Origin of the sequence: Capnocytophaga sp. oral taxon 323 (assembly GCF_001278825.1) — a bacterium.
GTDB classification, from domain to species: domain Bacteria; phylum Bacteroidota; class Bacteroidia; order Flavobacteriales; family Flavobacteriaceae; genus Capnocytophaga; species Capnocytophaga ochracea.
This window is the reverse complement of the sequence record NZ_CP012589.1, coordinates 1,390,001-1,620,686: the sequence shown is the minus strand read 5'-3', so window position 1 is coordinate 1,620,686 and position 230,686 is coordinate 1,390,001. Positions and strand designations below refer to the sequence as shown.

207 protein-coding genes, 5 tRNA genes, 5 rRNA genes, 5 pseudogenes and 1 CRISPR repeat array (2 of these 223 cut by a window edge) are annotated in these 230,686 nt (G+C 40.1%); of the genes and pseudogenes, 129 read left to right on the top strand and 93 right to left on the bottom strand.

All coding sequences use genetic code 11. The features are described from left to right. Positions 1-1,218 carry the 5' portion of a leucine-rich repeat domain-containing protein gene (locus AM608_RS06975; RefSeq protein WP_053581216.1) on the bottom strand. The gene continues 354 nt to the left of window position 1, outside the view, so the window shows 1,218 of its 1,572 coding nt (coding positions 1-1,218); its start codon is at positions 1,216-1,218; its stop codon lies off the left edge, out of view. Between the two features lie 321 nt (positions 1,219-1,539). Here AM608_RS06975 and AM608_RS06970 point away from each other — a divergent pair, with 321 nt between their 5' ends. After that, entirely contained in the window at positions 1,540-2,424 is an 885-nt protein-coding gene (locus tag AM608_RS06970; RefSeq protein ID WP_016478244.1) for an NAD kinase, read from the top strand. An 8-nt stretch (positions 2,425-2,432) separates the two neighbouring features. After that, on the top strand, positions 2,433-3,056 hold the full coding sequence (gene pgmB / locus AM608_RS06965) for a beta-phosphoglucomutase (RefSeq protein ID WP_053581215.1): 624 nt from the start codon (positions 2,433-2,435) through the stop codon (positions 3,054-3,056). Between the two features lie 282 nt (positions 3,057-3,338). On the opposite strand, the gene AM608_RS12535 is transcribed toward pgmB, so the two are convergent. After that, positions 3,339-3,443 (bottom strand): glycosyltransferase, encoded by a 105-nt coding sequence (locus AM608_RS12535; protein WP_082315886.1) that lies wholly within the window; start codon positions 3,441-3,443, stop codon positions 3,339-3,341. Positions 3,444-3,859: 416 nt separating this feature from the next. On the opposite strand from AM608_RS12535, the gene rbfA reads away from it, so the two are divergent. The 16 genes from rbfA to AM608_RS06885 all read left to right on the top strand — a co-directional run bounded on the left by rbfA (position 3,860) and on the right by AM608_RS06885 (position 15,229). Next, complete coding sequence (gene rbfA, locus AM608_RS06960) at positions 3,860-4,252, top strand: 30S ribosome-binding factor RbfA (RefSeq protein ID WP_002674172.1); 393 nt, start codon at positions 3,860-3,862, stop codon at positions 4,250-4,252. 49 nt (positions 4,253-4,301) lie between these two features. Then, positions 4,302-5,012: a Fic family protein gene (locus AM608_RS06955; RefSeq protein ID WP_053581214.1), complete on the top strand. Its 711-nt coding sequence runs from the start codon at positions 4,302-4,304 to the stop codon at positions 5,010-5,012. A 117-nt stretch (positions 5,013-5,129) separates the two neighbouring features. Next, positions 5,130-6,284 (top strand): FtsX-like permease family protein, encoded by a 1,155-nt coding sequence (locus AM608_RS06950; protein ID WP_009409984.1) that lies wholly within the window; start codon positions 5,130-5,132, stop codon positions 6,282-6,284. A gap of 71 nt (positions 6,285-6,355) precedes the next feature. Then, positions 6,356-7,120, top strand: a complete 765-nt coding sequence (locus AM608_RS06945; RefSeq protein WP_053581213.1) for a type III pantothenate kinase — start codon at positions 6,356-6,358, stop codon at positions 7,118-7,120. Between the two features lie 6 nt (positions 7,121-7,126). Then, the gene (locus tag AM608_RS06940) at positions 7,127-8,407 is read left to right on the top strand and encodes a hypothetical protein (protein WP_053581212.1); all 1,281 of its coding nucleotides are present in this window, start codon (positions 7,127-7,129) and stop codon (positions 8,405-8,407) included. A 14-nt stretch (positions 8,408-8,421) separates the two neighbouring features. Next, positions 8,422-9,765, top strand: a complete 1,344-nt coding sequence (locus AM608_RS06935) for a hypothetical protein (protein WP_009417067.1) — start codon at positions 8,422-8,424, stop codon at positions 9,763-9,765. Between the two features lie 87 nt (positions 9,766-9,852). Continuing rightward, positions 9,853-10,089: an XRE family transcriptional regulator gene (locus tag AM608_RS06930; RefSeq protein WP_053581211.1), complete on the top strand. Its 237-nt coding sequence runs from the start codon at positions 9,853-9,855 to the stop codon at positions 10,087-10,089. Next, positions 10,076-10,345: a type II toxin-antitoxin system RelE/ParE family toxin gene (locus AM608_RS06925; protein ID WP_002674181.1), complete on the top strand. Its 270-nt coding sequence runs from the start codon at positions 10,076-10,078 to the stop codon at positions 10,343-10,345. The genes AM608_RS06930 and AM608_RS06925 overlap by 14 nt, the downstream gene beginning before the upstream one ends. Further along, on the top strand, positions 10,342-10,917 hold the full coding sequence (gene lptC / locus AM608_RS06920; RefSeq protein WP_053581210.1) for an LPS export ABC transporter periplasmic protein LptC: 576 nt from the start codon (positions 10,342-10,344) through the stop codon (positions 10,915-10,917). Before AM608_RS06925 ends, lptC begins: the two co-directional genes overlap by 4 nt. Positions 10,918-10,931: 14 nt before the next feature. Continuing rightward, positions 10,932-11,114: a hypothetical protein gene (locus AM608_RS06915; protein ID WP_009409979.1), complete on the top strand. Its 183-nt coding sequence runs from the start codon at positions 10,932-10,934 to the stop codon at positions 11,112-11,114. Further along, complete coding sequence (locus AM608_RS06910; protein WP_053581209.1) at positions 11,114-11,332, top strand: YgjV family protein; 219 nt, start codon at positions 11,114-11,116, stop codon at positions 11,330-11,332. The genes AM608_RS06915 and AM608_RS06910 overlap by 1 nt, the downstream gene beginning before the upstream one ends. Positions 11,333-11,451: 119 nt before the next feature. Beyond that, positions 11,452-12,087 (top strand): peroxiredoxin, encoded by a 636-nt coding sequence (locus tag AM608_RS06905; protein ID WP_002674187.1) that lies wholly within the window; start codon positions 11,452-11,454, stop codon positions 12,085-12,087. Positions 12,088-12,219: 132 nt separating this feature from the next. Further along, positions 12,220-12,531 (top strand): co-chaperone YbbN, encoded by a 312-nt coding sequence (locus AM608_RS06900; protein WP_009419978.1) that lies wholly within the window; start codon positions 12,220-12,222, stop codon positions 12,529-12,531. Next, a complete protein-coding gene (locus tag AM608_RS06895) occupies positions 12,512-12,769 on the top strand; it encodes a hypothetical protein (RefSeq protein ID WP_002674192.1) in 258 nt (85 codons plus the stop codon). Before AM608_RS06900 ends, AM608_RS06895 begins: the two co-directional genes overlap by 20 nt. Positions 12,770-13,047: 278 nt before the next feature. Next, a complete protein-coding gene (locus AM608_RS06890; protein WP_009422217.1) occupies positions 13,048-13,464 on the top strand; it encodes a CBS domain-containing protein in 417 nt (138 codons plus the stop codon). 598 nt (positions 13,465-14,062) lie between these two features. Further along, positions 14,063-15,229, top strand: coding sequence for a cell division protein FtsB (locus AM608_RS06885; RefSeq protein WP_053581208.1), 1,167 nt, complete (start codon positions 14,063-14,065; stop codon positions 15,227-15,229). Positions 15,230-15,435: 206 nt separating this feature from the next. Here AM608_RS06885 and AM608_RS06880 read toward each other — a convergent pair whose 3' ends face one another. The 6 genes from AM608_RS06880 to AM608_RS06855 form a co-directional block, all read right to left on the bottom strand. Continuing rightward, positions 15,436-17,727, bottom strand: coding sequence for a TonB-dependent receptor (locus AM608_RS06880; RefSeq protein ID WP_053581207.1), 2,292 nt, complete (start codon positions 17,725-17,727; stop codon positions 15,436-15,438). A gap of 798 nt (positions 17,728-18,525) precedes the next feature. Further along, on the bottom strand, positions 18,526-20,790 hold the full coding sequence (locus AM608_RS06875) for an NADP-dependent malic enzyme (protein WP_053581206.1): 2,265 nt from the start codon (positions 20,788-20,790) through the stop codon (positions 18,526-18,528). A 145-nt stretch (positions 20,791-20,935) separates the two neighbouring features. Continuing rightward, positions 20,936-21,463: a hypothetical protein gene (locus AM608_RS06870; protein ID WP_053581205.1), complete on the bottom strand. Its 528-nt coding sequence runs from the start codon at positions 21,461-21,463 to the stop codon at positions 20,936-20,938. A gap of 255 nt (positions 21,464-21,718) precedes the next feature. Continuing rightward, positions 21,719-22,594, bottom strand: coding sequence for a hypothetical protein (locus tag AM608_RS06865; protein WP_053581204.1), 876 nt, complete (start codon positions 22,592-22,594; stop codon positions 21,719-21,721). Between the two features lie 71 nt (positions 22,595-22,665). Then, positions 22,666-24,828, bottom strand: a complete 2,163-nt coding sequence (feoB, locus tag AM608_RS06860; protein WP_053581203.1) for a ferrous iron transport protein B — start codon at positions 24,826-24,828, stop codon at positions 22,666-22,668. Between the two features lie 132 nt (positions 24,829-24,960). Next, positions 24,961-25,209 (bottom strand): FeoA family protein, encoded by a 249-nt coding sequence (locus AM608_RS06855; protein WP_009417090.1) that lies wholly within the window; start codon positions 25,207-25,209, stop codon positions 24,961-24,963. Positions 25,210-26,254: 1,045 nt separating this feature from the next. On the opposite strand from AM608_RS06855, the gene AM608_RS06850 reads away from it, so the two are divergent. Continuing rightward, on the top strand, positions 26,255-27,763 hold the full coding sequence (locus AM608_RS06850; protein WP_053581202.1) for a GH3 auxin-responsive promoter family protein: 1,509 nt from the start codon (positions 26,255-26,257) through the stop codon (positions 27,761-27,763). A gap of 62 nt (positions 27,764-27,825) precedes the next feature. On the opposite strand, the gene AM608_RS06845 is transcribed toward AM608_RS06850, so the two are convergent. Together AM608_RS06845 and AM608_RS06840 are read right to left on the bottom strand one after the other, a co-directional pair. Continuing rightward, positions 27,826-32,067 (bottom strand): cobaltochelatase subunit CobN, encoded by a 4,242-nt coding sequence (locus AM608_RS06845; protein WP_053581201.1) that lies wholly within the window; start codon positions 32,065-32,067, stop codon positions 27,826-27,828. 1,248 nt (positions 32,068-33,315) lie between these two features. Continuing rightward, positions 33,316-34,146 carry a S24 family peptidase gene (locus AM608_RS06840; RefSeq protein ID WP_009418688.1) on the bottom strand — a complete coding sequence of 277 codons (831 nt, stop codon included), beginning with the start codon at positions 34,144-34,146 and terminating at the stop codon, positions 33,316-33,318. Positions 34,147-34,636: 490 nt separating this feature from the next. On the opposite strand from AM608_RS06840, the gene AM608_RS11670 reads away from it, so the two are divergent. From AM608_RS11670 to AM608_RS06825, 4 genes and pseudogenes are all read left to right on the top strand, one after another. Next, entirely contained in the window at positions 34,637-34,834 is a 198-nt protein-coding gene (locus AM608_RS11670; RefSeq protein ID WP_082315837.1) for a hypothetical protein, read from the top strand. Positions 34,835-34,930: 96 nt separating this feature from the next. Continuing rightward, a pseudogene (locus AM608_RS06835) lies at positions 34,931-35,240 on the top strand (hypothetical protein). A 147-nt stretch (positions 35,241-35,387) separates the two neighbouring features. Continuing rightward, complete coding sequence (locus AM608_RS06830; protein ID WP_009411043.1) at positions 35,388-35,900, top strand: host-nuclease inhibitor Gam family protein; 513 nt, start codon at positions 35,388-35,390, stop codon at positions 35,898-35,900. Positions 35,901-36,019: 119 nt separating this feature from the next. Then, the gene (locus tag AM608_RS06825; protein ID WP_016478228.1) at positions 36,020-36,223 is read left to right on the top strand and encodes a hypothetical protein; all 204 of its coding nucleotides are present in this window, start codon (positions 36,020-36,022) and stop codon (positions 36,221-36,223) included. Between the two features lie 20 nt (positions 36,224-36,243). Here the strand turns inward: AM608_RS06825 and AM608_RS06820 are convergent, their stop codons facing one another. After that, on the bottom strand, positions 36,244-36,516 hold the full coding sequence (locus AM608_RS06820; RefSeq protein ID WP_009418684.1) for a hypothetical protein: 273 nt from the start codon (positions 36,514-36,516) through the stop codon (positions 36,244-36,246). A 227-nt stretch (positions 36,517-36,743) separates the two neighbouring features. Between AM608_RS06820 and AM608_RS06815 the strand changes: the two genes are divergently transcribed. The 21 genes and pseudogenes from AM608_RS06815 (at position 36,744) to AM608_RS06725 (ending at position 50,935) form a co-directional block, all read left to right on the top strand. Next, a complete protein-coding gene (locus AM608_RS06815; RefSeq protein WP_053581848.1) occupies positions 36,744-37,307 on the top strand; it encodes a hypothetical protein in 564 nt (187 codons plus the stop codon). 134 nt (positions 37,308-37,441) lie between these two features. After that, a complete protein-coding gene (locus AM608_RS06810) occupies positions 37,442-38,614 on the top strand; it encodes a DUF2586 family protein (protein ID WP_053581200.1) in 1,173 nt (390 codons plus the stop codon). A gap of 106 nt (positions 38,615-38,720) precedes the next feature. Continuing rightward, complete coding sequence (locus AM608_RS06805; protein WP_009411049.1) at positions 38,721-39,137, top strand: hypothetical protein; 417 nt, start codon at positions 38,721-38,723, stop codon at positions 39,135-39,137. A gap of 80 nt (positions 39,138-39,217) precedes the next feature. After that, positions 39,218-39,508, top strand: coding sequence for a hypothetical protein (locus tag AM608_RS06800; RefSeq protein WP_009411050.1), 291 nt, complete (start codon positions 39,218-39,220; stop codon positions 39,506-39,508). Positions 39,509-39,540: 32 nt separating this feature from the next. After that, the gene (locus AM608_RS12265) at positions 39,541-39,678 is read left to right on the top strand and encodes a hypothetical protein (RefSeq protein ID WP_002674103.1); all 138 of its coding nucleotides are present in this window, start codon (positions 39,541-39,543) and stop codon (positions 39,676-39,678) included. Positions 39,679-39,702: 24 nt separating this feature from the next. Then, the gene (locus AM608_RS06795) at positions 39,703-41,316 is read left to right on the top strand and encodes a tape measure protein (protein ID WP_053581199.1); all 1,614 of its coding nucleotides are present in this window, start codon (positions 39,703-39,705) and stop codon (positions 41,314-41,316) included. Between the two features lie 3 nt (positions 41,317-41,319). Continuing rightward, complete coding sequence (locus AM608_RS06790) at positions 41,320-41,916, top strand: DUF6046 domain-containing protein (RefSeq protein ID WP_053581198.1); 597 nt, start codon at positions 41,320-41,322, stop codon at positions 41,914-41,916. After that, positions 41,916-42,881 carry a late control protein gene (locus AM608_RS06785; protein WP_053581197.1) on the top strand — a complete coding sequence of 322 codons (966 nt, stop codon included), beginning with the start codon at positions 41,916-41,918 and terminating at the stop codon, positions 42,879-42,881. The genes AM608_RS06790 and AM608_RS06785 overlap by 1 nt, the downstream gene beginning before the upstream one ends. After that, a complete protein-coding gene (locus AM608_RS06780) occupies positions 42,878-43,369 on the top strand; it encodes a hypothetical protein (RefSeq protein ID WP_053581196.1) in 492 nt (163 codons plus the stop codon). The genes AM608_RS06785 and AM608_RS06780 overlap by 4 nt, the downstream gene beginning before the upstream one ends. Positions 43,370-43,432: 63 nt before the next feature. Beyond that, on the top strand, positions 43,433-43,654 hold the full coding sequence (locus tag AM608_RS06775) for a hypothetical protein (RefSeq protein ID WP_015781914.1): 222 nt from the start codon (positions 43,433-43,435) through the stop codon (positions 43,652-43,654). 28 nt (positions 43,655-43,682) lie between these two features. Continuing rightward, positions 43,683-43,994 carry a hypothetical protein gene (locus AM608_RS06770; protein ID WP_009411055.1) on the top strand — a complete coding sequence of 104 codons (312 nt, stop codon included), beginning with the start codon at positions 43,683-43,685 and terminating at the stop codon, positions 43,992-43,994. Continuing rightward, a complete protein-coding gene (locus AM608_RS06765) occupies positions 43,994-44,305 on the top strand; it encodes a hypothetical protein (protein ID WP_053581195.1) in 312 nt (103 codons plus the stop codon). Before AM608_RS06770 ends, AM608_RS06765 begins: the two co-directional genes overlap by 1 nt. Before the next feature lie 28 nt (positions 44,306-44,333). Continuing rightward, entirely contained in the window at positions 44,334-45,176 is an 843-nt protein-coding gene (locus AM608_RS06760) for a hypothetical protein (protein WP_053581194.1), read from the top strand. Continuing rightward, the gene (locus AM608_RS06755; protein WP_053581193.1) at positions 45,173-45,667 is read left to right on the top strand and encodes a hypothetical protein; all 495 of its coding nucleotides are present in this window, start codon (positions 45,173-45,175) and stop codon (positions 45,665-45,667) included. Before AM608_RS06760 ends, AM608_RS06755 begins: the two co-directional genes overlap by 4 nt. A gap of 5 nt (positions 45,668-45,672) precedes the next feature. Further along, a complete protein-coding gene (locus AM608_RS06750) occupies positions 45,673-46,500 on the top strand; it encodes a hypothetical protein (protein WP_053581192.1) in 828 nt (275 codons plus the stop codon). A gap of 17 nt (positions 46,501-46,517) precedes the next feature. Beyond that, positions 46,518-47,858, top strand: coding sequence for a hypothetical protein (locus tag AM608_RS12520; protein WP_253273451.1), 1,341 nt, complete (start codon positions 46,518-46,520; stop codon positions 47,856-47,858). Positions 47,859-48,030: 172 nt separating this feature from the next. Continuing rightward, positions 48,031-48,135 (top strand): annotated as a pseudogene (locus tag AM608_RS12515) (peptidoglycan hydrolase); the annotation flags it as partial. A gap of 157 nt (positions 48,136-48,292) precedes the next feature. Beyond that, the gene (locus AM608_RS12510; RefSeq protein ID WP_053581191.1) at positions 48,293-48,925 is read left to right on the top strand and encodes a hypothetical protein; all 633 of its coding nucleotides are present in this window, start codon (positions 48,293-48,295) and stop codon (positions 48,923-48,925) included. Beyond that, the gene (locus AM608_RS06735) at positions 48,925-49,896 is read left to right on the top strand and encodes a hypothetical protein (RefSeq protein WP_053581190.1); all 972 of its coding nucleotides are present in this window, start codon (positions 48,925-48,927) and stop codon (positions 49,894-49,896) included. The genes AM608_RS12510 and AM608_RS06735 overlap by 1 nt, the downstream gene beginning before the upstream one ends. After that, positions 49,892-50,398: a glycoside hydrolase family 73 protein gene (locus tag AM608_RS06730; RefSeq protein WP_157466283.1), complete on the top strand. Its 507-nt coding sequence runs from the start codon at positions 49,892-49,894 to the stop codon at positions 50,396-50,398. Before AM608_RS06735 ends, AM608_RS06730 begins: the two co-directional genes overlap by 5 nt. Before the next feature lie 6 nt (positions 50,399-50,404). Beyond that, entirely contained in the window at positions 50,405-50,935 is a 531-nt protein-coding gene (locus AM608_RS06725; RefSeq protein WP_053581188.1) for a hypothetical protein, read from the top strand. Positions 50,936-51,001: 66 nt separating this feature from the next. Here AM608_RS06725 and AM608_RS06720 read toward each other — a convergent pair whose 3' ends face one another. From AM608_RS06720 to AM608_RS06685, 8 genes are all read right to left on the bottom strand, one after another. Beyond that, the gene (locus tag AM608_RS06720) at positions 51,002-52,411 is read right to left on the bottom strand and encodes an alpha-amylase (RefSeq protein ID WP_053581187.1); all 1,410 of its coding nucleotides are present in this window, start codon (positions 52,409-52,411) and stop codon (positions 51,002-51,004) included. A gap of 62 nt (positions 52,412-52,473) precedes the next feature. Continuing rightward, positions 52,474-53,517: a SusE domain-containing protein gene (locus AM608_RS06715; RefSeq protein ID WP_053581186.1), complete on the bottom strand. Its 1,044-nt coding sequence runs from the start codon at positions 53,515-53,517 to the stop codon at positions 52,474-52,476. A 12-nt stretch (positions 53,518-53,529) separates the two neighbouring features. Continuing rightward, on the bottom strand, positions 53,530-55,152 hold the full coding sequence (locus AM608_RS06710) for a RagB/SusD family nutrient uptake outer membrane protein (RefSeq protein ID WP_053581185.1): 1,623 nt from the start codon (positions 55,150-55,152) through the stop codon (positions 53,530-53,532). Positions 55,153-55,164: 12 nt separating this feature from the next. Beyond that, positions 55,165-58,092 (bottom strand): TonB-dependent receptor, encoded by a 2,928-nt coding sequence (locus AM608_RS06705; RefSeq protein ID WP_053581184.1) that lies wholly within the window; start codon positions 58,090-58,092, stop codon positions 55,165-55,167. A 144-nt stretch (positions 58,093-58,236) separates the two neighbouring features. After that, positions 58,237-60,426 carry a glycoside hydrolase family 97 protein gene (locus tag AM608_RS06700; RefSeq protein ID WP_053581183.1) on the bottom strand — a complete coding sequence of 730 codons (2,190 nt, stop codon included), beginning with the start codon at positions 60,424-60,426 and terminating at the stop codon, positions 58,237-58,239. A gap of 154 nt (positions 60,427-60,580) precedes the next feature. Then, positions 60,581-61,699 (bottom strand): glycosyltransferase family 1 protein, encoded by a 1,119-nt coding sequence (locus AM608_RS06695; RefSeq protein ID WP_053581182.1) that lies wholly within the window; start codon positions 61,697-61,699, stop codon positions 60,581-60,583. A 686-nt stretch (positions 61,700-62,385) separates the two neighbouring features. Next, positions 62,386-64,272 carry a hypothetical protein gene (locus tag AM608_RS06690; RefSeq protein ID WP_053581181.1) on the bottom strand — a complete coding sequence of 629 codons (1,887 nt, stop codon included), beginning with the start codon at positions 64,270-64,272 and terminating at the stop codon, positions 62,386-62,388. A 46-nt stretch (positions 64,273-64,318) separates the two neighbouring features. Further along, a complete protein-coding gene (locus AM608_RS06685; RefSeq protein ID WP_053581180.1) occupies positions 64,319-65,278 on the bottom strand; it encodes a mevalonate kinase in 960 nt (319 codons plus the stop codon). 1,338 nt (positions 65,279-66,616) lie between these two features. Here AM608_RS06685 and nrdD point away from each other — a divergent pair. Together nrdD and nrdG are read left to right on the top strand one after the other, a co-directional pair. Then, complete coding sequence (gene nrdD / locus AM608_RS06680) at positions 66,617-68,407, top strand: anaerobic ribonucleoside-triphosphate reductase (protein WP_009750577.1); 1,791 nt, start codon at positions 66,617-66,619, stop codon at positions 68,405-68,407. Beyond that, positions 68,388-68,873 carry an anaerobic ribonucleoside-triphosphate reductase activating protein gene (nrdG, locus tag AM608_RS06675; protein ID WP_002674056.1) on the top strand — a complete coding sequence of 162 codons (486 nt, stop codon included), beginning with the start codon at positions 68,388-68,390 and terminating at the stop codon, positions 68,871-68,873. Before nrdD ends, nrdG begins: the two co-directional genes overlap by 20 nt. A gap of 169 nt (positions 68,874-69,042) precedes the next feature. On the opposite strand, the gene AM608_RS06670 is transcribed toward nrdG, so the two are convergent. From AM608_RS06670 to AM608_RS06610, 13 genes and pseudogenes are all read right to left on the bottom strand, one after another. After that, positions 69,043-70,230, bottom strand: a complete 1,188-nt coding sequence (locus AM608_RS06670; protein ID WP_053581179.1) for an ABC transporter permease — start codon at positions 70,228-70,230, stop codon at positions 69,043-69,045. After that, complete coding sequence (locus AM608_RS06665) at positions 70,217-71,368, bottom strand: ABC transporter permease (protein ID WP_053581178.1); 1,152 nt, start codon at positions 71,366-71,368, stop codon at positions 70,217-70,219. Before AM608_RS06665 ends, AM608_RS06670 begins: the two co-directional genes overlap by 14 nt. Before the next feature lie 26 nt (positions 71,369-71,394). Next, on the bottom strand, positions 71,395-71,877 hold the full coding sequence (locus AM608_RS06660) for a hypothetical protein (RefSeq protein ID WP_053581177.1): 483 nt from the start codon (positions 71,875-71,877) through the stop codon (positions 71,395-71,397). After that, positions 71,874-72,284, bottom strand: a complete 411-nt coding sequence (locus AM608_RS06655) for a hypothetical protein (RefSeq protein ID WP_053581176.1) — start codon at positions 72,282-72,284, stop codon at positions 71,874-71,876. The genes AM608_RS06660 and AM608_RS06655 overlap by 4 nt, the downstream gene beginning before the upstream one ends. A gap of 117 nt (positions 72,285-72,401) precedes the next feature. Then, positions 72,402-72,830 carry a DUF4279 domain-containing protein gene (locus tag AM608_RS06650; RefSeq protein WP_253273450.1) on the bottom strand — a complete coding sequence of 143 codons (429 nt, stop codon included), beginning with the start codon at positions 72,828-72,830 and terminating at the stop codon, positions 72,402-72,404. 98 nt (positions 72,831-72,928) lie between these two features. After that, positions 72,929-73,438 (bottom strand): hypothetical protein, encoded by a 510-nt coding sequence (locus AM608_RS06645; protein WP_157466281.1) that lies wholly within the window; start codon positions 73,436-73,438, stop codon positions 72,929-72,931. Positions 73,439-73,507: 69 nt separating this feature from the next. Beyond that, a complete protein-coding gene (locus AM608_RS06640) occupies positions 73,508-73,861 on the bottom strand; it encodes an MmcQ/YjbR family DNA-binding protein (protein ID WP_053581174.1) in 354 nt (117 codons plus the stop codon). Continuing rightward, positions 73,858-74,763 (bottom strand): hypothetical protein, encoded by a 906-nt coding sequence (locus AM608_RS06635; RefSeq protein ID WP_053581173.1) that lies wholly within the window; start codon positions 74,761-74,763, stop codon positions 73,858-73,860. The genes AM608_RS06640 and AM608_RS06635 overlap by 4 nt, the downstream gene beginning before the upstream one ends. 141 nt (positions 74,764-74,904) lie before the next feature. Then, positions 74,905-75,366 (bottom strand): GNAT family N-acetyltransferase, encoded by a 462-nt coding sequence (locus AM608_RS06630; RefSeq protein ID WP_053581172.1) that lies wholly within the window; start codon positions 75,364-75,366, stop codon positions 74,905-74,907. Between the two features lie 39 nt (positions 75,367-75,405). After that, positions 75,406-75,789, bottom strand: coding sequence for a VOC family protein (locus tag AM608_RS06625; protein ID WP_053581171.1), 384 nt, complete (start codon positions 75,787-75,789; stop codon positions 75,406-75,408). Positions 75,790-75,837: 48 nt separating this feature from the next. Then, positions 75,838-76,821, bottom strand: a complete 984-nt coding sequence (locus tag AM608_RS06620) for an HlyD family secretion protein (protein WP_053581170.1) — start codon at positions 76,819-76,821, stop codon at positions 75,838-75,840. Positions 76,822-76,899: 78 nt separating this feature from the next. After that, positions 76,900-78,316 (bottom strand): annotated as a pseudogene (locus AM608_RS06615) (TolC family protein). Between the two features lie 110 nt (positions 78,317-78,426). Next, complete coding sequence (locus AM608_RS06610) at positions 78,427-80,544, bottom strand: heparinase II/III family protein (protein ID WP_053581169.1); 2,118 nt, start codon at positions 80,542-80,544, stop codon at positions 78,427-78,429. 1,458 nt (positions 80,545-82,002) lie between these two features. Between AM608_RS06610 and AM608_RS12260 the strand changes: the two genes are divergently transcribed. Next, a complete protein-coding gene (locus AM608_RS12260) occupies positions 82,003-82,179 on the top strand; it encodes a hypothetical protein (RefSeq protein ID WP_172672750.1) in 177 nt (58 codons plus the stop codon). A 112-nt stretch (positions 82,180-82,291) separates the two neighbouring features. On the opposite strand, the gene AM608_RS06600 is transcribed toward AM608_RS12260, so the two are convergent. The 13 genes and pseudogenes from AM608_RS06600 to AM608_RS06540 all read right to left on the bottom strand — a co-directional run bounded on the left by AM608_RS06600 (position 82,292) and on the right by AM608_RS06540 (position 91,361). Next, positions 82,292-83,041: a uroporphyrinogen-III synthase gene (locus AM608_RS06600; RefSeq protein WP_009410955.1), complete on the bottom strand. Its 750-nt coding sequence runs from the start codon at positions 83,039-83,041 to the stop codon at positions 82,292-82,294. Positions 83,042-83,074: 33 nt separating this feature from the next. Next, positions 83,075-83,779, bottom strand: a complete 705-nt coding sequence (locus AM608_RS06595; protein WP_053581168.1) for a DUF4271 domain-containing protein — start codon at positions 83,777-83,779, stop codon at positions 83,075-83,077. Between the two features lie 13 nt (positions 83,780-83,792). Next, on the bottom strand, positions 83,793-84,173 hold the full coding sequence (locus AM608_RS06590) for a DUF4296 domain-containing protein (protein WP_053581167.1): 381 nt from the start codon (positions 84,171-84,173) through the stop codon (positions 83,793-83,795). Between the two features lie 4 nt (positions 84,174-84,177). Further along, entirely contained in the window at positions 84,178-85,515 is a 1,338-nt protein-coding gene (locus AM608_RS06585; RefSeq protein ID WP_053581166.1) for a dihydroorotase, read from the bottom strand. A gap of 6 nt (positions 85,516-85,521) precedes the next feature. Beyond that, a complete protein-coding gene (locus tag AM608_RS06580) occupies positions 85,522-87,228 on the bottom strand; it encodes a DUF2326 domain-containing protein (protein WP_053581165.1) in 1,707 nt (568 codons plus the stop codon). Next, positions 87,219-87,452 carry an ABC-three component system middle component 6 gene (locus tag AM608_RS06575; protein WP_053581164.1) on the bottom strand — a complete coding sequence of 78 codons (234 nt, stop codon included), beginning with the start codon at positions 87,450-87,452 and terminating at the stop codon, positions 87,219-87,221. Before AM608_RS06575 ends, AM608_RS06580 begins: the two co-directional genes overlap by 10 nt. Next, positions 87,449-88,261: an ABC-three component system protein gene (locus AM608_RS06570; RefSeq protein ID WP_053581163.1), complete on the bottom strand. Its 813-nt coding sequence runs from the start codon at positions 88,259-88,261 to the stop codon at positions 87,449-87,451. The genes AM608_RS06575 and AM608_RS06570 overlap by 4 nt, the downstream gene beginning before the upstream one ends. Before the next feature lie 21 nt (positions 88,262-88,282). Further along, positions 88,283-88,828 carry a GNAT family N-acetyltransferase gene (locus AM608_RS06565; RefSeq protein WP_053581162.1) on the bottom strand — a complete coding sequence of 182 codons (546 nt, stop codon included), beginning with the start codon at positions 88,826-88,828 and terminating at the stop codon, positions 88,283-88,285. Beyond that, on the bottom strand, positions 88,828-89,118 hold the full coding sequence (locus AM608_RS06560; RefSeq protein ID WP_009410950.1) for a DUF721 domain-containing protein: 291 nt from the start codon (positions 89,116-89,118) through the stop codon (positions 88,828-88,830). Before AM608_RS06560 ends, AM608_RS06565 begins: the two co-directional genes overlap by 1 nt. 40 nt (positions 89,119-89,158) lie before the next feature. After that, positions 89,159-89,935, bottom strand: a complete 777-nt coding sequence (locus AM608_RS06555; protein ID WP_053581161.1) for a UDP-2,3-diacylglucosamine diphosphatase — start codon at positions 89,933-89,935, stop codon at positions 89,159-89,161. 132 nt (positions 89,936-90,067) lie between these two features. Beyond that, positions 90,068-90,244: pseudogene (locus tag AM608_RS06550) on the bottom strand (Fic/DOC family N-terminal domain-containing protein); the annotation flags it as partial. A 2-nt stretch (positions 90,245-90,246) separates the two neighbouring features. Continuing rightward, entirely contained in the window at positions 90,247-90,756 is a 510-nt protein-coding gene (locus AM608_RS06545) for a hypothetical protein (RefSeq protein WP_053581160.1), read from the bottom strand. Between the two features lie 161 nt (positions 90,757-90,917). Continuing rightward, complete coding sequence (locus tag AM608_RS06540; RefSeq protein ID WP_009410945.1) at positions 90,918-91,361, bottom strand: 6-carboxytetrahydropterin synthase; 444 nt, start codon at positions 91,359-91,361, stop codon at positions 90,918-90,920. A gap of 571 nt (positions 91,362-91,932) precedes the next feature. On the opposite strand from AM608_RS06540, the gene AM608_RS06535 reads away from it, so the two are divergent. After that, positions 91,933-92,856, top strand: coding sequence for an alpha/beta hydrolase (locus AM608_RS06535; protein WP_053581159.1), 924 nt, complete (start codon positions 91,933-91,935; stop codon positions 92,854-92,856). Between the two features lie 51 nt (positions 92,857-92,907). On the opposite strand, the gene AM608_RS06530 is transcribed toward AM608_RS06535, so the two are convergent. The 7 genes from AM608_RS06530 to AM608_RS06500 form a co-directional block, all read right to left on the bottom strand. Then, the gene (locus AM608_RS06530; RefSeq protein ID WP_053581158.1) at positions 92,908-94,248 is read right to left on the bottom strand and encodes a DUF4374 domain-containing protein; all 1,341 of its coding nucleotides are present in this window, start codon (positions 94,246-94,248) and stop codon (positions 92,908-92,910) included. Between the two features lie 32 nt (positions 94,249-94,280). Then, on the bottom strand, positions 94,281-96,422 hold the full coding sequence (locus AM608_RS06525; RefSeq protein WP_053581157.1) for a TonB-dependent receptor: 2,142 nt from the start codon (positions 96,420-96,422) through the stop codon (positions 94,281-94,283). A gap of 589 nt (positions 96,423-97,011) precedes the next feature. Then, positions 97,012-100,419, bottom strand: coding sequence for an isoleucine--tRNA ligase (gene ileS, locus AM608_RS06520; RefSeq protein WP_053581156.1), 3,408 nt, complete (start codon positions 100,417-100,419; stop codon positions 97,012-97,014). Positions 100,420-100,504: 85 nt separating this feature from the next. Beyond that, entirely contained in the window at positions 100,505-101,152 is a 648-nt protein-coding gene (locus AM608_RS06515; RefSeq protein ID WP_053581155.1) for a GNAT family N-acetyltransferase, read from the bottom strand. 152 nt (positions 101,153-101,304) lie between these two features. Further along, on the bottom strand, positions 101,305-103,779 hold the full coding sequence (locus AM608_RS06510; protein ID WP_053581154.1) for a DUF4982 domain-containing protein: 2,475 nt from the start codon (positions 103,777-103,779) through the stop codon (positions 101,305-101,307). 80 nt (positions 103,780-103,859) lie between these two features. After that, complete coding sequence (locus AM608_RS06505) at positions 103,860-104,300, bottom strand: hypothetical protein (RefSeq protein ID WP_016478115.1); 441 nt, start codon at positions 104,298-104,300, stop codon at positions 103,860-103,862. Between the two features lie 61 nt (positions 104,301-104,361). Then, a complete protein-coding gene (locus AM608_RS06500; RefSeq protein ID WP_053581153.1) occupies positions 104,362-105,366 on the bottom strand; it encodes a BtrH N-terminal domain-containing protein in 1,005 nt (334 codons plus the stop codon). Positions 105,367-106,210: 844 nt separating this feature from the next. Between AM608_RS06500 and AM608_RS06495 the strand changes: the two genes are divergently transcribed. From AM608_RS06495 to AM608_RS12255, 22 genes are all read left to right on the top strand, one after another. Further along, entirely contained in the window at positions 106,211-107,029 is an 819-nt protein-coding gene (locus tag AM608_RS06495; RefSeq protein ID WP_053581152.1) for a glycoside hydrolase family 16 protein, read from the top strand. A 93-nt stretch (positions 107,030-107,122) separates the two neighbouring features. Next, a complete protein-coding gene (locus AM608_RS06490) occupies positions 107,123-107,506 on the top strand; it encodes a TraR/DksA C4-type zinc finger protein (protein ID WP_002673934.1) in 384 nt (127 codons plus the stop codon). A gap of 13 nt (positions 107,507-107,519) precedes the next feature. Then, a complete protein-coding gene (locus tag AM608_RS06485; protein ID WP_009410276.1) occupies positions 107,520-108,104 on the top strand; it encodes a Crp/Fnr family transcriptional regulator in 585 nt (194 codons plus the stop codon). A 66-nt stretch (positions 108,105-108,170) separates the two neighbouring features. Then, positions 108,171-108,557, top strand: coding sequence for an START-like domain-containing protein (locus tag AM608_RS06480; RefSeq protein ID WP_002673936.1), 387 nt, complete (start codon positions 108,171-108,173; stop codon positions 108,555-108,557). 2 nt (positions 108,558-108,559) lie between these two features. Further along, positions 108,560-109,414, top strand: a complete 855-nt coding sequence (locus AM608_RS06475; RefSeq protein ID WP_053581151.1) for an aminotransferase class IV — start codon at positions 108,560-108,562, stop codon at positions 109,412-109,414. A 40-nt stretch (positions 109,415-109,454) separates the two neighbouring features. Further along, on the top strand, positions 109,455-110,750 hold the full coding sequence (gene tilS, locus AM608_RS06470; protein WP_053581150.1) for a tRNA lysidine(34) synthetase TilS: 1,296 nt from the start codon (positions 109,455-109,457) through the stop codon (positions 110,748-110,750). Between the two features lie 224 nt (positions 110,751-110,974). Beyond that, positions 110,975-113,686 (top strand): TonB-dependent receptor, encoded by a 2,712-nt coding sequence (locus tag AM608_RS06465; RefSeq protein ID WP_053581149.1) that lies wholly within the window; start codon positions 110,975-110,977, stop codon positions 113,684-113,686. Between the two features lie 125 nt (positions 113,687-113,811). Further along, entirely contained in the window at positions 113,812-114,501 is a 690-nt protein-coding gene (locus AM608_RS06460) for a hypothetical protein (protein WP_053581148.1), read from the top strand. Between the two features lie 50 nt (positions 114,502-114,551). Then, positions 114,552-116,384, top strand: coding sequence for a DUF5689 domain-containing protein (locus AM608_RS06455; RefSeq protein WP_053581147.1), 1,833 nt, complete (start codon positions 114,552-114,554; stop codon positions 116,382-116,384). Between the two features lie 162 nt (positions 116,385-116,546). Next, positions 116,547-118,151 (top strand): L-lactate permease, encoded by a 1,605-nt coding sequence (locus AM608_RS06450; RefSeq protein WP_053581146.1) that lies wholly within the window; start codon positions 116,547-116,549, stop codon positions 118,149-118,151. Positions 118,152-118,589: 438 nt separating this feature from the next. Next, positions 118,590-120,105, top strand: a 16S ribosomal RNA gene (locus AM608_RS06445). Between the two features lie 155 nt (positions 120,106-120,260). After that, positions 120,261-120,334: transfer RNA gene (locus tag AM608_RS06440), tRNA-Ile, on the top strand. A 95-nt stretch (positions 120,335-120,429) separates the two neighbouring features. Beyond that, a tRNA-Ala gene (locus AM608_RS06435) sits at positions 120,430-120,503 on the top strand. Between the two features lie 162 nt (positions 120,504-120,665). Further along, positions 120,666-123,507 (top strand): 23S ribosomal RNA (locus tag AM608_RS06430). A gap of 220 nt (positions 123,508-123,727) precedes the next feature. Further along, a 5S ribosomal RNA gene (rrf, locus tag AM608_RS06425) occupies positions 123,728-123,838 on the top strand. Together the 16S, 23S and 5S rRNA genes with 2 tRNA genes alongside form the textbook arrangement of a ribosomal RNA operon. Positions 123,839-124,357: 519 nt before the next feature. Beyond that, entirely contained in the window at positions 124,358-124,810 is a 453-nt protein-coding gene (dtd, locus tag AM608_RS06420; RefSeq protein ID WP_053581847.1) for a D-aminoacyl-tRNA deacylase, read from the top strand. Positions 124,811-125,003: 193 nt separating this feature from the next. Then, positions 125,004-129,311, top strand: coding sequence for a type II CRISPR RNA-guided endonuclease Cas9 (gene cas9 / locus AM608_RS06415; protein ID WP_053581145.1), 4,308 nt, complete (start codon positions 125,004-125,006; stop codon positions 129,309-129,311). 37 nt (positions 129,312-129,348) lie between these two features. Continuing rightward, a complete protein-coding gene (cas1, locus tag AM608_RS06410) occupies positions 129,349-130,239 on the top strand; it encodes a type II CRISPR-associated endonuclease Cas1 (RefSeq protein WP_053581144.1) in 891 nt (296 codons plus the stop codon). Further along, positions 130,236-130,577, top strand: coding sequence for a CRISPR-associated endonuclease Cas2 (cas2, locus tag AM608_RS06405; RefSeq protein WP_034575308.1), 342 nt, complete (start codon positions 130,236-130,238; stop codon positions 130,575-130,577). Before cas1 ends, cas2 begins: the two co-directional genes overlap by 4 nt. Before the next feature lie 117 nt (positions 130,578-130,694). After that, positions 130,695-132,032: direct repeats of the CRISPR family, unit length 46 nt; unit sequence GTTGTTATCAATCGCAAAACTACAAAATTTGAAAGCAATTCACAAC. A gap of 210 nt (positions 132,033-132,242) precedes the next feature. Further along, positions 132,243-132,398 (top strand): hypothetical protein, encoded by a 156-nt coding sequence (locus AM608_RS12130; RefSeq protein ID WP_157466279.1) that lies wholly within the window; start codon positions 132,243-132,245, stop codon positions 132,396-132,398. Positions 132,399-133,686: 1,288 nt separating this feature from the next. Then, entirely contained in the window at positions 133,687-133,842 is a 156-nt protein-coding gene (locus AM608_RS12125) for a hypothetical protein (RefSeq protein WP_157466277.1), read from the top strand. Then, positions 133,839-133,994, top strand: coding sequence for a hypothetical protein (locus AM608_RS12255; protein WP_172672732.1), 156 nt, complete (start codon positions 133,839-133,841; stop codon positions 133,992-133,994). The genes AM608_RS12125 and AM608_RS12255 overlap by 4 nt, the downstream gene beginning before the upstream one ends. A 221-nt stretch (positions 133,995-134,215) precedes the next feature. On the opposite strand, the gene AM608_RS06395 is transcribed toward AM608_RS12255, so the two are convergent. Then, positions 134,216-134,653, bottom strand: a complete 438-nt coding sequence (locus AM608_RS06395) for a hypothetical protein (protein ID WP_053581143.1) — start codon at positions 134,651-134,653, stop codon at positions 134,216-134,218. Between the two features lie 256 nt (positions 134,654-134,909). Between AM608_RS06395 and AM608_RS06390 the strand changes: the two genes are divergently transcribed. Beyond that, on the top strand, positions 134,910-135,161 hold the full coding sequence (locus AM608_RS06390; protein ID WP_009411577.1) for a GlsB/YeaQ/YmgE family stress response membrane protein: 252 nt from the start codon (positions 134,910-134,912) through the stop codon (positions 135,159-135,161). 84 nt (positions 135,162-135,245) lie between these two features. On the opposite strand, the gene AM608_RS06385 is transcribed toward AM608_RS06390, so the two are convergent. Continuing rightward, positions 135,246-135,632: a hypothetical protein gene (locus AM608_RS06385; RefSeq protein ID WP_053581142.1), complete on the bottom strand. Its 387-nt coding sequence runs from the start codon at positions 135,630-135,632 to the stop codon at positions 135,246-135,248. A 258-nt stretch (positions 135,633-135,890) separates the two neighbouring features. Beyond that, positions 135,891-136,328 carry a hypothetical protein gene (locus AM608_RS06380; protein ID WP_009414489.1) on the bottom strand — a complete coding sequence of 146 codons (438 nt, stop codon included), beginning with the start codon at positions 136,326-136,328 and terminating at the stop codon, positions 135,891-135,893. A 924-nt stretch (positions 136,329-137,252) separates the two neighbouring features. Here AM608_RS06380 and AM608_RS06375 point away from each other — a divergent pair. The 6 genes from AM608_RS06375 to AM608_RS12745 all read left to right on the top strand — a co-directional run bounded on the left by AM608_RS06375 (position 137,253) and on the right by AM608_RS12745 (position 141,336). After that, a complete protein-coding gene (locus AM608_RS06375) occupies positions 137,253-138,692 on the top strand; it encodes a hypothetical protein (protein ID WP_253273449.1) in 1,440 nt (479 codons plus the stop codon). A gap of 127 nt (positions 138,693-138,819) precedes the next feature. Continuing rightward, positions 138,820-139,341, top strand: a complete 522-nt coding sequence (locus tag AM608_RS06370; RefSeq protein ID WP_053581140.1) for a DUF3127 domain-containing protein — start codon at positions 138,820-138,822, stop codon at positions 139,339-139,341. A gap of 3 nt (positions 139,342-139,344) precedes the next feature. Further along, positions 139,345-140,013, top strand: a complete 669-nt coding sequence (aat, locus tag AM608_RS06365) for a leucyl/phenylalanyl-tRNA--protein transferase (RefSeq protein ID WP_053581139.1) — start codon at positions 139,345-139,347, stop codon at positions 140,011-140,013. Positions 140,014-140,018: 5 nt separating this feature from the next. Beyond that, positions 140,019-140,810 (top strand): glycoside hydrolase family 16 protein, encoded by a 792-nt coding sequence (locus AM608_RS06360; protein ID WP_082315832.1) that lies wholly within the window; start codon positions 140,019-140,021, stop codon positions 140,808-140,810. A 13-nt stretch (positions 140,811-140,823) separates the two neighbouring features. Beyond that, positions 140,824-141,000 carry a hypothetical protein gene (locus AM608_RS12750; RefSeq protein ID WP_305803849.1) on the top strand — a complete coding sequence of 59 codons (177 nt, stop codon included), beginning with the start codon at positions 140,824-140,826 and terminating at the stop codon, positions 140,998-141,000. 15 nt (positions 141,001-141,015) lie between these two features. After that, the gene (locus AM608_RS12745; RefSeq protein WP_305803848.1) at positions 141,016-141,336 is read left to right on the top strand and encodes a hypothetical protein; all 321 of its coding nucleotides are present in this window, start codon (positions 141,016-141,018) and stop codon (positions 141,334-141,336) included. A 55-nt stretch (positions 141,337-141,391) separates the two neighbouring features. Here the strand turns inward: AM608_RS12745 and AM608_RS06350 are convergent, their stop codons facing one another. Further along, positions 141,392-142,603, bottom strand: coding sequence for a Bcr/CflA family multidrug efflux MFS transporter (locus AM608_RS06350; protein ID WP_009420809.1), 1,212 nt, complete (start codon positions 142,601-142,603; stop codon positions 141,392-141,394). Beyond that, positions 142,603-145,086 carry a zinc-dependent metalloprotease gene (locus AM608_RS06345; protein ID WP_053581138.1) on the bottom strand — a complete coding sequence of 828 codons (2,484 nt, stop codon included), beginning with the start codon at positions 145,084-145,086 and terminating at the stop codon, positions 142,603-142,605. The genes AM608_RS06350 and AM608_RS06345 overlap by 1 nt, the downstream gene beginning before the upstream one ends. A gap of 739 nt (positions 145,087-145,825) precedes the next feature. Here AM608_RS06345 and pheS point away from each other — a divergent pair. The 4 genes from pheS to AM608_RS06320 all read left to right on the top strand — a co-directional run bounded on the left by pheS (position 145,826) and on the right by AM608_RS06320 (position 149,906). Further along, on the top strand, positions 145,826-146,848 hold the full coding sequence (gene pheS / locus AM608_RS06335) for a phenylalanine--tRNA ligase subunit alpha (protein WP_053581844.1): 1,023 nt from the start codon (positions 145,826-145,828) through the stop codon (positions 146,846-146,848). Between the two features lie 239 nt (positions 146,849-147,087). Further along, positions 147,088-147,999: an ABC transporter ATP-binding protein gene (locus AM608_RS06330; protein WP_053581137.1), complete on the top strand. Its 912-nt coding sequence runs from the start codon at positions 147,088-147,090 to the stop codon at positions 147,997-147,999. A 62-nt stretch (positions 148,000-148,061) separates the two neighbouring features. Continuing rightward, the gene (locus tag AM608_RS06325; protein WP_002673909.1) at positions 148,062-148,673 is read left to right on the top strand and encodes a PASTA domain-containing protein; all 612 of its coding nucleotides are present in this window, start codon (positions 148,062-148,064) and stop codon (positions 148,671-148,673) included. Between the two features lie 174 nt (positions 148,674-148,847). Beyond that, the gene (locus tag AM608_RS06320; protein ID WP_009417281.1) at positions 148,848-149,906 is read left to right on the top strand and encodes an RluA family pseudouridine synthase; all 1,059 of its coding nucleotides are present in this window, start codon (positions 148,848-148,850) and stop codon (positions 149,904-149,906) included. Between the two features lie 193 nt (positions 149,907-150,099). Here AM608_RS06320 and AM608_RS06315 read toward each other — a convergent pair whose 3' ends face one another. The 8 genes from AM608_RS06315 to AM608_RS06280 all read right to left on the bottom strand — a co-directional run bounded on the left by AM608_RS06315 (position 150,100) and on the right by AM608_RS06280 (position 155,224). Next, positions 150,100-150,450 carry a nucleotidyltransferase domain-containing protein gene (locus AM608_RS06315; protein ID WP_053581136.1) on the bottom strand — a complete coding sequence of 117 codons (351 nt, stop codon included), beginning with the start codon at positions 150,448-150,450 and terminating at the stop codon, positions 150,100-150,102. 70 nt (positions 150,451-150,520) lie between these two features. Continuing rightward, on the bottom strand, positions 150,521-151,078 hold the full coding sequence (locus AM608_RS06310; protein ID WP_157466275.1) for a hypothetical protein: 558 nt from the start codon (positions 151,076-151,078) through the stop codon (positions 150,521-150,523). 14 nt (positions 151,079-151,092) lie between these two features. Next, positions 151,093-151,737 (bottom strand): hypothetical protein, encoded by a 645-nt coding sequence (locus AM608_RS06305; RefSeq protein ID WP_253273448.1) that lies wholly within the window; start codon positions 151,735-151,737, stop codon positions 151,093-151,095. Further along, positions 151,719-152,363 (bottom strand): hypothetical protein, encoded by a 645-nt coding sequence (locus AM608_RS06300; protein ID WP_172672749.1) that lies wholly within the window; start codon positions 152,361-152,363, stop codon positions 151,719-151,721. The genes AM608_RS06305 and AM608_RS06300 overlap by 19 nt, the downstream gene beginning before the upstream one ends. Beyond that, on the bottom strand, positions 152,345-152,989 hold the full coding sequence (locus tag AM608_RS06295) for a hypothetical protein (protein ID WP_082315831.1): 645 nt from the start codon (positions 152,987-152,989) through the stop codon (positions 152,345-152,347). Before AM608_RS06295 ends, AM608_RS06300 begins: the two co-directional genes overlap by 19 nt. Further along, positions 152,971-153,816 carry a C39 family peptidase gene (locus tag AM608_RS06290; RefSeq protein ID WP_053581131.1) on the bottom strand — a complete coding sequence of 282 codons (846 nt, stop codon included), beginning with the start codon at positions 153,814-153,816 and terminating at the stop codon, positions 152,971-152,973. Before AM608_RS06290 ends, AM608_RS06295 begins: the two co-directional genes overlap by 19 nt. Before the next feature lie 34 nt (positions 153,817-153,850). Continuing rightward, complete coding sequence (locus AM608_RS06285) at positions 153,851-154,528, bottom strand: hypothetical protein (protein WP_053581130.1); 678 nt, start codon at positions 154,526-154,528, stop codon at positions 153,851-153,853. A gap of 3 nt (positions 154,529-154,531) precedes the next feature. Then, positions 154,532-155,224 (bottom strand): hypothetical protein, encoded by a 693-nt coding sequence (locus AM608_RS06280; protein ID WP_053581129.1) that lies wholly within the window; start codon positions 155,222-155,224, stop codon positions 154,532-154,534. A gap of 118 nt (positions 155,225-155,342) precedes the next feature. On the opposite strand from AM608_RS06280, the gene AM608_RS12780 reads away from it, so the two are divergent. After that, positions 155,343-155,459, top strand: a complete 117-nt coding sequence (locus AM608_RS12780) for a cysteine peptidase family C39 domain-containing protein (RefSeq protein WP_009420765.1) — start codon at positions 155,343-155,345, stop codon at positions 155,457-155,459. Between the two features lie 267 nt (positions 155,460-155,726). Here AM608_RS12780 and AM608_RS06275 read toward each other — a convergent pair whose 3' ends face one another. Next, positions 155,727-157,481 (bottom strand): TonB-dependent receptor, encoded by a 1,755-nt coding sequence (locus AM608_RS06275; protein ID WP_053581128.1) that lies wholly within the window; start codon positions 157,479-157,481, stop codon positions 155,727-155,729. A gap of 113 nt (positions 157,482-157,594) precedes the next feature. Beyond that, positions 157,595-160,600: a tetratricopeptide repeat protein gene (locus tag AM608_RS06270; protein WP_053581127.1), complete on the bottom strand. Its 3,006-nt coding sequence runs from the start codon at positions 160,598-160,600 to the stop codon at positions 157,595-157,597. 1,006 nt (positions 160,601-161,606) lie between these two features. On the opposite strand from AM608_RS06270, the gene AM608_RS06260 reads away from it, so the two are divergent. The 3 genes from AM608_RS06260 to AM608_RS06250 all read left to right on the top strand — a co-directional run bounded on the left by AM608_RS06260 (position 161,607) and on the right by AM608_RS06250 (position 163,257). Next, positions 161,607-162,038 carry a 2TM domain-containing protein gene (locus AM608_RS06260; protein ID WP_053581125.1) on the top strand — a complete coding sequence of 144 codons (432 nt, stop codon included), beginning with the start codon at positions 161,607-161,609 and terminating at the stop codon, positions 162,036-162,038. Between the two features lie 27 nt (positions 162,039-162,065). Continuing rightward, positions 162,066-162,560 carry a dihydrofolate reductase gene (locus AM608_RS06255; RefSeq protein ID WP_053581124.1) on the top strand — a complete coding sequence of 165 codons (495 nt, stop codon included), beginning with the start codon at positions 162,066-162,068 and terminating at the stop codon, positions 162,558-162,560. 130 nt (positions 162,561-162,690) lie between these two features. Continuing rightward, positions 162,691-163,257: a 1-acyl-sn-glycerol-3-phosphate acyltransferase gene (locus AM608_RS06250; RefSeq protein ID WP_053581123.1), complete on the top strand. Its 567-nt coding sequence runs from the start codon at positions 162,691-162,693 to the stop codon at positions 163,255-163,257. Positions 163,258-163,324: 67 nt separating this feature from the next. On the opposite strand, the gene obgE is transcribed toward AM608_RS06250, so the two are convergent. The 7 genes and pseudogenes from obgE to AM608_RS12120 form a co-directional block, all read right to left on the bottom strand. Then, complete coding sequence (obgE, locus tag AM608_RS06245) at positions 163,325-164,323, bottom strand: GTPase ObgE (protein WP_053581122.1); 999 nt, start codon at positions 164,321-164,323, stop codon at positions 163,325-163,327. 6 nt (positions 164,324-164,329) lie between these two features. Further along, on the bottom strand, positions 164,330-165,454 hold the full coding sequence (locus tag AM608_RS11630) for an adenylate kinase (RefSeq protein ID WP_009418920.1): 1,125 nt from the start codon (positions 165,452-165,454) through the stop codon (positions 164,330-164,332). Between the two features lie 243 nt (positions 165,455-165,697). Then, entirely contained in the window at positions 165,698-166,552 is an 855-nt protein-coding gene (locus tag AM608_RS06235; protein ID WP_053581121.1) for a ChaN family lipoprotein, read from the bottom strand. 3 nt (positions 166,553-166,555) lie between these two features. Then, positions 166,556-167,239, bottom strand: a complete 684-nt coding sequence (locus AM608_RS06230; RefSeq protein WP_002673809.1) for a metal-dependent hydrolase — start codon at positions 167,237-167,239, stop codon at positions 166,556-166,558. A 76-nt stretch (positions 167,240-167,315) separates the two neighbouring features. Continuing rightward, positions 167,316-168,344, bottom strand: coding sequence for a 1,4-dihydroxy-2-naphthoate octaprenyltransferase (gene menA, locus AM608_RS06225; RefSeq protein WP_053581120.1), 1,029 nt, complete (start codon positions 168,342-168,344; stop codon positions 167,316-167,318). 435 nt (positions 168,345-168,779) lie between these two features. Then, positions 168,780-170,575: pseudogene (locus AM608_RS06220) on the bottom strand (chloride channel protein). A 60-nt stretch (positions 170,576-170,635) separates the two neighbouring features. Then, the gene (locus AM608_RS12120; RefSeq protein WP_157466273.1) at positions 170,636-170,848 is read right to left on the bottom strand and encodes a dihydrolipoyllysine-residue succinyltransferase; all 213 of its coding nucleotides are present in this window, start codon (positions 170,846-170,848) and stop codon (positions 170,636-170,638) included. Between the two features lie 175 nt (positions 170,849-171,023). Between AM608_RS12120 and accD the strand changes: the two genes are divergently transcribed. The 13 genes from accD (at position 171,024) to cls (ending at position 181,178) form a co-directional block, all read left to right on the top strand. Next, positions 171,024-171,881 (top strand): acetyl-CoA carboxylase, carboxyltransferase subunit beta, encoded by an 858-nt coding sequence (gene accD, locus AM608_RS06215; RefSeq protein ID WP_009410329.1) that lies wholly within the window; start codon positions 171,024-171,026, stop codon positions 171,879-171,881. 52 nt (positions 171,882-171,933) lie between these two features. Next, positions 171,934-172,173, top strand: a complete 240-nt coding sequence (locus tag AM608_RS06210; protein WP_009417173.1) for a hypothetical protein — start codon at positions 171,934-171,936, stop codon at positions 172,171-172,173. Beyond that, complete coding sequence (locus AM608_RS06205) at positions 172,151-172,438, top strand: type II toxin-antitoxin system RelE/ParE family toxin (protein WP_053581119.1); 288 nt, start codon at positions 172,151-172,153, stop codon at positions 172,436-172,438. The genes AM608_RS06210 and AM608_RS06205 overlap by 23 nt, the downstream gene beginning before the upstream one ends. 98 nt (positions 172,439-172,536) lie before the next feature. Continuing rightward, the gene (locus AM608_RS06200) at positions 172,537-173,565 is read left to right on the top strand and encodes a diphosphomevalonate/mevalonate 3,5-bisphosphate decarboxylase family protein (protein WP_053581118.1); all 1,029 of its coding nucleotides are present in this window, start codon (positions 172,537-172,539) and stop codon (positions 173,563-173,565) included. 244 nt (positions 173,566-173,809) lie between these two features. Then, positions 173,810-174,610 carry an SDR family oxidoreductase gene (locus tag AM608_RS06195; RefSeq protein ID WP_053581117.1) on the top strand — a complete coding sequence of 267 codons (801 nt, stop codon included), beginning with the start codon at positions 173,810-173,812 and terminating at the stop codon, positions 174,608-174,610. Between the two features lie 12 nt (positions 174,611-174,622). After that, the gene (fsa, locus tag AM608_RS06190) at positions 174,623-175,276 is read left to right on the top strand and encodes a fructose-6-phosphate aldolase (protein WP_009417185.1); all 654 of its coding nucleotides are present in this window, start codon (positions 174,623-174,625) and stop codon (positions 175,274-175,276) included. A 55-nt stretch (positions 175,277-175,331) separates the two neighbouring features. Then, entirely contained in the window at positions 175,332-176,435 is a 1,104-nt protein-coding gene (locus tag AM608_RS06185; protein WP_053581116.1) for a hypothetical protein, read from the top strand. Next, the gene (locus AM608_RS06180; RefSeq protein WP_053581115.1) at positions 176,432-177,274 is read left to right on the top strand and encodes a DNA adenine methylase; all 843 of its coding nucleotides are present in this window, start codon (positions 176,432-176,434) and stop codon (positions 177,272-177,274) included. The genes AM608_RS06185 and AM608_RS06180 overlap by 4 nt, the downstream gene beginning before the upstream one ends. A 76-nt stretch (positions 177,275-177,350) precedes the next feature. Next, entirely contained in the window at positions 177,351-177,500 is a 150-nt protein-coding gene (locus tag AM608_RS12250; protein ID WP_053581114.1) for a hypothetical protein, read from the top strand. A 67-nt stretch (positions 177,501-177,567) separates the two neighbouring features. Next, a complete protein-coding gene (locus AM608_RS06170) occupies positions 177,568-178,398 on the top strand; it encodes a 1,4-dihydroxy-2-naphthoyl-CoA synthase (protein WP_016479883.1) in 831 nt (276 codons plus the stop codon). 37 nt (positions 178,399-178,435) lie between these two features. Further along, positions 178,436-178,855 (top strand): phosphoheptose isomerase, encoded by a 420-nt coding sequence (locus AM608_RS06165; RefSeq protein ID WP_053581113.1) that lies wholly within the window; start codon positions 178,436-178,438, stop codon positions 178,853-178,855. 101 nt (positions 178,856-178,956) lie between these two features. Beyond that, positions 178,957-179,730 (top strand): (Fe-S)-binding protein, encoded by a 774-nt coding sequence (locus AM608_RS06160; RefSeq protein ID WP_053581112.1) that lies wholly within the window; start codon positions 178,957-178,959, stop codon positions 179,728-179,730. After that, a complete protein-coding gene (gene cls, locus AM608_RS06155; RefSeq protein ID WP_053581111.1) occupies positions 179,727-181,178 on the top strand; it encodes a cardiolipin synthase in 1,452 nt (483 codons plus the stop codon). Before AM608_RS06160 ends, cls begins: the two co-directional genes overlap by 4 nt. A gap of 33 nt (positions 181,179-181,211) precedes the next feature. Here the strand turns inward: cls and AM608_RS06150 are convergent. From AM608_RS06150 to AM608_RS06105, 10 genes are all read right to left on the bottom strand, one after another. Then, positions 181,212-181,282: transfer RNA gene (locus AM608_RS06150), tRNA-Gln, on the bottom strand. A gap of 270 nt (positions 181,283-181,552) precedes the next feature. Then, entirely contained in the window at positions 181,553-182,074 is a 522-nt protein-coding gene (locus AM608_RS06145) for a coiled-coil domain-containing protein (protein WP_053581110.1), read from the bottom strand. 57 nt (positions 182,075-182,131) lie between these two features. After that, the gene (locus AM608_RS06140; protein ID WP_053581109.1) at positions 182,132-183,775 is read right to left on the bottom strand and encodes an Ig-like domain-containing protein; all 1,644 of its coding nucleotides are present in this window, start codon (positions 183,773-183,775) and stop codon (positions 182,132-182,134) included. Between the two features lie 403 nt (positions 183,776-184,178). After that, the gene (locus tag AM608_RS06135; protein WP_053581108.1) at positions 184,179-184,487 is read right to left on the bottom strand and encodes a hypothetical protein; all 309 of its coding nucleotides are present in this window, start codon (positions 184,485-184,487) and stop codon (positions 184,179-184,181) included. A gap of 5 nt (positions 184,488-184,492) precedes the next feature. After that, the gene (locus AM608_RS06130) at positions 184,493-185,656 is read right to left on the bottom strand and encodes a carboxypeptidase-like regulatory domain-containing protein (protein WP_053581107.1); all 1,164 of its coding nucleotides are present in this window, start codon (positions 185,654-185,656) and stop codon (positions 184,493-184,495) included. 33 nt (positions 185,657-185,689) lie between these two features. Then, entirely contained in the window at positions 185,690-186,844 is a 1,155-nt protein-coding gene (locus tag AM608_RS06125) for a carboxypeptidase-like regulatory domain-containing protein (RefSeq protein WP_053581106.1), read from the bottom strand. Positions 186,845-186,865: 21 nt separating this feature from the next. Further along, the gene (locus AM608_RS06120) at positions 186,866-188,023 is read right to left on the bottom strand and encodes a collagen-binding protein (RefSeq protein ID WP_053581105.1); all 1,158 of its coding nucleotides are present in this window, start codon (positions 188,021-188,023) and stop codon (positions 186,866-186,868) included. A 369-nt stretch (positions 188,024-188,392) separates the two neighbouring features. Then, entirely contained in the window at positions 188,393-189,307 is a 915-nt protein-coding gene (locus AM608_RS06115; protein ID WP_053581104.1) for a hypothetical protein, read from the bottom strand. A gap of 392 nt (positions 189,308-189,699) precedes the next feature. Beyond that, a complete protein-coding gene (ribD, locus tag AM608_RS06110) occupies positions 189,700-190,695 on the bottom strand; it encodes a bifunctional diaminohydroxyphosphoribosylaminopyrimidine deaminase/5-amino-6-(5-phosphoribosylamino)uracil reductase RibD (protein ID WP_053581103.1) in 996 nt (331 codons plus the stop codon). A gap of 337 nt (positions 190,696-191,032) precedes the next feature. Continuing rightward, entirely contained in the window at positions 191,033-191,212 is a 180-nt protein-coding gene (locus tag AM608_RS06105; RefSeq protein ID WP_253273447.1) for a cytochrome c, read from the bottom strand. An 89-nt stretch (positions 191,213-191,301) separates the two neighbouring features. Between AM608_RS06105 and AM608_RS06100 the strand changes: the two genes are divergently transcribed. From AM608_RS06100 to AM608_RS06080, 5 genes are all read left to right on the top strand, one after another. Further along, positions 191,302-192,456, top strand: coding sequence for a 5-(carboxyamino)imidazole ribonucleotide synthase (locus AM608_RS06100; protein ID WP_053581101.1), 1,155 nt, complete (start codon positions 191,302-191,304; stop codon positions 192,454-192,456). Positions 192,457-192,545: 89 nt separating this feature from the next. Then, positions 192,546-193,232: a tRNA (guanosine(46)-N7)-methyltransferase TrmB gene (gene trmB / locus AM608_RS06095; protein ID WP_053581100.1), complete on the top strand. Its 687-nt coding sequence runs from the start codon at positions 192,546-192,548 to the stop codon at positions 193,230-193,232. Positions 193,233-193,408: 176 nt separating this feature from the next. Beyond that, positions 193,409-194,509 (top strand): glycoside hydrolase family 6 protein, encoded by a 1,101-nt coding sequence (locus AM608_RS06090; protein WP_053581099.1) that lies wholly within the window; start codon positions 193,409-193,411, stop codon positions 194,507-194,509. A gap of 19 nt (positions 194,510-194,528) precedes the next feature. Then, positions 194,529-195,299 (top strand): alpha/beta fold hydrolase, encoded by a 771-nt coding sequence (locus AM608_RS06085; protein ID WP_053581098.1) that lies wholly within the window; start codon positions 194,529-194,531, stop codon positions 195,297-195,299. Next, a complete protein-coding gene (locus AM608_RS06080; protein WP_002673862.1) occupies positions 195,284-195,631 on the top strand; it encodes a phage holin family protein in 348 nt (115 codons plus the stop codon). Before AM608_RS06085 ends, AM608_RS06080 begins: the two co-directional genes overlap by 16 nt. 55 nt (positions 195,632-195,686) lie before the next feature. Here the strand turns inward: AM608_RS06080 and AM608_RS06075 are convergent, their stop codons facing one another. Further along, the gene (locus AM608_RS06075) at positions 195,687-197,108 is read right to left on the bottom strand and encodes an ATP-dependent RecD-like DNA helicase (protein WP_053581097.1); all 1,422 of its coding nucleotides are present in this window, start codon (positions 197,106-197,108) and stop codon (positions 195,687-195,689) included. A 127-nt stretch (positions 197,109-197,235) separates the two neighbouring features. On the opposite strand from AM608_RS06075, the gene AM608_RS06070 reads away from it, so the two are divergent. The 6 genes from AM608_RS06070 (at position 197,236) to AM608_RS06050 (ending at position 201,876) form a co-directional block, all read left to right on the top strand. Beyond that, positions 197,236-197,898: a hypothetical protein gene (locus tag AM608_RS06070; protein ID WP_002673865.1), complete on the top strand. Its 663-nt coding sequence runs from the start codon at positions 197,236-197,238 to the stop codon at positions 197,896-197,898. Beyond that, the gene (locus AM608_RS06065) at positions 197,873-198,715 is read left to right on the top strand and encodes a DUF3822 family protein (RefSeq protein ID WP_051018406.1); all 843 of its coding nucleotides are present in this window, start codon (positions 197,873-197,875) and stop codon (positions 198,713-198,715) included. Before AM608_RS06070 ends, AM608_RS06065 begins: the two co-directional genes overlap by 26 nt. A 9-nt stretch (positions 198,716-198,724) precedes the next feature. Beyond that, entirely contained in the window at positions 198,725-199,432 is a 708-nt protein-coding gene (locus AM608_RS06060; RefSeq protein WP_009420815.1) for a hypothetical protein, read from the top strand. A gap of 81 nt (positions 199,433-199,513) precedes the next feature. Beyond that, on the top strand, positions 199,514-200,227 hold the full coding sequence (locus AM608_RS06055; RefSeq protein WP_002673868.1) for a DUF4197 domain-containing protein: 714 nt from the start codon (positions 199,514-199,516) through the stop codon (positions 200,225-200,227). Positions 200,228-200,279: 52 nt separating this feature from the next. Continuing rightward, a complete protein-coding gene (locus AM608_RS12115) occupies positions 200,280-200,504 on the top strand; it encodes a hypothetical protein (protein ID WP_157466271.1) in 225 nt (74 codons plus the stop codon). Positions 200,505-200,559: 55 nt separating this feature from the next. After that, the gene (locus AM608_RS06050; protein WP_053581096.1) at positions 200,560-201,876 is read left to right on the top strand and encodes a DUF389 domain-containing protein; all 1,317 of its coding nucleotides are present in this window, start codon (positions 200,560-200,562) and stop codon (positions 201,874-201,876) included. Between the two features lie 530 nt (positions 201,877-202,406). On the opposite strand, the gene AM608_RS06045 is transcribed toward AM608_RS06050, so the two are convergent. Together AM608_RS06045 and AM608_RS06040 are read right to left on the bottom strand one after the other, a co-directional pair. Then, positions 202,407-203,873 (bottom strand): RagB/SusD family nutrient uptake outer membrane protein, encoded by a 1,467-nt coding sequence (locus AM608_RS06045; RefSeq protein WP_053581095.1) that lies wholly within the window; start codon positions 203,871-203,873, stop codon positions 202,407-202,409. 10 nt (positions 203,874-203,883) lie between these two features. Then, complete coding sequence (locus AM608_RS06040; RefSeq protein WP_253273446.1) at positions 203,884-206,928, bottom strand: TonB-dependent receptor; 3,045 nt, start codon at positions 206,926-206,928, stop codon at positions 203,884-203,886. A gap of 1,092 nt (positions 206,929-208,020) precedes the next feature. Between AM608_RS06040 and AM608_RS06035 the strand changes: the two genes are divergently transcribed. From AM608_RS06035 to AM608_RS06005, 7 genes are all read left to right on the top strand, one after another. Then, positions 208,021-208,269 carry a phosphopantetheine-binding protein gene (locus AM608_RS06035; RefSeq protein ID WP_009419675.1) on the top strand — a complete coding sequence of 83 codons (249 nt, stop codon included), beginning with the start codon at positions 208,021-208,023 and terminating at the stop codon, positions 208,267-208,269. Then, positions 208,259-209,158 carry a lipid A biosynthesis acyltransferase gene (locus tag AM608_RS06030; protein WP_053581094.1) on the top strand — a complete coding sequence of 300 codons (900 nt, stop codon included), beginning with the start codon at positions 208,259-208,261 and terminating at the stop codon, positions 209,156-209,158. The genes AM608_RS06035 and AM608_RS06030 overlap by 11 nt, the downstream gene beginning before the upstream one ends. Beyond that, entirely contained in the window at positions 209,155-210,045 is an 891-nt protein-coding gene (locus tag AM608_RS06025; protein WP_053581093.1) for a hypothetical protein, read from the top strand. The genes AM608_RS06030 and AM608_RS06025 overlap by 4 nt, the downstream gene beginning before the upstream one ends. Before the next feature lie 169 nt (positions 210,046-210,214). Continuing rightward, positions 210,215-211,342: a beta-ketoacyl-ACP synthase III gene (locus tag AM608_RS06020; RefSeq protein ID WP_053581092.1), complete on the top strand. Its 1,128-nt coding sequence runs from the start codon at positions 210,215-210,217 to the stop codon at positions 211,340-211,342. Between the two features lie 2 nt (positions 211,343-211,344). After that, the gene (locus AM608_RS06015; RefSeq protein ID WP_053581091.1) at positions 211,345-211,779 is read left to right on the top strand and encodes a FabZ; all 435 of its coding nucleotides are present in this window, start codon (positions 211,345-211,347) and stop codon (positions 211,777-211,779) included. A gap of 16 nt (positions 211,780-211,795) precedes the next feature. After that, a complete protein-coding gene (locus AM608_RS06010; protein WP_002673892.1) occupies positions 211,796-212,233 on the top strand; it encodes a hypothetical protein in 438 nt (145 codons plus the stop codon). Then, the gene (locus AM608_RS06005; RefSeq protein WP_053581090.1) at positions 212,230-212,625 is read left to right on the top strand and encodes a hypothetical protein; all 396 of its coding nucleotides are present in this window, start codon (positions 212,230-212,232) and stop codon (positions 212,623-212,625) included. Before AM608_RS06010 ends, AM608_RS06005 begins: the two co-directional genes overlap by 4 nt. Positions 212,626-212,813: 188 nt before the next feature. Here AM608_RS06005 and AM608_RS06000 read toward each other — a convergent pair whose 3' ends face one another. Then, complete coding sequence (locus AM608_RS06000; RefSeq protein ID WP_053581089.1) at positions 212,814-213,293, bottom strand: hypothetical protein; 480 nt, start codon at positions 213,291-213,293, stop codon at positions 212,814-212,816. A gap of 18 nt (positions 213,294-213,311) precedes the next feature. After that, on the bottom strand, positions 213,312-214,181 hold the full coding sequence (locus AM608_RS05995) for a GyrI-like domain-containing protein (RefSeq protein ID WP_053581088.1): 870 nt from the start codon (positions 214,179-214,181) through the stop codon (positions 213,312-213,314). A 908-nt stretch (positions 214,182-215,089) separates the two neighbouring features. Here AM608_RS05995 and AM608_RS05990 point away from each other — a divergent pair. From AM608_RS05990 to AM608_RS05960, 7 genes are all read left to right on the top strand, one after another. Further along, positions 215,090-216,547: an MFS transporter gene (locus AM608_RS05990; RefSeq protein WP_002673787.1), complete on the top strand. Its 1,458-nt coding sequence runs from the start codon at positions 215,090-215,092 to the stop codon at positions 216,545-216,547. Positions 216,548-216,799: 252 nt separating this feature from the next. Beyond that, positions 216,800-217,402 carry a nitroreductase family protein gene (locus tag AM608_RS05985; protein ID WP_015781790.1) on the top strand — a complete coding sequence of 201 codons (603 nt, stop codon included), beginning with the start codon at positions 216,800-216,802 and terminating at the stop codon, positions 217,400-217,402. Between the two features lie 115 nt (positions 217,403-217,517). Continuing rightward, positions 217,518-218,573: a 23S rRNA (adenine(2503)-C(2))-methyltransferase RlmN gene (gene rlmN / locus AM608_RS05980; RefSeq protein ID WP_053581087.1), complete on the top strand. Its 1,056-nt coding sequence runs from the start codon at positions 217,518-217,520 to the stop codon at positions 218,571-218,573. Positions 218,574-218,627: 54 nt separating this feature from the next. Then, positions 218,628-219,002 (top strand): four helix bundle protein, encoded by a 375-nt coding sequence (locus AM608_RS05975; RefSeq protein ID WP_009410551.1) that lies wholly within the window; start codon positions 218,628-218,630, stop codon positions 219,000-219,002. A 56-nt stretch (positions 219,003-219,058) separates the two neighbouring features. Then, positions 219,059-220,387: an RIP metalloprotease RseP gene (rseP, locus tag AM608_RS05970; RefSeq protein ID WP_053581086.1), complete on the top strand. Its 1,329-nt coding sequence runs from the start codon at positions 219,059-219,061 to the stop codon at positions 220,385-220,387. 71 nt (positions 220,388-220,458) lie between these two features. Further along, on the top strand, positions 220,459-220,941 hold the full coding sequence (locus AM608_RS05965) for a hypothetical protein (protein WP_015781787.1): 483 nt from the start codon (positions 220,459-220,461) through the stop codon (positions 220,939-220,941). Further along, entirely contained in the window at positions 220,938-222,071 is a 1,134-nt protein-coding gene (locus tag AM608_RS05960; protein ID WP_015781786.1) for a DUF2062 domain-containing protein, read from the top strand. Before AM608_RS05965 ends, AM608_RS05960 begins: the two co-directional genes overlap by 4 nt. 4 nt (positions 222,072-222,075) lie before the next feature. Here AM608_RS05960 and dusB read toward each other — a convergent pair whose 3' ends face one another. The 4 genes from dusB to AM608_RS05940 all read right to left on the bottom strand — a co-directional run bounded on the left by dusB (position 222,076) and on the right by AM608_RS05940 (position 225,488). Continuing rightward, a complete protein-coding gene (gene dusB, locus AM608_RS05955; protein ID WP_053581085.1) occupies positions 222,076-223,059 on the bottom strand; it encodes a tRNA dihydrouridine synthase DusB in 984 nt (327 codons plus the stop codon). A 127-nt stretch (positions 223,060-223,186) separates the two neighbouring features. Further along, entirely contained in the window at positions 223,187-223,882 is a 696-nt protein-coding gene (locus tag AM608_RS05950; RefSeq protein WP_053581084.1) for a transporter, read from the bottom strand. Then, positions 223,875-225,080 (bottom strand): GTPase HflX, encoded by a 1,206-nt coding sequence (hflX, locus tag AM608_RS05945; protein WP_053581083.1) that lies wholly within the window; start codon positions 225,078-225,080, stop codon positions 223,875-223,877. Before hflX ends, AM608_RS05950 begins: the two co-directional genes overlap by 8 nt. 3 nt (positions 225,081-225,083) lie before the next feature. Beyond that, a complete protein-coding gene (locus tag AM608_RS05940) occupies positions 225,084-225,488 on the bottom strand; it encodes a DoxX family protein (protein WP_002673772.1) in 405 nt (134 codons plus the stop codon). 682 nt (positions 225,489-226,170) lie between these two features. Between AM608_RS05940 and AM608_RS05935 the strand changes: the two genes are divergently transcribed. The 6 genes from AM608_RS05935 to AM608_RS05910 all read left to right on the top strand — a co-directional run. Further along, the gene (locus AM608_RS05935) at positions 226,171-226,893 is read left to right on the top strand and encodes a metallophosphoesterase (protein WP_053581082.1); all 723 of its coding nucleotides are present in this window, start codon (positions 226,171-226,173) and stop codon (positions 226,891-226,893) included. 11 nt (positions 226,894-226,904) lie between these two features. Then, positions 226,905-227,651: a hypothetical protein gene (locus AM608_RS05930; protein ID WP_053581081.1), complete on the top strand. Its 747-nt coding sequence runs from the start codon at positions 226,905-226,907 to the stop codon at positions 227,649-227,651. A gap of 329 nt (positions 227,652-227,980) precedes the next feature. Continuing rightward, positions 227,981-229,495 (top strand): 16S ribosomal RNA (locus tag AM608_RS05925). 155 nt (positions 229,496-229,650) lie between these two features. After that, positions 229,651-229,724, top strand: a tRNA-Ile gene (locus AM608_RS05920). Positions 229,725-229,819: 95 nt separating this feature from the next. Next, positions 229,820-229,893: transfer RNA gene (locus tag AM608_RS05915), tRNA-Ala, on the top strand. A gap of 162 nt (positions 229,894-230,055) precedes the next feature. Beyond that, positions 230,056-230,686 (top strand): 23S ribosomal RNA (locus AM608_RS05910); it runs 2,211 nt beyond the window's last position.

Below are 230,686 nucleotides of genomic sequence, written 5' to 3'. Positions count from 1 at the left end.
ACCTAAGTATATATATTGTACCACTTGTAGTTTACTTAAATCTATAGTAGATTTTAAAGCGGGTAGATTTAGAAAGGCAATACTATAGGCAGAAATAGGAGAAGGTGCCTTGCTTACATCAGGCAAAATTACCTCTTCTAATTGTGAACAGTTTGCAAAACGAATAGCAGTACCTGAAAAATTATTGTGATTAGCAACTCCTTTTTGCATCATTGTTTTTGAAGCAGATAAATCTATTTTTTTAACAGTTGCATTATTCATTATTTGAATAGCAGTTAAACTCTCAGCTTTTGAGAAATCTATATTAGGGGTGTCTACCCAAACAGTTCCAAATGCTGTTACTTTTTGTCCTAACTTTATATACGGAATAGTTTGCTTTTTATCTGTGCTTAATTGAATGTGAACTAATGCACTAAGTAGAGGGTTGTTAATAATATACTCAACTCCTTCAATATTATCAATCTCAGAAGTATCAATTATATTAGGATTATATTGTGGAGCTTGTGAAATCATAAGCGCATTATTAGCCTCTTCAGAACTTAATCTTTTTGAAAGGTCTATTTTATTACCATTCATCACGCTTGAATAGTGTTTTTTCATATAAAGAAGTAAGGTTGCATCAGGTACCTCGCGCAAGGTAGTATATTTCTCAGCAGTACCCTGTGCGTTGAGCATCTGTACATCACTCTTAGGAGCGAGTTTTACGTAGGCAGGCAATACGTCCATATTGTACTTAGCGGTTGCAGGCAATACCAGTTTATCAAAACTGCGAATCAGTTTATAAGGCTCTTGGGCATTGTCGCTATAGTCGGTAGTGGCGAGGTTCTTAAAGTCGTACAGCTCATTACCACTGAGGTTTACGCTCTTTACCGTTGCAGGCAATGTGCCAAAATCGAATGTTTGTGTAAACTTGTTGTTGCTGAGGTTTACCTCACTAAGGGCAGGGAACGCCTCCAAGCCTTTTACATCGGTGAGCTGCTTACCACTGAGGTTGAGTGAAGTAGTGGTGCGCACCTTGTCGTTTACTACAAGAGTATTGCCTTCAAAAGTAAAGCCTTGTTCTTTTAAGGCAGTTACCAAAGCAGGATTTTCAATAGCTACTTTGCCATTTTCTGGTTTGGGAGGTTCTGGGCTATCGCTTTTCTTACAAGCACTGCCCAAAGCGATGAGCGCTACAGCTATCATCACTTTTACTGAATGTTGGATATAATTTCTCATACGATAAAATGTATTAAATGTGTTTGTTAAAACAAATTGATTTAAAATTTTGGGGACAAAGATACAAATATTATTTAGAACAATAATAAAGAAGTGGTAAAAGATTTATCATTCTTTTATTAGCATCCGATAAAGTATAGCATTCGTATATCACAACCTCCGCTATCTTGTTCTTTTCTTTTACCTCACCATCATTCATTATTTCTTTATACAACTTCTACCTACCTATACAGTCCGCTCCTTCCCATTCGCTAATTCTCACATTTGCTAATTCACTAATTATCCCTATCTTTGCCAAAAATTCTTAGTTTTCTGCTTAAAATGAAGATTGCTATTTACATACGTCAGTACTCCGAGGAAAACGAAGCCATTCTCAATGAGCTTTTTACCCTTCTATTGCCCTCCGATAAGGTGTTTATAGAACGCGAAATCCTCAGCGACCTCAACGATCGCTCCGAGCAATTCCTCAAAGCAAAATCTTTTGCTTCCTTCGAAGACCTCAACTCCTCTTACGATGTAATGCTCACTATTGGTGGCGACGGCACATTGCTCAAAGGGGTTACTTATGTACGAAACCTGCAAATCCCCATTCTCGGTATCAATGCAGGACGCTTGGGCTTCTTGGCAAATGCACATAAAGACGACCTGAAAAACGTACTAACACAACTCCGTGAACGAAATTACAAAGTAGTAGAACGCTCCGTTATCGAAGCCGTTTACGCCGATACAGGCGAACCCGTAGCCCCTGTGAACTTCGCTCTGAACGAAATAACCTTTACTCGTAAGGATACCGCCTCTATGATTACTATCGATACTGAACTCAACGGCGATTTCCTCTCCTCCTATTGGGCTGACGGGCTCATCATCTCCACCCCCACAGGCTCCACAGGCTACTCTCTTAGCTGTGGCGGACCTGTAATACTCCCTACCGCCAAAAACTTTGTGATTACCCCCATCGCCCCTCACAACCTCAATGCGCGCCCGCTGGTAATCCCCGAAGATACCGAAGTAAAACTCACTGTATCAGGCAGAGAAAAGAAGTTTTTAATGTCGCTCGACTCACATATCAAGCCCGTTGCTAACAAACACTCCATTATAGTCCGTAAAGCTCCCTTTGTCGTGAAAATGATACGCCTCGACGGAGACAGCTTTATAAACACCCTGCGCTATAAACTACTCTGGGGTGAAGACCGACGTAACAAGTAACTAGAAAAATGAAAGGATATATTTTCGACTTAGATGGTGTGCTCGTCGACACCGCAAAATACCACTATATCGCGTGGAAAACCATCGCCAAAGAATTTAATTTTGAGCTCACTCCTCAGCATAACGAACAGCTGAAAGGCATCGGACGCGAAGTCTCCTTGCACCAAATCCTCCAATGGGCAGGCAAAACACTCTCCGAAACCGACTTTACCGATACCGCCTTGCGCAAAAACAAATTGTACTTAGAGCAAATCAGTAGTATTGATAGCTCCGAGTTACTCCCTGGTGTGTTAAACTTCTTACAGCTCCTCAAAGCCCATCACAAAAAGATAGCCTTGGGCTCCGCAAGTCGTAATGCCCGTTTAGTGTTGGAGCGTACCGGCATTCTCCCCCTATTCGATGCTATTGTCGATGGCACAATGGTAAGCAAAGCCAAACCCAACCCCGAAGTATTCCTCAAAGCCGCCGAAGGTTTAATGCTTCCCCCTGCTGATTGTTGCGTATTCGAAGACGCTCCCGCAGGCGTACAAGCCGCCAAGAGTGCCGGAATGAAAGTAATAGGAGTCGGCAATCCCGAAGTCCTTAAAGCCGCCGACTCTGTAATTCCCAACTTTTTAAATATGAAGATATAAGCACCCAATGTAGCTAATAGTTGGAGAAACCTCTCAGAGTCTCTCCAACTAATTTCCTAATTTTCTATTTTTCTAATTTGCTAATTCTCTAATTATCCCTTCCCTTTTCCGTCATATACCCCCTAGTGCCTATGGCCTAAGGCCTAGTGCCTCTTCCTCTTTCTTTCGCCTCGAAACCCCGTTTTTACCGTTTTTTGTGTCGCTGTATTATACTATGAGTCAATCACTTATATACCCTTCCTATACCAATCGTCCAAGATTCGTATAAGCTTCCTATAAGCTCTATAAGCTACCCCCACCCTTCTTACACCCTTTTTTCACCAAAAACCCTTCCTCCCTTCTTCCGAACTTCTCCGTTTCCTTCCGAATACTCCTAACCAGTCCAATTTGTCCAACAAGTCAGACCTGTCAAAAAACCATTTTTATCACTACCCTTTTGCTAATTCCCTCATTTCCAAATTCTCTAATTTTTCTCGCCTGTGCGGCTCGCACCTTTGCCAAAGTTGAATAAACTGACAATACCTTCGCTGGTTTACAAGGCGCAGCCTTGATTTTGTTTAAAATTTGTTTAATTTCTGAGGCACAGCCTCATTCCTCTAACTCAACCTCACACCCCATTTACCAATTCACTCATTTTCTCATTTCCTCATTTTCTCATTTCCTCATTTTCTCATTTCCTCATTTTCTAATTCTCTCATTTCCTAATTCTCTCATTTTCTCATTTCCTAATTTTTACCGCTCTTTTGGCATTTTTGGTATTATCAGTATTATTCCCTATCTTTGCACCATAAATAAACAAACTAATGGAAAACAACAGACAAAAGAAAATAGCAGGCATTATTCAAGAAGAATTAGCCAAAGTGTTGCAGCAATCCATACGCGATGCAGGGCAACAAAACCTACTCATCTCGGTAACCAAAGTAAATGTAACCGTCGATTTATCAGTAGCCAAGGTGTACCTCAGTGTATTTCCAGAAGCAAAGGCAGCTGAGGTGCTCAAAGGCGTAACCTCCAATGCGCCCCTCATCAAGCACGAACTGTCGCAAATCACCAAACACCAATTCCGTCGTATGCCCGAGTTGTATTTTTATATCGACGATTCTTTGCAATACATTGAGGGTATCGAGCAATCCCTCAAAGAGGAAGAAAACCCCATCGAAAACCGAGACTTACTCTACAAAAGAAAAATGACGTAGGGTTTAGTAGAAGAAGCTATCAAAACCAAGAAATTACTATGAATAAAAAATGCTTTTAAAACAATTATTACAAGAGAAAGAAACAAAGCTAAAGGGCGGTATTTATCACCGCACTCAAATAGATTTTTGCTATAATTCCAATCATATAGAAGGTAGCCAGCTCACACACGAACAAACGCGCTATATTTTCGAAACCAATACCATTGGCATTACAGAACAAGCGGTAAAAATTGATGATATTCTCGAAGCTATTAATCATTTTAAGGCTTTTGATGCAATGTTAGAATGCGCTACTGAACCTCTTACCCAAGAGATGATTAAAACCTTTCACGGCATTCTCAAAGCAGATACTTCCGATAGCAATAAAGATTGGTTTGCGATAGGCGACTATAAGAAACTACCTAACGAAGTAGGAGGCAATGCCACCACTCTGCCTGAAAATGTAGAACAGGAAATGACCGCTTTGTTAGTCGATTACCACCAAAAACAAACCAAAACCTTTCGTGATTTGGTCGATTTTCATTGGCGTTTTGAAACCATTCACCCCTTTCAAGACGGCAACGGACGCATAGGGCGTTTGTTGCTCTTTAAAGAATGTTTAGCTAACAACATAGTGCCTTTTATCATTACCGAACAACTCCGTTGGTTCTACTATCGCGGGCTACAAAATTGGCAACAAACAGAAGGCTTTTTGCTCGACACTTGCTTAACAGCACAAGATGAGTACAAGGCAGTAATGGCGTATTTTAGAATTTGCTAATTCCTAAATTTTGCCATTTTGCTAATTACTCCATACCTTTGCACTTTTAATTAACCACTAACCATTAATCACTAATCATTAACAATGACTTCAATTTTCTACATAGCAAGGCGTTATATGTTCGCCAAAAGTTCACAGAACGTTATCAACATCATCAATAGGGTTACGGCTTTTGTGGTGGTGTTGGGAGGTGCTGCCCTCTTTATTGTGCTCGCCGGCTTTGCAGGTCTCAAAAACTTTACGCTTTCCTTCTCCTCTACTTTCGACCCCGACCTAAAAGTGTTTCCTAAAACAGGCAAATACCTATCACTCACCAATCAAGATACACTCAAATTAAGCCAACTCTCATCGGTAGCACACTTTACCAAAGTGTTAGAAGAACAGGTGTTTCTCACTCACAACCAAAAAAACCACATCGCCTATATCAAGGGAGTAGATGCTGAGTACCCCAAAGTAAACGATGTCGATAGTATCCTCGTGCTGGGCAATTGGGAGCTCTCACCTCCCAGTGTGATAGTGGGCGCTACTATTTTCAATAATCTCGGTTTAAATCTCCTCGATGGTTCTTCCCCTCTACAAATAGTAGTTCCCAAGGCAGGCAAAGGCAGTATCCTAAACGACCCAATGCCCTACCGTCAAGCCTTTTCAGTAGTACAAGGCATCTACCAACTCACCGAAGAATTAGATAAGAAATACGTATTTTCATCATTAGACGAAGCCCAATTCTTATTGGGGTTAAGTAAGGGGCAGGTCTCAGCGATAGAAGTGAAATTAGCTCCAAATGCTGATGAAAAGCAAGTCGCCGAACAGCTCTCACAGCTCTTTCAAGAGCCCGTAGTAGTGAAAAACCGCGCACAGTTAAACGATGCGCTTTACCGTATGCTCAATACCGAAAATATAGCGGTGTATCTGATTTTCATCTTGGTGCTCATCATTGCGCTTTTCAACCTCGTAGGTGCTATCATTATGATGATACTCGACAAGAAAGACGACCTGCAAACGCTCTATGCGCTCGGTATGAACGAAAAACAAATGCGACAGATATTCTTTTGGCAAGGCACTATGGCATCGGTAATCGGCGCTCTGATAGGTATTGCCTTAGGCGTTGCGGTAGTCCTTTTACAACAGCATTTCGAGTTTGTAATGATAAGCCCTACCTTAGCCTACCCTGTCGCTATTACTCCTTTAAATGTACTCATTGTATTGGCTACGATTGTTGTTTTGGGCGTTTTAGCCTCATTAGTAGCTTCCTCACGAGTACGAGTAAAATAAAAGGAAACAGGAGACCTTCTTTTTTTGGCGCAATTATTGCAGGACAATCACACACCCACTGATTTTTGAAAATGAATTTAATAATAGACGAAGGTAATACGTCCATAAAAGTAGCGCTGTTCAAAAAAGGAATACAAACATTCTTTCTTTCCTTTGCCAAAGAGGGTTTTCAAGAATCTTTTTTAAGCAAAGTACCTTTAAACGAGGTAACTCATTGCATCATCGCTTCGGTGGTAACAGAAGTTAAAGAGCGTTTCTCTTTCTTAGAACAACTCCTGCCAGATGTGTTATACCTCACAGCTGAAACCCCTGTGCCTTTCGTCAATAAGTATGCAACCCCTCACTCGTTAGGTATCGACCGTTTGGCTCTGGTAGCAGGTGCGGTGACACGTTTTCCCAACCGCAACGTACTCATCATCGATGCGGGTACCTGCATTACTTTCGATATAATTACCGATAGAAAAGAGTACCTCGGGGGAGCTATCGCCCCAGGCATAGCAATGCGCCTAAAAGCGATGCACCATTTCACTTCCAAACTGCCATTAGTATCCGAACAGTTTTTTGATACTGAACAGTTTATAGGAAATACTACCGAAAGCTGTATGCTCTCAGGTGTCTATCACAATGTGGTGTGCGAAATCGAGGGAGTGATTAAAAAATACGAAGCAAAATTCCCTTCGCTTATCTCTATTTTAACAGGGGGTAATCAAAATTATTTGCAAGAAAGAATAAAAAATCAGATATTTGCAGGCTCATACGTGTTGCTTGAGGGGCTCAATGCCATCTTAGAATATCAAACAAAAGAAGGAGAGGCACACGTTACTAATATTGGATAAATATTTATGAACAAGAAACTAATCACACTTATTAGTGCTTTATTTACAACCGTTTACGTGAGTTTTGCGCAACAAACTACTGAATCGCCTTACTCTTTTTACGGAGTCGGTGAACGCAATTTTAACGGTATAGCCGAGGAAAGTGCTATGGGCGGAATTGGTATTTATGCCGATTCTACTCGTATCAATATGCAGAATCCTGCCTCACTTTCGCACTTAAAATTCACCGCTTTTTCAGCCGGATTTACAATGCAAAGCAAAAATATTGTTACAAATGAAACAAAAATAGGTACTAAATCCTCCGCCTTCGATTATTTTACACTCGGGTTCCCTATTCTCGAAAACTTTGGAGTATCGTTTGGGTTGGTGCCTTACTCATCGGTAGGTTATAAACTGAAGCACACCACAAGTGAAAGAGTAAATCAGTTTGAAGGAAAAGGAAATGTGAATCAGTTTTTTCTTTCCTCTGGGGTAAAGATATTCGGCGGATTCAGTTTAGGAGCTTCTTTTCGTTATAACTTTGGAACCATTGATATGACCGACCTCTTGCAACAAAAAGATGTACAATTCTATACCCAAGAGTTTAGCAAATCACGCCTAAAAGGAGGTGCTTTTAACTTAGGTTTGTACTACGAAGAGACTTTGAAACACCGCTTGCGTTTGTATACCTCATTGGTATATACACCGCAAAGCAAACTGTCTTCTGAAAACCAACGCAATATCTCTACCTTAGGTTATGTAACAGGAAATAACAGGCGTTCCGCACCACAATTAGCAATACGCGAAACACGTGCTTTAGATTTAGAAGCCTTAGGGCTCAAAAATACCTCACTCACCTTGCCCACTCAAATAGAGTTTGGATTAGGTTTAGGAGAACACCAAAAATGGTTTACAGGGATTGAGTATACCTATGCGAATACAAAAGCTTTTTCAAATCCGTTCCTTACTACCACAAATGTCAGTTATACCGACGGATACAAAATAGCCTTAGGAGGTTTTTGGATTCCTAACTACAGTTCCTATTCAAGTTACTGGAAAAGAGTAACCTACCGTATAGGTTTGCGCTATGAAAATACAGGAATTGTGCTCAATAATCAAAACATAAACGACTTTGGCACGTCTTTTGGACTTAGTTTACCCGTAAAAGGATTTTCAAATCTTACCCTTGTGGGAGAATACGGCATAAGAGGTACTACCTCAGCCAATTTAGTAAAGGAAAATTATTTCAACTTAAAAATAGGTTTCACTTTAAACGATAAGTGGTTCCAACGAACAAAATATCAATAAAAAACAAACAAAGAATGAGAAGAAGAATTTTATTAGCCACAGTAGTTGCAAGTTTCTTTTATGCTGCCTATGCACAAGCACAAGATTGCAAAAACAACGAAGAATTAAAGCAAAAACTCTCTATATTTAGTGAGTATGCCAAAGCCAAAAATTACAAAGAGGCTTATCCTGTATGGAAGGAAGTATATACCCAATGTCCTTCTTTACACTATGCTACCTTTGCCTATGGCGAACGCATCTTGCAAGACAAAATGAATACAACCACAGGTGCTGAAAAGACTCAAAATGCCAAAGAATTGTTACAACTCTACACCGATTATAACAAAACATTCCCTACACGTCTTTCAGCTACTGAAATGCGTATTCGTCAAGCCCTCTTGATGTTCGATGAAAAAATAGGAACAGATAAAGAGATTTACGATCTTTTGCATAAAGCCTTTACCGAAGATAAAGCTAACTTTAAAAACGAAAAGGCTCTGTACTTGTACTTCTCTGAATTAGTTTCTTTACACGAAAAAGGACAAAAAGAATTGCAAGAAGTATTCGATGCTTATGACAACGTATCCGATAAAATTCAAGACGAAAAGAATGAGCTTTCTGAAACTATCAACAAGTATTTAGCTCAAGAAGAAGCAGGTACTCTTAGCGAAAAAGACAAAAGGCTCTTGGACGGTTGTCGTAAACGCGTAGATAACTACGAAACTATTGCAGAGAGTGTAGATGCTAAACTCGGTCAGCTTGCTGATTGTAAAAACCTTATTCCTCTTTACACCAAGAACTTTGAGGCAAATAAGAACAATGAAGAATGGTTACGCCGTGCAGCAGGTAAAATGTCAGATAAAGATTGTACCAAAGACCCTCTATTCGTGAAAATCGTAACCTCATTGCACAACGTAAAACCGTCAGCAAACTCAGCTTACTATTTAGGGGTAATGAATGACAAAGCAGGAAACTCTTCCAGAGCCATTCAGTACTACAATGAGTCAGTGAACTTAGAGACAGACAACTTTAAGAAATCAAAATTGCTCATTCGTATCGCCTCTAAACACAGCAAAGCACAAGCGGTTGCCTATGCTCAAAAAGCACTTTCTTACAACCCTTCAAACTCCGATGCTTATCGTATTATGGCACACGCCTACGCAAGCTCAGCTAATGAATGTGGTAGTACTCCTTTTGAAAAAAGAGCCGTTTATTGGTTAGCTGCTAAAACTGCTCGTAAAGGAGGTTTGGAAAGTTTAGCTGCTCGTTACGATGCTTTAGCTCCTTCAAAAGTAGATGTATTTGAATCTGGTTTAGCAGGTAAAAACATTACTTTTAAATGCTGGATAGGACAATCTATCACAGTGCCACGTTTGTAAGTAATATAGTGATAAAAAATATAGCATTATCCATAGAAATGATATAAAATCATCTCTATGGATAATGCTCAAAAATATCCTTAACTTATGCATACTATCAATTTACAAAATCTACAAACACCACAGTTTTTAACTGATAATAATGGTAAATCTATAGCTTTAATTCCCGCCGAAGAGTATAAAGAATTATTAGCTATAGCCGAAATGTATGAAGATTTAGAAGATATCCAAGCCTTTAAAGATGCTGAGGGAGAGGAAATAGAACCCTTAGATGTTTTTTTAAAAAGAGTAGAGGAAAACAGAAAAAAAAATGGAATCTACTAAAAAATACACTGTAGTAGTTGTCAAAAAGATAAGTAAATTTATCGAATCCCTTTCAGAGCCTCATTATTCTGCTATTGTAAGAGCTTTGGTTTCGCTTGAAGAAAATCCAAGACCTTTTGGTTATAAGAAACTAACAAACGATGATAAGTACAGGATACGAGTGGGAGACTATAGGATTCTTTATAAAATTTTTGAAGAGGTTGTAACAGTTGAAATTGTTAAGGTAAGCCATAGAAAAGAAGCCTATAAAAGATGAGAAGAATTACTCTTGAAAAAATAATGAGAAGTATTGCCTTACTATTATGTATGGCAATGCTTTTTTCGTGTAATAACGATATGCGCAATCTCCAACAGCTGAGCATTCAAAAGAAATTCCCGCAAGGAGAAGCCTTTGATTTTAAACTCGTATACACCGATTCTACTAAGGTGGTTGCTATTGTTACAAGTAAATTAAATAAAGATTTTACCAATCAGCGTATGCCGTACTCTGAATTCCCCGAAGGGGTGAAAGTAGAGTTTTACGACCAAGCACGACATAAAAATATCGTAGAAGCTAACTACGGTATTATCTATCCCAGCTCCGATATGGTAGAACTGCGCGACAATGTGGTTCTCACTACTTATGACGGTAAGAAGCTAAAAACATCTCAACTCTTTTGGGACCAAAAAGAAGATTGGATTTTTACCGATAGAGAATTTAGTTTTACCGATGAAACTAAAGGTACTGTTACTAATGGTATAGGTATGGATTTCGACAAGAAATTTTCGACTGTAAAAGCGCATAAAACTACAGGTATCTTAGCTATTGAAGATAACGAAGAAGAATAACAATATAAAATAATATGAACGCACGTATATTTTTTGAATATGCCTATTTAGCAATCGCTCTTTACTGTGCCTATGAAGTTTATAACTTGTGGGGCACTGCTGACCGCACTCAGTGGTATTTGTACATCGCCTTTGCTTTGGGAGCCTTGGCAATGTTTTGGTTCAGACGTCAAACCCGACTTAAACGCAAAAAATAATGATTGATATTATTGGTTATGCTGCTTCACTATTTGTGGTGCTCAGCTTTTTGATTAAAGATAATCTTGTGTATATACGCCTTACTAATTTGGTGGGGTGCGCTCTCTTTGTTGTTTACGGTTACTTAATTAATAGTATTCCGGTGATACTGCCTAACGGCTTTTTAATAATAGTACAAATAGTATATATTTGGCGAGAATTACGTAAGAGGAAGTAAAGAAACTTTTTCTTGCATAATTATTATTTATCTTCATATAAAATCTTTCAATAAAAAAACGTTTCTTCCTATACAAAAACACCCTACTTTTGCACCCGTAAAACAAAACACAATATTATATGTCATTTGTAGGAAAACAATTCCCCAATATCGAAGTGAATGCTATGAGCGACCTTGGGGATACATTCAAAATAAACGTGCTTTCAGAAGCTGTAAACAACAAAAAGAAAGTTCTCCTTTTCTGGTATCCTAAAGATTTTACCTTTGTATGCCCTACTGAGCTTCACGCTTTCCAAGAAGCTTTGGCTGAGTTTGAGAAACGCAATGTGAAAGTAATAGGTGCTTCTTGCGATACTCCCGAAGTACACTTTGCTTGGCTCAATACTCCTAAAAACAATGGAGGTATAGAAGGCGTAACTTACCCTATCCTTGCTGATAGCAACCGCAACCTCGCTCGTATTTTAGGTATTCTCGACTCTCGTGAAATTTACGACGAAACAGCTGATGCTTACCTTCTTGAAGGTGATGATGTAACTTTCCGTGCTACTTATCTTATCGATGAAACGGGAAAAGTATTTCACGAAAGTATTAACGATATGCCATTAGGACGCAATGTAAAAGAATATTTGCGTTTGGTAGATGCTTATACTCACGTACAACAGCACGGTGAAGTATGCCCTGCTAACTGGGAAGAAGGTAAAGAGGCTATGCACGCTGACCGCAAAGGAGTAGCCAGCTACTTGGCTTCTCACTAAAAAGTAAACAACACTCTTATAGATAACTTGATCATTGTAAGGAACTCATTCTCCCCCTCTTCTCTTTGCGAGAGGGGGGATGAGAATGAGAAAATCACACACTAAAAAACTCATCACTATTTTATTTTTATAATGACAGAACTTACCCAAGATAACTTGCAAGAAATAATAGCCTCTAACCCTCTTGTATTCGTACAATACGGCGCAGGATGGTGTGGTAATTGCAAGATAATGAAACCAAAGTTTAAAAAGTATGCCAGCGAAACTCCTAATGCTACTTTTATTTATGTAGATGCAGAAGCTTTCGCAGAGTCGCGCAAATTAGCCAAAGTAGATAATTTGCCTACCTTCGCTGCTTTTAAAAACGGTACTTTGGTGAACCAAATACAAACGAATAAAGCCGAACTCTTAAAGCAATTTATAGATGAGATTACCGGTAATTAAACACATCGTTCAATTTATTGAGACAAACGACCAAGATTACGTAAATGAGACGGTAGAAACGCTCGAAAATCTCATTGAATGTGAGCAACTCAAAGATGAGGAGCTGGACGTAATAGGCGAATTGCTCTCCAACTTCTACGGAGCTATCGAGGTAGACAATATGATTAAACAAGGTACTCCACAGAAAGACGCCCTTAACAGCTTTATGAAGCGTGTAGTAGGGTCCATTGACAAGTAAAATTATTATTATTTCTTTCACTAACTAGAAACGAAAGAGCCGTTCAGAGATGTCTGAACGGCTTTTTCTATTTTATATACTTCCGAAGGTAAGACGAAGAAAGATTAGACCGACACAACATCAGTTTGAGTTAAAGTAACCTGTGAAAGCTCGGGAGTTGAGGTATGTTAGAACGTTAAATATTTGTTAAACACTTTGCTTTATATCTCTTTTATAACTACCTTTGTAGGGTAATTTGATTACAAAACGGAATTATTCATTTTAAAAATGTATATATTATGAAACAAAGAGTACCTGTATCACAAATTATGAGTAAGGAGTTAGTAACTCTTACTCCTACTCAATCGCTTTATGAGGCTGAGCGACTGTTTAAGAAGCATAAAATTCGCCATATTCCTGTGGTAGAAGGAGATAAGCTTATAGGTATCGTAAGCTATTCTGACCTTTTGCGCATTAGTTTTGCTGATATGACTGATGGCGAAGAAGAAGTTACTTCGGTGGTGTATGATATGTATACTATTCCGCAAATTATGGCTAAAACACCTCTTACAGTAAGTGCTGATACCTCGATTAAAGAAGTGGCTGAAATACTAGCCGACCAAAGTTTTCACTCTATACCGGTGGTAGATAACGGCAGGTTAGTGGGGTTGGTTACAACCACTGACCTTATTAAATATCTTTTGGAACAATACTAAGTGTGAGCCATACAGACGGTGTGAGCCACAGAGGCGGGAAAAATTAGTAAATTAGAAAATGAGAGAATTAGAAAATGGGGTACGAGCTACAAGCTCGCACCAGCGGAGGGTGTACCCCTAAAAGTGACACATCTGAGGAAGCGGAATGAAACGGAGAAATTCAAAAGTTAGTTAAGAGAGATTTTGGTGAAAAAAGGCTGTAAGGAGGGTGGGGTTAGCTTATAGAGAGCTTATAGGAAGCTTATACGAATCTTGGAAGATTGGTATAGGAAGAGTATGTAAATAGTTGATTCATACCATAATACAACAAGGCTAAAAATGCTAAAAACGAGGTTTCGAGGCGAAAGAAATCGCTCCTTATAAAGGAGCTGAGGTATTGCGGAGTGCTTTGAAAGTAGGGAAGTATAACTATACCATTTTTATAAAAAAGGCGACTCAAAAATGAGTCGCTTTTTTGATTCTCGGCTATGAGCTCTCATTGACTTCCTCGCTACCCTCAGCTGTTCTCATTTCTAACAACTAACTACTAATGAATAAAATTTGCTGATTAACAATTTATTATTACTTTTGCATCTAAATTCATAAAATATTACATTCAATGAAAAAAATTTTATTCAGTATCGCAGCAATAGCAATGCTTGTAGGCTGTGGCAGTAAAGACGATGATACTCCTCCTAATGGCGGTAATGGTACTACTACTCCTACTACCCAAAGTGACTATTTGCCTGCTAAAAAAGTAAGAACAATTACTTGTAACTTTATTATAGTGGAAATAGACTATACAGGTGGTGCTCCTGCCCCTTCTCTTGAAAGTACCTTAGAACCCTCTCTCAATGGTCAAAAATTTGTAGCAAAAACTTTGAACTTTGCTTATGAATACGATGAAAAAGGAAGAATCAAAAAGATTACTAGAAAGGAAGAGGGCAAAAGTGATAATGTAAAAACATTTATTTATGGAGATAGCTCTGTGAAAATAACTTTTCCCAATGAAGATACAGGGGGTGTAGAAAATTTTGAAGTAGGACTCAATGCCGCTGGTAATATGTTAGGTTTAGGAACTTACGACAGCAAGGAACGATTGACAAATGTTCCAAAAATAGGGGATTTTGAGTGGACAAATGACAATTTGACTAAGATTAGTGAAAAGAGAAATTGGGACGGTAAAATTACCACCTTTGAAAATCAGCTTTCTTATAACAACAACTTGAACAAAAATAAGTTTTTGTTGTACAACTTTGAAGGGGATATCGTGGGTAGTTATATGCAGTATTTTGACTTTCGAATAGGTTGGATACAAGGTGTGGCTCCTAAGAACTTGTTACAACAAATGGTTTTAACAAAAGATGGCACGGCTTTAAATTATACTCATAACTATACTTATACTTTTGACAACGACGGTTTTGTAAAGACTATCAACGAAACCCGAAATGCAAGAGCTGGTAGTAATACAGGTCTTGGTTATTTTACTGATGCTGATTATTTAACAAAATTGAACACACTTATTACTAACATTCAAAATGGTACTGAGAAAAGCAGAAAGTATCGATTGGTAAGTGATAAAGACGATGAAAAAGTGTTTGATATTATTATCCCTATAAAAGTAGAGAAAGATAAGAACGGTAAAACTATCAACTTAACAGTGAATAAAGTAGCTCGCCACACTTTCAAATTTAAAACTGAAAATGGAAAACAAGTGTTAGATAGAGTTGATATTAGCGTAGATTATAACAGTGATATGACTACTACTTATCAGTTGAATTACTAATTGTAACAAAGTTTCCAATACACAAAATAAAAAAAGCGACTCCTTTTCGAGTCGCTTTTTTGTATCTTAGAAGAGTGTTTGTAACCCTCTGCAAAAACAATATAAATATAACTATTCGTTTATTTAACTTTGCCAAAGTGTGAAACTTTGGCAAAGGTCGTAGCACGACACGCTATTAGAAAATTTGGTAAGGTTGATAACGAATACTAAATCTTCACTTTCAAACCTACAAACACGGTGCGAGGTAGCGAAGGACCATAGATGTAATCGGCGTCGCGTTCAGCACCTTTGTCGAAATCTTTTTGATATTGGTTGAAGAGGTTTTTGATACCACAACTTACTTCTAAGGGGAAAAAGCTCGGGAATTTAAATTCATAAGCGGTGTTCACACCTACGTCCCACATTGCGGGAGTAGTCTCCAAACGCGTATCAGGAATATAGCCTTTTAAGTGAGTGGTTTTCATACTTCCTGTATATACAGTTACAAAGTTGATATCCCAATTAGGGCGTGGTTTATAGGTTGCCATCAGGTTGCCATACACACTTGGTGTGCGGAGAATTTCATCGGTATAGACGTTTTCTTCGGGGTTTTGCACACTATTGTATTTAGAACTTTGGATAGTGGTGGCGAGCTGTACCATAAATTTGGGATTCGGGCTGTACTTCACTTCTATATTTACTCCCTTCACTACGGCACCATCGGAATTGCGTTTCTCACGGATAGGCAATCCGTTTTCTAAACCTGCATCTTCGTAAGTAAAGCGGTCGTGCAAAGCCGTGTAAAAGCCTTCGAGCATCACTACAAACTGGTGAGTGTCGTGAGCGTGGTTATATTCAAAAGAAGCGGTAAAGCTATCGGAGGTCTCTTTTTTAAGATTATCGGCGAGTTTTACGCGTCGTGCTTCACCTCCTTGCAATTCGCTGTGTACATCTTCTGAATAGAAGAAAGGCGCTCTAAATCCTCTTGAATACGAACCCCGAGCAATGAAATTCTCATCGATATTGTAGAGCACGCTCGCACGAGGGTTGAGTGCTGTAACGCTTTTCTTCATTATATCGGAATTGACATTGTCGAATCGGACACCTCCGAGCACTTTGATTTTGGGAGAGATACGCCAATCGGCTTGAGTGAAGAGACCAAATGTATTCGCTTTTTGGTTTACGGCAAGCACATTAGGATTCTGACGCTTTTCGGCTATCTTGTCGTATTGATATTCGGCGCCCGACGTCCATTGCAAATTGCCGTTGCCCGTAGGCACATAAGCCGTATGCTGTCCGCCGAGTAACCATATGTTTTCTTTAGTAACCCCATAGTTGCCAGAAGACGCTACTATATCAGTACCGTCGAAACTGCCGTAATAGTTATCGGCGCGAGTGCGTTCGGCACTGGTATAGGCGGTGAACTTATGGTTATAAGCAGGCGAAAAGTAGTCGAAACTTGCATTCCCTCCAAGCATTTGAGTGCGAATGCTCTCGGCAAGGTCGGCAAGGTGTTCGGGTTCGTCGAGTTTATTACCTCCGCGACGGTTTTCGTTGCTCACGTTCAGTTCGGCGGTGAGCTTATGACGGTCGGTGAAATCATTAAAGAGTTTCGCACCCGCATTAAGGTTGCGCAAACGAGTGATTTCGGTAAAGTCATCGCCATTATCGTCGTAAGACTGACGTGTGCGTTGCATAGCGTGGAAAGAGATACCGCGCATATAATTCTCACTCACGAGAGAGCCATTGAAGGAGCTTACCACATCGCCTGATTTACCGCCTATGAGATTGCCCACAATACCTGCTTGCGCCTCGTTTTTAGTAGGGTTTTTAGTAATCACGTTGATAGTACCGGCAATGGCATTAGAGCCAAAAAGCGCTGAGCCACCTCCACGAATCACCTCTATGCGCTCAATCATATTGGCAGGGATTTGGTCTAAGCCATACACACCATTAAGCGAGCCAAAGATAGGACGGCTATCGATGAGAATTTGGGAATAAGCACCCTCCAAACCGTTGATGCGCACTTGGGAAGTACCACAGTTCTGGCAGTTTACTTCGGTGCGCAAACCCGGTTGGAATACCAGACCTTCCATCAAGGTATGGGCTTTGACGTTTGCCAGTTCGCGATTGGTAGTAACACTCACCAATACAGGTGCGTCCTTACGGTTTTCTTTGGTTTTGGTAGCTGTTACGACCACTTCTTCCATTCCGACCACATCTTCTTTGAGAGAGACATCTTGAGAGAGAGTCTCTTCTCCTGTGATTACAACTTTATCGTTATAAGGAATATACCCCAACGAACGCACTTTTAGCCTATATTCGCCAGCGGGTAAGGAAAGAGAATACTGACCATTGCGGTCGGAGGTTGTCCATTTTTTGAAGGTTTTACCTTCGAGTTGAACAGTTACGGCTTCTAAGGGTTGACCCTCTGCCGTGATAGTACCTTTGATAGTACCTTCCTGAGAGAAACTCAAAATACTAAAAGCTAAAGAGATAGCTAATAAAAAAGTTTTCATATATTACTAATATCATTATTTTGGGGCAAAGGTAGTATATTTTTAGATTATACGAAAACAAATTAAAAATTATTTTTAGGTTTATGTAAAAATAATTAAAGGGAGAGCATTAAAGGCTGAAAATCAACAGTAGTTGTTTACGTTTTGCGAAATACATCTTGTGTGCGGTTACATCTATGTTAGCCGATTATAAACATTCCTCCCTATTCACATACTCAGCTACGCCAGCTCGCTGACTTCCTTCAAAGGGGGAAGTAGCGATGCTTATCATACACGAAGAACATAACTCTTAATAAAACAATATACTATTTTTCTTCAACTCTTAATTCGCTTTGTACATATCGAATTGAGATATAGTTGACAATTTTGCGCAGTTACTCTGTGAGACCTCTGACGGACTTTAAATAAATTTTAAACGGAACTACAGTGGGTTTTCAGTGGCTCTACAGTGGCTCTACAGTGGCTCTACAACGATGGTTAATAAAATTATAATCGAACATTAATTAAGCTTATGGTGCTGCTATCTGCTCATATCAGTCGTTTTATAGGTTAGAATTGTCGGATATAAAATAAGTAACGTGAGCTGGAGGAAAAATGCTTGGGGTGGGATATGTGAGAGATAGTGAAAGAAAGGTGGTTTATTGCCCCAAGTAAGTAAAAATATTAAAGGTAGCAATATGATTACTAAGTAATAAAAAAAGGCTGTTCAATATGTATTGAACAGCCTTTTTTATAATATGAAAACAACATTTTTTTATTGTTTATATAACTTCGCAGTAATTGTTTGTGCGACTCGTACTATTTTTGTTGAGCGTCAATTACTGCAAGGGTAGCGAGATTTACCATTTCGTCGACAGTAGAACCGATAGTGGTGATGTGAATGGGTTTAGAAAGACCTAAAATCACAGGACCTATGGTGTCTAAGTGTTGGGTTTCCTTGAGGAGCTTGTAACTGATGTTTGCCGCTTCGAGATTAGGGAAGATGAGTACATTAGCCCCTTTGCCCTTGTTGAGCTTAGAGAACGGATAGTTCTTAGCAATCTTCTCAGGATTGAGAGCAAAATCGGCTTGGATTTCACCATCGACTACTAAATCGGGGTGGTGCTTGTGGAGGTAAGCTACTGCCTGACGCACTTTCAGGCTACTTTCGGATACTGCCGAACCAAAGTTAGAATACGACAACATCGCTACCGAAGGTTTTAAGCCGAAGAACTTCACGGCACGTGCGGTAAGCAAGGCGATGTTAGCCAACTCTTCGGCAGTAGGGTCGATATTGATAGTAGCATCTGAAAGGAATAAAGGACCCTGTTTGGTGAGCATAATACTGGTGGCAGCGATACGCTCTACACCTTCGTCCTTTTTAATGATTTCGAGTGCCGGACGAATGGCATTAGGATAAGCGTGAGAGTAACCGGTAATCATTGCATCGGCTTGACCGGTTTCTACGAGCATCGTACCAAAGTAATTGCGTTCTCGCATTAGGCGTTCGGCTACTTCGTAGGTGATACCACGGCGTTCGCGCAGTTTCCAATAATGCTTTACAAACTTCTCACGACGTGCTTTTTCGGCATCACTTTTAGGGTCGATTACATCTACACGACCGGAGAAACCTATTTCGTATTTGAGCGCTTTTATCACTTCTTTATTACCCAAAAGCACAGGAATACCGATACCATCTTCATAAATGCGTTGAGCAGCTTTAAGCACTTCCAATTGGTCGGCTTCAGCAAATACTACGCGTTTAGGATTTCGTTTGGCACGGTCTTGCAATAGGCGTATTTCTTTGCTACCTACACCAATTCTGTCCATTAGTTCGCCTTTGTAGGCTTCCCAGTTGGTAATAGGCTTTTGTGCTACTCCTGATTCCATAGCGGCTTTGGCAATAGCGGGCGGTACTTCGTATATCAAGCGAGGGTCGAACGGCTTAGGAATAATATAGTTACGACCAAAGGTGAGATTTTCACCTCCGTATACCAAACTTACTTGCTGAGGTACAGTTTTCTTGGCAAGATCAGCGATAGCACGTACCGCAGCGAGTTTCATCTCTTCGTTGATTTTAGTAGCGCGAACGTCCAACGCTCCGCGGAAGATATAAGGGAAACCGAGCACGTTGTTCACTTGGTTAGGGAAGTCGGAGCGACCTGTTGCCATAATGATATCTTTGCGGGTTTGGATAGCCAAATCGTAATCGATTTCAGGAACAGGGTTTGCCATTGCAAATACAATAGCGTCCTTATTCATAGAGAGCAACATCTCGGGGGTGAGGACATCTCCCTTAGAAAGACCGATGAACACATCAGAACCTTTTACCGCTTCTTCGAGAGTGCGGAGGTTGCGGTCGGTAGCAAATTCGGCTTTTTGTTCGGTGAGGTTAGGCGCGTCTTTACGAATCACACCCTTACTGTCGCACATTACGATGTTCTTAGGGTTCGCACCCAAAGCCACGTACAAGCGTGTACAAGAGATAGCGGCGGCTCCTGCGCCGTTTACTACTATCTGCGCTTTGGCAATGTCCTTACCTACAATTTCTAAAGCATTGACAAGGGCTGCTGCCGAGATGATAGCTGTACCGTGCTGGTCGTCGTGCATTACAGGGATATCCAATTCCTCTTTTAGGCGACGTTCGATCTCGAAAGCCTCAGGTGCTTTGATGTCTTCGAGGTTGATACCCCCAAAGGTAGGAGCAATAGCTTTTACGGTTTCTACGAACTTATCGACATCAGTAGCATCTACTTCGATGTCGAACACATCGATACCTGCAAATATTTTGAAGAGCAAACCCTTTCCTTCCATTACAGGTTTAGAGGCTTCAGCACCTATATCGCCTAAACCGAGCACGGCAGTACCGTTGGAAATTACGGCTACGAGGTTGCTCTTGGCAGTATACTTATAGGCGTTGCTTTTATCTTCGGCAATTGCCAAGCAAGGTTCGGCTACTCCAGGAGAGTAAGCCAACGCGAGGTCGTGTTGTGTAGAATGTTTTTTGGTAGGCACAATAGCGATTTTACCAGGTTGTGGAAACTCGTGATAATGTAGTGCCTCTTCTTTTTTTCTTTGATCCATTTGATTTAGGTAAGAGGTAAGAGGTAAGAGGTAACGGCATTTGTTACCTAATTACGTGTTACCTATTATTTGTTTAGGGGGCAAAGGTAATAAATAATTACGAATGACGAATGAGGAATAGTGAGAAAGTTATTTAATTTAGTTTTTATATGGTCATTTTAGTAATTTTCTTTGCTTCAATGGTAACGCTATCGCCTAATTGTAAGGCATTTTTATACCAATATTTTTTAGGGCTGTCTTCACTATCCATACACTCGGTAGCTACAAAATCTACAAATATTTCACACTTGTCTTTATCATTTAGCAACGTAGCAATCAAATGAATACTTCCTTTCCTTATATAGGCAGAAAGCACCTCTTCTCGAACTGTCACTTCAAGACCTATGTTTGAAGGGACTTTGACAAAATTTTCTCTATTAGCTCTATTTTGAAGAGAAGTCGCAATTTCATTACTACTAAGTTCTATAACTTTTACAGTAATGGTATTGTTTATAGGTAATTCCTCATCTAACCAAACTGTATGGCTGTCAGTCTCTTTATCGTATCCTCCAAAATTAATAGCTAAATAATTTCGGTCATCTAAAGCTAACCGATCTATAATAACAGAGATAACTCCATCTTGAATTCCTCCTACAAGAGATTTTTTATTAATGATAACTTCAAATCCTATCATTGGCAATTCTAATTTCTTTGTACAATACAATTCTATGGTTTATTATTCATTATTTAGGGCATACATAACCAATACCTAACCAGACATTACTGTCTTTAACATCTATTTCCACAAAAAAGAGGAAAAGGAAGGGTGGGTTAGTTAACTTCCTTCAATCATTTTGTTATCTCTGTTTTCATTGAACTTTTCAAGGGCTTGCACATATTGAGTCACACCAACTTTCCTCACCGCAAAACTATTTGGTTGGTATTCTGTTTATTTCTTCATCATCTTTGCTGAAAATATAAAAATAAGCAGTACAATCACTCCCATTACCCACCAAAGAAGTTGCTGATGAGATTTTTCGGCAGGAGTGGAAGATGCTTTTATAGAAGAGCTTTCTGTTTTGGGTTGTTTGAGCACTTCACCATATTGCAATTCGGTGAGTTGTTTGGGGATATCGGTTATGAAGTGCTCTATATCATATTCGGGAGTATAATCATCTTCTTTGCCATAAGCTAAATAATAGGTGCGATTAGGGTCTAAAAAACGAGCTGCCAAGGTATAACGTATTGCATACACTACGACTTCGCTAATAGGAAGAGGCTCGTTATCTCCGTTTTCTATTATTATTTGTCCGTATTTCACAAGAATATTATCAAAGGAGAAGGTATTATTGGTTTTAGAACTAAGAGGCGCTTCTCTTAAATCGTAAGAACAATAACTATCACAACGCTTTTGCGCATACGATTCGGTAACAGAAGTAGCGAGATTTAGCTTCCTGTAATAATCATAAGAGGCTTGAGGGACAACGCGTATCTTACAGATACGAAGAGCCTGAGGCAGACTGAAGTTTATGTAACTGCATTTGGTTTCTTTACTGTTTATTACTGAGAAATTGACCTTGTGTTTTACGATGTTATTAGTGTCGATTACTGTATAAGGGACTTCGATGGTATCAGTAGCCGATACGCCATAAATACGGAGGTCTGTGCCATAACTTTGGAATTGTGCAAAGGTGTGGTCGGGTAGAATAAGCTTATGCCAAGTGTTCGCCTTTACACCTTTCAGTTCTTGCTTATAGGTGTAAGAAGAGAGTTGTGCATAAGTTGTAGCAGTTAGGAGTGTAAAGAGCAAAAGAAAGCGTTTCATATCATTGCTTATTAAAATATCTGTGCAAAGATAGTCTGTTTTAACTAAAAAAGCAAATGTTTTTTAGGTTATTACCACAGTTTTGCCACCAAAAAACACACTACTATGCCATATAGTACGGGCAAGAGTGTAGCAATGAGCGTCCATTTCTTGCTATGGGTTTCTTTGTATATCGTGTAGATAGTAGTACTACAAGGATTATGTAACAAGCTGAAGAGCATTAGGTTTACGGCGGTGAGGAGCGTCCAACCCCCAGCGTGTAGCAAAGTACCTACTTGAGAGGTTGAGGCTTCCATCAGTACACCTGCCCCCTCGCCTACTGCTGTTTGCCCTAAGACCATAGTGGTGAGCATCAGCACGGTGGGAATGACGATTTCGTTGGCTGGAATGGCAACGATATAGGCAAGCAGGATTACGCCGTTTAAGCCTATAAACACGCCTATGGGGTTTAACCCTTGAATGAGCCAGAGAGCAATGGGCTGGTGAGCTATTTGGAGATTGCATATCAGCCATATTACTGCTCCCGCAGGCGCAGCAAATACAACAGCGCGCCAGAGTACGATAAGGGTTCTATCGATAAGCGATGTGTAGAGCGTTTGGAAGAAGCGCGGTGGACGATAGGGAGGCAACTCCAATACAAAGAACGACGATTCGCCTTTGAGAAGTGTCTTGCTCAACAGCCACGAGGTAAAAAATGAAAAGACAATCCCCAACACGGCTATGCCTATGACAGCAAGCATTGCTACTGTATCGCTCCACTGCTTGGGCACTAAAGCCCCGATGAACAATGTAGCGATGAGTATTTGGGTAGGCCAACGACCGTTGCAAAGCGAAAAGTTATTGGTGATAATAGCAATGAGTTTTTCACGCGGACTGTTGATAATACGCGTTGCTACCACTCCTGCGGCATTACAACCAAAGCCCATACTCATTGTGAGGGCTTGCTTGCCGTGAGCGCCTGCTGTGCGAAAGAGCTTATCGAGATTAAAAGCTACACGAGGTAGGTAGCCAAAGTCTTCGAGGAGGGTGAACAGCGGAAAGAATATAGCCATTGGAGGCAACATCACTGAAATGACCCATACCGTAGCCAAGTACATTCCATCGATAAGGAAACCGCTGAGCCACCAAGGGAAATGCAAGGCATTCGCTCCATTTTTCAAGAGCGGATAGAGCCACCCTACAAATAAATCGGAGAGCCATTGCGAAGGGTAATTAGCCCCGATAATGGTAATCCACAGCACACCTGCCAAGAGCAGAAACATAATAGGGAAACCCCAAATTTTATGTGTTACGATTTTATCTATTGCGCGGTCGATGCGGAAAGAGCGCGCAGTAAAATCGGTACTGACGGAGGCATTGGTAAGAGCAGTAGCTTGGGCGTAGATTGCTTCTACCAAATCGTTGCGGTACGTATCGCCTAAGAGATGATGATATTCTTCGGCAATACGCAAGATACGCGCCTGCCTTTCGGGGTTATTTTCAGCAGAAAAAGCTCCTTCTTCTATACCTTTTTGTACGCTCTCATCGCCTTCGATGAGTCGCATTGAGAGCCAACGTGTATTTGGTAAATCGGGATTTAGTTCAGAAAGTGCCTTCTGTAACTCAGCAATGGCTTCGGCATTTTGCTTAGGAAGGTCGATAAAGGTTTGTTTTTTCGTTTGGAATTTACCCCTTACCACTTCTTCGATAGCAAAGAGCAAATCGGCGATACCTTCTTTGGTACGTGCAGATGTTGCCACTACCGGAATGCCTAAATCGCGTGAAAGGGTGCGTGTATCGATATTGATGTGATGCCGGCGCGCCTCGTCCATCAGGTTGAGACAAAGCACTGCTTTATCGGTGATTTCGAGTATTTGAAGCGCCAAACTGAGGTTGCGTTCTAAACGACTTGCATCTACTACGATGACTGTTACATCGGGTTTGCCAAAGAGAATAAAGTCGCGCGCTACTTCTTCGTCTTCGGAAGTAGAAAGCAGAGAGTAGGTGCCAGGTAGGTCGATGATGCGGTATCGTTGTTTATGGAATGAGAAACTGCCTTCGGCACGTGTTACGGTTTTACCAGGCCAGTTGCCGGTGTGTTGGCGCAAGCCGGTAAGAGCGTTGAAAACGGTGCTTTTGCCGGTATTAGGATTCCCTGCGAGGGCAATGGTATAGTTATAAGTGCCTGCCTCTTCGCCTAAGGGTTTTAGGGAAGCGGAGGGGTTGAGGGCACAAATATCGCAAGTGTTTTTCATAGTTGTATAACAAGCCGAACGCTTGTTTGATTTGTTTATATTTATTTTTTCTTATTTACGAAGATTATCAACTTTGCCAAAGGTGTGAGCCACACAGGCAAAAACTTTGGTAAAGTGTAGCACACCTGACACCTAACCCCTATCCCCTGCCACCTGAATCAGCACACAGAGGGCATCGGTTTTGCGAAGGGCGATTTGGGTGTTGTGAATGCTATACGCAACGGGGTCGGATAGGGGACTGACGTTTTCTATCTTGATTTTTGACCCGCGTACGAAACCTAAGTCGAGCAAGCGTTGCCTTACTTCTTGTCGGCATTCAGGGATAAATCCGGTAATGACAGCGGTTTGTCCTATTTTCAGTGAGGCTAAGGTAATGGTCATATAAGCGTTTGTATTATTAAAATATATTTTTAGACAAGCAAAATTACAAACTTTTATTGAATTGACAAAATTATTTTAGGTTTTTAGGTTTGAGGTCTTAGGACATAGGCCTTAGGCACTAGGAATGGCGATGCAAAAGCGATGAGCGGAAAATGAGAAAATTAGAAAATTAGAAAATGAGGAAATGAGGGAATTAGAGAATGAGAAAATGAGGGAATTAGAGAATGAGAAAATGAGGGAATTGGTAAATGGGGTGTGAGGTTGAGTTAGAGGAATGAGGCTGTGCCTCAGAAATTAAACAAAATTTAAACAAAATTAAGGCTGCGCCTTGTAAAGTAACTTTTTGAAACATCAACTTTGGCAAAGGTCGTAGCACGACAGGCGATTAACTTTGCCAAAGTGTGCACCTCAAAAACGATAGATTGGGGTTATTAGGAAGATTCGGAAGATATCGGAGAAGAACGGAAGAGAGGTGAGAGGAATTTTGATGAAAAAAGGGTGTAAGATGGGTGGGGTTAGCTTATAGAGAGCTTATAGGAAGCTTATACGAATCTTGGACGATTGGTATAGGAAGGGTATATAAGTAATTGACTCATAGTATAATACAGTGATGCAAAAAATGACAAAAACGGGGTTTCGAGGCGAAAGAAAAGGGAATAGGCACTAGGCCTTAGGGCATAGGCAATAGGGGGGAGTATGATGGAAAAGGGAAGAAATGACGAATGACGAGAGACGAATGACGAAGGAAATGTGATGAAAATCTCTTGCTGGCTATCTTCAAAGGGGCAATTAGAGACGGGGAAAGTTGTTTGACGGGGCGGATAGGGGAGGAGGATATTTATGGAATGGACTTTTGTTATCGGGGGAAAGATAGTGCTTAGGGGAGGGTTGCTTGCTGATTATTGAAAAGAATAAGATGTTTAACTTGCAGAAAGACAACAAACCGGCGGAGAAAAGTTACTTTTGTAACTTAATTGTAATAGTAGTTTCTTGTTAGTTCAGAAATAATTATTACTTTTGTCACTTGTAATTTGTTATACAGGATATGCCATTAGCTTTATTCAATTCTATTACTTCGTGGTTTTTAAAACGCCGTATTGACCAAATACAAGAGTTTGTAGAGCACCCACATAAGGTGCAAGAACGTGTGCTTTTGGAGCTTCTTGATGCTGCCAAAGACACTGAACTCGGCAAACTATATAACTTTGCTGAGGTGAAAAACTATGAGCAATTCAGTAGAAATACACCATTAGTTTCTTATGAAGTCTTTGAGCCTTACGTAGAAAGGGCAAGACGAGGGGAGCGAAATGTGTTTTGGCATACGCCGATAAAATGGTTTGCCAAGAGCAGTGGGACTACTAACGCTAAGAGTAAGTTTATTCCGGTAAGTGAGGAGGCACTGCAATTGTGCCATTACAAATCGGGGAAAGATATGCTGTGCTTATACCTAAATAACAACGAGGATTCGAATCTGTTTAAGGGCAAGAGTTTGCGACTGGGAGGGAGCAAGCAACTGTATGAACAAAACGGTACTTATTTTGGGGATTTATCGGCAATTTTGATTGAAAACCTGCCTTTTTGGGCAGAATGGAGTTGTACCCCCAGCAACAAAGTATCGCTGATGAGTGAATGGGAGAGTAAGTTACAAGCGATTGTCAAAGAAGCGAAAACAGAGAATGTGACTAGTATTGCGGGGGTTCCTTCGTGGATGTTAGTGCTTTTGAATCGGATTTTAGAAGAAACCCAAAAGGAACATCTTTTGGAGTTGTGGCCAAACTTAGAAGTATACTTTCACGGAGGGGTGAGCTTTATACCGTATCGCGAGCAGTATAAGCATATTATTCCTTCGGATAGTTTTCGTTATTACGAAATATACAACGCCTCCGAAGGGTTCTTTGCGATTCAAGACCGCAACAATTCGGACGAGATGTTGTTAATGCTCGACTACGGGATTTTCTATGAGTTTATACCGATGGAGACTTTTGGTACTGCGGAGCAAAAGGCAATTCCGCTGAGTGAGGTGGAAATAGGAAAGAACTATGCGATGGTGATTACTACTAATGCCGGTTTGTGGCGCTATATGATAGGAGATACGGTAAGGTTTACTTCGGTAGTGCCTTATAGGATTAAGATTACGGGTCGTACCAAGCACTTTATTAATGTATTTGGAGAAGAGCTCATTGTAGAGAATGCCGAGCGCGCCTTAGAAAAGGCTTGTGAGCAGACTAATAGTCACTTGATAGACTACACGGTTGCGCCTATATTTATGCAAGACAAGCTGAAAGGAGGGCACGAATGGGTAATAGAGTTTGATGCACCTCCTGAGAGTTTGGAGCAATTTACCGAGATATTAGACCGCGAACTGCAAAAACTTAACTCGGATTACGAAGCTAAACGCTACAACAATATGACGCTGAATATGCCCAAAGTGCACAAGGCTCGCACGGGGCTTTTTCACGACTGGCTCAAACACAAGGATAAGCTTGGCGGGCAAAACAAAGTACCCCGACTCTCGAACAGCAGGGAGTACGTGGAGGAGTTATTAAATTTATAATGAAATTAAAAGTAGAAAGGCTACCCAATAGGGTAGCCTTTCTTATTTGCTGTAACTTTAAATTATCTTCTTCTTTTGCGAATAAAGATGATGAGACCGACGAAAGCGAGGAGCACTATTCCGCCTATCCAAAGGGCGCTGAGTGATACTTTTTCTTGAGGACTTCCAGCAGAGGTTTCTTCTTTTTTGAGGACTTTTGCATCTTGGGTATTGGCTTGTGCCTGACTGCCTTGGTGCGCTTGAGCGAGCTGTTGCTGATACGCTTGGGCATTGGCAGGTGAAGCCTTTTTGCTGATATAATCCTGCAACTTCTTATTTTCGGAAGAGAAATGAGAAGAGCTTACACCGAATTGCTTGGTGAGGTCGGTATGGATATCGGCAAGTTTACTGATTTGAGCATCGGAGGCTTTCCACATACCTTTGCGGGTAGCCTCGAGCATTACAGCAGTTACCTCTTGCAAGGCTGCTACGTTTTCTTTCTTTATAAAATCGGTGATGCCCAGGTGATGTTTATCTTCTATATAAGTGTTATATACCTCATTCCACATAGCATCGTCGATGAGTTCGGGGCGAGTAGCTTCCCAACCGTGCATATTAGTAACGATTTCGGCTATTTGCCCGGCACTTGAAGCCTTACCCTTCATCATTTCCTTGATGTATTTAGGATTGAATATTGTACTGCGTGCTTCGACCCCTACGGCTTCTTTGAGTTCTTGCACGTGCATATTCTTATGGTTGCGATAATCGGCGAGGTAGGCATCGGGGTCTTTACCGTTTACTTCTTTGATAGCAGCATTCATACCCCCCATAAACTCGTAGACGTGGTCGAGGCTAAGCGCTCCCCAAGTGTTGTTTTGGCGAGGCTGAATGAGCACATCGGCGTTCTTGATAGTGGCGCGGAACATACCTTCTTGGAACTTGCTCCAATTGTCTTTACTGCCGTAGAAAGCGCCCATATTATGCATATAAACCTCAGCGATATCCTTTTGAGTTTCCCACTTATCGCCGGAATTAATCAACTCCTTAATGCCTGTATCATAACGACCTTGCAAGCCACCAAAGATACGTTCGGTAGAAAGTTCGCGGGCTTCTTTGGGCGATACTCCGGCTTCTACCAATTGTTTTTCGATATTTACACTACCTGCGCTCACTTCATTGGCATATGCTTCCTCAGGAAGAGCTGATACCATTTGAATAGCTTTGGTAAGCAAGAACAAACGAGAAGCTGCTAAATCGCGGAACTGACCTGAGGTTTGAATCACTACATCGATACGAGGGCGACCCAACTCTTCAGAAGGAATGACGCGCACATCGCCTACACGACCAAAGCTATCCCATACGGGTTCAACACCTAACATATACAAGGCTTGGGCGATAGATACACCTTCGGTTTCTATAAATTCGGAACTCCAAAAAGTATAGGCTATTTTCTTGGGATATTCGTGGTGTTTGGTTTGGTATTCACTAATTACATTTTGGGCTAAAGCTACACCTCTATCCCACGCGAGTTTAGATGGTGTACTTTCGGCATTCACCCCATAGAGGTTATGACCGGTAGGTACACCTTTAGGATTGGCTACTGCATCACCTCCTGAGGAAGGAGGGGTGTAACCACCATTTAGAGCATTGAAGAAAGCCTTTTCTTCTAAACGCGGACTGTTTTGCAAGGCGTCTTTATAGAGCGCTACATTGGTAATGGTTCTTTCGATATCTACCAAGGCACGTGCATAATCTATTTTAGCTTTTTGAGCGTTGAGAGCAGCCAGCTCTTCCTTAGTAAGAGGCTTGCGGTTTTCTTTTTTGGCAGGAGCTTTGATTTTGGTAGGACGACCTACGGCATCAGGTTTTTTAGCAGTAGCCGAAGCTGTGGCTGTTGTGTGAGTAGCAGTAGTGGTTGCTGAAACCGTAGCTTGTTTTTTCATCTGCTGTTGTAAGAAATAAGGCATACCACTTCCTTCTTCTTTAGCCATTGTAGCTTTGGCTTTTTGCAAATCGTCAGTAGAGATATGAGCATAGTTGCAAATCAGTTCAGTAGAAACTGGTTTGCCTGCGAGTATTTGGTTTACTAAGCTCTTAGCAGGGTTTAGATAATGAGTTGTGAAAAAGGCTTTGTGTTTAAGGTCAGCTTCGGTAACTTTACCGTGGTACTTATCTAAGGTAGCCAAACTGTACGCAATAGGGTCGGCACTCATAGCCAAGACGGTAGAATTAATTTTATCAGGAGTATAAGGGACTCCCATTACGTAGTATTCGCCATTAATCTTTTCGGTGGCAATCTCTTCGGCGAAGTTAGCAAGACGGTCGATTTCGGCTTCAGTATACGGTTTGGAGAGGATACTATCCAAACGCAAATCACGATGTAAGCCCATTGTTACGGCTAACTTTTTGATGTGTAACCCAATGGTTTGTTTATCGATAGGATTCTTTGCTTTCTGATAAGAAAGAATGGTGTTCTCTAAATTATTGAAGGTATTGCGCATATCGCTTTCGGTGAAAGCAGGGGTAAGATAAGACACAATACTGCCGTACGAACGACGTTTTGCCATCATCGCTTCGCCTATATTTCCGATAGTATAATAGTAGAAATGAGGTACGGTACCCACACAGATATCTGCCCAATCGTAATCGGAGAGGGCTACTTGTTTATTAGGGGTGAACTCCAATGAGCCGTGTGTACCGAAGTGAATGAGCGCATCGGCTTTGAAGCCGTTTTGTATCCAAAGATATGCCCCCATATAGGCATAAGGAGGGATTTCTTTTACGCCGTGCAACACTTTAAAATCATCATCAGTACTAATAGCGGCAGGAGGTTGAGGCAGAATGGTGATATTACCGAAAGTGAGTTGGGCTACTGCCAGATAATCTTTACCGTCCTTAGAAGTATTGAGGTAAGTGCCCGGTACAGCGCCGTTCTTTTCGATTACTTGTTTATAGAGTTTTTCGGGTAAAGTTTTTTTGAGCCAAGCATCTAATTCGTGAGCTTCTACCAAAGCAGGTGCACCTGTACTGATAAACTTTTCGATATCGTCTTTGGCATTGGCTCTATAAGTATTGGCGTGCGTGAGCAGTAGCTGGTTGAATTCGGCTTGTGTAGCGGGGAGCGTTCCTACGTTATAACCTTCGTTTTTGAGTTGATGTAAAAAGCGGAATAGTGAAGGTTCGACCTCCAACCCTTGAGCGGCAGCAGGTGTAAGCCCCACACCTTTGAAGTAAACAATCGCCAACTTCTTGTCGGCATTAGGTTTACGTTTTAAATCGGTGAAGTTATGAATGATTTTGGCAAACTTACGGGCGCGGTTCTCGATAGTGTTGAGGAAGTAATAACCTTGTTTGTTTTGTTCTTGGGCAATCACTACATAAGGATAGAGCGCTCCGTCTAACTCGGGCATTACAATGGTTTGCCCCATAAAGCCGCCCGACATACCCATAGGGTCTTTTTCCCAATCGTCTTTCATTGCTAAGACCGATAATCCTGTGAAGAGGGGTACATTGTGCTCCTTAGCCCAATTGATAAACAGTTCGGGTTGCCCCATCATCATTTGTCCGTGAGGAAAATAGACAATAGCATCGGGATTGATTTCGGTAAGGAAGTCGATGCGTTTTTCTTGAGCGGTGAAAGGATAGACGTTCATACCCTCGTTCTGCAAGGCGTTTATTACCCCATTGAGGTGTTCTTTATTTCCGCCAAAAGGCTCGTGTAAGCCTGCTACTATGGCGATGCGAGGAGCACCTTCTTTATAGAAATTATTCTTCTGAATATACTCTTGATATTCTTTAAGAGAGCTGAAGGAGCGCTCGTCGTCTAAATGAAAGTAGACGTTTTCTTTGCGTTCGATAGGTGGTGCGGGTTCGGTAGCAAACCACTTCTTGTCGATATATTTGCGGACATAACGAACGAGGTTTTGGTAGTTTGCTTTATTGCCACTCATCAGATAGTCGCCTACGTGTTTGAGTTCGGTTTCGTTGAGGCTACTGATATCGTTATCGGGATTGGTAACGGCGAAACTGTGAAAAGGCACGCGGTTAGCAGCATCAATGAGCTGATTGCGCTGTTCGTCGCTAATTTTGAGTCCCATTGCCCATACGAGGACGAAGTCGTAGTTTTTGAGTTTATCGAGTTGGTCGAGGGGGACTTCTTCGATTTTGATAAACTTATCGGAATTAGAAAGGGCGATATTGGACGCCTGATAGCTGATGAAGTTCACCAATGCGATACGGGTGGGGGCGATGTATTTTCGCCATACGAAATAACCTGCTATTACTATAAGGAGCAGGGCAATGATGGATAGAATCTTTTTTTTCATCTTATTTGCTGTGGGTCGTAGCACGACAACAGATTGTTTTATAAATTAGACAAAAAGGTTTTATGTGAACAGGTGAGGCTGTGCCTCAGAAATTAAGCAAAATCAAGGTAATGCTTTGTAAAATGCTTGTTTTTAACGTGAGTTCGATGTAAGAAAAGTGTAGCTTAGGCTACAGAAATCTTACCAATCTTTAAAAGAATCAAGCAAATGAACAGCTTCGCTGTTTTAAAAGTCTCGCACGAATTACACGAATAGTCTTTCAATTGACAATTGTGATGTGCACCGATGGGCAACTTAATTGATAGATAGGTTAACATTAATGTAATGAAAACTTGGGTGCAAAGATAAGAAAATTATTTTGAATAATAATAAATAGTGAAAAAAAGGTGCGAGCCGCACGGGCAGTCGTAGCACGACAGGCGGAGCGAGCCGTACAGGAGAGGAAAATTAGAGAATGAGGAAATTAGGAAATTAGAAAATGAGAAAATTAGAGAATGAGAAAATGAGGAAATGGGGAGCGAGGTTGTGTTAGGGGAATGAGGCTGTGCCTCAGAAATCAAACAAAATTTAAACAAAATCAAGGCTACGCCTTGTAAACTAGCGGAGGTATTGTCAGTTTATTCAACTTTGGCAAAGGTCGTAGCACGACAGGCGATTAACTTTGCCAAAGTGTACACCTCAAAAACGATAGATTGGGGTTATTAGGAAGATTCGGAAGATATCGGAGAAGAACGGAAGAGAGGTGAGAGGAATTTTGATGAAAAAAGGGTGTAAGATGGGTGGGGTTAGCTTATAGAGAGCTTATAGGAAGCTTATACGAATCTTGGACGATTGGTATAGGAAGGGTGTGTAAAAAATTGATTAATAGTATAATACAACAATGCCAAAAATGTTAAAAATGGGGTTTCGAGACGAAAGAAAAGGGAATAGGTGATAGGCCTTAGGGCATAGGCACTAGGGGGGAGTATGATGGGAAGGAGAAGGGATAATTAGGGAATTAGGAAATTTGGAAATGAGAGAATGGGGAAGTGTAATAGAAACCTCCCCCTTTACACATACTCTGCTCTCGCGGTGCACATACCCAGCTATTGCTGGCTACCTTCGAAGGGGGAATTAGTGACGGAAAAAGTGAAGAAATGACGAGGGACGAATGACGAATGACGAGGGGAATATGAGGTTGTGGCACGAGACGCAGTATAACTTTGGCAAAGTATAGGACAAAAAAAATCGCAAACCAATTATGATAGGCTATAAAATGGGTTTGTTGTGATGCTCTAATTGTTCTACACGTTCGGTTAGGAACTGAACGTTTGCTTCTAAATCGGCAATTTTTTGATACTCAGGGATAGGGTCGAGGAACTCGAAAGAGAGGTGCATTTTACATTCCCATACTTCTTTAATATCTTCAGCTCTAACGGTAATATGCGGGTAGTCGCGATTATCGGATTTGCAATACAGACTGCCATACTTTCTTATTTTGTTTAAAACCCGTTTTACAATCACTCCGTCGCGCTCTGTAACTACTACGCACACCCTGTTATCTGAGAGCCATTCCCAATTTTCGACGAATTGCCCTACCACATAACTGCCGTCTTGCAGGGTGGGGAACATAGAGAGTCCGTTTACTTGAAACATTCTGAAAGTGCCGTTTCGCATTTCGGGGAGGTTGTACATAGGGAGTTCTTTTATGTATTCGGGGTCTTCATAACCATTGAGATAGCCCGCTTGAGCGTATATAGGCACTAAGGGTATGGGGTTAAAAAGTTCGTCTTCTTCAACCACTACTACCTTGGGAGTTAAATCTCTTCCTTCTACTTTTAAAGGTTTGATAATTTCTACACGAGGAGTTTCGACAATCTCCTTGTTTTTTAACATAGGGCCTTTACCTGTGAGTAACCATTCGTAATTTACTTCGAAAGTAGTAACAATTTTTTCTAAAACATTAAATTTAGGTTCTGTTCCAGCTATGTAATTTCTAATATTTGCTTCATTAACCCCTAATTTATTTGCAAAATCACTATTATTACCGTTGGAAAAATGGTCTACCAGTTCTTTTATACGAAAATTAATTGTACTCATAATCAATAATTTAAAAAATAATACGAAAAATAATTCGAAAAAAATTTGCGTATGTCGAAAATTTATTCGAATTTTGCACCGTAAAACAAAATGAATAGAATAATGAGCAAAAGTACAAAAATTTTATGGATAATCGACCTTATGGCAGTAGAAAAATTATTGTTGAGGGGAGGTTAGTTAAAAAATGTAGGACAGGAGAGAATTAGCAAATTAGCAAATTAGCAGATTTGGAAATTAGAAAATGAGAGAAGCGTACGAAATTATATTTTTAATGAAGAGCTCCTAAAAAGTAGAAATTGGAAATAAATTAGTTTCAAAATAAAAAAATCAGGGCTTCGCCTTGTAGAGTGGCAATTTAACGTAAGAAGACGTATGAAGTTTAAGGGATTATTAAAAAGAAATCTTGTAAAGTCGGCAAGTTAGTGTTGCTGAGAATGTGACGATTGATTATTAGAGTTATAAATTGAATTAATATTAAAAATTAAAAACAATGAGAATACATTTAAATGAAGTCAGCGACTATGAGTATGTACAGCGCAAGCTCCGCGAGCAAGCGGTTGTGTTGTTAGAAAAAGCCAAAAGTTATCATCAGCCTGTGCGCTATTTGCCCAGAAGAGTTAGTGGGCATAAGGTGAACTGGTGGAGTGAGCTGAAAAAATATGGACGGCTTGTAGAGAATAGGCAATAGGCAATAGGCCTCAGGCCTTAGGCATTAGGAAAAGTGATGCAAAAGTGAATAGTGAATAGTAAAGTGAAAAAAATAACAAAAAACAAAAAAATTACAATGAATAGATTTTTAGAATATACCCAAGCGCTTGCTCTTGATAGTTTTTTGCAGGTGCTTACTTTTGAGGAACGACTACAAACCTCACAATATCGCGCAGGACGTACGAATGAGGTACCTGCTCGCGTGCAAGAACTACAAACGTGGGTGGAACAGAACGGTTGGCGTGCCCCCATCTTTAAATATGACGAAGAGCGACACCTGCTTTGGCTGGACGAGCAAAGGGAGTGGCAACCAGTAAGAAAGCACCCGCTTTATAAGGTAAAAGATAAAAGGTAAAGCCAGCAAGGGCTCACAGCTGGGTATGTGAGTAAAGGTAAAGCCTGTGATGGGCTAAAGGTAGGGTAGGGGGGAGAATTTTAGAATTAGTAATACCAATCAAGGGTTGGATTAACAAATTGATTATGAACCTCTCTCTATTTACATTCAAAATTAACGATTAAAAAACAATACAAAAATGGCAAGAACAAAAAGAATAATCCCTACTGGGGTAACTAAAACACAAATGGAGAATGCTTTTTCTACTTATGCAAAGGCAGAGGCGCGAATGACTAAAATAAATGCGTTGATAGAGAAGCAAATTGCAACTATACGCAATAAATACACGAATGAATTGGCGACTCTTAAAGAAATAAAAGATACCAATTTTGATGTGTTACAAGCCTATGCATTAGCAAATAAAGACAGTTTATTTATCAAGAAGAAATCACTTGACAGTTTGCACGGTACCATAGGGTTCCGCACAGGTACGCCGAAACTGAAAACGCTAAAAGGTTTTACGTGGAATACAGTAACAAACCTGCTGAAAGAATTTTTGCCTGCTTATGTGCGCATAGCCGAAGAACCAGCAAAAGATAAGCTACTTGCCGAACGCAACAATGAGCAAATAGCTGACTTCTTTCCAAAAATAGGAGTAGTGGTGACTCAGGATGAGACTTTTTTTGTGGAAGTGAAGGGGGAGCTTAGGTAATAGGCCCCAGGCCTTAGGCAATAAGGAGTGAGATGCAAAGGTGAAAAAAAAACTTTGGTAGAGTTATTCTTGACTCTACCAAAGTTGACAAAAAGTTTAACATTTAAAAAATGAAACATATGAAATGTGATAATACACAACAGCGCAAAGAACGCTTGCAAAAACGCAATGAAAAAGTGCGTCAACTTTTTGAAGAACTGAGTGCCAAGCACCCTCAGTGGAAGGTAGATGCTCTTGTAGAGGAGGTAGCGAACATTATGTTTTTATCACCTCGTACAATTGTAGCAATACTTTCTTTTCAGGGTGGTTATGCCGAAAGATAGTCCCCACAAAGGAGGAGCTATTACTCTATCAGCAGTGAGCCCTGAGGGGTAAGGGTTACGTTTTTCACGGGTATACCGTCGTACTCCAATTGCTTTTTTACCTCAATGAGCATTTCGGTATAAAGGTCGTCGGCGAGCATTTGGGCAATACCCACCCCCACTTCGGGGTGCTCTTTCCACTGTCCTTTTTCGGCAGTAAGAATAGCTTTTTGATGTTGGGGCTCAGATAAGCCTACTTGAAAATCACCTTCAGCAAGGTGCAAATCGTTTTTGATTAAGAGTAAATCTTTCATTTTACACATTTGTTATTTGTTGATGGTGCAAAGGTCGTACATATAGATGAGGTAAGGAAAAAGACGTTCAACGCTTGTACCAAATTAGTACAATGGTTGGGGAAAATAAGTACAAGGCTTGTTTGCCGATTTTCAGAACTGAAAAAACCGCCGGAATTTTGCACCGTAAAACAAACGATAGAAGTGCACTTACAATTAAAATAATGTATAACAAAAAAATTAAAGAAATGGGAAAAAGTAAATCAAACTATGCCATTACAGGGCTTAGTGGTAAAGTAGGGAAAGTGTTTGTATTTCGCCAACGCGGAGGAGAAACTATTGTCGCTACCCCTCCTTCACACACCAAAGCTCCCAGTGCCCCTCAGAAAGCACAACAAGAGAGATTTATACGAGCTTCGGCATATGCCAAAAACGCTTTGCAAGACCCTTCGCTAAAAGAGGATTATACAGCAGAGGCTAAAAAACGCAGGAATGTATCGGCTTATAATATGGCGATGACTGACTATTTGCGCGCTCCTAAAATTGCCCATATAGACCATTCAGGCTATACAGGTAGTGCCACAGGAGAGAAAATAATGATAGAGGCGGGCGATGCTTTTAAGGTCGTAGCTGTGAAAGTGCGTATTGAAGACCACGATGCTACTCTTGTGGAAGAAGGTAGCGCAACTCTTGTACAGGGCAAATGGGTGTACACCACTACGGTTACTAATCCTTCGCTTACAGGTGATAAAATAATAGTAACCGCTACTGACCGCCCTGGTAACAATTCTAAAAAAGAGGAAAGCCTTTAATGATTGATAGTTAATAGAGGACAGTTGTTTTTAACTATTTTGCCTTTTTATTAGTAGAGTTACAATTAAGGATATAATAAGGGAGGGGTAGGGGGACATTTATTAAATAATTAACAAAAACACATAATTAAAAAATGGGATTACCAAAAGTATTATTTAACATTGCCAAGGATGGTATGAACCGTACAGGCAATAACATTCAAAAAGTTACTGGTCTTATTATTACAGGTAGTGGAGTAGCCAGTAAGGTAGAACTCGGGAAATCGTACCAAGTATTTTCCTTAAACGAAGCCGTAGCATTGGGTATTTCGGAGGCTGAAAACGCTTTTGCTTACAAGCATATTAAAGCATTTTACGACCAAGCTCCTACGGGTACACCTCTGTGGGTAATGCTTGTATCGGACGCTACGACTATGACTGCAATGCTTGACAAAGACGGTGCTTTTGCTCCAACTCTTATAGCTGATGCCAAAGGTGCTATTAGGGTATTGGGTGTGGTGAAAAAAGCAACTGGTAGCGAAACTATTGCTGCGGGCTTAGACACTGATGTACAAACAGCCGTAGTGAAAGCACAAGCTATTGCTGAGCACTTTGAAAAGAAGTATATGCCTTTTAGAGTAGTGGTATCGGGCAACAGCTGGAACGGCAAAGTAGCTGACCTTACTAATTTCTCGGAAAACGAACTCAACAAAGTGGCTTGCTTTATCGGTAATGACGATAAGGAGAAAGAAGCATCAGTAGGTTTGTTCTTAGGAAAAATGAGTTCTATACCCGTACAGCGCAAAATTCACCGCGTGAAGGATGGTAGTGTATTGCCATTGGTAGCTTATTTTACTGACGGAACTACTATTGACAGCAAAGCTGACCAGTGGGACACCTTAGACGACAAAGGGTATATTTTCTTTCGTACCTTCGTAGGGCGTTCAGGCTACTATTTCTCAGGAGATAATACGCTTACCAAACCTACTGATGATTTTAAGAGTCTCAGTAGCGGATTGGTAATGGACAAGGCGTTACTTCTTGCTTATGGGGCTTTGGTAGAGGAATTAAGCGATGAGGTCTTGCTTTCAGAAGAGGGAAGCATTCACCCTGCTATTATCAAGAGCTGGCAAACCAAGTTGGAGAACACTTTGCAAAGCGAAATGGTTTCGAAAGGGGAGCTATCGGCAGTGAACATTAATATAGACCCTGAACAGAAGGTGTTGCAAACAGGTAAAGTGGTAGTAGGGCTAAAACTCCTTCCTGTGGGTTATGCTGATTTTATTGAGGTGAATATTGGTTTTACCACAAAGAAAGAAGAAAATTAGGTGTGAGGTCGTAGCACGACAGGCAGAAAATTAGTAAATTAGTCGTAGCACGACGGGCAGAAAATTAGCAAATTAATAAATTAGTAGATTAATAAATTAGAAAAAAATGGGAACATTTAGTAGTAAACAGTATGCGTGGAGCGATATTTCGATTGCCTTTGGAGGGCGTATTATAGCCGGGGTGACAGAAGTAGAATACACTGAGAAAAAAGAAAAATCGGCGCTTTACGGACGTGGTAGTAAACCTTTGAGCATTGTAAGAGGTAATCACAGTTTTGAGGGGAAGTTAAGCATTTGGCAAAGTGAATTGGAAGCAATGACGCGTGATGCCAAAAACAACGACATTCTGAACCTTAACTTCGACTTGGTTGTTGCTTACGTGCCCTCAGAAGGTGGACAAATAGTAACCGATATTCTCAAGAATGTGGAATTTACCGAAGTGAAAAAGGCAATGAAGCAGGGGGATAAAAATATGGTTGTAGAGCTTCCTATTATCTTCACTGATGTAAAACGCCAATCGTAGGTGTGAGCCACAGTCGTAGCACGACAGGTGAGTGCGAGCCACATAGGTGGAGAAATTAGAAATTAGCAAATTGATAAAAAATGGACGTAACAAAAGAACAAATCAAACAATGGAAAGCGAAGTACAAAGAAGTATTTGTATTGCGAGTAGATGACAAAGTAGCATACTTGAGAACGCCTGACCGCGCTACCCTGAGTTATGCTTCGACATTGGCAACGAAAGACCCGATGAAGTTTAATGAGGCTATCCTTACTAACTGTTGGTTGGGAGGAGATGAAGAGATTAAGACTGATGATGCACTTTTCCTTTCGGCAAGTAGCAAGCTTGGCGAATTGATACAGATTAAAGAAGCTACCTTGGAAAAGCTTTAAGCAGTGCGGAAATTGACGAGCCTCGGGATTGGTTGCGTATTACCAATGCCTCACTGCGTTACTATATGCACATTGCCAATCCCGATGCCCTCAATGATACTGAGTGGGCTATGCGAGTGAAAGAACTGGAATGGATTCGCCAAAAGGAGAGTGAATCGTATGGAGAATAAAAAAGTAAAGAAAAAAGTTTATAAATGGCAGAAAATCCAAAAAACACGATATCTTCTTTCTTTGATCAGACTAAAAGGTTAAAGGAGGTGGTTAATAACATTATAGACCCTATCTCGTCTTTACAGAAAATATTTAAGCAAGGTTTTACGGCAGACACCCAAAAGATGAGTCTGGCTACTTTTGTGCAAGGTAATATGCAAAAGGCACAAGAAATACATCAGAATCTCACACAATACAGTGGGCAAACGGCTTATGAAGTACCATCGCTTGTGAAGGCTCAAGAGAGTTTGATGGGAGCAGGGTTGGTTCCTGAAGGAGCATTAGGAATGCTCAAACAAATAGGAGATATTGCCTTGGGGGATAGCAAAAAGATAGAAACCTTAGCTACTGCCTTTGCCAAAGTGACCACACAAGGGAAATTGCAAGAAGCTACACTCACACAGATGCAACAGGCAGGATTTAATCCTTTGCAAGTGATAAGTGAGCGGACGGGCGAGACTATGACCTCTCTGCAAGAGCGAATGGACAAAGGAGGAATTTCGGCAAGAGAGTTGGCTGAGGCTTTCCGATGGGCAACTGATGCACAAGGAGATTTTTATCAAGGAGCTGAGAATGTGAATAGCACTCTACAAGGCAGGTTTACAGTTTTAATGGCTTCGATAGAATCTATAGCTGTAAAAGTATATGAGGTTATAAGTCCGTTGCTGATTCCGTTGGTAGCACTTTCTACGATGGTATTTGGAGCTTTGAATGACGGATTGAGTTGGTTTATTCAAAAACTTCAAGAGGGGAACCCCATAATCCTTGGTATTGCAGGAGTGTTAGGAGTATTTATTACAGCTATCACATTGCATAACACTTATATGGCTATTGCTGCGGCGTGGCAGAACCGACTATCTTGGGCAGTAATTAAAACGAACTTAGCTTTTTTAGCTAATCCTATTGTATTGATTATAGCAGGCATCGTGGCTCTTATTGCTATCATCACTTATTGTATTGTAGGCGTGAGCGGTTGGGGTAAAGCGTGGGATAACACTGTGCAAGGAATGAAATACTTGTGGGAAGCCTTTATTCTCACCTACAAAGCTCATTGGAATACGGCAGTCAATGCTTTTATGGCAGGTATAGACCTCTGTAAGTTGGCTTGGTATAAGTTTAAAGAGGCTGTAGGTTTGGGAGATAGTAAAGAGAACCAAGCGATGATAAGCCAAATACAAAACGACTTGCAAGAACGTGCTAAATCGGTAGCAGAAGGCTATAAAAAAGCAGGTGAGGCAGGAGCTAAAGCAAAAGAATATTTTGGTAAAGCGTGGAACTCTTTGGAGTTTAAGAGCCTTTCGAGTGTGAAAGACGGGCTAATGGGCAAGTTAGGCATAGGGCAAATGGGACAAAAAACAAGTCCGTTAGCAACACCTATTGCCAGCACACCTTTTTCAGAGATGGGTAATAAAACCAAAGATAATATTGTAACAGGAGGTACCCGTCAAACGCATATCAACATACAGATAGGCAACTTGGGCACGGATACCAAAGTGTACGTATCATCGGTACGGGAAGGAGTGGAAAACTTTGGGGCGCAACTGAAAGAAGAGCTTTTGAGAATTGTGAACAGTGTAAACCAAATGCAAACAGTGTAATTTATGGAATTTGATATAAAAGAACTCACCGCACGGGCTTTTTTGGACTATGTAGGTCCAGCTTTCCCGCAGTGGTGGGCAAACAATAAAACGAAATTTGTACTGCCGAGTTTGTCTAACATTAGTGAGGCACGCAGTAATGGCAGTCAGTATTTTATGACGTTAAAAGTGGCTGATAAATCGGGGGAGCAGACGGTTTTCCCCAATGAGCCTTTGGTGAGTTTTTCGCTTACTAAAACCATTGTAGAAACGGCAACGGTAGGCAAACAACGCAAAGGTAAGGTCAAGGAATATATCACTACTGAAGATTGGCAAATTACCATAAGAGGACTGTGTGTAGACCCCCAAAATCCCGATCAATATCCTACGGCACAAGTACAAAGTCTTAACAAATTGTTTGAAAAGAATGAGAGTTTGGAGGTGATAGGCAATAAGCTCTTTACTCTTTTTGACATTGGTAACATCGTGCTCAAAGATATTAGCTTTGAGGAAATGGAAGGCAAAGAAGGTATACAGAAGTACACCATTAAAGCTGTATCGGATATGGACTTTTATGCGGAATTAGACGAGAAACGAACCCAACTTAACAAGATATACTAATGTTTGTATTACAAGCGATTATAAAAATAGGTGATTACACTTTTAGAGCAGTGCACAACGTTAAAATCACCAAATCGGTAGACGAATTGGCGGACACCTGTACGATTGAACTGCCAACCCATTTTAAAGTAGCCAAAGGGGGCGAAAGCCTTTATACTGAAAAGGCTATCAAGGTGGGCGACAAAGTGAGTGTTACCCTTGCTTATGAGGGTGTGTATAGCGGAGTGGAGTTTGAAGGCTATGTAAAGAAGGTTAAACCGAGCATTCCTGTAAACATAGAGTGTGAAGACGCTATGTACTTACTTAGACGTAAAAATATCAGCAAGTCGTGGCAAAAAACAACACTTAGAGAAGTATTGCAGGAAGTTGTGAAGGACACGCCTATTGTGCTGGCGGACAATATTCCAGAAATGCAGTTAGACCAGTGGATTATTCGCAATGCGAACGGTACGCAGGTATTGGAGAAGTTGAAAGAAGAGTTTAGGCTAAGCGTGTTTATCAATGATGAAGGCAAGCTGTACGCAGGACTTTCGGAGCTTACCAATATAGGGCAAACGGCACGCTATGACCTCAATTACAATATTGTTGCCAATGATTTGGAGTATAGGACTAAGGAGGAACGCAAACTGAAAGTACGTTACACTTATATCGACAAAAACAATAAAAAGAAGACAGTGGAAGAGGGTGATCCTGATGGTGAGCTAAGAACCTTTCATACTTCGGTAGTAAGTGAGGAACCTAAGCTACGAGAAATGGCAAGAGCCGAGATGGAAAGGCTGAAATACGATGGCTTTGACGGCTCTATAACAAGTTTCTTGGTCCCTTTTGCGACGAGGGGTATGCAAGCTCATATGATAGATAATGAATTGAAAGAGATAGACGAACGTTACTTTATTAAGAAAGTAGAAATTACCTTCGGACGTAATGGCGCACGTCGACAAGTAACCATAGGAGCAAAATTATGAGTATAGACAGAGAATTAGCAGAAGGGCTTAAGCAGATAGGAAGACGCAAAACACCTACCATAGCCGTAGAAGTGGTATCGGTAGACAAAGAAAAGGGCACGTGTGAGGTGAAGGACGACGAGCTACAATATACCGTGCGCTTAGCTTCGGTGATTAACGATAATGCTGAGCGGTTTTATCTCTTCCCCAAGGAGGGGAGCAGTGTGTTGATAGCTTCGATTGGGGAAGACGAGAACCGCTACTACGTGGTGGCTTATAGTGAGATAGAGAGCGTGAGCTTACGTATAGAAGAAACACAGCTTACAATAGACAAAGCAGGCTTGCACTTGCAACGCGGGGAAGTGGATTTAAAAAGTCTTTTAAACGAGCTTCTAACGGAACTTAAAAACGCGGTGATACAAACACCTTCGGGTATAGGAAATTTTTCTCCGAACAACGTGATGAAGTTTGAGGAGATTAATAATAAGATAAACGAATTATTACAGTAATCAGTAGTTAGTAGTCAGTTGCAAGTACTTGCAACTGACTACTAAAAACTAAGCACTAAACTTATGGCATTAGATAAACAAGCACTAAAAGCAGGGATTATACGCCTGCAACAAGAAATGCTTACTAAAACAGAAGCAGGAATGGAAGAATATGCCGAACGACTTGCCTCTCTCATTGAAGCTTATGTAAAGAGTGGAGAGGTAATAGTGCAAACGGGCATACCTGTACTGGCAGGCACTTATACAGGAGTTACTACTGGTATGGGAAAAGGAACGATTAATTAGTAGATTAGTAAATTATTATAATAACACAATGGGAATAATCATAGAAGGACTTAAAGAGCATTTTGTATCGTTTATAGGAATGGTACTATCGGGAGTAGCGGGTTGGTTCTTTGGTAGACCCAAGCAACGTATGGAACTACAGACCAGCGAACTTGAGAATGTGGATAAAGCCGTGAAAATCTATCGAGAAATGATAGAAGATTTAGGGGCTAAATACGCAAGTGCTATTGAGGAGCTCAAAAAAGCAAATCAGCGTATTAAAGATTTAGAAAACTCTGTTGAAGGGCTATTAACTGAATTAAAGAAATACAAGCAACTAAATGGAAAATCAAAAGAATAATGCAAGTAGTAGTTTTACATAATCAGAGTCTTTTAGACCTTGCTTTACAGCACACAGGGACTATTGAAAACATCTTTGAATTGGCAATGCTCAACAATTTGAGTATTACCGATGATGTGGTAGCAGGAAAAGTATTAACAATACCTACAGAATCATTCACTAATAAAGATATTTTGACCTACTACATCGCAAAGAAGATACAGCCTGCAACTGCTTTTACGCAAGAGGACAAAAGAATAAGCGAACGCCAGGAAGGTATTAGCATATGGGCGATAAACTTAGATTTTGTCGTGAGCCACGACGGACAGTAATTATTCACTTTTCACTATTTACGGAATTATGGCACGTACAATACAAGAAATACAACAGATTATCTATAATGCGAAAGAGCGAGAAGACGCTCTAAACGGACTTAACTCAAACTCAAGAGTAGCTATATGGCGACTGTGGGTTTATATTATCTCGGTAGCTATTTGGAGCTTAGAAAAGTTATTCGACTTACATAGGACAGATATTGATAAACGCCTTACTGAATTAAAACCTCATACTGCACGGTGGTATAGAAGTAAAGCCCTTGCCTTTCAGTATGGTTTTGACCTCTTACCCGACAGCGATAAGTTTAACAACAAAGATAAGGCAAAGGAGCAGGTAGAGGCGAGTAAGATTATAAAATACTCGGCAGTGGTGGAGAGTAATGACGGTAGGTTGATAGTAAAGATAGCCACTGAAAACGGGGGACGGTTACAGCCTATTACAGCAGATGAACAAAATGCCTTCAGCGGTTATTTATCAGAAATTAAAGATGCTGGAGTGCGCACTACGGTTATTAATTATCTGCCTGATAAGCTTGTTCTGAACCTTGATGTGTATTACGACCCGTTAGTATTGGATAGTAATGGAAGCGATGTGCTTTACGGCAAACGCCCTATACAAGAAGCCATAGAGGGTTATCTTAAAAACTTACCTTTTAACGGTGAACTTATTGTAGCGCATCTTGTAGACGCTTTGCAACAAGCCAATGGGGTGAAAATACCCCACTTAAAAGAACTCAAAACCGCGTGGATAGACCCCGAGACCAAAGGCTATGGAGCATTACAAAACATAGGAGTTACCCAAATACCGCAAAGTGGTTACTTTGAGGTAGACTGGAATGCTTCACAAATAAAATACATCACAAAATGATATTTAATTTCAAAATAGAAAAATTGGTCATTCTACTTATACCTTCTTTTTTGCGAAAGACAAGAATGGTAGGATGGATAAGAACGCTTAGTGCTCCTATCAGTCAGTTGTATTATGACTTTATTCAGAAGAGATATTTGGATATTAAGAAACTTGGACTGAATGGACAAGTGTGTTACTTACGCAAAGCACTAAATGATGCATTCGATATTGAGCAACGGCGCATACGCATATGGGACGGCAATCAGTACAAAGGACAGTATCTTTATACTGAAGGAGAACAAAAACCGAAGTTTTTAGGGACTATGTATTTACATCGTGAGGTAGATTACAGCGATACAGGAGTAGACTTTATCGTAAAAATACCTTTGGAGATATGGGAGGCGAAGAAGATTCCTACAAGTGAAATAGGTAAGTACCGTTTCTTTGAGATAGAAGCCCTAATAGACTTTTACAAATTAGCGAGTAAACGATATATTATAGAAGTATAGAAATTATGAACAGTATTAATGTAAACCAAACGGGAGGTTTCCCACTAACTACCGATGTATTAAGTTATATGCAGAATGCTTATAAGATATTCAATGCAATGAGTGGTATTTCAGGAGATTTAATTATTCTTTCGGGGTGTGAAGTAGTAGGGAACACGGTGTCAGACGGAGTAGTAGCCATTGAAGGAGAAATATACCCTTTTCAGGGTACGACACTTGGCTCTCACGTATTCATTAAGGAAGTGAACACATCTAAAATTTTTGAAGACGGCTCACAGAAAACAGTGCTTGTGGAGAAAGTAGCTACTTTTGGCAGTAGTACAAAGAGTTATCCGTGGGAGAGCTTCAGGCGAGTGTTAAGTAACAGACAAATAGAAGAGAAATCTTTTACAGAAGAAACATCTTTGCTGAAACGCTTGGAGAAATTGGAGGAACGTGTAAAGAAAACGGTGCCCTTGGGGTTGGTAGCAATATGGGGAAAACCAGCTAATATTCCTTTACCAGAAGGTTGGCGAGAGTATGAACCTTTACAAGGACGTATGGCTGTCGGACAAGATATTGCTGATAATGATTTAGGAGTGATAGGCAGGACAGGAGGAGAAAAAATGCATAGACTTACCATTGCGGAAATGCCAATCCATAACCATGGAGTTTTTTTCAAAGTGGCAAATCTGAAATATGGGGGAACAGAGCTGGGTGAAAGAGCCCTTTCACTATATGGGGATAATGAAGATATTTCCTATCGTCCAATTACAGGCGCAGGAGGAGATCAACCTCACAATAATATGCCTCCTTACCGAGTGATTCGTTTTATAGAATTTGTAGGATTTTAATTTTTAAACTAAACGATATGACAGCAATAGAAACATTAAAGCAATGGTTTTCTAACCTTAAAAAACCAACGCAAGAGCAGTTTTGGGCTTGGCTAGATAGTTTTTGGCATAAGAGCGAGAAAATACCAATGGCAAGTGTAGAAGGCTTAGACAAACTCGTAGAAGGTACAGCTTCAGCTGAACAATTAAGCAATCACCTAAACGATACACAAGCACATAAGGTGTTATTTGACAAAAAAGTGGATAAAGAGGACGGAAAAGGCTTGTCGGCTAATGACTTTACCAACGAGTACAAACAGAAGTTAGACACTCTGCACCCCACTGACACTTCAGGGCTATTACCCAAAGGAGGATACGAAGGAACGGGTAAGGAACTCAAAGACGCTATCGACAATCTTCAAACCAAAATGGGTCAGGTAGAGACGACCCTCTCCGTAGATGACACCGACTTTGATACGCTCCAAGAAATCGCTACTCAAGTGAAATCTAACAAAAACCTTGAAACATTACTTACTAAAAAAGTAGACAAAGAAGACGGAAAAGGGCTATCTTCTAACGACTTTACTACACCGCTAAAAAACAAATTAGAGAGCCTAGGGTTCTTTCAAGAGAGAAAACCTCTGCTTAACTTTGGTGTAGGTGACGAAATTAAAAAGTATTACCTAACGGAATCTTATCCTGATGGCGAAATTGATATAACTGCTCTCCCCAACGGTTCTGCGGTAGAGATTTATAATTTTAAATCTGTTCCTAAGAGAATAAAAGTAGACAAATTCTTTGGAGACCCTCCTATTATTGGCGCAAGAGGTTCTAAAGTACTACTAAAAAAGCTCAATGACGGTACCGTTTTTATTGAGCAATTTGACAAAGATATAATAGTTGAACCATTTTCAAAAACAGACTTTTCTAATTATTACATAAAAACTGAGTTTAATAAAGAAGTAGAAATTTCTTTTCAAATGTCAGGTTATGAAAATTTTTATTATGTAGCAGTTCCTTTAAAAGATATTCAAACAGATGATAAAAACATTTGTTTTTCTTTTGAAAAAGAACCTATAACTTTGAAAAAAGAAAGTAATCTTTCATCACAATTATCTTTATTAGCAATTGTATTATCTCAAGATATAGAAGGTACAGATAATATGAATAAATTTACCCTTAATTATCCTCTTAATTCTCTTAATTCGAGAATGACAATTGAACTTCCATCGGAAGAAAAAAGTATTTATATGATAAAATATGCTTTATTATGTTATAGTATAAAAGGATATATATCAAATTTTGAAGAAGGAGGGGGATATGTTTCTGTCGTTTTCAATGCTCCAATAATTAGTACTAAAAATATTTATAAATTCTAAAAAAATGAGAAAAAACATTATCAAATTATTTACTCTCAGCAATATAGTGCCTTTCGAAAAAAACAACCAAGAGCTTAACACCCTCTACTAACATTATCTTTTCGTTAATATTCATCATAAGTCTAGAAGGCAACGGCATAGCCCTCATTCTATATTCACATTAATTAAGCAAATGAAAGAATTTATAACAAAATACAAGCCTTACGCCCTCGAGACTCAGTGTAAAACAGGAATATCACACCTATTCATACTGGTGCAATCAGCATTAGAGACGGGCTAGGACAAGAATGTACCCGAATGGGGAAAGGAACAAGGACATTATTTAAAAGTATTCTCAAAGGAGGTAAAGAATCTATTAATAATATTCAACCTTCTCAGATAGTAAAATTTATTTGTTTTGTAGGATTTTAATTTATACAATAAGATTAATAATTATGACAGCAATAGAAACATTAAAGCAGTGGTTTTCTAATCTTAAAAAACCAACGCAAGAGCAATTTTGGGCTTGGTTGGATAGTTTTTGGCACAAAAGCGAAAAGATACCAATGGCAAGCGTAGAGGGCTTGGATAAACTCGTAGAAGGTACAGCTTCAGCTGAACAATTGAACAATCACCTAAACGATACACAAGCACATAAAATATTGTTTGATGAGGTGAAGAAACAAATACAAGACATTAACACCATTTTGCAGGTAGATGATGTGAGTCTTGATACCTTGCAGGAAATTGTAACCGAGTTAAAAAATCATCGCCAGCTCAGCGACCTTATCGGTACGAAAATAGATAAGGAAATCTTCGGCTTAGCCCTTGAAGTTACCGATAACACCATACTTAGCAAAGAACACGCAGGCAGAGTGCTTAGGTGTAACAACGACACCGACATAAATTTAGACTTTAGTACTTTCCCCGACAACGCTCTGTTATCGGTTGTTAAAGTAGGAAGCGCAAACATCATCTTCATAGGTAAAACCCTTGTAGGCGATAGTAGTATCACAGGCGCAAAAGGAAGCACCGCCAGCCTTGTAGTTTGTGGCACAGAAGTAATTAGCAACGTAAATAACAAGTAATGAATCCACAACTGTTTTACAACTTTGGTATAAAAGGAACCTCTCAATTGAACATGAGAGATGTTACCTTTACTGTTTCCCTATATTATAGGAATGCCCAATTCTTTGATATTGACAGGTTAGCGTGTGTCTTATATTACGAGAACGAGCAAAAGAAAAGTAAAGATATTGAAATGAAGGTACGCCTATTGTCAAGTTATGTATTGGAGGGACTGTATATCTATACCTATGAATGTATCTTCGACAAGGCTTTGGAGCTACCTAATACCTTTAACATTTCTAATATACAGTTCTCCACCTACAATAAGATACTCACCTTAGAAGACTATACACAAACCCTTATAAAATTTAAAGGTTACGATCTATTTTATGAGGTACAAACTGTATATGAAAAAGAGGAGCGAAACATATGTAATTTCTTGTGCTCTGCACCTTCCTACCCTACTCCTTTTGAAGTACGCAATTTACACAACTCTTCGTTTGATTTTATATTAAGAGAGACAAACGTACCCAATGGTGTACTCTCTATTTCTATGTATGATACCCAACAAGGCAATAATGTAGATACTGTCGAGCAAATGATTGAGGTTCCATACTATGTCCGAGATTGTATCTTTGAAGTAGGTACCAACGGCAAGTGGCATAATAACCTGCCAGAGGAAGAGAAGAACAGAATCGCACGAGAACTTACCGTATTTAGGCTTCACTCACACTATCTATATAACCTAAGAATATCTAATGAAGAAAGGCTTATAGAGGATTCACCAATTATGCCATATGATACTTACCTATACACCCAAGAAGCAGTATCTTACCTCCCCTCTCCCTATGAAGAAGGTGTCTTGTTAAAGAATGTAAGGATAGAAGATAACCAGATAATATGTAATTTCTATATACAACTTATCGATAACCTAACCTTTGACTGGACGGACCCTTGTGAAGTCAGAATTATCATTAATATCATAAATTAATATGAAAGAATTCATAACAAAATACAAGCCTTACGCCCTCGAGACTCAGCGTAAAACGGGAATATCACACCTATTCATACTGGCGCAATCGGCATTAGAGACGGGCTGGGGTAAGAATGTGCCCGGTAATATGATGTTCGGCGTGAAAGCTAGCAAGGATACACCTGTAAGTAAGAAGCAGTTAGTGCGTACTACGGAGGTACTTTCCGTGCCTATGGTAACAAAGGGACTTTTTCCTGAGATTATCAGCATTACTAAGCGTGCGGACGGCAAATATCTGTACGTGGTGAGGGATTGGTTTAGGAAGTACGATACCCCAGAAGAGAGTTTCACTGATCACGCTCAATTCTTCATCAAAAACGAACGCTATGCAGAGGCATTGAAAGTGAAAAGTGACCCCTATAAGTTTGCAGAGGAGGTTGCTAAAGTGGGTTATGCTACCGCTCCTAACTATGCGGATACTTTGAAAAAAGTGATTAAAATGATTGAACAAGTGAAATAACTATGTATGAAAAGAGTTTTATTATTGATGTTACTCCTTTTGTCAGTGATTGGTTGCAGAACCAAAAAAGTAGAAACCTACACACAAAGGCAAATACAGAAAGAGCACTTTATCACCAATAAAGATAGTTCCCAGTTCTTTGTTCAGCAGTCTCACAAGTCTGAATGGTCTAACCTGTCCGCCACGTCTTTCGAGATTGAACTCGAAAACGACAAAGACAGCGTCGGGAATGCTAAAGAACTCACCTATACCCGCACTCGGGACGGCAATAGAGAGACTATAAGGGTACGCAATGGCAAGGTGAAAATTAAAGCTATCAGAGCCCATTCTAAGAGCTTACAGCAGGCTGATACTACTCTTTATAAGCAATCCTACGCAAGTGCTCAAACTGAAGTTCGAAAGCACGAAATACAGCAAGCTGAGCAAATACGAAAACACACCCAAAGTACACCATTAAGGTATATTCTTTGGTTGTTATTGCTCGTAGTCTTAGCTTATGTATATTGGAGATACAAGCGTTTTAAACAGAAGATTTAAAACTTAAGTAAAAAACGAGCTACTTCATTGCGAGGTAGCTCGTTTTTTTATCTGTATAACTTTATGTTATTTACCTATTGACCACACAGTGTAGCTATTGGCGGGTACTTGTATGGTTACATTGCCGTCGCTATCGGTAACAAAAAATAAATGACTATTACCAGAGTAATCTATCAGGGTTTTGTTTTTCCAATGGGTGGTGATAGTACGCTTGGCAGGGAGAGTACTGTTGTTGATAAAGAGCACTAAGCCCGGACTTTTCTCGTTGCCCAGACGTGAAGCTACATACTCCGTATTAGAGGCTAAGTGAAATTTCTCTTCGCCTACTGCCAAACTGCGGTTGATGAGCATTAGCTTTTGTAGCTTGGCTTTGAAAGCCTCATTTTCGTAATCGGAATAGAAAATACAAGGGTAGCCACTGTGGGTAAGGATATAGGCATACGCCATTAGTTTTTTGTCAGCCGCAATGGTATTATCAGCAATGTTGTCTTTTTCGGTATCGTGGTTAGCTGTAAAAGTGACGGCTTTCTCGGTGCGTAAGGTTCTAAGCATTGGGTGGGTATCGGTCATCAGTTCGTGCATATCTTTATTGCGGTCTAATGCCTTTTCGAGGGCATAAAAACAGGCAAAGTCGAAAGCACTTGCACCGCTCTCGTCTACCCATTTTTTAAGCGTTTCGGGGTTGCCGTCCCACAATTCACCTACGGCGAAACCACCTACTGCTTTTAACCAATCGCGTACTACCCAAGCTCCAAAGCTCTTCACATAGTCGAAACGCCAACCGTCAAACTTCATTGTATTCTTGTAATACTTAGCCATTGAGTTATCTTTTTCCCAAAGTTCTTCACGTACATAGGGTACTTTATGCGAGAGGTCTTGTTCTCCGTAAAAGTCAGCTCCTTCGTCAGAAGTTGCATATTTATTAGGGTGAAAGCACTCATAGTTGCGGTCAAATCTTCCAGAAGCATTACCGTGGGTTTTATCGAAAAGGGTGTAGGTCTCTTTATTGCGGTAAGGGTTCCACTCTTTGCCTCCGCCATTGTTATGTCCTATAACGATATCGGCAATTACTTGCAAGCCACTTTCGTGGGCTTTGCTGATAAGGTTTTCGAGTTCAGCGCGTGAGCCGAAGCGGGTTTTTACAGTGCCGTGTTGGTTATATTCGCCAAAATCGAAATAATCGGAGGGGTCGTAGCCCATAGAATAGCCCCCAGAAGCTCCTTTGGAGGCAGGTGGTAGCCATATGCGGTCTACCCCGTTGGCTTTCCAATCGGAGAGTTTAGGGGTAATAGTATTCCACCATTCTCCGCGGGGTTCTACGTCCCAGTAGAAGGCTTGCATCATTACGCGATTGCCGTTGTCTATTTTAGTAAGGTCTAAGGGAACTGTATTTTGGGGTTCTGGGTTGTCGTTGTTGCTTTTTTTATCGCAGGAAAAGGCGAGCAATCCTGCGAGAAGGTATATATAATATTTCATATTTTTGGTATTTAAATGATATAATACAGGCTGTCCGACACTGTCGGACAGCCTGTATTCTGTTATAATTTTTCTATCTTGTAAGTACCTTCTTTGGTTTTTACATCAAAAGAGAAAGAAACGTTGTAAGTGCCTGCACTCACTTTGATGTTATTTCCACCATCTTTAAGCTTACCACTAAGAGCGGTTGCAGGGTTATCAGTGCTATCAGCACCGAAGTTTGTACCCCATTGGTTATTTAAACGGATTTTAATTTCTCCGTCCTTTAGACTAACATTTTTAGCTTCCCATTGGTTAAAAGCACCATTGTAAGACAACTTGATGTCTAAATCCTTATTTTCGTCCCAACCATTAGCACCGCTACCAACTATACCCCAAGAGTATTTTTCGATACTATAAGTAAGGGCTTTTTCGTTAAAAGTAATCTTATAAGTACCTGCTAAGACAGCAATATTAGTTCCTCCAGACACTAATTTACCGTTACTTCCACCGTAATTAAGATCCCATTTATTATCTTTACGGAATTTGATACTACCAGTTTTTAAAGTAGCATAAGCTACTAATGCACCATCGTCACCTTTCCACATTTTAATATCTAATCCTTTATCTGGATCCCAACCGTTAGCACCATCACCAGCTATTCCCCAATCGCTTGGTTTGATTTCATCAAGGAAAGGGGTTACTTTCAATTTATGCTCGGAGGAAAAATTACGTTGGTCGCTGAGGACTAATCTTACCGCTACGGTAACTTCGGTGGTTGTTCCTGCTGTAATTTCTAAATCACTTATGAGATAGTCATTTAACTCTTTACCTGTGATAGCAAGAGGGGATTTCTCAACTGAAATAGATTTCTCCTTTTTTCCATCTTTTCTTACAAAATTAACGGTATATTTAGGAGCAAGGTTTATGTTGAGGTTTTTGGTTTCCCAAGAAACAGTAAGAGCTGTTTGGGAGGCGGTGCCCTGTGTAAGTACTACGTTGTCGGTAGATAGGGAAGCCTCTATTTTGGCATCGGCATTAAGGGTTGCCTTTTCTTCGTCTTTTTCGCAGGCTACCAATGAGATAAGCCCCATACATAGTGCTGCTGTTTTAAGTATATTTTTCATAGTATTCTCTTTTTAGTATCCTGTATTTTGAGTAAGGTTGTCATTAGCGGTGCGTGCATCTTGAGGAATAGGATATAAGTTTCTATAATCGGGCACTGCTACACCTGAAGCGGCACCTCCTTTGAAAGACCAGAGGTAAGCACCTCCTGTAAATTTACCATAACGAATAAGGTCGGTACGGCGCAATCCTTCCCAGTACAATTCACGAGCGCGTTCGTCTAAGATAAAATCTAAGGTAAGGTTACTATCAGCTATGTTGCCAGAAGCGTTACCATAAGCACGGCTACGCAATTGGTTGATATAACCTAAGGCAGTAGCTCTATCACCTCCTGTACCACCGCGTAGCACGGCTTCAGCATAAGTAAGATATACTTCGGCTAAGCGAATGAGCGGTAAATCGGTGTCAGGGAATTTCTTTTCGGGGTCTTTACCTGCGGCTCCTGTAGAGGTTATGTTCTTGAATTTAGTAATGGCATAACCTGACTTTGTAAAGTCTTTTAAGTCTGTGTTCTCATAGGTTTGTCCATCGGTATAGAACATCGCGCGTTTGTCTTTCCAAGCGGTAGGCTCGTTATTACTATTGCGTGCTGATACCTCAAATTTATTAACGAATTCTTTAGGAGCTGTAAGACCACTCCAACCGTCGTTAATACCCAAGGAAGAAGCATTCATATTTCCTCCGGTAGCTCCGTGTATAATGAAAGCTGTACCTCCAAAAGTTTTGGTATTAAGCCCATCAAAACTTGCTAAAAATATAAACTCGTTTTGAGCGCCATTGCTGTTGTTATCGGCAAGGAACAACTCGTCGTAAGCGGTACCATTGTTATTGGCATCGGTAGTGTTTAAGCTATAGGAAGAGGCAATTACCTTTTTAGCATAAGTAATACAATCGGTATATTTATCTTGTCCTATATACACTTTAGCGTTGAGGTATAAACGAGCGAGGAGCGCTTGAGCGGCTACCACATCTACACGTCCGTATTCGTTAGCACGTGCGGCTTTTAGTTTGCCCTCCAAATCCTTTAGCTCACTTTCTACGAAGTTAAAGAGTTCGGCACGTGTGTTTTGAGCAGGTTTTAAATCTGCCTTAGAGGAGGTTACCAAAGGTGCTTTCCCGAAAGCATCTATTACATTGTAATAAGCATAAGCACGGATAAAGCGCGCTTCAGCAATATAATAAGCTACTTCGGGGTCAGAAGCTAAGGCTTGTGCGTTATCTATAAACGAGTTCGCAAAAGCGATTTGTTGCCCCAAGCGGTTGTAATAGGCATTGGTAAAGGTGTTAGCAGGTGTCCAACTCATATTGTGGAAGTCGGGCACACCAGCATCACTCCAGCGAATGATTGCCTCATCGGTACTGGCTACTTGTAAGTAGAATTGCATACGAGTGTATCCAGTAGAACCTTCATCGGCACCTGCTATATCGCCATCACCGCTGGGACCTTTTTGCCCAGTAAGCGATAATGAGGCATAAATTTTAGCTAAGGCACCTTTAGCTTCAGTAGCGTTTTTAAACACGTCTTTTTCAGTAAAGCTATCGGGGTCTATAGGCTCTTGGTCTAAATCTTTCATACAAGCACTAAGCGAAAGTGCTAATATTACCCCAAAGATACTATGTTTGATATATTTTTTCATACTCTATATTCATTAAAAGTTAACATTCAAGCCCAACAAGTAAGTTTGAGGGCGTGGATAGAAGTTATTGTCTATACCACCGTATACTTCTGGGTCTAAACCGCTGTACTTAGTAATAGTCAGTACATTTTGTACAGTACCATAAAGGCGAATGTACATTTTATCGGTATGAGGGAAAGTATATCCCAAGGTGATATTGTCTAACTTGAAGAACGAAGCGTTCTCTAAGTAGTAATCGCTTAACCACGATTGGTCGTTATGGCGTTGGAAATTACTATTCGCTTTAATATTGCGCAAGAAACCACTGTTAGCAGTAATTTCGCCGAATTGATCTAAGCGTGATTGGGTGTTATTGTACACATAGTTACCGATGTTTGCACGGGTAGTGATGTTTAAATCCCAATTCTTGTAGTTCAAATCGGTGCCAAAGCCCATTGTCACAGGGGCAAAAGGCGATTTGTACAAGTAGCGGTCGCCTTCGTCTATTTTGCCATTACCGTTTCTATCCACAAAAGCATTTTCTACTGGATTGCCTTGTGCGTCGTACACTTGTTGGTATACAAAGAAAGAGTAAGGGGTTTCACCTTCGCGGTGTAGTTGTACACGGTTACCAGTACCTCCTGAGATACCTCCAGTAGGCTGGTCGTCGGGCATACGGGTAATCTTATTTTCGTTGTAAGCTATGTTATAGTTGAAACTCCAACGGATATTCTTCTCAATATTACGGATAGGAGTTACAGTCAAACCAAGTTCAATACCTTTGTTTTCCATATCCCCTACATTGGCATTTACACGGTTTTTAAAGTTGGTAAAGGGGTCGATAGTGGTTTCGGCTATCAGGTCTTTGGTTTGTTTGCGATACACATCGAGGGTACCTGTGATGAGGTTATCTAACAAGCCAAAATCAATACCAGCATTGAGGGTATTCCCCACTTCCCAACGTAGGTTTTTATTGGTTACCCCAGGACGGTAAGTTTGATAGAAGCTATCGCCCAATTGATAAGAAGCTCCGTCTTGGCTACGAGTGTAATTGGTAAGGAAGAGGTAGTCGCCCAAACCATTCACGTTCCCTACTTCACCATAACCAAAACGCAGTTTGAGTTCGTTAAGAGTTTTGTTGTCTTTAAGGAAGTTCTCGTTGCTCACGTTCCAAGCCAAGGCTACTGAAGGGAAGTAACCCCAACGGTCGTCTGGGTTTAGTTTAGAAGATGCGTCGGCACGAAGGGTAGCGGTAAGAAGGTAACGATTCTTATAGCTATAGTTTGCACGACCAAAGAAAGACATCAATACGTTTCTACTCTTGTTGATGTTAGGCACCTCTTTGTTATCACCTGGGTTAGTGAAGTAAGAGTAATCAGTGGAATTATCGTCAAACTCAAATGACTGATAAGAGTGTCCTATCATTAGCCCTATATTATGAGTTTCTTTGATGTCTTTCATATAGTTTATATAGGCATCAAAGAGCTTGTTGGTAGCTTTATTAGTATAAGTAGTTTTAGCTCCGTCGAAATCAGGAGTAGAGGTAGGCATACGGCGGTCGGTTATTTTATCACCTTCCCCTTTACTGTAATCAATACCCACGTTTACACTAGCGGTAATATCTTTAAAGAAAGGCAAGGTATAATCTACTTTGGCATTCCCAATAAAACGATACACTTTAGAAGAATCGTCTAAAAACTTTAGCATTGCCATAGGGTTGTTAGGAGCTAAGTCGTAGCGGCTGCCATTATTAGGGTTCACCCAAGCGTGGTAACCTCCATATTTAGCGAGACCTCCAAACACTGACTGAGTAGGGTCGTACTCTACGGCTGCCCCAATAGCATCTTTATTAGCAAAACGGTTTTGCATATAAGTACCATTGGCATTCAATTCTAATTTCAATGATTTATCAAAGAAAGTAGGGTTCAAGCTAATTTTGGCATTGGTACGTTTGAAGTTATCGGTGCGCAATATCCCATCGGCATACGAATGTCCTACTGATACACGGTAAGGCAAAGTTTTGTAAGCGCCGGAGAGCACCAAAGTACTATTGCTCATTGGAGCAGTTTGGTAGATTTCTTTTTGCCAATTAGTATCGGCATTTCCTAAGAGCGCTTCGGCAGCAGGGTTATTCAATCCTTTTACTGTTTGGCGGAATTGGTTAGCATTCATTACATCTACATAGTCGTTTACATCTTGTAGGGCGATGCTGGTGTTGAAGCTAATCTTCAAATCTTGGTTTGCTTTTCCTTTTTTGGTAGTAATCATAATTACCCCATTGGCAGCACGTGAACCAAAGATAGCAGTAGACGAAGCGTCTTTTAGCACAGTCATACTCTCAATATCTTCGGGGTTGATAGAGTTGAAGATACTACGAGAACCGCCCACGCCTCCATCGTTCATTGGCACACCGTCAATTACAATTAGCGGGTTAGAAGTTAAGGACAAAGAGCCATTACCACGTATGCGGATAGTTTGTCCTTCACCAGGAGCTCCACTAGCAGAGGTCATTTGTACCCCAGCTATTTTACCTTGGATAAGCTGGTCGGCATTTACGGCAGGAGCTTTGTTAAAGTCTTTGTCGGTTACCAAGTTTACAGAACCTGTAAGGTCTTTTTTCTTTATAGCTCCATACCCAATGACTACCACGTCTTCCAATTGTTGTGTATCCTCTTGGAGAACGATGTTCATAGTACCTGCTTTAGCAGCTACTTCTCGGCTTTTATAGCCTACTGATGAGATCACAAGGGTAACCCCTTTGTCTACTTTTAACTCAAAATTACCGTCAAAATCGGCAGCAGTACCGTGAGAGGTACCTTTTACAAGGACACTGGCACCCATCAAAGGTTGTCCAGAGCCGTCTTTCACTGTTCCTTTTACAGTGATTTGCTGTGCATAACCAAAAGCTACGCACAAGAAAAACATTACTGTACAAAGTAGTTTGTTCATTTTTACTTTCATATATAATAAATTTAGTTCCTTTCCCCGTTCCCCTCTCCCAAGGAGAGGGGACAATCTAAAAAGATTTTTACTTTTCAGAAAACGGAGTATTTTAAACATAAAGCTCCCAAACTCTCTCCCCTTGGGGGAGGGCTGGGGTGGGGATTATTTCACTTCTTTAATGCTAATAGCATACCCTCCGCCTTGAGCGGCAGTAAGTTTCAATTTGGTTTTAGCATTTACTTTTTGTTTGGTGATGGTGTATGCCTTCGGGTTGGTTTTCCAGTTAGCATCTTTAGCATCAGCGTAGATGGTAGCCTCGTACTTCTTACCTTTGTCCAAGAAGTTGAGCAGAAGCTCTGAGGTATGTCCGCCTTCGTGAGCTGTACAGCCTACGTACCAATCGTTGCTGTGTTTATCTTTACGCGCAATGGTGATGTAACGTCCTGGTTCTGCTTCAAGGTATACGCTCTTTTGCCAATCTACGGGTACATCTTTAATGAATTGGAAAGCGTCCATATGCTTCTCGTAGTTCTCTGGCAAGTCGGCTGCCATTTGTAGCGGACTGTACATTGTTACATACAAGGCTAATTGGCGTGCCAAGGTACTGCGTATCTGACTGTTATTGTTAGGATTTACATACTTCATTTCGGTCTCGAAGATACCAGGAGTATAATCCATAGGTCCTCCTTGCAAACGAGTGAAAGGCAAGATAGTGGTGTGGAATACTTTATTACCACCAAAAGCCTCGTACTCAGTACCGCGAGCTGATTCGTTACCTATCATATTTGGGTAAGTACGGCAAATACCGGTAGGGCGTACGGCTTCGTGCGCATTCACCATTATTTTGTGTTTAGCAGCTTCTTTAATCGCATAGAGGTAGTGGTTAATAGTCGATTGGCTGTAGTGGTGTTCGCCCACAGGGAGGATATCGCCTACATACCCGCTTTTTACGGCATTGTAGCCATATTTATTCATCAACTCGTAAGCGGCTTTCATATGACGCTCGTAGTTGCGCGTAGAGCCCGAAGTTTCGTGGTGCATCATCAGTTTCACGCCTTTAGAGTGCGCGTAGTCGTTCAGTGCTTTAAGGTCGAAGTCGGGGTAAGGAGTTATAAAGTCAAACACATAGTCCTTTTTGTGTCCGAACCAGTCTTCCCAACCTATATTCCAACCTTCCACAAGCACTTGGTCGAAGCCGTGTTTTGCTGCAAAATCGATGTATTTGCGCACTTCTTCGTTGGTAGCGCCGTGGGTACCATTAGGTTTGGTTTTGGTGTAATCCACCGTATTAAGGTCTACTGCAGGAAGGTCGTTGGTATAACTCCAAGAGTTTTTACCGGTAATCATTTCCCACCAAACACCCACGTATTTTACAGGTTTAATCCAAGAAGTGTCGGCAATAGCACAAGGTTCGTTGAGGTTGAGGATAAGACGTGACGCCAAGATTTTACGAGCGTCATCACTCACCATAATAGTACGCCAAGGGCTGTGGCAAGGAGCCATTAGATAGCCTTTAGCTCCCTGTGCATCGGGCGTGAGCCACGATTGGAAGACGAAAGTTTTGTCGTCTAAGTTCAGGTTCATTAGCGAGTAGTTTACCAAAGCCGCTTCGTGAAGATTGATATACAAGCCGTCTTTGGTTTTCATCATTAAGGAAGTTTGTACGCCGGTAGGCGAGAAAACAAACTGCGATACGTTGTCACTCATCGCTTGTTTCATCAATCCGCGAATTTCGGAGAGCTTACTTTCCGTATAGTCGTATTCTTGGGTATCGTAGTCCCCAGGAATCCACCAAGCGGTGTGGTCTCCGGTCATCGCAAACTGCGAGAGTTCTTCCTCTATTACAAAATAGGTGAGTTCTTTTTGTGAAGGGAACTCATAGCGGAAGCCCACTCCCTCGTTGTACACGCGAAAACGAATGTTCATTTTTCGGTGGGTCTTCTCTTGTTGTAATTGTACGAGAAGTTCGTTGTAATGGTTGAGAATCTCGCTTTCTTCTCCCCATACAGGTTTCCACGTTTCCTTAAAAGTAGACTTTTTGGTGTCTACTACTTTAAAGTTTTGGGTTAACGGCTCAATTTTCTTGATTTTAGAGTCGTCCGGAAGGCTTTTTTCATTATAAAGAGGTGTCCCGTCCGCTTTTAATAAATGGGAGGAGACTACTTCTCTTATTTTAAAGCCCAAAGTACTTTCATTGATCACTGCTTTGTTTTTGTAAGTCACCTTATACGAAGGTGCCCCATCAGCTTTCAGTGAAAAAGTGAGCACTACATTGCCGTCAGGCGAGCTCTGTTGCTGTGCCATAGCGAGGGGCATAGCAAAGATGCTCATCAATAAGATCATCTTTCTCATCTTTTATTGCTTTATAAGTGTTAAAATTGGTACAAAGTTACGGAAGTTTTTTTAACAAACAAATTTTTCTTCACTTTTTTTTAAGAAAAATTTATGATACATCATAAAGTCAATAAGTTAAATAAGTTATCAGCTGTCGTATTTTTATCTTTTACTACTCACTTTTTACTTTTTTATACACTTTTATCAAGTTTTCAAACACTGCCTCGTCGGTAAAATGCTGGGCGTGTCGGTAACCCTCTTCTACCATTTGCCTGCGCAACTCCTCATCGGTAGTAATGCTTACAATGGCTTTACGTATCTCTTTTTCAGCGTTTTGTAAGTTCACATAAACCGAATGTGTTCCACCTGCTTCCGCAAAACAACTGCCCTGCGAACTAATCACAGGGGTTTTGCTAAATAACGCTTCTATAATAGGAATCCCAAAACCTTCAAAAATCGAAGGATAACAAAATACCTCAGCAAGCTGGTAGATAATCGCCAAATCTTCCATAGGCACGTTACTCAGTGCTTGCACGCGGTCTTTAAGTTGGTGTGTTTCACAATACGCCTCTATTTGTTGGTAGTAAGCCGTTTGCTTACCGACCAAAACTAACGAAATATCTCGCAGAGGTTCAATAGCTTTCACTATTTCAAGTGCGTTCTTGCGAGGCTCAATAGCGCCTACATTCAATACAAATTTTTCGGGGAGATGATATTTTTTGCGTATAGTTTCCTTCTGTGTTTCGGTATATATTTTCTTAAAAGCTCGGTGACAGCCTTGGTATACCACCGTTATTTTCTCTTCTGAAATGCCTAAATAGCTGATGATATCTTGTTTAGTCTGCTCACTAATAGCGATGATGTGTTCTGAATGTTGTGCGGCATACAAGAACTTGCGATAATGTATTTTTCTGTCGAAAAACGAATACAGTTCAGGATAACGCATAAAAATAAGGTCGTGAATAGTAACTACCGTAGGTATGTATTTATAAATTCCCTTAGGAATTTCTCCTGAAAGTCCGTGATAAATATCAATAGGAAGTTGTTTAGCTATATCAGTGATTTTTACACTGCGCCATAATGATTTTAGCTTGCGCCAGAAGAAAGATTGTGGAGTAATTTCGGTGGTGTGTTCATCAATCACCACTCCCTGAAATTCGCGTTTTTGTGGGTTGAAGAGGTATAAATGCCCCACCTTGTGTTCTTGTAGTATGCGAATCAAATCCCGACTGTAATTCCCCAGTCCGCGTGTGTTATGGAAAGCCCGTTTAGCGTCAAAAGCGATGTTCATAGTTGCTCAATGAAATGATAAGGTAATATGAACTGCAAAGGTAATAAATTAAAACGATACAAACAAAACAGTATTTAAAACCCATTTACCTTCACCTTTCCTTCACCTTTCCTTCACCTTTGTGTCGCTACATTCCCCCTTTGGAGGTAGCCAGCGATAGCTGGGTATGTGTAAAGGGGGAGGTTTCTAGTGTATTACCTTCATCTTTTCTTCACTCATTCACTACTTGTCCCTATGGCTCGCACCGTTTTTTGTATGAACTTTGCCAAAGTTTCAAAGCTTTGGCAAAGTTAAAGTCCACTAATAACCTTCTTTTTATCTCTATCTTAGTTTTAACTTACCTTCACCTTTCCTTCGTTCATCATTCATTGTAGACCCACTGTAGACCCACTGTAGACCCACTGTAGAGCCACTGATCGTTCGCCCTACCTTTATCTTACCTCCGCTCCACCTTCGAGCAACCCTCGTCTTTCACCCTAATACCCGCCACTACTTTTTACTCACACCTAATTTATTTAATTTCTCAATCGATTTTTCTCTCATTCTCTAATTCTCTCATTTCCTCATTTCCTCATTTTCTAATTTCCTTATTCTCTCATTTCCTCATTCTCTCATTCTCTCATTTTCTCATTTTCTCATTTCCTCATTACCCTCATATCTTTTACCTTTTATCTTTTACCTAAACCTCAGTACGCCCTCTCTTTATTCCCTTCATAAAAGTTAATAAACGCCCTATTCACTACCCTATTGCCACCATTGGTAGGGTAATCACCCGTGAAATACCAATCGCCCAAATTCTCAGGGCAAGCCTTATGCAAGTTGTCTACCGTTTGGAAGATTACTGCTACTTCTGAGGCGAAGTTCTTTGGCAAAAGCAAATCTCTTATCTTGTCCGAAATTTCTTCATCGCTGAAAGGAGCATACACTTCTTTTACGTAATTCACTACCTTGTCATCACTTAGCGCTACTTGGGTGAGGCACTTGCGGTATACTTCTTCCACAATGTGGTAAGTCCCTCTTTCGTGGTGTAAAGCCAAAGCAGCTTGGAACGCTACAAGGTCTTCTAAACGCGCCATATCTATCCCATAACAATCGGGATAGCGTATTTGAGGTGCCGAAGAGACTATCACTATCTTTTTGGGCTCTAACCTGCCTAATATGCTCAAAATACTTTTTTTTAGGGTCGTACCCCGCACAATACTATCGTCTATAATTACCAAAGTGTCGCCTTTTTGTACCGAACCGTAGGTAATGTCGTACACGTGCGCCACAAGGTCGTCTCTGCTACTGTCTTCGGTGATAAAGGTGCGCAACTTCACATCTTTAATCGCTACCTTTTCAGTGCGTACTTTTTCAGAGAGAATCCTAAGAATTTCACTTTGAGTCGCAGTTGCTAATTGTTTTGCTTTCTGCTCGTTGAGGTATTGTTCGGCTGCTTCTATAAGTCCCAAATACGATGTTTCAGCCGTGTTAGGAATATAAGCAAAAACTGTATCTTTCAAGTTGTGGTCTATCGCTTGGGCAATGCGAGGAAAGAGCAACTTGCCCAACATCTTGCGTTCGCGGTAAATATCTTGGTCGCTACCACGAGAGAAGTAAATGCGCTCAAACGAACAGGCTTTGCGTACCCTTGGGGTAAGTATCTCTTTTACTGCCACCTCTCCACTCTTCTTGATGATAATCGCATTTCCAGGCGGCAACTCGTGTACATTCTCGTATTTTACATTGAAGACCGTTTGTATAGCCGGACGTTCCGACGCTACCACTACCACTTCTTCATCTCGATAGTAAAACGCCGGACGAATACCCGCAGGGTCGCGGAGTACAAAAGCATCGCCGTTACCTATCATTCCTTCCATTGCATAACCACCGTCCCAATACTTAGCTGCACGCTTCAAGATGCGTTCTATATTCAGCCGTTCGGCAATAAAAGGCGACGCTTCCTGTTTGGTATAGCCCTCTTCTTTCAGTTGAAGATAGAGTTTTTCTACCTCATCGTCTAAGAAATGACCGATACCTTCCATTACAATCACAGTGTCGGTTTTGTCTTTGGGGTGTTGTCCAAGGTGTACGAGGTTTTCGAAAAGCTCGTTTACATTGGTCATATTAAAGTTACCTGCCATAATGAGGTTGCGGTATATCCAGTTGTTTTCGCGCAAGAAAGGGTGCACATTCTCGATGCTGTTCTTGCCAAAGGTACCGTAGCGCACGTGCCCCATTATCACTTCGCCTATGTAGGGGAGTTCTCTTTTCTGCAAAGCCACATTGTCTTTCAGTGCAGGATTCGCCTTAAACCCCTCGTTGATACGCTGGTTGATACGCGTAAAGATATCCTGCACCGGTTGCGCCTCGTTGGAACGAATCCTACTGATATAGCGTTCTCCGGGTTGCATATTCAGCTTAATGCTCGCCACTCCTGCACCATCTTGCCCACGGTTGTGTTGCTTTTCCAGCATCAAGTACATTTTATTGACGCCATAGAAGGCAGAACCGTATTTTTCTTTGTAATATTCCAAAGGTTTGAGCAAGCGGATAAGAGCAATCCCGCACTCGTGTTTGATAGTGTCACTCATTTACAAATAAGAAAAGGCGTTGCATAGGCACGCCTTTATATAGGTTTTAAAATTGATATACTACTTCTAATTTATGGTTGCTAAGAGCTCGCTTGGCTTTCTCTAAGTCCTCAGTAAAGCCCAAAATATAGCCTCCACCCCCCGAACCACATAGTTTTAAGAAATAATCGCCCGAGTCGATTCCCTGCTTCCATAGCGTGTGAAACTCTTTCGGAATCATCGGTTTGAAGTGGTTCAGCACAATGCCCGATAGACTCTTGATATTCCCAAACAGCGATTTGAAGCGCCCCTTCAAAAAGTCATCTATACAAGCATCGGTATATTTGATAAACTCATCTTTAAGCATCTTCTGGAAAGCCTCGTTCTTCATATTCTCCATAAAGATACGTACCATAGGAGCCGTTTCGCCTATCACACCACTGTCGAGCAAAAACACTGCGCCTTTTCCGTTAGGCGTTTGCGAGGGAATGCCCGTAGGTTCTATATGGTCCTGTGAATTGATAAGTATCGGTAAACTCAGGTAGCTGTTCAGTGGGTCTAAGCCCGAAGAAGTGCCGTGGAAGAACGATTCCATCTTACCAAAAATCGCTTTGAGTTGCAATAGCTTTTCGCGGGTAAGGTTTTCCATTGCACTGATAGGCTCAATAGCATATTCGCTGTAAATAGCAGCTACCAAGGCGCCACTACTGCCCACGCCATAGCCTTGTGGGATACTGCTATCGAAGTACATACCCTCTGCTATATCAGCATTGAGCTTTTCAAGATTGAAGCGCACAATCGGGTTTTCTTCCTCCATAAGGTTTTGTAAGTAAGTAGCGAACTCCCGCAAAGCCTTATTCGATTTGCGAGCATCTTCTTCTTTTTGCAGGTGTGACTCACACTGTCCGTGCGACTCGCACTTCTTCAGTGTCCCCTTATAAAAGTTATAGGGGATTGCCAAGCCTTTGGAGTTCTTGATAATGCCATACTCGCCAAAGAGGAGTATTTTAGAATAGAAAAGTTTCATTTTTTAGGTAAGCAGGGTAGTATATGAGTAATAAGAGACTGCAAAGGTACACATTTTTCGAATATCTCAAATATTTTTCTAAGAGAAATATTTTGTTAATTAGCGTCAGTTGTATATATATCAATACTGATTTACACTTGTGTTTACATTGTAATCTGTGAAATCCAGCAACGCAGTTGCCTATTTGTACCCATCACATTTGTCAATTGTCAATTATCAATTGAAAGACTATCCGTTTAATCTGTGCCAGACATTTAGGCAACTTGTTGCCTATTTGTTTGATTTTTTTAAGATTTGTAAGATTTCTGTAGCGTAAGCTACACTTCCTTTACGTCCAACTCAATTCGTCCCTCGTCATTCGTCATTCCTTCCCTTTTCCGTCATACTCCCCCCTATTGCCTATGCCCTAAGGCCTATCACCTCTTCCTCTTCCTTTCGCCTCGAAACCCTCTTTTTGCCATTTTTACACTCGTTGTATCATATTATGAATCAACTTTTTATACACCCTTTCTATACCAATCGTCCAAGATTCGTATAAGCTTCCTATAAGCTCTCTATAAGCTAACCCCACCCATTTTACCTTTTACCTTTTATCTTTTACCTCAATTTCTCCTTCTGAAAATCTCCGTTTTCTTCCGAACTCCTCAATCCTCCCCATTTGCTAATTCTCTCATTTGCTAATTTACTAATTTCCCCGCCCCCATATACCCAGCTGTGAGCTCTCGCTGGCTTTGGCTCGCACCTTTGGCAAAGTTAATCGCCGGTCGCTTCTCCCCCTGATGCCTATGGCCTAAGGCCTTTTCTAATTAAAAGTATATTTCAAAAAGTGTTTAGGTACTAAGAACTTTAATTTTTAGAATCAGAAAGATAAAAAAGTGAGGTTCAACGGCAGAAATTTTTAGAGCATTTATAACTTATAAAAATGTATTTGTCCTAACTTTATAACTATCAAAATGTTCACTAAAATTGTTAATAACTGTGTTGATAACTATTTTGTTTTTGTTGAAAACTTATCGCTTTATTCCGTATCTTTGCCCCAGCAACTAAGGAAAAAACACTTCCCCTTTTTAGGGAACTTATAAAAGCAACATTATTCAATGCGTTATAAATGAGTGATTTATATAAATCACTCAGCACTTTCTTTCTCTCTAACTAAAAGAGGAGGGTTAAAAATAAAGTTATTAGGCTATGTTTGTATTATATAAACATTCCTTATACATCACATACTTGAAAATTGTTAATAAAATAGAGAATTAGTGACCATTATCATTACAACTTGGAAGCTTAATGCTCGAGAAATTAAAATTTGTATCTGAAATAATAATAAAATAAAAAATTATGTCTAAATTCACTAAGCTTACAGCTGAACAGCTTCAAACAAAGCGTAATTTCATCGAAAATTACCTACAATCTCACAATGCCGCTACTGGGTCTCTCTTCGATGCCAATGCCAATGTGGCACATAAAAACATCGCTACGATGGAGGCAGAACTCAATAAAGATATCAATATCCAAGTGAACCGTTCGCTCGTGTCTCACAAAATCGAACAGCTCTTTGGCAAAGAATTAGCCGATGAGTATATCCGTCAGATTGAGGAACACGAAATCTACGTGCACGACGAAACGAGCCTCAAACCTTATTGTGTGAGCGTTTCGATGTATCCTTTGCTCTTGGACGGGCTCGTAAAACTCGGTGGAGAAAGCAAAGCTCCGCAACACTTAGCAAGCTATTGCGGGTCGTTCGTGAACTTCCTCTTTTCCGTTTCCTCTCAGTTTGCAGGAGCGGTAGCAACGGTAGAGTTCCTAATGTACTTCGACCATTTTGCACGCAAAGACTATGGCGACGATTATCTCAATACCCACCGTGAAGTGATAGAAAACGAACTGCAACACGTAGTATACGCTATCAATCAGCCAGCAGCAGCACGTGGCTATCAGTCAGTATTTTGGAACATATCGCTGTATGACCGCCCTTATTTCGACTCGATGTTCGGTACATTCGTTTACCCCGATGGTAGCAAACCTTCTTATGAGTCTTTAGACAAGCTCCAACAGTTCTTTATGCATTGGTTTAATATCGAGCGCACCAAAGCGATACTCACCTTCCCTGTAGTAACCGCAGCAATGCTCACTAAGGACAAACACGTGTACGACGAGCATTTTGCGCGCTTCTGTGCCAAAGAACTCAGTGAGGGCAATGCATTCTTTATCTATCAATCGGACAATGCCGATTCATTAGCAAGTTGCTGTCGTTTACGCAATGAAATTTCCGATAATACCTTTAGTTATTCACTCGGGGCAGGAGGTGTTTCTACCGGTAGTATTAATGTGATAACTATTAATATGAATCGCCTTTACCAAAAACACTTGTCGTTGGAACGCACCTTAGATAATATCCATAAATACCAAGTAGCTTACCGCGCTATTGTTCAGGATTACAAAGATGCGGGTATGTTACCAGTGTACGATGCGGGCTTCATCTCACTTGATAAACAATTCCTCACCGTTGGTATCAACGGAATGGTGGAAGCTGCCGAGTATTTAGGGATTCGCATTTCCGACAACCCCGACTATAAGGCATTCATCAACAAAAACCTCAAACTAATTTACGACAAAAATAAGGAAGCTAAAGCCAAATACGGCTTTATGTTCAATACCGAGTTTGTACCTGCCGAGAATTTAGGCGTGAAGAATGCTGCTTGGGACAAAGCCGATGGCTTACAAGTGCCACGTGATTGCTACAATTCGTATTTCTACATTGTGGAAGACAGTTCTCAAAACCTTATCGATAAGTTCTATTTGCACGGCAACGACTATATACAGTACTTAGACGGCGGTTCGGCTTACCACTGCAATCTCGAAGAATACACCACTGCCGAAGGTTTTTATAAGTTGCTAAATGTAGCCGCTAAAACGGGTTGTAACTACTTCTGCTTTAATATATGCGTAACCGTGTGCAACGATTGTGGCTATATCGATAAACACACGCACGACCACTGCACCCATTGTGGTTCTGAAAATATCGACCACGCGACACGGGTGATAGGCTATCTCAAACGCATTACTAATTTCTCTAAAGACCGACAAAAAGAAGCTAAAATACGTTACTATGGGAACGCTACGGTATAGCAGTTACGATATAGTCCTCCAAGAAGTACCCAACGAGATATCCCTGTGTTTTACCATCACAGGGTGTCCGTTGGCGTGTGAGGGTTGCCATTCCGAATATATTTGGGACGGTAGCAAAGGCTGTGCGCTTACTAATGAAGGTTTGGAACAACTGCTTAGCAAGTATGAAGATATGATAAGCTGTGTGCTATTTATGGGAGGCGAGTGGCAAGTAGAGACCCTGCTCTCGCTTATCTTCCAAGTGAAGTGCAAACGGCTGAAAACGGCACTCTATACAGGGCTCAACCTCAAGCAAGTACAGCGCAAATACCCTGAGCTGTTAGGGTGTTTAGACTACATCAAAACCGGCAAGTGGTTACCTAAACTCGGTGGCTTAGATAGCCCCACCACCAATCAAGAGTTTTTAAACCTGCAAACCGGAGAGGTGATGAATAAAGTGTTTTTAAAGGTAAAAGGAAAAGCCTGACTGCAAGCGTAGCTAGGTGTGTGAATAAGAAAATAATACCAAGATTTCACACGTACAGCTATCTCCTCTTTTATTGTCGCTTGTGTGATGGGAGGATAGACTACAAACATACGAAAGACAAACAGGAAGTAATAAAAAAAGAACGACTTAATTAAGTCGTTCTTTTTTATTACTTGTTTAACACTCTCCTTAGGGTAAGGGTGGCTAATACTAAATATACCAAACACAGTGCCCACATTCCCAGCCAATATGGCATAATGGTAGTGATATGAGCTCCCATCTGGGTAATAGATATAAAACCCTTGCTCCCTAAAGTAGTAGGTACAATATACGAAAAAGCACTCAGCCATTCAGGCATCGCTACGGTAGGCCACGAAAAGCCAGTAAGCATCACCGCAGGCAAAGAGGTATACATAATGAGCATAATGGCGTCTTCACGTCGATGTAAAAAGTTCAGCAAGCAAAGTCCCATAAATACAATCGACAGGATAAAAGGTATCATAAAAACCATAGTGCTTAGTATCGTGCTACGTACAGGAATGCCAAACAATGGCATTATAATTCCTAAAATAATGAGTAATATCACCATTGAAAAGGCTAAATAAGTAGTAGCTTTCCCCATTACAATAGGCAAAGCTCCCCAGAAACTATCGGAGTTAGGATATATTTTTTTAAGTTTGTTGCCTTCTCGCATCGTTCCTCCTAACATACCTACGGCAGTGAGTATGGTAGTTTGAAAGATAATTACAAGCACTATGGGAATAAGGAAAGTAGCATAACCTAAAGAGGGATTGTATAAGCTCACTACTTGGGCACTCACAGGCATTGCCTCATCGCGTGCTTGGGTAGGGAGTTTGCCTTGTGCCGAAGTGCGTTTCACCTCAACCCCTGCATTCAGGTAAGTAGCCGACACTTTGGTGGCGGTAAGTATTTGCTTGTAATAAAGCATATAGGAAGCATCGGCATAGACCGATATAGTGGGTTGTTCCCCGCGTTGTAGGTCACGTGAAAAACCGTTGGGAATAGCTACTATCCCGCGTATTTTCTCCTGCTGAAAGGCTTTTTCAGCTTCGGTGAGGTTGAGGTAACTGCTGTAAATAGTGGTCTGACTCGTGGCATCAATCATACGCAACAACTGACGGCTTTGGGCAGTATTATCCTCATCTACTACTCCAATAGGAAGCTCTTGCAAAGTCTCTTCGGAATAGAGATAAGTATAGATGAACGACACGGCAATCGCTACAATTACAAACGAAAAGAATACCGCTTTGTCGCGGAATATATATTTGGCTTCCCAAAGCATCGCACGAGTGAAGTCGGCTGAACTTTGATATATATAACTTCTAAATTGTTTCATATCCTCCTGATTTTATTTTCTTTACAAACATAGGGTAGGCAACTATCAGCAATAAGCCGAAGAGCAATAAGGCTAAAAGGGGTTGCCACGTCATCTCTACAGGTATCCCTTTGATCGCACGATTTACGTAGTATTTCATAAAATGAGCATAGGGGAAGATTTGCGCTAAATACTGCATACTCTTTGGCAATCCTTCCATCGGAAAAGTATAAGCGGCAAATGAGAAGGCAATCGCTGTAAAACCACTGCCTATGGTAAGTGCCGACCTAAAATTAGGCAATATAGAAACGAGTGCAATACCTATAATCTGATAGATTACTACTAAGGCAAAAGTAATAAGCACCACATTCAGCATTGGGATATGCAAAGGAGCTCCGATAAGCTCAAAGAGGAGGTAATTCATCCACCACGCTACAAAAAGGAGCACTAAGGTATAAGGCAAGAGTTTCCCCACAAGGGCTTTCAGCGGACTACCACCTGCTTGTTTGAGCCACTGTTTCCCTCGATGGTAACGAAACTCAACCCCCAATACATACACAGTTACCATCATTACAATCATTTGGAGCATCATTGGCAAGAGAGCTGTGAGCAGATAATAGGCATAGTTAGAATAAGGATTGTATAGACCGTGGTCGTCTACCTTTATGGGTTGAGCTTCGGCGCGTACCTTCTCGGTTTGTTGCCCTTTTTGCATTTTCTTCTTCATCACCAAGCCTGCTGAGAACATCCCTACGGTAGTTTGGAAATCCTTTTGGATAAGACTTGCCCCCAGCATAAACTGACTATTGGTATAGCAAATCACCAATTGGTTTTCACCTTTGAAGAGTTTTTGCTGAAAATCGGCAGGGATAACGATAAAGCCCATTATCTGCTGTTGCTGGATAAGTTGTTGGGCTTCTTTTTCATCGGTGAGTTTGATTTTCAGGTCGATGTTTGGAGTAGCATCGAGCATACGCAAAAGGTTTTCGGACAGCTGACTTTGGTCGTAATTGATATACGCCATAGGGAGGTCGCGTGGTACTCCTTTGTAGAATACCGCCGCAAAGAACCCAAAGATAACCAAGGGAAACACCAAAACGTAAAACAGCCGTTTGGGTGATAGGAAAAGGTTCTTGCATTCTTTTTTAAATAAATACATAATTAATTTGTCAATTAGCTAATTAGTTAGATTTCTTCAGCGTCTTCTAAGTTTTCTATTAAGATAGGGGTTTCTTCTTTAAAATGAAAAGAAACTCCATAAGGCTCGCAAAAGCTGAAACCACCTCCGGCAAAATGCAATATCCATTCTTTGTTGTCATAGAATAGGAACTGCGGACTTTCAAAAGGAACTTCTTGCAAGGGAACACTTAACAATCGTTTTTCTTCTTCTGAAAGATGAAAGCCATCTGAGCATATCAGCAGTTGTTCTTGAAAATAAGAAAGAGCTTTGGCAACCAACTTATCTGCGCTGACAAGGATTTTTTCAATAAAAGCAATAGTATCAGGTGCGATGGTTTTACTTTTGCTAAACACAGAAAAAGGTAGCTGTAAAGTTTCTTTGTAGAAATCACTTTTCCACTGATATGAAGCCTCCCAAAAATAGTCGTCTCCCACTTTTTGTGAGAAAGTAAGAGTGCCAAACTTGGTGTTATAACTTGATATGTTCATTGTTTTAACCAATTAATTTCTTCTTTACTAAGGAGAAAATATTTATATACAAAGTTTTCGCAGGCTTCTTGTTCGCTATCAAAAGACTGTTCATCACAGAAGCAACGAGTATCGGCAAGGCATACCACCCATTGGTTTTCTCGTTGCAGAAAGCAAGTGTTGCCCACAACTACATTTCCTTGATCAAAAGTATTTGTTTTAAAATAACACTGAGCAGGGTTATAGTTCAAGGCTTCTAAAGCTTGTAACAACTCTTTGAATGTGGGAATAGGGAGTTGTTCTTTTATCTGGGCTAAAAGTTGTTGCCTTTTCATCCTTTCTTGTTTGTTTTTCTTGGAAAACCAAATGAGTATAAACGCCCAAGCCAAAACAGCTATTAATAGAGGGGCAAGTATATTGTAATTCACAAGAGCAAAATTATATTTTTAAATTTTAAACATTTTGTTAATTGTTCTATGTTTATAAGGTTTTAAGTTTGTAGCAGTTTTATACATTCTTTCATTTTCTGTAATTGGTGACTTATATCAATCATAGATGTACAAATCTAAATCAATAGAACTGTTTAGTTTGCTTAGCAAATTGATAATATTGTTTTCAAAAACTATTGCTGGAGCAGGTTCTTTATTTGTTTCAACTTTGAAACGCATTATAGATTTTAAATTGTTTTTCTGCATAAATGAAGATATCTCCTCAATTCTTGGGGTTACAATTTTTTCAAGAGGCTTTAAACTATCTTCTACATAAAGAGATATAATATCTTTAAATGAATATTTCCAAAAAGTATCTGTACTTATCCTAAATTTTAGTTTATCACCTTTGTAAGCAAATTCGGTAGGAGATATATTTATGATTTTAGAAAACTCATCTATATCAAACATATCGCCATAAACAATAAAAGTTAATTTACTTCGTGTCATTCTATTCGTAAAAGTTTTTAAGTTTGTTTTTTTCAAATTCAGCGATAGTGTTATCGATGATTTCTTTGAGCTGATAAGAGGCATGCCCATCGGCATCTCTAAAAAGCCCCCAACTTGGTGACTTTGTAGTTGTTTTATTGTTTTCTTGTTTTTATGAATGTTGTAATTCCTAATACAAAAAATAATACCAAAGAAAGTACCACAAAGATACATTTCATAAGAGAAAAATAGGGCGCTAAGGTCTCTATCCATAAGTTTTCAGGATAGTGTGTGAGCATTGTAATGGTACTAAAATTTTCTGAATAATCAAAAATACCTCCTATTATTGGGAAATATGATAAGAAAAGGAGCTTTCTTTGGTTGAGTTTTTCTAAAAAGAAACGTATCAGTTGATAGTAGGTAATAGCAAACAGACCGGGATATATCATATCCACAGGAATTTGTCGGTATAAATAGAAATGGCGACCTTCTTCACCTAAACGCCTAAGTAGCTCTTGAATGTAAGTAGCATCATAAAACGGAGGCACATCTAAAATATCCATTCCTCCAGCCATTGCTTTAAGAGCTGGTACGGTTACCAACATCAAATAGGCATATACTGAAGTAGTAATGATAAAAAGTATCCAAAGTTTTTTCTTTTTCATTTTTAATTAATTTTTGTTGTTTTACTAAATTATCACGGATATTCCCAATCCTAAGAAAGATTACGGAGTTTACACCCCTAACGCTTCTCTTTCCTTCTTTGGTACTTTGGCAAGTACTTGGTCGTAAGAGTGCTGTATCATCTCCTTGATAAGGGCAGGGGGTAAGCCTTCTAAAAGTACAGTATTCCAATGTTTTTTGTTGAGGTGGTAGCCCGCTATAATCTTATCGGGGTATTGCTCGCGGAGTTCTATCGCACGCTCAGGATTGCACTTGAGGCTCACACTCATAGGCACGCGGTTTAGGTTTATCAGTGCAAAGATACGATTTGCTATGCGGAAGACCAAAAAGTCCTCCCCGAAAGGCATATCCTCAGTAGTGTAAGGCAAAGTTAAGCAAAAATCTCTAAAGGTTTCTATGTTCATTTCTTTCGAATGTTATATAATTCTCCGCCACTATCACTGTCTTTATAAATCAAGACCCTATCGCCCCAAAGGTCTTTTATTTGTATTATTTTCCGTGAGCTTTTGGTGTTCCATTTAAATTGGATAGAGTCATTGCCTATCTTAAAAGTATAGTATTTATAGCCGTAAGGATAAAACCAAAATGCAAAATGATTTCCTCCGCCCTGATTCCCCAAAACTACCTGATCAAATGAGTACAAATTATTGGTGATTTTATTATCTACTAAATTATAGCTTGGTGTTTGGGTATATTCTATTTCATAAAAAGTATTGTATTTATAATCTTCCGTAAAATATTCGCCTTTGCTTCCTATGCACACAATAGACGAGAAACCTACAGGAATTATTTTTTGTATTACACCTAATTGCTCGTCAATATATTGTCTGCCTATCTTTCTAATAGCTTCTAAATCATATTTTCCATTCTTATCTTTTGGAATAGAGTAGTTTTTAATAATACTATCGTGGCCTAAATACTGTAATTCCTTTACTTTTTCAGCTTTTGTCCAAGGATAAGTGTATTTATAGATAATATCCTTATATTTTTCGCCTATGACCTTGTCATAAAATGTTTTATTTCCCTGAAAAACACCTTTAGCATTTATCTTTTGTTTGATTTTAAAGTTTTTATCAAGTAAAAACCAATCGTATTCTTTGTTTAAATATATAAAATCGTCAGTTGGGTCGTAGATAATCCTATCAGAGCTCATAACATCTTCTTCAGTAAGTAGTGTATCTACTATAAAAAGATTTTTGTCAAAGCCGTTAAACTCAGGAATCTCAGGGTGCTTGTCTTTCCCTGGTACTTCATAACCGCAACTGCTATATAAAAATAGTATTGCTAATAGAATTACTGTTTTCATATGTGAATTATTGTTTTATTCTGGTTATCTTTCGCTGAAAGCTTAAACAGATTTCTTCTATTGATGTTTGCTTAGTATTAAACACGAACTAGGAGAAACGTCCCAGTAGGGGATAAATCTATTAATGAGCCAATTGGCAAATTAGCTAATTGCCAAATTACTCTTCACCATCTTGTATTTCTTCCTTTCTCCTTCAACAGTGGCTACTACTTTAAAACCGAGTTTTGTATAAAGACCTTTAGCTATCGGGTTGTCATCAAATACATTTAGGCTAATAGAATGAACTCTTTTATCCTCAAAAAGCATTGCGATAAATAACTGCATTGCTGAGGTGCCTAATCCTTTTCCTGTAAGCGAAGGATTGATAAGAAATCTACCAATATGTACGTTGCTCCCTTCTACTCTTATTTGCTGAATCATTCCTATAAAACTACCCTCTGCCTCAATACGAAAGCAATGAGACAAAGCATTGAGCGCTTCTATGGTAAGAGGATATTTCAAAGCATCTCCCGCCCATTGTTGCAAGAAATCAGCGCCTTTGCTATTTGTCCAATGTATAATAGCTTGCTTATCTTTAGTTGATAATCCTTCAGTTATTCTCATTTTATCAAACAAACTTACTTGCTTTTTAATATTATCTAATCAGATAGTTATCTCTACCATATTGCCATCAGGGTCAAGTATCACACTCTCGTAATACCCATCACCTGTGGTGCGTGGGGCACTAAAGCAAGTATAGCCTTCATCTATGATTTTCTGAGTAAGTGCTTCAACAGCCTCCTTGCTTCCTACACTGAAGGCAAAGTGTATGATCCCTTCACTCGTCACCTTGTCCAAAGGTTCACTGAGGTTGGGTCTCCACATTATTTCCAAACGAGCGCCACTATCAAAACTTAGAAAGTAGGTGCGTAATCCTGTTTTAGGATTATGGTACAACTCGTTTGATTTTGCCCCGAAGAAAGTCTCATAAAAGGCTTTAGATACTTCCAAATCTTTTACATATAAAGCGATGTGGTCTATTTTCATAAAAACAATTTACTTATTGATGGCTCAATTTTCTGATGAGTTAATCGGTTAATTTTTATCTTCAACTAATACCGACATTCCCGGTCTTAAATCCTTTACTTTTTGGGTGGGGTAGGCTTTGATAGCGAAAGTTTTCTTGTCGAAGTCGCCTTTGCTTTTGGTAGCTGTCCAAGTGGCGAAATCAGCTTGTACGGCTATGTGTTTTACTTCCAACTCTATCACTTGATTGGCAAGCGCCGGCACGATGCCTTTGAATTTAGTACCTATCTTAAAATCTGCCATTTTATCTTCGCGTATGTTGAACACCACCCACTCGTCTTGGGTATCAATGAGGTTCATCACAGGATAACCCGCATTCACGATTTCGCCTTCGTTGGGGATAATGGTTTGTATTTCGGCATCGGAAGGTGCGAACACTTTAGCACCTTCTTTATAGGCATTTACCTCAGTAATGACCCCTTGCGCTTGGGCTACGAGGGCTCGGGCAGCAGTTTTATCCTCTACACGAGCTCCGTTTTTCGCCATTTCGTATTGTGATTTAGCTGCTTCAGCTTGTTTTTGAAGGGCAACCATTTGGGTGTAAGCCTCGTCTTTCTTTTGAGCAGGCAATACCTTATCGTTATAGAGGTTGCTCACGCGCTGATAGGTTTTTTCAGCGAGCTGGGCAGCAGCTTGGGCTTGTTGCCATACATTGTAAGCCCCTTGAATCTGTTCGCTACGAGCTCCTCTTTGTGCTTTGTCGGATTGAGCTTGTGCTGCCAAACGTGCCGCTTCGGCTTGAGAGAGTTTGGCATCGAGTTCAGTGCTTTCGAGTTCTAAAAGAAGGTCGCCTTTGTGCACTTGGTCGCCTTCCTGCTTGTAGATAGCTTTCACCCTACCAGGTACTTTTGGGGCAACGTTGATTTGTTTGGCTTCTACTTGTCCTTGCAAATATACAGGTTCGCGGTTACTAAAAAAGTAGATAGAGAGAATAAGAACTACTGCAAATACAGTGATTGTTACAATAAGACCGGTGATGTTTTTCTTTTTCATTGTTTATTTAGTTAAGAGTTTATGAGAGGCACGAGCTACAAGCTCGCGCCAGCGTATGTTAAGAGCATTTGTGTCGCTCTACCTTGTTGCTTGTTCGCTGAATTTATCGCTCATTCCACAGGTTTCGAGGAGCTGAGCGAGGGTTTTGTCCATTTCAAAAAGGGCTTGGTAGCGTTTGATTTTAATAGAAGCCAAATAAAGGTTGGCATCGGCTACATCGGTGGAGGTGGAGAGACCTTCGGCAAAAGCTTTGTCGCGAGCACGTACGAGCTCTTCGGCAAAACGCAAACTCTCTTCTAAGCTGAGGTATTGTTCACGTTGCTTTTCAATCTCGGTGTACTGTTTTTTCACTAAGGTTTGTACGTCTTTTTCGGCTTGTGCAGTGATGAGCTCCACACTCTCACGCATCGCTTTGGCTTGGGCTATTTTGTTTTTGTCCTGCAAACCGTTGAAAAGATTCCACTGTAACCCTACACCCACTACCCAGTTATCGGGTTCAGTTAAGGGTAGATTTTCGCTCCACAAGTACTTTTTCCCTACTACGGCTACATCGGGCAAATAAGCGGCTTGTTGCGCTTTTACGCTTTGGGTAGCCATTTGGGCTTTGAGCTTGGCTTGCACAATCATAGGGTAGTGCTCTTTGGCTTGCTGTTGGTAGTACTCGAGCGATTGGAGAGGGGCTACTTCAAAGAGTTCGGTGGTGAGGGCAGTGAGTGGTTGCTCGGTAGTGCCCATCACACCATAGAGAGCTGTTTGCGCTAATTGTATGTCCTTTTCAGCAGCCATCACCTCACGCTCGGCATCGGTAACGGCTTTTTTGGCTTGCATTGTTTCTACGGAAGCTATCATTCCGTTCTTTTCGAGCTTTTGGGCATTTTCATAGTGATGTTGCGCTGTTTCAAACGACTGTTTTCTCACTTCCAACGCTTTTTGAGCTAACTGTACTTGAAAATAACGTTCCGCCAACTCACTGATGAGGGCATTTTCGGTTTTTTTGCTCTCTACGGTAGCTATTTCGGTGTTGAGCGCACTGACACGGTTGCCTACACGCACCTTTCCACCAGCAAAAAGCACCCATTTGGCATCGGCGCTTACTTTCCAAATGTCTTGTTTCTGAAACTCATAGCGCCAGTCTTGGGCAAAAAGCGGTTGCAACCTGCCAAGTAGGGGGGGTAAGTAGCGGACGCATAGGGGCAGGCACTTGGGTTGCGAATCCCTGTAAGCCAGTTTGCAAGGGCGCCTTATACTCGTTGAAGTCCAACGAAAGCGGGTCGGCGAGGTGCATATAGCTCGCATTGAGACTCAGTTGGGGCAGATAGAGCCCACGGAATGACTTGCGGTTATAATCGGCTGCTTCGGTTTGTTTTTCGATGCCTTTGAGTTTTTGGTTACCTGAACGCATCTGGCTAAGCGCTTCGTCGAATGAGAGCGATTGCGCTCGTAATGAAGCTGTTATCCCTATAACGAAGAGGCATAGTAAAGTATATTTTTTCATAAAAGAAAACTTTTTATTTCTACGGGGCAAAATTACGGCGATTTTTCCAGATGAACGACTCGTTTGTTTGCAAAGTTTTTAAGATAGATTAAAAAATAAAGCCTCTTAATTTATTTCTTCTCTATTTGACAGCCGTATGACTTTGTTTTATCAAAGGTTAAAATATATCGTTTTCCTTGGTAGGTGAATCTTACCCCTATTTGAGCTGTATTTTCAAAGGTTTCAGTGCGGGGTAAATCGGAAAGAGCTGTATCGCCTACTTGGATAATATGCATAAACAAGTCTTCTTTAGAAGCCGTTTGTGGGCTCACTTCTATACGCCAATGTCCCAATTGTGGGTGATTGGCGGGAGGGAGATTCATATTATACCCGTAATCTTGTGGAGTGAGTTTGGGTAGAGGCCAGTTGCGTCCGTCAGACCAGAAATCCTTTCCACTTCCACCTATTTTAGTAAGTGTAGCATTGGCAGGGAATAAAGTACGGCAAATCATCTTACCTCCGTCGGAGGTTTCTGAGAACTCCCTGCTACCTTTCATCACAGGTTCGTTGATGGTGTGTATCAGCCACGTTTTGGGATAATTCTTGTCGGTAGATGTTACCCTATCGAACACTACAAAAAGGTCGGGGTAGAAATATATAAATTCACGCACGACTAACGAGGCTTTTTGGCTGTTGTAGCTTTTGGTAGCATCGGAGACGAGATATACATAATCGTCAGTGATACGCTTCTCTTTCAATACAGAGCCTAATATGTTGTTTTGTCCGCCATCGTTGGGGATAGGTTCGAACTTGTTTTCGGTAGAAGCCCCTCCGCCCCAGTATTCGGGCATTTTTTCATTGGGCATTCTGATAGTTACGCAGTTATGGGCTACCGTACGGGCGTAGTAATGCGACAGATGCCAGCCAGGTTCGGGGCGGGTACCTGTATCTAACGCACGGTAACCTTTTTTGTAGATAGTGAAATGATTATTATCGAAGTGCTTGTGGTAAGGGGTTTTACCTCCGCTCACAAAAAGAGCATAAGTGTCGTTTTCGCCCGTTCCTGAACGCATAATGACTTCTCCCGTACCCTCGAAATACACGGCTCCTTTACCCGAAGGTGTCGCTCCCTGAGTTCCTTGAGGATATTTTTGTAAGAACGGCATAAAGGGTAGTCGTTCTGTATAGTGTTTCTTATTGAATAAGCCTAACAGGCGTTGTATATTGGTAGAACTTCCATAAAGAGAGGCTATCTCTCTCAGGTGATAATTGATGTCTCTTTCGGGGAGCAAGCAATCGTAGTGATAACTGTCGCCAAAGCCAAACTCGCGATTGTTTGGTAAGCGATTCCAATCGATATAGTCCAAATATTTGAATACGTAGTTGAGCCTTTGAGAGAGGTCTACGCCTGTGGCTGCGCGATGACTGCGAATGAAATTGAAATCGGCGATAGGATAAGCACCTAACGAATAGCCTACACACCCTGTGACAGCCCCTCCGCTCATACCGATAATATCACGACGATATTCTGCCATTTTCATATTCAAGGCAAATCCTTTTTGAAACATATCTTCACAGCGTGCGTTATCAATACCGTCGTTGTGAAAGGTGATACCTATATACCACGGTAGGGCGTCTGTGCCATAAAATCCTGTATTGTATCCCCCTGTATTCTCCCGATTGCGCTCTGGGCGTAATCCTTTTCCGTGCCAAGCAATATCCATCATTACCTGATAAAGAGGTTTGCCTATTTGCTCGCGTTCTTTGGGGGTTAAGTAGTTGTAAATCCAATCATAAGCACATAATGCATTGATTTGAGGGAACACATACCAATCAGCATTCAAGTTGTGACTTACCCGAAGGCGGTAATATTCAGTGATTTTTTGTAAGAATTTTTTGGTATAGTCGAGATATTTCGCTTCACCCGTTATCAAATATAATATGGCGACTTGCGATACTTTGGAGATTTTCAAGCCGTTATCAGTACCATTCACCGCGGTAGGATTTTCAAAAGAGATAGGTTCATTTAAGAGCTTATCCACATCTCTTTTAGTTTCGGTATACGTATCCAGAGCCGAGCTTTGGGCAGCGTTTTTGATATTCGGAATATCTTCTTTAGTAATAAAAAGGCGTGGGTGTTCGGTGCGAACAGTGCCTGTTATCTCTTGCTCATTAGGGTCTGTATCTTTACGACACGATAGCATCGCTATTAACAGAGTCCATAGCATCATAAATACTGCTTTTTTCATAAGTAAAGAATGTTTTTAGTTTATTTAATTGTTCTTGTTGCTTTGCTATATTTAAGGTGAGTTCGACGTAAGAAAAGTGTAGCTTACGCTACAGAAATCTTACAAATATTTACAAATCAAACAAATGGGCAACAAGTTGCCTTTAGACACATACTCTGCTATGCCAGCTCGCAGACTACACACAGATTACACGAGTTTGACTCGGATATTGTTTATAAAATGGAATGTGATTTGTTTCAACGATGCAAAGTTACGATGAAAAAACGAGATAGGCAACCGTAGCAAGATAGGTGGGGAAAAATTAGCAAATTGGAAAATTTGGAAATTAGAGAATGAGAGAATTAGGAAATGAGGTGCGAGTTTGAGTTAGAGGAATGAGGCTGTGCCTCAGAAATTAAACAAAAATTAAACAAAATCAAGGCCGCGCCTTGTAAACCAGCGGAGGTATTGTCAGTTTATTGAACTTTGGCAAAGGTGCGAGCCGCACAGGCAGTGTGAGCCACACGGGCAGATTAATTAGAAAATTAGAAAATGAGAGAATTAGCAAATGGGGAGGGTTGAGGAGTTCGGAAGAAAACGGAATTTTCCAAAAGGAGATTAAGGGGTGTTTTGATGAAAAAAGGGTGTAAGGAGGGTGGGGTTAGCTTATAGAGAGCTTATAGGAAGCTTATACGAATCTTGGACGATTGGTATAGAAAGGGTATATAAGTAATTGATTCATAACACAATACAACAGTGCTAAAAATGTTAAAATCGGGGTTTCGAGGCGAAGGAAAGAGAAAGTAATAACGCTCTCACCTGCCCTCTTTTTAAGAAAAGAGATATAGAGAGGTAAAGGTTGGGGCGGGAAAATATAAAAGTACGAAAAACTTTTTTTAATATCAATATTGACTGGTGTTTATTATTTTTATATCTTTGTACCTTATTAAGGTTATATTTTGTATTTTTTAAAGGCTTAAGATATGAAAGCAAGAAATATCATAATCTTTATCTTAATTTGCATTGCGTTGTTTTTCTATGTAAACTTCTTTTATGCTATAGAAGTTCCTTATTTTAGCTATGAGGCGATGTCGAAAACATTTTCTGTGCTAATCTTCCCTTTTGTGGGGATGTTTGTGTTCTTTTGGTTTCAAAAAAGAGGTTCTGAGCATTCTTAAGAGTCCTCTTCCGCTATGCTCTCAAAAAAGATTGATAATAAAAGTTATATTGACGTCGGTTAGACATAAAGTAGCCGGTGATAGGTGGGTATGTGAGAGGCTAATCATCGGAAATCAAGGCTACGAATTATGAAATAGCTTTTTAAGACTTCGTTTGAAGATTAAAATTGGGGCAAAGTTTGAGACATTATCAGAATGAGAGACACAAAGGAAGAAAAAAAGCGCCTAATATATGGTATTGCTTCAACGTATTTTGTGATTATGTATAATATTATAGGTGTAAACAAATTGAAATAGAGATATGAAGACAAGTATTATTTTATTTATAGCAGGTGTTGTGCTTATTGTTTTAGGAGTTCTTGCTAAAATATTGCATTGGGAAGTGCCTATTAGTGGTTCTTTATTAATGGTGTCAGGTTTTATACTGGAAATTACAGCTTTATGCTCGCTTTTAGCGAGAAGCAGGAGAAGCAGATAGTATTTCTTGATAGTTAGAGATTTTCTTTATAAAAGGAAGTAAAAAAGCACCAAAGGTAAGGGAGAATAGTTCTTCCTTACCTTTGGTGCTTATAGAAAACGGATTTTAGATTCTATTTTTTGCTATTTTGCTTGCCTAAATAATGGTCGAGTGCTACGGTCATTGAGGGGCTCTCAGGTGAGGGAGCTTTAATATCAATGATAAGACCGGCTTCTTCGGCGGCTTTTAGGGTCGCATCGCCATAGACGGCTATTTTGGTTTTCTTCTGTGAAAAATCGGGGAAACTTTTAAACAGCGCCTCTATTCCTGCGGGCGAAAAGAAAGTAAGAATGTCGTACTTATTTTCTTTAATGGCTGAAATATCGCAATATACAGTGCGATAGAACACTACGCGTTCCCATTTTATCTTGATGTCGTTTAAAGCTGCGGTAGCCTCTGGTTTAGGGGCATCGGAGCCTGGGAAGAGGAATTTCTCTTCTTTGTATTTTTTGAGGATAGGCAAAAGGTCAGCAAACTCTTTTTTACCTACGTATATTTTGCGTTTGCGATAGGTAATATACTTCTGCAAATAGTAAGCGATGGCTTCGGACTGACAGAAATACTTCATAGTTGTAGGCACCTTAAAGCGCATTTCTTCAGCAATACGAAAATAGTGGTCTACCGATTTACGGCTAGTGAGGATAACGGCTGTAAAATTAGTAAGGTCAATCTTCTGCATTCTGACGTCCTTAGCGGTCATTCCTTCGACCTTAATAAAGGGCACAAAATCCACTTTTACCTTGTGGTTTTCAATAATTTGTGCATAAGGTGAGCTTTCGGCTTTCGGTTCTGGTTGCGAAACTAATATCGATTTTACCTTCATAAATGTTATTTCTTTACACCTCCTAACGCCCTATTATGAAACAAATTGAGCCATTTTCTGTACTTCAATTAAGTATTTTGTTCCATAGATGAGAAAGATATAGGGTGCGATTTCGAGGGTGCAAAGATACAAAATAAAATAGAATAAATAAGGTTTTATTTCTTTTTGATTGTTTTTTATGATTTTAATCCAACCTAATACATTGATTGCTAACAATATGGATACTAACACAAAAAGTAATAAAAATAGCTGATTTTTATTGGTGAAAGGGATATAAACTCCCAAAAAGAGGAGTATAACCATTACAATTGCGGCATAAGATGAATAAGAAACCCTGGTGAAGATATAATCTCTTGCGAAATCATAAAGGTCGAACAGGCTACTAATCCATTGTTGTAAGAGGAGTTTTGTGATTAACAGTGAGAAGACTATAAGCACCAATTCCAGAAACATAAACTGAGAGTTGTAAAGTTCTGTGATACCAAAATTCTTTAGCATAACATAGAAAAGAAGAGCTAAACACACACATTGCAAGAGAAAAAGCACTGTCATAAAGAGGTGCAATCGGCGTTCCTTTTTGCCGTAAATTACAATATATTTATTGTTAAACAGTAAGTTTTGATAATCGGCAAAATGTTTAGGATAGAATATACGCAGGAAAGCCACCAACCCAAAGATGAGTAGGAAGGCAGGAAATATCCACGAAAGATAAGACTGATGTAGTTCTAAGGCTTCCAAATACTGTATTTTATTATGGTTCGACTGTTGCTGGGTTCTCTTTTAGGGTCTCTAAGGGTAGCTTTCCGATACTATCGCGTTGTTTTTTGAGCTTTTCTTCTACCTTTTTCACTATACGGTCATAGTCTTTAGGCAGGGAGGCGTAATAGACCATATTTTGTGCGAGCGAAACGCTATCAAGCTGATATTTCTTGTAGATGAACTGTTGCGAATTGAACTGTAAAGAATCTAACATTTGGGCTTGTGAAACCTTCATAGATTCTAAAACAGCCAAATCGTAGAGCATACTTTCCATTTGCTTTTCGTCTAAAAACTTATCGGGTTTGGGTACGATGTTCTTTTTGCAGGCTACTACAATGAATAGCAAAGCGAATATATAAATGATTTTTCTCATAGTCTTATCTGTTAAAAGTGATGCGTTGCCCTTGAGACTCTGCAATTACCTTGCCATTGTGGTACACCTCTTTGCCATTTACGAAGGTACTCACTACAACCGAGTGGAATTGTTGCCCTTCGAGCGGACTCCAGCCACACTTGTAGAGCAGGTTGTTTTTCTGTACTGTCCATTGTGTGTCCATATCCACCAAAACAAGGTCGGCGTAATACCCTTCGCGTAAGAAACCGCGGTCTTTTACCTGAAAAAGGATTGCGGGATTATGACACATTTTCTCTACTATCTTTTTGATAGAAATGGTGCCTTTGTAGGCTTTTTCGAGCATTGCCACGAGCGAATGCTGTACCAAAGGCGCGCCTGAAGGGATATTCAGATAGCCCTTGCGCTGTTTTTCTTCGAGGGTATGAGGAGCGTGATCGGTAGCAATCACATCGAGACGGTCGTCCAAGAGGGCTTGCCACAGCGCAGTGCGGTCATCAGCCGTTTTTACAGCAGGATTCCATTTAATGAAAGCTCCACGAGTAGTATAGTCTTCATCAGTAAACCACAAGTGATGTACACATACCTCAGCGGTGATTTTCTTGTCCTTTAGTGGAATATCATTGCGGAAGAGGTCGGTTTCTTTAGCCGTAGAGAGGTGGAACACGTGTAGGCGTGCGCCCGTTTTTTCAGCTAAAGCAATGGCATGTGAAGAGGACAGATAGCAAGCCTCAGCACTGCGAATATGAGGGTGCATCGCAATAGGAATATCCTCGCCGTACAATTCTTGATAGTGGGCTAAGTTCTTTCGGATAGTTGCTTCATCTTCGCAATGAGCAGCAATTACTAAATCGACATTATTGAAAATAGCTTCTATGGTTTTCTCGTTGTCTACGAGCATATTCCCCGTAGAAGAGCCTAAGAAAAGTTTCACCCCTGCACAAGCATTTTTATCTAAGCGTTTCAGTTCTTCGAGGTTGTCGTTTGTTCCTCCCAAAAAGAAAGAATAGTTAGCAAACGACGACTGTTTGGCAATGGCAAATTTCTCTTCCAAAAGCGGAATCGTTACGGTTTGGGGTACCGTGTTAGGTTGTTCAAAAAAAGTAGTTACACCGCCGGCTACTGCAGCACGACTTTCGGTAGCGATGGTAGCTTTATGAGTAAGCCCAGGTTCGCGGAAGTGTACTTGATCGTCAATCACCCCAGGAAAGAGGTATTTGCCTTCGGCTTCCACCACCTCATAATTCCCTTTGGGAGTGATGTGAGTACCTATTTGGGCAATGCGCTCTCCCTCAATCAGGAGGTCGCCTTGAAAGAGGGTATTTTCGTTTACGATGATTGCGTTTTTGATAAGGGTTTTCATTAAGTGTTATATTTTGAATAACTTATCGTCTTGTGATAAAGTAAGAATTGTATACGGACTAATATCTATATTTTCAGGCACTTTGTCTCTTAGTATCGGTACAATATACTGTCCATTTAGGTGGTTAGCAACCTCAAAGAGGGTATTGAGTTGGTTGTCGTGTATATTTTCTAATTGGTCGTGTAGGATAAAGTGCAGACAGCGAATCGCTAACTCATCAGCAAACTGTATGTAAGCAAAATCAAAGGCGGCTATTTGTCCTTTCTTTTTCCCTGTGCTAGGGTTGCCCTCAATATTCTGAATAGCTAAATCGTAACCATTTTCTTTTTTCTTCTGAAATAGCAGATAGTGTTCTCCATAAAGGATATTTGACATCTTACTAAAATACTTATTAAACAGAGTAATTCGGTTTTGCATAAGCTTTTCTTCTGAACCAATACTTTTGTCAATAATAGCTAACTCATCATCTATATTTTTTATTGTATCTATCGATTGTAACCAATACTCTTTCTGTTTTTCCAAATTCCCTTTTCGCTCGTAATGATTATTGAGTTCCGATACTATTTTCTCAATACTTTCCCAAACACCTATTTTTTTCACCTTTTCAGTGAGTTCTATCTCTTTTTTTCGATAGGAAGCTAAAGTGTTTTTCAAGTTTCTTAATTGTTGCTCTATATCAGGTAGCTCACGGGTAATGTAAGCCAACTTTTCGGCTATCAAATCGTTATGAAACTTTACTGTTTGCTCAAATGATACCTGTATAGTAGGTATTAGGGCTTTTGCTTTTTCGTATAGTGCGGCTATCTGTATTGTATCAATATGAGTATGGGCAGCCTCCAAATCAGTCTTGCTTTCTAATATAAGAGCTTTTCTCTCTTCCAAAACACTTATTTCAGAAGCAACGCTATTAAGGATTACCTTTGTTTGGTTTAGCTCTTCTATGTCAGTATTATACTGTTCGTTCAGATTAAAATCAGCCTTTTTGCTCTCAAGTATAGCTATCCTATCAGTGTGAAATTGCAATTGTTGTTCTACAAATCCAATGTCACCCCCTCCCTCGCGTATGAGTCGTCTCTGAAAGCTCTTTTCTTCTTTTTTTCTTTCCAGCAGTTTTGTCTTTTCAGCCGATGAAGCTGTACTAAGTCCTAACCAAAATAAATATAAGGCTTCATATTCGCCCCCTCTAGCATAAGTACCTAGTACTTTTATAATATTAATCATTCTTTCAGGGGTAATACGTATATTTTTAGAGATGATCTGCCTAAAAGAGGGTAGAAGGGTATCTGTATGAAAAATGAGTTGTTTAAGTGCTTTACAAAAACTCTTATCATCTTTGTACTGCACGCCGTTTATAGTTTGTACTTTCTGATTTCTCTTCAGAAAATTCCTTTCTATATATATTTTATCACTTTCATCACTCTCAAAGTCTTCTACTATCTCAAGAGAAAGCAGCACTTTGCTTTTTAATAAAAAATCCTCAATCTGTGTATTAGGCTGGGTTATAAATTCAACATCTTTATAGATAGCTTCTCCTTTTGCACCTAAGCAATAGTCTATTAAACGTAGTAAAGTAGTCTTACCTACATTATTGCCTGTAGTCTGCTGCTGTTGGTTCTCAGGAGTTTCGTCTACTATTAGGTTCATACCTTTCCTAAAAACGATTTCTCTAATGATACCTTCTTTATTCTGTATGCGTAATTTCTTTAAAAACATTTTGTAATTCCTCCATTATCTACATTTCTTATGACTCCCAATATAAAAAGCCAGTCCAAAACTAATAAAAATAAGCTAAAAGAAACTTTCTGAGTTTTTACAAATTCTTTGTGAAGCTCATAATAGTCATAATTTTTTTTATTAGAAAGGCTCAACAGTTCAATGAGCTTGCCTCCTAAATAATACACATCGTGTTGCGGACTTATGTTTTTGCTTACTATCATCGTGTAGGTTCTTCTAAAATTTCACAGCGCATAAAGGCATCGGTTAAAATTATAGTAATAGCTGAGTCAATAGCTTCACTGAATACTTTCTCATCTATTTCATTTATCTCTTCATTTGCTTGATCCCAAAGTTTGCGCTGAATATGCTCAAAAATACTGTCGGCATTAGCTCTAATTTCCTCTAAATCACCATTGTATCTACCTTTTTCTTTTAAGTACAGTAAACGAATGTTTTTTAAAACAACTTCTTTTTTAACAGAACCTTGTTTTTCAATTTCATCGTATATTTTGTTCAACTTGCCCTGATAAACACTATGTTCCTTAATAATGTATTGGTAATCTTTAAGGTGATTGTATTTTATTTTCTCTTCAGGAGAGGGGGCAATCCATACCTCATCAGGTTCAGGATCATTTATAAAGTGTTTCCCTAAGCTATTGATTACCAAATTCAGTGCCGAAGGGTATTTGCTGAGTACATTTTGTTCTGATATTTTTTTAGCGATAGCTATTTCGTGTTTTCGCTTCATCTCTTTCAGCTTTTCAACTGGATAAAGAACTGCATCATCATCAATTATTTTATGATGTTTATGGCACAATAATATCAGATTGTCATAGCTTCTCCGCTCGTCTTCAGTACTGTTTTCATTATAACGTTGTCCACCTTTTTCAGCAGCTTCTATATGACAGATATTAGACAGGTTTGTACCTCCTTCATCAAATAAAGTTTCTTTACAACCAGGAAAGGCACATTGGTTTCCCGATTTAGCATAAAGTTGCCCTATTACCTTCTCTGTTATTCTTTTTCTCATTAGTTTTCGTAAGTTTTATGTTTATGAAAGCTTCAATATCAAATGTTTATACCTCCCTCCAGCAAGTTCCTGATGATTAGCGTATTCAAAACCTAAGCGGGTGTAGAGGCGTTCAGCTTCAGGGTTATTCACATCTACTAATAGTCCTAAGGGCTGCGAGCTCACCTCGCACAGGTGGCGTACAAGCTTCGAGCCTATCCCGCGCCCTTGGGCGGTGGGTAGTACACTTAGCGTATCGATGTACAGTTCACCTTCGGCGGTCTCATCTTCTAAAACAATATCAATACCATAGCTACTGCGAATGAGTGCTAGCACAGGGGCACGCAAGGTGTGCAAGTGAGCACCATCATAGGCAATAACCGACCCTATTACAGTATTGTTTTCCTCGTATACCCAAGCATTCTGGTAGGAATACTGATTGCCTTCCTGCTCAAAGAGATTTTGGAGTAGTGCAATAGCATCTTCTCTATGTTCTTTGCCAATCATCTTATAGACGATTTCTTCCATTGCCTGAAACATCAGAGGAGCGACAGCAGAGGCATCGGTAGGGGTTGCAGGTCGTATCATCAGTTTAAAAATATCAGTTTTTGAATGAGAGGTTCCCCTAAACGTTCGTTGAGGTTATCAATAATCTTACTCTTGCCATAACTGAGTTCGTTACTGAGTGCAGGCGAGGTAAGACGGACGTATAACGTACTGCCTTTTAGCTCTACTGAGGAGGTATACTTAGCGATTGCTTTGCCCATCAGCTCATTCCACAGTTCCGGTAACGAGGCTTTCTGTAGTCCGTACGTTAAATGATTTTGTTTGACAATTTGCTGAATGACTTCTGAAAGAGTATTTGTATTTCCGTCCATAAATGCAAAGGTACAAAATAATTGCGAATAATGAATATTTCTATAGCTTTCCGTCTTTAAAATCTAATAATTTGAGTTCCTCACCATCGAAAACGGCATAGGTAAAGTAGTGTATCCAGTCGCCGGTGTTGATATAAGTGCTTCCCTCCCCTACTTTGATAGTCATTGGCAGGTGGCGGTGACCAAAAAGGAAATAGTCGTAATGTTGCGTCTCAAGTTTGCGTTTGCAATACTGTACCAACCATTCGTTGTCTTCGCCCAAGAAACGCACATCTTCATCACCTGAGATGAGCTTGTTTTTCACTGAGAGGTATTGCGCCAATCGCACACCTATATCGGGGTGTAACCAGCGGAAGAGCCACTTACAAAACGGATTGGTAAAGACTTTCTTCATCCGCTTGTAGCCTTTATCACCGGGACCTAAACCATCGCCGTGTCCTATCAAGAAGCGTTTACCATTACATTCCACTTCTAGCGGGCGACGGTATACGGGAATGTTCAACTCGGTTTGGAAATAATCGTCCATCCACAAATCGTGGTTGCCTACGAAAAAGTAGATAGGGATACCACTATCTCGCAGTTCAGCGAGCTTGCCAAGAGTGCGCACAAAGCCTTTGGGGACGACCATTTTGTACTCAAACCAAAAGTCGAAAAGGTCGCCTAAAAGGAATATTGCCCCTGCATCAGGTTTGATAGTATCAAGCCATTGCACAAACTTTGCTTCGCGAGGTTTACTTTCCGCAACAGTGGGTGCTCCGAGGTGATTATCGGAAGCAAAGTATATCTTTTTATTTTCGGGTAATTCTATGGATAACATTGGTTCTTTAAGTTATCATTTATACAAAAATGTCTTTTCGTATCAATGAGCAATATGATATGGAAAAAAATGGCGTTTTTTTTCCACGTTATACCATACGTGCCAAAAAAAGACGTTTTTTTGCTACGTTATACTTTTCGCTTCTTGTAAGGAAAGGGTATTGATGAGGATTTGCTCATTGGGTATCGTTTTTACTACCCCTTTCAGTTCAGCTAAATGCCTATGTGATAGCGTGAGCTGTTTGAGTATCTCACGGGTCTCAATTTCTGGTGGAGGTGGTAATAAGGGTAATGTAAAATCCGTTTTCATTATCAAACATTCATCAGTTCAGTGAGGTCTTTTTGTAAGAACTCGGTATCGATATATACTTCTTTAGGGTCTTGAGGGTTGTAATACACATTGATATAGCCTTGTACATTGAGCTTTACTTGCGCTACACTGGCATCTATATCGGCAACAGTAGTTTGATATACTTTTACAGGAGTAGTAGTTTTGTCGTAACACCTTATATAACTAAGCTTCAATTTTTCTTCTCCTAATCGCAATTTACTGAATAACATTGTCTCAGTGAGAAGCATTGTTTCCTCGAAATCACTTTTCATACGATTGTCTTCTACGGCTTGCAAATCGAAGGTTGTATTTTCATTCATCACATCACAATGTTCAGCATCAATACGCTTTTCTCGCCAGTGTTTACGAATATAGTTTGGTGTATTCCTGTTTAAGGTCTTTTGAGTAAACGAATTGCGCAAACGTTTCTTGACGTTTGTTTTGTAAAACCAAAAGATAATGCTTAATATAATTATTAGTACAAGTACCATAGTTTACATATTTGTGTTATGAATTTTTTTAAAGGGTTAATTGCCATTAGCCCCTACAACAGAACGTAAAAGCAACTGATTGTCGATATAATCAAATTATCCAAAGGTGCGAGCCGCACAGGCAAAAACTTTGGCAAAATGTATAACGCCTTACTTTCCTCTTAATTATCTGAGGCGAACCATTCGGCATAGGAGCTTTCGGTTTCGCATAGGCGTACTGAAAAGAGCTCGACTCCGGCGGGTAGTTGGTAGGCGATGCGTCGGGCAAAGTCGGTTACGAGGTTCTCGCTGGTGGGCTGATAGGGCACGGTGATGATGCGATGACCTTTGGCGCGCAGTTCTTCGGCTAATGCCTTGTGAGGTGAATGTTCGTTGAAGACCATAGCGTGGTCGAACGCTTCGATGATTTGCTCCTGCACGATGCGTTTGAGGTCGCCGAAGTCTATTACCATACCGTTTTTCACGTTATGGGGGTCGGTAATAGGTTCGCCTATGACAGTTACGTAGAGCTTATAGCTGTGTCCGTGCAGGTTTTTGCATTTGCCATCGTAGCCGTAAAGCGCGTGTCCTGCTTCAAAATCGAATTTTTTAGTAATGCGAATCATAGTTTAGACATTAGGGTATAGGAATTAAAGTGCAAAGGTATGAAATAATTAGGAAATTAGAAAATTTGGAAATGAGAGAATTTGAAAATTAGCAAATTAGAAAATGAGAGAATTAGCAAATGGGAAGGGTTGAGGAGTTCGGAAGGAAACGGAGATTTCCAAAAGGAGGTTGAAGGGAATTTTGATGAAAAAAGGGTGTAAGGAGGGTGGGGTTAGCTTATAGGGAGCTTATAGGGAGCTTATACGAATCTTGGACGATTGGTATAGAAAGGGTATATAAAAAGTTGATTCATAATGTGATACAACAAGTCTAAAAATGGTAAAAACGGGGTTTCGAGGCGAAAGGAAGAGGAAGAGGCACTAGGCCTTAGGCCGTAGGCAATAGGGGGTATGACGGAAAAGGAAATTAATGACGAATGACGAGGGACGAATGACGGGGTGATGTGAAGCATAGCGCGATGATAGATTAACTTTGAGTGTAGGGAATAAAGGCATTGAGAAATTGGTAATTTGAGAAATTATCAGTATTTTTGCATCTATTAAAATCACATTTATTAAATATTAATAAGTAATGAGAAGGGTATTTTTGTTTTGGCTATTAGCTTGCTCTTTTGTTCAAGGGCAGACTTCTATTTGTATAGGTGAACAATTATCGGTTTCTTCTAAAGTGTTAGGTGAAACGCGTACTATAAGTGTGTATTTGCCTGATTCGTATTACGACTCTACTTTAAAAAAGACAAATTATCCTGTGGTGTATCTGCTTGATGCAGAAACAAACTTCAACTATTTTACTACTTTGATGGGGAAATTGGCTCAGGGAATCCCTAATGTACCAGAAATGATTGTCATTGGAATTGAAAACACTCAGCGCGAAAGGGATTTTGGGAGCGATAGTGACCGTTTTTGGCAGTTTGTGGCTGATGAGCTTATTCCTTTGGTTAAAAAACAATACAGATGTAGTGATTTTCGCATTTTAGTAGGTCACTCATTGAGTGGATTGTCGGTGGTTTCTGCTCTTAACAAACATACAGAGCTATTTAATGCTTATATTGCACACGACCCGAGTTTGTGGTGGGGAAAAAACGATGGAGAGCGGTTGTTTGAAGCGAATAAAGGAAAGGATTTTAAACATCGGATTTTTTATTTATCGTATTCGGGGAAGAAGGTGCGAAACAATGGACGCAGTAGGCATCGGGAGGCGATAGAGGCGGTACAGGCAATGGCTGCAAAGGGAGCTTTTAAGAATTTGGAGACTTATTTTGTTGAATACCCTAACGAGAATCACGGCACAATACAAGTGGTAGGAAATATGGATTTGATGCGTCGGCTTTTTGCAGAGATGTTCATCGACCGCAACGATATTGAGGAGAATCCAGCAGTTATCCAGCAGCGGTATGAGGCGCTTTCTAAAAGGTTACATTATAAGTTTGTGCCGAGTGAGAAGTATTTGAGAAATACCGAGAAATGGCTGAAGAAAGTAAAAAGTGAAAAGTAAAAATAGAAAAGGTGCTTAGAGAGATTGTTTTCCAAGCACCTTTTTGTTTTATTATTTGAAGTGACCAATAGCGTTGATGAAAGAAGCTCCTTTTACAGTGAGACCTTTGGTGGCTACATTGGTAGCAGGATTAATTACATAGATAGCAGGGTCACTGTTTTTTACATTTACTGGTAGATAGACTTTACCATTATAGACAGCAAGTTCTACGGGGTTTGACGTCATATTGGCAAAATCAGAGAGAGCTGGCAGTCCGGTTACCCAGTTGAAGGATTTAGCTTCCATATCTACAATAGCAAAGCGGTTTACATCTACTCCATTGAGGGCAGCTTTTGAAGCATCATTAAAGAACTCAAGCAAGAACTTATTACCGGTGATATGCCATACACGACGGAAGATTCCGTTACCGGATACTGCTGAAATATCAAAGAAGTAAGAGGCATCAAAGTCGGTAGCACCTTGTTTGATACGCAAAGCACCTGCAGGTTTTGTTGAAGCAACATCGGGAGTTTGAGGGGCTTTTACTTTAGGAGGATTCTTAGCAATTGCTCCTGAAAATACATATACATCGCCATTATCGGCTTTACCCATTTCTAACAAATATTGAGATTTGAAACGACCTGCACTATAGCTGAGCTTATCGCTTTTATAGCTACGTTTGAGGTTCAAATCTTTATCGAGTACTCCTACATAAACCACATCAGGATTGTGGATTTTACCAGTACTTGAACCTTGAGCTACTTGCACATCTTTGTAATCAGAAACTATCATACCGCTGAAGAACTCACCGTTACCATTGTCTAAGATACCAGCAAACGACACAATTTCTTGAGTAGAAGAGGAGGTGTTCATCTCAGGAAGGAGATTTGCTGTATGGATAGTTTTGGTAAAAGCTTTAGTATAATTGTTGGCATTGCGGAAGTTGAAGGTTGCACCGTCCTTTTTGCCTTCGTATTCTTGTCCGCCTACTACAGTTATCCAATAATCACTGAAGAAACCGAAAGTAGTGGCACGTTCGGCTACGTCAAAATCAGTAAGATGTTTTATACCTTGAGCTGTTTTTTCGTAAGAAATACCGATACCAGCTCCTTTAAAGCCATAGGATAGACCTACTGCTGTGTTCTTGTTGAACTGCCAGAAATAGCCATTAGCTTCTTTGAATTGTTCTTGGTTAGCAGAAAGAGGGAGTTCACCATTTTCTACGTTTTTAGCGACTAATAGATAACGAGTTTTATTTTGATCACCTCCAGCATCGATGAAGAAGTTAGCTCCCTCGGCAGAAGGAGGAGGTACTGGAGTATTATCGTCTTTTTTGCAAGACGTAAGGGCTACGAAGCTAACTAATGAGCCTACAAGTAGCGTTTTTTTGAATGTTTGAAAATTGATATACATATATTTAGAAATTAGTTGTTAGAAATTAGGGGTTAGTAGAATCGGTAGGAGAGTTTGGCATAGAAAGCGCGACCGGCTTTTTGGAGGCTGTAGTTATCGTACAACAATTCATCGGTGATATTTTTGACTTCTACGGAAAGACTTAACCGTTTGTTAGGGGTGTAGTAGGTAAGACTGACATCGTGTGAAAGTTGGCGAGGGACTTTAATTTTTGTTCCTTCGCTTTGCCACGAGGTAAAAAACTCTTCGGTGAAAAAGAGATTATAGTTTAGTGATAGTCTGTCGCGTTTAGCAATGAGGCTTTCTATATTACAAGTAGCATCGGCGTTGCCAAATAGATAAGGCATATTGGGCAAACGGTCGTTATAGATAGCAGAAGGGCGACCTGTTTCAGTAAATTCTTCTTTGTTGCGCAAGTTCATATAAGACAAGTTGCCACCTACTGAAAATGCATCTTTATAGAAGAAATAGCGCAGGGTAGCATCGACTCCCATATTGAGTACCTTACCGTGATTTCGGCTTCCTGCAGAGCCTTCATTAGCTCCTGCACTGATAATACTTCTGATGATATAATCTTTGATATAACGATAGGCAAAACCCACTTCTATTAAGAATGAATGCACTTTGAACGCAGGTTGATAAGAGAGATTTACATTCAGGTTATCGCTATTTTCGGGTTTGAGCTTATAGTTACCAATCTCTAAATCGCCATCGCCAAAAAGTTCGGTATCAGTAGGTAGACGGAGGCTTTTTTCATAAGAAAGTTTGGCTTGTAGAGGCTTTAAGAGCTGATAAGTAGTCGCCCCACCATACCCCCAAGCCTGAGTGTGATGAGTTTCTTCTTCATATACCGCGCGACTTCCATATCCAGTAACAATCACTGGACCTGTTACAGCTGTATTGTAATATTTACCGAAAGCTAATATATTCCAACGCTCGGAAGGGGTAAACTTATATGATAATCCAGAAATATTTTTCTCATTGACACGCCTCATAAAATCGGAATCGAGGGTATAGTTGGTAATGAGCATATTTTTGTTGCGTCGAATGTAATTACTGAATGTGTGTGTGAGTTGAAAAGAGTGTTTTTCACTGAGTTGATAGTCTAAGCGTGAAGTAATATAGCCCGTTTTACCTTCAAAAATAGTATTCTGGAGTTGCGATTCACCACGAGTAACCATTGGTTCATACTCACCCGTCCAGCTATAACGGCGAGCTTCTTCATCTACATTTTGAGTGGTGGTAAAATCATAACGCCCTGTAAGGAAGAAAGAGAGACCGTTGAGGATATTCTTTTTCTCATATTCTACTGAAGATGAATAGTTATGAGATTTGCGGTACTTACCTCCGAAGACTTTTTGCATTAGGTTGGCGTTTTGGAGTTGTTTATCCTCCTGACTATAATTGAGCGCAAAAGAAAGTTTATCAGCCCATTTTTCATCGAAAATATTCACACGACCTATGATAGCCTCGTTGTGATAACGGTCGTGAAAGCGTTTGAACCAGCGTTTTTCTTTAGAGTAAGAGCCTGTTTGGAGGTCGAGATATTCAGTAAATACTTTATAGCTGTTATCGGAGTAATTTTGGTAAGCATTGAGTTCTACACTGATGTTATCGGTGAGGAATTGCCCGAGGTTTAAGGTACTTTTATGGGTGTTGAAAGAACCAAAAGTATAGGATAGATTGCCGTAGTTGTATCGGCTTTTGCGTGTTACTACATTGATAGCACCCCCAAGAGCATCGGCACCAAAAGTAACAGGCACCACACCTTTGTAAATTTCGATACGTTCGATAAGTTCAGCGGGAATATTATTAATGCGAAAAGAGGCATTAGCTTCATTCATAGGTACCCCATCGATAAAGATACGCACGTGACGACCGGTAAAGCCATTAAGATTGATTGCTGTCTCTGCCCCAACCCCACCAGTTTCGCGCATCTTCACTCCCGATACACGAGCAAGCATATCGGCAGCATTGCTGTTGAGATTGCGGAGTTGTTGAGCTTCGATAGCAACCACGTTGTAAGCTGCTTTTTGCACTTGCTTGATAGGTGATTGCCCTGTGAGCACAACCTCACTGAGTTGCGTAACTTCTTCTTCAACAGGTTGAGAGAAGAGTTGAGTTGCACAAAAAGAAGTGAGTAAAAGGATTATATTTTTAGGTGATAAAGGCATTAATATTATTTCTGATGAGAAAAAAAGAGGGTGCAAAGATAGTAAATAAAATGGAATGATTCTAAAAAAATAGAAAATATTTAATGTTAATAATATCAGAAGTGCTAATAATCAACCTTTATGAAGTTTCAAACTTAGGCAAAGTGTGTATTGCTAAAAGTGATACATAGGAGTTTTTAGATTTTTAGGAAAATCTCGGAGGGACTAGGGTTTTCGGAGGAAAGTTTGGAAAAGAGCGGAGAGGCTAATGAGGTTCGGAAGGAAACGGAGGAATTCAAAAGAAGGTTAAGGTGATTTTTGGTGAAAAAAGGCTGTAAGGAGGGTGGGGTTAGCTTATAGAGAGCTTATAGGAAGCTTAAACGAATCTTGGACGATTGGTATAGAAAGGGTATATAAGTAGTTAAGAATGAAGAGTTAAGAGTTAAGTAAAAAAGGTAGTTTTGAGGGTAATAAATCGAAAGAAAAGAGAAGAGAAATTGGAGAATTAGTCAATGAAAAAGCGCGATGTTTATTATTTTAAACATCGCGCTTTTCTTATCACTTTGTCAAAATTTAGGGATATTGGCAAAGTGTTTAACAGCTTGTCGTGCTACGACCGACTAACGACTATTCTTGTTGTTACTTCATCGAAGGCTATTTCTTCACCCTCTGGCAGGCTATCTACAAAAGTGATGCTATCAGTAAGGGTTTCGTTCTTGATATAGGCTTCATTGGCTGTAACAGCTTCTTTTAGGGCAGGGTGCGCTTGAAGGCGTATTTGTATGCGGTCGGTGATGTCGTAATCGTTGTCCTTACGGATATTCTGAATACGGTTCACCAACTCGCGAGCGATACCTTCTTGGCGCAATTCGGGGGTGATGTGAATATCTAAAGCTACCAACAGACTGCCAGCGGTGGCTACCAACCAGCCTTCTATATCTTGGGTGCTGATTTCTACGTCGTCCAAGCTCAAAGTAACCGTTTTGTCGGGCAGTTGCAAGCTGTAAGTTTGTGCTTTTTCAAACTGTGCTATTTCCTGCTGACTAAATTCTTGTATCGCTGTGGCAATAGCTTTCATATCCTTGCCAAACTTAGGTCCTAAGGTTTTGAAGTTCGGTTTGATTTGTTTTACCAATATACCTGAGGCATCTTCCAAGAGTTCTATTTCCTTCACATTCACCTCGTGCTTGATGAGGCTTGCTACGGCTTCTATTTCAGCGCGCTCGGTAGCGTTGGCTATCGGTATCATTATCTTTTGCAATGGCTGACGCACCTTGATGCTTTCTTTCTTGCGCAACGATAGTACTAAGGACGAAATAGTCTGCGCTTTCTGCATCTTGCTTTCCAACGATTTATCGATATAGCTTTCATTGGCTACTGGGAAATCGGTGAGGTGTACACTCTCTTTGTTTTCTTTACCGGTAACGCTCACCAAGTCTTTGTACAATCTATCGGCATAGAAAGGTGCTACAGGCGCCATCAGTTTGGCGATGGTTACCAGACAGGTGTAAAGGGTTTGGTAAGCAGCTATTTTATCGGTTTCGTATTCACCTTTCCAAAAACGGCGACGTGACAAGCGTACGTACCAGTTGCTGAGGTTTTCTTGTACAAAATCGGAGATAGCACGCGTAGCGCGAGTAGGCTCATAATCAGCATAGAGCGCATCTACTTCTTTGATGAGGGTATTGAGTTCCGAAAGTATCCAGCGGTCTATTTCTGGGCGTTCAGCTAGTGGTATATCGGCTTCTGCATAAGTGAAGCTATCGTTATTGGCATAGAGCGCAAAGAATGAATAGGTGTTGTAGAGCGTACCGAAGAATTTACGGCGCACTTCGGCTACCCCTTCTAAATCGAATTTGAGGTTATCCCAAGGATTCGCGTTGGAAATCATATACCAGCGAGTGGCATCAGCGCCATACTCGGCTATGGTAGTGAATGGGTCTACCGCATTGCCTAAGCGTTTCGACATCTTTTGTCCGTTCTTGTCGAGCACTAATCCGTTAGACACTACGTTTTTGTACGCCACACTGTTGAATACCGAAGTAGCAATCGCGTGGAGCGTATAGAACCAACCGCGTGTTTGGTCTACTCCTTCGGCGATAAAGTCGGCTGGGTAAGCGGTATGGTTTTCTATATAGTCTTTGTTTTCAAAAGGATAGTGCCATTGTGCATACGGCATAGACCCTGAGTCAAACCACACGTCTATAAGGTCAGTTTCGCGTTGCATTGGCTTGCCCGAAGGCGATACGAGCACAATGTTATCTACGATATTTTTGTGTAAATCTACCTTGTCGTAATTGCTTTCGGAGTTGTCGGCCACTACAAAATCTTTATAAGGGTCGGCTGTCATCACACCTGCCGCGATAGCTTTTTGTATTTCGGCTTTCAGTTCTTCTACCGAACCAATGCAGATTTCCTCTTGCTTATCGGCTGTACGCCAAATAGGTAACGGGATACCCCAATAGCGCGAACGCGAAAGGTTCCAGTCGTTAGCATTTTTAAGCCAGTTGCCAAAACGCCCTTCACCAGTAGTTTTAGGTTTCCAGTTGATGGTTTCATTGAGCTCAAACATACGGTCTTTGAAGTCAGTAACCTTTATAAACCACGAGTCGAGCGGGTAGTACAACACGGGTTTATCTGTACGCCAGCAGTGCGGATAGCTGTGTACGTATTTTTCTACTTTGAAAGCCTTATTTTCTTCTTTGAGGAGAATCGCCAAGCTCACATCCCACGATTTTTCAGGCACTTGCCCTGCATTGTAATACTCATTTTTGATGTATTTACCGGCAAAAACCTCAGGAATATTGTACCCTGTGATAAATTTCCCTTGCAAATCTACTAGCGGAATCAAATTGCCGTGCGCATCTTTTACGAGCATTGGGGGGATACCGTATTCTTTGGCTACACGGGCGTCGTCTGCACCAAAGGTAGGCGCAATATGCACGATACCCGTACCGTCATCGGTGGTAACAAAGTCACCTGCAATCACGCGGAAAGCTTGGTCAGCATTCTCGACAGGAGCACACCAAGGAATGAGCTGCTCGTAAGTAGTGCCTACAAGGTCAGCACCTTTGCATTCTCCTAATACTTGGTAAGGAATAGTTTTACTTTCAGGCGTATAAGCCGCTAAGGCTTGTGCATCGCCCTCTACGAATTTCTTGCCGAATTGTTTTGCCAAAAGCGGTTTGCCGATGATGATTGTTATCGGCTCAAAAGTATATTGATTGAATGTTCTTACGAGTACATAGTCAATCTCTTTGCCCACGGCAAGAGCAGTGTTAGAAGGCAATGTCCAAGGGGTGGTTGTCCAAGCGAGGATATGAATAGGTTCTTTTATATCTTCAAAGTGTTTAGCCAACTTTTCTGGGAACTGACGCACTTTGAACTGTGCCACAACCGTAGTATCGCTCACATCGCGGTAGCACCCTGGTTGGTTGAGCTCGTGCGATGATAAGCCTGTCCCTGCCTTAGGTGAGTACGGCTGAATGGTGTAACCTTTGTAGAGCAATCCTTTATTGTAGAGTTGTTTCAAAAGCCACCACACGCTTTCCATATATTTGGGTTTGTAGGTGATATAAGGGTCTTCCATATCCACCCAGTAGCCTATTTTCTCGGTAAGGTCATTCCAGATATCGGTATAGCGCATCACGGCTTCCTTGCAAGCCTTGTTGTAGTCCTCAACGCTTATTTTTTTGCCTATATCTTCTTTGGTAATGCCGAGTTCTTTCTCTACCCCCAATTCTACTGGCAAGCCGTGGGTATCCCACCCTGCTTTGCGTTTTACTTGAAATCCTTTCTGAGTTTTATAACGGCAGAAAATATCCTTAATAGAGCGCGCCATCACGTGGTGAATACCAGGCACGCCATTGGCAGATGGCGGTCCTTCAAAAAACACGAACGGAATAGCGCCCTCGCGTGAGGCGATACTCTGCTCAAAGATGTTAGCGGCTTTCCAGAAAGCCAATATTTCTTCTGCTATCTTAGTAAGGTCTAAGTGTTTGTACTCGTTGAATTTCATATAAAACAATAATTAATGATGAATGGTAAATGGTTAATGTTGGCGCAAAAGTAGAAAAAAAGTTTCAAAGTACCAAGTTACTCTTCTAATCAGGGTTCTCAGGTGTTTTATAGCGACTCTTCACTTCCGCCACCATCGTCCAAACATCTACGCCCCCTATTTTGGTTTGGTGGATTTCCTCAAAACCGTGTTTTTGGTAGAAAGATACATTTGTTTCGGTATTGGTAACCAAACTGAGTTGGCTACCTCCTTCACGCGCTACTAAAGGCAAAACGGCTTCGTCTAAAAACTTACCTCCTATGTGTTTGCCTTGCCACGCGGGACTCACTACAAAACTCTCTAAATACCATCTGTTTTCAGAAGTTTGTTTTTTGGCGTACTCGCTACTCTTGTCTAAGAAAGGCAAGAAACATTGAGTGGGTTTGGCATAACGCCAAAGCGCAAAAGCTCCTGAGCGTAGGTAATCCCAAAGGGTAATACGAGTGTATCGCAACGATTGCATCACTGCGACGGCTATAATTTCGTTGTTTTCTTCGGCTATCAAGCAATAACCCTTACGGATATTACTCATCACTTGTACATAATGCAATTTGTTCAGATAGTCAATATACTTGCTATCAGTAGTAAAAAAAGAGTTGAGCACCTCGCGATACATATTGTAGTTAGCAAAAGCATCGGTGAGCACAGTGGCTACTTTGCGCGCATCGGCGGGAGAGGCAAGACGGTAGTTCATAAGTGGACGATTTGTAGATGAAAGTACAAAGATACAATATTTTTGTTAATGCACCAATTGTTCTCAGCTCTACCTCTACTATAAAAAACTTTGCCAAAGGCTCTTGTCCTTTGGCAAAGCATATAAAAATAACAGCATCTAATTTCTATGTTCTATTTTCTAACTTCTACTGAAATCTTTCCTTTTAGCGTTTTACTTTTTGCCTCAATACTAATTTCGCCTGCTTTTTCACCTGCTTGTACCATCATCACTAATTTTCCGTTGAAGAGATGCATTTTAGGTAAGTGAAAAGAGTCGGTGCAAGTAGCATCGCCATTCGCAGCTGCTTTATAAAAGCCAGCACCTTTAACGCTGAACTGCACAAGGTCATTCACTGTTGAGCATAAATTGCCGTCCTTATCTACCGCTTCTACGGTGATGAAAGCGAGGTCTTTGCTATTAGGGGTAAGCACTGTTTTGTGCTCAGTGCTAAGGCGCAAAGCATAAGGCTTGCCAGCGGTACGTATTTCTTTTTCGGCTACTGCCTTACCATTGGCATCGTAAGCTACTACTTTCACAGTACCAGGTTCGTACTTAGTATCCATCCACATTAGGCGGTAACGCTTTTGGCGGTTGAGGTCTGACGGATTGCCGTCTTTTTCTTCCTCTTCTAATTTTATAGAGAGGTCTTTAGTGCGTTTGCCTTGACTCTTACCATTGATAAATAATTCGGCAGAAGGATAATTAGTATAAACGAAGATAGGAGTTACTTCACCCTCGCGCCCTTCCCAATTCCAATGAGGAAGGATATGCAAGGTTTCGGCTTCCTTATTCCAATGCGAGCGGTAGAGATAAAAGCGGTCTTTGGGTAGCCCAGCCAAATCTACTGCTCCAAAATAGGAACTATGGGAAGGCCATTCTACATAGTAAGGAGTAGGTTCGCCGAGATAGTCGAAACCTGTCCAGATGAACTCTCCTATGGTATAAGGCAAATCTTCTTGATGTATCCAGTCGTCTTCGGGCAAGTTCGACCAACCGCAGTGTTCTACGTCATAAGACGACGATTGCATATCGGGGTATTTAGCCATTGATTTGCGCTCTACGGGGAACTTATACACCCCGCGTGAACTCACCGTTGAAGCGGTTTCACTACCCAAAATAAGCTGTTGTGGCAACTTGCGGTAAGCCTCTTTGTACTTAAACGGACGGTAATTAAAACCCATTAACTGCATCGTTGCTGCCATATTGTTTTTAAGCACATCGTGGGGTCTATCCATACCATTACTCACGGGGCGGGTAGTATCGTATTTTTTGATAATATCTTGCAAATAGCGCGCTACTTGCGAGCCACTTTCTACACTCTGTTCTTCCACTTCATTACCGATGAACCACATTAGCACGCTGGGGTTGTTGCGGTAGTGTTTTACAAGGTTCGTAAGGTCTTTTTCAACCCATTCTTTGAAGTATAGGTGATAACCATTTTCCACTTTGGGGATAGCCCACTCATCAAAGCTCTCTACGGCGAGTAGCATACCCATTTCATCGGCAGCGCGCACATATTCAGGCGCGGGCATATTGTGCGAAGTGCGGATAGCATTCACTCCCATATCCTGCATAATGCGTATTTGTCGACGTATAGCACTCTCATTTACTGCCCCGCCCAGCGGACCTAAATCGTGGTGCATACACACCCCTTGTATTTTGATTTTGCGTCCGTTGAGGTACAGACCATCATTAGGCTTGAGTTCGATAGAGCGAACCCCAAAAGTAGTGGTTACTTCATCTTTTACGATATCGCCTTCATAGAGTTTGGTAACCGCTTTATAGAGGTACGGCTTGCCGATGTCCCACAAGCGAGGATTATCAATATACAGTTCTGCTGAAATTTTATCGGTAGTGTAAGGAGTCGCTTTGGTATTAGCATACGCTACTTTTTCACCTTGATTATTGAAAATAACAGTTTCTGCCGCAACTGAAGTCTTCTTATCAGCTACAAACTCGGTATTTACTACTACTTTGGCGAAGTTGTTTGTTATTTCGGGGGTGGTAATTTGTACGCCCCAAATAGGGATATGCGTCTTATTTTTAGTGATAATATGCACATTGCGGTACAAGCCTGCCCCTGGATACCAACGCGACATCTGGGTAAGGTTGTTGAGTCGTACTGCCAAAGTGTTGTTATTGGCTTTTACGTAAGGAGTGATATCCAAGAAGAAAGTGTTGTAACCGTTGTGCCATTCACCGGCTTTTTGTCCGTTTACAAATACTTCGGGGTTACTCATCGCCCCGTCAAACTGTACAAACACTTGCTTATCGGACGTAAGTTCAGGCACGTTGAACTGCGTGCGGTACCAACCTACGCCTACAAAAGGCAGTCCGCCAGTACGCCCCGTGTGTTCAATAGCCGCTTTTTGCCCGTCTTGCTTGATAGCCGTGCGCTGGATATCGTTTTCCATATCAAAAGGACCATAGATAGCCCAATCGTGAGGCACGGTTACGCGTTGCCATTTGGCATCGTTGTAGTTAGTTTGCGAGAACGCTGGTTTGTCCTCACGGGTAAATTTCCACCCTTTTTCGAGGGTCTGCTGTTGTTGCGCCCAGCTTGTAGCAACAACGCCTAACAAAAGTAAAAGGTTGATTTTGTTCATTCTTATAAATCAGTAGTTTTTTAATCGGAGTTCTGGAAGCTTCTTATAGCTTTGGTTTATCTTTTCACTCCTCGCTTATTTTAGTTCACTTCAATTTTTGAAATGGTTACAGAGTTTGCTTTCATTTGTTTCCCGTTGAGGAGGGAAAATGAAAATTCAAGGTAATGATTATTTCCAATCCAACGACTTCCAAATTCTGCACCTTGTCCTTGAATGCCATTGCTCCAAGGCTGCAAAACCTGTCCATCGCTAGTTCTCGCTTGCATATAAACTTTTCCTGTTGGTTTTGAGTTGGCGTCAGACTTTGTCAATAACAAGTTTACATACAGCACTGTGTTACCTCCATTTCCTCCCCATCGCTCTTGAGCTATTTTAGCATTAATTCCATTTTGGGTAACTTCTCTAGTGCCTTCTGGGAACTCTTTACCACTCCCTTTATCATCGTCTTTTCCACAAGAGACTAAGGTAACTGCTGAGCATAGTAGTAATAATGCAAATGTTACGTTAATTAGTTTTTTCATTTTATAATGTTTTTAATCATTAATTCTGCAAATATAAGGATTTATTTTGGTATTGGCAAGTTTATCTTTTACCTTTTACTTTCCGAAGCTTCTTAAAAAACGCTTCCTCTCTCTCGGCTATAGCGTACAACTGCTGTGAGAGAGCATTATAGACATCAGCTTGGGTGCTGCGGTTTTTGTATACGCGGGCTATGGCTACCGCAAAATCGCGCCACGCATCGCCTATATCCGTAATTTCTTTGGAGAGCTCTAATAAGGTATCGTTTTTCAGGAGTTTGCCTGCTTCTTGCAAGAAAGCACCGTAGATAAACCTAAATCCCGCACCTCCAGTACCTATCTCTTCCTGCATACGTATCAGCTGAGCGAGGTAGTGATTGGTAGTCTTTGCACCTAATTTGCGGTGCCATTTCAGTATATCCTTGCTGAGTTTCTTAATTCCTGCTACACCCACTATGGGCACAGGAGCGAGCATCGTACTGCACGTCTGCTTGATACCCTTCCATATTGCCTTTTCCAACTGAAGCTCTTTGGGTAAATGAGTAGGGTAGTAGAGGTGTCCTTTGGGTGCCAATACCCCATTGGCAAAACGCACTTTGCTGAGTTCCTCAGGCGTAAGGGTCGTAGTATAAGGAATCACAGGGTCGCTAATAAGGTACTTGCCGTCTTCTTTGCCATAAACCACTAAGTTGTGAGCGTTAAAATGAAAGCGGTACTCATCGGGGAAATAAGGTAGGTTGAACACCCCCACTTGCAAGCCCGTAGGGATACCCTTGGCAAGATTGTCATCGAGGGCTTGTTCTGCCTTTTCAGCAGAAGAGAATTTTTGGCGTTTCACCTTAAATCCTAAGCGTTTGGCTACTTTGCTGAAAATGTGTCCCGGCATTGTGCGGTAACTAATAGCAGGTGCTTCGTTCACTCTTATCCAAGGAAAGTAGAAGAACAACAGTCCTGACCCAATCCCAAAGACCATCGGTTCACTCAGTTCCACTCCATTGAAGTGCAACAAATTAGATGCTACTCCATTTTCACAGTGCGCCGACTGTTTATGTTCAAAATCTATTGTCATATTGAGTAATAAAGCGCAAAGGTAGGGCATAATTAGCAAATGAGCAAATTTCACAATTTGCGAAAGCGCACAAATGTAAGAAAATTATCAGTGTGAATCAAGATTTTGAGAAATAATTGTCTCTGATTTACAACCTTATAGTCGTTTTCCCGTCCCCACATTCCCCCTCTTTGAGGTAGCCAGCAATAGCTGAGTATGTACCTCGCGACAGCTGGGTATGTGTAAGGAGGGAGGTTTCTATTACACTTTTTCCTTATTGCCTAAGACCTAAGACCTCACACTTCCCCATTTACTAATTTTCTAATTTACTAATTTCCTAATTATACCTTCTCCTTTCCGTCGCTACACTCCCCCTCTCCTTGGGAGAGGGACGGGGTGAGGATTCCTCTTTCTTTCGCCTCGAAACCCCGTTTTTAACATTTTTAGCACTGTTGTATCATATTATGAACCAACCACTTATACACCCTTTCTATACCAATCGTCCAAGATTCGTATAAGCTTCCTATAAGCTCTCTATAAGCTAACCCCACCCTCCTTACACCCTTTTTTCATCAAATTTTCTCTCAGCTATTTTCCGATTTCTTCTGTTTTCTTTCGCTCTCTCTAACCTATCCAATTTGTCCGACAAGTCTGACCTGTCAAAAAATGATTTTTATCACTATTCATTTTCTCATTTCCCTGCCCGTGCGGCTCGCACCTCATTTTCTCATTTCCAAATTTCCTCATTCTCTAATTTTCTAATTTTCTCATTTCCCTACCTAATGCCTCGCATCTTCTTTTTGCTAATAAAAAATTATTTTGTACCTTTGCCCTTATATTTACATTTAATTAAAACAATATCAATATGAAAAACATATTTATTATTTTATGTGTGATGAGCATTAGCATAGCCTGCTCTCAGCAAGAAAAGGAAGACCCTTCAACAAAAGAAAATAACGATTATTTAAAAAAAGGAGGATGGAAATTAGTTTGGGAAGACGATTTCAACCGCGACAATATCTTTGCTACCGGTATATGGTCAAAAATAGGGGCTTGCCCAAAATCAGATGCCGATTGGTGCAAAACAATGAGTCAAGACCCTAGTTTGTTCGAGATAAAGAATGGCAATCTTATCCTTTTAGGCAAGCCCAGTACCAACCCCGCCAAAGACAAGTCTAAATATATCACAGGGGGTGTTTCTACCAAGGACAAAAAATACTTCGAAAAAGGACGCTTAGAAATCCGTTGTAAGCTCGAAGCCACTCAAGGAGCTTGGCCTGCTATCTGGATGGTACCCAATGCTACTTGGCCTACGGGCGGTGAGATAGACATCGTCGAGCGACTCAATTACGAGCCTTTTGTACACCATACGGTACACTCCACTTACACCCAAGCAGGTAATAAAACTCCTAAAAGCACCGCTACAGCTCCTATCAACCCCGATGATTATAACATCTATGCCGTAGAGCTCGACACCGATGAATTGCGCTTTTATGTAAACGGCAAACAAACTTTTAGTTATGCACGTGTGCCCGGGAAAGAAAATGAAGGGCAATTTCCCTTTGCTCGCCCCTATATGTTGCGCATCGATATGCAATTAGGCGGTAGCTGGGTAGGCGAAGTAAAACCTTTTACCAAACCGGTAAGAATGTACGTAGATTGGGTGCGTTTTTATCAGAAATAATAATCCCAAATAAAAAAAATAACATTTTTATTTTGGTAGTTCTGAAAATAATAGTAATTTTACGCCCCAATTTTAATAAATACTATAATTTTTATGGAAGAAGGAAACATCAGAGTGCGCTATTCCGATAAGGAATTAGAAGAATTTAAAGCGCTTATAGAAGAAAAAATCAAAAAAGCACAAACCGATTTAGAGCTTATCAAGAGTTCATATATGAACAGTGCCACTAATGGTACCGACGATACATCTCCCACTTTCAAAGCCTTTGAAGAAGGCTCTAAGGTAACCAGCAAAGAGGAAAATACCGCATTGGCTATTCGTCAAGAAAAGTTCATACGCGATCTCAAGAATGCACTTATCCGTATCGAAAACAAAACCTATGGCATCTGTCGTGTAACAGGTAAACTCATCGATAAACGTCGCCTTATGGCAGTACCTCACGCTACTCTTAGCATCGAGGCTAAAAATATGCAATAGCCATACCCCAAAAATGACGCTCACCGAGTACCTACACCAAGAAACTCAAATCAACACCGAGACACTTGCTTTTATCAATAGCCTATTTGAGCAACAAGAGTACAAAAAGTACCACTTGTTGCTCAAAGAAGGCTCAAATTCTAAGCAGTTGTTTTATGTTGAAAAGGGACTCTTGCGCCTGTTTTATAACAAAGAAGATAAAGACATTACCCACACCTTTCTTTTGGAACAAAAGTTTTATTTTCCCGTAGAAAATATCTATTTCTCCCAGCCTTCACTCTTCTCTTTAGAAACGCTGGAAGACAGTGTAGTATGGGTAGCTTCTTTCCCCGAAGTAGAACGCGTAATAAACGAACACCAAGAACTCGAACGCCTAATGCGATTCCTATTAGTGTCAGCCATCAAATCGCTTACTGAACGCCTACATACTATAAAATTCCAAACTGCCCAAGAGCGGTATGACCTCCTCTTGCACACTTATCCTCAAATACTTCTGCGTGCCCCCTTAGGGCACATAGCTTCTCTATTAGGTATTACTCAACAAACCCTCAGCGTTATTCGTGGAGCAACTCGCACAGGTGATAAAGGGGTAAAATAATTTGCTGTTTCAAAAAATAGTTGTATATTGCGCCCATCAAACAGTGTAATAATACCCTATTTGCCTATGCAAACAAAAGAAAAATATCAATTAGAAGTTACCGTAAACGCCTCTCCGCAATTGCTCTATCAATACATCTCTACCCCAGCAGGTCTCGCTTCGTGGTACGCCGACGATGTGCGCGCTAATGAAGAAATCTACACTTTTGTATGGAATGGAGTAGAAGAAGCAGCTCAGATATTGCGCAAAAAGTTGGACGACCATATTCGTTTCCATTGGGAAGACGATAACGACGCTTCTACTTATTTCGAAATCAAAATCAATGTGAATGATATGACTCAAGAAGTCTCCCTTATCATTACTGATTTTGCCCTCCCTAATGAAATAGAAGAAGCTAAACAGCTTTGGGAGCTCCAAATAAATGACCTTAAAGCTAAAATAGGAGCAAGCTAAATATGAAACTCAATTATAACGGTAACCTCATTACCGATAGCGATACCGTCTTAACTATTAAAAACCGTGCTTTCCTCTATGGCGATGGCGTGTTCGATACTTGCAAATACAGCTACCAAAAACTAATCTTTTGGGAAGAACATTACCTGCGCCTAATGGCAGGTATGCGTATCTTGCGTATGGATATCCCTATGGTATTCTCTATGGAGTACCTCGAAGAGGAAATCCTTACACTTATTAAAGCCAATAGCCTCGAAAATAATCCGGTACGAGTGCGTATTACTGTTTTCCGTAAAGATGGGGGTAAGTATACGCCCATTACCAATGAGGTAGATTATATCATAGAAACCGAAGTGATGAACAATCCTTTCTATGTACTCAACGAAGAACCTTACGAGGTAGAACTCTTTAAAGACTTTTTTGTACAACCCGACCTCTTAGCAAATGTAAAGCACATTAATCGCACGGTGAACGTGTTAGGCAGTATCTTTGCCGAAGAAAACGACTATCAGAATTGCATTTTGCTGAACAGCAACAAGAGTATTGCAGGAATGCTGAACGGTAACCTGTTTGTAGTGCAAGGCAATACCTTAAAAACGCCCCCACTAACCGATGGAGCACTCAGTGGTATTACCCGCAAGATGCTTATCAAAACTCTTAATAAAACCGAAGACTACGAGGTGATAGAGACCTCTATTTCACCTTTTGAACTTCAAAAAGCCGACGAGCTGTTCTTTACCAATAGTCTTGTAGGGATTCAGCCCATCAGTCAGTATCGCAAAAAAGCATATCCTTGTACTACTGCCAAAAGCCTTATCGGCAAACTGAATACTAGTGCCCGATTTGGAGTGGTATAAGTGGGAGTCACACAGGCAATTAAAAAGAGGTGAATAAATTATGAATGTTGAGATTAAAAAACTTAAAGAGAAAAAAATATTGGTTGCCATTAGTGGCGGTATCGATAGCGTAGTACTCACACACTTACTGTACACTCACGGTATAGAACTGCTTTTAGCACACTGCAACTTTCAATTGCGCGGAACAGAAAGTGACGACGATGAGGCTTTTGTACGCACTTTTGCTGCGGAGCTTGGCGTTCCTTTAGAAGTAAAGCGTTTTGATACACATCAATATGCGAGTTCTCATCAGTTGAATACTCAGTTGGCTGCTCGCGAATTGCGCTATCAGTGGTTCGATGAGCTGGCAAGCACCCATTTCTGCGATGCTATCGCTACGGCTCATCACGCTAATGATAACCTCGAAACCTTCTTTATTAACCTTTCCAGAGGTAGTGGTTTAGAGGGACTTTTAGGCATTCCAGAAGAAAAAGATACTATCATACGTCCATTATTGCAATTTTCTCGTCAGCAGATATACGAATATGCGCAAGCAAAACGCCTTAAATGGCGTGAAGACAGCAGTAATGAAACAAATAAATACGTGCGCAATGTAATTCGGCACGATATAATACCGAAATTAGCATTAGTACACCCTAATTACTTAGAGAATTTTAATCAAACGCAGGAATACTTACACCAATCAGCGCGATTTATAGACTTTTATATAGGAAAACTCAAAGAAACTTGTTTTGAAGGACATAATCCTATACAAATAGACATAGAAAAACTACAAGCTGTTCCTGAATTGGACTTTGTTTTACATAAACTCTTCTACCCTTATGGATTTGGCAATGTAAAAGACCTCAAAAACCTATTGCTGAATGCCGAAGCGGGTAAACAAGTACTTTCGCCTACCCATATCCTCATAAAAGACAACACTTGCCTTTGGTTAAAGCCCAATGAAGCAAAACGCAGTTTAAGTTTGCTGATTTCGGAAGATATGGCTGAGGTATACGACCCCGTTCATCTTCGTTTTGAATTTATAGAGGACAAGGTGAAAGTGAAAAATCCAATCCCTACTGAAATATATGTAGATGCCGACAAATTGCAATACCCACTTATGTTGCGCTATAAGAAAGAAGGCGATGTGTTTTATCCTTTTGGAATGAACAGCGAGAAGAAGCTCAGCAAGTTCTTTACCGATGAGAAATACACCCAAATAGAGCGCGAAGAGCAAGTACTTTTATGTAGTGGTGAGGATATTGTGTGGGTGGTAGGCAAGCGCTTAGACGACCGTTTTAAAATTACCAAAGAGACCAAAAGAGCAGTAAAAATTAGCAAATTAGAGAATTAGAAAATTAGCAAATGAGAGGATTAGAAAATGGTGACGGAAAGTCGAAGGTAATGTGGCGGAAACAATTCTTTCGAGTGGAGTTTTCTTAAAGAAAATATAAAGCTATGACAGCTATAATACTCTATTTGACCTCTTTTAAAATAATTTTATTTCGTTTGTTTTGCTATTTCATTTTTTTGTTGTACCTTTGGCACATATTTCAAAGAAATCAACCTCATAGTATTATGTTAAGGAAATTATATCTCTATGTGCTATTGTTCGTATCGGTTTCGGCGTTTTCGCAAGTGAAAGTGGAAGGAACAGTGATAGATGAACTAAGCAACAAGCCTTTGCAAGGGGTAAAAGTGCGTGTAAGCACTTCTCCGCGCGAAGCAGTTACCAATAGTAAAGGTAAGTATACACTTCAATTGCCAGAAGGGGAACACTTGCTACTCTTCTCCCTTAGTGGTTATAGCAGTGCTGAGCAACTCATTTCATTAGGAGACACTCATCCTTACACCGTGCCTACGGTTTCCCTCTCGGGTGACTATCAGCAGGAAGCTGAGCAATTGGCAGTGATTACTGAAAGCGAACTAGAAGACGACGAAAGTGGTGCTGATGCGATGTCGGGACTTTTGCAAAGTTCACAAGATGTGTTTATGCGTAGGGCGGCTTTCGATTTCAGTTCGGTGTTCTTCAAACCTCGTGGTTATGACTCCAAAGACGTAACGGTGCTCATTAACGGTATCCCGATGAACCGACTTGAAAACGGTCGTGCCCAATGGGCGAATTGGGGAGGGCTTAACGACATTACACGCAACCAAGAAATGAGCAACGGATTGGTAAAATCCGACTATACTTTTGGTGGATTGATGGGCTCTAACTACATCAATATACGTCCGTCGCTTAACCGTGCAGGACTTCGCGTGACGACTTCAGCCAGCAACCGCAGTTATACTGGTAGACTGATGGCTACTTACAACTCGGGTGTACAGCGCAACGGATTGGCGTATATGGTTTCGGCTTCACGCAGGTTTGCGCCTCAGGGTAGTTGGGTAGACGGTACGCTCTACAACGCTTATGCTTTTGCAGCAGGAATAGAATATCAGCTTAATAACCATAGTAGCTTTAACCTCATAGGAATGTTTTCGCCGGTGAAGCGCGGTAAGACCTCGCCACTGACTCGTGAGGTACTCGATTTGATGGGCTACCAATACAATCCTTATTGGGGTAAACAAAATGGTGACAAGCGCAATTCGCGTAACCGTATCGTTTCAGAGCCTATCTTCGTTTTGTCTTATAACTATTTGAAAAACGACACGCGCCTGAATGTGGACTTGGGTTATCAGTTTGGTGAAATAGGCAATACGCGTATTAGTTATTCGAATGCTCAAAATCCTGAGCCTAATTACTATAAACTTCTGCCAAGCTATTACCTAAACCAAAACCCTTCTGACGAAACGATGGCAGCCTTACAGAAAGACTATTTCTTAACGCATTCGCAACTGGACTGGGAAGAGCTTTATCGGGCGAACTACAACACTACCGATAAGCGCAGTGCTTTTATTGTGAGTAATGATATCAATCGCGAACGCACGTTCTCAGCCAATGTGAACTTTTCTACGCCTATTCACGAAAACATCAAATGGACATCGGGTGTAGTGTACCGCAATGTTTCTTCGGATAACTTTGCTGAAGTAGACGATTTGCTTGGCGGTGATTACTTTATGAACTACGATTACTTTGAAGGGAAGCCTTACAATGCCGATGAAACAGATATGAAGAAAAAGGAAGGCGACAAATGGAATTACTTTTATGCGCTTAAAAGCAATGTGGCTGAAGCTTTCTCGCAGTTTGAATTTACGTTTAAAAACGTCGAGTTATTTGTAGCAGGACGTTACCATTATACTGATATCCAACGCGAAGGTAAGTTCAACTATCCTCTCTATGCTGATTCTTACGGAAAGGGTGCTATGCAAGTGCAAAACGGAATGAGTACCAAAGCTGGACTTACCTACGCACTTACCGGTCGTCATTTGTTACAAGCGAACGTGGGGTATTTTAATACACCACAATCAGTGCGCAATATCTATGCAAATGTACGCAATTCCAATCGCTTGTTGCCTAATATCAAGAACGAATTGGCTTACACTGCCGATGCGAGTTATATTTTGCGTATGCCTTACCTAAAAGGACGCCTTACAGGATTCTTTACCGAGATAGAGAATACCGCAGAGACAAACTTCTTCTATACTGAAACGGCTCTTACTGATGAAATAGACAGAGACTTTGTGGCTCAAACGGTAGAAGGCATCAAGAAGCGCCATTTTGGGTTGGAGTTTGGAGCGGAAGCACAACTTATACCTACTCTTAAACTTACGGCAGTAGCTTCGGTAGGACAATATACTTACATCAATAATCCGTCACTTTACATTTCATCAGGAGAGGTGAACAAGGCTATTGATGAGGTAACGATGAAGAATTACCACGTGCCCAGCGGTCCGCAACAAGCCTATTCATTAGGTTTGGAATATCGCCACCCTAAGTATTGGTGGATAGGAGCAACGGCTAATTTCTTGGCACAAAACTACGTATCGTTATCGGCTTTGAACCGCACTTCGCAGTTCTTTATAGACCCCACCACGAAAGCGCCTTTTACTAATATTGATACTGACTTAGCTCGGAAGCTTCTCAAACAAGAACGTTTAGACGATGTATTCTTGGTAAATCTTGTGGGTGGTAAGTCGTGGAGACTCAATAAAACCTATGTAAGCCTAATGGTGAGCGTGAATAACTTGTTTGACACTCAATTCCTTTCAGGAGGTTTTGAACAATCGCGTACTGCCAATTATGGCAAGATGGTACAGGACAACGCACAAGGCGTGCCTTCGTTTGGCAATCGTTACTTTGTGGGTTACGGACGTACTTATATGGTGAACTTAGCGGTGAGTCTTTAGTGCGAGCCGCACAGGCAGTTAACAAGATAAAAGGTAAAGTTTTAAAAGTAGCCTTGCCTACTTAGTGGGCAATTGTAGAGTAAGAACAAAACAAAACGTTGTTCATTTGAACATTAATAAATATAATGAATAAAAAATCTATTTTCAGAAGAGGAGCTTTAGTGCTCCTTGTAGCAACTATTGCATTAGTAAGTTGCTCTAAAGACAACAATTCAAACCCTGACCCCAACAATCCTAAAGGGACACCCTATATGATATTTACCACTGATAAAAAGGCGGGGAGCGAAATAACGCTGACAATAAACGCCAAAGAAGCGGATAAAAAAGATGTGTGGGTAGACTTAAACAACAATGGTGTGTACGACAGCGGTACTGATGTTCGCCTAAGTGCTACTACAGCAAAGTATAAGCTACAGGGCAATACTGTGAGAGTTTACGGTAAGGTAACGACTTTCTATTGTAATGATAATGAAGTGACTTCGTTAGATGTAACTCGCAATACCGTATTGGAGAGATTGAATATGAGCCATAATAAAATAAAAGAAGTAAACTTGCACAATAACACTGAGCTTGTTTATTTGAAAGTATCGGCTTTGCCTCTTGAAGACTTAGATCTTACCACTAATAAAAAGCTGAAAGAATTACGCTTTAACCTTACCTTTTCTGGTCAAAAACTCAAGAAAGTTGTGAGCACTATGCACGAAAATGGTGGAGGCACTGTTTATATGAATCCAAGAGTTAAAGACAATCCAGAAGAGCAAGCTACAATGCAAACGTTGAGAAACAAGAAATGGACTATAGGGCATTGCGAATAAGCAAACCTTAAAATAAAACAAAACACTGATAACTGTAAACTTATAGCCATATGAAACTAAACCTATTAAAACCAGTGGCGATAGCCCTATTTACGGCATTCGCTATTACATCGTGTGTAAAAGACGACGATTATGACATTCCCGATCCTAACGGGAAAAAGCCACTGCCTGACTATAGCGGTCAAGTAGTAAGTTTTGCTAACGTACTCACAAAAGTAACTGCCTCAGTGGCTACCTATACTGCTGATGAAGCTATTGAGGGGTATGTAATATCCAGCGATGAAGGAGGTAACTTCTACAAGAAAATCTACATACAGAACGCTGATAAGAATCAAGGACTTTCAGTAGCGATTGACAAAAGTGGTCTTTATACTGAGTTTCCCGTAGGAGCTAAAATACAATTGCGCTTGAAAGACCTTACCACTCAACTTAACAACAGTGCTATAGAGGTAGGTCACGGTACTTATACTGCCAAAAGTGGAAGAGTGAGTGTAGGCACAATGGCTGAGGCGATTTATAAAAAACACTTGTTTGACACAGGTGAGCGCAAAACAGTTGCCGAATTAGCCAAAGTGAGTAACTCTATACAAGAAGTATCTACCGAAGCACACGTAGACCAGCTCATTACCCTTAAAGGAGTACATTTCCCTACTGATGCCGTAGGTAAAACACTTTATGACAAGAGCAATGCCCTTGGAGGTGCCACTAATTACAAGCTTACCGATGCTAATGGGAAGACTATTATCTTCAGAACTAGCAGTTATGCTAAGTTCAAAGACGAGAAAGTACCTGCCGGTGAAGTGGAAGTAACAGGAGTGCTTACCAAATTCAATAAAGACTACCAATTTATGATAAGCAATTATGCTGATTTGGTAGTAAAAGGAGGTACTTCTACCAGTACACAAACTGATACACAAACCTCTACGACTGTTGAGACCTTAGAAGCGAGCAATGCTACTGTAGCTGATTATGTAGTAGGCAAAACCGTAAAATTGCACGGTACGACAGTAGTAAAAAGCGGAAGAACCTACATCGTTTTCAAAGATGGTACCGAAATACAAGTATTTTCAGCTAAGGGCGTAACTATTTCAGATGCAGCTAAAGAAAAATTGGCAACAGAAGGTTATGAAATAAACGTTACAGGAGTCTTTACTGATTATGCCCTTAAAAATGGGACTGTTGTAAAAGAAATACTGTACAGCAAAGAAAGTGATATAGAATTTATAAAAGCACCTGCTGCGATTACTTATGTAGATGTAGACGCTACAACCGCTACTCTTGCCAGCGATTACCAAGTGGGTAAGCACGTAAATTTAAAGAATGCCACTCTAAAAGTTGAAGGTGGAAAATCTTACGTTGTTTTCTCGGATGGTAATAAAATACAGTTGTACTCTCCTAATCTCAAATCTTTTAGTAAAGACGCTCAAACTAAATTGGGTACTGACGGACAAAAGCTTACTTCAATTAAAGGAAAATTTGAAGATTATAGTGTAAATGGAAATACCGTATATCAATTGGTTTATGCTGTGGAAGGTGATATCGTATTTGGTGATACCCCAGTAGTACAGCTTCCTGAGCTAAAAGCAGCCACTGCTACTGTTGCTGATTTCAATAAATATAAAGACAAAAAAGTGAAATTAGAAGGAACAATTACTGTAAAAGGTTCTTCTTCTTTCATAGTTTTTACTACCGATAATACCGAAATACAACTATATGCTACTAATACTGTATTTAAAGCGTTATCCAAAGAAACTAAAGCCAAACTGAAAACAGCAGGTACCAAACTTATTGTTACAGGTACTCTAGGAGAACATACCAATAAGAATAATGTAACCACTAAGCAAATTAAATACGAAAAAGAAACCGATTTAGACTTCCAGTAGAAAAGAAGTTTTTTTGATTTATTCAAAAAGAGTGAGCCTCCGAAAAGGCTCACTCTTTTTTTGTCTTTGCTATTTCGCTAGAAAACATAATTTTTTCGTAATATTTGTATATTAAATAGAAAACACTATCTTTGCCCTCAAAAGAAAATAAAAAAGAAACTTATGGCTTTATTTCTTAGCGTACTTCCGATAGTGCTACTCATCTATTTGATGGTTAAAAAGAACGCACTTCCCTCGTATATAGCACTCCCGCTTATTGCAGGATTGGTGTATGTGTTGCACCTAACTTATTTTGAAGGCTCTTTTGTAGCCGTAAATGCTAACTTTATTAAGGCTATCATATCGGTAGCTACGCCTATTACGGTAATATTTGGGGCGGTGCTCTTCAACCGAATGATGGAGATGACAGGGGCAATGAATGTGTTGCGCCGTTGGTTAGGCAACATCAGTCCGAATCCTGTGGCACAGCTGATGATTATAGGCTGGGCTTTTGCCTTTATGATTGAAGGAGCCAGTGGTTTTGGTACGCCTGCGGCTATCGCAGCTCCTTTATTGGTAGGATTAGGCTTCAAGCCTTTGCAAGTTGCCATTCTCACACTTATTATGAACTCGGTGCCCGTATCGTTTGGAGCGGTGGGTACCCCTACGTGGTTTGGTTTTGGTACGCTTATCGGTAATGGAGCTATTTCTGACACTGAGCTTTCCGACATAGGTAGGATTACGGCTATTGTGCATCTGTTTGCTGCTTTTGTAATTCCTGTGATGGCACTCAAGGTGATTGTATCTTGGCAACAGATACGCCGAAACATAGTTTTTATACTCATTAGTATTCTCTCGTGCACGGTGCCTTACGTGGTTATTGCGTGGTTCAATTACGAGTTCCCCGCTTTGGTAGGAGGGGCTATTGGGCTCTTTATCTCGGTGGGCATTGCAAGCAAAGGAATAGGACTATCTAAAACTGATAACCGTGAAGTACATCACGAGAAGGTAAAATCTTCAGAACTCATCAAAGCCCTTTTTCCTACGGCTTCACTCATTATCATTTTAGCAATTACCCGCATTAAACAACTTCCACTAAAAGCACTTTTGAACGATACAACTGAGTGGTTTACTATAAAATTGGGTTATCTAGGCGATTTTGAGGTTACTAAAGGACTCATTTTTTCACTGAATAATATTTTTGCTACGGGCGAAAACGAGAGCTATAAACTGCTCTATGTGCCCGCTCTTATTCCGTTTGTAGTTACAGTACTCATTTCCATTCCGTTATTCTCGCTGAAATGGAAGCAGACCAAAGAGCTTTTTTCGGCTAGTTTTGTGCAGATACAGAAGCCTTTCTTGGCTTTGGTAGGTGCGCTTATTATGGTAAATGTAATGCTGATGGGAGGAGAAAACTCTATGGTGCAAATTATCGGTCGCGGATTGGCGCAAGCCACAGGCAGTCACTGGACGATCTTCTCATCGTATTTAGGAGCGGTAGGGTCTTTCTTTTCGGGCTCTAACACCGTATCGAACCTTACTTTTGGAGCCGTGCAATACTCGGTTGCTAATACCACAGGACTTTCAGTGCCTCTGATACTCGCCTTGCAATCAGTAGGCGGAGCGATGGGTAATATGGTGTGTATCAACAATATTATCGCGGTATGTTCAGTATTAGGCATTGATAAAGCCGAAGGGAAAATAATGAAAATTACCGTTGTACCTATGATGGTATATGGAGTGATAGCTGCGCTGGTAGCATATCTTCTTATTCCGTTAATATTCTGATAGGTAAAGGGACATTGCTATAATTTAAACAAAGCTTTTTGTTCTTAATTTTTTTAGATGTATATTTTTACTAGTCTATCGCGCTACTACTCCATAGATGAGTTTCTTGTAGCTCATATTTATCGTTTTTTCTTATCCGTGCGACTTGTGTCTCGGATATTTTTAGAGTTTTTTATAATTTTTTAGTAACTAATATAAAAATACATTTCTCATTATCAAATTATTAAAAAAATCTTCAAAAAAAATTGTATAAAAATTTTGTAGGTAAATAAAAAGGTTATACCTTTGCACCCGCAAAAGAGGAGAGTAGTGCCTCTGGAGTGGAATAAACAACACGTACCTTGACATAATGTTGTACAGCACAAAGAAGATTTAAAGGATTGAGTGAAACCTGAAGTCAATAACTTGAAGATCGGTTAGAAGATATAAAAGAATTTAACGATGAAGAGTTTGATCCTGGCTCAGGATGAACGCTAGCGGCAGGCCTAACACATGCAAGTCGAGGGGGAAGTTACTTTCGGGTAACAGAGACCGGCGTACGGGTGCGTAACGCGTATACAATCTGCCTTTCACTGGGGGATAGCCCGAAGAAATTTGGATTAATACCCCATAGTATAGTAGTGTGGCATCACACAACTATTAAAGCCTTGGTGGTGAAAGATGAGTATGCGTTCTATTAGCTAGTTGGAGAGGTAACGGCTCCCCAAGGCTACGATAGATAGGGGTTCTGAGAGGGATGTCCCCCACACTGGTACTGAGATACGGACCAGACTCCTACGGGAGGCAGCAGTGAGGAATATTGGACAATGGTCGGAAGACTGATCCAGCCATGCCGCGTGCAGGATGACGGCCTTATGGGTTGTAAACTGCTTTTGTAAGGGAAGAATAAGGAGTACGTGTACTTTGATGACGGTACCTTATGAATAAGCATCGGCTAACTCCGTGCCAGCAGCCGCGGTAATACGGAGGATGCGAGCGTTATCCGGAATCATTGGGTTTAAAGGGTCTGTAGGCGGGCTGGTAAGTCAGAGGTGAAAGCGCTTAGCTCAACTAAGCAACTGCCTTTGAAACTGTTGGTCTTGAATGGTTGTGAAGTAGTTGGAATGTGTAGTGTAGCGGTGAAATGCTTAGATATTACACAGAACACCGATAGCGAAGGCATATTACTAACAATTAATTGACGCTGATGGACGAAAGCGTGGGGAGCGAACAGGATTAGATACCCTGGTAGTCCACGCTGTAAACGATGGATACTAGCTGTTTGGAGTAATCTGAGTGGCTAAGCGAAAGTGATAAGTATCCCACCTGGGGAGTACGTTCGCAAGAATGAAACTCAAAGGAATTGACGGGGGCCCGCACAAGCGGTGGAGCATGTGGTTTAATTCGATGATACGCGAGGAACCTTACCAAGGTTTAAATGGAGACTGACAGAGGTAGAGATACCTCCTTCTTCGGACAGTTTTCAAGGTGCTGCATGGTTGTCGTCAGCTCGTGCCGTGAGGTGTCAGGTTAAGTCCTATAACGAGCGCAACCCCTGCCATTAGTTGCTAACGAGTAAGGTCGAGCCCTCTAATGGGACTGCCGGTGCAAACCGTGAGGAAGGTGGGGATGACGTCAAATCATCACGGCCCTTACATCTTGGGCTACACACGTGCTACAATGGCCGTTACAGAGAGCAGCCACTGCGTGAGCAGGCGCGAATCTATAAAGACGGTCACAGTTCGGATCGGAGTCTGCAACTCGACTCCGTGAAGCTGGAATCGCTAGTAATCGGATATCAGCCATGATCCGGTGAATACGTTCCCGGGCCTTGTACACACCGCCCGTCAAGCCATGGAAGCTGGGAGTACCTGAAGACGGTCACCGCAAGGAGCTGTTTAGGGTAAAACTAGTGACTGGGGCTAAGTCGTAACAAGGTAGCCGTACCGGAAGGTGCGGCTGGAACACCTCCTTTCTAGAGAAGGCCGAAAGTTAATGACGAATTACGAATTACAAATGATGAACAGCTAGTTTATTGATTAAATTTGTAATCAATAAGGACTTGGTTCTTTAAATCTTGCTGACAACAAAATAAAATTTGCAAATTTACAAATTTGCTAATTAGAACAAAGTCTCATAGCTCAGCTGGTTAGAGCGCTACACTGATAATGTAGAGGTCGGCAGTTCGAGTCTGCCTGGGACTACAAGCAAAATAAGCTTAAAAAGAAGGAAATTTCTAGGAGTGAGCTAGAGGAAGGATCCTCTTACCTCTTACCACATATCTCTTACCTAGAGACAGGGGGAATTAGCTCAGCTGGCTAGAGCACCTGCCTTGCACGCAGGGGGTCAAGGGTTCGAATCCCTTATTCTCCACAACAAACGTACATTGACATATTGGGATAAAAAGCATAAGAGATCAATAATAGATTATTGATAATCTAACGAAAGAATCAAAAAGAATCAAAGAGAACGAGAGGTACTTAGATAATTGTCAATTATCAAATGTTAATTGTCAATTGACTAGGACTACAAGCGCGAAAAGTTATGTAAGGGCGTATGGGGGATGCCTAGGCTCTCAGAGGCGAAGAAGGACGTGATAAGCTGCGAAAAGTTGCGTGTATTGGCACATACGATATGATACGCAAATCTCCGAATGGGGCAACCCAGTACATTGAAGATGTACTACACCGTAAAGGTGAGCAAACCCGCTGAACTGAAACATCTAAGTAGGCGGAGGAGAAGAAAACAAAAGTGATTCCCAAAGTAGTGGCGAGCGAAATGGGAACAGCCCAAACCCATATTGTTACGGCAATATGGGGGTAGTAGGACCCAGATATAGGTTGTAAAGCTGGATTAGAAGTGTTTGGAAAGACACACCATAGAGAGTGAAAGTCTCGTATAGGCACAGTTTTATAAATCTTATGGGAATCCTGAGTAGGTCGGGGCACGAGGAACCTTGACTGAATCAGCCGGGACCATCCGGTAAGGCTAAATACTCCTGAGAGACCGATAGTGAACTAGTACCGTGAGGGAAAGGTGAAAAGAACCGTGAATAACGGAGTGAAATAGACCCTGAAACCATACGCTTACAAGCGGTCGGAGCAGCTTAGGCTGTGACGGCGTGCCTTTTGCATAATGAGCCTACGAGTTACTGTTACCAGCGAGGATAAGTATTTCAGATACGAATCCGCATCGAAAGAGAGTCTGAATAGGGCGTTAAGTTGGTAGTAGTAGACGCGAAACCTGGTGATCTACCCTTGGGCAGGTTGAAGCGCTGGTAACACAGCGTGGAGGACCGAACTGGTTGTCGTTGAAAAGACTTCGGATGACCTGAGGGTAGGGGTGAAAGGCCAATCAAACTGGGAAATAGCTCGTACTCCCCGAAATGCATTTAGGTGCAGCGTTGATGTGAGTTTAATAGAGGTAGAGCTACTGATTGGATGCGGGGGTTTCATCGCCTACCAATTCCTGACAAACTCCGAATGCTATTAAATGCTCATCAGCAGTGAGGGTATGGGTGCTAAGGTCCATATCCTAAAGGGAAAGAACCCGGACCATCAGCTAAGGTCCCCAAATATATGCTAAGTTGACCAAACGCGGTCTGACTGCACTGACAGCTAGGATGTTGGCTTGGAAGCAGCCATACATTTAAAGAGTGCGTAACAGCTCACTAGTCGAGCGGTTGGGCATGGATAATAAACGGGCATAAGCATATTACCGAAGCTATGGGGTTGTATTATATACATACCGGTAGGGGAGCATTCTATAGGCGTAGAAGCTAAAGTTGTGAGACATAGTGGAGCTGATAGAAAAGAAAATGTAGGCATAAGTAACGATAAGGCAGGCGAGAAACCTGCCCGCCGAAAGATCAAGGTTTCCTCAGCTATGCTAATCAGCTGAGGGTTAGTCGGGGACTAACGCGCACCCGAGCAGGGGAAGTGGATGTACAACAGGTTAATATTCCTGTACCATTAATCTAATAAAAGCGACGGAACGAGATAACTACCGCGTACTGACGGAATAGTACGTTAAAGGAGCTGTTATGGCTTTGATAGTACACTGAGGCTTCGGCCGAGGTGATAGAGTAGTGACAACGTTTCCAAGAAAAGCGAAGATTAATGCCCGTACCGTAAACCGACACAGGTGATTGGGAAGAGAATTCTAAGGCGCTCGAGAGATTCATGGCTAAGGAACTAGGCAAAATAGACCTGTAACTTCGGGAGAAAGGTCGCCTATCGTAAGATAGGCCGCAGTGAAGAGGTCCAAGCGACTGTTTATCAAAAACACAGGACTCTGCAAAATCGAAAGATGAGGTATAGGGTCTGACACCTGCCCGGTGCTGGAAGGTTAAGAGGAGAGCTTAGTGGTAACACGAAGGTTTGAATTGAAGCCCCAGTAAACGGCGGCCGTAACTATAACGGTCCTAAGGTAGCGAAATTCCTTGTCGGGTAAGTTCCGACCTGCACGAATGGTGTAACGATTTGGACACTGTCTCGGCCATGAGCTCGGTGAAATTGTAGTATCGGTGAAGATGCCGATTACCCGCAGTGGGACGAAAAGACCCTGTGCACCTTTACTATATCTTCGTATTGGTCTTGGATAAGTGATGCGTAGGATAGGTGGGAGACTAAGAAGCGGCTATTCTGGTAGTTGTGGAGTCGTTGTTGAAATACCACCCTTTGCTTATCTGAGGTCTAACCCTGCAGAGTGCAGGGGACAATTCGTGGAGGGTAGTTTGACTGGGGTGGTCGCCTCCAAAAGAGTAACGGAGGCTTCTAAAGGTTCCCTCAGCACGCTTGGTAACCGTGCGAAGAGTGCAATGGCATAAGGGAGCTTGACTGAGAGACCTACAAGTCGATCAGGTACGAAAGTAGAGCATAGTGATCCGGTGGTTCCGTATGGAAGGGCCATCGCTCAAAGGATAAAAGGTACGCCGGGGATAACAGGCTGATCTCCCCCAAGAGCTCACATCGACGGGGGGGTTTGGCACCTCGATGTCGGCTCGTCACATCCTGGGGCTGGAGAAGGTCCCAAGGGTTGGGCTGTTCGCCCATTAAAGTGGCACGCGAGCTGGGTTCAGAACGTCGTGAGACAGTTCGGTCTCTATCTACTGTGGGCGTTAGAAATTTGCGTGGATCTGACTCTAGTACGAGAGGACCGAGTTGGACGCACCGCTGGTGTATCTGTTGTCTTGCCAAGGGCATAGCAGAGTAGCTAAGTGCGGATGGGATAAGTGCTGAAGGCATATAAGTACGAAACCCGCCACAAGATGAGATTTCTTTTAAGGGTCGTGGGAGATGACCACGTTGATAGGTTACAGGTGTAAAGGTGGTAACATCATAGCCGAGTAATACTAATCACCCGTAGACTTTTCGCGCAGTATTCTTTTTTATAGATAAGAGTTAAGAGATAAGAGGTAAGAAAGTGTAATACTACTTATGTTTATCAATTATCAATCTCTTAAGAAGTTGTTAGTTAAAAATATGTTTTTTATCCCTATATGTTAAAATATCAAGGCATTAGGACACAGGCATCAGGCATTAGTTCTGAGTCGTACAACCTAAGGCCTATGGCCTAAAACCTAAGGACTAAAGATTTAAGGTGGTTATAGTCAAAGGTCTCACCTCTTACCATTCCGAACAGAGCAGTTAAACCTTTTAGCGCAGATGGTACTACACTTGTTGTGGGAGAGTATGTCGCCGCCTTCTTATAAAGAGCAATTCTGATAAAGAATTGCTCTTTTTTTATTGTTTGAAGTTGTAGGACTGCTTGGAAGGGAGAAGGACGAGTTGGAGGGAGAGTAGGAGAATTAAAAAGCTGTATATTGCAAAAAAAGCTTAGCTTATATGAATCTTGAACAATTGTTATACAAAAAATATCTAAAAAGTTAGGAGTGAAAAGTTTTTGATTGAGTAGCGAAAGAAAGCTTGTGAGGTAAGTGAAATACTTGAAAAATAGGGTTTATTCGAAGGAAGAGCGAAGCTAAGACGAAGAAAAGACGAAGGAAAGACGAAGGAAAGACGAACAATGAACGAAGGAAAGACGAACTCAAGACGAATTTAAAGTGAAGCTAAGGAGAAGGAAAGAAGATATAATGATGAATTTTTTGGCAAGGTAAGAAGGAAGATGTAAGTGGAATGCTTCCGTTGATGAGGAGAAAACAGCGTATTAACAAATCTGAGAGAGAAACTCAGAAGGGCTTGGAGAGTAATAAAAAAAGATATTTTATGAGAGTAGTTATTCAGCGTGTAACTCACGCATCGGTGGATATAGATAAGCAAACAGTAGCTTCTATTAATAAAGGTTTATTAGTATTGGTAGGTATAGAAGATAGCGATACCAATGAGGATATAGCGTGGTTATCGGCTAAAATGGTGAATTTACGTGTTTTTGACGATGAAAATGGGGTGATGAATCTTTCAGTAAAAGATGTAGGAGGAGAAGTGCTTATCGTGTCGCAATTCACCTTGCACGCCTCTACTAAAAAAGGTAATCGCCCCAGCTATATAAAGGCAGCACGTCCAGAAGTTGCAATTCCTATCTATGAGACGTTTATAAAGCAAGTGGAAAGTTTGTTAGGCAAGCGAGTGCCCACAGGACAGTTTGGGGCGATGATGCAAGTAGCCTTGTGTAATGACGGTCCTGTAACTATTCTTATAGATACAAAAAATAGGGAATAAAAAAGAACCCTATCACTAATATAATGATAGGGCTCCTTTAAATGTTTTCACAACGGAAAAAATCCTTATTGTGAATTGCTTTCAAATTGTGCGACAAAAGTAGGTATAATATTTTTAATGTGCAAATATTTCTTAATTTATTTTTTACTTTTAACTTTTTTTCGTTATCTTTGCCTCACCAAATTACAAAACAATGAAAAATATACTTGGATTAGATTTGGGCACCACTTCAATAGGTTTTGCCCATATTGTAGAAGATGAAAACAAAGAAAAATCAGAGATTAAAGAGTTGGGAGTGCGCATTGTTCCCTTAACTACAGATGAACAATCGGACTTTGAAAAAGGAAAATCAATAACTACTAATGCCAATAGAACCCTTAAACACGGAGCAAGACTAAATCTTGATCGCTATCAACAAAGGCGAAAATATCTCATAGATTTATTGCAGAAAGCGAACCTAATTACTTCCTCCTCTATTTTAGCTGAAAATGGCAAAAATACCACACATTCTACTTGGCAATTGAGAGCTAAAGCTGTTACCGAACGTATTGAGAAAGAAGAGTTCGCTAGGGTACTACTGGCTATTAATAAAAAACGAGGCTATAAAAGTAGCAGAAAAGCAAAAACTGAAGATGAAGGACAAGCAATAGATGGAATGGCTATAGCAAAGCGCCTCTATGATGAAAACTTAACTACAGGACAGTTATCGCTACAATTACTTCAACAAAATAAAAAACTCCTCCCAGACTTTTATCGTTCAGATTTACAAAAAGAATTTGACCTCGTTTGGAATTTTCAAAAACAGTTTTACCCTGATATCCTAACAGATAGTTTTTACAAAGAATTGCAAGGGAAAGGTAAGGATGCTACTTCAAAAGCTTTTTCTAAAAGATATCATTTTGACACAGCAGAGAACAAAGGTTCTAAAGAATCTGTTCGTTTGCAAGCCTATCAGTGGCGTGTAGAGGCTATATCTAAACAACTTTCAAAAGAAGAAGTAGCTTATGTCTTAACCGAAATCAATAATAATTTGAACAATGCAAGTGGCTATTTAGGCGCTATTTCCGATAGAAGTAAAGAACTCTATTTCAATCGTCAAACAGTAGGGCAATACTTGTATGCACAGCTTCAGGAAAATAGACATAATAGCCTTAAAAATAAAGTGTTTTACCGTCAGGATTACTTAGATGAGTTTGAACGCATTTGGGAAACTCAAGCTTCATTTCACAAAGAATTGACTGAGGAACTTAAAAAGCAAATCCGTGATGTGGTAATTTTTTATCAACGTAAACCTAAATCTCAAAAAGGATTGATATCATTTTGTGAGTTTGAGAGCAAAGAAATTGAGATAGAAAAAGACGGAAAAACTATAACTAAAACCATAGGAGCTCGTGTTGTTCCTAAATCCTCTCCTTTGTTTCAAGAATTTAAGATTTGGCAAATACTCAATAACGTTATCTGCAAAAGAAAAGGTATTAGAAAAAAGAAAGTCTCTGCTAAGACTACTCAGTTAGATTTGCTCAATGAATCTTCTCAAACGATTTTTAGTTTGGATATGGAATGCAAACAACTTCTTTTTGAGGAACTTAACTTAAAAGGAGACCTGAAATCAGATAAAGTACTGAAATTATTAGGCTATTCTCCTCAAGAATGGGAAATCAACTACAATCAATTAGAAGGAAATCGCACTCAAAAAGCACTCTATGAAGCCTATTTAAAGATTGTTGAAATGGAAGCTCACGACGTGAAAGATATTTTACAAATAAAATCTGCAAAAGACGATTGGTCTTTAGACGAATCTCCTCTTTCAGCTTCCGAAATCAGAGAAAGTGTAAAAGCTATCTTCCAAGCATTAGGAATATGTACTAAAATCCTTTATTTTGACCCTCTTTTGCCTGTAAAAGAGTTTGAAAAGCAGGATTCCTATCAGTTGTGGCATTTGCTTTATTCCTATGAAAGTGATGATTCTACTTCTGGGAATGAAACCCTTTACCGAATCTTAGAAAAGAAATACGCTTTTAAGAGAGAACACGTTAGAATACTCGCCAATGTAGCCTTGCAAGATGATTACGGTAGCCTATCTACTAAAGCTATCCGCAAGATATACCCTAATATAAAAGAAAATCAGTATAGCATAGCTTGTGAAATGGCAGGTTACAAGCACTCTAAACTATCTTTAACCACAGAAGAATTAGAGGCTCGTGAACTGAAAAATATCATTCCACTACTTAAAAAGAACGCTTTGAGAAATCCTGTGGTTGAGAAGATTCTCAATCAGATGATCAATGTAGTGAACGCTTTGATTGAGAAAAACAGTGAACGAGATGCCGAAGGGAAAATTACAAAATACTTCCATTTCGATGAAATTCGCATTGAATTAGCTCGTGAATTGAAGAAAAATGCGCAAAAGAGGTATGAAATGACCCAAAATATCAATAAAGCTAAATTAGAACACCAAAAAATTAGCGAAATACTTCAGAAACAGTTTGGCATCAAGAATCCTACGAAATCTGATATTATTCGTTATCGCTTGTATCAAGAATTGGAACACAATGGCTATAAAGAACTGTATACGAATGCCTATATAGCTCCCGATGTATTGTTTAGCAAGAATATAGATATAGAACACATTGTTCCTAAGGCACGAGTGTTCGATGATAGTTTTTCTAACAAAACATTAGCTTTCAGAGAATTTAATATCAAAAAAGGAGAATCTACAGCTTTTGATTATATTACTTCTTTAAACAGTGAAGAAGAACTCAATCAATATCTCACCAGAGTAGAGAATGCTTATAAAACAAAAAGCATTTCTCCTACTAAATACAAGAACTTACTCAAAAAAGCCTCTGAAATAGGTGATGACTTTATCAATAGAGACCTGAGAGATACTCAGTACATAGCCAAAAAAGCTAAAGAAATACTTTTCCAAGTAACTAAAAATGTGCTGTCTACCTCAGGAAGTATCACTGATAGATTGCGCGAAGACTGGGGCTTGGTAGATGTGATGAAAGAGCTAAATATGCCTAAATATCAGTCGTTAGGACTTACTGAAGTAGAAGAACGCAAAGATGGTAACAAAGTAACTGTGATTAAGAACTGGACAAAGCGTAACGACCACCGTCACCACGCAATGGATGCCCTTACGGTAGCTTTCACCAAACCTTCTTACATACAGTACCTCAATCATCTCAACGCTCGAAAAGACGAAAACAACAAAAATTATTCGGTTATTTTAGCTATCGAGGAAAAAGAAACAATTAAAGTCCGAACTAATAATGGTAAGAATAAGAGAGTTTTTATAGAGCCTATACCTAACTTTAGACAAGTAGCCAAAAAACATCTCGAAGAAATATTCATTTCGCACAAAACAAAGAATAAAGTAGTTACCAAAAATGTAAATAAACCTGCTGGCACTGATAAACAACAAATCACACTCACGCCACGAGGTCAGCTACACAAAGAAACTATATATGGCAAATACCAATATTATGTCAATAAAGAAGAAAAAATAGGTGTAAAATTTGATAAAGAAACTATCGCAAAAGTCTCTAATCCCCTTTATCGCGAAGCATTGCTAAAAAGATTGCAAGCCAATGACAACGACCCTAAAAAAGCCTTTACAGGGAAGAACGCACTATCTAAAAAACCTATTTATTTAGATGAATCAAAAACTAAAACTTTGCCAGAAAAAGTAAATCTCACCTACTTGGAAGAAGATTTTTCTATCCGCAAGGATATTTCTCCTGACAATTTCAAAGATTTGAAATCTATTGAAAAAGTAATTGACCAAGGAGTAAAACGTATTCTTATCAAGCGACTCCAAGCCTACGATAATGATCCTAAGAAAGCCTTTGTAGACTTAGAAAAGAATCCTATTTGGCTCAATAAAGAAAAAGGAATTGCGATTAAACGCGTTACTATAAGTGGCGTGAACAACGCTCAACCTTTGCACATAGGAAAAGACCATTTAGGAAAAACTACTTTAAATAAAGAAGGAAAAGAAATTCCTGTAGATTATGTAAGTACTGGCAATAACCACCACGTGGCTATTTATCGGGATAAAGAAGGTAATTTGCAGGAACAAATAGTTTCATTCTTTGACGCTGTCGTACGAGCTCAGCAAGGGCTTCCTATTATTGATAAAACCTATAAACAAGCAGAAGGTTGGCAATTTATGTTCACTATGAAACAGAATGAAATGTTTGTATTTCCTAACGAAACAACAGGATTTAATCCCGCTGAAATAGACTTGTTAGATCCTAAAAATAAAAAATTGATAAGCCCCAATTTGTTTAGAGTACAAACAATATCAGTTGTAAAATATGGAAATAGTGTGGTTAGGGACTTCAAATTTAGGCATCATTTAGAAACAACTCTTCAAGATGATAAAATATTACAAGGAATTACTTTTCAACAGATTAAAAGTTTAGAACCCTTGAGGAATATCGTAAAAGTTCGTATCAATCACTTAGGCGATATTGTAAGCATAGGCGAATATTAAAAAACCTTTTTAAAAACCAATAAACACCCTTTAAACTATGTTATACCGATCTATTTACATAGGCAATCCTGCCCATTTGAAGTTGAAGGATAAGCAACTCAAAATAACTGACTCCACTACCCAAACTGTAAAAGGGAGTGTGCCTATTGAAGATTTAGGTTTGCTGATGCTCGACCATTATCAAATTACCGTTTCACATCAATTACTGCAAGAATTGATGAAGAATAATGTGGTGCTTATCAGTTGTGATGAAAAACACTTACCTTTAGGAGCAATGCTTCCTTTTGGTGGGAATACTCAATATTCTGAACGAGTGAAAACACAGTTGGAAGTGAGCGAACCTCTTAAAAAACAACTTTGGAAGCAAACAATAGAGTGCAAAATTCAGAACCAAGCTAAGGTCTTAGAACATTTAGGAAAGTATGCCGACCCAATGTACGACTATCTAAAAGAAGTAAAATCGGGCGATACGACCAATATGGAAGGTATTGCAGCGCAACACTATTGGAAGTACCTTATTGATTACGATTTTCTTAGAGATAGATTTGGTGAATATCCTAATCAGTTTTTCAATTTCGGATATGGAGTTTTACTCAGTATCGTAGCCCGCGCATTGGTAGATACAGGTTTATTATTAGTATTAGGAATTTTCCATCGCAATAAGTACAACCCCTATTGTTTGGCAAGCGACATAATGGAACCCTACCGACCCATAGTAGATTTATTGGTAATGGAATGGCTCACAACACATCCTGAAGTAGAAGAACTCAACAAAGAAAGTAAAGCTCATATACTTCAGATGGCAACCCGTGATGTACAGATAGAAAAGAATACCCACCCGTTGATAGTAGCAGTAAAGAACACAGCTTCTTCTTTATACAAATGCTATACGGGTGAAAAGCGACTGATAGCTTATCCTGAATTATGATCATAGCTGACCGATACAATGCTTATAGAATTATGTGGGTATTAGTATTATACGATTTGCCAACAGAAACAAAAAAGATGCGTAAAGAAGCACAGAACTTTCGTGATAAACTCATAAAGGACGGTTTTACGCTCTTTCAGTTTTCGATGTACGTAAGGCATTGCCCTAGTAGAGAGAATGCCCAAGTGCATATCAATCGTGTAAAACAAAACTTACCTCAGTATGGCAATATAGCTATTATGTGTCTAACCGATAAGCAGTTTGGCGATATGGAGTTCTTTTACTGTCAGAGAGAAACAGCAGCTCCCGAAACCTATGTGCAATTAGAGCTTTTTTAAGAAGAATAGGAAAGTGAAAACCTCCTCTTTAACCTTATAAACAAAGGTAAAAGAGGAGGTTTTTTAGTACTGTTTTTAAGCAAAACTGATTGATATTTAAACTCTTAAAAGATTGAGGTTGTTATCAATCGCAAAACTACAAAATTTGAAAGCAATTCACAACGTTTTGTAACTGTACCCGCAGACGCCCTTAGTTGTTATCAATCGCAAAACTACAAAATTTGAAAGCAATTCACAACGCTAACTGCTCATTAGCCCTTCCAAGTTCTGTTGTTATCAATCGCAAAACTACAAAATTTGAAAGCAATTCACAACATTAAGGTCTTTAATCCCCTCTTTCCCAATGTTGTTATCAATCGCAAAACTACAAAATTTGAAAGCAATTCACAACCCGTGCGTTGTTGTGATGAATTATGTACAGGTTGTTATCAATCGCAAAACTACAAAATTTGAAAGCAATTCACAACTCCATTGCTTCTTCATAGCTTTCTGCTTCTGTTGTTATCAATCGCAAAACTACAAAATTTGAAAGCAATTCACAACAGCCCAACGAGTATCCTCATATTCTTTCTCGTTGTTATCAATCGCAAAACTACAAAATTTGAAAGCAATTCACAACACACTCTTTTTTAGCATCGAGTTCTACAAAGTTGTTATCAATCGCAAAACTACAAAATTTGAAAGCAATTCACAACTATTGCCTGGCGCACTATTTCCCCAACCGCGTTGTTATCAATCGCAAAACTACAAAATTTGAAAGCAATTCACAACCTGACGGTCTTCTTCACTTTCCATTGTTGCGTTGTTATCAATCGCAAAACTACAAAATTTGAAAGCAATTCACAACTATTGCCTGGCGCACTATTTCCCCAACCGCGTTGTTATCAATCGCAAAACTACAAAATTTGAAAGCAATTCACAACCATTTTTTCAAGGGTAGTGTTATGGTTCCCGTTGTTATCAATCGCAAAACTACAAAATTTGAAAGCAATTCACAACTCTAACGAATTATATCGCGAAATATATGATGTTGTTATCAATCGCAAAACTACAAAATTTGAAAGCAATTCACAACACATTATTATTGATATAGTTAAAATAGTTAGTTGTTATCAATCGCAAAACTACAAAATTTGAAAGCAATTCACAACACATTATTATTGATATAGTTAAAATAGTTAGTTGTTATCAATCGCAAAACTACAAAATTTGAAAGCAATTCACAACAGGAAGTAAAGAAATAGCTAAAAACAATAAGTTGTTATCAATCGCAAAACTACAAAATTTGAAAGCAATTCACAACTTCTTTGCGGTTTTATAACCTGCGTTATGAGTTGTTATCAATCGCAAAACTACAAAATTTGAAAGCAATTCACAACTTAGACGGACACGGAGGTACTGGAGTATTTGTTGTTATCAATCGCAAAACTACAAAATTTGAAAGCAATTCACAACATGCGCGTAACCAACACACCCGCCTACCCAGTTGTTATCAATCGCAAAACTACAAAATTTGAAAGCAATTCACAACACCTTTACTTGTAAGGTTACGATTCCAAAGGTTGTTATCAATCGCAAAACTACAAAATTTGAAAGCAATTCACAACAAGATGGTGACACAGTGAGCCAAGCAGAGAGTTGTTATCAATCGCAAAACTACAAAATTTGAAAGCAATTCACAACTGCGCCCATACTGTAGTGAGGCATTACGCTGTTGTTATCAATCGCAAAACTACAAAATTTGAAAGCAATTCACAACAGGATTTGCTTTTGCAACTCATTGGCGGTCGTTGTTATCAATCGCAAAACTACAAAATTTGAAAGCAATTCACAACAGGGTTAAATCGCGGGTGTGGTGCTGGTACGTTGTTATCAATCGCAAAACTACAAAATTTGAAAGCAATTCACAACAAGTAGCTCCTCCATTTAAGACTGCTAATTGTTGTTATCAATCGCAAAACTACAAAATTTGAAAGCAATTCACAACACTATCCACGAACTTCACGATAAGGGCATTGTTGTTATCAATCGCAAAACTACAAAATTTGAAAGCAATTCACAACAAGTAGCTCCTCCATTTAAGACTGCTAATTGTTGTTATCAATCGCAAAACTACAAAATTTGAAAGCAATTCACAACGTAGGAAGCCAGCTCAAACTGCACCTCTACGTTGTTATCAATCGTAAAACTACAAAATTTGAAAGCAATTCACAACTTCTTCCTCTAATAAGTCGAAAGTTATCCAGTTGTTATCAATCGCAAAACTACAAAATTTGAAAGCAATTCACAACGTAGGGTGAGCGGACGAGCTTAATGGTATCGTTGTTATCAATCGCAAAACTACAAAATTTGAAAGCAATTCACAACACCAATTGAGCTGATAGTTGATACACTTGGGTTGTTATCAATCGCAAAACTACAAAATTTGAAAGCAATTCACAACAAAAAAAAGTACGCAAATTATTTGCACTTTGTTGTTATCAATCGCAAAACTACAAAATTTGAAAGCAATTCACAACGTTCACGTACTACACCTGTACGGTCGAATTGTTGTTATCAATCGCAAAACTACAAAATTTGAAAGCAATTCACAACGTGGTGGTACTGGTTGGGTATTCATCAACAGTTGTTATCAATCGCAAAACTACAAAATTTGAAAGCAATTCACAACGTCTCAATTCTCTTTATTGCAGCTTCATAAGTTGTTATCAATCGCAAAACTACAAAATTTGAAAGCAATTCACAACCATACGCAAACGCATACGGAAACGCATACGGTTGTTATCAATCGCAAAACTACAAAATTTGAAAGCAATTCACAACTCTTAGAGCCTCCTCAAACGCCTCTCTTTCGTTGTTATCAATCGCAAAACTACAAAATTTGAAAGCAATTCACAACCTAATGCTCCCTTAGCGAGGGTATCAATAGGTTGTTATCAATCGCAAAACTACAAAATTTGAAAGCAATTCACAACATTACAAATGGACAACAGCAACAATCTACAGTTGTTATCAATCGCAAAACTACAAAATTTGAAAGCAATTCACAACTTTGAATTATATGTAAATTTGCCGCATAAAGTTGTTATCAATCGCAAAACTACAAAAATTGAAAGCAATTCACAACTCTCGTGGCTTCGCCCAAATGGGCACGTCTGTTGTTATCAATCGCAAAACTACAAAATTTGAAAGCAATTCACAACCTCTCAAGCTCTCCGACCTCATCAAGAAGAGTTGTTATCAATCGCAAAACTACAAAAATTGAAAGCAATTCACAACTCTCGTGGCTTCGCCCAAATGGGCACGTCTGTTGTTATCAATCGCAAAACTACAAAATTTGAAAGCAATTCACAACCTCTCAAGCTCTCCGACCTCATCAAGAAGAGTTGTTATCAATCGCAAAACTACAAAATTTGAAAGCAATTCACAACCGAGCGAGCCTAATCCTGACGATGGCAACCGTTGTTATCAATCGCAAAACTACAAAATTTGAAAGCAATTCACAACATAAATGTTTAATTTATCAAATAGTTCAACAATAAAGCGCAAAGATACAAAAAAAATATTTTATAAGTAACAAAGCATAAAAAAGGTTGCCCAGACTTCTGAGCAACCTCTTTCTATATTCTATTAGATGATTAACTTCCTAAGGTATACCAATGTACGCCTATCAAATATTGAAACTCCGCTGAAAACGACAACCGTACGGCAACTACCAGCAGAAAAGTCAATGCCGATAAGCCTATCTTCTGGTACGTCTTGCTCACGGTGGCAATGAGCATTCCTAATAAAAAAGCTACCCCTGTGCTCACAATATAAATCAGAGCTAAACTGAAATGTGCACCAGGCAGACTCCCTGCAATAAGCATTAACCCCGTAAACGGAAGAACAATGCGTAAGGCACTTTGTAGGCATTCTTGGGGTCTCTCTCTTACAAAGAGATAACTCATAATCACTATCCCTGTTAAGTACAGGGGTAGGGTTACCAAATGATCTCCATAGGCTATTGAATTTATAAACAAGTAAAGTGCAATAGCTGAGATAAGTTCTAAAAAGATTTGTACTGACTTTTTCATAATAAAAATGATTAATTATGGGAGTATTAGTTCTTCTCCTTCTTCTCTATAACTACTAATAAGGACGCCATTAAAATTGAAAAAAGTGTTCTCGTGATTAAATATTTTAGAATTTTGCGACAAAGTTATAAGATATTCTCTTCTCTGTCAAGTAAGTTAACAAAGTTTAAGATTGTTTTAACTTTTAATTGTAGACTTTGTATTGTTTTTTAAATAATAATTCTTACCTTTGTACCCTAATTTAATATTAAAAATTATGGGTATTATCGCAACACTTATTATTGGAGCCATCGCTGGATGGTTAGGAGGAACTATCTATAAAGGTAGTGGATTAGGTCTTATAGGCAATATCATTATTGGTATTCTTGGAAGTATCGTGGGGTATTGGCTTTTAGGAGATGTGTTTCACGTCTCACTTGGAGGAGGATGGATTGGTGCTATCTTGACAGGAGCTATTGGAGCTATTGTTATTTTATTCTTGATAAATTTGATATTTAAAAAGAAGTAATAAGGAAGGAAGAGCACATATTAAAAATGAAAAAACCCCGAAAATATATATTTTCGGGGTTTTTTTAGTACTTCTTTTTCAGAATTACCTACTTGCGTTAGCAGTCCAGGTCTTTCCATCTGTAGTATACAAAATGTTCAATGAAGAGGCGTTGATTCTAATGAGTTTTACACCATCTTTCAAGTCGATGTTTACTAAAGTGTTATCTCCTTCTTTTTTGAAGCTAACACCTTTAAGGTCAGGAATACCGTCTGAAAAACGAAAATAATAGTCATTTCCTGTTTTAACAACTGTCACGGCTCCGTTATCAACAGATTTTTTTTCATCTCCATTTGAATAAGATATTTTACCTTTGTAGGTTCCTACAAAAAGGTCATTGTCTGCTGGGTCATCATTCTTGCTACAAGATATAGAAGAAAAAGCTACTAGTGATAAACAAATCACTGATACTAAAGCAATAATTTTTTTCATACTTGATTCAATTTAAAAAATTAATATTAAAGTTTGTTGCAATAATTATGCCATTCGAATGCTTTATGCAATTTTTAATAGTTGTTATCAATGGGAAAACTACAAAATTTGAAAGGGGATTCACGACATAAATGTTTAATTTATCAAATAGTTCAACAATAAAGCGCAAAGATACAAAAAAAATATTTTATAAGTAACAAAGCATAAAAGAGGTTGCCCAGACTTCTGAGCAACCTCTTTCTATATTCTATTAGATGATTAACTTCCTAAGGTATACCAATGTACGCCTATCAAATATTGAAACTCCGCTGAAAACGACAACCGTACGGCAACTACCAGCAGAAAAGCCAACACGGATAAACCTATCTTTTGGTACGTCTTGCTCACAGTAGCAATGCACATTCCCAATAGGAAAGCCACCGCAGTGCTAGCAATATAACCGAGTGCCAAGCTCGTATTCGCATCTTGCAGGCTGCCAGCGATGAGCATTAGCACTGCAAAAGGACTCACCACACGCAAGAAACTACCCCACTTCTGTTGAGGTCTCTCTCTTACAAAGAGATAACTCATAATCACTACCCCTGTTAAGTACAGCGGTAGGGTTACCAAATGATCTCCATAGGCTATTGAACTTATAAACAAGTAAATTGCAATAGCTGAGATAAGCTCTAAAAAGATTTGCACTGACTTTTTCATAATTAAATATTTTAGAATTTTGCGACAAAGTTATAAGATATTCTCTTCTCTGTCAAGTAAGTTAACAAAGTTTAAGATTGTTTTAACTTTTAATTGTAGACTTTGTATTGTTTTTAACAAAAAATCCGTTTAAACTTTTGGCAAAGTTACAATAAATAATTAGAAAATGAGGGAATTAGAAAATGAGGGAATTAGAAAATGAGGGAATTAGAAAATGAGGGAATGAGGAAAAAGGGTACAAGCTATAAGCTTGCACCAGCGGAGGGAATTATTGGATGAAGAAACAAAAAACCTCCCCCTTGCCCCCTCCAAAGGGGGAAAGTAGTGACGAAAAGGAGAGTGTGTGTCACAAAAAGTAATGCATCGGAGCTTTCGGAAGGAAACGGAGGAAATCAGAAGGAGGCTATGAGGTTTTTTGATGAAAAAATGCTATGAGGAGGGTGGGGGTAGCTTATAGAGAGCTTATAGGAAGCTTATACGAATCTTGGACGATTGGTATAGGAAGGGTATATAAATGATTGGCTTATAGTATGATACAGCGACACAAAAAATGGTAAAAACGGGGTTTCGAGGCGAAAGAAAGAGGAAGAGGCACTAGGCCTTAGGCCATAGGCAATAGGGGGGAGTGTGACGGGAAAAATAATGAAATGACGAGTGACGAGAGACGAATGACGAAGAAAATGTGATGAAAATCTCTCGCGGTGCACATACCCAGCTGTCGCTGGCTACCTTCAAAGGGGGAATGTAGTAAAGGAAAAGGGGAAAAAATGACGAGTGACGAGTGACGTGAAGGAGGGAATGTAGCGAGAGAAAACAGAAGGGTGAAGGGGGGAATGATAGAGTTTTCTTTTATGTATCTTGTATATTTTACAAAATTCATTATTTTTGCGGTTGTAATTTAATTGTTTTTTCAAGATGAATAAAATGAAATGTTTATTTTTAATAGGCGTACTTTCGGTAATGAATGTTTGTGCGCAAGATTTTAAAGTAAAGAAGGGTGAACTTCTATCAAATGGTACTCCCGTTGCTAAGATTGAGAAAAAGGACGGTAAATATCAATTTAGTGACCTTTCGAATCATTTGTTGTACAGGGTGGTTCTTACGGCTGAAACGGCACAAGGTAATTTAGCTCCTCACCGTTGGATAGAGTTTTCTAATGCTAATGGGGTAATTCGGGAAGTGGCAATTCCGGATAAATTGAAATTTACTTTTTCGGGTGAGAAGTACCTGCTTGACTGTGTGTTTAAATCGGGGACGGGAATGCTCACAGAAAAGGGTATTGACCCTGCGGTGGTAACGGCTTTTTTTGAGAGTACTCATCGTCCGTTCTCAGAGAAATGGGACGCTGTGTTTGAACAAGAGCGGAATACTATTCAAACGGAAGATAACTTGGCTACGGCTGATAAAATTTCGGTACAGGGAGATGCGATTCTTAAAAACGGCAAGCAAATAGGCATTATTGTGCGCAAAGTGCAAAACGGAGATGGGGGTATTGTTATCACTGATTTTACGGTAACAGATATCAAAGGTCACGTAGTGGCTACTGCGCATCATCATTCGTATAAAAACGAAGATTATTTCGTTATAAAAACCTACGACCAAAAAGAGTTTCCGGTATTTGTTCCTCTTACCAAAATAGGGGTGGCTGATAAAAGAATTGTGAATAGGCTTTATGCCAATGGCTATCCGTTTGGCGATATGACTGAGGCTTTTAGTCAATATTTAGAAGGTAGAAAGAATGCTATCGACCAGCAAAATAAAGAAATGTTGGAGGAAGCGAAAAAGCAAACGGTAAATATTTACGATGCTCCGGGTTATGTGATAGATGCTAAAGGGGATAAGAAAGAGGGGCTTATTACGATTGAATTCCAGTCGGTAGGAGCGATACTTAACAAAGAGCAGAATGTATCAGACCTTACTTCATATGGGGCAACGATGAAATTCAAAAAGGAAGGTGAGAAAGACGCTTATTTTAAAGCGAAGGACGGTGTGAAATTCTGCATAGAAGAGCGTTGTTTTATAGGTTCAAAAAGTACAGAAGACGGCTTTTTTGCTCACGGAGGTTCGCAGTTAAACGTACTTTCGGGAGCTGCTCAGTTCTTTGAGATTCTGTATGATAACAACGGCAATTACGTGTTGGCACACAGCAGATATCCTGAGGATTACTATTTGAAGATTAAGGGAGCTGACAAAGCGGTATATTTGGGAGATAAAGCAACTTTTGGTTCGAAGAGTGCAGATAAAATACAAAAAATATTGGCTAAATATATCAACTGTCCGTCGTTAGATGTTACTAAATACAACACCAAAACGAAAGAAGGAATGATACAGTTGGTAGATGATTATACAAAGACTTGTAAATAGAATGTTTTTGGGCAAAAAGTAAAATGTTTTGTAATATTTTAGGGTATAAGTATTGCCGATAACTAAAAAAATAGTATCTTTGCCCTTGTAAATATTATCAGAATAAGCAATAAAAAGGAATACCAATATGGAAATTCAAGGACGAATTATAAAGATTAGCCCTACACAAACCGTAGGACAAAACGGCTTTCAACGCCGTGATGTGGTGATTTCTACTGAGGAACAATACCCCCAGTATATCCCTTTTGACTTTGTACAAGAAAAATGTGTACTTCTCGACAACTTTCAGGTAGGACAATTGGTACGCATCAGTTTCAATATTCGCGGTCGTGAATGGGTAAACCCGCAAGGTGAAACTAAATATATTGTGAACTTACAAGGATGGCGTATTGAAAATGCTGAGGTGGCACAAGGAGCCTATACCCCTCCGCAAGGGCAATATCCACCACAGGGGCAACCTGCTTATCCGCCACAAGGATATGCACAACCACAATATCAGCAAGCGCCTCCCCAATATCAGCAGGCACCACCACAATACCAACAAACGCCCCCTCAGTATCCGCCACAAGCCCCTCAACAGGCTTTTAGTGCACCAGACCCTGCACAGGGAGCTTCTGCCCCTACTGAGGAAGACGATTTGCCATTCTAAAGAATGATATACTTAACGAACGATAAAACATCTTTTCCTTCCCCCGATACGGCTTCGGAGGAAGGAATTGTTGCTTTAGGAGGGAACCTTACCCCTGAACGGCTTATTGAGGCGTATTCGGAGGGTATTTTCCCGTGGTATAACGAAGGAGAGCCGGTAGTTTGGTGGTGTCCTGACCCGCGTTTTGTACTCTTTCGTGAGAAATTGCATATCAGCAAGCATATGCGTAAGATGCTACGCGAAGCACCTTATCATGTTACTTATAACCGTTGTTTTACTGAGGTGATGCGACAGTGCGCTACTGTTCCGCGCAAAGACCAAGACGGCACGTGGATTCACCCCGAACTAATAGAAGCCTATACAGGCTTGCATAAAAGAGGAATAGCGCACTCGGTAGAGGTGTGGGAAGGAGATGTACTCATAGGAGGTTTATACGGGCTAAAAATGGGCAAAATCTTTTGTGGGGAGAGTATGTTTAGCAAACGCAATAATGCGTCAGAATACGGCTTTATCACCTACCTGCAAGCACACCCCGATATAGCATTGGTAGATTGCCAAATATACAGCGAGTATTTAGAGCGTTTGGGAGCAGAGGAAATACCTCGCAAAGAGTTTTTAGCGCTTTTAGGTAAGGCATATGAAGAAAGAGAAAATGAAAAGATAATAACTTAAACTGTATGAATATGAAACCTTTTACATTATTACTATTTACGTTGGCTCTTATGAGCTGGGGTTGTTCAAAGAAAGAGGAAGTTAGCGAGAAACCTTGGAAATTGGTATGGGAAGATAATTTCGACAGGGGAGATATTTTCTCGACAGGTGTGTGGACAAAAATGAACCGTTGGGGAGACAACTGTTGCAACACAATGAGCAAAGACCCGAGTTTGTTTGAGATAAAGGACGGGAAGATGATTCTTTTAGGGGTGACTAATAAAGATTTAAAAAAAGACCCTTCGCCTTACCTTACTGCGGGTGTTTGGACTAAAGAAAAGAAGTTTTTCCAAAAAGGGAAGATAGAAGTGCGTTGTAAGTTAGAAGGTACGCAAGGAGCGTGGCCTGCTATATGGTTGGTTACTAAAGACACTAAATGGCCTGAAGACGGAGGGGAGATAGATCTTATAGAACGCTTAAATTACGATCCTTTTGTGTATCACACTGTGCATTCGCCGTTTACATATAAAAAGAAAGCAGGACCTAAAAACTCTACTTCTTTCCCTATTAATCCAGATGACTACAACACTTACGCAGTGGATTTTGAAGGAGATGTGATACGGTTTTACGTAAACGGACTGCCTTCATTTGTTTATTCGCGTATGCCTGGTAAGGAGAATGAAAAGCAATTCCCGTTTGATTTGCCTTTTTATTTGATTATTGATATGCAACTGGGAGGTGAATGGGTAGGCGAAGTAAAACCGTTTGATAAACCCGTGAGAATATATATTGATTGGGTGCGGTTTTATCAGAGGTAAACGAGGTATAAAAATGATTGTTTTAATTACTGGAGCTTCACACACAGGTAAGACTTTTTTAGCTCAAAAGCTATTGGAAAAATATAAATACCCATATCTATCAATAGATCACTTAAAAATGGGATTAATTCGCAGTGGTTATACTAAACTTACCTTAGAAAATGATAAAGCACTTACAGATTATATGTGACCTATTATTCGTGAAATGATTAAAACAGCCATAGAAAACAAACAAAATCTTATCATTGAAGGAGTATATATTCCTTTTGACTGGGAAAAAGATTTTACAAAAAAATATCTCGAGGATATTAAATGTTATTGTCTTGTAATGAGTGAAAACTATATTAAAACCCACTTTGATGATATAAAGAAATATGCAAAAGTCATAGAAAACCGTTTAAATGATGATTGGTGTACAATGGAAAGTGTTTTAGATGATAATGCACAGTTTTTAGCCCTTGCAAAGAAACACAACACTAATTTTATACTGATTGATGATAAATATAAAGTAAATATCGAGCTATGATGAACTATAAAATTTTTGTTTTGGAGAGACTTAGAGAGGCAGAGAAACGGTATAGTTATTTGCTAATGGTGCGACGGGCGACTAACAGCAAGTAGCTGAGGGCGCCTACTCCTATGCATATTGCCATTGCAAATACCATTGGGCGCTCGGAGGTGATGGCGAAAAGCGAGAGCACTGCTCCTACTACTGAACCGATACCAAAACGCAACATTCCTGTGAGTGAATTGGCGGTACCGGCTACTTCGGGGTACATATCCAAAATGGCGGCATTGGCACTGCTGGACACTACCGATACCAAACCTACAAACATTGAAACGCCTGCTACGGTAGCCCATAATCCCAAATGGAAAATACCACATATCACCAGCCACGCTCCTGCAATGAGTTGGATAGTAAGCCCCAAGCGCAAGGATTTTTCTACACCTATTTTGGTGACGAATTTGCCATTGAGTGAGGTTGCCGTCATCATTACAATTACATTGAGAAGGAAAAAATATCCAAAATGCTGAGGGGCTACCCCAAAGAGTTTGGTGTACACAATAGAGCCCGTAGTGATAAAGCAAAACATTCCTGAATAGGAAAGCGAATTGCAGAAAATATACCCCAATACCTTTTTGTTGCTGAGAAGCTTGCCGTAAATGCGCAAGGTGTTGCCTATTTTCAAAGGAACACGCTTGAACTTAGGAAGCGTTTCAGGGATTTTATAACTCACTAAGAGCGCCGCCAAGAGTCCTAAAACCATCAGCACGTAGAAGATGATATGCCAATGAAACCAGTCGGTGAGGTGACCACCCAGTACGGGGGCGATAAGTGGGGCAATCATCGTGACAATCATAATCATCGACATTTGGCGGGCAAACTCATTTTTAGCGAAAAGGTCGCGCAAGAGGGCACCCGTTACTACCGCTGGTGAGGCTCCAAAAAAGCCTTGTACAAAGCGCAGTATATAAAAGTGATGGATATGGTGAATTTGCGTAATCACTAACGATACCAATGCTGAGGTGATAATCCCGATGAGAATGATAGGTTTGCGCCCATAACTATCGGAAAGAGGTCCCCAGAAGAGTTGCCCAAAAGCAAAACCAAGGGTAAAGAGTGCTAAGGTTTGAGATATCATCTCTTCGGATACATTCAAATCATTAGCAATCTTCACAAAAGCAGGAAGGTACATATCGATAGCCAGCGGGGTGAGCATCGATAGGAGTCCCATAATGAGGATAAACAGTAGGTCGGGTTTTGAGTCTTTGAGTTCTTCGGGTTCTAACACTATTTCTTAGGGTCTTTAATACGTTCTATTTCCTTTACAATTTCTTGGTAGTGTAGATGGTTAATAGATGAAGCAGGTTCTTTGGCGAGAGCTTGTTTGGCGAAAGCCTCAATCATATCCAAATGCTGTAAGGCAAAGAGGCGCACGTCGGATACTTGCTGTATGCTCGCAGCTTTGCTGTTTTTAGCGTCGGCAGGTGCATTGATGAGCCTATCGATTTGAGAGAGGTACAAGCGTTCTATCCCACGGCGATAGGTGTTTTGGCGTGCATCGGGGTTGTTGAGGGGTTTCCATACTGCTTTGAATACATCTTGCAGATATTCGTTTAGCGGATAAGGATTTTTGGAGGTGAGCGATTGGTTATAAAGGTTGTAGAGGGTTTGCTCTCCTAAAAGTACACTCAGGGTAAGGTTTTGCATACTGATGATGTTCTTATCGGGGGTTGCTCCTGTTTTTTCTACTATTTCCTCAGGATATAACCACAAAGGTGCTTCAAAAAGTTCTTTATCTAAATAGTTTATAGCTTCTTTTACCTTCTCTTTGGGCACTTCTTTATAAACTTCTTTCTCACCGATGATGCCCACATATCTATTGCCAATATGCTTGAGCACGTGTTTTAAATAGCGGAAATACTGCATATAGGCAGCGGTTTGCATTTCGTTGAGATGCTCGTATTTGTCGTTAGGCTGTTTAGTCCATTCGGGGAGGTGTTGCACGATATAGCGGAGGTTTTTCAATCCGTAGGTATTAGCTTTCATTACGTTGTCCGAAAGGTCTTCAGTTTGTGCGCGAGGGTCTTCATCTTTGCCTTCTCCTCCGAACCACAATCGCGGATTGGCTTTGAGTTTTTGGGTAACCATTTCGGCAAGAGATTCTTGTTCGGCATACTCGTCTTTATATTTGTTGCCATAATAGCGATATCCCCATTCAATTGCCCATTTGTCGTAGATACCTATGCGCGGATAGAGTCCTTTGCTACTGATGTTGTCTTCGGGCTGTGCCACATAGTTAAAACGCGCATAGTCCATAATAGAAGAGGTATGCCCATTGGCTTCAACCCATTTTTTATCGCGGAGTTTTTCGACAGGCGTTTGACTGCTGGCGCCCATATTGTGGCGCAAGCCTAAGCAGTGCCCTATTTCGTGAGAGGACACAAAACGCACGAGGTCGCCCATTAGTTCCTCGTTGAACTCCATAGTACGAGCGCGTTTATCGACAGCGCCTGCCTGAATCATATACCACTGGTTGAGGAGTTTCATCACGTTGTGATACCAGCCCACGTGGCATTCTATAATTTCACCACTGCGAGGGTCGGCGATGTTAGGACCGTAGGCATTACTTTTTTCGGAAGGGAGGTAGCGAATTACGTTGAAGCGGGCATCTTCTAAGCTCATTGAAGGGTCGTTAGGCCAAGGTTTTGCGACAATAGCCTCTTTGAATCCCGCTTGTTCGAAAGCAACATTCCAATCGTTTACACCCAAAATGAGGTATTTTTGCCATTGTTTAGGCGTAGCAGGGTCGATATAGAACACGATTTGCTTTTTGGGGCGTACTAACTGACCGCTGAGGTATTTTTTGACATCTTCTTTACAAGGTTCTAAGCGGAAACGGTGTATATAATATTCAGTTTCGGTGCGTTGCTGTTTATCGCTAAACTTGATGTATCGGGTCGCGAAAAAGCCCACACGAGGGTCGAAGAGGCGTTTTTGCATAGGTGTTTTGGGTAAAAGCACCATAGAGATATTCAGTTCTAAGGTAATAGCCCCTACCTTGTTTGCCGATGGAATGGTACTGGGTGAAGCGCTGAACGTTTTGAGAGTATTGACCTCTACGTTGATAGGATAAGGACGTATATCGTCTACAAAAGAACGATCGGTAGCGATAGCGCCTATTTTCATTTGGGTTTTTGTATTCGATGAAAAAGAGGTAACACTGTTGTCTTGCTTGAAGAAATCGGTGATGTCGATGAGTTGTGCTTTGGTTTTGGGGTTGCGCCCGATAACGGCGAACGATGCCACCACAGAATTTGCACTTGAATTGGCTACTGCCACCGAGATATTATCGTCGGTACCGGCTTCTTGCAGATTGAAAAAAGAGCGCAAGAGGAGTGTTTTTTCGCCTTTCTGCTCGAAATAGACGGTTTGTTCATTCACTTTTTCACCTGCATAGAGTCCGAAGTTATGAGGGGCAGCTTTGAGTCGCGTTACGCATAGCAAATAGCGATTGAGGAGGGAATCGGGGACTTCAAAGTACCATTTATCCTCAATCTTACGGATAGTAAAAAGTCCGTTGCGCTCAATACCCTTTTTTTTGATGAGTTTAGCGTACTCTTCGGCGCGCTTTTGCTCAGGAGTTTTTTCAGGTTTTTCTGTTGTTTTGGTTTTAGTAGTATCTTTAGTAATAGTATCTTTCACAGCAGGTATTTTCTGCGCGAAAATCATTGTTGTAAATGATAGGAAAAGTATAAGTAAGTGTTTTTTCATTATTAGGTGTCAGGGATTAGACTTGTTAGACACGTCTGATCTGATAGTATTTGATTTTGGGGTGCAAAAGTAGAAAATAATTAGGAAATTAGCAAATGAGAGAATGAGAAAATGAGAGAATGAGAAAATGAGAGAATGAGAAAATGGGGTACGAGCTACAAGCTTGTACCAAAGGAGATTAACTTTGCCAAAGTTTGAAACTTTGGCAAAGTGTATACCCCTAAAAGTGACACATCTGAGACATCGGAAGATAACGGAGAAGAACGGAAGAGGGTCGAGAGAATTTTTGGTGAGAAAGTGCTGTTAGAAGGGTGGGGTTAGCTTATAGAGAGCTTATAGGAAGCTTATACGAATCTTGGACGATTGGTATAGAAAAGGTGTGTAAATAATTGAATAATAGTATAATACAGGAATACAAAAAATGGTAAAAACAGGGTTTCGAGGCGAAAGAAAGAGAATCCTCACCCCGTCCCTCTCCCAAGGAGAGGGGGAATGTGGTGACGGAAAAGGGAAGTAATGACGAATGAACGAGAGACGAATGACGAGGAGCGAGTGACGAAAAAGGGGGAATGTGGCGACGAAAAAGGGGAATTAGAGAATTAGCAAATTAGAAAATGAGAGAATTGGCAGATGTGAGAATTAGCAGATTAGAAAATTAGTAGATTGGTAAATTTGCTAAATGGAAAATTATTTATACTTTTGCGTCTTGGGAAAAACAAAAGAGAAATCGTATTACTGTATGATTATTGATAAAATAAAAGAGCATATTGCTAAGATAGAAGATTTTAGCGCGAAAACTAAGGAAGAACTTGAACAATTCCGCATTCAGTACCTCGGTAAAAAAGGGGTGCTCAACGACTTTTTTACCGCTTTTAAAGAAGTGCCTAAGGAGGAGAAAAAAACTTTTGGGCAGGTAGTGAATGAGCTCAAACAAAAAGCAGAAGCCAAAGTACAAGAATGGCGCGACCGCTTGGAAGAACACAGTGAAAGCAAAGGTATATACGGCGATTTGAGTCGTCCTGCGACCCCTTCGCCTATCGGGGCGCGCCACCCTATTTCGATAGTTAAAAACGAAATTGTGAATATCTTTGCCAATATAGGTTTTAACGTATCGGACGGACCTGAGATAGAAGACGACTGGCATAACTTTACTGCCCTCAACCTTCCTGAATATCACCCTGCTCGTGATATGCAGGACACGTTTTTTATACAAACTAATCCGGATATTCTCTTACGCACCCATACCAGTTCGGTGCAAATACGCTATATGGAGGGACATCAGCCACCTATACGGACGATTTCGCCGGGGAGAGTATTTCGCAACGAAGCTATTTCGGCACGTTCACACTGTTTGTTCCACCAAGTAGAAGGCTTATATATAGATAAAAACGTATCGTTTGCTGACCTGAAACAAACTTTGTTGTACTTTACTAAGGAGATGTTCGGCAAGTCGCGTATACGTTTGCGTCCGTCGTACTTCCCTTTTACCGAGCCGAGTGCTGAGGTAGACATCTATTGGGGACTCAATAACGAGGTGGATTACCGCATTACTAAAGGTACTGGTTGGTTGGAAATTATGGGTTGTGGTATGACTGACCCTAACGTACTTAAAAACTGTGGTTTTGATAGTGAGGTATACAGTGGTTTTGCCTTCGGTATGGGAGTTGAACGCATTGCGATGCTTTTGTACCAAATAGGGGATATACGTATGTTCTATGAGAACGATATGCGTTTCTTGGAACAGTTTAAAAGTGCGCTCTAAGTGCGGATAAAAGATAAAAGGTGCGAGCCGCACGGGCAGATTAATTAGGGAATGAGGAAATTAGGAAATTAGGAAATTAGGAAATGAGGAAATGGGAAAATGAGGAAATGAGAAAATGAGGAAATGGGAAAATGGGGAGGTGTGAGTCCTTAGGGCACAGGAAAACTTTGCCGAAGTGTGGGAAGCAATATACGAATTGCATAATTTGCAAAGCGCGAATATTTACATATAAATAAACAATGCTAAATTTTAAAAATATATTTTTTGCTTATGAAGGGCAAGACCCTATACTGCAAGACATTTCCTTTGAGTTGGCGCAAGGTGAGCACCTTTCGCTGATGGGAGAAAGTGGTTGTGGCAAGAGTACCTTGCTAAAAGCTATTTATGGTCTTATTGATGTGCAAGAAGGTACTATACACTTCCACAACGAGCGCGTAAGGGGTCCTTCTTGGCAGTTAGTGCCTGGGTTTAAAACGATGAAATACCTTGCACAGGACTTTGGGTTAGGCCCTTATCACACGGTAGCTGAAAATGTAGGAAAGTTTATCTCTAACCTCGATTTAACCTATAAAAAAGAGCGCGTAATGGAGTTGCTCACCTTGGTCGGAATGGAACGTTTTGCGCCCTTAAAAGCACTGAACCTCAGCGGTGGTGAGAAACAGCGTGTGGCATTGGCAATGGCATTGGCACAAGAACCTCAATTGTTATTGCTTGACGAACCTTTTAGTCAGGTGGATAATTTTAGAAAGAACGAACTACAACGCACTCTCTTCACCTATTTGAAAGAGCAAAACATTAGCTGTATAGTGGCTACTCACGACGGTAAAGATGCCCTTTCTTATTCCGATAAAACCCTTATTATGCGTGACGGGAAGCTATTGTTTTTTAACAATACGCTTTCGGTTTATTTCCAAAATACCGATTATTACACTGCTTCTCTGTTTGGAGAAGTGAGTTGGCATAACGGTAAGCTCTTCAAACCCCAACAGATTACCATTACAGCAACCTCTGATTGGGAAGCTACTGTACAATACTGTTATTTTCAAGGAGCACAATACCTTATAGAAGCTACTTCGGTAGAAGGGAAAGTGTACTTCTACAACGATACCCCCATAGAGAAAGGGGAGAAGGTGTGGTTGAGGATATTGTAGGGGGCTGTATTGTCCTTTTCAAAAATATTTGTACCTTTGCACCATAACAATACTTGCAAAGTATGGAAAAGATTAAAGAATTCTTAAAAAACTCAGGAAAGAAACTAGCTTGGCAATTTGCTTTTGCCATAGTGGCGTGTATTATATTAGTTTGGTGTGTATTGCAACTCTTGCGCATCTATACGGCGCACGGAGAGTACATTACAGTACCGAATTTGAGCAAGAAAACACTTACCGAAGTAGGAGTGATATTAGATAAGCAACAATTGCGTTATGAGGTGTTGGATTCTACTGAATACGACCCTAAATACCCTCCTCTATCGGTAATCAGTCAGACGCCTGAGGCTACCGAGAGAGTAAAGAAGAACCGCAAAATATACCTTAACATCAATCCGTCGGGCTATCATAAAGTAACAGTGCCTAAGGTGATACAAGTAACGCGCCGGAATGCAGTAGCTACCTTGCAATCGGTAGGGCTTGCCATCGGGAGGGTTACATATGTGAACAATATTGGGAAAGATATGGTATTGGAGATGCAACACGACGGTAAACCCGTACAACCTGGCGATAAGCTTATTAAAACCTCACGTATAGACCTTGTGTGTGGCAACGGCTTAGAGGCTCGGGATACTATCCCTACCGAAATACCTATTGAAGAACTGATGGGGGACTAGTGCGAGCCGCACAGGCAGTCGTAGCACGACGGGCGGTGTGAGCCACACTAGCAAGTGTGAGTCGCACGGGCAAGTGTGAGCAATGCAGACTATTATAAATTTAAACTTTGGTAAGGGGTGTAGCACGCACGCTATTAGAAACTTTGGCAAAGTTTGTGGCGCAAATGTAAGGTAATGCGTGATATAGACGAGATAGAAGATTTAGACGATTTAGAACCAGACGGAGAGGGAGCTCCATCTCTTTACGAGCATTACTCCTTTACGGCGGGCAAAGGGCAAGAACCTTTGCGCGTAGATAAATTCTTGATGAATTTTGTAGAGAATGCCACCCGCAACAAGGTGCAACAAGCAGCCAAGCAGGGTAATATTTTTGTGAATGGCGAGCCTGTAAAGTCTAATCATCGTGTGAAAGCTAATGACGAAGTAAAGGTACTTTTTCCTCACCCTCCTCACGAGGATTTATTGGTGCCCGAGAATATTCCTTTAAACATAGTATACGAAGACGATAGCCTTTTGGTGGTAAATAAACCTGCGGGTATGGTGGTACACCCTGGTCACGGCAACTACAGCGGAACGCTCATCAACGCATTGGTATATCATTTTGAGAACTTGCCTAACAACAGTAGCAATCGTCCTGGGTTGGTACATCGTATCGATAAGGATACTAGTGGACTTTTAGTAGTGGCTAAAACCGAAGAGGCGATGTTACACCTTACTCAACAGTTTTTTAATAAAACTACTCAACGCGAATATATAGCCCTTGTATGGGGTAATATAGAAGAAGACGAAGGAACGGTGTGCGGTCATATTGGGCGACACTTAAAAGACCGCCTGCAAATGGACGTCTTCCCCGATGGTTCTCACGGTAAAGAGGCAGTAACCCATTACAAGGTGCTAGAGCGTTTTGGTTATGTAACACTCATTTCTTGCAAGTTAGAAACAGGGCGTACACACCAGATAAGAGTACATTTAAAACACATAGGGCATACCCTTTTCAACGATGAACGTTATGGGGGCGACAAGATTCTGAAAGGAACAACTTTTGCCAAATACAAGCAGTTTGTAGAGAATTGCTTTGCGGTATTACCTCGCCAAGCTTTGCACGCTAAAACCTTAGGTTTTGAACACCCCATTACTCACAAGTACCTTAGCTTTGATAGTGAACTTCCTAATGATATGCAACAATGTATAGAGAAATGGAGGAATTATAAGAAGTCGATGGTAAGTGATTAAGGGAATAATAAAAGAGATTAAAGTATAGAAGATATAAAAATTGAGGATATAATAAACAAACAGCGGTATGAATGCTTTATTCATACCGCTGTTTGTTTTGTTAGTATATAATTGTTAGTTGTTACTTAGGCTAAACAGATAACGTACTCCTGCAAAGGCTTGTACGCCTTGTGAAGGATAATACAACCATTTTTTATAGTGCTGTAGTATATTCCTTGAGATGCTTTAAAAAATGATGAGGGTCTAACAAAATAAATCCTTTAGAAATCATATCAATATACACTCCTTTGTTAGAGAGAAAATCTTCATAAAGGGTGTATTCAATGCTTTCTACCGAGAAAATGATAAGTTGTAAAGTAATACCTTTGTAATTGAGAGTTTTAATGATTTTTTGTATTCTCTCAGTAGTAAAGATGATAACATCTACATCTGAATAGATCGTTTCTTTACCTTCAGCATAACTTCCCGTTATAAGGGTAGCGTACTGATGAGAGTAATTTTTGATGATATATTCTTTTACAAGCTCAATAATTTTTGGATTCATAAATATTAGTTTTAAAAACAAAAGCTATCAAGAAAGATGATAGCTTTTGTAGTGTTTTACTTTAAATTATTTATTTGCCTAAATAGTCTTTTAAGAATGCATAATAATCCCTGTACTTCTTATCAATAACACCCATTTTTTGAAATACACAAAACTGTTTCTGTAAAAAATCCATAGGATAAGCTGTATTAATTGATTTTTCTAATAAATCAGTAAGAACTTCTTTAGCTTTTCTCTCGTCCAAATATCTCTCTATAGTGTAATTAATACTGAGAGGAAAAATCACTTTCCTCTCAGTATAAAAAATAGAAATACCATTCACATTCTTAGTTTCTTTACTCCCAAAATCAAAAGCTTTTTCCTCATCCTCAGCAAGTGTTTTTATTTCTTGAATGATGAGGTTAATTTTTCTTTTAGAGACTTTGTGTTCTCTCAAAGTCTTTTCAAGCATTTGTAAAGATTTCTCAAAATAACCAAACATAGAGACAATACAAACATCTTTCTCTATATTTTGCATAATAATATCGAAATATTGTGTGTTGTAAAAGCGAGCTCCTATTCCAAAGTTTTCGCAGTCGTAAACACTTTCTTGGGCTTGAGAGAAAATAGGAATTGAGAGAAAGAACACTCCTATACTGATAATTACTTTCCTATACTGCATTTACCTAAATAGTCTTTTAAAAAAGCTTCATAATTCTTAAAGCTCTTATCAATGGTGCCATACCCTTCTATCACAGCTCCTTTTCGTTGATAAATACAAAAAGTATTATCTAAAAACGATACTCCGCAACTACTGTTAGTCTCTTCTGCTAAAAGAGCTTCTATCACTTTTTTAGCTTGCTTCTCACTTAGGTACTTTTCTATAACCTGAGTTAAAGGTAATATGGAAGTCAAAGGGTCAAAAGTTGTTATATTAGTAATATCAGTATTACTGTATATAGAAATAAGTTCAGCATTTTTAGTTGGGGTACGGTCTACTTCTAAAACTTTTTCTCCATCCCAATGACTCATTTCTTTTATCTGGTTAATAATCTTCTTTCTTTTTGCAGAAGATACCCCATAACTTTTTAATTGAAAATTTAGCACAGCTAACGATTTATCAAAATAACCAAATTGCGAATAAATCACAAAATTCTTTTTGATAGTTCTTAGCCTTATATTCAAAAGTTGCTCGGTATGTCTTGTTCCTATTCTATTTTCACAATCAACAGAACTTTTGTCTTGTGAAAATGAAGAGATAGAGAACAACAATAAAGACATAAAAATTACTAATTTCCTATACTGCATTTACCTAAATAGTCTTTTAAAAAAGCTCGATAATCCTTAAAACTCTTATCAATAGAACCATACCCTTCTATCAAAGTACCTGCTCTTTGATAAAAGCAGAAATTATCTTCCAAATAGCTAACGGCACACTTACAATTAAAATTCTTCTCCAATAAGCCTTCTATCACCTCTTTTGCTTTTTCTTTACTTAAATACTTCTCTATAACTCGATTCAAAGAAATTTTAACCGTTAGAGGATCTACTTGTGTGAAATTAGTAAAATCAAAATGATTGAAAATAGATATTAACTCCGAGTTTTGAGGTTCTTTTAAACCATACTCTTGAAGTTTTTTACCAGACCATCCAGTCATTTTTCTAATTTGCTTAATAATCTGTTCTCTTTCCTTCTGAGCTACACCATAACTCTCCAACTGACTATTAAGCACTTCTAATGATTTATCAAAATAACCATATACTGAATATATCTCAAAGTCTTTTTTAATAGTTCTGAGCCTTATAGTCAATTGTTGCCCTGTGTACGTCTGTCCTATTCTGAAATTTTCACAATCAAAAGGGAGCTCTTGTGCAAATAAAGAGATAGAGAACAACAATAAAGACATAAAAATTACTAATTTCCTATACTGCATTTACCTAAATAGTCTTTTAAAAAAGCTTCATAATTCTTAAAGCTCTTATCAATGATACCATACCCTTCTATCACAGCTCTTTTTCGTTGATAAATACAAAAAGTATTTTTTAAAAACGCCTCTACACAGCCACTGTTAGCTTGGTCTGTTAAAAGACCATCTATTACTCTTTTAGCTTGTGTTTCACTTAAGTACTTCTCTATAACTTGAATCAAAGGTAACATAGATGTTAAGGGGTCAAAAGTTGTGATATTAGTAATATCAGTATTGTTGTATATATAAAGAAATTCAGCATTTTTAGTTGGAGTACGATCAACTTCTAAAACTTTTTCTCCATCCCAATGACTCATCTCCTTTATCTGGTTAATAATCTTCTTTCTTTTTGCAGAAGATACCCCATAACCTTTTAATTGAAAATTTAGCACAGCTAACGATTTATCAAAATAACCATAAAAAGAATAAATCACAGAGTTTCTTTTGATTGTTCTTAGCCTTATATTCAAAAGTTGTTCTGTATATCTTGGTCCTATTCTATTTTCACAATCAACAGAAGTTTTGTTTTGTGCAAATAAAGAGATAGAGGACAACAATAAAGATAAAAAGATTACTAATTCCCTATGCCACATCCTTTCCACCAATCTTCATTATTTCTGTATTTCCTTGTTTTTTTATCATCCTGCATCCCCTCAATCTCTACTAAATTTTTAAACATAGTAGGATCATAGTTAACATTCCTCATTCCCCCGGTAGCTAATGGATCGGCTAAAGTGATTTGATTAGTACTTGGATCATACCCTACAATCACCACTGCGTGTCCATTGTTAGACCCTTCAGAGGAATAATTCATCAAAATAGGGTGCTCTTTGCTAAGTGAATTTTTTATTTGCTCTAAGTTCCCATATTCAAGAAGATTATTCTTGAAAAAAGTATCACATATACGATACATTTCAACATCTGTAATACCTCTTACTTCTTTTTTTCCTGTTATAGGATCTAGAACTGGATAATAAAACTGACGAATAGCCTTTTCTTTACTATCTATCCCTATTGATTCTGCAAAATCACTTTTGTTTATTCCTTTTTTGTCTCCTCCATAAAATTTAGAGAGAAATTCAAAAGCAAGCATTCCACATTCCGCTGTACTTCCTACTTGTTGACACATACCAGGCAGGTTCTTCAATTTTAGTGGAGGACCTGGTTCTGGAGGGGTTTCTTCGGGAGTATAACCTCCGCCGGCACCACCATAATTATCATAATCCTCATAGCCAGGACTAAAATCGTTAGGGAATAAGCCTCCTCCTCCTCCGATAGGAGAGCCATATACAGTGACCTCGTCTAAATCGTGGATATAATCGAACCATCCACCGCCTACACAACTTTGGGCATCTTGCTCTTTGAGAGTTTCCATTTCTTCCTCTAATTGAGAGAAAGATAAAATTTGTTTATTTTTCATTTTATTTGATTGATTTTAAAGTGTCATCAGGTTATTATTCTTTATATCGTAGGGTGTGTTCTAAAGGCTTCCAATATTTATTAAAACACTTCTTAGCTTTATCAGTATAAAAACAAGTATAATCAATAAAACTCTTCCCTTTGCGGAGTATAAATAATTTCTCAATATATTTATATTCTTTTCCGTTCTCTTTAAGATAAAATTCAGAAGGCAAACTAAAAGTGTACTTAAAAGCACTATCAGCATTAAAAATCTTCTTTGCTTGTTGTGATGTGTAATAAGTTACTTTTTCTTGCCATTTTTCATCCCTATTGTTTTCCAAATAAGTAAAATTATCTACCATACGTCTTTCTATTTCCTTATTTGCGTCAGCAATAGAGTCAAGAGACAGAAAAACAACCATCTCAGCATCTTTTGATTTTAAAAAGGAGTAATCACATCCCCAACCATTAGAAACACTACGCCTTAGCGCAAGATAAAGTTTTGTGTTAGACAAGCAATAATTTAGAGTATCATAATCGTTAAATATTTTTGATTTTTTAAAGAAGATTCCTTTTGCAACAATCTTTTCAAGTAGATAAATTCTACTTTTGTCACTTTTCTCTTTTTGCGAAAGTATTTTAACTGTTATTAACTTATCTTGTTCTTTTTGGGAAAAAATAGGTAAAGGAATAGAAAAAAAGTATATTAAAAACAATAAATTTATTTTCATACGTTATCTATTACTAACTTCATATAAGCCTGTAGCTTGCTGAGTACTACCATTAACATTATTAGTAGGATCATAATAATAAAAAGTAGTTGTGCCATCCGCATTATTGGTAACACCTGTTAAAACTGTAAGATGATCTATTCGAGTAGCACTGTCATAAAATGACATTATAACTTGATTATTACCATAGTAACTCCTTCCATTTGATCTTAGGTGTGCGGTACTTCCCATTTCTTGCACATTAAAACCTCCGTAGCTTCCAATAGTAGGAATATCTCTTGTTCTAACCCCTCCATTAGATAAAGGCTCATATCCTAAATTAGCTTTAGTTTGTTCATAATAGAAACAAGCATCATGCCTACTACCATCAAGATAATCAAAAACGTTAAATACGCAAGAGGGTTTACACGGGTGTGGCTGTTGAAATTGAGGAGGGATAATATCATCTTGATCATACTCTGGTGTATAACCTCCTCCGGCGCCACCATAATCCTCATAATCCTCATAGCCAGGACTAAAATCGTTAGGAAATAAGCCTCCTCCTCCTCCGATAGGAGAGCCATATACAGTGACCCCGTCTAAATCGTGGATATAATCGAACCATCCACCTCCTACACAACTTTGAGCATCTTGCTCTTTGAGAGCTTCCATCTCTTCCTCTAATTGAGAAAAAGATAATGTTTGAATACTTCTCATTTTATTTGAAAATTTAAGGAAAACACCGCAAAGGTAACTCATAAAAAAGTAATCACCAAATATTTTGCATATTTAAAATATTCAATACTTTTATCTTCAGAATAAAACTAATGAATATATGAAGTTTAAAACCTTCCCTATTGATAGACAAATGAATATGATGGACTGCGGAGTAGCCTGCTTGAAAATGATTTGCAAATACTACTCTCTTCAGTTGTGTGAGTCCTCAACGTAACCAATCCGCAAAGCCGACCAAATAGTGGTAATGCAAGACGGAAACTGTGGTAGAAATAGGCAATCACGAAGTGTTAATGCAATTAGGAGGACGTTACAGTCAGCTTGTAAAATCACAATTAGACATCAATACATAATTTATTCCTCACTAGTTTCATCTGCCTGTATAACTCTCTCTTGTCTCTCGTATACAACTACAAAGAAAATGATAAAAGCAGCGGTATGAATGCTTTATTCATACCGCTGTTTGTTTTGTTAGTATAAATTGTTACTTGTTACTTAGGCTAAACAGATAACGCACTCCTGCAAAGGCTTGTACACCTTGTGAAGGATAATACAACCATTTTTTATAGTGCTCACTGGTGAGGTTGTTGGCTTTTAAGAATACTTGCCAATGTTTGTTGAAAGTGTAATCGGCGTGGAAATTGATATCAAAATAACCTTCCAAAGAGAGCTTATCAGGAATAGGATTTGCAACAGTTACGTAATCGAGGTCATAACGTTTTCCTACATAAAAGAAGTCGAATCCAGCAAATAGATTGGGTAATATTCTAAAATCGGTGAAGAGAGATACTCGTGTGCTGGGCAAGTTCCAAGCGGTTTTATTTTTCTGTACACGGGCGTTATAGTTATTATATCTTCCTTCAAAGGTAAAAGAGAAAACATCTTTTATATTTCCTCCGATAGAAGCTAAAAGCTCCATATCGTTTACTTCGTCGTACACTAACTTAAAAGAGTTGTTATATTGATAAGGCAATATTTCGGTAGCGATAGTAGGTGTCTCGGAATTGGTAGTAAACAGAGGCATCTCTTTGTATTGGCGATAGCTTCCTTGTATGCGATAAAGCAAATCGGAAGTTACTTTTCCTTTAAGGGCTACAAAAGCATCGGCTTGCACATTGGTAGGCTTAATTTCTTGCATAGGTGAGAGAAAAGGATTCTCTTTGGTGAGTTTCTCTACTGTGTTTTGTTGCATAATACCGCGTATACCTGCGTGCAAAATAGCATCGGCAGTTAGCGGATAAGAAGCCTCTACATCAGGATAAGCTTTAAACTTGCTTTCATCGGACTGGTTTGCATCTACATACATCAAAGCAATGCCTAATTTTAAGTCCAAATTCTCGATAGACAAATGATAAGAAGGATTTACCCCAAAGAGCGTCCAACGATTGTTAAGCTCGTTTACTAAGTTATTTTGACGGGTAAAACTACCATTGTAATAATCGAGAATTACATTGGTACGAACTTTTTGGTCATCGGTAAGAGGAATTTCGAAGGTGGGTTGTGCTTTTACATTCAATTCTTTACTATCGAAATGGTCGTAGAGCCCGCGTACGCTGAAATCAAGTCCTTTAAAGTAAGGATTAGACCATTGGAGGTAACCTCCTACGCCATAATCGAAATAGGTTTGGTGTACATCATCTACTTTTCCAATCAACTGTTGTCTTGTATAAGAAGCGGGACGGATACCATACCAGTTGTGCAAACGGCGACCTATATCGGCATTGAGCCCCCAGAGTACATCTTGGTTCTGAAAATCATAACGCAACTCAGCCGATGAGAGCGCATAATTGGTATCGGTGTATACCTCGTCCATATCATCATTGGCTGAGATGTGATTCAGTAAGAAAGAGGCGTTACTGTTATCAGTTACTGGGAGAGTGATATTGGCATCGGCATAAAAAGTATTGAGCATACCGAAACCGCCACCGAGATAAGAATCTAAATAGTCTTCGCGAACGACTTTTGGTTTCACCGAAGCTGCTTTGCCTTTTTCGGGAACAAAAGTAGAGGCTACCGGTACCGAATAGATGGTATAGTTGATTTGTTTTTTCTTAACGGTAAGCGAATCTTTTATGTTTGCATCTTCACGCTTTTTGTCGGCGTCGGCGATTGTAGGAGCATATGATTTTACCACATCTACCACTTTGGTAGAGAGGCTGTCTTTACGGCTTTGAGCGACTGCCATTGTTGAGGCAGAGAACAAAAGCATTGTTAGAATATATGTGATGTGTTTGTTCATTTGTTTAGAAATTAGGGTTTAGGAGGGAGATTCAACTTTGCCAAAGGAGCGAGCCGCACAGGCAAAAACTTTGGAAAAGTGTATATTAACCATTAACAATTAATCATTAACCATTATTTTACTGATGAATTACTTTTAGCGGCTTCGGCTTTTACTACTGCGAGTTCTTTTTTGGCTTCGGCTACTATTTCAGGAAACTCTTTAAAGTTTTTAATTACACTTTCTAAGACGTAAGAGGCTTGATAAGCGTCTTTGAGTCCGTAGAAGTTTTTAGCCATTACAATAAGGCTCTTAGCAGCGAACTCTTTGTGTCCGCCATAGTCTTTAGCAATCTTTTGAACTACGTCATTAGAGGCTTTGTAGTTACCGTCTTTATTTTTAAAATAAGCATCGTAATACAAGGCTTCGGCAGCGAGGCTACCCGTAGCGGTTTTCTGTACCTCTTGGTAATATTTGCGAGCTTGGGTTTCATTTCCTGCTTGACTATAAGCACGAGCCAACACTATATAAGCATCGTTCTTGATACGTGTATCGATAGATTTTTCTTCTAATACCTTATTGGCATATTCAATAGCTTTATCGTACAGTTTTTCGTTATAGCACACGCGCATTAGGTTGCTTTGTGCATAAGTTTTGTTCTGTGCGATAGTAGCGGTTCGTTCGAGGTCTTCGAGATAAGGTTTAGCTTTTAGGTAGCTACCTGCTTCAAGAAGGATTTGACACACACGAGTAAGCGATTGCTCGCCGTATTCATTAGAACCGCTTTTGGTTACATTTTCGTAATGTGTAAGCGCTTTAGCCTTTTGCCCACTATTGAAATACATTTGTGCTAAGTAAAACTCGGCATTGGTGCGACGCATACCATTAGGGAACTCTTTAAGGTATTTTTCAAAACCTGAAATAGCCTCTTTGGTATTGTTTTGCATATATTGTCGTTCGGCAGCTTCATAAGTAGCTCCTTCGAGTTCGAGGTCAGTTACCTCTACATATCCCAAACCTTTAGCCCACGATGCGTATTCGTTTACATTACCCATATCTACATAAATGAGTTTTGCGGAAGCTACTGCTTGTGAGGCTTCGTTGGTATTAGGATAGTCTTTGGCGATAGTTTGGAAAAGCGTTAAGGCTTTTTGGTTTTCGTTTCTATTATAATATACTAAACCTTCGCGGAGCATTGCACGAGGCACGAGCACATTGCCTTTATACTCTTTGGCAAGTTGCTGATAGTACTGTAATCCCTTTTGGGTATTTCCTTTGGTTACATAAGCATTCCCTAATTCAAACAAAGCGTTAGGGCGCAGATTAGAGCTTTTGTAGTTCTTAACGAAACGCTCTAAGTCTTCAATTTTGCTATTGAGGCGGTCTACGAACCCATAACTAATAGCCTTTTGGTAGGCGGCATAATCTTGGTCAGAAGATTTAGCTTCGATGAGTTTGTTATATCCTTCCATTGCAGGCCAGTATTTACCTGTTACGAAGTAAGAATCGGCGAGACGGAGTATAGCGTCGTGTTTCCAACTGCTGTTCTTAGGGTTTTGTTTGAGGTACTTCTCGAAATTAGCGATAGCACCTGCATAGTTTTTTTGATTGAAATTAGCATAAGCTAAACCGTAGAAGCCTTTTGCATACTCTTCGGTTTTAGGAGCTGATGAATTATGGAGAAACTGAGTAAAATAGGATTCGGCACCTTTGTAATCTTTCAGCTGATAAGCAGTTTCACCAGCCCAATAGGTAGCACGAGCGGCAAGCGCAGAATTACCACCGATGGCTTTCTGCAAATATTTTAACGCCTCGTTGTATTGCAATTCATTAAAAAGCTCTAACCCGCGATAGAAGGCTACTTTTTTATAGGTTTCTTTGTCCTTAGGGTCGTTAGACTTTTCGAGCAGACTGATAGCGGCTTGATAGTTACCAGATGAAATATAAGAGTCGACTAAGAGCGACTGTATTTCGTCTTTATGGTCGTTAGGATAAGCCGAAGCGTATGCTTGTAGCACATTGGGGACACTCTCGTAAGGGTTACCGATTTCATAACTGAGGCGGGCGTAGTTCAGATGAGCATCTTTTTTAATTTGCTTATCGAAGTCCATTTGAGAGGCATTGCGGAAAGCGTTGAGAGCCTCTTGCTTTTGGTTGGTTTTCAAGTAGCATTCGGCTAAATGATAATACGCATTTTGAGCGACGCTATCGTTTCCGCCTACGATTTTGTTGAACTGCTCGATAGCTGCTTTATAATCGTTATTTTTGTAATGAGCGTATCCTATATAGTAATAATCGGTATTGGAGAACCTACCTTTTTTACCTTTATAGTTTTGCAAGTAAGGGATTGCTTCTTTGTATTTCTTGAGGTTGAAGTAGCTTTCGCCTATAATCTTATTGAGCTCAGATACTTCTTGAGCATTTTTGGTTTTAGCGAGCTGTTTCTGTCCTTCGGTGATAGCTTCTTGATAAAGAGCTTGTTTGAAGTACATATTGGCTTGGAAGTAAGACACGTTTTTGGTGAGTGAAGCATCTTCTTCTTGTACTTCGCGGAAGTAGCTTTCAGCCTTAGAATAATCGTCTTTATCATAGGCGATATATCCTAAGTAATACTTGGCATTGGCACCGTATTCTTTGGTGTTTTGTACCGACTCGAAATAAGGTTTAGATTCGGCTTGTTTGCCGGTTTGGAAGAGGCAAAAGCCTTTTTGGAAGTTGTATTTAGCTTTATCGCTACTGCTTATGCTTTGGTCGTCGATAGCCTCGTACCAAGCGAGTGCATCTTCGTAGTTGCCCTGCTGATAATAGATGTTAGCCATTTGCAAATAGGCTTCGGAGCTCAGAGGAGAGTCGGGGTGATTGACGATAAAGTTATTCACTAGCGCATCGGCTCCGTCTTGATTGAGGATAGCGGCAATAGTGGCTACGTAGTATTCACTTTGGGTTTGGATAGCTCTATCGGGATTCGAGGTTTGTTCTTTTCGGAACAAGTTCTGGGCAGGCTGATAGAGCTTGCGATTGTAGAGTTCCACTGCCTTTTGGTATTGGCTTTGTGGATGGGTAATCATTTCAGTTTCTTGTGCCCATAACAGAGGGCTAAACGCCATCAGTGAGAGCACTGAAAAAAGTGTTTTTTTCATAATGTTTTAATAATTAGATGTTAGGATATGAGGAATAGATGGGGCAAAGATAAGAAATAATTATGAAATACGAATAAAAAGAGGAGAAATATTTGTGTGAAGGGGAAGCAGGCCTTAGGCACTAGGAGGGGGAAGCGACAAGCGGGAGGAAAATGAGAAAATGAGAAAATGAGAAAATGAGAGAATGGGGAAATGAGGAAATTAGGAAATGAGAAAATTAGGAAATGAGAAAATTAGGAAATGAGAAAATAGGGATTGTCAGTTTATTCAACTTTGGCAAAGGTCGTAGTACGACGGGCGATTAACTTTGCCAAAGTTTGAGATGAAAAAGCGATGTGTTAGGGCTGTTAGGAGTGCTCGAAAGGAAACAGAGAAGTTCGGAAGAGGAGAGGGAGAGGTTTTGTTGAAAAAAGGGTATTAGATGGGTGGGGTTAGCTTATAGAGAGCTTATAGGAAGCTTATACGAATCTTGGACGATTGGTATAGAAAGGGTATATAAGTAATTGATTTATACCGTAATATAACAACGCTAAAAATGTTAAAAACGGGGTTTCGAGGCGAAAGAAAGGGAAAAGGCACTAGGCCTTAGGCCATAGGCACTAGGAGGGAGTATGACGGAAAGGAGAAGGGATAATTAGAGAATTAGCAAATTTGAAAATGAGAAAATGAGGAAGAGAAATTAGGTAATTAGTAAATTGGAAAATAAGAAAATGGCGAGGTGTGGGGTCTTAGGGAATAGGCACTAGGGGGGAGTATGACGAAAAAGGGAAGAAATGACGAATGACAAGGGACGAATGACGGAGGTAATATGAGGTTATAGCGCGACGGGGCAGTCGTAGCACGGCTGGTAAATTAATTAGCAAATTTATGTGAAGTACACAGGCGTTTTATTAATAGCAGATGAGCAGATGAGAAGTGACAAAAATAATATAAATAGTGTATAATTCTTTCGTGGATAGCATATTTTTCTTACTTTTGCACCAAAATCTTAAAAACAGATAATAGAATGGCAGACACTCAACTCACTCCCGAACAATATGAACTTTTCAAAAATGCTGAAAATCGTCTCAAACAGAAACGATTGTTATATCTTCACTTCTTTGTCTTTGTGTTAGGCTCTATCTTTTTTGTAGTAGCCAATAAGGTATTAGACTACGGAGCGACCTATAATTGGTATTTGTGGGCGATACTCTTATGGCTTTTCATCTGGCTGTGGCACGCTATGAATGTATTTATTTTGCATCGCTTCTTAGGAAAGGAATGGCAAGAAAAGCAACGCGAACAACTGATAGCAGCCCAACAGAAAAAACTTATAAAGATGGAAGCCGCAGTAGAAAAAGAGCTTGCTACACAAAAGGAACAAGCAAAACGTGAATTGGCAGCTGAACAGGCTGAGAAAGATAACGAGCAAACCAATACGCCATCTACAAACTTTTAACTGTTCACTTTTCACTATTCACTAAATATGATAACTCTTATAGCTGCTGTTGCCGAGAATAATGCTATTGGCAAAGGAGACCAACTGTTATGGCATTTGCCTGAAGATTTTAAGCATTTCAAACGCCTCACGACGGGACACTGCATTATAATGGGACGGAAGACTTTCGAGACTTTCCCCAAGCCTTTGCCTAACCGTATACATATTGTTATTACGCGCCAGAAAGGGTATACAAAAGAGGGTGCTGTGGCGGTTTCTTCAGTTGAAGAGGCGATAGAAAAGGCTTTGGCAATAGACCCTAACCCTTACGTGATAGGCGGTGGAGAAATCTATGCGCAAGCCCTTCCCTTTGCCGATGTGATAGAACTCACACGGGTACATCATACTTTTGCCGAAGCTGATGTATTCTTTCCTAAGTTTAACCGTGAAGAATGGGAGTTAGTAGCCTCTGAGCGTTTTGAAAAAGACGAACGGCACGCTTATGGGTTTACTTTTGAAAGATACGTTGTAACACGGTCGTAGCACAACGGGTAGCCGTAACACGGCGGACAGTCGTAGCACGACAGGCAATTTTGTAGTGATTATGATATACCAATACTGGTAGTGAAATTGAAAATATTACGCGTAGAAGCGAGTTACAAATAGAATAAAAATGAAAAAATGGATTGGCTCCTTAGCCTTATGGCTAATGGGGTGGAAGATAGAATTACAAGGTGATTTGAAAACCTTAAACCGCTGTGTGTTAGTAGTAGCACCACACACTACTAATTGGGAGTTTGTTTTGGGTATCTTGGCTTATTGGAAGATGGAAAAACCGATTAAACTCATTATAAAAGATGCGCATACTAAAGCGTGGTATGGCTGGTTAGTGCGCAAGTTAGGAGGGATTGGCATCAATCGTTCACAGCGCAATCACTTGATAGAATTTGTTACTGAACTCTTTAAGAAAGAAGACTTTAGCTTGGTAGTAACCCCTGAGGGCACGCGTTCTAAGGTGAACAAGTGGCGTATGGGCTTCTATCATATAGCTCTTTCTGCCCAAGTACCCATAGTTTTAGGTGCTGGTGATTTCAAGAAGAAAATGATATATATCGGGAAGACCATTAGCTTAGAGGACTTACAAACGCTATCGCAAGAGCAAATAATGGAGGAAATACAGAACTTTTATAAGGATATTACTCCTAAATACCCCGAGCAGTGGAACCCTAAAATTTATTGATGTGAAAGCAGTCGTTATAAGGAATTGAATAATATAAAAAGTCAGCTTTTATAGCTGACTTTTTATATTATTGTATCATTTCCCAAAGTTTGTCTTTCAGTTGCTGAATGCCTTTGCCCGATACCGACGAGATAAACAAGAAAGGCGTACCACCTAATCCTGTTGCTACTTCTTGTCGAATGGCTTCGGTGAGCTCGTCGTCTAACATATCCGATTTTGAAATGGCTATGAGGCGGTCTTTGTCCAGTAGTTCAGGGTTGTATTCTTTGAGTTCGTTTAACAAGATATGATACTCAGCTATGATATCCTTGCTGTCGGCGGGAATGAGGAATAGCAATACCGAGTTGCGCTCTATATGTCGCAAGAAGTAATGCCCTAAGCCTTTACCCTCGGCAGCTCCTTCTATAATCCCAGGTATATCGGCTACTACAAACGATTGGTAATCGCGGTTTTGCACAATACCCAAGTTGGGTTTGAGAGTTGTGAATGGATAGTCGCCTATTTTTGGCTTAGCAGAAGTAATTACCGATAACAGTGTAGATTTGCCCGCATTGGGGAAGCCTACAAAACCTACATCGGCTAACACTTTTAACTCTAAAAGTAACTCGCGTTCTTCACCAGGGAGACCTGGTTGGGCGTAGCGCGGGGTTTGGTTAGTAGCTGTGCGGAAATGCCAGTTGCCTAATCCACCTTTGCCACCGCGCAAAGCGATGACTTCTTGTCCGTCTTCAGTAATTTCAAAGAGTACTTCTCCAGTTTCAGCATCTTTAACAATGGTTCCTAAGGGGACTTCCAAAGTGATATCTTTACCGTCGGCACCAAAACTACGGTTGGCTCCTCCGGCTTCTCCGTGTTCGGCACGGAAGTGCTGCTGGAACTTGAAGTGTATGAGTGTCCAAAGGTGTTTATTGCCACGCAAGATGATATGCCCTCCACGACCGCCATCGCCTCCATCAGGACCTCCTTTGGGTACGAACTTCTCGCGGTGTAGATGCATAGAGCCAGCACCTCCTTTGCCAGAGGCAGCGTATATCTTTACGTAGTCGGTGAAATTGCCTTCGGTCATTGGGGATTATTCAGCTTTTATTTTGTCGATGGTCTCAGAAAGGCGGGTAGTAATTTCTTCGATAGTACCTATACCATTAATCGTGTGATATTTACCTTGCGTTTGATAGAAAGTGATAAGAGGAGCTGTTTTTTCGTTATATTCAGTGAAACGGTTGCGTATTTTCTCTTCGTCTTGGTCATCAGTGCGACCGCTCACTTTGCCACGTTCTACCAGTCGTTTGATGAGCACCTCGTCATCAGCTTCTAAAGCAAGAGTACCGTGAATACGCATACCTTTACTTTCTAAGAAAGCATCAAGTGCCTCGGCTTGTGCAATAGTACGAGGGAAGCCGTCAAAGATAAATCCTTCGGCATTAGGGTTCTTTTCAACTTCCTCTTGTAGCATTTGTATAGTAACTTCATCGGGTACGAGGTCGCCTTTATCCATATACGATTGTGCGAGTTTGCCGAGTTTGGTTTCGTTCTTGATATTATGACGGAAAATATCGCCGGTAGAGATGTGCACTAAGTTGTATTTGTCTTTCAAGAATGCTGCTTGGGTGCCTTTGCCAGCCCCTGGTTTGCCGAAAAGTACTAAATTTGTCATAGTTAATGAAGTGTTTAATTGATATACTTGGGGTAAGTTACGCGCTATCTCGTCAAAATCCAACCCATAGCCCACGATAAAACGGTTAGGAATAGGTTTGCCTACATAGTCTATTTTGAGGTCTTTTTTGTAGGCATCGGGTTTGAAGAAGAGGGTAGCCACGCGGAAAGAGTTCACCTTTTTGTCTTCGAAAATGCGGTAAATTTCTTCTAAAGTGTTGCCGGTGTCGATAATATCTTCCAAGATTACCACATCACGTCCTTCCACTGGGGTAGAAAGCCCTATGAGTTGGTGTATTTTTCCAGTAGACTGGGTACCTTTATAAGACGCCATTTTTACAAATGATATTTCACATTCGCCTTTGTAGTGCCTTAGGAAGTCGGCTGCAAACATAAAAGAGCCATTCAGTATGGCGATGAAAATAGGGCGTGATTCTTGCAAATCTTGATATACCTCACTTGCCATTCGTTCGGTAATTTGGTTGAGTTCCTCGGCAGATACGTAAGGCTCAAAAGTCTTATCGTGTAATTTTATCAGTTCCATTGTTTAGGTGTTATGTTTAGTCATTAGCTGTTAGAAATGTTTTAGAACTATATTCCAAGTTCATTTTTCATTTCTTTTTTTCTCTTTTTACTTTTTCAAATGATATCACATCTTCTAGTAGGTGTGCTTTAGGAATGGGGCTTCTCCAATTTGATTGATGTTATCCATTACAGTTGTTGGTTTGTCACTTAAAATAAAGTGCAAAAATAATCAATTTTAATGAATGAGCAAAATCTACTTCCCCTAAAGGGTCTTCGTCATATCTTCATCTACTACCAATATAAAATCAGCTTGACCATAAGCCTCTTTTGCTAATTTCGATAAGTCTACTTGTTCTGTCGTAGCAATAGTAATAACTTTTAGTTTTGGCTCTTCTCGCTTCAAAAACCAGTAAATTCCCTCATAAAAATCGCTGTGATATGTCCCGTTAAAATGCACAAAAACACTATTAGGCTTTCTGTTCTTTACAATAGCATCTGCCATCGTAGCATCTTTTACGGCTTGTGCTTTTATTATATTCTCCTTCCCTTTGTGATTGGGGAGCGACTCTGTCATCTTTTTATACTGTGATAAGTTCTCATCAAACACAATAGGTAGCGGGGCTATCCATCGCTTCTCAGCTTCTGGCAAGGTATCCAATGCTTTTAATCCTTTTTTGTTCACCAATCTCGCATACTTCCTCGGCACATTAGTAGCGATAAAAGGCAACTGGTGTTCCTTCGCAAAATCCACCAAAGGCTTATAGTCGGTTTTGTAGTTCGTCCATAATCGTGCCAAAGTATCCAAAGCCTTTTCTGTAACTCCGCCTTTTAGATATTGGTTTACTACCTCTTGGTCATTGCGTTCTAACATCTCAGCTCCCAATATCAAGTTAACCTGAGGCTGTAATTCTTTAACCAATGCCAACTGCAACCAATGCGCAATCGGATTGTCGTGAAACTCTCCAAAAAGCACCACATCGCTCTCTTTGGCTTTTTTTACAACCTTCTCAAAACTGACTTTCTTTCCATTCTTATCAAATAACTGATATGCCTTCTTGTGTTGTGCACACAAAGATATTGTAAAAAACAAGACTATAACAAACGTCGCTTTCCTCATAATTTATACAAAAATAGATTGCCCTATATCTGTTAATATCAGCTCCTTGCCTTTTGCCTTAAAACTCCTCTTTGCTAAATCCTTATCATCTAACTTAATGAGGTTAAAAGTGTCGTAATGATACCCCAACACCTTGTTGCATTTCACAAAGTCCGAAGCCATAATAGCGTCTTCCACGTCCATTGTAAAGTTACCTCCAATGGGCAATATAGCTAAGTCCAACTTATAACGCACCGGTATGAGTTGCATATCAAAATACAAAGCCGTAGCCCCCGATACGTATACCGTCTTTTCCAAAGTTTTAATCACAAACCCACAAGCACACCCGCCGGCAGTGCCATTTTCAAAAGTAGAAGAATGTAACGCTGGTACCATCTTCACCGACCCAAATGGGAAACTGTACAGCCCTCCCAAGTCCATAGGGTGTGAATTTTCAATTCCCAAATTAAAAAAGTAATTAGAGATTTCAAAATTCGAAATGATTTGCGCTTTCGTGCGCTTAGCTATCTGCTCCACGTCCGATATATGGTCTTGTTGCGCCGAGGTTATCAAGATGTAGTCAGCAGGAATCGTATTGATATCTATATGGCTTGCCAAAGGATTATTAGCAATAAACGGGTCTACAAGCAAATGTGTATCGCCTATTTTGATGCTCACACACGAGTGTCCGTAATAAGTTACCTCCATAGTTATTATGTTTTTTAGTGTATTTATTTAATATATATAACGTCCGTTACTATCTCCTTCTTTCGTTTAACTCTCCTTAAAATATATGTATCAAAATCCCCACAAAAAAGAGTACCGAAAGCAAAAAAGTACTCAGGGCTACTATCTTTAATTCTTTATCAAGCTGTTTGAGTTCCGTATTTCGTTTTACGGTGAGTAAATGTCCTATTAAAGGTAGAAAAGCAACTAAGTACAGAAGCTCCCAACGCATTTGCAAACGCATCACCGAAAAGCCCAACATCGCTACCATCGCCAATATAACTAAATAATAATGATAATATTTAGCCATCGGAATTCCCATTTTCACTACCAATGTATGCTTACCCGAACGCTTATCGTTCTCATAATCGCGCATATTATTTAGGTTCAGCACTGCTACACTCAGCAAGCCAATAGCAATAGCGGGCAACCATATAACCTTATTCAAGCTCTCTGTGTATAAGAAATAAGTGCCTACCACGCTCACTAACCCAAAGAACACAAACACAAATAGGTCGCCCCAGCCCCGATATCCATAAGCCGATTGCCCCACAGTGTACTTGATAGCCGCTACTACACACAGCACTCCTAAAACAAAAAACACCGAGATATATAACAGATTTTCTCTTCCAAAAGCCGTATAAATAAGCACCATAGCCGAAAGTAACGACAGTAAAGCAGTGATAAGTACAACCCTCTTCATCTGCCTACGCGTAACTCTCCCACTCTGCAAAGCTCTTGTAGGACCTATGCGGTGCTCATTGTCCGTGCCCTTTACCCCATCGCCATAATCATTGGCAAAGTTCGAAAGTACCTGAAACAAAATAGTGGTAAGCAGTGCCCAACCAAGAATCTCCCACCTAAAAGTATAAGGGTCTTCGCGAAATGCCAAAGCACTCCCCGTGATAATCCCCGCAACCGATAAGGGTAAGGTGCGCAACCTCGCAGCTTTCAAAAGAGTTATGATATCCATAGAGCCTGCAAAATTACAAATACTAATGACAAATACAATAATATATTCTAATAATTCTTTTTGCTTTATACTTTTCTCTAAAAATGATTTCAATACCCCTGCTCCAACTTTCAAAGCTCATAGAGATTACTAAAAAAGATATTTATTTCGTTATGAAGATGATTTTTGGAATGTTTTTCTATAAAAATAGTATTTGTGTAGAAATGTATAGATATAGCTATCGTCCAAGATTCGTCCAAGGTTTGTATAAGGTTCGTATAAGATACCTATAACAAGAACTTTTTTCTGTTTTGTTTCTCTATATTATAGCCTATCCGAATTTACGCGCTACACTTTGGCAAAGTTTGAAACTTTGCCAAAGTTGATTGTACTGATAACCAACTACTTTTTCGGCATTCGTAGGGGTAAAGCTTCTGATAGCAGCGTATGTGAGGCTATTTGTCCCTCCAAAAAATAAGCCTTTTTATTCGCAATCTATTTTTGTTTGACTATAAAACACTTGTATTAGCTTAATTCTATATCTTGATTTATCTTTTACCTTTTTAGCTCTTACTGCGTAAAATATATCAATTTCCTTCTATAAATGCTCAATAACTTCGATTTGGAGATAAACCCTATATACTTACCGTCCTTCACTACGGGCAAGTTCCACGCACCAGTATGCTGAAACTTATCCATTACGGTGCTCATCTTGTCCTTGCCCATTTCTATAATGGCAGGTGGTTTCTGCATTAGTTCTACGGCAGGAATCTTGTCGTAATAGTTCGTTTCAAAAATCAAGTGCCGTATGTCGTCAAGCAGTATCACACCTTGTAGCGTACCTTTTTCGCGGTCAAGCACAGGGTAGATATTGCGGTTCGATTCGCGCACAGCATTGTACACCACCTCACGAAGTTTCATATCGGTATATACGGGGGTGAAATTGTGTTCCACCACTTGGTCAAAATCCATTAGGGTGAGTATCGATTGGTCTTTGTTCTGCGAGATGAGTTCTCCTTTTCTGCCTAATTCCATCGTATAAACAGAATATTTGTTAAAGTATTTGGCTACCAAAAACGATACCGCAGCAGTGAGCATCGCCGGTACTAACAGCGAATAACCTCCCGTTACCTCGGCAATGAGAAAAACAGCCGTAAGGGGTGCGTGCAATACCCCCGTCATCAGCGCAGTCATTCCCACCAAAGTGAAGTTGGGCAACTCTGCTTTGTAGCCCAAAATAGGAAACTCGTTGATGATGCGCGCCAAGCAGTTCCCCATCACTCCCCCATAAACAGCATAGGCGAGAAGATACCTCCTACCCCTCCCGCACCAAAGGTGAGCGAGGTGGCAATAACCTTTGCAAAGGTAAGGGCAGCCAAAAGTAGGATAATCACCCACGCATTCGATAAGTCCCAACCAAAAATGTTACTACTCAGTGACAGTTCGGGGTGACCTTCTTTCAGGTGATTGATAATCTCGTGTCCTTCACCGTAAAGCGGTGGCATTATGTAAATAAGCAACCCCAAAAGAGCTCCGCCCACTACTATTTTTAGCCAAGGCGAAGTGAGTTTCTTAAAAGTAGCATTTATTTTCTCGTATACATAGGTAAAGTAAGCCGACATCAATCCGCCTACTACTCCCAAGAGAATATAAAACGGAATGCCTTGCAATGAAAAAGCTCGCGTGATGGTTATGGGTATCAATACTTCACTGCCAAAGAAGAAATAAGAAGTGAATACCCCACAAAGGGAAGCGATAAACAGCGGTATGAGTGACGAGAGCGTCAAATCCAATCCAAAAACCTCAATAGCAAACAGTATCGCCGCAATAGGCACTTTAAAAATAGCTGCTAAAGCCGCCGCACAAGCACACGCCAAAAGCAACATCCGGTTAGATTGATTAATGTGAAAAAACCTGCAAATATTGGAACTAATACCTGCCCCCGTTACCACCATCGGACCTTCTAACCCCACCGAACCTCCAAAACCAACGGTAATAGGTGCTGTGAGGATACTGCCATACGCCTGAAAACGCTTCATTATCCCTTTTTGGTGAGCTACCGCATAAAGAATCGAAGGAATTCCGTGGTTCACATCGTGCCGTATCACGTATTTTTTTACCAAATACACAATGGCAAAGCCTAACATTGGGAGGATAAAGTAAAAACTATAAGTAATAGTTTGAGCGAGCTTGTCGTCCAACAGCCACTGAATAAGATGTGTAAACGAGCGCATTGCCAAGGCAGCCAATCCCGTAGCAATGCCTATTATTCCACTGAGAATAAGGATAAAACGCCTATCCGAAATATGCTTTACACGCCATATCAAAAGGCGTTTGAGAAGATGTTGCTGGTGATGGGTCGTCATTATACTTTTCTTAAAAACGGTGCAAAAATACAAAACAAATCTCAATACACCAATTATTCTTCACCTTACCTTCTTCATAGGTTCAATCATTCTGCGCTTATTCTTCATCTGCCTATGCAGTTCGCACCGTCTTTTGTCCATCTTCCCTCCACTGATTCTTAATCTATTAGTCAGCGTAGAGCCACTGTAGACCCACTGTAGACCCACTGTAGAGCCACTGTAGACCCACTGTAGAGCCACTGTAGAGCCACTGTAGACCCACTGTAACCCCACTCATTATCCGATTATCCTATAAGCTTTGTATAATCCTCTCCCTATTTCACCATTAATCATTAACCATTAATCATTAACCATTAATCATTAACCACTAATCACTAATCATTAATTCTCCTTTTTTGCTATTTCAAAAAAACTTTGTACTTTTGCACTTTACTAAAACAGAATAATTATGTCTTGGTTTAAAAGAACAGCAAAAGGAATACAAACCTCTACTGAGGAAAAGAAAGATATCCCCAAAGGATTATGGTTTAAATCACCCAGCGGTAACATCGTCGAACAGGACGAGTTAGCTTCCAACTTCTATGTAAGTCCCGACGATGGGTATCACGTGCGCATAGGTAGTAAAGAGTACTTCCAAATATTGTTTGATAACAACGAATTTCAAGAACTCGATGCCAATATGAGCTCTAAAGACCCTTTAGAATTTGTCGATACAAAACCCTATACCCAACGTTTGGAAGAAGCTACTCAAAAAACAAACTTAAAAGATGCCGTACGCACTGCCGTAGGAAGCTCTAAAGGTAAGTCTATTGTAATAGGCTGTATGGATTTCGCTTTCATCGGTGGTTCTATGGGAAGTGTAGTAGGTGAGAAGATTTGTCGTGCGATTGATTATGCTATCAAACACCGATTGCCTTTCTTGATGATTTCTAAATCAGGAGGCGCACGTATGATGGAAGCCGCTCTTTCACTAATGCAAATGGCTAAAACGTCTATTAAACTCGCTCAGTTAGACGAAGCCAAACTACCTTACATCTCGCTTTGTACCGACCCTACAACGGGAGGTATCACTGCATCGTTTGCGATGCTGGGCGACATCAATATAGCCGAACCAGGGGCTCTTATTGGTTTTGCAGGACCTCGTGTAGTGAAAGACACAACAGGGCAAGACCTCCCCGAAGATTTCCAAACAGCAGAGTTCTTACTCGAACACGGCTTCTTGGATTTTATCGTAAACCGCAAAGAGCTCAAAGACAAAGTGAATTTGTACATCGATTTGGTGATGAACCGCGCCGTGAGAGCTTAAAATATAGGCAACTCGCACCTTTGGCAAAGTTGAATCCCTAAAACCTAACAATGTGAACACACTTATATTAAATAAAAATATCGACTTTGAGCAGTATCAACAAATAGTTGATTACTTTGCTACCATAGGAATTGAGGTAACCAATCCTTACGAATATCCTTCTCTAATAACAAATGAGGATAAACAAGCTATTGCCTTAGCCCGTGAAGACGTCGAAAAAGGTAATTGGATAGACGGAAAAGAATTATTCGATAACATCAGAAAAAGATATGCGAGTAAGGTGGTCGGGTAAAGCTAAGACAGAGCTAGAAAACACTTTAGATTTCTGGAGTGAGAACAATAAATCTGACTCTTATTCTGAAAAAATAGCAATTGAAACTGAAAAAGTTCAGAAAGAAATAGAAGAAGACCCCTATTTTTTAGCTAAATACATAGAAGTAGATAATGTTTATCAGCGGATTTTCTTTAAAGGAAGATTTTTACTCTACTATGAAATTAAAGGAGATAGTGTAATAATTCTCAGATTCAGAAGCACTAAACAAAATCCCTTGTTTTAGTTCTTAGTATTGTAATAAAAACTAAAATAATATGAGTCAGTAGTTTCCTGCTATTGCCTATACCCTAACGCCTATGGACTAAGTCCTATTGCCTAAATATGATTTCTTTCAAAGCACCGAGTAATATAGCCTTAGTAAAGTATTGGGGTAAGAAGGGAGAACAGCTCCCTGCAAACCCTTCTATCAGCTTTACACTCACGCATTGTTATACCGAAACTTCTATTGAATATGAACGTAGGAGCGAATCTTCTATTGCCTCAGGCGAACCCTTTTCATTCGATTTTAGCTTTGAAGGACAACCCAAACCTTCTTTTCACCCTAAAATCCATACTTTCTTTGAGCGGATTGTAGCTTACTTGCCTTTCTTAAAGGACTATCATTTTAGCATTGCCTCACATAATTCTTTCCCTCATAGCAGTGGTATTGCGTCTTCTGCAAGCGCAATGGCTGCCCTCTCGGTATGCTTAATGCAGATTTCTAAAGAGTTAGGAGAAACTTATGCAGAAGAAGCTTTTTGGCAAAAAGCCTCTTTCTTGGCGCGCTTGGGTTCGGGTAGTGCCTGCCGAAGTGTGCAAGGCAGTATAGTAGTATGGGGCGAACACCCTGCCATTATAGGGAGTTCCGATGAATATGGTATACCCTATCCCCTCCCCGTTCACGAAGTTTTTCAAAATTATCAAGATACTATTTTGCTCATCGATAGAGGTCAGAAGCAAGTCAGCAGTACCGTAGGTCATAACCTAATGCACGGTCACCCTTTTGCTGAGGCGCGTTTTGCACAAGCCAATGAGAACATCAATAAACTTGTCAGAAGTTTTGCTTCCGGTGATGTAGAGCGTTTCATAGAAGTAGTGGAAAGTGAAGCTCTCACTCTGCACGCAATGATGCAAACCAGTATTCCATACTTTATTCTGATGCGCCCCAATACGTTAGAAGTGATTCAGCGCATATGGCAATATCGCAAAGAAACGAATATCCCACTTTGTTTTACGCTCGATGCAGGAGCTAATGTACATCTGCTATACCCTAAAACTTCTACTACGGAAGTAAAATGGTTTATAGAAGAGGATTTAGCTCAATTTTGTGAAGGACGACAATATATTCACGACGAAGTAGCTACTATTTAACCCGATTTCTTCTCCGTTGGTTCTAGTATCTTCCACAGCTGTAATCTGTGCGAGACCTTCAGGTAACTTGTTGCTTATTTGTTTGATTTGTAAAGATTTGTAAGATTTCTGTAGCGTAAGCTACACTTTTCTTACATCAAACTCACATTAAATAACAAATAATTGATTTTAGCCCTTTTTTTGATAATTCACTTATTTGCTAATTGGCAAATTATTCCTACCTTTGCACAAATTTCTTAAACGAATGAACAAAACTGTTCTCATCACTGGTGCTACATCGGGCATAGGTAAAGAAACCGCCTTGCTACTTGTCTCCAAAGGCTTTTTGGTCTACGGAACAGCGCGCAATGTAGAAGGCAAAAACTTGCCTTTTCGTCTCTTGCCAATGGACGTGCGAAACGAAGCCTCTATCAAAGAAGCGGTACAGCAAATCCTCACCGAAGTAGGTCGCATCGATATACTCATCAATAATGCAGGTGTAGGTGTTACGGGTGCCGTAGAAGAACTCCCCGCTGAGCAGTTGCACAACGTTTTCGCTACCAATCTCTATGGTGCTATAACTGTGATACAACAAGTCCTCCCAGCAATGCGCTCTCAGGGAAGCGGACGTATCATCAACATTGCCTCTATTGCAGGCTATATGGGCTTGCCTTTTCGTGGGGCTTATTCAGCCAGCAAAGGCGCTCTCCTCCTGATGAGTGAAGCTCTACGTATGGAAGTTAAGTCTTTTGGTATAGAAGTCTGTAGTATTTCCCCAGGCGATTATGCTACCGATATTGCCTCTCGCCGTTATCACACCCCTGTAAACGAAGGTTCTCCTTATGCCGAAGTCTATGAAAAACAACTCCGTCTGATGAACAAGCACGTGGATAGTGGTGGCGATCCCAAAGAAATGGCTGACAAAATACTGAAAGTCATCAATACCAAACACCCAAAAGTGCATTACAAACAAGGTAGTTTCTTGCAGAAGTTCTCCATTGTCCTCAAACGACTCTTACCAAGCAAATCCTACGAGAAAATGCTAATGAAACACTATCAATTATAAATTAATAACATTATGAAATTTTTTATCGATACAGCGAATTTATCGCAAATTCAAGAAGCCCAAGATTTGGGTGTGTTAGACGGCGTAACCACTAATCCGTCGTTAATGGCAAAAGAAGGCATCACCGGCAAAGCCGCGATACTAAAACATTATACTGATATCTGCACTATCGTAGAAGGCGATGTTTCTGCCGAAGTAATCGCCACCGACTATGAGGGCATTGTGCGCGAAGGCGAAGAACTTGCCGCCCTTCACCCTCAAATCGTAGTAAAAGTACCGATGATAAAAGACGGTATCAAAGCCATTAAATATTTCACCGATAAGGGTATCCGTACCAACTGTACGCTGGTATTCTCAGCAGGTCAGGCGCTTTTGGCAGCCAAAGCAGGGGCTACTTACGTGTCGCCTTTCATCGGTAGACTCGACGATATCTCAACCGACGGTCTTTCGCTCATCGAGGACATACGTCTCATTTACGACAACTACAATTTCGAGACTCAAATCCTTGCTGCTTCTGTCCGTCATACAATGCACATCCTCGAATGTGCCAAAATAGGTGCCGATGTCATTACTGCACCGCTCAACGCCATCTTAGGGCTTCTCAAACACCCCCTTACCGACAGCGGTTTAGCTCAATTCTTAGCCGATGCAAAGAAATTGGGATAACAAGCTGATAAGTATGAGTTTCAATAGTACAAAAAATATTTAAAGGATAAATTAAATGGAAATTACAGGGAAAATTACGGGGATAGAATATAAAATAGAGCTTTCAAAGGAACTGAAGAGAGTTGCTATAAAGGATTTTGATATCAATACGATACCTGCTACCTGTCTTGTAGAGAGTAAAAAGGGAACTTTTGCTATTTCCAAGTGGGTTTCACCTAAAAGAACCCGCTCTTATCCGTATGAAAGGGTGTATAATTCTCTTTCTATCAGTAAGAAAATAACTGTTATTCCTATAGTAAAAGATGAAGGAGCGGTGGGAGATAGGGATTTCTTACAATGGGATACCGTTTCTATGATGTCACTTTTAGATGTTTTTGTTATCTTTGCCTATTATTACAAGGCAAAATCTAGCACTATTTATAAGGGTAAAATTACTAACCAACAGTTGGATAATGATTATATCCTTGAAAAGATAAGAGAAATAGAGCAGTATCACAGTTCGGCATTGCATTGGAACCTAAATGAACTGACTCTGAACTTTCATTCTATTATAGACAAAGCAAAAACAGCCTATATTTCCATAGAGCAATCTACAGGAGTGGCTTTGCATAATCTAGCGGGATTAGATAGCCTTAAGGATAAAATAGGAACAGATGTCTCTTTGTTTATGGAGTTTTCTCGCCAAAAGGCAAAAAAAGCACAAGAAAGAGAACTCGCTACCCTACAACCCAAAGAACGTTTAGGAGATTTCTCCAAAGCCAAAGTAACAATTACCAATTATCTAGGAGGAAAATACTTTTTTACAGTAGATGAAGTGACTTTTTCAGAGAATACACTCTTTCTAACTGAGTGCAAACATTCAAAAAGAGGTGTTTTACCCTCAATGAGCGATATAAAGGACGGTCTGATAAAGATGATTCTATATACCAACCTTAAGGAAGTTACCATAAATGATGTTCCTGCACAGAGCAAAGCTGTACTTAAACTTACCTCTGAACAATTGGAAGGGAAGAGAATCACTTCAGAAGGCACAGAAAAAGAATTGGATTCCTTTTGTAGAGAAAATGTGATAGGAGCAACACTCCAAAAAAGAATAGAACTTCTATTTAAAGAAGCTAAAGAAAATAATTTTATAGTAAGCATAGAAGGGTCAATATGATAAAAAGTCCTTTAAGATACCCAGGTGGTAAGAGTAGAGCGATAGGAACCATCTCTCAAATCCTCCCCTCTTTTGATGAGTTTCGGGAGCCTTTTGTAGGGGGAGGGTCGGTATTCGTCTATTTGAAACAGCTTTTCCCTAAAAAAAAGTTTTGGGTCAATGATTTGTACTTTGAATTATTCAAGTTTTGGGAGATGTCTCAAAAGAACACAGCAGGATTGATACAGAAAATACAGGAGTGGCGTACCACTTATTCTGAAGGGAAGGACTTGTATCAGTTCCTTAATACCCATTTGGATACCTTTGATGATATAGAACGCGCCACCGCATTCTTTATCTATAACCGAATTACCTTTTCAGGAACGAGCTTGAGTGGAGGATATAGCGAAGCTGCCTTCAAAGGACGATTCACCGAGAGCAGTATCCAGCGATTAAGCGAGTTTGCCACCCTTGTACATCACAATACACAGATAACCAACTTGGATTATCAGGAAGTAGTGGAGAAGAAAGGAATGAATGTATTCATTTTTTTAGACCCTCCCTATTATTCAGCTACCAAATCAGCTCTTTATGGTAAGAATGGACATCTACATAAGGCTTTTGACCATCAGAAATTTGCCCAAACTATGCAACAATGTAAGCACAAATGGCTGATCACTTATGATGATTCCGAATATATAAGAGAACTTTTCTCTTTTGCAAATATCACTCCTTGGACGCTTACTTACGGAATGAGAAATGTAACTGATAGTTCTGACCAAAAAGGGAAAGAGTTATTTATTTCCAATTATCCATTGGATAAGGTGAAACAGGAGGAACAATTGAAAATTGAGTTTTAATTATCTATACTTAAATAAGTCACAGATGAAAACAACACTATGATATCATAGTTGTAATAAAGCTGGAAAAACATATATGAAAAAGAAAGAGATTAAGAAAGATTTAGTAGAAGAAAAACTTTTAAAGGGTTTATCTGCTTACGAGCGAATGATAGCTTATAAGCGCAAGAATAATCAGCAAATAGTAGGACGCAGTGAAGGTAAAAACCTTACGATTCACCCATAGAAACCTTAGGAGAGTGCTGCTAATTGGGGTACAAAATTTATAATTCAAAATTCAACATTTATTAAAAGTGAACTGGATAACTGTAAAAGAATACGAAGATATTACATATAAAAAATGTGACGGTGTAGCGCGTATCGCTTTCAATCGCCCCGAAGTGCGCAACGCTTTTCGCCCTAAAACTACTTCCGAACTTCTCGACGCGTTTAAAGATGCTTATGAAGATATCAACATAGGTGCCGTATTGCTCTCTGCCGAAGGTCCCTCCCCAAAAGATGGCGTATGGAGTTTTTGCAGTGGTGGCGACCAAAAAGCACGTGGTCATCAGGGGTATGTGGGTGACGATGGTTACCACCGCCTCAACATCCTCGAAGTGCAACGCCTTATTCGCTTTATGCCTAAAGTCGTGATTGCAGTAGTCCCTGGTTGGGCAGTGGGTGGCGGACACTCATTGCACGTAGTGTGCGACCTTACCCTCGCGAGCAAAGAACACGCAATCTTCAAACAAACCGATGCCGATGTAACCAGTTTTGACGCTGGTTATGGGTCGGCTTATCTCGCCAAAATGGTCGGACAGAAGAAAGCCCGCGAAATCTTCTTCTTGGGGCGCAACTATTCTGCTCAAGAGGCTTTCGAGATGGGAATGGTAAATGCCGTAGTCCCTCACGACGAGCTTGAAGCTACCGCTTTTGAGTGGGCGCAAGAGATAATGGCTAAATCGCCTACCTCTATCAAAATGCTCAAATTTGCTATGAACCTCACCGATGACGGTATGGTAGGGCAACAAGTATTCGCTGGTGAAGCCACCCGTTTAGCGTATATGACCGATGAAGCCAAAGAAGGACGCGATGCTTTCCTCGAAAAACGCAAACCTAACTTCGAAAAGAAATGGATTCCTTAACAATTTGCTAATTCTCATATTTGCTAATTCAAATATTATGACTGAAAAATTTACCCTAAAAGAAGATGCTCAAGGCAATAAAAATCCTATATTACCCGAGGGAGTGAAAAACTACCTCATCGACATTGATGGCACAATAGGCGAGGATATCCCCAATGAAGAACCCGAGCGAATGGCTACTGCCGAGGTATTTCCCGATGCCTTAGCACAAGTAAACAAATGGTATGACGAAGGTCACGTGATTTACTTTTTCACCTCACGTACCGAAGCACACCGTAAGGTTACTGAGCAATGGCTCAAAAAGCACGGCTTTAAGTATCACGGCATCATCTTTGGCAAACCCCGCGGAGGCAACTATCACTGGATAGACAATCACATCGTAAAAGCTACCCGCTACAAAGGTAAATTCACTGATTTTGTCCTCAAAGAAGAAACCGTAGAAGTGTTTAACGATTAGTGCGAGCCACACTGGCAATTTTCTTTCGCTGGTGCGAGCTTGTAGCTCGTGCCTACCCCGTTTGATAACTCTGATAATATCACAAACTTTATTACTATAGTATGATCCCAACAATGGCAGAACTCTCAGCCCGTGGCGAAACCCCCGAGGTACTCTTCTGGGTAGGCTGTGCTGGTAGTTTTGACGACCGCGCCAAGCGCATTATCAAAGCCTTTGCTCACCTCTTGCAAAAAGCAGGGGTGCGCTTTGCCGTACTCGGCACCGAAGAGAGTTGTACCGGCGACCCTGCCAAGCGTGCAGGTAACGAATTTCTCTTCCAAATGCAGGCAATGACGAATATCAAAGTGCTGAACAGCTACCATATTACTAAGATAGTAACTGCTTGTCCACACTGTTTCAATACTCTTAAAAACGAATACCCTGCCTTAGGCGGACACTATGAAGTCCTCCATCATACCGAATTGCTCAAAGCTTTAGTGCAGGAAGGCCGACTTACCATTGAGGACGGTGCTTTTAAAGGGAAACGCATTGTCTTTCACGACCCTTGTTATTTGGGCAGAGCCAACAAGGTGTACAATGCCCCTCGTGAACTCTTACAAAAACTCGATGCTGATTTGGTAGAGATGAAGAGTTGTAAGGCACGTGCTCTTTGTTGTGGAGCAGGAGGCGCTCAGATGTTCAAAGAAGCTGAAAAAGGCGATAAGGATATCAATGTTTTGCGCACTGAACAAGCCCTTGAAGTGCACCCCAATATCATCGCTACCGCTTGTCCGTTTTGCAACACTATGATGACCGATGGTATAAAGATAAAAAACAAAGAAACACAAGTAAAAGTATACGACATCGCAGAATTACTTGACAATAGTGAAAAATGAAGTTCCTTCTGCTCTATGAAATCCTCTACGTCCTACTGATAATTGCTATTTGTTTGCGCATCGTGTGGGACACCCGTTCGGTGAGTAAAGCCTTAGCGTACTTGCTCTTGGTTATCTTTGTGCCTATATTGGGGGCTATCTTTTACTTCTCATTTGGTATCAACTATCGCAAGCATAAAATATACCACAAAAAGCTCACTATCGACCAATCCTTTCGTCAGCGATTAGAACATATCTATCCGCAGATACGTGCCCATCTAAACTCGCTTGATACTGCCTTCATCACTCCCTATGAAAAGAGTTTACGCTTCCTCTCGAACATAGAAGAACGCCTCTCTATTATCCCTAACGAAGAGGTGAAGGTGATATGCAACGGCGAAAACCTTTTCCCTGAACTACTCGACGCCCTACGCGCAGCAAAGCACCATATTCATATAGAGTATTACATCTACGAGAATGACCACATAGGCAATGCCATTAAAAATATCCTTATTGAGAAAGTGCGGGCAGGGGTAGAAGTGCGCTTTATTTATGATGATTTCGGAAGTCAAGGCATTCGCAAGAATATAGTAAAAGAACTCTTAGCCAATGGTGTGCCTGCTTTCCCTTTTTACAAAATCAACTTTGTAAAACTTGCTAACCGTATGAACTACCGTAACCACCGCAAGATAGTGGTGGTGGACGGCTATACTGCTTTCGTAGGAGGCATCAACATCAGTGATAAGTACAACAACGATGAGCCTAATGCTCTCTATTGGCGGGATACTCACCTAAAAATACGAGGTTACTCAGCTCACGTATTGCAAGCGGTATTCTTACAAGATTGGAATTTTTGCAGTGAGAAAAACGTAGCTATCGATGCGCCTTACTTCCCCATAGTCACACAGCCCTACCCTACCGATTATTTTACACAAATTGTCTCTAGCGGTGCTGATTCTGACCTATCTAACATTCTCTTCGCTACTGTACAACTCATCTACGCTGCCAAGCGTGAAATCCTAATTACTACTCCTTATTTTATTCCCGACACTTCGCTACAAGAAGCCCTCATCATTGCAGCACTTAGTGGGGTAGAGGTGAAATTACTTGTACCAAAAGAAGGCGATTCGGTGTTTGTGCATACGGCTAGCGAATCGTTTTTTGAAGAATTGCTAAAAGCAGGGGTAGAAATCTACCGATACGAAAAAGGTTTTGTACACGCCAAGACTTTTGTGATAGACGGCGAAGTAGCCTCAGTAGGGACAGCTAACCTCGATGCACGCAGTTTCGACCTTAATTTTGAGGTGAATGCCTTAGTGTACAACAAAGAAGTTGCGGGTGATTTGCACAGGATTTTCTATAAGGATTTGGAAGATGCAAGTTTATTAAGGTTAGAAACGTGGGAAAAGCGGAGTAAGTTCAAACAACTCATAGAACGTATCGTGCGGTTGTTTTCTCCCTTCTTGTAAAACAAAAAAGGCTTCCTTATAGGAAGCCTTTCGTTGGTCTACTAGGACTCGAACCTAGAATAACAGAACCAAAATCTGCTGTGTTACCATTACACCATAGACCAATCACATTTCATTTTTGCGGTGCAAAGGTACTGCTATTTTTCTAATCTGCAAATTTTTTAATAGTTTTTTTACGAAAAATCTATTAGAAACAAATAAAATACTTTATAATTAGGCAGTTAATCACAGTTCTCTTCTGATAGTATTCTATTTTTTAACAAGTAAAAGCACTGATTCCTTCCTATTCTTCTTTCGTATTCCTTCATCTGAACTACACTCACTAAAAAGCCTCATTGCTGTGCAATGAGGCTTTTTTATAATATTTATCATTATTACCTATTAAAATAAAGTGTTAATATCAGAATTACTAATGAAGTAAAGAATCCTATAAGCCATTGTATAAAGATACGATTCATCTTAGCAAAACCGTCTTTCATTTCATTTTGTAAATCTGCTCTTAGCGCTACAATCTCAGTACGCAATTCGGCGATATCTTGTTTGTATTCAGAGCGTAGCTCTGCAATATCTTGTTTAAGTTCTGAGCGTAGCTCTGCAATATCTTGTTTAAGTTCTGAGCGTAACTCTGCAATATCTTGCTTGAGTTCTGAGCGCAACTCTGTTATCTCAGTATGTAACTCTGCAACATCTTGCTTGAGCTCTGAACGCAATTCGGCTATATCCATTCTTATTTCTGCTATTTCTTTATGAAATTCTGTTTTAGTTACTAAGTTATCAATATTTGCCTTTACGCGTTCATCAGTAAATTTAGAAAGATAACTGGCTAATGCTGCAGCTCCTTCCTTACCTATTTTTTCACTTACGGTATCGTATAATTGTATGAGTTCAGTTGTCATAATTCTGTGTGTATTATTTTCGGGCAAAGATAATAATTTTTATCTACATAGCAAATGCTAATTATCAATTCGCCACGTTTCTTCTACTTCCCAGTTGGCGCGGAGCTCTATGAGTTGCGGGAAATACCAGACCCGCTCGGGCTGGCGTTGTTCAAGGAAACTACCTGTGTCCCACTCTCGGTTAGCATTCTTGTCTTCTATCAGCCGTAAGCGGAACTTACTGGGGTTTACGTTCTCGAACACATATTGCTCTTGTGGTTTTTCAACATAAAGCTCTCGCACTACCTCGGTAGCTTTTTCGTTGGTGAGTTGCAAAATAACAGGGTATTGCAGGGTCTTCTCATCGGTGTTGAGGTGTAGCTTAAAAATGGCTACTTCTTCGAGTTTTTTGGTATGTAGGTTTACTTTTAGGGTATCGTTCGTATGTCCAAAAAAGTCGGTGAGCGCATTAGGGAGTGCTTCTATGCGGTAGGTCTCGTCGTTCTTTTTATCGAATAGCACATAATATTCTAAGCGATTAGGCGCTAATTGTGTTTTAAACGGAACAGCTACTGCCGTAGAATCTTTGCCTGCAAACACTTTTAGCTTAGTGCTATCAGTCTTTACTATGGGGATATTACTCCTAAAACCAAAGTCTTTGTACATCGGCAAATCACCTGAAAAAAGGTTCTCTATCTGCAAACTGTCGTTTTTCATTTCCTTTATACGAACTTTAAACGTATCAATTTTTTTCTGTTTTGCTACTGTAAATACCAAAGAATCCTTCTGTTTAGGGCTATACCACAGGTTAAGCGTATCTTTCTTGGGGTCTTTGGAGACGATATACTTAAAATCTTTACTCACCGGTGATATGGGATTGATGCTCACACTATCGGTTTTACCTTCGAAGCCAAACTGTATGTGGTTGCCCGCCACTTGTGTAGGGCGGTGTGCTTTATAAGGAGGTACTTCTTTAAACAAGCGCAATTTGGGGTAGAACCCCTGTGGATTCCCCTTTAAATAGGCGACGGTGATAGGTTCTTCCATAAAGGCAATTTTGTCGTCTTTGGGATTGAACAGATAGTTCGCACTCTTCTCTTTCAGCGCAATGAGCTTGTATTTGCCTTCTTTAAGGTATTCGAGCACAAAGCTATCGAGACTATCGAGCGTATTGGTAACGTAAGTAGGTTGCGTTTTGTACACAAGCGAATCGTTATACTGCTCGTTATAGGGGTAGAGCATCACCGTTACAAAGTTATCGGGTTTAGGGGCAATGGCATCGGCAATATCACCTTCATACCAAAGCGAGTCGAGCGCATCGCCAGTTGAAAACACGTATTTAAAATCGCGCAAAGGATTGCCTTCGTTGTAATCCTGAATACTATTACCGAAGTTCAGCACGTAGGTAGTATTGGGTTTTAGGGTATCGATAATGTTTATTTCCAACCATTTCGAAGCTGAAGTAGGCGAAATAGTAGGGAAGGTTTTCATCGGGGGGGAGATGATAAGCTGTTTGCGCACATCTTTGGTAACCACAAACTCATCGAACTGCAAACGTATTTTCTTGCCGTGGAACTTCATTGCTCCCGACCTTGGCACCGACTGCAAAAGGACAGGTGCAGTAGTATCTTTGGGACCTCCTGTGGGCGAACCACGACGGGCGCACTGCCACAGCAGTAAGGCGATGAATATAGTGAGCAGTATGGGGAATCTATGTTTCATATAATAAGTTACAACGTAATTTTTTGCAAAAGTAGTAAATAATTAGTGAATTGGCAAATTCAGGAAATAGAGCATTGGCAAATCTATCCATTAATAAAAATGTTAATACTTGTTAAATGCTTGCGTTTTTTTCAGATTTAAGAGCTGAGTATCTTAAAACTTTTTAAAAACCATAAATATATAATAGTCAATATATTGTCTTTATTTTTATATTTTACTTTTTAGCTACTTTAACCGAAGGTAAGACGAACCTAAGGCGAATCTAAACCGAAGCTAAGGCGAAGGAAAGGCGTTAGAAAACTGAATATCAGATGGGTAAAAAAGGCTGAAATTTTTTGAACAAAATGCAGGTAAAAGTGGTTTTTTAACAAAAAAACCGCAAAGTATTTCATCTGCAAATTGTCTATTCTGTTAAAGTGTTGCTTTGTATCCAAAGGCTATCTATAGCTATTTTGCCAAAAGCCGACTTATCATCTGCTAAGCTACTGTATTGTTCAAACGATACCTCAGAGGTAGTAAGCAGGCGTTTTTCGGTTTGTATAGCCTTAAAGTACTCTGCTTTACGCTGTTGCCATAGTTCCCAAAAAGACGATTTATAACCGTAAATACTCGTAAGAATTTTATTTGTTTCCTCGCTAACTGTGGGGAAATAAGCGCAGAACAACGCGGGGTAATGCTTGTAAAACTCTGGAGATTTCTCGGTAGTGGGCATTATGGTTATTGGTTTATAAAATCTTGTTCTTCTTTGGTAAGTAAAAACTTGGCTTCACCTTGTTTGTGAGGGGTAATGTATTCAAAGAAAGGTTTTTCAACCTCTATTCTGTCATTCTTTTTTATTTGTCCTTTTGTTACTCCTGTACGCAAGAAAGATTGCTCTGTTTGAAGATTATCTCTTTTGTTATTATATTCAATACCTCCTTTAGCTTTTACATAAAGACTGCTAAACAATAGTTTGTTCTTATAATTACTGAAAGTAATATCTAAGGAAAAATTATCTGAGATAGATTTAAAAGGAATTTTGCTTTCCTTTGAAATACCTTCATTTACAGAATGCTTGGTATCATTAAAGATAATGCGTTTCACTGCATTAGTGTGATTATCAAAATAAATAACCGAATTAGTTAATTTAAGACTGAGCTCTTTTTTGATAACAATGTCTGCATTAAAAGTTACCTTGGTATGCTCAGTGTCTTTTTCAACTTTTTTAATTTCAATATTCTCCCCATAATACTTTATGAAAGATAAATAGCTGTTAGGATAAAGATATTGAAATAGGTTTTTAGGATCTAAAAAAGCTCCTTGCGTTTTAGTTGTTCCTTTTTTAATATGTGAATAATCAGTATTTTTAAGTGCAACAGCCAACTGTTTATCTAATGTTTCTTGTGGGATAAATAGATATTGTTTAAACCACCAATCTAACTGCACTTGATAAAGCCGTGTAAGGGTGTCATTTCTTATAAACTTTTCTCTATAAGTACATTCTAATGTTTTAGCATTAGTTTCATAGAGTTTTTTATAATTATCTAACACGTATCCTACTTGTTTTTTTAAGTCAAAATTATAAATAACTACCTCATCAAGCACAATTTCTTCAGGAGTTAAATACAGAGTGCTGAAAGAAGTGTCTTTATTTATAACTAATCTCTTTGTTGTATAACCTACACAACTTACAATTAAGCTATCTTGTATGCTAAAATCTATTTTTGCTTTACCCTCTTCATTAGTAATTGTTCCTTTTTCAAGATTAGGCAGATATAGATGCACATTGCTAATAGGCTGTTTGGTTGTATTATCCAAAACATTTATAATCTTCTGTTGTGCAGCAAGAAATTGAAAAGTGATTAGTAGTAAAATTGTTGTTATACGTAATTTTAATTTCATAAGTTTCTTATATTAAATGTTTAGATATTATGGTTATTGGTTTATAAAATCTTGTTCTTCTTTGGTAAGTAAAAACTTGGCTTCACCTTGTTTGTGAGGAGTAATGTATTCGTGGAAAGACTTTTGAATATCTATTCTATCTTCTTTTTTAATATGCTTGTTCTGTACTCCTGTACGCAAAAAACTATGTTCAAAAAAGAGTTTATCTCTTTTCCCTTTATATTCAACAGCTCCTATGAGTCTTACATAATAAGAACTAAATAGTAATTTGCCTTTATAGTCAGTTAAAGTGAGTTCCAAACGATAGTTATCTGTAATAGACTTATAAGGCTTATTAGTTTTCTCAGAAACTTTATCCTTCGTACCTTGATGTATGTCGTTAAAAATAACTTTTCTCACAGCATTGGTAGTATTGTCAAACACCAATACCGATTTTTCAAGTTTTAGAATTAGTTTTTTATTGATTACAATATCAGCATTAAATGTTACTTTAGTAACATCTTTACTTTTCTCTACTTTTTTAATTTCAATATTTTCACCAAATTGATCTATAAATGACAAATAGGTGTTCACAAAAAAATATATAAACATTGGTTTTCTTTCTACATAAGCAGAACGAGCCGCGACTTCTTCTTGGCTTAACATTTTAGAATAGTCGATATTTTTAAGTTGGATTTGTAATAGTTTTTCTAAAGGTTGCTTGAAAGAAGTATAACGATAACTTTTGCTCCACCAATCTAACTGCACTTGGTAGAGCCTTGTTAAGGTATCATTTCTTATTAACTTCTCACGATAAGTACACTCTAATATCTTAGCCTTAGTATCATACAGCTTAAAGTAATTATCTAAAACATACTTCACTTTTTTCTTCAAATCAAAATTGTACAACACCACTTCGTCAAGTTGTATTTCCTGAGGATTGAGATAAACTGTTGCTTTGGCAAAGGTTTTATCGGTAAAAATCTTTTTAGTTGTATAGCCTATATGGCTTAGGGTAAGCGTATCATTTTCTACAGTAATGCGTAACTTACCTTCCTCATTGGTAATAGTGCCGTTGAGAGAGCGTGTGTAATAGGCTTCGACGTTGGGGATGGGCTGCTTTGTAGAGGCATCAAGCAGGGTGAGTTCGGCTACTTGGGCAGGTAAGGCAGTAGCTGTGAATAATAGGATAAGGAATAGTGTTTTCATATTGTTATATTTTTCATTACTTTAGAAATTAGAAATCACACGGTATTCTTTTTGGTTATGAGTTTTATTGATAAAGTTGCGCATTTCATTGGTAAGAGGCAATTGGTTTTGGGTCTCCCAAAATTCTTTGTTATAGGGCACCTCTAATTTAAACAGTTCTTTTTTACCATTTACATTGGCTTTAAAAGTACTGAGGTCTGAAAAAGGGTGGGTAACAATGAGCTCGAAACTTACATCATATACTATTCTTTCTTCCCCTACATATCCTTCTACTTTTGCGTTAACTATGGCATTGGCTATAAAATATTTGTTGTTTTTGTTGTCTTTCTCACATTTTTCCTTATAAAAATAATCAATAGTTCTGTATTTGATGAATGGTTTCTTAGTATAGGGTATTTTATGAATTATTTTAGGATTGATTTTATAAATACGTTCTTTGATGGCATAATCATCGGTATTGATGATAAAATATCCTATTGATTTTTGATAATCATCTTTGCTTTTAGGCGTATATTCTATCTTCTGATGTTGTTCATCTACAGTTTTAGGTCGTGAAAAATGATAGTTTTCTTGATTTAAAAATAGAATATTGCTCCACCATTGAAAAACATCATTTAAGGAAGGGATATCAAAATCGTCTGCTCGCATACCTTTCTTTTCTATACCAAATTTACGCATATTCAGCAATTGAAAAGTGAAATTTTTCTTGGCTCCTAATAATTTATCACGCTTGATACGCCCACTGAAATCTTCTATTTTCACGAGTTCACCATTGCGTTTGAGCACACAACGCAAAAAGAAATCTTCAACAAAAGGTTCCATAGGATAATTGGTGCTAGCGTGATTATAGGCTTCTTGTATAATGTTTTTGTTAGAAAGAGTTACTTCGTCTAACTGAAAAGGTTTTGGGGTAAGGTACAAGGTGTCTTTTGTACGACTGAGGGCTTTGAAAGTAGTTTTGAGGGTTTCATAGCCTAACATTTTTATAGTTACGCTATCGTTGGCTGAATAGAACACAAAGTGCCCATCGTCATTAGTGATGGTGTAGTCGTTGGTATTATGAATTGTAGCTGCTCGTAAAGGGGCTTTAGTATCTTTATCTGCAAGATACTTTGAGGTAGTGTACTGTGCCACTACGCATTGACTACAAACCAAAGCCATACATATAACTGCTTTCATATGAATTATTTTATTATATTTTTGCGCCAAAGATAGTAATAATTAGTAAATAATATACCCTTGCACGACAAGCTTTTGCTAAATATCTCTATACCCTAAAAACTATGGTCTATGCTTTTATTGAACTTGTCCAATGCAAATCCCTTTCCCTCTACTGTACCTTTGCTCCCGAAAAACAAATGGTATAAAGTTACGAACTCACCAAGCAGAAAGATTTTCCCGAGTTTCTCAAAACCCAAAATAATAAACTGCCTGTGTGGCTCACACTGGCTATCGTGCTACAATCTACGGCTTAAATAAGAAAAAAGCTCCTTTTATAGGAGCTTTTTCTGAAAGAACTTTCAAACACAAATACAATGTAAAATCTAACTAATATGTGAATTCTATTGTTTTTACTTCTTTACCATTTTCCTTTACAGTAGCTTTAAGAGGGTATTCAGTTTTAAAGTAACTATAAGTGGTTTCTTGCTCGTAACTACGTCCTGTTGCACCAGAATCCTTTACCGTTTTCTTGGTAATGTTATTTCTGGCGTATTGCTCATCTAAGAATACTTCGGGGTGAGTAGCTCTGTAAGACAAATGCAAAAACCAAGGATTGGTTCTACCATCATACTGGTAGGTTGTTACCGAAGTCTTATTACCTGCCGTGTGAGTGTGTTCTCTTACCGTTTCGTTGTAGTTCAACACATAAGTATCTGTAGCAGTAGTGGTAGCGGTACTCTTCACTCCACTCGTTTCAGTGTATTCGCTTGTTACAGCCTTTATCTCATTGCGTACTTCACGATTGTAGACTACCACTGTATACTTAGTTACATTAGCCGATAACTTTTCACTTTTAGTATGTTTTTTTAACCTGCCACCATCATACTCATACTCATCTACGGTTGGCAAACTTTCTTTGCCTACCACAGTAGTTGTTTTCCTAAGCAAGCGTCCTCTTTCACTGCTATACTTTTCATACACAACTTCCTCTTTTTTCACATTGCCTTCTGTGTAAACCGTTTTGATAGGAAAAGTCCCCTTATACGAAGTTTCGTACACTTTTTCCACAGTTCTACCGGTGCCATCTATCACTTTTATTGTGTGTTTGCGTACCAAGCCTAATGCGGTTTTCTCATATTCAAAAAGATTTTCAGTAGTTTGTGTTTGGGTACCTTGTGCAGGTAGGGTCGTCTCCACTATCTTATCTGCAAAATAGATAGGATCTGAAGGTGGTAAATCGTCGCCTTTATCACAAGCTGTGAATAAGCCAACTGCCGAAAGTAATAAAATAACTCTTTTCATTGTATATAATTATTTTGAAGATTATCTATGTTTGTAATGCTCGTACTTTCTAAAACCTGTGCGAGTCTTTCCAAGCCAAAGACTTATACGCTACTTTTAATATGTGTGCCGTGTTACACTCCTTATAAAATAACTATTGTGCTAAAACACTGTAAGACATACTTGCTTACATCATATTTATACTAATTCTACTATCAAAAATCTTGCCATAAAGCACTTTTTCTCCTAAAAACAACCTCTTTTTAACATTTATTCGGTATACCCCAAGCCTTCTTTCACCGTTTTTTAGTAATTCCTGCAATTTCTACCTCTTTTTACCTTTTACTCACATACCCAACTGTGAGCCATCGCTGACTTTACCTTACCTTTTACGCCTGTGCGGCTCGCACTTTTTACCTGAAAATAGGCGCTTTCACCCCTTCTCCAAAGCAAATATCCCCCGTAAATAGAACCGCTTCGTCCCATAACCCTTCGTCGATAAACTGTTGTAATGTATAAGCCCCTCCTTCCACAATCATACTTTGTAAATTCATTTCATACAGTTTAGCACAAATTTGTTCCAAAGGTTTATGCTTAAAATCTATCGTGAAAAAATCAGTGTGTATCATCTCGGGAACAGACGTCTCTTCAGTAAAAAACAAAGTAGTTGTACGGTCGTTCCATACCCCAAATTCCTTCGGACTACGTAACTTCGGGTCAATTATTATCCTCACAGGGTTGCGCCCATACCAGCTACGGCTGTCCAACGAAGGATTATCCGCCAATACCGTTCCTACTCCCACCACAATACCCTGTTCCTCAGTGCGCATTTGGTGTGCTGTCTGGCGTGCATAAACGTCGCTAATCCAGTGCGGAGCAACCTCTTCTTTATGCAGGGGAGCTATAAACCCATCGCGCGTTTCAGCCCATTTCAGGATAATATAAGGGCGATGTTTTTCGTGAAAAGTAAAAAACCGTTTGTTCAGTTCCCTACATTCAGCCTCACACACCCCCACTGTCACCTCACACCCTGCATTGCGCAGTTTTTCAATTCCTTTGCCGTGCACTTTCGCAAAAGGGTCAGTAGTGCCAATCACCACCCGCCCTATCTTGTGAGCAATGATAAGGTCAGCACACGGAGGCGTTTTCCCAAAATGGCTACAGGGCTCTAAACTCACATAAATCGTACTTTTCGGTAGCAGACTCTTATCCTTCACCGAGGTAATCGCCCGTACCTCAGCGTGTGCCTCACCCGCTTTCTGGTGCCACCCCTCCCCTATGATACGCCCTTCGTATACGATAACACTACCTACCATAGGGTTCGGATAGGTACTTCCTAAGCCATTATAAGCCAACTGAATGCACCTATGCATATACCACTCATCAATAGTTAATTCTGAGGTTGTCATAAGAAAAAAAATAACTTTTGGCGCAAAGATAATAAAATAACCGCTAAGTATAAAAACTATAAAATGTTTTATACAATTTTAACAATTCATAACCCATTGAAAATAAACAATCTATATAGCATTTCTATACCAATCGTCCAAGATTCGTATAAGCTTCCTATAAGCTTTCTATAAGCTAAGTACACTTTTTTCATAGTTTTCTTTCATCTCGGTATTTTACGATATTATACTAATATCTTTTGATATCTTACGAAATCCCAACATCTTTTTTACAGTATATTGCTACTTTTCAAATGATAAAACTAACGCTTCAAAAATTAAGACAAATCTATACAAACTAAACAAAACCTTTTTTGTTTGATTTTGTTGTAATCTGTTCTATTTCTCTCCCGAAGGAAGATTTTCTTTTAATTTTGAAACCAATTTGTTTTAAATTTGCACCATCAGGCGCACTTCCAATAAAAGAAGATTTCGTGCTACGACCTTTGCCAAAGTTGATTATCAGTATTATTGGCATTTTTGGCATTTTTTGGCATTAAAAAATAATTTCGTACCTTTGCCTCCTCATTAACCATTAACCTCTAACCACTAATCATTAAAAGCAATATGCCCCATTATTTCTCTTCCGATTTTACACTCGGAATCCTTGGCGGAGGTCAGTTAGGCAAGATGCTCCTTACCGAAACCCGCAAGTTTGATATCACCACCAAGGTGCTCGACCCCTCCCCCGATGCTCCTTGTCGCATTGCCTGCAACACCTTTGTGCAAGGCAACCTTACCGACTTTAATACCGTGTATAACTTTGGTAAAGACGTAGAAGTACTCACCATTGAAATCGAAAACGTAAACGTAGAAGCCTTAGAGAAACTACAAACCGAAGGGGTAAAAGTATATCCCAGCCCTCAAACTATCAAGAATATCCAAAATAAAGCCACTCAAAAACAGTTTTATGCCACTCACAGTATCCCTACCGCTCCTTTTCAAGTCTTTCAAAATACCGAAAGTCTGAAAAAGGCAATCAATGAGCAACAGCTCTCTTTGCCTTTCGTGTGGAAGTCAGCACGCTTCGGGTACGACGGTAATGGCGTGAAAATTGTCCGCCTGCTCACCGACCTGAATCTTTTGCCTAACGACCAGTGCATTGCCGAAAGCTTAGTGCCTTTCAAAAAGGAATTGGCAGTAATCGTAGCTCGTAATGCAAAGGGTCAGGTGCGCACCTACCCTGTGGTAGAAATGGAGTTCCACCCCGAAGCCAATCAGGTGGAGTATGTCCTCTGTCCTGCGCGTATTGAAGAGGCTGTCGCTCAAAAAGCACGTACTATTGCAATACAAGTCGCCCAAGCTTTTGAAGTAGTAGGACTCTTAGCCGTCGAGCTCTTTCAAACAGAAAACGATGAGATTTTGGTAAACGAAGTCGCTCCTCGCCCACATAACTCAGGGCATTACAGTATCGAGGCAGCTTATACCAATCAGTTTGAGCAACACCTGCGCGCTATCTTAAACCTGCCCTTAGGAAGTACCGAAAGTAAGGTCGCAGGCGTAATGGTGAATCTTGTAGGAGCAGAAGGCTATCAAGGAAAGGTAGTGTATGAAAACATCGAACAGATAATTGCAATGGAAGGCGTAACCCCCCATATCTACGGCAAAAAAGAAACACGCCCTTTTAGGAAAATGGGACACGTAACCATTGTAAACCCCAATATCAACAAAGCACGCCAAATAGCCGAACAAGTAAAGAACACCATACGCGTAATCGCCTAATATATAGACCGTCTCATATTCCCCCTTTGAGGTAGCCAGCGACAGCTGGGTATGTGTAAAGGGGGGAGGTTTAAATTATATATAACAATATGGGAAGCAAAAACAAACTCAAACGCTTTGAAGAAAATAAAACCTTTGCCAATGTAATCCAACCTTCACGCGAAGAGCTCCTTAACGGTGCTTTTGTCTATAAAGGTCGGTGGAAGGAACTCTTTTTTAAGAACAATCACCCTATTGTCTTAGAATTGGGTTGTGGTAAAGGCGAATACTCAGTGGGCTTAGCCAAACGCTACCCTCAGAAGAATTTTATAGGTATCGATATCAAAGGAGCACGCTTTTGGCGAGGGGCTAAAACTGCTACTGACGAAAATATTACCAATGTAGCCTTCTTGCGCACCCAAATAGAACTCATCGAATGTTGTTTTGCCCCTGAGGAAGTAAGCGAAATATGGATTACCTTCCCCGACCCTCAAATCAAATACAAGCGCACCAAGCACCGCCTTACAAACGCCGATTTTCTAACGCGGTATCAGCATATCCTTGCACCTGAGGGTTATATCCACCTCAAAACCGATAGTGAGTTTATGCACGGCTATACGCTCGGATTGTTACACGGAGCAGGGCATAAAGTACTCTATGCCAATCACAACATCTATAACAGCGACGGTGTACCCGAAGAAGTAACCGAAATTAAAACCTTTTATGAGCAGTTCTATTTGGAGCAAAACAAACCCATTACCTACATTCGCTTTCAGATAAAAAAAGATAATAATTAACATTAAAACCTCTAAAAAGTCTCTTTTGCATCGTACTTCCCCCTCTTTGAGGGGGTTAGGGGGAGGTTCTCCCTGAAGGGCTGAATATGTGACGAACCTCAACCGAAGGAATCATCAAACAACCATTAACCATTAATCATTAACCATTAATCATTAATCATTGATTATATTATCCAATGAAAAAACTCTTTTTCCTTACATATCCCTATCTCATCATTGCGATATGCTTCGCAATCATCTCTTGTGATAAGCATAATAATACTGAGGAGATTCCGCAAAAAGAAAACCCCAAAAAGGAAGAACCTAAAAAAGGAGACAGTTCTTTATTAGCTTATTCCAAGCCTTTCTATCTCTTTACTGAAACTAAGGCTTATGAAATGACTAAGCAAGAAAAAGACCCTTACTTAAAGAAACTCTATTACCAAATAGCCGCTACTCCCACAGCTGAATGGTTCGAAGGCGTAGAAGCCTTCGACGATACTACCTTAAAACGCCTCATCGAAGGCGCAAAGGCACAACAAAAAACACCTATCATCACACTCTACGGCATTCCTTATAGAGATTGTGGTTCGTATTCAACCGGAGGTCATAAAACGGCTGCTTCTTATAAAGCGTGGATAAATCGCACTAGTGCTATTATTGGCAAAACCCCTATAATAGTGATTGTAGAACCCGATGCCCATAACTTTTGTTTAAAGAAAGGCTGGAAATACAACGATGCAAAATACAAAGAACGCGCTGAACTCCTCTCTTATGTAGGAAAAACCTTTGCTGATAACAACCCGAATGCGTTATTATATTTACATATTGGCGGAACAGAACTTAAACAAGAAGAAGCTGCCCAAGCGGTAATAGATGGTGGCATTCGGTATATGCGTGGCTTTGTTACCAACGTCGCCGACCATAGAGGGACTCCTCGAGCTGAAAAGTGGAGCGAAGAGTTCGTACAAACGCTCCAAAAGAAAAACTTAGGCACAAAATACTACGTGATAGACACCTCCCGCAATGGTATTGATAGCCCTAAACAAACCAATAAGGCTTATTATTACAGTTGTAACAATTTCAATGCCGCTTTAGGAGTACGCCCTACCACCAAAACCTCTGCTCCTCACGCCGACGCTTATTTGTGGATTAAACATCCTGGCTTATCCGATGGTACTTGTGCCAATGGCGATCCTGAGACAGGCTCTTGGTATCCCGCAGTAGCAAAATCATTAGTGCAAAAAGCTATTGAAAAAGGAATTATAGAAGAATGGAAAGTCCCTAACAACTTTTAAATTATCTTACTAAATAACTATGTTACATTCTCAAATTATAGGCGAAGGTACTCCCTTCATTATCCTGCACGGCTTTTTGGGTATGTCAGATAACTGGCGTACTTTGGGGCTCAAATATGCCGAAGCGGGCTTTCAAGTGCATTTAGTAGACCAACGCAATCACGGTCGTAGTTTTCACAGCCCCGATTTCAGCTATCCTCTAATGGCACAAGATTTGCTTGTATATGCTGATGCTCACGGATTAAAAGTTTTTCACCTGATGGGGCATTCTATGGGAGGCAAAACAGCAATGCTTTTCGCTACCGAACACCCCGATAGAGTGCTTTCTCTCATCGTTGCTGATATGTCGCCTAAATACTTTCCTGAGCATCACGGAGCTTGTTTACAAGGTTTAGCGTCCTTAAATTTCGATGTGATACATTCACGTGCCGAAGCCGATGAAGCGCTCTCGGCTTATGTAAGTGATATAGGGGTGCGACAGTTCCTACTGAAAAACCTTTATTGGGAAACCAAAGACCGATTGGGCTTGCGCCTGAATCTCCCTGCTTTAATTGAGAATGAAAGCGAGATAGGAGCTGAACTCCCTGATAGTAATGTGTTCGAAGGTAAAACGCTCTTCTTAAAAGGAGAGTATTCTGAGTATGTGATGCCCGAAGACGAAGCCCTTATTCGCACTCACTTCCCGCACGCTATTATCGATACGGTGAGCAAGGCAGGACACTGGTTACACGCTCAAAACCCTACTGAATTTTACAATAAAACCATACATTTCTTATGCGATACTTTATAAGCTTATTCATCTCCGCAACCCTTGTTTTTGTATTGGGCTACCTAAATGTAGGTGCTCATATCGAGAACTTCTTTACAGCCCTTGTGGTAGCCTTTGTGCTCTCACTTCTCAATGGTATTGTACGCCCTATATTAGAGTTCATTGCCTTCCCTATTACCTTTATGACTTTTGGGCTCTTTTTATTTATCATCAACACTGTAATTGTGCTCCTGGCAAGCAAATTAGTAGGTGGCTTTGTAGTACACGGCTTCTGGGGCGGACTGATGTTCAGCACTTGTCTTTCGTTAGCTCAGGCATTAGCTCTTGCTCCTTTTGGAAGAGTAAGAAACTAATTATTGCCAAAGTTGAAGTCACTCAAAAAACTCATCTTTCTTCAACTCTTAATTCTCAGCCAAAATCCTCGTCTTTAAACCCTACCAAGTACACCCTTTCTTTAGCACGAGTGATAGCCGTATAAAGCCATCGCAAGTAACCTTCATCTATGATATCATCAGGTAAGTAAGGTTTTTCCACAAACACGGCGTCCCATTGCCCCCCTTGACTCTTATGGCAGGTAATCGCATACGAAAACTTCACCTGCAAAGCATTGAAATAAGGGTTTTCTTTCACTTTCTGATATCTTTTATAAGCCGTAGGTTCATCAGCGTAATCAGCGAGTACTTCTTCATAAAGCTGATTGCTTTGGGCTGGTGATAAGGCAGGAGCTTCACTGTTTAAGGTGTCTAATAATATAACCGTATCAAACGGAGGTACTTCGGGATAATCAATAAGCTGAGCCGATACCTCAGCAAAGCGGAAACCATAGACTTCTGTAAAGTCATAAAGCTGTAATACCTCTATAGTATCACCATTGGCAATAAAACTCACTTGCGAATTATCCTTACACCAGAAGTAATTATTCTTAACCACCATTAGCAAGTCTCCGGCAGCTATTTCGTCTTCAACGTCTAAAATCACCCTACGTATTTGGTTGTTCCAAGCCACAGCGCGCTTGTTGGAGCGCACTATCACCGTAGTTTCTTCTGAACCATAATCGTCATACGCCTCACTGATAGCGTCTTGTATTTCAGCCCCGTCAGTAAGTCGTATTATATCAGGGTGATGATTTATCTTAAAAGCGAACTGCTTTTCAGCAAGCGAAGAGAAGATATGTTTGCGCAAACGGGTAGCATTGCGCAATATCCCCGACTTCCGTCGCTGGCGTACCACCTCAGTAAGCGTAACCGTGAATACTTCTTTTTGAAACTGATATTCTAAATAAGGGATATTCAGTGCAGGACTTTCGAGGGTATTAACAGGAGGCAATTGCGCAGTATCGCCTATAAGTAATAGTTTGCAGTTTTTTCCAGAATATACAAAACGCATTAAGTCGTTTAATAATGAAGGGCGCTCAAAGAGTTGATAGTCGTTATCAGCAATCATCGAAGCCTCATCTACTATAAATAAAGTATTTTGGAGCTTATTGGCACGCAGTTTGAAGGATACATCAGGACCATCAGCTTTGGAGTAATAAATATATTTGTGAATAGTGAAAGCCTGCCTTTGGGTGAAATAGGTCATCACTTTGGCTGCTCTACCGGTAGGTGCTAATAACACCGATTGGTGGTTTATGAGCGGTAAAGTACGGATAAGACAGTTGGTGATAGAAGTTTTTCCAGTTCCAGCAAAACCTTTTAGTAAAAAAAGTTTATCAGAAGCATCTGCTGAGAACAGATATTCTGTAATCTTTTGTAAAGCAACATCTTGCGAAGGAGTAGACTTGTGTTTAAAGGCACTAATAAGGGCACTAAAAAAGGCTTTTTCGTTCATAATAAAAACAGTTCTGAGAGCAAAATTATAAAAAAAAGTTAAAAATAATTTTTTTGTTTCAAAAAAAGATTGTAGTTTTGCGCAATACCAGTCAAGAAAGTTATTATTAATTTATAGAATTAAAACGATGAAAAAAATTGTAACTATTGCATTTTGGGCATTAGGTTTAGTATTTTGCTACCTAATTTACAGGTCTATCACAGGCCCTATTGAGTTCAAAAAAATTAAGGAGGAACGCTACACCGAGGTAATTAAGAAACTGAAAGATATCCGTGCAGCGCAAGATGCTTATTTGAGACTCAACGGCAAATATGCCGATAATTTTGATGAGCTTACTAAGTTTATCGAAACTGCACAATTTACTATTACTTCACAACGCGACACAAGCTGGAATGCTTTCGATGAGACTTTTAAAATTACGGTAATGCGCCAAGGTGTAGTTATTGATACTTTGGGGCACGTATCAGTAAAAGATTCATTGTTTAAGAACGATAATCGTTATTTGCATTTGCGCGATTTACCTCCTATCAAAGGTAAAATTCCTGGTCAGTTTATAATGAAAACAGGAGAAATTACCGACAAGAACAATGTAAAATCTTCCGTTTTTGAAGCGTATGTGCCTAAGAGAGTGGTGCTACAAGGTCTTGATGAAGACTTAGTAGAAAAAGAAATTGCAAAAACATCGGTAGAAGATGTAAGAGGTCCTAATATTAAAGTAGGTTCACTCGAAGAGCTTACTGTAAACGGTAACTGGCCAACTTCTTATGACGCAAAAATTGCAAAGCAATAATCAGTTTAAAACGTACTTTAAGGAATTGTCCATTCAAATAAACTTGGATGGACTTTCTTTTTGTGTGTTTAACCCTGTGCTCCTGTGTGTAGAAGCTATTTATAATTTTCCTATCAACTTCAGCTATAAGAGCAAAGAAGATATCGATAGGCAAATCTATTTTGTGATACAAAGTGAAGACGACCTCCGCCAAGATTTCGATACTATTAAGGTTTTACACAATACCCCTTCCTTTGCTTTTATCCCACAGTCTCTTTACGGCGGAAAAGACGAAATGCTGGAATACCTCAAATACAGTATAGATGTATCGGAGGCGGAACCCTATACCGTGGAAATTGATAGAATCATATCTATTGAAACGGTGAATGCTTATTTGCCCAATACAATAGTAAATAACGCACTACTTTCTTATTACGGTAGGTTCGACTACCAACACTTTGCTACCTCACTACTACGTATGTTCCTCAAACACTACTCTTCGCACGCTTTCGAAGTAATGTATATCTATGCCGAAGTAGGCTCTTTTTACTTTGTAGTGTTTAGAGGTAAAAAACTGTATTACTTCAATAGGTTTAGTTATGAAACCATTGAAGACTTCTTGTATTACATTCTTTTCTCTATTGAACAATTGGATATCGATACTGAGCAAGTGCCTCTTTATATCACAGGGGAAGTAGAACCCACAGCACTGTTTTATAATAAGGTAAGGCGTTATGTGAGGTATATTTACCTCCTAAAATACCATAAGGAACATTTTGCTGCAGGAATGGACGAAGAGCTCATTCGTCGGAATTTTGTGCTCACCCAATCTTTTTAATCTATTGCTATGAAATTTTTGAATATATTGCGCAATACTTTTAAACTATACCAAAGTACTTTCGGAGTGCACCTTTTGGGTTCTCTTATTTTATTTACAGTAGTGTTTTTAGTTTACGCTTCTCTTATTACTACTATCTTCGGAATGCCTTTAGAGGATATCATTGCTCTACAAAGCAACCCCGAAAAGCTCATCGCTTTAGTCAGTAGCCGGAGTTTTGTTATTAAATTTTGGTTCTTCTCGTTACTTGTAGATGGCATCATTACCCCTTTTACAGCAGGTATTTACAAGAACTACGCGACGGTAATTCAAGGGGAACGCGCTACTTTGGGCAACCTATTCACTTATTATCGCGCTCCTGAAACAAGTGCTATTTTAAGCCACGTTATTCTGCAAATGTGTCTTAAAACTTTTATATTAGTAGGCTTTTCTGCCGTAGGAATGTACTCGTTAGGACTTGCCTTTAACACTATCATCTCGTTAGTATTTGTACTCACTATCCCGATTATTATTTTGGAAAACAAACCTCTTTTCAAGGCTATGGGAGAGAGTTATAGAAGAATAATGCTTGCACCTTTCACTGCTCTTATCATTACCTTTTTGGGTTGTGTTTTTGTATTAGCAGGCTTTCTTTCTTTTGGTATAGGCATTGTGATTACCTTCCCGATACTTTTTGCGAGCATTTTCAGTATATACCTTTCAATAAATAAAAGGTAAATAATAATTTTCTGCTACTATTTACGCTACTTATACAGATGAAATAAGAAAAAGACAGTTAAAAATTAATAAAACAAATATATGAAAAAAGTAATGCTTTTGGGGCTCTTAACAATGGGCTCTTTTACTCTGAACAGTTGCGACGAATTGCAACAAGTTATGGGCAACACTACCCAAGGTGGTAGCGGATTTAATGTAGCCAGCGGACTCAAACAAGCCCTTGAAATGGGGGTAAGTAGTGGGGTGGATTTGCTGAGCAAAGACGGTGGTTATTTTAAAGACCAAGCGGTGCGGATTCTCTTACCCGAAGAACTCCAGAAGGTAGATAAAACTTTGCGTTCGGTGGGGTTAGGTTCTTTGGCTGACCAAGGGCTAAAAGTACTAAACGAAGCAGCCGAAAATGCTGTAAGCCAGGCGAAGCCTATCTTTTTATCGGCGATACGAAATATGACCTTTACCGATGCGATGAACATCTTAAAAGGTGACAATACCGCAGCGACTACCTACCTAAAAAACAGCACTTATAGTTCTTTGGAGACCGCTTTTGCTCCCAAAGTGCAAGCCTCGCTTAGTGAAGTAGGTGCCGATAAGGTATGGGAGAACATTATCAACAAGTATAACCAAATACCATTGGTAAAGCCCGTTGAACCGAACCTTACTAAATACGTTACCCAACAGGCTATCAATGGGTTGTTTGTGAAGGTGGGCGATAAGGAGAAGGAAATACGCACGAACATAGCGGCGCGTACTACCCCTCTACTAAAATCGGTGTTTGCGATGCAAGATAATAAATAATAGCAAATCCCTTATAATAATCGCCGTGTGGTATGAATACCGCACGGCGATTTTGTATTCCTATATACACCGAACCTATACCGAGCATATAGTGGCTCTACAGTGGCTCTACAGTGGCTCTACAGTGGCTCTACACCGAACAATAATAGGTATTAAACTGAATAGCAGACGAATGCATTTGCTACTTCATTTAATATCTTATAGCTTTGCACCACTAATCGACAAATTGACATATTGGTTAATTGATAAATTATGCTTATCTTTGCACTTCACATAAAAAGCATTAGTAGTTTGTACTAATGACTAAAAACTAACATCTAATATCTTACATTATGAGTTTTTTAAAAAAACTTTTTAATTTACATCAGGGGGAAGAGAAAAAGGAAAAAGTAATTGAAGATATCCTTAGCAATATCTCTTTTCGTGGCGCTAATCTATGGATTTTGGCTTGTGCTATCCTGATTGCTTCTATTGGGTTAAACGTGAATTCTACTGCTGTAATCATCGGGGCGATGCTTATTTCTCCTTTGATGGGACCTATCGTAGGGGCAGGATTTGCATTGGCTACTTATGATTTTGACCTGTTGAAGAAAACTGGCAAGAGTTTGCTGATCGCTACTGTGGTGAGTCTTATAGTATCGTTTATCTACTTCTATATCAGTCCGTTTAAAGATGTACAGTCAGAGCTTTTGGCACGTACTTCGCCTACCATTTATGATGTGCTTATCGCCTTTGTAGGTGGGTTGGTAGGAGCTATCTCCCTCACCCGTCAAGACAGAGGGAACCCCATACCAGGGGTGGCAATTGCTACTGCTTTGATGCCACCGCTTTGTACAGCTGGATTTGGCTTGGCTACGGGCAATATTAGTTTTTTTTTAGGAGCTTTCTATCTATATAGCATCAACTGTTTCTTCATTGGGATTGCTACTTTCCTCATCATCAAATACCTGAAATACACTCCTAAAAATACGGGTAACGAAGCGCTCAACAAGCGTTTGCGCGTTGTTATCACCACATTGGTAATCCTTATTGTTACCCCTAGTTTGTATTTGGCATATAGCCTTTTGAAAGAGAAGGAATTCCACGAGAATGTAGCTCATTATATCACTGCCGAGTTTGAAAACAGCGGTTATACCATTATTTACAAGAAAATACACTACAATGCCTCGCCTAAAACCATTGAATTGGCTTTTTTAGACAAGAAATTTACCGATGAAGAAGTAAAAACACTACAAAGCAACCTCAAAAACTTCAAATTACTCAATACCGAACTCATCATTAGGCAAAAAGAGTCGGATATTGACAAAGAGATGCTATCGGAAATCAACAAAAACAAGGCGTCGCTCTCTAATAAAGACATAAAGATAAATCAGCTAAAAGAAGAGTTGGCGCAATACAAATATACCGACCCTACTTTTGCCAAAGAAATAAAAGTATTGTTCCCTAATATTGAGAGTTTTTATTTTGGAAAACTGACAGATTTTTCGGGGAAAGGCAACTCTTCTCTTACTACGGTGATGCTCTACACGCCTAAAAAAGAAACTGTGAAGGGTAAAGAAATCGCCAAAGAAGTGGATCGCCAAAAGTTGCAACAATGGCTCGCTGAGAAGTTTGGCGATAAGAAAGTGATTTGCAGATTAGCAGATTAGGGAATTAGAAAATTAGTATATTAGAAAATGAGAAAATGAAATCCCCGTGGTGTGAGCTGTATGGACTGTTAAATTAGCGTGAGTTCGACGTAAGAAAGGTGTAGCTTACGCTACAGAAATCTTATAAATCTTAAAAAAATCAAACAAATAGGTAGCAAGCTACCTTTAGACACATACTCTGCTATGCCAGCTCGCAGACTACACACAGATTACACGGATAGTCTTTCAATTGACAATTGACAATTGATAATTGATAAATGTGATGGGTACGAATTAGTAGCTTTGTTACTGGATTTACACAGATTGTAATACAAACATAGGTGTGACTTTGGTAGTTTTAAAAACTTTTAGATGGTTTTTGGTGAAGCAGTGACTAACTAATTTCTTTAACGTAATAGACTGGGATAAAGTAATGATGCTTTATAGCCAACGCTAAATAAGTAGTATAAATTATAACAACATTCGCTACAATGCCTCTGGTGGCATTGCAGCGAATGTTTATTTATAAGATAAGATAGTTTAGATTTCTATTAATAATAACCAGGGTTCTGGTCTTCACTTTTTATTAAAGCAGAGTTGGAATTAAATGCTTCTTCAGGGATAGGTAATTGCCAACGATAATCACCTGCAGGAAGGGTTACCCAGCGTGCTGCTGGAGGGGTACCTGTACCATCAGCAAGAGCTCCTTTAGTTGCATTCCGTTGTATAGGGAGTCCAAGTCTTTTCAAGGTAAAGAAGCGATCGCCTTCAAATGCCAATTCTAAACGGCGCTCTAATAGTATTGCATCTAATAAAGCAGCACCTGATTCATTACCGCTCACAAATCCTGAATAGCGTTGTGCTCTCACTGCATCGAGGTCGGCTAAAGCTTGGGCAGTATTTCCTAATCTGTAATTCGCTTCTGCTCGTGTGAGATAGACTTCTTCTATACGAATGTATTTGCCATCTACTATATTAGCACTACCTCCATCTCTACCAAGATATTTAGAAATTGTGTTATATAGCCCAGAATCATAGGTGTCAGTAGAAATAGTAGTTGATTTGCGTATATCGGTATTCTGATACAATTGGTATAAATCATAGGAACAAACAAATTCAGCTTTATTTTGTCCATTTGTTTTTTGACCGTAGGCAGATCCTATTTGTATTCTATCTTTTTCAGTAAAAAGAATACGGAAAAGTACATTTTTAGTATAAGCGTCTTTCCATACATTAGCAAACTGGTCACGAGGAGCAATATTAAATGAACCATCAGCTATAGCTGCATCAGCATAATCTTTTGCTTTCTGATAGTTTCCATAATAGAGATACACTCTTGAAAGAATAGCTTTAACCGCTGTTTTATTTAGCTGACCGTCCTTTTTGGTATCGTCCATTAGGGTAAGAGCTGTTTCTAAATCGGATATAATTTCCTTATAGGTATTATCCACAGTAGTCCCATAACGGCGAGGTTTTCTTTCTGGGTCAAAACTCTTCAAGTAAGCTATCCCCATACTTTGTTTAGCATCTGCTGACTGTGTAGGGATTTTGCAATATACGCGTGCTACATCAAAATGACCAATAGCTCGAAGAGCTAAGGCTTCTCCTTTTATAGCATTTTTTACAGCATCGGTAGCCTGTTTTAGGTTATCGAGATTATCCAAAATGTTGTTGGCTCTACTTACAAGAAGGTAGCCTCTTTTATAGAGGTTATAGCCATTCTCAGTTTTATTGTAGCGCATCTCGTATAAGGTACGAAAAGTTCCTCTACCTTTAGGGTTATAGGTAAGATTGTCCGAAAGGATATCTGGGCATATAAAAAGCCCTCCATTATTGTGATAGTAGCCATAATTTTGGAAACTTGTATATACACCTTTTAAGGCGGTTTGTGCTCCTTCGACAGTAGAGAAGAGTTTTTCTGATTCTATCCCATCATAAGGTTCACGGTCTAAATCACAAGCCATAAATAATATGGTAAGTGATAATAAAAGTCCTAATTTTTTATATATTTTTTTCATAGTTATACGATTAAAAAGTTAAGTCAAGTCCCATTGAGAAAGTGCGTAAAGTAGGGTAAGAGTATAGATATAATTCACCTGAAATAAACTCTTGATTTGCTCGTAATTGTGATTCAGCAGCCCCAATGGACACTTCAGGGTCTCCTTCAAATTTTGTCCAAGTGTACAAATTTTGTCCTTGTACAAAGATACGCAATCCTAAACCATTTACAGCATCTTTAGGGAAAGTATAACCGAGTGATAGAGTTCTGAATCGCAAATAAGAACCATCTTGCAAGAATCTATCAGATGATTGATTGAAACTTGCGTCTAAGCGTGGTAATTTGTTATCTCCTGGATTTTTCCAATAATCCAAGGCGTCTTTTCTTTGATTCATATTTACATTAGCCCCATCACTGAGCAAATCTTGGGCAACTTGGTTGTAAATATAGTTACCTAATTTAAATGAAAAATCAGCATTTAAATCTATTCCTTTATAGACAAAAGAAGTGTTAAACCCTCCAAATTGTTTTGCAAAAGGACTTTTTCCTGACAATACAAACTGACTAGCGTCTTTGTAATTATTAGTTGTTTTTAGTTCGCCTGTTTCATTGCCATTTCTATCGTATAGTTTTTGGTAATAAAGTGCATCACCATTTGCGGGGTCTACTCCTGCATAACGTTTCATATAATACACAAAAGGTAGTTCACCCACTTTTAGCATACTTGAATTACCCACAGTTAAGTCATCTCTGCCATCTCCTAAACTTTCTATATTATAGTTCATAAAGGTAATGTTAGCTCCTAGATTCCATTTGAAATTAGGAGTTTTTATCACATCTCCACTCACCGAAAGCTCAATACCTGAATTTTTCATATTACCTGTATTCACGTATTGGGTATAGCCTCCTTCTTCCCAAGAGTGAGGTATTTCAAACAAGAAGTTTTCACGAGTATTGGTAAAGTAACTACCTGTTACTGACAATCGATTGCTAAAAGCTGCCAATTCTGCTCCCACATTAAAAGATTTTTGTGTTTCCCAAGTGAGGTTAGGATTGGCAATACTACTTTTGAATATAGCAGCTGGCAAATCTCCATAAGAAATTGATCGATAATACCCTTTGGCAGCATAGTTAGGAATATCCCAGTTACCAGTGGTACCATATGATACCGTTAGTTTAGCGCGATTAAGCCATTCGGCACTTTTCATAAACTCTTCTTTGGCAATATCCCAACCAGCTCCTACACTCCAGAAGTTTCCATAACGATTGTTTTTTCCAAAGCGTGAAGCTCCATCTCTACGTACTGACCCTGTAAGGCTATATTTTTCATTGTAATCATAGTTTAGAGCAGCCGCAACTGAGAACATCGCACTTTCAGATTTTGTAGTTTCTACATTTTCAGGCTTAGCCCCATTATCTTGGGTCGTTAAGAACTTAGACATATATCCTTTACTATTCAAATAATAAGAGTGATAATAATTATCAGTATATTCAGTGAATAAGGTAGCATTAACATTGTGCTTGCCAAATGATTTTAAATAGGTCAATTGGTTGAGCCAAGTATAATTATACCTATCACTTCCTGAATCGGCTTTGGAGCCAGGGTTTGTCTTACTTCCTGTTATTTGGTCTAATATAGAACCTGGCTGAACGTAGTACTCTTTTTTGTAACGTTTATAGTTAGCCGAATAACGTGTGGTGAAAGTAAGTGCAGGAGTTATATCATAGCTCGCAAAAGCACTCGCTAAAAGCTGAGTTGTTTTTACTTCTTCTGGTTGTGCTTGAAGAGCTTCTATGATAGATAGTACTTGTGATCCCACTTCATATACGTATTCTCCTGTTTTTTTATCTTTTATAAACTGACCTGTATTCTCATCTCTTTCATATATATTTTCGTACGGATTGTACCAATACATTGCCGCAAAGGGGTTCTGTTGGTTATACCTATCACGAGGTTCGTCTGTTTTAGTTTGTGACAAACTCGAAGTAAAACCAAATTTCACTTTATCAGTCATCTTTGTATTGAGATTTAAACGAGCTGTATAGCGATTAAAACCATCTAAGTATTTCAATATACCTGTATTTTTATCCCAACCACCTGATATAAAATAATTAGTGTCTTCTGATGCTCCTGAAGCCGAAAGCATATGTGAAGTAATAAAGGTTGTTTTCAAGATATTCTTTTTCCAATCATTGTCATAACTGATGAGTCTCTCTTTCTTATCAGCTGTTCTTCTATAAGTATTTGGGTCTACAGCTTCTTCATAGCGTATTTTTTCTTCAGCATTCATCATTTCAAAAGGATCTGGAGCTTTGTCTCCAAAGCCTGTACGAGCTGTATAGGTGAACTTTGTACGTCCTTTTTTCCCTTGCTTGGTAGTAATCAATACTACTCCATTAGCCCCACGCGAACCGTAGAGAGCAGTTGCCGACGCATCTTTCAATACTGACATCGATTCTATATCGTTGGGGTTTAGTATATTCATATCGTCTTTATCTACAAATACTCCATCTACTACATATAATGGTTGCGATTTATCTCCTCCTTTTACATTTAAGGATACGGCACCACGCACTTTCATATAGGCTGTTTGTCCTGGTTTACCATTTAAGGCAGTAACATCTACCCCTACAGCTTTCCCCTGTAGCATATTATCCACAGAAGTAGACGGATTTAACTTACTTAAGTTTTCAGATCCAATAGTCGTTACCCCTGCAGAGACTGCATCCTTTTTAGTTTGCATATAACCCGTTACTATTACCTCGTCAATCACTTGGGCTTCTTCTTGCATTACTACATCAATGCGACCTGAAGGGCCTACTTTGCGATTTTGGGTTTTCATTCCTAAGAATGAGAACTCCAAGGTCTTACCTGGAGCAACCTTGATGTTATAACGACCATTAAAGTCGGTTTGAACACCGTGTTGTTCTCCTTTTACTACTACAGCTACGCCCATCATTTCAGTTCCACTAGCATCGCGTACTGTTCCTGTCACTTCTCGTTCCTGCGCCCACGAGAAGCCTTGCACTATTAATATTAAAAATAGTGCGAAAGATACTTTGTTTAATCTCATCTTCTATAACATTATTTTATAAACTGGTGCAAAGGTAGAAAAGTTTTCTGTTAAGTTCCAAATTTATGCTTAACAAATTTACTCATTTTGTTTGTAAAAAACAGATGAGAAAAAAATCATAAAAACGCGATTTCTTTGCGTTTTTTGCAATAAAATAGGCATTTCTTTGACGAAAACGCAAAGAAATGCCTATTATGCACTGTTTTTATGCAAAATTATTTCAGTAAAAAAACAGTGTTTTTGTTACAAAATAACTAATAGAGTGTTACAAATATCACAATGAAAAAAATGAGGAAATGAGAGAATTAGAAAATGAGAGAATGAGGAAATGAGAAAATGGGGGAATGAGAAAATTTGGAAATGAGAAAATGGGGAAATGGGGAGGTAACTTTTTGGAACATCAACTTTGCCAAAATTTCAAACTTTGGCAAAGTGCGTACCGCAAAAGCGATGTGTTAGGATTGTTAGGAGGATTCGGAAGGAAACGGAGAAGTTCGGAAGAAAGGGGAGAGGGTTTTTGATGAAAAAAGGGTATTAGATGGGTGGGGTTAGCTTATAGAGAGCTTATAGGAAGCTTATACGAATCTTGGACGATTGGTATAGAAAGGGTGTGTAAATAATTGATTCATAATATGATACAACAATGCAAAAAACGGTAAAAACGGGGTTTCGAGGCGAAAGAAAGAGGAATAGGTGATAGGCCTCAGGCCTTAGGCACTAGGGGGAGTATGACGGAAAAGGGAAGTAATGACGAATGAACGAGAGGCGAATGACGAGGAGCGAGTGACGAAAAAGGGGGAATGTGGCGACGGAAAAGGGAAGAGAAATTAGAGAATTAGCAAATTGGGAAATTAGTAAATTAGTATGGGTTGTTAAAAAAATGGAGATGTTCGGGGGAAGCTCTAAAAAAAGAGGGGCTGGAGGTTTAAACTTTGGCAAAGTGTGTGACGCAAAAGTGACTTTTCAGAGGGTTGTTCGATTATAACGATGTAGTTTTGGGCTTTTTGCGAGATGATGTTTGTTAGGAAAATTGGTTATTGACAAAATATTCGTATCTTTGCCCCTTAAAAGTATTAGCTAATAAAAAGAAGAATGAACAGACAGGAGATTATAGACCTTACTACTCGTATTTTTGTTGAGGAATTTGAAGTAGAAGCCAGTGTGATTGCCCCTGAGGCAAACTTCCGCGAATCGTTAGGATTAGATAGCCTTGATTATGTGGATTTGGTGGTGCTGATTGAACAAGAATTTGGTGTGAAATTGGTAGAAGCCGATTTTAAGCCTATCGTAACCTTCAACGACTTTTATACTACCCTAGAAAATAAAGTGAATGCACGCTAACGAACAAGCCAAAACGAAATGGCAAGGCAAATCTAAGGGTACTGTATTAGGCTATAGTATCTTTGTGTGGCTGATGAAACACTTGGGTATTTATGCTGCTTATACCTTGCTCATCTTTGTAGCGTTCTACTACTTTTTGTTTGAGTGGCGCTCCAATGGCTATATGTATTACTATTTCCGTCACCGCTTGGGCTATTCGCCTCTGAGAGCGGTAGTGAACTTGTACTTAAATTATTTTACTTTCGGGCAAACTATTATTGATAAGATTGCTATCTTGGCGGGCTTGGAAGAGAAATTTACTTATGAGTTTGATGGAGTAGAAAGCTTACATAAACTATTAGACGAACAACAGAGCGGGGTACTTATTTCGGCACACATAGGCAACTTTGAAATTGCTGAACCTTTTTTCAGGAAAATAGATATTGATTTGAAGATAAGCACCGTAACTACCGATATGGAACACTCGGTAATCAAGGAGTATTTGGAGTCGATATCTAAAAATAAACCCTCGAATCAGTTTATCTATGTGAAAGAAGATATGTCGCATATCTTCAAAATCAACGATGCTATTGGCGACAACAAGATAGTGTGTTTCACGGGAGACCGATATTTTGAGGGAGTGCGTTCGCTCAAAGGAACGCTGTTGGGCGCAGAAGCTACCTTCCCCGCAGGTCCTTTCTTTATAGCCTCGCGCTTGAAAGTGCCAGTGCTTTTCGTTTATGTGATGAAGGAAAGTAGGTTACATTACCACTTGTATGCCCAAGTAGCTGAGGTGAAAAGTCGCGATGCCCAAGCGCTACTCGATGCTTATACCGAGAATATGGAGCAGATGCTACGAAAGTATCCGCTACAATGGTTTAATTATTTCAACTTTTGGGATGAACAATGAAACGCGTATTAGTAGTATATTACACCCAATCGGGGCAACTCAAAGAGATTATCGATAGTGTACTATCCCCACTCACGGAGGTAACTATCGACTTTTTGCCTATTGATACGGCAGAACCTTTTCCTTTTCCGTGGACAGACGAGGCGTTTTTTGGAGCTTTCCCAGAGTCGTATTTGCAAATACCCCAGCCCTTAAAGCCTTTTGAATTGGTGCATACTGATTATGATTTAGTGATATTGGGCTACCAAGTGTGGTATTTGTCGCCTTCTATTCCGTTTAATTCCTTTTTGCAGAGTGAAGCAGGTAAGCAACTGTTACAAGGCAAACCTGTAATTACTGTGTCGGGCACACGCAATATGTGGGTAATGGCGCACCAGAAAGTAAAAAAACTCTTAACCGAGTGTGGGGCGCGCTTAGTGGGCAATATTGCCCTTACCGATAGGCACCACAATCATATCAGTGTGATTACCATTGTACAGTGGCTCTTTTCGGGCGATAAGAACAAACGCTATCTCGGTGTGTTCCCCAAAGCAGGTGTCTCCGATAAAGACATAGAGAGCGCAAGTGTATATGGCACGCTTATCACTCCTCACCTGCAAACCGGTGATTACACAGGGCTACAACAAGCAATAGTAGCCCACGGAGGCGTGCATTACAAGCGTTTTCTCCTTTCGGCAGAGAAGAAAGGCAATCGCCTTTTCGGCATCTGGGCAAAGATGATTTACGGCAGTAAGAAGCGCAAATTCCTGCTAAAATGTTTCCGCATCTATCTGTATATCGTTATTTGGGTGCTAATGCCCATAGTATGGTTGCTATACTGGCTCACCTACCCTCTGTTCTTTTGGAAAGTAGAGAGCGACGTGAAGAAATTGATAATTAAGAATTGACAATTGATAATTAGGGTAGTATTGTAAACTCTGCCAAAGTTTCAACTTTTGCCAAAGTAAAATTATCGTCAGTAATCAAAAGGAATGATGGGTTGGGAGTAGATACACAAACTTAACACATTAAAAAAATAGAAATCACTAATATTAGTGAGTTACCTGTTACCTAAATATGAATGTCTATATAACAAAAGCAAGTAAATATTTACCTAACAATCCCATTGGCAATGAGCAAATGGAGACTTTCTTAGGTCTCATAAACCAAAATGCCTCTAAAGCACGACGCCTCGTGCTCCGCAACAATGGTATTCTTACCCGTTACTATGCCCTTGACGAGCAAGGTAACCCTACTCATAACAATGCCCAACTTACGGCTTTGGCAGTACAAAACCTATTGGACGGCGAAGTGCCTTGGGATACTATCGAGGTGCTCTCTTGCGGTACCTCTACCCCCGATGTGCTCTTGCCCTCGCACACTTCTATGGTACACGGACTCTTGGGCGGACACTCAGTAGAACTGAATGCCTCTTCAGGGGTGTGTAACTCAGGAATGAATGCACTCAAATTTGGGTACTTATCAGTAAAGGCGGGCAATAGTGCCAATGCAGTATGCACAGGCTCTGAACGTGTATCGGCGTGGTTGCGTGCCGATAAATACGAAAACGAAGTACAACTCTTAGCCGAGTTGGAAGCACACCCTGCTATCGCCTTTAAAAAAGATTTCTTGCGCTTTATGCTCTCCGATGGGGCTGGGGCTTTTCTGTTAGAAAACAAACCGCGTGAAGGCGCTTTGCAAATAGAGTGGATGGACGCTTATTCGTATGCTCACGAGCTCGAAGCGTGTATGTATGCCGGTGGCGACAAGCTCCCCGATGGTAGTCTCAAAGCTTGGAGCGAATACCCTGCCGAAGCGTGGCTTAGTGAATCTATTTTTGCTATCAAGCAAGATGTGAAGCTACTCAATGAGAATATTTTGCTAAAAGGCGCTGAAAGTATGCGTGCTACCTTAGATAAACACCAACTATCGGCAGATGATATTACCTATTTCTTGCCACATATCTCGTCTTGTTATTTCAAAGAACGCCTGTACGAAGCCCTCAAAACAGTAGGTATCGACCTTCCGTTAGAACGTTGGTTTATCAACCTCCCCGAAGTAGGCAATGTAGGCTCTGCTTCCGCTTATTTGATGTTAGAAGCTTTGATGCACTCAGGGAAACTCAAAACGGGCGATACCGTGTTGCTATCAGTGCCCGAGAGCGGTAGATTCTCCTATTCTTATGCTTTTTTAAAGGTTGTTTAACTATGGTTTTACCAATTATAGATAAAAACAAAATCCTTACTCTTATACCCCAGCGCACTCCCATTGTAATGGTAGATGCTCTTTGGGAGTATACCCCCACCGAGGGAGTGGCAGGGCTCACCATTGTCTCCAGCAACCTTTTTGTACAGCAAGGGGTATTCTTAGAAAGCGGACTCATAGAGCACATCGCCCAAAGTATTGCCTTGCATAAAGGTTATTACTACTATCTCAACGGAAAACCTGCCCCTATGGGGTATATAGGAGCGATTAAAAACATAGAGATACAATCGCTACCCAAAGTAGGTGATACGCTCCAAACACACATCACTATCCAGCAAGAGTTTATGGACGTTACCCTCGTAACAATGCAAACCTTTGTAGGTGATACCCTCATCGCCCAAGGCGAAATGAAAACCGTACTTGCCCCTAACCCCTGAATCCTGACACCTGAATATGAACATATCAATCCACAAATACCTCCCTCACCGTCCGCCGATGCAAATGGTAGATACCATTACCGACATCAGTAATACACACGTAGTTACTGAGTTTGAGGTGAAGTCTACTTGCATATTTGTGGAAGAGGGGAAGTTTGCCGAAGTAGGACTCATTGAGAATATGGCGCAAACCTGTTCGGCAATTGTGGGGCAGTTTCTCTTTGGTATAGAAGACACATCGAACTATGTGATAGGTTACATCAGTGCGATTAAGAAATTGGAACTCTTCGCCTTGCCTAAGGTACAAGAGGTGGTGCGCACCGAAGCTGAATTGCTTTCTCGTTTCGATACCGATGAGTATTACATCTGCTCGATGCGCTGTAATGCCTTTGTAGGAGATATTCTTATGGCAACTGCTGAAATGAACTTAGTAATTAAAAACTTAACGGAATGAAAGAAACCGAACTACCTCAGGAAAAAGGTGCCTTACAGGACTTTACAGAACTGTGCTATGTAACCGATGACGAAGGCAACTACACCACCCTATCCAGTTCGGGCTGGGAGGTGAAGAGCATTGCCTTAGAAGCCTCTCTCAGCCGTTTGCAAGAGCAGATTGACGAAGCAAAAGCCGATGTGCTTGCAGGACGCAAAAGCCCCATAGTGTATTATATGCTCCTCAACCGTATGGATTGGGCAGTCCTTGCCGATGCAATGCACCGCTGGCAATGGGTTATCAAGCGTCACGCCAAACCTTCGGTATTCAAAAAACTATCTTCTAAAACACTACAACAATATGCTGAGGTGTTCGACATCACGGTGGAAGAACTGTGCGAGTTAAACAAATAAAAGTCCTTTACTCATTTAGAATAAAGGACTTTGTTCTATTGCTTTTCATACTATAATTGTCTGTGGTGTAGCAAGCACTCTTTGGGGTTTAACAAAGGCGTGATGCGACTATCTATCGCATAACACTCAGGACAAGCTTCTTTCATTGTGCTATTATTTTAAAATCTGATATAAACTGCTTATATAGCTCACGCCATTTCAAGTAATTGACTAATTTCCTCAGCGTGTGTACGACAGTAGTACATCACAAAAGCAATGTAAGGCACAAAGAGAACGATGCTCCACAGTAACCCCTGTGCAAACGCTTTGTAATCACCAATGCGATAGAGCACATAGCCTGCCCAAATCAGGTTGAGTGTCATTGTAATATGTGACATTTGAGCAAAGATGTTAGCACCACTCCACGTAAAGGTAAAGAGCCCCATCGTACCAAAATAGTACATTGGCAGGAAGGCAAGCGGTAGCCAAACAGTCTTTTTAGTCACCCAAAAGACGATAAGGCAACCTAAATACACCAAGCTACTAGGAGAACAAGCGTTGTAAGCCAACCATTGCACAAAGCTTACTTTCAGAGTAGAAAAGAAGTAACCACTCCCTGAAAGCGTAAGCAATAATAAGACAATCGCCAAAGCGATACCTGTGATTTTTTCTGTTTTTGTAAGATTCATAATGTTAGAATTTAGAAGTTAGGAAATTGCCCGTGCAGTTTGCACTGGGATATATATCTCAGTTTTCAGTTTCTCTTCGGGGGTACGACGGCAGTCGTTGAGGTATTTCTCGAACATAGGCTCATCGCGCACTTCGTATTCACTATCTACCACCCAGCGCATAGCAGCATCGTAGACAGCTGAGAGCTGAGTATAACTACCTTGATAGAAAAAGATTGCATATTTGCCTCCTGCTAAGGTTTTGCAACTCACTTCACCTGAGGGTTTAGCCGGCTTGTGAATAGCCAAACTCACCTCGGAACGTTGCAAAGAGGCTTCGGTAATTTTAGGGTCATCATACGAAACGCATATCGACTCAATGCCTTTGGTAAAGAGTTTTTGCGATTTTACAACACCCCACAATTGTTCGTAAGCTTTGTTGTAGTTAAGTGTACCATATTCTCCTGTAAGAGCTACGTAAATAAGACTTTTGGGCTCAAGCTCTACTATCTTTGGAGCTTTGAGCACTACTTCTGGATTGTTTATTTCTTTCTTCATAATATAAATATCTCTGTTTGTTCTATACTGAGTAGGGGTAATACCATATTGATTTTTAAATGCTTTGGAAAGAGAAGCGGGCGTTTCATACCCTATATTAAAAGCTATTTCTTCTACCGAAAGCGTTGAATAGCGTAACAGCTGAGCTGCCGTTTCTATACGCAAACGAGCAATAAAGGCAATGGGCGATTCTCCTCTAAGCGCTTTAAAGATGCGACAAAAATGAAAATCAGATAAGTTAGCCACATTGGCGAGTGTTTTTATCTTTATAGAAGTATCAAGATGACCATTGATGTATTCCGCCACTTTGTTGATACGCTGAGTGTAATCGTTACGAGTAATGGATTTCATACAGATTTATTTTGAATTTCTGTGGCAAAGATACGGCACTTTCCCAAAGTAGTCTTTTCCTATCTTGCTAATTTCACCCTGTAAGTTCATCTTTCCGTCGACACATTCCCCTTTTTCGTCACTCGCTCCTCGTCATTCGCTTCTCGTTCATTCGTCATTACTTCCTTTTTCCGTCATACTCCCCCCTAGTGCCTATGGCCTAAGGCCTATCACCTCTTCCTCTTTCTTTCGCCTCGAAACCCCGTTTTTAACATTTTTAGCGTTGTTGTATTATATTATGAACCAACCACTTATATACCCTTCCTATACCAATCGTCCAAGATTCGTATAAGCTTCCTATAAGCTCTCTATAAGCTAACCCCACCCAAATTACAGCTCATCTTTTACCTTTTATCTCAACCCGTCCTTCCGAACCCTTTCGATATCTTCCGAACCCCTCAACCTCCCCCTATTTTCTAATTCTCTCATTTTTTAATTTGCTAATTCTCTATGGCTGTCATCGCTTTTTCGTCTCGAACTTTGGCAAAGTTTTAAACTTTGTCAAAGTTGAATTATGGCATTATTGGCATTTCCAGTATTAATGGCATTATGAGCGTTGTTATATTTATAACATCTCCAACCCCCTTTGTATAAAACCCCTTTTTTATTTTTATAGAAGCAAAAATGCTCTTACTTTTGCACTTTAATTCAGCGTATACTATGAATCAAAAAGTAAAATGTGATGCACCCTGCTCTTAACCAAAGTTTCAAACTTTGTCTAAGCTGATTGCCCTAATAATCAATTGTTTTGCCATATGTTATAGAGGTTAATTACAATTTTTCCTAAAAACAAACCTAAATATGTATCACCTCCTTTTACAATAAAATTTTCAGAGCCTTTTCAAACAGATATCAAAAATAAATGAACTATGTCAGAAAATAAAAAATCCTTTGGTCAAACACTCAAAACTTTCTCACCCAACTTCTGGGTAGCAAGTTTCCTCCAACTGATGGAACGTTGGGGCTTCTACGGTATCTTTACCCTTCTCCCCTTGTATTTAGTAGCTTCAACTGACCAAGGCGGATTAGGTCTTTCGCATACCGAAAAAGGAAGTATTATAGGTAACGTAACCGCTATACAGTACTTTTTGCCACTCGTCTTTGGCGTGATAGCCGACCGTATAGGCTACAAACTCTCTTTAGTCATTTCTTGTACTATAATGGCGATAGGCTATTACCTAATGGGTGAAGTAAACACCTATTGGTCGATGTATATGATGTTCCTCTTTGCCGCCGTTGGAGGGGGCTTCTTCAAACCCGTTATCAACGGTACCGTTGCCCGCAATACCGATGAAAGCACCAGTACAATGGGCTTCGGTATCTTCTATATGATGGTAAACGTCGGAGGCTTCTTAGGTCCTGCAATGTCGTCTTACCTACGCACTACCCTCGGTTGGCGCATTATCTTCCTGCAAGCTGCGGTGGTAATGGTTATCAACCTGCTGGTAGTTTTATTCTTTTTCAAAGAACCTAAAATGGCACAACGCGACAGCAAACCTATCCTCACCGAAATCAAAGAATCCATAATGCACATTATAGAGGCACTCAAAGACCGTCGCCTTACCATACTGCTCATACTGATGGTCGGCTTTTGGACGATGTTCAACCAGCTGTTCTACACCCTGCCTAATTTTATCGAAGATTGGGTAGATTCCTCCAAAGTAAGTGCGTGGATTAACCATCATTTGCCTTTCTTAGGCACTATTCTCACCGAAAAAGGACAAGTAAAAGCCGAATGGTTTATCAATATCGATTCGTTTATGATTATCTTCTTTCAGGTAGTTGTATCCTATTTCGTAACCAAAATGACTCACGTAAGCGCAATGATTCGCGGTACGATTATCGGAACCATAGGGGTAACGCTCACTTTTATGTTTAATAATGTGTGGTTTACCATTATAGGCACTATGATTTTCTCCATAGGCGAAATGGCTGCTAGCCCCACGCTTTCAGCTTTTATCGCTCAAATCACCCCTAAGGGGAAGGAAGCCCTCTATCAAGGCACTTATTTCTTGCCTGTGGCGGTAGGTAATTATATTGCAGGACTTATTTCTGGTGATTTATACGAAAAATGGTCTGATAAATATACTTTACTAAAAACCGAACTCACAAATAAAGCCATTGCAATGCCCGAAAATCTCACTAAAAAGGAATATTTCGATTTGGCAAGTCAGAAGTTAGGTCTCAGTCAGTCTCAAATCACCGATTTGCTTTGGAATACTTATAACCCCAACAAAATGTGGTATCTTATTTGTGGAATAGGTGTCTTTGCTGCCCTATCACTATATGCCTATAACAAAATAATGGTAAGAAAAGAATCAATTTAATAAATCTAACTTTTTTCTTACTCTTACGTTAAACTCCGCTCTCGTTGCCTTTACCTCTCTGAGAAAGCCATCGAGAGCGGACATTTTTCGTCTTACCGTAGCCTTAGATTCGAATGACCTCCGAATAACCTCTTGATTTTTAGCCATATTTCACCTGCCATACCTTTTACCTTTTTCCTTATTTGTTAAATTGCTAATTACGCCGTACCTTTGCACCTTGAAATTAAAAGTTAAACTTAAAAACAAAACACTATGGATTTTTTAAAATTAGCACAAACCCGCTATACTACTAAACATTACAGCTCTAAACGTGTGAGCGATGAAGATATCGCTAAGCTCAAAGAGATATTACGCCTCGCTCCTTCGTCTATCAATTCACAGCCTTGGCAATTTGTTTTCATAAGTGATGAAGCTACTAAAGAGGCTTTCGCCAAAGTATCGCTTACCAACGAAGAACGCGTTAGAAAAGCAAGTCATTTAGTGGTATTTATGGCGAATAGCGCTTTGCCATCATTTGAAGAAAAGCTCGTTAAAGCAGCTACTGAAATGGGACTTAACTTCTATCATAAAGTACAAAAACCCAAAGGTGATGTAGGACTCTATGCGTGGATAAACAACCAAGTGTACATCGCATTAGGATTTTTTCTCAGTGCTTGTGCTTCTATGGGCATCGATAGTACTCCTATGGAAGGTATTGTCAATACTGAGTACGACAAGCTTCTGAATGAACCTCAATACACTACGCTCTTCGCGGTGGCAATAGGCTACCGCGACCCTGAGGACAGCAATCAATTGCACTTGCGCCCAAAATCGCGCTTGCCGTTAGAAGAGGTAGTAAAGGATTTTAAATTATAATTAGGGTCGTAAACTTTGTCAAAGTTGAAGCTAACGCCTTTATTCATACTTCTTTGTTTGATTTGAATTGATTTGTAAGATTTCTGAGGCAAAGCCTCATCTCTAACACAAATATATGCAACAAAAACGCGACATACGCGCTCTTACTAAGGAGGAACTTCGCGCTTTCTTCGAGAGTAATGGCGATAAACCTTTCCGTGGCAACCAAGTATATGAATGGTTGTGGCAGAAAGGCGTGCATACTTTCGAGGAGATGACCTCACTGCCCAAAGCTACTCGCGAGATGCTCAGCGAACATTTTAGCATCAACCATATCAAAGTAGATGTGATGCAGCGCAGTAACGATGGTACGATTAAAAACGCAGTGCGTTTGCACGACGGGTTATTAGTAGAGTCGGTGCTAATTCCTACCGATACTCGCACCACCGCTTGCGTATCCAGTCAGGTGGGGTGTAGTCTCAACTGTTCGTTTTGTGCCACAGCTCGCTTAAAACGTATGCGCAATCTCCTCCCCGATGAGATATTCGACCAAGTAAAGGTAATCGATGAGCAGAGTCGCGCTTTCTTTGGTCGTCCGCTCTCTAACATAGTATTTATGGGAATGGGCGAACCGCTGATGAACTATAATAATGTATTGAAGGCAATCGACAAGATTACTTCGCCTGAGGGCTTAGGAATGTCGCCTAAACGCATTACGCTATCCACTTCGGGTATCCCCAAATTGATAAAAAAAATGGCTGATGATGAGGTAAAATTCAAATTAGCTGTATCTTTGCACTCGGCTATCAGTAGTGTGCGCACGGGCATTATGCCTTTCAATGAGCAATTTCCACTGGAAGAACTACGCGAAGCCTTAGCGTATTGGTATCAAAAAACCAAAAACCGTATTACTTATGAGTACGTAGTGTGGAAGGGGATCAACGACCAGAAGAAGGACGTAGAAGCACTGATAAAGTTTTGTAAGTTTGCCCCTTCTAAGGTAAACCTCATTGAGTACAACCCTATTGACGATGGGGATTTTCAACAAGCCGACCCTAAAGCGCTTGAACTTTACCAAACAATGCTTGAAGAGGTAGGTATCACCGTTACCGTTCGCCACTCCCGTGGTAAAGACATCGATGCCGCCTGCGGACAATTAGCAAATAAAAAGGCCTTAGGCAATAGGTCTTAGGAACATTATCTTAAAACCTGTGGACTGAGGACTAATGCCTATGGTCTGAAACCTATGAATGATATTAAAGACTTTAAAGATTTAATTGTTTGGCAAAAAGCAATGGATCTTGTAGTTGAAGTTTATAACTTAGTTAAGAAACTACCTAAAGAAGAACAATTTGCTTTAAGTGACCAAATGAGACGTGCTGTTATCTCTATTCCAAGTAATATTGCTGAAGGAAGAGGGAGATATTCAATTAAAGAATATACTCATTTTTTATCTGTCGCCAAAGGTTCAAATGCTGAATTAGAAACACAATTATTGCTTTGTGTAAAAATTAATTATTTAAATAATTCAGATATTGAAAGAGCTTTTGGTTTAATAAAAGAAGTAGGAAAAATGCTTACTTCTTTACAAAAAAGTTTGACAATAAGTAATACGCAATAGTTATATTATCCTACCCCCCTGTGGCCTAAGGCCTAATGCCTATGGCCTAAAAAAGAATGGAAGTATTTTTAATAAAAGCGGCTCAGCTGATTCTGAGTCTTTCAATTTTAGTAGTCCTACACGAGTTAGGACATTTTATACCTGCTAAACTCTTTAAAACAAGAGTAGAAAAGTTTTTTCTTTTCTTCGATGTGAAGTTTGCCCTTTTTAAGAAGAAGATAGGCGAAACAGTATACGGCATCGGGTGGCTACCGTTGGGTGGCTACGTGAAGATTGCCGGTATGATTGATGAGAGTATGGACAAGGAGCAAATGGCGCAACCTCCACAGCCGTGGGAGTTCCGTTCTAAACCTGCGTGGCAACGCCTTATCATTATGATAGGTGGTGTAACGGTAAACCTGCTCTTAGGTTTCATTATTTACGCGATGATACTCTTCACTTGGGGGCAAGACCAGCTCAAACCCGAAGGTATTAAGGAAGGTTTTGCAGTAACCCGCACAATGCGCGCTTATGGGTTCCAGAACGGCGATATCGTAACCGCTATCAATGGCAAACCCTTAGAAAGCGTAGCCGATGTAAGTAAATATATCTTGTTGCGCAATACCAGTGAGCTTACCGTAAAAGGACAAGACGGAACTGTGCGTACTCTATCTCTCCCCGATTCTATTGGGAAGATGCTCTATTTACGAGGAGAAACGACTCCTTTTAGTGTAAAAGTAAAACCCATTATCGATACAGTAATAGTGGGAATGCCTGCTCAGAAAGCAGGTTTACAAAAGGGCGATAAGCTGTTAAGCATCAATGGAGAACCTATTTACTATTTCTCCGATGTAACACCTGCCCTTGCAATGGCTCCTGAGAACACTCCTCTCACTTTTGCTATTGAGCGCAACGGAAAGCCAATGACCCTCAGCGTCCTTCCCGACAGTAATAAAAAAATAGGTATCAGTGGTATGCAAACCGAAGGTGAGGTACAATTTACCCATAAGACTTACAGTTTAGGAGAAGCCCTCAGTCACGGAATTGCATACGGTTACAATGTGCTACACGACTATGTAGCCCAGTTTAAATTTATCTTTACCAAGAAGGGAGCCAGTGAAGTAGGAGGCTTTGGTTCTATAGGAAAGCTCTTCCCATCGTCTTGGAATTGGCTCGCTTTTTGGCATATCACTGCTTTTCTATCTATTGCCTTAGCCTTTATGAATATTTTGCCTATCCCAGCCTTAGACGGCGGACACGTGGTATTCCTCCTATACGAAATGGTAACGGGTAGAAAACCGAGTGAAAAAGTATTAGAACACGCCCAAATGGTAGGTTTTGCTATTTTAATAGCCCTTTTGCTATATGCCAATGGTAGCGACCTGTATAGAGCGATTTTCAAGTAACAGATAAGAGAAAACAGATAAGACTTTGCCAAAGTTTGAACTTTGGCAAAGTTGAAGAACTTATAGGCTAAATGAAACACATCTACTTCATCATATTATTCTTGAGTTTTGGAGCACTGCAAGCACAGAGCCTTGAGAAACTACGCACCGCTTATACTACGGCTTCCGATAGCAAAGAGAATGCTGTAGCTTTTGTAGAGCTAATGGCTAATGCTCCTACTACCGATGTGGTGCTAAGTGCCTATAAAGGGGCGAGTAAGATGATACTGGCAAAATTTGGAGGTAACCGTATTGCCCTGCTCAAAGAGGGTAAACCGCTCTTAGAAAACGCTCTCAAACAGCAACCTCAAAACGCTGAACTTCACCTGATACGCCTCAGTGTGCAAGAACACTTGCCCAAAGTAGTACCCTATCGCAACGACATCACAGACGATAAGGATTTTATACTTGCACACTACGCTCAGCAAACCCGTGAACTACAAAAGTATATAGCTGGGTTTGTAAAGAAGTCGAAAGTGTTTAACGATGGAGAGAAAAAGAAAATGGGACTATGAACTATTGCGTTTTAATTCCTACTTATAACAATGCTAAAACCCTCGCTCGTGTGATTGATGGGGTGTTGCGTTATACCTCTCACATTATCATAGTGAATGATGGCGCAACCGATGCTACTCCCGATATACTTGCTCGTTACCCTGAGCTCAGTATTATTCATCTTCCTAAGAATAAAGGCAAAGGCAATGCCCTACGTATAGGGTTTGACAAAGCTCGCAATTTAGGTTACGACTATGCCCTTACCATCGACTCCGACGGACAACATTACCCCGAAGATATACCTGTATTTATAGCTACTATCGAAGCGGAAAGCGAACCTACTCTATTGGTAGGTAGTAGGAATATGACCCAAGACGGGGTACCTAAGAAAAGTAGCTTCGGGCATAAATTTTCTAACTTCTGGTTTCACCTCGAAACGGGCGTCAATCTTCCTGATACGCAATCAGGATATAGGTTATATCCTTTGCAGTACATTCCTAAGAAATATTACACCGAAAAGTTTGAGTTTGAGATAGAGATATTAGTGCGCAGTAGTTGGAATGGGGTACAACTGAAGAATGTACCTATACAAGTGTTGTACGACCCCGAAGAACGAGTTTCGCATTTTCGTCCGTTTAGGGATTTTATACGTATCAGTGTGCTGAATAGTGTGTTGGTGCTCATTGCGCTCTTCTATATCAAACCGCGTAATTTCTTTAGAGATGCTAAGAAGAAGAGTCTCAAACGTTTTATTAAAGAAGATATATTAGAGAGCGACAGTAGCGATAGTGTGAAGGCAGGTTCGGTAGCATTAGGTGTATTCTTTGGCATTGCGCCTTTTTGGGGATTTCAAACCATACTTACTATTACTTTGGCGGTATTCTTTAATTTGAACAAAACTTTGGCTTTTATTTGCTCGAATGTGAGTATTCCCCCAATGATACCGGTGCTTATTTTCACTTCTCTTAAAATAGGTACTTTTTTTGTGGGGGGCACGATTCTTCCGCAAGGAGACCTCACCGCAATGGAATACATCAAAAACAATTTGTTGCAATACTTAGTAGGGAGTTTTACTTTGGCGATTACTGCTTCATTTGTTTTAGGAATGCTCACCTATGGTTTACTAAAAATAAAAAGTAAAAAAGCTTAGATTATTAGACTTCCCTTTTTAATTCTCTCACTACTTCGAGTTCTCTTATTATTTCTTCTGAGGAATCTAACGTTACTAATCGCTGGCGATGTTCTTTAAAATTAGGAATCCCCTTAAAATAATTAGCATAATGCCTGCGCATTTCCAACACTCCTTGTCGTTCACCTTTCCATTCTACCGACCATAATAGATGGTTTTTAGCAGCTTCTACACGATCGGATATAGTAGGGGAGGGGAGAAGCTCTCCCGTTGCAAAATAATGCTTTATTTCATTAAATATCCACGGATAACCAATGGCTGCACGACCTATCATTATACCGTCTACGCCGTAAGTATTGCGGTATTCTGAGGCTTTTTCAGGGCTATCGATATCGCCGTTACCGAAAATAGGAATATGAATACGAGGATTGTTCTTCACTTTGGCAATATAGCTCCAATCGGAGTGACCTTTGTACATCTGGCTACGGGTACGGGCGTGAATGGTAAGCGCGCTGATACCTACATCTTGCAGACGTTCGGCTACTTCTTCAATATTGATATTTTGCTCGTCCCAACCTAAACGCGTTTTTACAGTTACAGGTAAATGGGTACTGTTTACGACAGCTTTGGTAAGGCGCACCATCAAATCGATATCTTTCAAAACCCCCGCTCCTGCGCCTTTGCTTACAACCTTCTTTACAGGACAACCAAAGTTGATGTCTACTAAATCGGGGTTTACAGTGGCAACGATTTTAGCTGAGAGCGCCATTGCTTCTTCATCACCCCCAAAAATTTGTATGCCTACGGGACGTTCGTAATCGAAAATATCTAACTTTTGACGGCTTTTAATGGCGTCGCGTATGAGTCCTTCGGAGGAAATGAACTCACTGTAAAGCATATCAGCTCCGTGCATTTTACAAAGGCGACGAAAGGGAGGATCGCTTACATCTTCCATAGGTGCAAGCAATAAAGGGAAATCTCCTAAATCTATGTTTCCTATTTTAGGCAATTTTTTTAATGATTAATTGTTAATGGTTAGTGATTAATAATTAATAATGAAGAAACTTCTTCCTGCTCTCTCTGCGAGGGGAATTAGAGATGCAAAAGCCATACTTCGGGCGAAATTTTCCATATTGTTAAATGAATAAATATCCTATTCCCACCCCTACAAAATATTGAGGTTCTGGTTGCCAAAGGGTACGCCCTCCGCTGAGGTCTATTTGAAAATTAGGTTTTAGGAGATAGGCAATTCCTGCATTGATATTGTGCTCAGGAGCACGCATTCCATTATAGGAAGCGTAATACTCAACAAAGCTCCATAGCTTGTTGTTGGGAGCATAATTGACCTGAGCAGTAACATCTAAATTCTTAAATTGTTCAGAGCTACGAGCACTATAAGCTAATGAAAGCTGGTCGGTAAGAGAGCTTTCAAAAGCTAAACAAGCGTCGAAAGTATAAGTCTTAGCGTCTGTTTTGCTGTATTGTCCATAACCGATGAGTCCCACTGAGGGGATATAACGCTGTTCCGATTCGTATAAACGCTGTTTTATGCTGAAAGTAGTACTACTAAAATCGGGGGTACGAAGGTCGAAATCGGCTTCTAAGCGGAGTTCGGTGTTTGTGATGAGTCCGTAGCGTAACATTAGGTTATCACTGCTTTCTTCTTTGCTGAAAACTAAACCATTTTCTATTTGAAACTGACCTTTGGGCAGGGTGTATACCCCTTCACTTTGGTCGGGGCGATCGGTGTTGAGGTTTTCATCGTTTTGAGCAACTGCCAAAGAGGTGCAACATAAGGCTATCGTAGCCAATAGTAAATTGAGTTTATTCATCTATCTTTTCGTATAAAAAGTTATTAAAAGGAAAGCGAGTGATGTGTATCTCCTTTACCTTTTCGTACACCACCTCACGGAATTCTTCGAGATTATTTTTATTGAGTGCCGAAATGAAGAGTACATCGCGCCCCATTCGTTGCATCCAAGTTTGTTTCCATTCATCAAGAGTGAAGTGTTTTTTAGTGCGCTCGGTAGCCAAATCGTCTTCGGCTATTTCTTCATTGCTATACGCATCAATCTTGTTGAATACCATAATGGTGGGCTTATCGGCGCTGTGAATTTCGGCTAATATTTGGTTTACTGATTGGATATGCTCCTCGAAGTTGGGGTGTGAAATATCAACTACGTGCAAGAGCAAATCGGCTTCACGTACCTCGTCGAGGGTACTTTTAAACGACTCGATGAGCTGGGTAGGCAGTTTGCGAATGAACCCTACGGTATCGCTGAGCAAGAACGGTAGGTTTTCAATCACAACCTTGCGCACGGTGGTATCGAGGGTGGCAAAGAGCTTATTTTCGGCAAAGACTTCGCTTTTGCTTATCACGTTCATTAGGGTAGATTTGCCTACATTGGTATATCCGATGAGTGCCACCCGCACTAATGCTCCGCGATTACTGCGTTGAGTAGCCATTTGCTTATCGATAGCGGTGAGTTTCTTTTTGAGCAGGGCGATACGGTCGCGCACGATACGGCGGTCGGTTTCGATTTCGGTTTCACCAGGACCACGCATACCGATACCGCCTCGCTGACGTTCGAGGTGCGTCCATAATCCCGTAAGGCGCGGTAAGAGGTATTCGTATTGTGCCAATTCGACTTGTGTGCGCGAATAGCTGGTTTGTGCACGCTGAGCAAAGATATCGAGAATAAGCCCTGTGCGGTCTAATATCTTTGCTTTGAGAATACGCTCGATATTCTTCTGTTGAGCAGGGGTGAGTTCATCGTCGAAGATGACAGTACCTACCTCATTTTCTTCAACAAATTGCTGTACTTCCTCCATCTTACCGGTGCCGATGAAGGTTTTAGGGTTAGGCACATCAAGCTTTTGGGTGAAGCGTTTGAGCACTTCACCCCCAGCTGTGTAAGTAAGAAATTCGAGTTCGTCTAAATATTCCTTAGATTTTTCTTCGGTTTGTATTTGATTGATAATCCCTACAAGTACTACTTTCTCGTAGGTAAGATTGACTTGTTCTAACATTCGTTAATCCCATTTGTGGCGAGTGGAAATGGCGTGTTTGCCACTTCCGGTAAAGAACAAAGCTAAAGCACCGAAAAGGAATAGTCCAGGGAGTTCAGGAGCCCAACCACCGTGAGCCGTAACTGCGGTAATTTGACCTCCATACGCCAAAAAGAGCGTACTAATTCCGCCAAGTACCATTATAAGAGCAGCTAAACGGGTTCGGAAGCCTAATACAATCATTATAGGAGCGATGATTTCGCTAAGATATACCCCATAGGCGATGAAGGTGGGAAGACCTTTGGCTACTAAGGTACTTTGAACATATCCAAAGGCATCGGCGTGTAATAATTTGTTGATGCCGTGAGGAAGCATAAGCAAGCCTATGGTGAGGCGGAGGACGAGGAGTCCAAAATCTTTGTTTTTCATTTTATAAAAGGTTTTTTTAAGTTTACGGGTGCAAAGATAGAGAATAATTAGCAAATTAGCAAGTTCGTAGCACGACAGGCAGAGAAAATTAGCAAATTAGAAAATGAGAGAATTAGAAAATAGAGGAATATTGAGAGGTTCGGAAGGAAACGAAAGATTTCAGAAGAGAGCTGAGAGGAATTTTGGTGAGAAAAGGCTGTGAGGAGGGTGGGGTTAGCTTATAGAGAGCTTATAGGAAGCTTATACGAATCTTGGACGATTGGTATAGAAAGGGTGTATAAGCAATTGATTCATAGTATAATACAGCGATGCAAAAAATGGTAAAAAAGGGGTTTCGAGGCGAAAGAAAGAGGAATCCTCACCCCGTTCACATACTCTCCTATTCGGAGACTTCTCCCAAGGAGAGGGGGAATGTGGTGACGGAAAGGAGAAGGGATAATTAGAGAATTAGCAAATTAGAAAATTAGTAAATGGGGAAGTGTGGGGTCTTAGGCAAATAGGCACTAGGGAGGAGTATGACGAAAAAGGGAAGAAATGACGAGTGACGAATGATGAGTGACGGAGGTAATGTGAGGTTATAGCGCGATGGGCGGGTGGAAAATTAGAGATTGTCTGATAATTGAAAAAAAATTACTACTTTTGCCGAACTTTTCACAGACGAATAATAGCAAAATTAAACACTATGCGAACTCTTGTTATAGGCGATATACACGGTGCTTTACGCGCTTTGGTGCAGGTACTTGAAAGAGCTGATATACAAACTGATGACTACCTTATTTTCCTTGGTGATTACGCTGATGGTTGGAGTGAAACTCCCGAGGTGCTGGATTTTCTCATCGAATACCAAAAGAAACAGCGTTGTTTGTTCCTCAGAGGGAATCACGATGCGCTTTGCCGTGAGTTTCTTTTAGGGAAAGAGATGGATACTCTTTGGCGTTTGCACGGAGGAAAAGCTACTGAAAAAGCTTATCGGAATGTTTCGGCAGAGCGCAAAAAGGCTCATATTGATTTTATAAACTCGCTTGAAAATTACTACTTGGATAGCAAAAATAGGCTTTTTCTTCACGCGGGATTTACTAATTTGCGCGGGATTGCTCACGAGCATTTCGAACAGATGTACTATTGGGATAGAACGCTTTGGGAACTTGCTTGTAGCGTTAGTCTTCCTAAAACAGATAAGTATTATCCTAACCGTTTGAAACTCTATAATGAAATTTATATAGGACATACACCTACGACGCGCTTGGGTACTGATAAACCTCTTATTTTCAACGGGGTGGCAAATGTAGATACAGGAGCGGGCTTCAAAGGACGCCTTACGGTTATGGATATTGAAACGAAGGAATATTGGCAGAGTGAGCCTGTTTATAAACTATATCCAGAAGAACAAGGACGCAATCAATAAAATATTAAAAAATGAAGAAGTTTATATACCTACTGTTATTACTGCCGATGTGTGGTGTAGCACAAGAACAATTGCAAAATGAAAGTACTATTTTTAAAGCTATTGAGGCGAAATTTAAGTTTGACAGACGTCAGGTGTATTGGGCACTTTATACGGAGCGAGGGCTAAAAGAAGATACGATACACAAGCTCGTGGTTTTTCCTTTAAAGAAAAGAAGTAAGGACAAGATGCTTTATGATGCTTATGTTGTTTTGTACAATCTTCAGAAACAGATGATAGATAACTACTACATAGGTGAAGGTGAATGGGAAGACAGTGATAGAGGGCGCTTACAGGGTTTGGAAGTGGCTTCTCAGACGCCACTGTTGGGGAAGAAAGCGATTGCCTATCAGGTGAGGGTGTTTTTCTCGAATGCTGATAGAAATAAGCCTATGGGCTCGGAGGTGCTTACCTATTTTATTAGTAAAGGGAAGAAGTTGCAAAAAGTGTTAAGCACTGATATATTTTCTTATACGGCTGATATTTCGGGGGGAGGAACTGCAAAAACTTCTTGTGAGGGAGAAAAAAAAGAGGTGAGTAGCAAATTGCATATTTCAGAGCATAAGGTGCGAGGTTTCTATACCGTAGAGGAAACACGTGTTACTAAACATATAAAAATAGAGCGTGATGCGGAAGGATTTTGCGCTGAAAGGGTGGTTGATAGTAAAGAAGATGTAATACAGATGCAATACAAAAAAGGGAAATACCAACCACAATAATTGCTATAACGATGAAAAAAACGGTGAGTTTTATAGGGCAAATAAAGAAATATTGAAAATTTATAAAGTTAGTAATCAATTAGTTGTATAAACATTAAAAATTTTCTTAAAAAAACTCTCAAAAAATTTGCTAGTTTGAAAAAACGCCGTACCTTTGCACCCGCAAATGAGACGATAAGGCACATTTGTAGGGGCTATAGCATACGCCCAAAAGAAAGAAACAACACGTACCTTGACATAATGTTGTACAGCACAAAGAAGATTTAAAGGATTGAGTGAAACCTGAAGTCAATAACTTGAAGATCGGTTAGAAGATATAAAAGAATTTAACGATGAAGAGTTTGATCCTGGCTCAGGATGAACGCTAGCGGCAGGCCTAACACATGCAAGTCGAGGGGGAAGTTACTTTCGGGTAACAGAGACCGGCGTACGGGTGCGTAACGCGTATACAATCTGCCTTTCACTGGGGGATAGCCCGAAGAAATTTGGATTAATACCCCATAGTATAGTAGTGTGGCATCACACAACTATTAAAGCCTTGGTGGTGAAAGATGAGTATGCGTTCTATTAGCTAGTTGGAGAGGTAACGGCTCCCCAAGGCTACGATAGATAGGGGTTCTGAGAGGGATGTCCCCACACTGGTACTGAGATACGGACCAGACTCCTACGGGAGGCAGCAGTGAGGAATATTGGACAATGGTCGGAAGACTGATCCAGCCATGCCGCGTGCAGGATGACGGCCTTATGGGTTGTAAACTGCTTTTGTAAGGGAAGAATAAGGAGTACGTGTACTTTGATGACGGTACCTTATGAATAAGCATCGGCTAACTCCGTGCCAGCAGCCGCGGTAATACGGAGGATGCGAGCGTTATCCGGAATCATTGGGTTTAAAGGGTCTGTAGGCGGGCTGGTAAGTCAGAGGTGAAAGCGCTTAGCTCAACTAAGCAACTGCCTTTGAAACTGTTGGTCTTGAATGGTTGTGAAGTAGTTGGAATGTGTAGTGTAGCGGTGAAATGCTTAGATATTACACAGAACACCGATAGCGAAGGCATATTACTAACAATTAATTGACGCTGATGGACGAAAGCGTGGGGAGCGAACAGGATTAGATACCCTGGTAGTCCACGCTGTAAACGATGGATACTAGCTGTTTGGAGTAATCTGAGTGGCTAAGCGAAAGTGATAAGTATCCCACCTGGGGAGTACGTTCGCAAGAATGAAACTCAAAGGAATTGACGGGGGCCCGCACAAGCGGTGGAGCATGTGGTTTAATTCGATGATACGCGAGGAACCTTACCAAGGTTTAAATGGAGACTGACAGAGGTAGAGATACCTCCTTCTTCGGACAGTTTTCAAGGTGCTGCATGGTTGTCGTCAGCTCGTGCCGTGAGGTGTCAGGTTAAGTCCTATAACGAGCGCAACCCCTGCCATTAGTTGCTAACGAGTAAGGTCGAGCCCTCTAATGGGACTGCCGGTGCAAACCGTGAGGAAGGTGGGGATGACGTCAAATCATCACGGCCCTTACATCTTGGGCTACACACGTGCTACAATGGCCGTTACAGAGAGCAGCCACTGCGTGAGCAGGCGCGAATCTATAAAGACGGTCACAGTTCGGATCGGAGTCTGCAACTCGACTCCGTGAAGCTGGAATCGCTAGTAATCGGATATCAGCCATGATCCGGTGAATACGTTCCCGGGCCTTGTACACACCGCCCGTCAAGCCATGGAAGCTGGGAGTACCTGAAGACGGTCACCGCAAGGAGCTGTTTAGGGTAAAACTAGTGACTGGGGCTAAGTCGTAACAAGGTAGCCGTACCGGAAGGTGCGGCTGGAACACCTCCTTTCTAGAGAAGGCCGAAAGTTAATGACGAATTACGAATTACAAATGATGAACAGCTAGTTTATTGATTAAATTTGTAATCAATAAGGACTTGGTTCTTTAAATCTTGCTGACAACAAAATAAAATTTGCAAATTTACAAATTTGCTAATTAGAACAAAGTCTCATAGCTCAGCTGGTTAGAGCGCTACACTGATAATGTAGAGGTCGGCAGTTCGAGTCTGCCTGGGACTACAAGCAAAATAAGCTTAAAAAGAAGGAAATTTCTAGGAGTGAGCTAGAGGAAGGATCCTCTTACCTCTTACCACATATCTCTTACCTAGAGACAGGGGGAATTAGCTCAGCTGGCTAGAGCACCTGCCTTGCACGCAGGGGGTCAAGGGTTCGAATCCCTTATTCTCCACAACAAACGTACATTGACATATTGGGATAAAAAGCATAAGAGATCAATAATAGATTATTGATAATCTAACGAAAGAATCAAAAAGAATCAAAGAGAACGAGAGGTACTTAGATAATTGTCAATTATCAAATGTTAATTGTCAATTGACTAGGACTACAAGCGCGAAAAGTTATGTAAGGGCGTATGGGGGATGCCTAGGCTCTCAGAGGCGAAGAAGGACGTGATAAGCTGCGAAAAGTTGCGTGTATTGGCACATACGATATGATACGCAAATCTCCGAATGGGGCAACCCAGTACATTGAAGATGTACTACACCGTAAAGGTGAGCAAACCCGCTGAACTGAAACATCTAAGTAGGCGGAGGAGAAGAAAACAAAAGTGATTCCCAAAGTAGTGGCGAGCGAAATGGGAACAGCCCAAACCCATATTGTTACGGCAATATGGGGGTAGTAGGACCCAGATATAGGTTGTAAAGCTGGATTAGAAGTGTTTGGAAAGACACACCATAGAGAGTGAAAGTCTCGTATAGGCACAGTTTTATAAATCTTATGGGAATCCTGAGTAGGTCGGGGCACGAGGAACCTTGACTGAATCAGCCGGGACCATCCGGTAAGGCTAAATACTCCTGAGAGACCGATAGTGAACTAGTACCGTGAGGGAAAGGTGAAAAGAACCGTGAATAACGGAGTGAAATAGACCCTGAAACCATACGCTTACAAGCGGTCGGAGCAGCTTAGGCTGTGACGGCGTGCCTTTTGCATAATGAGCCTACGAGTTACTGTTACCAGCGAGG

Coding starts and splice junctions, on each gene's coding strand:
- AM608_RS06635 (WP_053581173.1), bottom strand. CDS start 74,763: ATGAAAACAGTAATTCTATTAGCAATACTATTTTTATATAGCAGTTGC.
- AM608_RS06885 (WP_053581208.1), top strand. CDS start 14,063: ATGAAAAAAATTTTATTCAGTATCGCAGCAATAGCAATGCTTGTAGGC.
- AM608_RS06270 (WP_053581127.1), bottom strand. CDS start 160,600: ATGAAAAAAACACTTTTTTCAGTGCTCTCACTGATGGCGTTTAGCCCT.
- AM608_RS06830 (WP_009411043.1), top strand. CDS start 35,388: ATGGCAAGAACAAAAAGAATAATCCCTACTGGGGTAACTAAAACACAA.
- fsa (WP_009417185.1), top strand. CDS start 174,623: ATGAAATTTTTTATCGATACAGCGAATTTATCGCAAATTCAAGAAGCC.
- AM608_RS06260 (WP_053581125.1), top strand. CDS start 161,607: ATGGCAGACACTCAACTCACTCCCGAACAATATGAACTTTTCAAAAAT.
- AM608_RS05930 (WP_053581081.1), top strand. CDS start 226,905: ATGAAGAAGTTTATATACCTACTGTTATTACTGCCGATGTGTGGTGTA.
- AM608_RS06910 (WP_053581209.1), top strand. CDS start 11,114: ATGATTGATATTATTGGTTATGCTGCTTCACTATTTGTGGTGCTCAGC.
- AM608_RS06660 (WP_053581177.1), bottom strand. CDS start 71,877: ATGAACATATCAAGTTATAACACCAAGTTTGGCACTCTTACTTTCTCA.
- AM608_RS06060 (WP_009420815.1), top strand. CDS start 198,725: ATGAAATTTTTGAATATATTGCGCAATACTTTTAAACTATACCAAAGT.
- AM608_RS06935 (WP_009417067.1), top strand. CDS start 8,422: ATGAGAAGAAGAATTTTATTAGCCACAGTAGTTGCAAGTTTCTTTTAT.
- AM608_RS06725 (WP_053581188.1), top strand. CDS start 50,405: ATGAAAAGAGTTTTATTATTGATGTTACTCCTTTTGTCAGTGATTGGT.
- AM608_RS06015 (WP_053581091.1), top strand. CDS start 211,345: ATGGTTTTACCAATTATAGATAAAAACAAAATCCTTACTCTTATACCC.
- AM608_RS06515 (WP_053581155.1), bottom strand. CDS start 101,152: ATGAACTACCGTCTTGCCTCTCCCGCCGATGCGCGCAAAGTAGCCACT.
- AM608_RS06035 (WP_009419675.1), top strand. CDS start 208,021: ATGAACAGACAGGAGATTATAGACCTTACTACTCGTATTTTTGTTGAG.
- AM608_RS06690 (WP_053581181.1), bottom strand. CDS start 64,272: ATGAGTGACACTATCAAACACGAGTGCGGGATTGCTCTTATCCGCTTG.
- AM608_RS06320 (WP_009417281.1), top strand. CDS start 148,848: ATGCGTGATATAGACGAGATAGAAGATTTAGACGATTTAGAACCAGAC.
- nrdG (WP_002674056.1), top strand. CDS start 68,388: ATGGGAACGCTACGGTATAGCAGTTACGATATAGTCCTCCAAGAAGTA.
- AM608_RS06585 (WP_053581166.1), bottom strand. CDS start 85,515: ATGAAAACCCTTATCAAAAACGCAATCATCGTAAACGAAAATACCCTC.
- AM608_RS05960 (WP_015781786.1), top strand. CDS start 220,938: ATGAACTATTGCGTTTTAATTCCTACTTATAACAATGCTAAAACCCTC.
- AM608_RS06760 (WP_053581194.1), top strand. CDS start 44,334: ATGGCACGTACAATACAAGAAATACAACAGATTATCTATAATGCGAAA.
- AM608_RS06020 (WP_053581092.1), top strand. CDS start 210,215: ATGAATGTCTATATAACAAAAGCAAGTAAATATTTACCTAACAATCCC.
- lptC (WP_053581210.1), top strand. CDS start 10,342: ATGAGAAGAATTACTCTTGAAAAAATAATGAGAAGTATTGCCTTACTA.
- AM608_RS06475 (WP_053581151.1), top strand. CDS start 108,560: ATGAAACTCAATTATAACGGTAACCTCATTACCGATAGCGATACCGTC.
- AM608_RS06130 (WP_053581107.1), bottom strand. CDS start 185,656: ATGAAATTAAAATTACGTATAACAACAATTTTACTACTAATCACTTTT.
- nrdD (WP_009750577.1), top strand. CDS start 66,617: ATGTCTAAATTCACTAAGCTTACAGCTGAACAGCTTCAAACAAAGCGT.
- AM608_RS06450 (WP_053581146.1), top strand. CDS start 116,547: ATGGCTTTATTTCTTAGCGTACTTCCGATAGTGCTACTCATCTATTTG.
- AM608_RS06700 (WP_053581183.1), bottom strand. CDS start 60,426: ATGAGAAAGATGATCTTATTGATGAGCATCTTTGCTATGCCCCTCGCT.
- AM608_RS06720 (WP_053581187.1), bottom strand. CDS start 52,411: ATGAAATATTATATATACCTTCTCGCAGGATTGCTCGCCTTTTCCTGC.
- AM608_RS05990 (WP_002673787.1), top strand. CDS start 215,090: ATGTCAGAAAATAAAAAATCCTTTGGTCAAACACTCAAAACTTTCTCA.
- AM608_RS11670 (WP_082315837.1), top strand. CDS start 34,637: ATGAGAATACATTTAAATGAAGTCAGCGACTATGAGTATGTACAGCGC.
- AM608_RS06330 (WP_053581137.1), top strand. CDS start 147,088: ATGCTAAATTTTAAAAATATATTTTTTGCTTATGAAGGGCAAGACCCT.
- AM608_RS06575 (WP_053581164.1), bottom strand. CDS start 87,452: ATGATAGTAAGCAAAAACATAAGTCCGCAACACGATGTGTATTATTTA.
- AM608_RS06825 (WP_016478228.1), top strand. CDS start 36,020: ATGAAATGTGATAATACACAACAGCGCAAAGAACGCTTGCAAAAACGC.
- AM608_RS05975 (WP_009410551.1), top strand. CDS start 218,628: ATGAATGATATTAAAGACTTTAAAGATTTAATTGTTTGGCAAAAAGCA.
- AM608_RS06135 (WP_053581108.1), bottom strand. CDS start 184,487: ATGCCCACTACCGAGAAATCTCCAGAGTTTTACAAGCATTACCCCGCG.
- rlmN (WP_053581087.1), top strand. CDS start 217,518: ATGCAACAAAAACGCGACATACGCGCTCTTACTAAGGAGGAACTTCGC.
- ribD (WP_053581103.1), bottom strand. CDS start 190,695: ATGACAACCTCAGAATTAACTATTGATGAGTGGTATATGCATAGGTGC.
- AM608_RS06870 (WP_053581205.1), bottom strand. CDS start 21,463: ATGATAGGATTTGAAGTTATCATTAATAAAAAATCTCTTGTAGGAGGA.
- AM608_RS06815 (WP_053581848.1), top strand. CDS start 36,744: ATGGGAAAAAGTAAATCAAACTATGCCATTACAGGGCTTAGTGGTAAA.
- AM608_RS06670 (WP_053581179.1), bottom strand. CDS start 70,230: ATGAAACAATTTAGAAGTTATATATATCAAAGTTCAGCCGACTTCACT.
- AM608_RS06565 (WP_053581162.1), bottom strand. CDS start 88,828: ATGATACGACCTGCAACCCCTACCGATGCCTCTGCTGTCGCTCCTCTG.
- AM608_RS06380 (WP_009414489.1), bottom strand. CDS start 136,328: ATGAAAAAGTCAGTGCAAATCTTTTTAGAGCTTATCTCAGCTATTGCA.
- tilS (WP_053581150.1), top strand. CDS start 109,455: ATGAATGTTGAGATTAAAAAACTTAAAGAGAAAAAAATATTGGTTGCC.
- AM608_RS12260 (WP_172672750.1), top strand. CDS start 82,003: ATGAAGACAAGTATTATTTTATTTATAGCAGGTGTTGTGCTTATTGTT.
- AM608_RS06905 (WP_002674187.1), top strand. CDS start 11,452: ATGTCATTTGTAGGAAAACAATTCCCCAATATCGAAGTGAATGCTATG.
- AM608_RS06065 (WP_051018406.1), top strand. CDS start 197,873: ATGACGCAAAAATTGCAAAGCAATAATCAGTTTAAAACGTACTTTAAG.
- feoB (WP_053581203.1), bottom strand. CDS start 24,828: ATGAAAAACACTTGCGATATTTGTGCCCTCAACCCCTCCGCTTCCCTA.
- AM608_RS06045 (WP_053581095.1), bottom strand. CDS start 203,873: ATGAAAAAAATATATAAAAAATTAGGACTTTTATTATCACTTACCATA.
- cas1 (WP_053581144.1), top strand. CDS start 129,349: ATGTTATACCGATCTATTTACATAGGCAATCCTGCCCATTTGAAGTTG.
- AM608_RS06455 (WP_053581147.1), top strand. CDS start 114,552: ATGAAACTAAACCTATTAAAACCAGTGGCGATAGCCCTATTTACGGCA.
- AM608_RS06480 (WP_002673936.1), top strand. CDS start 108,171: ATGCAAACAAAAGAAAAATATCAATTAGAAGTTACCGTAAACGCCTCT.
- AM608_RS06230 (WP_002673809.1), bottom strand. CDS start 167,239: ATGGAGGTAACTTATTACGGACACTCGTGTGTGAGCATCAAAATAGGC.
- pgmB (WP_053581215.1), top strand. CDS start 2,433: ATGAAAGGATATATTTTCGACTTAGATGGTGTGCTCGTCGACACCGCA.
- AM608_RS06630 (WP_053581172.1), bottom strand. CDS start 75,366: ATGAGAATAACTGAAGGATTATCAACTAAAGATAAGCAAGCTATTATA.
- AM608_RS06370 (WP_053581140.1), top strand. CDS start 138,820: ATGGAAATTCAAGGACGAATTATAAAGATTAGCCCTACACAAACCGTA.
- AM608_RS06295 (WP_082315831.1), bottom strand. CDS start 152,989: ATGTGGCATAGGGAATTAGTAATCTTTTTATCTTTATTGTTGTCCTCT.
- AM608_RS06775 (WP_015781914.1), top strand. CDS start 43,433: ATGGCATTAGATAAACAAGCACTAAAAGCAGGGATTATACGCCTGCAA.
- AM608_RS06070 (WP_002673865.1), top strand. CDS start 197,236: ATGAAAAAAATTGTAACTATTGCATTTTGGGCATTAGGTTTAGTATTT.
- AM608_RS06010 (WP_002673892.1), top strand. CDS start 211,796: ATGAACATATCAATCCACAAATACCTCCCTCACCGTCCGCCGATGCAA.
- ileS (WP_053581156.1), bottom strand. CDS start 100,419: ATGAAATTCAACGAGTACAAACACTTAGACCTTACTAAGATAGCAGAA.
- AM608_RS06840 (WP_009418688.1), bottom strand. CDS start 34,146: ATGAGTACAATTAATTTTCGTATAAAAGAACTGGTAGACCATTTTTCC.
- AM608_RS06105 (WP_253273447.1), bottom strand. CDS start 191,212: ATGCCAATAATACTGATAATCAACTTTGGCAAAGGTCGTAGCACGAAA.
- AM608_RS05950 (WP_053581084.1), bottom strand. CDS start 223,882: ATGAATAAACTCAATTTACTATTGGCTACGATAGCCTTATGTTGCACC.
- AM608_RS06055 (WP_002673868.1), top strand. CDS start 199,514: ATGAAAAAAGTAATGCTTTTGGGGCTCTTAACAATGGGCTCTTTTACT.
- AM608_RS06925 (WP_002674181.1), top strand. CDS start 10,076: ATGGAATCTACTAAAAAATACACTGTAGTAGTTGTCAAAAAGATAAGT.
- AM608_RS06555 (WP_053581161.1), bottom strand. CDS start 89,935: ATGTTATCCATAGAATTACCCGAAAATAAAAAGATATACTTTGCTTCC.
- AM608_RS06915 (WP_009409979.1), top strand. CDS start 10,932: ATGAACGCACGTATATTTTTTGAATATGCCTATTTAGCAATCGCTCTT.
- AM608_RS06115 (WP_053581104.1), bottom strand. CDS start 189,307: ATGAAAAGAGTTATTTTATTACTTTCGGCAGTTGGCTTATTCACAGCT.
- AM608_RS06780 (WP_053581196.1), top strand. CDS start 42,878: ATGAGTATAGACAGAGAATTAGCAGAAGGGCTTAAGCAGATAGGAAGA.
- AM608_RS06500 (WP_053581153.1), bottom strand. CDS start 105,366: ATGACAATAGATTTTGAACATAAACAGTCGGCGCACTGTGAAAATGGA.
- AM608_RS06945 (WP_053581213.1), top strand. CDS start 6,356: ATGAATTTAATAATAGACGAAGGTAATACGTCCATAAAAGTAGCGCTG.
- AM608_RS06495 (WP_053581152.1), top strand. CDS start 106,211: ATGAAAAACATATTTATTATTTTATGTGTGATGAGCATTAGCATAGCC.
- AM608_RS06570 (WP_053581163.1), bottom strand. CDS start 88,261: ATGAGAAAAAGAATAACAGAGAAGGTAATAGGGCAACTTTATGCTAAA.
- obgE (WP_053581122.1), bottom strand. CDS start 164,323: ATGACCGAAGGCAATTTCACCGACTACGTAAAGATATACGCTGCCTCT.
- AM608_RS06040 (WP_253273446.1), bottom strand. CDS start 206,928: ATGAGATTAAACAAAGTATCTTTCGCACTATTTTTAATATTAATAGTG.
- AM608_RS06890 (WP_009422217.1), top strand. CDS start 13,048: ATGAAACAAAGAGTACCTGTATCACAAATTATGAGTAAGGAGTTAGTA.
- AM608_RS06540 (WP_009410945.1), bottom strand. CDS start 91,361: ATGATTCGCATTACTAAAAAATTCGATTTTGAAGCAGGACACGCGCTT.
- AM608_RS06100 (WP_053581101.1), top strand. CDS start 191,302: ATGCCCCATTATTTCTCTTCCGATTTTACACTCGGAATCCTTGGCGGA.
- AM608_RS06770 (WP_009411055.1), top strand. CDS start 43,683: ATGGGAATAATCATAGAAGGACTTAAAGAGCATTTTGTATCGTTTATA.
- AM608_RS06695 (WP_053581182.1), bottom strand. CDS start 61,699: ATGAACATCGCTTTTGACGCTAAACGGGCTTTCCATAACACACGCGGA.
- AM608_RS06940 (WP_053581212.1), top strand. CDS start 7,127: ATGAACAAGAAACTAATCACACTTATTAGTGCTTTATTTACAACCGTT.
- AM608_RS06325 (WP_002673909.1), top strand. CDS start 148,062: ATGGAAAAGATTAAAGAATTCTTAAAAAACTCAGGAAAGAAACTAGCT.
- AM608_RS06315 (WP_053581136.1), bottom strand. CDS start 150,450: ATGAATCCAAAAATTATTGAGCTTGTAAAAGAATATATCATCAAAAAT.
- AM608_RS06290 (WP_053581131.1), bottom strand. CDS start 153,816: ATGAAAAATAAACAAATTTTATCTTTCTCTCAATTAGAGGAAGAAATG.
- AM608_RS06790 (WP_053581198.1), top strand. CDS start 41,320: ATGGAATTTGATATAAAAGAACTCACCGCACGGGCTTTTTTGGACTAT.
- AM608_RS06845 (WP_053581201.1), bottom strand. CDS start 32,067: ATGAAAAAAAAGATTCTATCCATCATTGCCCTGCTCCTTATAGTAATA.
- AM608_RS12780 (WP_009420765.1), top strand. CDS start 155,343: ATGAAGTTTAAAACCTTCCCTATTGATAGACAAATGAATATGATGGAC.
- AM608_RS06600 (WP_009410955.1), bottom strand. CDS start 83,041: ATGAAGGTAAAATCGATATTAGTTTCGCAACCAGAACCGAAAGCCGAA.
- AM608_RS11630 (WP_009418920.1), bottom strand. CDS start 165,454: ATGGAACTGATAAAATTACACGATAAGACTTTTGAGCCTTACGTATCT.
- AM608_RS06160 (WP_053581112.1), top strand. CDS start 178,957: ATGATCCCAACAATGGCAGAACTCTCAGCCCGTGGCGAAACCCCCGAG.
- AM608_RS06810 (WP_053581200.1), top strand. CDS start 37,442: ATGGGATTACCAAAAGTATTATTTAACATTGCCAAGGATGGTATGAAC.
- AM608_RS06900 (WP_009419978.1), top strand. CDS start 12,220: ATGACAGAACTTACCCAAGATAACTTGCAAGAAATAATAGCCTCTAAC.
- AM608_RS06200 (WP_053581118.1), top strand. CDS start 172,537: ATGATTTCTTTCAAAGCACCGAGTAATATAGCCTTAGTAAAGTATTGG.
- AM608_RS06120 (WP_053581105.1), bottom strand. CDS start 188,023: ATGAAAGCAGTTATATGTATGGCTTTGGTTTGTAGTCAATGCGTAGTG.
- AM608_RS06180 (WP_053581115.1), top strand. CDS start 176,432: ATGATAAAAAGTCCTTTAAGATACCCAGGTGGTAAGAGTAGAGCGATA.
- AM608_RS06560 (WP_009410950.1), bottom strand. CDS start 89,118: ATGGACGGAAATACAAATACTCTTTCAGAAGTCATTCAGCAAATTGTC.
- AM608_RS06345 (WP_053581138.1), bottom strand. CDS start 145,086: ATGAAAAAACACTTACTTATACTTTTCCTATCATTTACAACAATGATT.
- cls (WP_053581111.1), top strand. CDS start 179,727: ATGAAGTTCCTTCTGCTCTATGAAATCCTCTACGTCCTACTGATAATT.
- AM608_RS06275 (WP_053581128.1), bottom strand. CDS start 157,481: ATGAACAAACACATCACATATATTCTAACAATGCTTTTGTTCTCTGCC.
- accD (WP_009410329.1), top strand. CDS start 171,024: ATGTCTTGGTTTAAAAGAACAGCAAAAGGAATACAAACCTCTACTGAG.
- AM608_RS06625 (WP_053581171.1), bottom strand. CDS start 75,789: ATGAAAATAGACCACATCGCTTTATATGTAAAAGATTTGGAAGTATCT.
- AM608_RS06610 (WP_053581169.1), bottom strand. CDS start 80,544: ATGAAAAAAGCAGTATTTATGATGCTATGGACTCTGTTAATAGCGATG.
- AM608_RS05985 (WP_015781790.1), top strand. CDS start 216,800: ATGGATTTTTTAAAATTAGCACAAACCCGCTATACTACTAAACATTAC.
- AM608_RS06620 (WP_053581170.1), bottom strand. CDS start 76,821: ATGAAAAAGAAAAACATCACCGGTCTTATTGTAACAATCACTGTATTT.
- cas2 (WP_034575308.1), top strand. CDS start 130,236: ATGATCATAGCTGACCGATACAATGCTTATAGAATTATGTGGGTATTA.
- AM608_RS06460 (WP_053581148.1), top strand. CDS start 113,812: ATGAATAAAAAATCTATTTTCAGAAGAGGAGCTTTAGTGCTCCTTGTA.
- AM608_RS06080 (WP_002673862.1), top strand. CDS start 195,284: ATGCGATACTTTATAAGCTTATTCATCTCCGCAACCCTTGTTTTTGTA.
- AM608_RS06640 (WP_053581174.1), bottom strand. CDS start 73,861: ATGAACATAGAAACCTTTAGAGATTTTTGCTTAACTTTGCCTTACACT.
- hflX (WP_053581083.1), bottom strand. CDS start 225,080: ATGTTAGAACAAGTCAATCTTACCTACGAGAAAGTAGTACTTGTAGGG.
- AM608_RS06820 (WP_009418684.1), bottom strand. CDS start 36,516: ATGAAAGATTTACTCTTAATCAAAAACGATTTGCACCTTGCTGAAGGT.
- AM608_RS06785 (WP_053581197.1), top strand. CDS start 41,916: ATGTTTGTATTACAAGCGATTATAAAAATAGGTGATTACACTTTTAGA.
- AM608_RS06305 (WP_253273448.1), bottom strand. CDS start 151,737: ATGCAGTATAGGAAATTAGTAATTTTTATGTCTTTATTGTTGTTCTCT.
- AM608_RS06715 (WP_053581186.1), bottom strand. CDS start 53,517: ATGAAAAATATACTTAAAACAGCAGCACTATGTATGGGGCTTATCTCA.
- AM608_RS06000 (WP_053581089.1), bottom strand. CDS start 213,293: ATGAATCTTACAAAAACAGAAAAAATCACAGGTATCGCTTTGGCGATT.
- AM608_RS06255 (WP_053581124.1), top strand. CDS start 162,066: ATGATAACTCTTATAGCTGCTGTTGCCGAGAATAATGCTATTGGCAAA.
- AM608_RS06800 (WP_009411050.1), top strand. CDS start 39,218: ATGGACGTAACAAAAGAACAAATCAAACAATGGAAAGCGAAGTACAAA.
- AM608_RS06765 (WP_053581195.1), top strand. CDS start 43,994: ATGCAAGTAGTAGTTTTACATAATCAGAGTCTTTTAGACCTTGCTTTA.
- AM608_RS06955 (WP_053581214.1), top strand. CDS start 4,302: ATGCTTTTAAAACAATTATTACAAGAGAAAGAAACAAAGCTAAAGGGC.
- AM608_RS06580 (WP_053581165.1), bottom strand. CDS start 87,228: ATGTTTTTAAAGAAATTACGCATACAGAATAAAGAAGGTATCATTAGA.
- AM608_RS06505 (WP_016478115.1), bottom strand. CDS start 104,300: ATGAAAAAACTAATTAACGTAACATTTGCATTATTACTACTATGCTCA.
- AM608_RS06235 (WP_053581121.1), bottom strand. CDS start 166,552: ATGAGGAAAGCGACGTTTGTTATAGTCTTGTTTTTTACAATATCTTTG.
- AM608_RS06125 (WP_053581106.1), bottom strand. CDS start 186,844: ATGAAAACACTATTCCTTATCCTATTATTCACAGCTACTGCCTTACCT.
- AM608_RS12250 (WP_053581114.1), top strand. CDS start 177,351: ATGAAAAAGAAAGAGATTAAGAAAGATTTAGTAGAAGAAAAACTTTTA.
- AM608_RS06930 (WP_053581211.1), top strand. CDS start 9,853: ATGCATACTATCAATTTACAAAATCTACAAACACCACAGTTTTTAACT.
- AM608_RS06685 (WP_053581180.1), bottom strand. CDS start 65,278: ATGAAACTTTTCTATTCTAAAATACTCCTCTTTGGCGAGTATGGCATT.
- pheS (WP_053581844.1), top strand. CDS start 145,826: ATGATTATTGATAAAATAAAAGAGCATATTGCTAAGATAGAAGATTTT.
- AM608_RS12510 (WP_053581191.1), top strand. CDS start 48,293: ATGACAGCAATAGAAACATTAAAGCAGTGGTTTTCTAATCTTAAAAAA.
- AM608_RS06385 (WP_053581142.1), bottom strand. CDS start 135,632: ATGAAAAAAATTATTGCTTTAGTATCAGTGATTTGTTTATCACTAGTA.
- AM608_RS06140 (WP_053581109.1), bottom strand. CDS start 183,775: ATGAAACATAGATTCCCCATACTGCTCACTATATTCATCGCCTTACTG.
- AM608_RS06750 (WP_053581192.1), top strand. CDS start 45,673: ATGAACAGTATTAATGTAAACCAAACGGGAGGTTTCCCACTAACTACC.
- AM608_RS06545 (WP_053581160.1), bottom strand. CDS start 90,756: ATGGTACTTGTACTAATAATTATATTAAGCATTATCTTTTGGTTTTAC.
- AM608_RS06025 (WP_053581093.1), top strand. CDS start 209,155: ATGAAACGCGTATTAGTAGTATATTACACCCAATCGGGGCAACTCAAA.
- AM608_RS06165 (WP_053581113.1), top strand. CDS start 178,436: ATGACTGAAAAATTTACCCTAAAAGAAGATGCTCAAGGCAATAAAAAT.
- AM608_RS06090 (WP_053581099.1), top strand. CDS start 193,409: ATGAAAAAACTCTTTTTCCTTACATATCCCTATCTCATCATTGCGATA.
- AM608_RS06280 (WP_053581129.1), bottom strand. CDS start 155,224: ATGAGAAGTATTCAAACATTATCTTTTTCTCAATTAGAGGAAGAGATG.
- AM608_RS06375 (WP_253273449.1), top strand. CDS start 137,253: ATGAAATGTTTATTTTTAATAGGCGTACTTTCGGTAATGAATGTTTGT.
- AM608_RS05940 (WP_002673772.1), bottom strand. CDS start 225,488: ATGAAAAACAAAGATTTTGGACTCCTCGTCCTCCGCCTCACCATAGGC.
- AM608_RS12745 (WP_305803848.1), top strand. CDS start 141,016: ATGATTAAAACAGCCATAGAAAACAAACAAAATCTTATCATTGAAGGA.
- AM608_RS06360 (WP_082315832.1), top strand. CDS start 140,019: ATGAATATGAAACCTTTTACATTATTACTATTTACGTTGGCTCTTATG.
- AM608_RS05995 (WP_053581088.1), bottom strand. CDS start 214,181: ATGAAATCCATTACTCGTAACGATTACACTCAGCGTATCAACAAAGTG.
- AM608_RS06735 (WP_053581190.1), top strand. CDS start 48,925: ATGAATCCACAACTGTTTTACAACTTTGGTATAAAAGGAACCTCTCAA.
- AM608_RS06145 (WP_053581110.1), bottom strand. CDS start 182,074: ATGACAACTGAACTCATACAATTATACGATACCGTAAGTGAAAAAATA.
- AM608_RS06485 (WP_009410276.1), top strand. CDS start 107,520: ATGACGCTCACCGAGTACCTACACCAAGAAACTCAAATCAACACCGAG.
- rbfA (WP_002674172.1), top strand. CDS start 3,860: ATGGAAAACAACAGACAAAAGAAAATAGCAGGCATTATTCAAGAAGAA.
- AM608_RS05965 (WP_015781787.1), top strand. CDS start 220,459: ATGAAACACATCTACTTCATCATATTATTCTTGAGTTTTGGAGCACTG.
- dtd (WP_053581847.1), top strand. CDS start 124,358: ATGAGAGTAGTTATTCAGCGTGTAACTCACGCATCGGTGGATATAGAT.
- aat (WP_053581139.1), top strand. CDS start 139,345: ATGATATACTTAACGAACGATAAAACATCTTTTCCTTCCCCCGATACG.
- AM608_RS06705 (WP_053581184.1), bottom strand. CDS start 58,092: ATGAAAGTAAAAATGAACAAACTACTTTGTACAGTAATGTTTTTCTTG.
- AM608_RS06185 (WP_053581116.1), top strand. CDS start 175,332: ATGGAAATTACAGGGAAAATTACGGGGATAGAATATAAAATAGAGCTT.
- AM608_RS06085 (WP_053581098.1), top strand. CDS start 194,529: ATGTTACATTCTCAAATTATAGGCGAAGGTACTCCCTTCATTATCCTG.
- AM608_RS06865 (WP_053581204.1), bottom strand. CDS start 22,594: ATGAAACGCTTTCTTTTGCTCTTTACACTCCTAACTGCTACAACTTAT.
- AM608_RS06805 (WP_009411049.1), top strand. CDS start 38,721: ATGGGAACATTTAGTAGTAAACAGTATGCGTGGAGCGATATTTCGATT.
- AM608_RS06530 (WP_053581158.1), bottom strand. CDS start 94,248: ATGTATATCAATTTTCAAACATTCAAAAAAACGCTACTTGTAGGCTCA.
- AM608_RS06970 (WP_016478244.1), top strand. CDS start 1,540: ATGAAGATTGCTATTTACATACGTCAGTACTCCGAGGAAAACGAAGCC.
- AM608_RS05935 (WP_053581082.1), top strand. CDS start 226,171: ATGCGAACTCTTGTTATAGGCGATATACACGGTGCTTTACGCGCTTTG.
- AM608_RS12750 (WP_305803849.1), top strand. CDS start 140,824: ATGATTGTTTTAATTACTGGAGCTTCACACACAGGTAAGACTTTTTTA.
- AM608_RS06950 (WP_009409984.1), top strand. CDS start 5,130: ATGTTCGCCAAAAGTTCACAGAACGTTATCAACATCATCAATAGGGTT.
- AM608_RS06855 (WP_009417090.1), bottom strand. CDS start 25,209: ATGACCATTACCTTAGCCTCACTGAAAATAGGACAAACCGCTGTCATT.
- trmB (WP_053581100.1), top strand. CDS start 192,546: ATGGGAAGCAAAAACAAACTCAAACGCTTTGAAGAAAATAAAACCTTT.
- AM608_RS06645 (WP_157466281.1), bottom strand. CDS start 73,438: ATGAAAAAGAAAAAACTTTGGATACTTTTTATCATTACTACTTCAGTA.
- AM608_RS06205 (WP_053581119.1), top strand. CDS start 172,151: ATGCGAGTAAGGTGGTCGGGTAAAGCTAAGACAGAGCTAGAAAACACT.
- AM608_RS06050 (WP_053581096.1), top strand. CDS start 200,560: ATGAGTTTTTTAAAAAAACTTTTTAATTTACATCAGGGGGAAGAGAAA.
- AM608_RS06850 (WP_053581202.1), top strand. CDS start 26,255: ATGCCATTAGCTTTATTCAATTCTATTACTTCGTGGTTTTTAAAACGC.
- AM608_RS06880 (WP_053581207.1), bottom strand. CDS start 17,727: ATGAAAACTTTTTTATTAGCTATCTCTTTAGCTTTTAGTATTTTGAGT.
- AM608_RS06490 (WP_002673934.1), top strand. CDS start 107,123: ATGGAAGAAGGAAACATCAGAGTGCGCTATTCCGATAAGGAATTAGAA.
- AM608_RS06875 (WP_053581206.1), bottom strand. CDS start 20,790: ATGGATCAAAGAAAAAAAGAAGAGGCACTACATTATCACGAGTTTCCA.
- AM608_RS06590 (WP_053581167.1), bottom strand. CDS start 84,173: ATGAGAAAAATCATTTATATATTCGCTTTGCTATTCATTGTAGTAGCC.
- AM608_RS06390 (WP_009411577.1), top strand. CDS start 134,910: ATGGGTATTATCGCAACACTTATTATTGGAGCCATCGCTGGATGGTTA.
- AM608_RS06525 (WP_053581157.1), bottom strand. CDS start 96,422: ATGCCTTTATCACCTAAAAATATAATCCTTTTACTCACTTCTTTTTGT.
- AM608_RS06465 (WP_053581149.1), top strand. CDS start 110,975: ATGTTAAGGAAATTATATCTCTATGTGCTATTGTTCGTATCGGTTTCG.
- AM608_RS06005 (WP_053581090.1), top strand. CDS start 212,230: ATGAAAGAAACCGAACTACCTCAGGAAAAAGGTGCCTTACAGGACTTT.
- rseP (WP_053581086.1), top strand. CDS start 219,059: ATGGAAGTATTTTTAATAAAAGCGGCTCAGCTGATTCTGAGTCTTTCA.
- AM608_RS06895 (WP_002674192.1), top strand. CDS start 12,512: ATGAGATTACCGGTAATTAAACACATCGTTCAATTTATTGAGACAAAC.
- AM608_RS06075 (WP_053581097.1), bottom strand. CDS start 197,108: ATGAACGAAAAAGCCTTTTTTAGTGCCCTTATTAGTGCCTTTAAACAC.
- cas9 (WP_053581145.1), top strand. CDS start 125,004: ATGAAAAATATACTTGGATTAGATTTGGGCACCACTTCAATAGGTTTT.
- AM608_RS06510 (WP_053581154.1), bottom strand. CDS start 103,779: ATGAACAAAATCAACCTTTTACTTTTGTTAGGCGTTGTTGCTACAAGC.
- AM608_RS06395 (WP_053581143.1), bottom strand. CDS start 134,653: ATGAAAAAGTCAGTACAAATCTTTTTAGAACTTATCTCAGCTATTGCA.
- AM608_RS06285 (WP_053581130.1), bottom strand. CDS start 154,528: ATGAAAATAAATTTATTGTTTTTAATATACTTTTTTTCTATTCCTTTA.
- AM608_RS06535 (WP_053581159.1), top strand. CDS start 91,933: ATGAGAAGGGTATTTTTGTTTTGGCTATTAGCTTGCTCTTTTGTTCAA.
- AM608_RS06030 (WP_053581094.1), top strand. CDS start 208,259: ATGCACGCTAACGAACAAGCCAAAACGAAATGGCAAGGCAAATCTAAG.
- AM608_RS06665 (WP_053581178.1), bottom strand. CDS start 71,368: ATGTATTTATTTAAAAAAGAATGCAAGAACCTTTTCCTATCACCCAAA.
- AM608_RS06195 (WP_053581117.1), top strand. CDS start 173,810: ATGAACAAAACTGTTCTCATCACTGGTGCTACATCGGGCATAGGTAAA.
- AM608_RS06710 (WP_053581185.1), bottom strand. CDS start 55,152: ATGAAAAAATATATCAAACATAGTATCTTTGGGGTAATATTAGCACTT.
- AM608_RS06795 (WP_053581199.1), top strand. CDS start 39,703: ATGGCAGAAAATCCAAAAAACACGATATCTTCTTTCTTTGATCAGACT.
- AM608_RS12520 (WP_253273451.1), top strand. CDS start 46,518: ATGACAGCAATAGAAACATTAAAGCAATGGTTTTCTAACCTTAAAAAA.
- AM608_RS06250 (WP_053581123.1), top strand. CDS start 162,691: ATGAAAAAATGGATTGGCTCCTTAGCCTTATGGCTAATGGGGTGGAAG.
- AM608_RS06300 (WP_172672749.1), bottom strand. CDS start 152,363: ATGCAGTATAGGAAATTAGTAATTTTTATGTCTTTATTGTTGTTCTCT.
- AM608_RS06755 (WP_053581193.1), top strand. CDS start 45,173: ATGATATTTAATTTCAAAATAGAAAAATTGGTCATTCTACTTATACCT.